General features: G+C 35.6%; 197 protein-coding genes, 9 tRNA genes and 1 riboswitch (2 of these 207 only partly in view). Of the genes, 93 read left to right on the forward strand and 113 right to left on the reverse strand.

Translation table 11 applies throughout. The features are described 5' to 3' along the window. Positions 1 to 91: the beginning of a gluconate 2-dehydrogenase subunit 3 family protein gene (locus tag AC1RNE_RS09910; protein ID WP_492800828.1), read on the reverse strand. The gene continues 431 nt to the left of window position 1, outside the view; only the first 91 of its 522 coding nucleotides appear in the window; the start codon lies at positions 89 to 91; the stop codon falls past the left edge of the window. Between the two features lie 456 nt (positions 92 to 547). Further along, the gene (locus tag AC1RNE_RS09915) at positions 548 to 1,756 is read right to left on the reverse strand and encodes a 4-hydroxy-3-methylbut-2-enyl diphosphate reductase (RefSeq protein ID WP_492803625.1); all 1,209 of its coding nucleotides are present in this window, start codon (positions 1,754 to 1,756) and stop codon (positions 548 to 550) included. A 249-nt stretch (positions 1,757 to 2,005) separates the two neighbouring features. Between AC1RNE_RS09915 and AC1RNE_RS09920 the strand changes: the two genes are divergently transcribed. Next, a complete protein-coding gene (locus tag AC1RNE_RS09920; protein ID WP_492800829.1) occupies positions 2,006 to 2,485 on the forward strand; it encodes a flavin reductase family protein in 480 nt (159 codons plus the stop codon). 154 nt (positions 2,486 to 2,639) lie between these two features. On the opposite strand, the gene prmA is transcribed toward AC1RNE_RS09920, so the two are convergent. Beyond that, a complete protein-coding gene (prmA, locus tag AC1RNE_RS09925) occupies positions 2,640 to 3,473 on the reverse strand; it encodes a 50S ribosomal protein L11 methyltransferase (protein ID WP_492800830.1) in 834 nt (277 codons plus the stop codon). Positions 3,474 to 3,663: 190 nt separating this feature from the next. On the opposite strand from prmA, the gene AC1RNE_RS09930 reads away from it, so the two are divergent. Next, positions 3,664 to 4,182, forward strand: a complete 519-nt coding sequence (locus tag AC1RNE_RS09930) for a helix-turn-helix domain-containing protein (protein ID WP_492800831.1) — start codon at positions 3,664 to 3,666, stop codon at positions 4,180 to 4,182. Positions 4,183 to 4,265: 83 nt separating this feature from the next. Here AC1RNE_RS09930 and AC1RNE_RS09935 read toward each other — a convergent pair. Further along, positions 4,266 to 4,338, reverse strand: a tRNA-Phe gene (locus tag AC1RNE_RS09935). A 262-nt stretch (positions 4,339 to 4,600) separates the two neighbouring features. Here AC1RNE_RS09935 and AC1RNE_RS09940 point away from each other — a divergent pair. The 6 genes from AC1RNE_RS09940 to rlmN all read left to right on the forward strand — a co-directional run bounded on the left by AC1RNE_RS09940 (position 4,601) and on the right by rlmN (position 10,685). Beyond that, positions 4,601 to 5,929, forward strand: coding sequence for a 4Fe-4S dicluster domain-containing protein (locus AC1RNE_RS09940; RefSeq protein WP_492800832.1), 1,329 nt, complete (start codon positions 4,601 to 4,603; stop codon positions 5,927 to 5,929). 79 nt (positions 5,930 to 6,008) lie between these two features. Continuing rightward, positions 6,009 to 7,001, forward strand: a complete 993-nt coding sequence (locus tag AC1RNE_RS09945; protein WP_492800833.1) for an alpha/beta hydrolase — start codon at positions 6,009 to 6,011, stop codon at positions 6,999 to 7,001. A 76-nt stretch (positions 7,002 to 7,077) separates the two neighbouring features. Then, positions 7,078 to 7,953 carry a sterol desaturase family protein gene (locus tag AC1RNE_RS09950; protein WP_492800834.1) on the forward strand — a complete coding sequence of 292 codons (876 nt, stop codon included), beginning with the start codon at positions 7,078 to 7,080 and terminating at the stop codon, positions 7,951 to 7,953. 13 nt (positions 7,954 to 7,966) lie between these two features. Further along, complete coding sequence (locus AC1RNE_RS09955; protein WP_492800835.1) at positions 7,967 to 8,398, forward strand: PBECR3 domain-containing polyvalent protein; 432 nt, start codon at positions 7,967 to 7,969, stop codon at positions 8,396 to 8,398. A 144-nt stretch (positions 8,399 to 8,542) separates the two neighbouring features. Further along, positions 8,543 to 9,355 (forward strand): (Fe-S)-binding protein, encoded by an 813-nt coding sequence (locus tag AC1RNE_RS09960; protein ID WP_492800836.1) that lies wholly within the window; start codon positions 8,543 to 8,545, stop codon positions 9,353 to 9,355. Between the two features lie 250 nt (positions 9,356 to 9,605). Continuing rightward, entirely contained in the window at positions 9,606 to 10,685 is a 1,080-nt protein-coding gene (gene rlmN, locus AC1RNE_RS09965; protein ID WP_492800837.1) for a dual-specificity RNA methyltransferase RlmN, read from the forward strand. Here rlmN and AC1RNE_RS09970 read toward each other — a convergent pair. The 5 genes from AC1RNE_RS09970 to AC1RNE_RS09990 all read right to left on the reverse strand — a co-directional run bounded on the left by AC1RNE_RS09970 (position 10,675) and on the right by AC1RNE_RS09990 (position 14,376). Then, a complete protein-coding gene (locus AC1RNE_RS09970; RefSeq protein ID WP_492800838.1) occupies positions 10,675 to 11,169 on the reverse strand; it encodes a DUF456 domain-containing protein in 495 nt (164 codons plus the stop codon). The two genes, rlmN and AC1RNE_RS09970, sit on opposite strands and share 11 nt — an antisense overlap. An 86-nt stretch (positions 11,170 to 11,255) precedes the next feature. Further along, positions 11,256 to 11,939 (reverse strand): response regulator transcription factor, encoded by a 684-nt coding sequence (locus AC1RNE_RS09975; protein ID WP_309915060.1) that lies wholly within the window; start codon positions 11,937 to 11,939, stop codon positions 11,256 to 11,258. Between the two features lie 106 nt (positions 11,940 to 12,045). Then, on the reverse strand, positions 12,046 to 12,315 hold the full coding sequence (locus tag AC1RNE_RS09980) for a type II toxin-antitoxin system RelE family toxin (protein ID WP_492800839.1): 270 nt from the start codon (positions 12,313 to 12,315) through the stop codon (positions 12,046 to 12,048). Continuing rightward, positions 12,312 to 12,509, reverse strand: coding sequence for a hypothetical protein (locus AC1RNE_RS09985; protein WP_492800840.1), 198 nt, complete (start codon positions 12,507 to 12,509; stop codon positions 12,312 to 12,314). Before AC1RNE_RS09985 ends, AC1RNE_RS09980 begins: the two co-directional genes overlap by 4 nt. Before the next feature lie 124 nt (positions 12,510 to 12,633). Further along, positions 12,634 to 14,376 carry a sensor histidine kinase gene (locus tag AC1RNE_RS09990; protein WP_492800841.1) on the reverse strand — a complete coding sequence of 581 codons (1,743 nt, stop codon included), beginning with the start codon at positions 14,374 to 14,376 and terminating at the stop codon, positions 12,634 to 12,636. Positions 14,377 to 14,647: 271 nt separating this feature from the next. Between AC1RNE_RS09990 and AC1RNE_RS09995 the strand changes: the two genes are divergently transcribed. The 5 genes from AC1RNE_RS09995 (at position 14,648) to AC1RNE_RS10015 (ending at position 20,078) form a co-directional block, all read left to right on the forward strand. After that, a complete protein-coding gene (locus AC1RNE_RS09995; protein WP_492800842.1) occupies positions 14,648 to 15,430 on the forward strand; it encodes a T9SS type A sorting domain-containing protein in 783 nt (260 codons plus the stop codon). Between the two features lie 291 nt (positions 15,431 to 15,721). Beyond that, positions 15,722 to 15,794: transfer RNA gene (locus AC1RNE_RS10000), tRNA-Gly, on the forward strand. Between the two features lie 67 nt (positions 15,795 to 15,861). Continuing rightward, positions 15,862 to 15,945, forward strand: a tRNA-Leu gene (locus AC1RNE_RS10005). 256 nt (positions 15,946 to 16,201) lie between these two features. Continuing rightward, positions 16,202 to 17,419, forward strand: a complete 1,218-nt coding sequence (locus AC1RNE_RS10010; RefSeq protein ID WP_492800843.1) for a hypothetical protein — start codon at positions 16,202 to 16,204, stop codon at positions 17,417 to 17,419. A gap of 244 nt (positions 17,420 to 17,663) precedes the next feature. Next, positions 17,664 to 20,078, forward strand: coding sequence for a glycoside hydrolase family 2 TIM barrel-domain containing protein (locus AC1RNE_RS10015; protein WP_492800844.1), 2,415 nt, complete (start codon positions 17,664 to 17,666; stop codon positions 20,076 to 20,078). A gap of 149 nt (positions 20,079 to 20,227) precedes the next feature. Here AC1RNE_RS10015 and AC1RNE_RS10020 read toward each other — a convergent pair whose 3' ends face one another. From AC1RNE_RS10020 to AC1RNE_RS10065, 10 genes are all read right to left on the reverse strand, one after another. Continuing rightward, positions 20,228 to 20,749 carry a YciE/YciF ferroxidase family protein gene (locus AC1RNE_RS10020; RefSeq protein ID WP_492800845.1) on the reverse strand — a complete coding sequence of 174 codons (522 nt, stop codon included), beginning with the start codon at positions 20,747 to 20,749 and terminating at the stop codon, positions 20,228 to 20,230. 515 nt (positions 20,750 to 21,264) lie between these two features. Next, on the reverse strand, positions 21,265 to 21,867 hold the full coding sequence (locus AC1RNE_RS10025; protein WP_492800846.1) for a DUF4142 domain-containing protein: 603 nt from the start codon (positions 21,865 to 21,867) through the stop codon (positions 21,265 to 21,267). 185 nt (positions 21,868 to 22,052) lie between these two features. Then, on the reverse strand, positions 22,053 to 22,229 hold the full coding sequence (locus AC1RNE_RS10030) for a hypothetical protein (RefSeq protein ID WP_492800847.1): 177 nt from the start codon (positions 22,227 to 22,229) through the stop codon (positions 22,053 to 22,055). Positions 22,230 to 22,326: 97 nt separating this feature from the next. After that, the gene (locus AC1RNE_RS10035) at positions 22,327 to 22,710 is read right to left on the reverse strand and encodes a hypothetical protein (protein WP_492800848.1); all 384 of its coding nucleotides are present in this window, start codon (positions 22,708 to 22,710) and stop codon (positions 22,327 to 22,329) included. A gap of 68 nt (positions 22,711 to 22,778) precedes the next feature. Then, the gene (locus AC1RNE_RS10040; RefSeq protein ID WP_492800849.1) at positions 22,779 to 23,000 is read right to left on the reverse strand and encodes a hypothetical protein; all 222 of its coding nucleotides are present in this window, start codon (positions 22,998 to 23,000) and stop codon (positions 22,779 to 22,781) included. A 5-nt stretch (positions 23,001 to 23,005) separates the two neighbouring features. Then, positions 23,006 to 23,485: a response regulator gene (locus tag AC1RNE_RS10045; protein ID WP_492800850.1), complete on the reverse strand. Its 480-nt coding sequence runs from the start codon at positions 23,483 to 23,485 to the stop codon at positions 23,006 to 23,008. 495 nt (positions 23,486 to 23,980) lie between these two features. Further along, a complete protein-coding gene (locus tag AC1RNE_RS10050) occupies positions 23,981 to 24,424 on the reverse strand; it encodes a DUF2383 domain-containing protein (protein ID WP_492800851.1) in 444 nt (147 codons plus the stop codon). Between the two features lie 93 nt (positions 24,425 to 24,517). After that, complete coding sequence (locus AC1RNE_RS10055; protein WP_492800852.1) at positions 24,518 to 24,832, reverse strand: hypothetical protein; 315 nt, start codon at positions 24,830 to 24,832, stop codon at positions 24,518 to 24,520. A gap of 98 nt (positions 24,833 to 24,930) precedes the next feature. Next, the gene (locus tag AC1RNE_RS10060) at positions 24,931 to 25,491 is read right to left on the reverse strand and encodes a helix-turn-helix domain-containing protein (protein WP_492800853.1); all 561 of its coding nucleotides are present in this window, start codon (positions 25,489 to 25,491) and stop codon (positions 24,931 to 24,933) included. 109 nt (positions 25,492 to 25,600) lie between these two features. After that, positions 25,601 to 26,035 carry a response regulator gene (locus AC1RNE_RS10065; protein ID WP_492800854.1) on the reverse strand — a complete coding sequence of 145 codons (435 nt, stop codon included), beginning with the start codon at positions 26,033 to 26,035 and terminating at the stop codon, positions 25,601 to 25,603. A gap of 629 nt (positions 26,036 to 26,664) precedes the next feature. On the opposite strand from AC1RNE_RS10065, the gene AC1RNE_RS10070 reads away from it, so the two are divergent. Beyond that, positions 26,665 to 27,216, forward strand: a complete 552-nt coding sequence (locus AC1RNE_RS10070) for a hypothetical protein (RefSeq protein WP_492800855.1) — start codon at positions 26,665 to 26,667, stop codon at positions 27,214 to 27,216. 19 nt (positions 27,217 to 27,235) lie between these two features. After that, positions 27,236 to 27,682 (forward strand): hypothetical protein, encoded by a 447-nt coding sequence (locus tag AC1RNE_RS10075; RefSeq protein WP_492800856.1) that lies wholly within the window; start codon positions 27,236 to 27,238, stop codon positions 27,680 to 27,682. Between the two features lie 138 nt (positions 27,683 to 27,820). Here AC1RNE_RS10075 and AC1RNE_RS10080 read toward each other — a convergent pair whose 3' ends face one another. The 9 genes from AC1RNE_RS10080 to AC1RNE_RS10120 form a co-directional block, all read right to left on the reverse strand. Beyond that, positions 27,821 to 28,222 carry a response regulator gene (locus tag AC1RNE_RS10080; protein WP_492800857.1) on the reverse strand — a complete coding sequence of 134 codons (402 nt, stop codon included), beginning with the start codon at positions 28,220 to 28,222 and terminating at the stop codon, positions 27,821 to 27,823. Then, positions 28,219 to 29,634 (reverse strand): sensor histidine kinase, encoded by a 1,416-nt coding sequence (locus tag AC1RNE_RS10085; protein ID WP_492800858.1) that lies wholly within the window; start codon positions 29,632 to 29,634, stop codon positions 28,219 to 28,221. Before AC1RNE_RS10085 ends, AC1RNE_RS10080 begins: the two co-directional genes overlap by 4 nt. A gap of 40 nt (positions 29,635 to 29,674) precedes the next feature. Further along, positions 29,675 to 30,145, reverse strand: a complete 471-nt coding sequence (locus AC1RNE_RS10090; RefSeq protein ID WP_492800859.1) for a response regulator — start codon at positions 30,143 to 30,145, stop codon at positions 29,675 to 29,677. Between the two features lie 352 nt (positions 30,146 to 30,497). Continuing rightward, positions 30,498 to 34,547, reverse strand: coding sequence for a hybrid sensor histidine kinase/response regulator transcription factor (locus tag AC1RNE_RS10095; RefSeq protein WP_492800860.1), 4,050 nt, complete (start codon positions 34,545 to 34,547; stop codon positions 30,498 to 30,500). A gap of 332 nt (positions 34,548 to 34,879) precedes the next feature. Further along, complete coding sequence (locus tag AC1RNE_RS10100) at positions 34,880 to 37,297, reverse strand: TonB-dependent receptor domain-containing protein (protein WP_492800861.1); 2,418 nt, start codon at positions 37,295 to 37,297, stop codon at positions 34,880 to 34,882. Beyond that, on the reverse strand, positions 37,278 to 38,663 hold the full coding sequence (locus AC1RNE_RS10105; RefSeq protein ID WP_492800862.1) for an HTTM domain-containing protein: 1,386 nt from the start codon (positions 38,661 to 38,663) through the stop codon (positions 37,278 to 37,280). Before AC1RNE_RS10105 ends, AC1RNE_RS10100 begins: the two co-directional genes overlap by 20 nt. Then, positions 38,650 to 39,894, reverse strand: coding sequence for an imelysin family protein (locus AC1RNE_RS10110; RefSeq protein WP_492800863.1), 1,245 nt, complete (start codon positions 39,892 to 39,894; stop codon positions 38,650 to 38,652). Before AC1RNE_RS10110 ends, AC1RNE_RS10105 begins: the two co-directional genes overlap by 14 nt. Further along, the gene (locus AC1RNE_RS10115) at positions 39,866 to 40,996 is read right to left on the reverse strand and encodes a DUF4856 domain-containing protein (RefSeq protein ID WP_492800864.1); all 1,131 of its coding nucleotides are present in this window, start codon (positions 40,994 to 40,996) and stop codon (positions 39,866 to 39,868) included. The genes AC1RNE_RS10110 and AC1RNE_RS10115 overlap by 29 nt, the downstream gene beginning before the upstream one ends. Before the next feature lie 135 nt (positions 40,997 to 41,131). Continuing rightward, positions 41,132 to 41,791 carry a response regulator transcription factor gene (locus tag AC1RNE_RS10120; protein WP_492800865.1) on the reverse strand — a complete coding sequence of 220 codons (660 nt, stop codon included), beginning with the start codon at positions 41,789 to 41,791 and terminating at the stop codon, positions 41,132 to 41,134. Positions 41,792 to 42,124: 333 nt separating this feature from the next. On the opposite strand from AC1RNE_RS10120, the gene AC1RNE_RS10125 reads away from it, so the two are divergent. Next, complete coding sequence (locus AC1RNE_RS10125; protein ID WP_492800866.1) at positions 42,125 to 42,799, forward strand: response regulator transcription factor; 675 nt, start codon at positions 42,125 to 42,127, stop codon at positions 42,797 to 42,799. A 29-nt stretch (positions 42,800 to 42,828) separates the two neighbouring features. Continuing rightward, positions 42,829 to 44,085: a sensor histidine kinase gene (locus AC1RNE_RS10130; RefSeq protein WP_492800867.1), complete on the forward strand. Its 1,257-nt coding sequence runs from the start codon at positions 42,829 to 42,831 to the stop codon at positions 44,083 to 44,085. 81 nt (positions 44,086 to 44,166) lie between these two features. On the opposite strand, the gene AC1RNE_RS10135 is transcribed toward AC1RNE_RS10130, so the two are convergent. The 3 genes from AC1RNE_RS10135 to AC1RNE_RS10145 all read right to left on the reverse strand — a co-directional run bounded on the left by AC1RNE_RS10135 (position 44,167) and on the right by AC1RNE_RS10145 (position 48,558). Beyond that, positions 44,167 to 46,866: a TonB-dependent siderophore receptor gene (locus AC1RNE_RS10135; protein ID WP_492800868.1), complete on the reverse strand. Its 2,700-nt coding sequence runs from the start codon at positions 46,864 to 46,866 to the stop codon at positions 44,167 to 44,169. Between the two features lie 147 nt (positions 46,867 to 47,013). Continuing rightward, positions 47,014 to 47,976, reverse strand: a complete 963-nt coding sequence (locus tag AC1RNE_RS10140; protein WP_492800869.1) for a FecR family protein — start codon at positions 47,974 to 47,976, stop codon at positions 47,014 to 47,016. 78 nt (positions 47,977 to 48,054) lie between these two features. Beyond that, entirely contained in the window at positions 48,055 to 48,558 is a 504-nt protein-coding gene (locus AC1RNE_RS10145) for an RNA polymerase sigma factor (RefSeq protein WP_492800870.1), read from the reverse strand. 352 nt (positions 48,559 to 48,910) lie between these two features. Between AC1RNE_RS10145 and AC1RNE_RS10150 the strand changes: the two genes are divergently transcribed. Continuing rightward, on the forward strand, positions 48,911 to 53,629 hold the full coding sequence (locus AC1RNE_RS10150) for a hypothetical protein (protein ID WP_492800871.1): 4,719 nt from the start codon (positions 48,911 to 48,913) through the stop codon (positions 53,627 to 53,629). Between the two features lie 83 nt (positions 53,630 to 53,712). Here AC1RNE_RS10150 and AC1RNE_RS10155 read toward each other — a convergent pair whose 3' ends face one another. After that, positions 53,713 to 53,931: a hypothetical protein gene (locus AC1RNE_RS10155; protein WP_309915034.1), complete on the reverse strand. Its 219-nt coding sequence runs from the start codon at positions 53,929 to 53,931 to the stop codon at positions 53,713 to 53,715. Between the two features lie 206 nt (positions 53,932 to 54,137). On the opposite strand from AC1RNE_RS10155, the gene AC1RNE_RS10160 reads away from it, so the two are divergent. The 7 genes from AC1RNE_RS10160 (at position 54,138) to AC1RNE_RS10190 (ending at position 59,859) form a co-directional block, all read left to right on the forward strand. Continuing rightward, entirely contained in the window at positions 54,138 to 55,541 is a 1,404-nt protein-coding gene (locus AC1RNE_RS10160; protein ID WP_492803627.1) for a BatD family protein, read from the forward strand. A 57-nt stretch (positions 55,542 to 55,598) separates the two neighbouring features. Then, positions 55,599 to 56,708 carry a chorismate synthase gene (aroC, locus tag AC1RNE_RS10165; protein ID WP_492800872.1) on the forward strand — a complete coding sequence of 370 codons (1,110 nt, stop codon included), beginning with the start codon at positions 55,599 to 55,601 and terminating at the stop codon, positions 56,706 to 56,708. A gap of 5 nt (positions 56,709 to 56,713) precedes the next feature. Next, positions 56,714 to 57,154: a nucleoside deaminase gene (locus AC1RNE_RS10170; RefSeq protein ID WP_492800873.1), complete on the forward strand. Its 441-nt coding sequence runs from the start codon at positions 56,714 to 56,716 to the stop codon at positions 57,152 to 57,154. A gap of 87 nt (positions 57,155 to 57,241) precedes the next feature. Further along, the gene (locus AC1RNE_RS10175; RefSeq protein ID WP_492800874.1) at positions 57,242 to 57,850 is read left to right on the forward strand and encodes a superoxide dismutase; all 609 of its coding nucleotides are present in this window, start codon (positions 57,242 to 57,244) and stop codon (positions 57,848 to 57,850) included. A 97-nt stretch (positions 57,851 to 57,947) separates the two neighbouring features. Beyond that, positions 57,948 to 58,023: transfer RNA gene (locus AC1RNE_RS10180), tRNA-His, on the forward strand. Positions 58,024 to 58,076: 53 nt separating this feature from the next. Further along, entirely contained in the window at positions 58,077 to 58,760 is a 684-nt protein-coding gene (locus tag AC1RNE_RS10185) for a carotenoid biosynthesis protein (protein WP_492800875.1), read from the forward strand. A gap of 220 nt (positions 58,761 to 58,980) precedes the next feature. Beyond that, positions 58,981 to 59,859: a MerR family transcriptional regulator gene (locus AC1RNE_RS10190; protein WP_492800876.1), complete on the forward strand. Its 879-nt coding sequence runs from the start codon at positions 58,981 to 58,983 to the stop codon at positions 59,857 to 59,859. Between the two features lie 187 nt (positions 59,860 to 60,046). Here the strand turns inward: AC1RNE_RS10190 and nusG are convergent, their stop codons facing one another. The 10 genes from nusG to AC1RNE_RS10240 all read right to left on the reverse strand — a co-directional run bounded on the left by nusG (position 60,047) and on the right by AC1RNE_RS10240 (position 65,966). Beyond that, on the reverse strand, positions 60,047 to 60,598 hold the full coding sequence (gene nusG / locus AC1RNE_RS10195; RefSeq protein WP_184129484.1) for a transcription termination/antitermination protein NusG: 552 nt from the start codon (positions 60,596 to 60,598) through the stop codon (positions 60,047 to 60,049). Positions 60,599 to 60,698: 100 nt separating this feature from the next. After that, positions 60,699 to 60,884, reverse strand: coding sequence for a preprotein translocase subunit SecE (secE, locus tag AC1RNE_RS10200; protein WP_309915010.1), 186 nt, complete (start codon positions 60,882 to 60,884; stop codon positions 60,699 to 60,701). 160 nt (positions 60,885 to 61,044) lie between these two features. After that, positions 61,045 to 61,115, reverse strand: a tRNA-Trp gene (locus AC1RNE_RS10205). A 121-nt stretch (positions 61,116 to 61,236) separates the two neighbouring features. Further along, on the reverse strand, positions 61,237 to 62,424 hold the full coding sequence (gene tuf / locus AC1RNE_RS10210; RefSeq protein ID WP_323248964.1) for an elongation factor Tu: 1,188 nt from the start codon (positions 62,422 to 62,424) through the stop codon (positions 61,237 to 61,239). Positions 62,425 to 62,584: 160 nt separating this feature from the next. After that, a tRNA-Thr gene (locus AC1RNE_RS10215) sits at positions 62,585 to 62,656 on the reverse strand. A gap of 113 nt (positions 62,657 to 62,769) precedes the next feature. Further along, positions 62,770 to 62,842, reverse strand: a tRNA-Gly gene (locus AC1RNE_RS10220). 73 nt (positions 62,843 to 62,915) lie between these two features. Next, positions 62,916 to 62,998: transfer RNA gene (locus tag AC1RNE_RS10225), tRNA-Tyr, on the reverse strand. Between the two features lie 227 nt (positions 62,999 to 63,225). Then, a complete protein-coding gene (locus AC1RNE_RS10230) occupies positions 63,226 to 64,434 on the reverse strand; it encodes an outer membrane beta-barrel protein (protein WP_492800877.1) in 1,209 nt (402 codons plus the stop codon). Between the two features lie 159 nt (positions 64,435 to 64,593). Continuing rightward, positions 64,594 to 65,391 carry a hypothetical protein gene (locus tag AC1RNE_RS10235; protein ID WP_492800878.1) on the reverse strand — a complete coding sequence of 266 codons (798 nt, stop codon included), beginning with the start codon at positions 65,389 to 65,391 and terminating at the stop codon, positions 64,594 to 64,596. Positions 65,392 to 65,417: 26 nt separating this feature from the next. Continuing rightward, a complete protein-coding gene (locus AC1RNE_RS10240) occupies positions 65,418 to 65,966 on the reverse strand; it encodes an RNA polymerase sigma factor (protein ID WP_407654651.1) in 549 nt (182 codons plus the stop codon). A gap of 205 nt (positions 65,967 to 66,171) precedes the next feature. Here AC1RNE_RS10240 and murI point away from each other — a divergent pair, with 205 nt between their 5' ends. Beyond that, complete coding sequence (gene murI / locus AC1RNE_RS10245) at positions 66,172 to 66,978, forward strand: glutamate racemase (RefSeq protein ID WP_492800879.1); 807 nt, start codon at positions 66,172 to 66,174, stop codon at positions 66,976 to 66,978. A gap of 37 nt (positions 66,979 to 67,015) precedes the next feature. Here murI and AC1RNE_RS10250 read toward each other — a convergent pair whose 3' ends face one another. From AC1RNE_RS10250 to AC1RNE_RS10345, 20 genes are all read right to left on the reverse strand, one after another. After that, on the reverse strand, positions 67,016 to 67,285 hold the full coding sequence (locus AC1RNE_RS10250; protein WP_492800880.1) for a hypothetical protein: 270 nt from the start codon (positions 67,283 to 67,285) through the stop codon (positions 67,016 to 67,018). A 21-nt stretch (positions 67,286 to 67,306) separates the two neighbouring features. Beyond that, a complete protein-coding gene (locus tag AC1RNE_RS10255; RefSeq protein WP_492800881.1) occupies positions 67,307 to 67,843 on the reverse strand; it encodes a DUF420 domain-containing protein in 537 nt (178 codons plus the stop codon). A gap of 25 nt (positions 67,844 to 67,868) precedes the next feature. Then, positions 67,869 to 68,594, reverse strand: coding sequence for an SCO family protein (locus AC1RNE_RS10260; RefSeq protein WP_492800882.1), 726 nt, complete (start codon positions 68,592 to 68,594; stop codon positions 67,869 to 67,871). A 101-nt stretch (positions 68,595 to 68,695) separates the two neighbouring features. After that, a complete protein-coding gene (locus AC1RNE_RS10265) occupies positions 68,696 to 69,013 on the reverse strand; it encodes a cytochrome C oxidase subunit IV family protein (RefSeq protein ID WP_492800883.1) in 318 nt (105 codons plus the stop codon). Positions 69,014 to 69,040: 27 nt separating this feature from the next. Further along, entirely contained in the window at positions 69,041 to 69,799 is a 759-nt protein-coding gene (locus AC1RNE_RS10270; RefSeq protein ID WP_492800884.1) for a cytochrome c oxidase subunit 3, read from the reverse strand. A 53-nt stretch (positions 69,800 to 69,852) separates the two neighbouring features. Further along, positions 69,853 to 70,446, reverse strand: a complete 594-nt coding sequence (locus AC1RNE_RS10275) for a cytochrome c oxidase subunit 3 (protein WP_492800885.1) — start codon at positions 70,444 to 70,446, stop codon at positions 69,853 to 69,855. Between the two features lie 31 nt (positions 70,447 to 70,477). Continuing rightward, positions 70,478 to 71,365, reverse strand: a complete 888-nt coding sequence (gene cyoE / locus AC1RNE_RS10280; RefSeq protein ID WP_323248944.1) for a heme o synthase — start codon at positions 71,363 to 71,365, stop codon at positions 70,478 to 70,480. Positions 71,366 to 71,403: 38 nt separating this feature from the next. Continuing rightward, positions 71,404 to 72,387, reverse strand: a complete 984-nt coding sequence (locus AC1RNE_RS10285) for a COX15/CtaA family protein (protein WP_492800886.1) — start codon at positions 72,385 to 72,387, stop codon at positions 71,404 to 71,406. Positions 72,388 to 72,538: 151 nt separating this feature from the next. Further along, complete coding sequence (locus tag AC1RNE_RS10290; protein ID WP_492800887.1) at positions 72,539 to 74,422, reverse strand: cytochrome c oxidase subunit I; 1,884 nt, start codon at positions 74,420 to 74,422, stop codon at positions 72,539 to 72,541. Between the two features lie 35 nt (positions 74,423 to 74,457). After that, complete coding sequence (locus AC1RNE_RS10295; RefSeq protein WP_492800888.1) at positions 74,458 to 75,564, reverse strand: cytochrome c oxidase subunit II; 1,107 nt, start codon at positions 75,562 to 75,564, stop codon at positions 74,458 to 74,460. Positions 75,565 to 75,655: 91 nt separating this feature from the next. Beyond that, a complete protein-coding gene (locus AC1RNE_RS10300; RefSeq protein WP_492800889.1) occupies positions 75,656 to 76,987 on the reverse strand; it encodes a quinol:cytochrome C oxidoreductase in 1,332 nt (443 codons plus the stop codon). A gap of 79 nt (positions 76,988 to 77,066) precedes the next feature. Further along, positions 77,067 to 77,684: a c-type cytochrome gene (locus AC1RNE_RS10305; RefSeq protein ID WP_492800890.1), complete on the reverse strand. Its 618-nt coding sequence runs from the start codon at positions 77,682 to 77,684 to the stop codon at positions 77,067 to 77,069. Positions 77,685 to 77,740: 56 nt separating this feature from the next. Further along, a complete protein-coding gene (locus tag AC1RNE_RS10310) occupies positions 77,741 to 78,265 on the reverse strand; it encodes a DUF3341 domain-containing protein (protein WP_492800891.1) in 525 nt (174 codons plus the stop codon). A gap of 59 nt (positions 78,266 to 78,324) precedes the next feature. Beyond that, a complete protein-coding gene (gene nrfD / locus AC1RNE_RS10315) occupies positions 78,325 to 79,734 on the reverse strand; it encodes an NrfD/PsrC family molybdoenzyme membrane anchor subunit (protein ID WP_492800892.1) in 1,410 nt (469 codons plus the stop codon). 105 nt (positions 79,735 to 79,839) lie between these two features. Then, entirely contained in the window at positions 79,840 to 82,920 is a 3,081-nt protein-coding gene (locus AC1RNE_RS10320) for a TAT-variant-translocated molybdopterin oxidoreductase (protein WP_492800893.1), read from the reverse strand. Between the two features lie 71 nt (positions 82,921 to 82,991). Then, a complete protein-coding gene (locus tag AC1RNE_RS10325) occupies positions 82,992 to 84,197 on the reverse strand; it encodes a cytochrome c3 family protein (RefSeq protein ID WP_492800894.1) in 1,206 nt (401 codons plus the stop codon). A gap of 868 nt (positions 84,198 to 85,065) precedes the next feature. Further along, positions 85,066 to 85,136 (reverse strand) — tRNA-Cys (locus tag AC1RNE_RS10330). A gap of 221 nt (positions 85,137 to 85,357) precedes the next feature. Then, positions 85,358 to 87,175, reverse strand: coding sequence for a 30S ribosomal protein S1 (gene rpsA, locus AC1RNE_RS10335; protein ID WP_492800895.1), 1,818 nt, complete (start codon positions 87,173 to 87,175; stop codon positions 85,358 to 85,360). A gap of 291 nt (positions 87,176 to 87,466) precedes the next feature. Next, the gene (locus tag AC1RNE_RS10340; RefSeq protein ID WP_492800896.1) at positions 87,467 to 88,339 is read right to left on the reverse strand and encodes an inositol oxygenase family protein; all 873 of its coding nucleotides are present in this window, start codon (positions 88,337 to 88,339) and stop codon (positions 87,467 to 87,469) included. A 122-nt stretch (positions 88,340 to 88,461) separates the two neighbouring features. Beyond that, positions 88,462 to 90,084, reverse strand: coding sequence for a sodium/sugar symporter (locus AC1RNE_RS10345; RefSeq protein ID WP_492800897.1), 1,623 nt, complete (start codon positions 90,082 to 90,084; stop codon positions 88,462 to 88,464). Between the two features lie 170 nt (positions 90,085 to 90,254). Between AC1RNE_RS10345 and AC1RNE_RS10350 the strand changes: the two genes are divergently transcribed. The 3 genes from AC1RNE_RS10350 (at position 90,255) to AC1RNE_RS10360 (ending at position 95,679) form a co-directional block, all read left to right on the forward strand. Next, positions 90,255 to 91,229, forward strand: coding sequence for a hypothetical protein (locus tag AC1RNE_RS10350; protein ID WP_492800898.1), 975 nt, complete (start codon positions 90,255 to 90,257; stop codon positions 91,227 to 91,229). Between the two features lie 520 nt (positions 91,230 to 91,749). Then, complete coding sequence (locus AC1RNE_RS10355; RefSeq protein WP_492800899.1) at positions 91,750 to 92,733, forward strand: ribonucleoside-diphosphate reductase small subunit; 984 nt, start codon at positions 91,750 to 91,752, stop codon at positions 92,731 to 92,733. Positions 92,734 to 92,988: 255 nt separating this feature from the next. Next, entirely contained in the window at positions 92,989 to 95,679 is a 2,691-nt protein-coding gene (locus tag AC1RNE_RS10360) for a valine--tRNA ligase (protein ID WP_492800900.1), read from the forward strand. Positions 95,680 to 95,949: 270 nt separating this feature from the next. On the opposite strand, the gene AC1RNE_RS10365 is transcribed toward AC1RNE_RS10360, so the two are convergent. Next, a complete protein-coding gene (locus tag AC1RNE_RS10365) occupies positions 95,950 to 96,966 on the reverse strand; it encodes an SMP-30/gluconolactonase/LRE family protein (RefSeq protein WP_492800901.1) in 1,017 nt (338 codons plus the stop codon). 86 nt (positions 96,967 to 97,052) lie between these two features. After that, positions 97,053 to 98,129, reverse strand: coding sequence for a mechanosensitive ion channel family protein (locus AC1RNE_RS10370; RefSeq protein ID WP_492800902.1), 1,077 nt, complete (start codon positions 98,127 to 98,129; stop codon positions 97,053 to 97,055). A gap of 167 nt (positions 98,130 to 98,296) precedes the next feature. On the opposite strand from AC1RNE_RS10370, the gene AC1RNE_RS10375 reads away from it, so the two are divergent. From AC1RNE_RS10375 to lptC, 3 genes are read left to right on the forward strand one after another with little or no spacing between them, the layout of a single operon-like run. After that, positions 98,297 to 99,025, forward strand: coding sequence for a type III pantothenate kinase (locus tag AC1RNE_RS10375; protein ID WP_492800903.1), 729 nt, complete (start codon positions 98,297 to 98,299; stop codon positions 99,023 to 99,025). Between the two features lie 13 nt (positions 99,026 to 99,038). Next, positions 99,039 to 100,379: a BamG family beta-barrel-assembly machinery protein gene (gene bamG / locus AC1RNE_RS10380; RefSeq protein WP_492800904.1), complete on the forward strand. Its 1,341-nt coding sequence runs from the start codon at positions 99,039 to 99,041 to the stop codon at positions 100,377 to 100,379. Between the two features lie 13 nt (positions 100,380 to 100,392). Beyond that, on the forward strand, positions 100,393 to 101,001 hold the full coding sequence (gene lptC / locus AC1RNE_RS10385) for an LPS export ABC transporter periplasmic protein LptC (RefSeq protein WP_492800905.1): 609 nt from the start codon (positions 100,393 to 100,395) through the stop codon (positions 100,999 to 101,001). A gap of 279 nt (positions 101,002 to 101,280) precedes the next feature. On the opposite strand, the gene AC1RNE_RS10390 is transcribed toward lptC, so the two are convergent. The 6 genes from AC1RNE_RS10390 to AC1RNE_RS10415 form a co-directional block, all read right to left on the reverse strand. Next, complete coding sequence (locus AC1RNE_RS10390) at positions 101,281 to 101,727, reverse strand: c-type cytochrome (RefSeq protein ID WP_492800906.1); 447 nt, start codon at positions 101,725 to 101,727, stop codon at positions 101,281 to 101,283. 23 nt (positions 101,728 to 101,750) lie between these two features. Next, positions 101,751 to 102,410, reverse strand: coding sequence for an SCO family protein (locus tag AC1RNE_RS10395; protein ID WP_492800907.1), 660 nt, complete (start codon positions 102,408 to 102,410; stop codon positions 101,751 to 101,753). Between the two features lie 21 nt (positions 102,411 to 102,431). Further along, a complete protein-coding gene (locus AC1RNE_RS10400) occupies positions 102,432 to 102,824 on the reverse strand; it encodes a hypothetical protein (protein WP_492800908.1) in 393 nt (130 codons plus the stop codon). An 80-nt stretch (positions 102,825 to 102,904) separates the two neighbouring features. Then, entirely contained in the window at positions 102,905 to 104,569 is a 1,665-nt protein-coding gene (recN, locus tag AC1RNE_RS10405) for a DNA repair protein RecN (RefSeq protein WP_492800909.1), read from the reverse strand. A 72-nt stretch (positions 104,570 to 104,641) separates the two neighbouring features. Next, complete coding sequence (locus AC1RNE_RS10410; protein WP_492800910.1) at positions 104,642 to 105,448, reverse strand: crotonase/enoyl-CoA hydratase family protein; 807 nt, start codon at positions 105,446 to 105,448, stop codon at positions 104,642 to 104,644. A 116-nt stretch (positions 105,449 to 105,564) separates the two neighbouring features. Continuing rightward, positions 105,565 to 107,991, reverse strand: a complete 2,427-nt coding sequence (locus tag AC1RNE_RS10415) for an outer membrane beta-barrel protein (RefSeq protein ID WP_492800911.1) — start codon at positions 107,989 to 107,991, stop codon at positions 105,565 to 105,567. A gap of 189 nt (positions 107,992 to 108,180) precedes the next feature. Here AC1RNE_RS10415 and AC1RNE_RS10420 point away from each other — a divergent pair, with 189 nt between their 5' ends. Continuing rightward, positions 108,181 to 109,050, forward strand: a complete 870-nt coding sequence (locus AC1RNE_RS10420; RefSeq protein ID WP_492800912.1) for a helix-turn-helix transcriptional regulator — start codon at positions 108,181 to 108,183, stop codon at positions 109,048 to 109,050. A 245-nt stretch (positions 109,051 to 109,295) separates the two neighbouring features. Here the strand turns inward: AC1RNE_RS10420 and AC1RNE_RS10425 are convergent, their stop codons facing one another. Beyond that, positions 109,296 to 110,264: a DUF8428 domain-containing protein gene (locus AC1RNE_RS10425; protein ID WP_492800913.1), complete on the reverse strand. Its 969-nt coding sequence runs from the start codon at positions 110,262 to 110,264 to the stop codon at positions 109,296 to 109,298. 126 nt (positions 110,265 to 110,390) lie between these two features. Between AC1RNE_RS10425 and AC1RNE_RS10430 the strand changes: the two genes are divergently transcribed. Next, entirely contained in the window at positions 110,391 to 111,059 is a 669-nt protein-coding gene (locus tag AC1RNE_RS10430) for a YggS family pyridoxal phosphate-dependent enzyme (RefSeq protein ID WP_492800914.1), read from the forward strand. A gap of 43 nt (positions 111,060 to 111,102) precedes the next feature. Here AC1RNE_RS10430 and AC1RNE_RS10435 read toward each other — a convergent pair whose 3' ends face one another. From AC1RNE_RS10435 to guaB, 11 genes are all read right to left on the reverse strand, one after another. Then, positions 111,103 to 111,714 (reverse strand): DUF4230 domain-containing protein, encoded by a 612-nt coding sequence (locus AC1RNE_RS10435; RefSeq protein ID WP_492800915.1) that lies wholly within the window; start codon positions 111,712 to 111,714, stop codon positions 111,103 to 111,105. 80 nt (positions 111,715 to 111,794) lie between these two features. Beyond that, positions 111,795 to 113,081: a glutamyl-tRNA reductase gene (hemA, locus tag AC1RNE_RS10440; protein ID WP_492800916.1), complete on the reverse strand. Its 1,287-nt coding sequence runs from the start codon at positions 113,079 to 113,081 to the stop codon at positions 111,795 to 111,797. A 514-nt stretch (positions 113,082 to 113,595) separates the two neighbouring features. After that, a complete protein-coding gene (locus tag AC1RNE_RS10445; RefSeq protein ID WP_492800917.1) occupies positions 113,596 to 114,426 on the reverse strand; it encodes a group I truncated hemoglobin in 831 nt (276 codons plus the stop codon). A 188-nt stretch (positions 114,427 to 114,614) separates the two neighbouring features. Continuing rightward, a complete protein-coding gene (locus AC1RNE_RS10450; RefSeq protein WP_492800918.1) occupies positions 114,615 to 115,040 on the reverse strand; it encodes a heavy-metal-associated domain-containing protein in 426 nt (141 codons plus the stop codon). A gap of 193 nt (positions 115,041 to 115,233) precedes the next feature. Then, a complete protein-coding gene (locus AC1RNE_RS10455; protein ID WP_492800919.1) occupies positions 115,234 to 115,965 on the reverse strand; it encodes a hypothetical protein in 732 nt (243 codons plus the stop codon). Between the two features lie 79 nt (positions 115,966 to 116,044). Then, the gene (gene murG / locus AC1RNE_RS10460; protein ID WP_492800920.1) at positions 116,045 to 117,139 is read right to left on the reverse strand and encodes an undecaprenyldiphospho-muramoylpentapeptide beta-N-acetylglucosaminyltransferase; all 1,095 of its coding nucleotides are present in this window, start codon (positions 117,137 to 117,139) and stop codon (positions 116,045 to 116,047) included. Between the two features lie 110 nt (positions 117,140 to 117,249). Beyond that, complete coding sequence (locus tag AC1RNE_RS10465) at positions 117,250 to 118,395, reverse strand: FtsW/RodA/SpoVE family cell cycle protein (protein ID WP_492800921.1); 1,146 nt, start codon at positions 118,393 to 118,395, stop codon at positions 117,250 to 117,252. Positions 118,396 to 118,427: 32 nt separating this feature from the next. Further along, positions 118,428 to 119,771 carry a UDP-N-acetylmuramoyl-L-alanine--D-glutamate ligase gene (gene murD, locus AC1RNE_RS10470; protein WP_492800922.1) on the reverse strand — a complete coding sequence of 448 codons (1,344 nt, stop codon included), beginning with the start codon at positions 119,769 to 119,771 and terminating at the stop codon, positions 118,428 to 118,430. Between the two features lie 141 nt (positions 119,772 to 119,912). Then, positions 119,913 to 120,224, reverse strand: coding sequence for a large conductance mechanosensitive channel protein MscL (gene mscL, locus AC1RNE_RS10475; protein WP_492800923.1), 312 nt, complete (start codon positions 120,222 to 120,224; stop codon positions 119,913 to 119,915). A 59-nt stretch (positions 120,225 to 120,283) separates the two neighbouring features. Beyond that, on the reverse strand, positions 120,284 to 121,240 hold the full coding sequence (locus tag AC1RNE_RS10480) for a DUF3078 domain-containing protein (RefSeq protein ID WP_492800924.1): 957 nt from the start codon (positions 121,238 to 121,240) through the stop codon (positions 120,284 to 120,286). A gap of 61 nt (positions 121,241 to 121,301) precedes the next feature. Beyond that, positions 121,302 to 122,771, reverse strand: coding sequence for an IMP dehydrogenase (guaB, locus tag AC1RNE_RS10485; protein ID WP_492800925.1), 1,470 nt, complete (start codon positions 122,769 to 122,771; stop codon positions 121,302 to 121,304). Between the two features lie 192 nt (positions 122,772 to 122,963). Here guaB and AC1RNE_RS10490 point away from each other — a divergent pair, with 192 nt between their 5' ends. The 5 genes from AC1RNE_RS10490 (at position 122,964) to AC1RNE_RS10510 (ending at position 128,129) form a co-directional block, all read left to right on the forward strand. Continuing rightward, positions 122,964 to 123,869 carry an FAD:protein FMN transferase gene (locus AC1RNE_RS10490; RefSeq protein WP_492800926.1) on the forward strand — a complete coding sequence of 302 codons (906 nt, stop codon included), beginning with the start codon at positions 122,964 to 122,966 and terminating at the stop codon, positions 123,867 to 123,869. A 74-nt stretch (positions 123,870 to 123,943) separates the two neighbouring features. Beyond that, positions 123,944 to 124,882 (forward strand): formylglycine-generating enzyme family protein, encoded by a 939-nt coding sequence (locus AC1RNE_RS10495; protein ID WP_492800927.1) that lies wholly within the window; start codon positions 123,944 to 123,946, stop codon positions 124,880 to 124,882. A 279-nt stretch (positions 124,883 to 125,161) separates the two neighbouring features. Beyond that, a complete protein-coding gene (locus tag AC1RNE_RS10500) occupies positions 125,162 to 126,481 on the forward strand; it encodes a Gfo/Idh/MocA family protein (RefSeq protein ID WP_492800928.1) in 1,320 nt (439 codons plus the stop codon). A gap of 206 nt (positions 126,482 to 126,687) precedes the next feature. Then, positions 126,688 to 127,668 (forward strand): PDDEXK nuclease domain-containing protein, encoded by a 981-nt coding sequence (locus tag AC1RNE_RS10505; RefSeq protein ID WP_492800929.1) that lies wholly within the window; start codon positions 126,688 to 126,690, stop codon positions 127,666 to 127,668. 167 nt (positions 127,669 to 127,835) lie between these two features. Then, entirely contained in the window at positions 127,836 to 128,129 is a 294-nt protein-coding gene (locus AC1RNE_RS10510) for a hypothetical protein (RefSeq protein ID WP_309914853.1), read from the forward strand. 72 nt (positions 128,130 to 128,201) lie between these two features. Here AC1RNE_RS10510 and ppk1 read toward each other — a convergent pair whose 3' ends face one another. Both ppk1 and AC1RNE_RS10520 read right to left on the reverse strand, forming a co-directional pair. After that, complete coding sequence (gene ppk1, locus AC1RNE_RS10515) at positions 128,202 to 130,412, reverse strand: polyphosphate kinase 1 (RefSeq protein ID WP_492800930.1); 2,211 nt, start codon at positions 130,410 to 130,412, stop codon at positions 128,202 to 128,204. A gap of 149 nt (positions 130,413 to 130,561) precedes the next feature. Next, positions 130,562 to 131,050, reverse strand: coding sequence for a DUF6438 domain-containing protein (locus AC1RNE_RS10520; RefSeq protein WP_492800931.1), 489 nt, complete (start codon positions 131,048 to 131,050; stop codon positions 130,562 to 130,564). Between the two features lie 261 nt (positions 131,051 to 131,311). Between AC1RNE_RS10520 and AC1RNE_RS10525 the strand changes: the two genes are divergently transcribed. From AC1RNE_RS10525 to pnuC, 5 genes are all read left to right on the forward strand, one after another. Next, complete coding sequence (locus AC1RNE_RS10525; RefSeq protein WP_492800932.1) at positions 131,312 to 131,911, forward strand: RNA polymerase sigma factor; 600 nt, start codon at positions 131,312 to 131,314, stop codon at positions 131,909 to 131,911. Between the two features lie 216 nt (positions 131,912 to 132,127). Beyond that, positions 132,128 to 132,955, forward strand: coding sequence for a mechanosensitive ion channel family protein (locus AC1RNE_RS10530; RefSeq protein ID WP_492800933.1), 828 nt, complete (start codon positions 132,128 to 132,130; stop codon positions 132,953 to 132,955). Positions 132,956 to 133,244: 289 nt separating this feature from the next. Continuing rightward, positions 133,245 to 134,096 (forward strand): twin-arginine translocase subunit TatC, encoded by an 852-nt coding sequence (gene tatC / locus AC1RNE_RS10535; RefSeq protein WP_492800934.1) that lies wholly within the window; start codon positions 133,245 to 133,247, stop codon positions 134,094 to 134,096. 96 nt (positions 134,097 to 134,192) lie between these two features. Next, complete coding sequence (gene nth / locus AC1RNE_RS10540) at positions 134,193 to 134,870, forward strand: endonuclease III (protein ID WP_492800935.1); 678 nt, start codon at positions 134,193 to 134,195, stop codon at positions 134,868 to 134,870. A 79-nt stretch (positions 134,871 to 134,949) separates the two neighbouring features. Further along, the gene (pnuC, locus tag AC1RNE_RS10545; protein WP_492800936.1) at positions 134,950 to 135,543 is read left to right on the forward strand and encodes a nicotinamide riboside transporter PnuC; all 594 of its coding nucleotides are present in this window, start codon (positions 134,950 to 134,952) and stop codon (positions 135,541 to 135,543) included. 23 nt (positions 135,544 to 135,566) lie between these two features. On the opposite strand, the gene AC1RNE_RS10550 is transcribed toward pnuC, so the two are convergent. Continuing rightward, entirely contained in the window at positions 135,567 to 136,085 is a 519-nt protein-coding gene (locus tag AC1RNE_RS10550; protein WP_492800937.1) for an NUDIX domain-containing protein, read from the reverse strand. 88 nt (positions 136,086 to 136,173) lie between these two features. Next, positions 136,174 to 136,512 (reverse strand): DUF6984 family protein, encoded by a 339-nt coding sequence (locus tag AC1RNE_RS10555; protein WP_492800938.1) that lies wholly within the window; start codon positions 136,510 to 136,512, stop codon positions 136,174 to 136,176. A 233-nt stretch (positions 136,513 to 136,745) separates the two neighbouring features. Here AC1RNE_RS10555 and AC1RNE_RS10560 point away from each other — a divergent pair, with 233 nt between their 5' ends. After that, positions 136,746 to 139,058, forward strand: coding sequence for an ATP-dependent helicase (locus tag AC1RNE_RS10560; RefSeq protein ID WP_492800939.1), 2,313 nt, complete (start codon positions 136,746 to 136,748; stop codon positions 139,056 to 139,058). Between the two features lie 323 nt (positions 139,059 to 139,381). Here AC1RNE_RS10560 and AC1RNE_RS10565 read toward each other — a convergent pair whose 3' ends face one another. Beyond that, a complete protein-coding gene (locus AC1RNE_RS10565) occupies positions 139,382 to 140,380 on the reverse strand; it encodes a sulfite exporter TauE/SafE family protein (RefSeq protein WP_492800940.1) in 999 nt (332 codons plus the stop codon). A 79-nt stretch (positions 140,381 to 140,459) separates the two neighbouring features. Between AC1RNE_RS10565 and AC1RNE_RS10570 the strand changes: the two genes are divergently transcribed. The 11 genes from AC1RNE_RS10570 (at position 140,460) to AC1RNE_RS10620 (ending at position 155,251) form a co-directional block, all read left to right on the forward strand. Then, positions 140,460 to 140,864, forward strand: coding sequence for a hypothetical protein (locus AC1RNE_RS10570; RefSeq protein ID WP_492800941.1), 405 nt, complete (start codon positions 140,460 to 140,462; stop codon positions 140,862 to 140,864). Positions 140,865 to 141,304: 440 nt separating this feature from the next. Further along, positions 141,305 to 141,877 (forward strand): carboxymuconolactone decarboxylase family protein, encoded by a 573-nt coding sequence (locus AC1RNE_RS10575; RefSeq protein WP_492800942.1) that lies wholly within the window; start codon positions 141,305 to 141,307, stop codon positions 141,875 to 141,877. Between the two features lie 58 nt (positions 141,878 to 141,935). Next, positions 141,936 to 144,695: a TonB-dependent receptor gene (locus AC1RNE_RS10580; protein ID WP_492800943.1), complete on the forward strand. Its 2,760-nt coding sequence runs from the start codon at positions 141,936 to 141,938 to the stop codon at positions 144,693 to 144,695. A gap of 154 nt (positions 144,696 to 144,849) precedes the next feature. Beyond that, on the forward strand, positions 144,850 to 146,994 hold the full coding sequence (locus AC1RNE_RS10585) for an FG-GAP-like repeat-containing protein (RefSeq protein ID WP_492800944.1): 2,145 nt from the start codon (positions 144,850 to 144,852) through the stop codon (positions 146,992 to 146,994). Between the two features lie 34 nt (positions 146,995 to 147,028). Further along, entirely contained in the window at positions 147,029 to 148,264 is a 1,236-nt protein-coding gene (locus AC1RNE_RS10590) for an MFS transporter (RefSeq protein ID WP_492800945.1), read from the forward strand. 50 nt (positions 148,265 to 148,314) lie between these two features. Next, entirely contained in the window at positions 148,315 to 148,860 is a 546-nt protein-coding gene (locus AC1RNE_RS10595; RefSeq protein ID WP_492800946.1) for a carboxymuconolactone decarboxylase family protein, read from the forward strand. A gap of 2 nt (positions 148,861 to 148,862) precedes the next feature. Further along, positions 148,863 to 149,408: a carboxymuconolactone decarboxylase family protein gene (locus tag AC1RNE_RS10600; protein ID WP_492800947.1), complete on the forward strand. Its 546-nt coding sequence runs from the start codon at positions 148,863 to 148,865 to the stop codon at positions 149,406 to 149,408. Positions 149,409 to 149,939: 531 nt separating this feature from the next. Next, positions 149,940 to 151,085, forward strand: coding sequence for a DUF3179 domain-containing (seleno)protein (locus tag AC1RNE_RS10605; RefSeq protein ID WP_492800948.1), 1,146 nt, complete (start codon positions 149,940 to 149,942; stop codon positions 151,083 to 151,085). 366 nt (positions 151,086 to 151,451) lie between these two features. Beyond that, positions 151,452 to 152,366, forward strand: coding sequence for a transporter (locus tag AC1RNE_RS10610; protein WP_492800949.1), 915 nt, complete (start codon positions 151,452 to 151,454; stop codon positions 152,364 to 152,366). 65 nt (positions 152,367 to 152,431) lie between these two features. Beyond that, on the forward strand, positions 152,432 to 153,934 hold the full coding sequence (locus AC1RNE_RS10615) for a vanadium-dependent haloperoxidase (RefSeq protein WP_492800950.1): 1,503 nt from the start codon (positions 152,432 to 152,434) through the stop codon (positions 153,932 to 153,934). 150 nt (positions 153,935 to 154,084) lie between these two features. After that, a complete protein-coding gene (locus tag AC1RNE_RS10620; RefSeq protein WP_492800951.1) occupies positions 154,085 to 155,251 on the forward strand; it encodes a hypothetical protein in 1,167 nt (388 codons plus the stop codon). A 366-nt stretch (positions 155,252 to 155,617) separates the two neighbouring features. Here AC1RNE_RS10620 and AC1RNE_RS10625 read toward each other — a convergent pair whose 3' ends face one another. Together AC1RNE_RS10625 and AC1RNE_RS10630 are read right to left on the reverse strand one after the other, a co-directional pair. Continuing rightward, positions 155,618 to 156,181: a hypothetical protein gene (locus AC1RNE_RS10625; protein WP_492800952.1), complete on the reverse strand. Its 564-nt coding sequence runs from the start codon at positions 156,179 to 156,181 to the stop codon at positions 155,618 to 155,620. 85 nt (positions 156,182 to 156,266) lie between these two features. Next, entirely contained in the window at positions 156,267 to 156,566 is a 300-nt protein-coding gene (locus tag AC1RNE_RS10630; protein WP_492800953.1) for a hypothetical protein, read from the reverse strand. A 186-nt stretch (positions 156,567 to 156,752) separates the two neighbouring features. Between AC1RNE_RS10630 and AC1RNE_RS10635 the strand changes: the two genes are divergently transcribed. Further along, positions 156,753 to 158,171, forward strand: a complete 1,419-nt coding sequence (locus AC1RNE_RS10635; protein ID WP_492800954.1) for a hypothetical protein — start codon at positions 156,753 to 156,755, stop codon at positions 158,169 to 158,171. A gap of 142 nt (positions 158,172 to 158,313) precedes the next feature. On the opposite strand, the gene AC1RNE_RS10640 is transcribed toward AC1RNE_RS10635, so the two are convergent. Beyond that, a complete protein-coding gene (locus tag AC1RNE_RS10640; RefSeq protein ID WP_492800955.1) occupies positions 158,314 to 158,547 on the reverse strand; it encodes a hypothetical protein in 234 nt (77 codons plus the stop codon). A gap of 450 nt (positions 158,548 to 158,997) precedes the next feature. Between AC1RNE_RS10640 and AC1RNE_RS10645 the strand changes: the two genes are divergently transcribed. Then, a complete protein-coding gene (locus AC1RNE_RS10645) occupies positions 158,998 to 164,433 on the forward strand; it encodes an alpha-2-macroglobulin family protein (RefSeq protein WP_492800956.1) in 5,436 nt (1,811 codons plus the stop codon). A 247-nt stretch (positions 164,434 to 164,680) separates the two neighbouring features. Next, positions 164,681 to 165,118, forward strand: a complete 438-nt coding sequence (locus AC1RNE_RS10650; RefSeq protein ID WP_492800957.1) for an FKBP-type peptidyl-prolyl cis-trans isomerase — start codon at positions 164,681 to 164,683, stop codon at positions 165,116 to 165,118. 301 nt (positions 165,119 to 165,419) lie between these two features. Here the strand turns inward: AC1RNE_RS10650 and AC1RNE_RS10655 are convergent, their stop codons facing one another. Beyond that, positions 165,420 to 165,653 carry a DUF8507 family protein gene (locus tag AC1RNE_RS10655; protein ID WP_492800958.1) on the reverse strand — a complete coding sequence of 78 codons (234 nt, stop codon included), beginning with the start codon at positions 165,651 to 165,653 and terminating at the stop codon, positions 165,420 to 165,422. A 212-nt stretch (positions 165,654 to 165,865) separates the two neighbouring features. Between AC1RNE_RS10655 and AC1RNE_RS10660 the strand changes: the two genes are divergently transcribed. The 4 genes from AC1RNE_RS10660 to AC1RNE_RS10675 all read left to right on the forward strand — a co-directional run bounded on the left by AC1RNE_RS10660 (position 165,866) and on the right by AC1RNE_RS10675 (position 169,635). Further along, positions 165,866 to 167,197 carry a DUF4419 domain-containing protein gene (locus AC1RNE_RS10660; protein ID WP_492800959.1) on the forward strand — a complete coding sequence of 444 codons (1,332 nt, stop codon included), beginning with the start codon at positions 165,866 to 165,868 and terminating at the stop codon, positions 167,195 to 167,197. 169 nt (positions 167,198 to 167,366) lie between these two features. Continuing rightward, positions 167,367 to 168,200 carry a dienelactone hydrolase family protein gene (locus tag AC1RNE_RS10665; protein WP_492800960.1) on the forward strand — a complete coding sequence of 278 codons (834 nt, stop codon included), beginning with the start codon at positions 167,367 to 167,369 and terminating at the stop codon, positions 168,198 to 168,200. A 236-nt stretch (positions 168,201 to 168,436) separates the two neighbouring features. Beyond that, entirely contained in the window at positions 168,437 to 168,631 is a 195-nt protein-coding gene (locus AC1RNE_RS10670; RefSeq protein ID WP_492800961.1) for a hypothetical protein, read from the forward strand. Between the two features lie 101 nt (positions 168,632 to 168,732). After that, positions 168,733 to 169,635, forward strand: a complete 903-nt coding sequence (locus AC1RNE_RS10675; protein ID WP_492800962.1) for an AraC family transcriptional regulator — start codon at positions 168,733 to 168,735, stop codon at positions 169,633 to 169,635. Here AC1RNE_RS10675 and AC1RNE_RS10680 read toward each other — a convergent pair. Then, positions 169,622 to 170,350, reverse strand: a complete 729-nt coding sequence (locus AC1RNE_RS10680) for an RDD family protein (protein WP_492800963.1) — start codon at positions 170,348 to 170,350, stop codon at positions 169,622 to 169,624. The genes AC1RNE_RS10675 and AC1RNE_RS10680 overlap by 14 nt on opposite strands. A 158-nt stretch (positions 170,351 to 170,508) precedes the next feature. On the opposite strand from AC1RNE_RS10680, the gene AC1RNE_RS10685 reads away from it, so the two are divergent. The 7 genes from AC1RNE_RS10685 to AC1RNE_RS10715 all read left to right on the forward strand — a co-directional run bounded on the left by AC1RNE_RS10685 (position 170,509) and on the right by AC1RNE_RS10715 (position 179,115). Next, positions 170,509 to 171,477 (forward strand): stage II sporulation protein M, encoded by a 969-nt coding sequence (locus AC1RNE_RS10685; RefSeq protein ID WP_492800964.1) that lies wholly within the window; start codon positions 170,509 to 170,511, stop codon positions 171,475 to 171,477. After that, positions 171,449 to 172,453, forward strand: a complete 1,005-nt coding sequence (locus AC1RNE_RS10690; protein WP_492800965.1) for a hypothetical protein — start codon at positions 171,449 to 171,451, stop codon at positions 172,451 to 172,453. Before AC1RNE_RS10685 ends, AC1RNE_RS10690 begins: the two co-directional genes overlap by 29 nt. A gap of 70 nt (positions 172,454 to 172,523) precedes the next feature. Beyond that, the gene (locus AC1RNE_RS10695; protein WP_492800966.1) at positions 172,524 to 173,153 is read left to right on the forward strand and encodes a DUF4129 domain-containing protein; all 630 of its coding nucleotides are present in this window, start codon (positions 172,524 to 172,526) and stop codon (positions 173,151 to 173,153) included. A gap of 32 nt (positions 173,154 to 173,185) precedes the next feature. Beyond that, positions 173,186 to 173,743 (forward strand): hypothetical protein, encoded by a 558-nt coding sequence (locus tag AC1RNE_RS10700; RefSeq protein ID WP_492800967.1) that lies wholly within the window; start codon positions 173,186 to 173,188, stop codon positions 173,741 to 173,743. Positions 173,744 to 173,748: 5 nt separating this feature from the next. Further along, complete coding sequence (locus tag AC1RNE_RS10705; protein WP_492800968.1) at positions 173,749 to 175,002, forward strand: DUF4350 domain-containing protein; 1,254 nt, start codon at positions 173,749 to 173,751, stop codon at positions 175,000 to 175,002. A gap of 213 nt (positions 175,003 to 175,215) precedes the next feature. Continuing rightward, entirely contained in the window at positions 175,216 to 176,193 is a 978-nt protein-coding gene (locus AC1RNE_RS10710) for an AAA family ATPase (protein WP_492800969.1), read from the forward strand. Between the two features lie 242 nt (positions 176,194 to 176,435). Next, positions 176,436 to 176,532: riboswitch (TPP riboswitch) on the forward strand. 177 nt (positions 176,533 to 176,709) lie between these two features. After that, positions 176,710 to 179,115 carry a TonB-dependent receptor gene (locus tag AC1RNE_RS10715; protein WP_492803628.1) on the forward strand — a complete coding sequence of 802 codons (2,406 nt, stop codon included), beginning with the start codon at positions 176,710 to 176,712 and terminating at the stop codon, positions 179,113 to 179,115. Positions 179,116 to 179,209: 94 nt separating this feature from the next. Here the strand turns inward: AC1RNE_RS10715 and AC1RNE_RS10720 are convergent, their stop codons facing one another. Next, positions 179,210 to 179,653, reverse strand: coding sequence for a DMT family transporter (locus AC1RNE_RS10720; RefSeq protein WP_492800970.1), 444 nt, complete (start codon positions 179,651 to 179,653; stop codon positions 179,210 to 179,212). Between the two features lie 115 nt (positions 179,654 to 179,768). Here AC1RNE_RS10720 and AC1RNE_RS10725 point away from each other — a divergent pair, with 115 nt between their 5' ends. The 3 genes from AC1RNE_RS10725 to AC1RNE_RS10735 all read left to right on the forward strand — a co-directional run bounded on the left by AC1RNE_RS10725 (position 179,769) and on the right by AC1RNE_RS10735 (position 183,443). Next, on the forward strand, positions 179,769 to 181,070 hold the full coding sequence (locus tag AC1RNE_RS10725; protein WP_492800971.1) for an NCS2 family permease: 1,302 nt from the start codon (positions 179,769 to 179,771) through the stop codon (positions 181,068 to 181,070). A 106-nt stretch (positions 181,071 to 181,176) separates the two neighbouring features. Next, positions 181,177 to 181,962, forward strand: coding sequence for a 5'-methylthioadenosine/adenosylhomocysteine nucleosidase (locus AC1RNE_RS10730; protein WP_492800972.1), 786 nt, complete (start codon positions 181,177 to 181,179; stop codon positions 181,960 to 181,962). A gap of 200 nt (positions 181,963 to 182,162) precedes the next feature. Next, positions 182,163 to 183,443, forward strand: a complete 1,281-nt coding sequence (locus AC1RNE_RS10735; protein ID WP_492800973.1) for a sensor histidine kinase — start codon at positions 182,163 to 182,165, stop codon at positions 183,441 to 183,443. Between the two features lie 58 nt (positions 183,444 to 183,501). Here the strand turns inward: AC1RNE_RS10735 and AC1RNE_RS10740 are convergent, their stop codons facing one another. Then, on the reverse strand, positions 183,502 to 184,335 hold the full coding sequence (locus AC1RNE_RS10740) for a DUF6515 family protein (RefSeq protein ID WP_492800974.1): 834 nt from the start codon (positions 184,333 to 184,335) through the stop codon (positions 183,502 to 183,504). Between the two features lie 158 nt (positions 184,336 to 184,493). Here AC1RNE_RS10740 and AC1RNE_RS10745 point away from each other — a divergent pair, with 158 nt between their 5' ends. Then, positions 184,494 to 185,387, forward strand: a complete 894-nt coding sequence (locus AC1RNE_RS10745) for a 3-keto-disaccharide hydrolase (protein ID WP_492800975.1) — start codon at positions 184,494 to 184,496, stop codon at positions 185,385 to 185,387. A 4-nt stretch (positions 185,388 to 185,391) separates the two neighbouring features. Here the strand turns inward: AC1RNE_RS10745 and AC1RNE_RS10750 are convergent, their stop codons facing one another. Further along, complete coding sequence (locus AC1RNE_RS10750) at positions 185,392 to 185,676, reverse strand: DUF2934 domain-containing protein (protein ID WP_492800976.1); 285 nt, start codon at positions 185,674 to 185,676, stop codon at positions 185,392 to 185,394. A 401-nt stretch (positions 185,677 to 186,077) separates the two neighbouring features. Here AC1RNE_RS10750 and rplK point away from each other — a divergent pair, with 401 nt between their 5' ends. The 4 genes from rplK (at position 186,078) to rplL (ending at position 188,461) form a co-directional block, all read left to right on the forward strand. Then, a complete protein-coding gene (rplK, locus tag AC1RNE_RS10755; RefSeq protein WP_309914709.1) occupies positions 186,078 to 186,515 on the forward strand; it encodes a 50S ribosomal protein L11 in 438 nt (145 codons plus the stop codon). A 107-nt stretch (positions 186,516 to 186,622) separates the two neighbouring features. Continuing rightward, positions 186,623 to 187,321 (forward strand): 50S ribosomal protein L1, encoded by a 699-nt coding sequence (gene rplA / locus AC1RNE_RS10760; protein ID WP_492800977.1) that lies wholly within the window; start codon positions 186,623 to 186,625, stop codon positions 187,319 to 187,321. A gap of 2 nt (positions 187,322 to 187,323) precedes the next feature. Further along, positions 187,324 to 187,857 (forward strand): 50S ribosomal protein L10, encoded by a 534-nt coding sequence (rplJ, locus tag AC1RNE_RS10765; protein WP_492800978.1) that lies wholly within the window; start codon positions 187,324 to 187,326, stop codon positions 187,855 to 187,857. 220 nt (positions 187,858 to 188,077) lie between these two features. Then, positions 188,078 to 188,461: a 50S ribosomal protein L7/L12 gene (gene rplL, locus AC1RNE_RS10770; RefSeq protein WP_184129288.1), complete on the forward strand. Its 384-nt coding sequence runs from the start codon at positions 188,078 to 188,080 to the stop codon at positions 188,459 to 188,461. A 342-nt stretch (positions 188,462 to 188,803) separates the two neighbouring features. Here rplL and AC1RNE_RS10775 read toward each other — a convergent pair whose 3' ends face one another. Then, positions 188,804 to 189,967 (reverse strand): AIR synthase related protein, encoded by a 1,164-nt coding sequence (locus AC1RNE_RS10775; RefSeq protein WP_492800979.1) that lies wholly within the window; start codon positions 189,965 to 189,967, stop codon positions 188,804 to 188,806. A 341-nt stretch (positions 189,968 to 190,308) separates the two neighbouring features. On the opposite strand from AC1RNE_RS10775, the gene AC1RNE_RS10780 reads away from it, so the two are divergent. Beyond that, positions 190,309 to 190,830 carry an HNH endonuclease gene (locus tag AC1RNE_RS10780; protein ID WP_309921971.1) on the forward strand — a complete coding sequence of 174 codons (522 nt, stop codon included), beginning with the start codon at positions 190,309 to 190,311 and terminating at the stop codon, positions 190,828 to 190,830. 42 nt (positions 190,831 to 190,872) lie between these two features. Here the strand turns inward: AC1RNE_RS10780 and AC1RNE_RS10785 are convergent, their stop codons facing one another. The 5 genes from AC1RNE_RS10785 to rpmH form a co-directional block, all read right to left on the reverse strand. Further along, entirely contained in the window at positions 190,873 to 191,409 is a 537-nt protein-coding gene (locus AC1RNE_RS10785) for a DUF2480 family protein (protein WP_492800980.1), read from the reverse strand. 25 nt (positions 191,410 to 191,434) lie between these two features. After that, on the reverse strand, positions 191,435 to 192,118 hold the full coding sequence (gene tsaB, locus AC1RNE_RS10790; RefSeq protein ID WP_492800981.1) for a tRNA (adenosine(37)-N6)-threonylcarbamoyltransferase complex dimerization subunit type 1 TsaB: 684 nt from the start codon (positions 192,116 to 192,118) through the stop codon (positions 191,435 to 191,437). A 118-nt stretch (positions 192,119 to 192,236) separates the two neighbouring features. Further along, entirely contained in the window at positions 192,237 to 193,901 is a 1,665-nt protein-coding gene (locus AC1RNE_RS10795; RefSeq protein WP_492800982.1) for a S41 family peptidase, read from the reverse strand. A gap of 136 nt (positions 193,902 to 194,037) precedes the next feature. Then, complete coding sequence (gene rnpA / locus AC1RNE_RS10800) at positions 194,038 to 194,502, reverse strand: ribonuclease P protein component (RefSeq protein ID WP_492800983.1); 465 nt, start codon at positions 194,500 to 194,502, stop codon at positions 194,038 to 194,040. Positions 194,503 to 194,604: 102 nt separating this feature from the next. After that, a complete protein-coding gene (rpmH, locus tag AC1RNE_RS10805) occupies positions 194,605 to 194,760 on the reverse strand; it encodes a 50S ribosomal protein L34 (protein WP_309921952.1) in 156 nt (51 codons plus the stop codon). Between the two features lie 204 nt (positions 194,761 to 194,964). Between rpmH and AC1RNE_RS10810 the strand changes: the two genes are divergently transcribed. From AC1RNE_RS10810 to AC1RNE_RS10830, 5 genes are all read left to right on the forward strand, one after another. Next, positions 194,965 to 196,407, forward strand: coding sequence for a M61 family metallopeptidase (locus tag AC1RNE_RS10810; RefSeq protein ID WP_492800984.1), 1,443 nt, complete (start codon positions 194,965 to 194,967; stop codon positions 196,405 to 196,407). Positions 196,408 to 196,459: 52 nt separating this feature from the next. After that, positions 196,460 to 196,771: a type II toxin-antitoxin system RelE/ParE family toxin gene (locus tag AC1RNE_RS10815; protein WP_492800985.1), complete on the forward strand. Its 312-nt coding sequence runs from the start codon at positions 196,460 to 196,462 to the stop codon at positions 196,769 to 196,771. Between the two features lie 4 nt (positions 196,772 to 196,775). Continuing rightward, entirely contained in the window at positions 196,776 to 197,120 is a 345-nt protein-coding gene (locus tag AC1RNE_RS10820) for a HigA family addiction module antitoxin (protein WP_492800986.1), read from the forward strand. A gap of 161 nt (positions 197,121 to 197,281) precedes the next feature. Next, positions 197,282 to 198,463, forward strand: coding sequence for a M20 metallopeptidase family protein (locus AC1RNE_RS10825; RefSeq protein WP_492800987.1), 1,182 nt, complete (start codon positions 197,282 to 197,284; stop codon positions 198,461 to 198,463). Positions 198,464 to 198,685: 222 nt separating this feature from the next. Continuing rightward, on the forward strand, positions 198,686 to 199,429 hold the full coding sequence (locus AC1RNE_RS10830) for a class I SAM-dependent methyltransferase (protein ID WP_492800988.1): 744 nt from the start codon (positions 198,686 to 198,688) through the stop codon (positions 199,427 to 199,429). 27 nt (positions 199,430 to 199,456) lie between these two features. Here AC1RNE_RS10830 and AC1RNE_RS10835 read toward each other — a convergent pair whose 3' ends face one another. The 3 genes from AC1RNE_RS10835 to AC1RNE_RS10845 are packed head-to-tail and all read right to left on the reverse strand — an operon-like array spanning position 199,457 to position 202,695. Further along, positions 199,457 to 200,164, reverse strand: a complete 708-nt coding sequence (locus tag AC1RNE_RS10835) for an SIMPL domain-containing protein (RefSeq protein WP_492800989.1) — start codon at positions 200,162 to 200,164, stop codon at positions 199,457 to 199,459. Positions 200,165 to 200,203: 39 nt separating this feature from the next. Continuing rightward, a complete protein-coding gene (locus AC1RNE_RS10840; RefSeq protein WP_492800990.1) occupies positions 200,204 to 201,994 on the reverse strand; it encodes a MutS-related protein in 1,791 nt (596 codons plus the stop codon). Between the two features lie 56 nt (positions 201,995 to 202,050). After that, a complete protein-coding gene (locus AC1RNE_RS10845; protein WP_492800991.1) occupies positions 202,051 to 202,695 on the reverse strand; it encodes an oxidoreductase in 645 nt (214 codons plus the stop codon). Between the two features lie 234 nt (positions 202,696 to 202,929). On the opposite strand from AC1RNE_RS10845, the gene AC1RNE_RS10850 reads away from it, so the two are divergent. From AC1RNE_RS10850 to AC1RNE_RS10860, 3 genes are all read left to right on the forward strand, one after another. After that, positions 202,930 to 206,931: an AAA domain-containing protein gene (locus AC1RNE_RS10850; RefSeq protein ID WP_492800992.1), complete on the forward strand. Its 4,002-nt coding sequence runs from the start codon at positions 202,930 to 202,932 to the stop codon at positions 206,929 to 206,931. Positions 206,932 to 207,056: 125 nt separating this feature from the next. After that, positions 207,057 to 207,929, forward strand: coding sequence for a UbiA family prenyltransferase (locus AC1RNE_RS10855; RefSeq protein ID WP_492800993.1), 873 nt, complete (start codon positions 207,057 to 207,059; stop codon positions 207,927 to 207,929). Between the two features lie 112 nt (positions 207,930 to 208,041). Further along, a complete protein-coding gene (locus tag AC1RNE_RS10860; RefSeq protein ID WP_492800994.1) occupies positions 208,042 to 209,418 on the forward strand; it encodes an L-serine ammonia-lyase in 1,377 nt (458 codons plus the stop codon). A gap of 38 nt (positions 209,419 to 209,456) precedes the next feature. Here the strand turns inward: AC1RNE_RS10860 and AC1RNE_RS10865 are convergent, their stop codons facing one another. Next, on the reverse strand, positions 209,457 to 210,311 hold the full coding sequence (locus AC1RNE_RS10865) for a hydroxymethylglutaryl-CoA lyase (RefSeq protein ID WP_492800995.1): 855 nt from the start codon (positions 210,309 to 210,311) through the stop codon (positions 209,457 to 209,459). A gap of 146 nt (positions 210,312 to 210,457) precedes the next feature. Further along, positions 210,458 to 211,033, reverse strand: a complete 576-nt coding sequence (locus tag AC1RNE_RS10870; protein WP_492800996.1) for a DUF4136 domain-containing protein — start codon at positions 211,031 to 211,033, stop codon at positions 210,458 to 210,460. Between the two features lie 457 nt (positions 211,034 to 211,490). Between AC1RNE_RS10870 and lon the strand changes: the two genes are divergently transcribed. Next, positions 211,491 to 213,977, forward strand: coding sequence for an endopeptidase La (lon, locus tag AC1RNE_RS10875; RefSeq protein WP_492803629.1), 2,487 nt, complete (start codon positions 211,491 to 211,493; stop codon positions 213,975 to 213,977). A 55-nt stretch (positions 213,978 to 214,032) separates the two neighbouring features. Here the strand turns inward: lon and AC1RNE_RS10880 are convergent, their stop codons facing one another. After that, positions 214,033 to 216,021, reverse strand: a complete 1,989-nt coding sequence (locus AC1RNE_RS10880) for a CHU_0125 family OmpA-like outer membrane integrity protein (protein WP_492800997.1) — start codon at positions 216,019 to 216,021, stop codon at positions 214,033 to 214,035. A 563-nt stretch (positions 216,022 to 216,584) separates the two neighbouring features. On the opposite strand from AC1RNE_RS10880, the gene AC1RNE_RS10885 reads away from it, so the two are divergent. Beyond that, a complete protein-coding gene (locus AC1RNE_RS10885) occupies positions 216,585 to 218,651 on the forward strand; it encodes a pseudouridine synthase (RefSeq protein ID WP_492800998.1) in 2,067 nt (688 codons plus the stop codon). 238 nt (positions 218,652 to 218,889) lie between these two features. Here AC1RNE_RS10885 and AC1RNE_RS10890 read toward each other — a convergent pair whose 3' ends face one another. Together AC1RNE_RS10890 and AC1RNE_RS10895 are read right to left on the reverse strand one after the other, a co-directional pair. Continuing rightward, on the reverse strand, positions 218,890 to 219,816 hold the full coding sequence (locus AC1RNE_RS10890) for a helix-turn-helix domain-containing protein (RefSeq protein WP_309921905.1): 927 nt from the start codon (positions 219,814 to 219,816) through the stop codon (positions 218,890 to 218,892). A gap of 534 nt (positions 219,817 to 220,350) precedes the next feature. Beyond that, complete coding sequence (locus tag AC1RNE_RS10895; protein WP_492800999.1) at positions 220,351 to 221,124, reverse strand: enoyl-CoA hydratase/isomerase family protein; 774 nt, start codon at positions 221,122 to 221,124, stop codon at positions 220,351 to 220,353. Positions 221,125 to 221,296: 172 nt separating this feature from the next. Between AC1RNE_RS10895 and AC1RNE_RS10900 the strand changes: the two genes are divergently transcribed. Then, positions 221,297 to 222,445, forward strand: coding sequence for an acyl-CoA dehydrogenase family protein (locus AC1RNE_RS10900; protein ID WP_492801000.1), 1,149 nt, complete (start codon positions 221,297 to 221,299; stop codon positions 222,443 to 222,445). Between the two features lie 335 nt (positions 222,446 to 222,780). Then, complete coding sequence (locus AC1RNE_RS10905) at positions 222,781 to 223,626, forward strand: LytR/AlgR family response regulator transcription factor (protein WP_492801001.1); 846 nt, start codon at positions 222,781 to 222,783, stop codon at positions 223,624 to 223,626. Positions 223,627 to 223,631: 5 nt separating this feature from the next. Here AC1RNE_RS10905 and dacB read toward each other — a convergent pair whose 3' ends face one another. After that, entirely contained in the window at positions 223,632 to 224,936 is a 1,305-nt protein-coding gene (dacB, locus tag AC1RNE_RS10910; RefSeq protein ID WP_492801002.1) for a D-alanyl-D-alanine carboxypeptidase/D-alanyl-D-alanine endopeptidase, read from the reverse strand. 252 nt (positions 224,937 to 225,188) lie between these two features. Here dacB and AC1RNE_RS10915 point away from each other — a divergent pair, with 252 nt between their 5' ends. Then, a complete protein-coding gene (locus AC1RNE_RS10915; protein ID WP_492801003.1) occupies positions 225,189 to 226,250 on the forward strand; it encodes a 2Fe-2S iron-sulfur cluster-binding protein in 1,062 nt (353 codons plus the stop codon). A 391-nt stretch (positions 226,251 to 226,641) separates the two neighbouring features. On the opposite strand, the gene AC1RNE_RS10920 is transcribed toward AC1RNE_RS10915, so the two are convergent. The 3 genes from AC1RNE_RS10920 to AC1RNE_RS10930 form a co-directional block, all read right to left on the reverse strand. Beyond that, positions 226,642 to 227,316: a TVP38/TMEM64 family protein gene (locus AC1RNE_RS10920; protein WP_492801004.1), complete on the reverse strand. Its 675-nt coding sequence runs from the start codon at positions 227,314 to 227,316 to the stop codon at positions 226,642 to 226,644. Positions 227,317 to 227,356: 40 nt separating this feature from the next. Continuing rightward, positions 227,357 to 227,833 (reverse strand): cytidine deaminase, encoded by a 477-nt coding sequence (locus tag AC1RNE_RS10925; protein ID WP_492801005.1) that lies wholly within the window; start codon positions 227,831 to 227,833, stop codon positions 227,357 to 227,359. Between the two features lie 189 nt (positions 227,834 to 228,022). Then, positions 228,023 to 229,921: an SPFH domain-containing protein gene (locus tag AC1RNE_RS10930; RefSeq protein ID WP_492801006.1), complete on the reverse strand. Its 1,899-nt coding sequence runs from the start codon at positions 229,919 to 229,921 to the stop codon at positions 228,023 to 228,025. 316 nt (positions 229,922 to 230,237) lie between these two features. On the opposite strand from AC1RNE_RS10930, the gene AC1RNE_RS10935 reads away from it, so the two are divergent. Then, on the forward strand, positions 230,238 to 230,686 hold the beginning of the coding sequence (locus AC1RNE_RS10935) for an efflux RND transporter periplasmic adaptor subunit (protein WP_492801007.1). The gene runs 604 nt beyond the window's last position; only the first 449 of its 1,053 coding nucleotides appear in the window; the start codon lies at positions 230,238 to 230,240; its stop codon lies off the right edge, out of view.

Below are 230,686 nucleotides of genomic sequence, written 5' to 3' on the forward strand. Positions count from 1 at the left end.
ATTCTTTACTCCAAGCATTTGCCCACGCTGGTAAAACGATTGTTCCACCAATCGTAAGGGCCAAGTTTTTGATTGCCGAACGTCTTTGCATTATGTTAAGGTTAATTTATGAATACAAATAAAAGATTTTTTACCCGAGGGATTAGGCTGAGTTATGTGGTTTTATTACCTGTAAAATTCATCTTAGAGAAAGAGATTTTCAATAGCTTATAGCTTGAATTTATCATCTACCCTTTTCAAAATAAAAATCAAGGCTTTAAGTTACAATATATTACTTTATTTTAGGTCAAACCTATATCTTATAAAGATAGCTTTACGTAAATAATGCCTATTTATTGTAAAACAGTTTAATCTTATAAATTTCCCATAGAATAAGGGTAATAAAGATAGCTTTACGTAAATAATGCCTATTATTGTAAAACAGTTTAACCTTATAAATTTCCCATAGAATAAGGGTAATAAAGATAGGAAGAGGAGAGATAAGCTAAATGTATGTTGAGTAATGTGTTTTGTTGAATCGTGATAATATCACAATTCAACAAAAATATTAGCCTATAACAGGCTGTGCATCAGGGAAAAATGAGTGTAATTTCAATAAAATAGATTCAACCACTGCATCAGGGCATGACGCTCCGCAAGTAAGCATAATCGTTACTTGTTCTTTTTTGGGTAAAAAATCACTGGTATGTTTTTCAGTTTTTGAGTGTAAATCAAAATGACTGATGATATTTTCTGTTAGTATTTTATCAGCAGAAGAAATAAAATAAGTAGGTAGTTTTTGTTCACAAAGCTCTACTAGATGTGAGGTATTGGATGAATTATACCCACCCGCTACTATTACTAAATCAGCATCTTCTTTCAATAATCCATATGTAGCACTCTGGTTATCGTTGGTAGCATAACAAAGGGTATCACGGGTATCTGCGAAATAGGCTGTTACATCGTTCCCTTCAATATTATGTTTTTGAACCATCATTTGCTTTAAATAATCTGCAATACCCTGCGTATCAGAAGCTAGCATAGTCGTTTGGTTTACCACACCGATTCTTTGTAAATCTTTAGTAACATCAAACCCTTCTGAAAACTGACCTTTAAATTCTTCATAAAATTGTTCTGAAGCTTTTTCGCCAGTAATGTATTTTGCTAATTCAATGGTTTGCTTCATGTCTTTTACGACAATTGTAGCAGCATTTTCTTTGGCATGCGAGAATGTAGCTCTGGTTTCTTCATGAGTTGGCTTGCCATGTACTACTATCGTATAATCTTTTTGTCCTATGGCGGTAGCACGGTTCCACACTTTCTCTACAAAAGGGCAAGTAGTATCATATTGATAAGCATTGATGCCTATGTCAGAAAGCTGTTGTTGTATTTCAACAGTAGTGCCAAAAGCAGGTACAATGACTACATCATCCGAAGTCAGTTCAGTCCACGGTATCAGTTGTCTACCGGAAGTATCCATGATAAAACTAACTCCTCTACTCAATAAATCAGCATTTACATCAGGATTATGAATCATCTCTGATAATAGAAAAATTCTTTTATCAGGGTTTTCTTCTATCGTTCTGTATGCTATCTCAACGGCATTTTCTACACCATAACAAAAGCCAAAATGCCTAGAAATCAAGAACTTTACGGCACCATAATCTAAGACTGTTGGTGTAAAGTCTTTTTTGAGTTTATCTTGAACACGGCGTTTCTCCTTGATACCGCCGATGATAGTACTCTTGTATAGATCAGGAATCTGAAATGATTTCATTTTCTTCATTTTTCTTCGGGCATCTCCTTCTGAAGGAGCCTCCACCCGAAACAGTTCAATATCAGAAGAATTACTAATTACCTCCATCTCTTTAAACAACTTTTTTGATTAACAGTTTTCAAAGTTACACGAAAAGTGTAAAATCAGGCTAAATAATTATTAGTAATTGCGCAATCGGTCACTAAAGTAAAAGTTTTATTTCTTTCTAATGATCTGTTTTGTAATTTATAAATCCTATAAAAAATTACCATGAGTAAATCTTTATTAAAATACAAAAATTACGATGTGCATGCTATCACGACGGTTTCGCCATTAGGAAAAATAAATGCCAACATTGCCACTTGGGTCATGCAAAGTGCTATGCAGGGGAAGTTTATTACAGTGGCTTTATACAAAACGGACTATACCATCGAATTGGTACGAGAAAGTATGATACTGAATGTAAATCTTTTAGCGAAAGACCAAGCCAAAAAGCTAATTACGAAACTTGGCAGGAAAAGCGGCAGGACTTCTAACAAATTTGTAAACTTGCCTTTTGAGATAGACGAAAGGGGTTGCCCCTACCTTACGGAAGCCATAGGTTATGTACAATGTAGATGTGTGGGAAATATAGATTCTGGTGACCATGAATTATTTGTCTGTGAAGTATTAACACAAAAGGTTCTGAATCCAGATAAAGAGGTGTTAACGAATGATTATTTGAGGGTAGAGGGATTGGTGAGGGGGTAAATGGCTATCGGACTTCGGCTGTCAGCTATCGGATTGGGGTATTATAAAAACATTTAAAAAACAAAACGGCAACCCTGAAGATTGCCGCTACATTTTATCTTATAATTACATACATCTCAAAACCGAAATTCGATAGCTGACAGCCGAAAGCCAATTATTTTCTTTCAAAAATGACAGCAGCCCAATTGTTTTTATTTTCAGTATGTGTTTTTATTAGACCAGCTTCTCTCGCTACGCTTTCTATGTCTTCAATATCATGTTGATAAAAACCACTTACAATCAATTTTGAAGGGGCAGGTTTCATAAACTCTACATATTTTGGAATATCACGCATCAAGATATTTCGGTTGATGTTTGCCAAAATAATATCGTACTGGTAAGCAGGCTCATCTTCGATAGTACCTTGACGAATCACGATGTTATCACAATCATTCAATCCAACGTTTTCACGCGAATTCTCGGCAGCCCATTCTTCAATATCAAAACCTGCTACTTCCGAAGCCCCTAATTTTGAAGCAAAAATGGCTAATATCCCTGTTCCACAACCTACATCCAATACCTTTTTTCCTTGATGGTCTATCTCCATTTGTAAACTCAACACCATCGAAGTAGTTTCATGATGCCCTGTTCCGAAAGACATTTTAGGATTAATCAACAACTCGTATTGAATAGTTGGGTCAGGCTCATGGAAATTCGCACGTACTCTCACACGACCGTTTGCTGCTAAGATAGGCTCATAGTTTTTCTCCCATTCCTCATTCCAGTTCTTTTTTTCTAAAGTCAAGTAGCTATAACTAATAGGAGTCATCGCTAAATATCGCTCCATAATTTCATCCAGTTGCTCTTCTGAAAACAAATCTTCTGTAATATAGGCGTTCAAACCCTCTGCTTCTTCGGTAAAAGTTTCGTAGCCAATTTCACCTAGCTCAGCCATGAAAATATCCGAAAATTCTGGGTTGATGTTTAGTTTTACTTCTATGTAGTTCATGATTAAATTTTGATTTGCTTGTTTGCAGCCCCAAAGATAATATTTTCCAATGGGTGGTTTAAATATTTTTTAGGATAACGATACATGATGTTATTTAAAAAGCTAAATCTCTCGAAGATAATGCCAACAAATGTTATCTAATTAGGCAACATTTGTTATATTTATTCTAAAACCAAAAAATCAAGAGAATATGAATCAGTTGATTAGAATATCGAAAATTATAGCCGTTGAACCATTCAAAATTACAGCGCTATGGAATAACGGAGAAATACGCATGAATGATTTTTCTTCAACGTTTGAATATTGGAAGGCAACAGAAAATGCTCATTTATTAGCTTTGACAAATTGGGATGTTTTTAAAGAGGTATCTGTAAGCAATGATTCACCTCGCACATTGCAATGGGAAAATCATCCAATAACATTTATTTGGAAAGGCAAAACACAAACTGCTCCTACTGATTTAGACCCTGATGTATTATATCAAGCAAGTACTTTCTTACGGACTTTGGATGCTATTCCTGTTGGAAGTATTTTAAAACAAGCAAGAGAAAAGGCTGGTTTAACCCAAACAGATGTTGCTATCAATGCAGGAACAACCCGAAATTATATTTCAAGAATAGAAAATGGGAAAAGCGATATTCAATTAGAAACTTTACATAAAATTGTGGAATTAGGACTTGGAAAAGAATTGCGTTTGGAGGTGGTGTAAAATAGTTAATAAAAATACGTCCCTGAAAGTGTAACCCCACAAAAGCAAAAACCCCTCAAACGTAACGTCTAAGGGGTTTTTTGTGGTAAAGGGCGGACTCGAACCGCCGACACACGGATTTTCAGTCCGATGCTCTACCAACTGAGCTACTTCACCTGAATCCCGCCTGTGTTTCGGGACTGCAAAGGTAGGAAACTTTTTTTTAGCACCAAACATTTTCTAAAAATAATTTCAAAAATTTTAAAATTATTTTTCAAATAGTATGCTTGCATAACAAATAGAAAAACCACATCTTTGTAACACACAATTAATTCAGTAAATTGTTTAAAAAATCACCAGATTATCTTTAAAATCATCAAAAAGAGGTTCTGATACATTTTAATATTAAGTAAGCTAAGCAGGCTTATTTTTCTGAACTATGCAAATCATTCAACAAATTCTCTTTGTAGCAGCTTTCGGTTTGGCAGCTTATTTTATTTCAAAACGCATACAAACCATTAAAAAGACCATTCAATTGGGCAAAGCTGAAGACCGTTCGGACAATCCTTCTGAACGATTAATGACGATGCTACGCATTGCTTTCGGACAAAAGAAAATGTTTGACCGCCCCCTGGTCGGTATTATGCACTTTGTCATTTATGCTGGTTTCTTATTGATTAATGTGGAAGTGCTAGAAATTGTGTTAGATGGTATTCTAGGTACCCACCGTTTGTTTGCGCCAGTTTTAGGAAGCCTCTATCCTATCTTGATTAATTTCTTTGAAATATTGGCTTTCGGCGTACTGTCGGTTTGTATCATCTTTTTAATCCGTAGAAATATTACTAAAGTAGAACGTCTGCAAGCTACTCGCCACCGTGAACTCAATGGCTTTCCTGTAATCGATGCCAATAATATCCTATTGGCCGAAATTATATTAATGACTGCCCTCCTCAGTATGAATGCTGTCGATAGTATTTTACAAGAACGTGGCAACGAGCATTATCATCAAGTAGGCTCTTTTGTGATTAGCTCTTTCTTGAAGCCAATCTTTACAAACTGGAACGAAACAGCCCTCATTGTTTATGAGCGCATTGCTTGGTGGTTGCATATTCTGGGTATTCTGGGTTTTGCTTTGTATGTTACTTACTCCAAACATTTACATATTTTTCTGGCGTTTCCGAATACCTACTTCTCGAATTTGAAACCTAAAGGTGAAATGGTCAATATGCCAGAAGTGACTAAGGAGGTTCAGATTATGTTAGGCTTAGCACAACCTGATGCTGAGGCTAGTACAGAAATTGCTCGTTTTGGAGCAAAAGACATCAAAGATTTGTCTTGGAAAAACTTGATGGATGCTTATTCATGCACAGAATGTGGTCGCTGTACTTCTGCTTGTCCTGCTAATCTTACAGGCAAGGCTTTGTCTCCTCGTAAAATCATGATGGATACCCGCGACCGTCTGGAGGAAGTAGGTAGAAACCTATCGGTAAATGAGGGAATCTTTGTTGAAGATGGAAAGGCTTTGTACGGAGATTATATTTCTTCAGAGGAATTACGGGCTTGTACTACTTGTAATGCCTGTGTGCAAGAATGTCCTATTAATATTTCGCCTTTAGATATTATCCTGCAATTACGTCGATACCAAATTATGGAGGAGTCTAGTGCACCTGCCTCATGGAATGCTATGTTTTCTAACTTAGAAACTAACCAAGCTCCTTGGAAGTTTTCTCCTTCTGATAGATTCAATTGGGCGAATGAAATAAAATAAGATGTAGGATGAATAAAGAAATCTTTGAAGATAAATATTATTCTGTTGCTAATAAACACGCTAATTTTCTCTAAAAGTCATGAAGGCATTAAAAGTAATTATTACCCTTTTGATATTGCTTACAATCGGCTATTTCCTCGGACCCAAGCCAGATGCTCCAATCATCAAGGTAGCTTACGATTTTAATTTACCTAATTCGCTAACCGATTTAGAAACTAAAATCAATACTGATGAAAAAGCCGTTGTAGGCATTCGTCCTGATTGTCAAGCCAGAATTATTTGGGCTGATACTGCCAAAAAAGTAAAAACTAAACTAGCCATCGTATATGTGCATGGTTTTTCGGCAAGTCAGGAAGAAGGTGACCCTGTTCATACTAATTTGGCAAAAAGATATGGTGCTAATTTATATTTAGCTCGTTTGGCTGGGCATGGTATCGATTTGGGCGATTCTACTATGAAAAATGTCACGGCAGATGATTTTATTCAATCAGCCGAAGAAGCCTTAGCCATTGGCAAAAAACTGGGGGACGAGGTAGTTGTAGTAGGAACGTCTTTTGGTGGAGCTTTGACATTGTATTTGGCTTCGCAACATCCCGAAATCAAATCAATTGTAGTATATTCTCCTTGTATCAAAATTTTTGACGATAATGCTGAGTTACTCGATAATCATTGGGGGCGGGCTATGGCGAAATTAGTCACAGGTTCGGAAATACGAGATTTTCCTCCGCACAACCCTATTCATGGCAGGTATTGGAGTACCCATTATCATATCAATGGTGTAATTGCTTTGCAAAATTTCTTGACGAACATCATGACGCCAGGAACTTTTAAGAAAGTAAAATGCCCAACTTTTATGGGATATTATTACAAAAACGAAGAAGAACAGGACAAAGTGGTCTCTGTACCTGCTATGTTAAAAATGTATGACGAATTGGGCGTTCCGGCCAACGAAAAACAAAAAGTAGTTTTTCCGAATGCGGGCAATCATGTGATTGGCTCTTATGTTTTATCGAAAGACTATCAGACTGTACAGCAAAAAACTGAAGTATTTTTAGATAAGGTTTTGAAGTAAAGGCTTTGAGCAATCAGATTTCGACTGTCAGTCATTTTCAAATTTAGCTCATTTTCAAATTTTCAAATTAATCACAATGGCACCGAATCTTATTTTATATGCTGTTCCGTTTTTTGTATTGACTGTCATTATTGAGGCAATTTTTATTACACGCGAACAAAAAGATTATTTAGAAGCCAAAGATTCATTTACTTCTATGGCTTTGGGAATTGGTAATTTATTGAGCGGACTGATTTCTAAAACGGCTATCGCTTTTATCTTTTTGTATTTATACGACAATTTTCGGGTATTTACTTTAGATGGCTCTGTTTGGTGGATGTGGGTTTTGGCATTTTTTGCTGACGATTTTAGCTACTATTGGTTTCATCGAGAAGCACATCTGATTCGGTACTTTTGGGCTTCACATAAAGTGCATCATTCTTCTGAAAAATATAATCTGGCAACGGCGCTTCGTCAAACTTGGACGGGTAATATTTCGGGTTCATTTGTTTTTTATTTATGGATGCCTATTGTAGGTTTTCATCCGATAGTTATCGTGATTATGCAACAAATCAGTTTGTTGTATCAATATTGGATTCATACCGAAACTATTGGAAAAATGTGGAGACCATTTGAATTTATCTTCAATACTCCTTCGCACCATCGGGTACATCATGGCTCGGATGTGAAATATTTAGATAAAAACTATGCAGGTATTCTAATTATCTGGGATAGAATGTTTGGTACTTTTATAGAAGAAGAGGAACGACCTACTTATGGACTGACGACCAATTTAAAAACTTATAATCCCGTAAAAATTGCCTTTAGCGAATGGGTAGATATTAGTAAAGATGTTTGGAAAGCAGGTTCATTAAAAAATGCTTTTCATTACGTTTTTGCTCCTCCAGGCTGGAGCCATGATGGTTCTAGAAAAACGGCGAAGCAAATGCAGGAAGAGATAAATAATAAATAAACACTTATTAATAATGGATTTAAGCGAAATTCTATCCCTAGCAAAAACAGACACAGAAAACAAAAACAAAGTTTTAATTATAGGTGAAATTACCAGCGAATTATCAAATATTTTAACCCAGCAATCTGGCATTCAATTAACTAATTATCGATTTTCTATTGATGTATATGCGATAAAACATATTATTAAGAATCACGGAATTCCAGAAATTGAAATACCTAAAGGCCAAGTAGCTATTACAGATGCTGATTTTAACCTAATTCCAGAGATTTTACAAAATCCTGATTTAGTTTTCTATGATGGTCAAAATAAATTAGGGAAAGATGTTTTTCAATTTCAGAAAATAATTGGAGATAAATATGTGATAATTAAAGAGGTAAGAACAGGGAAAAAACAATTAGCTTTAAATTCCATGCGTATAATAAAAAAGAACCATCATTTCTGACAGTTCCTTTTAAAAACAACGAGCGAGTGCCTAAAAATTAATTTTATCCCTCCTCCTAACGTCCTAAACGTTTTTGTTCATTACAAAGATAATAAATAAATTATGATTTGTCCAGTGAAATAACGAAGAAAAATCAATAAAGAAATGTTAAAAGAAATAGAATATAAAGTGCCTACAATGGCTGATATGATGAGTACTGGCGAAACCCCTGAAATATTATTTTGGGTAGGTTGTGCAGGTTCTTTTGATGACCGTTATAAAAAAGTCACCATTGCATTTACTAAAATACTTAATCATGTAGGTATAAAATTTGCCGTTCTCGGCACAGAAGAATCTTGCACTGGCGACCCTGCACGTAGAGCTGGCAACGAGTTTCTATTTCAAATGCAAGCCACCATGAATATTCAGGTATTAGACGGATATGGCGTAAAAAAAATCGTAACGGCTTGTCCTCATTGCTTTAATACCTTAAAAAATGAATACCCTGCTTTAGGTGGAAACTATGAAGTAATTCACCATGCTACTTTTTTACAACAACTGATTGATGCAGGCAAAGTAAAGGTACAAGGTGGGGGCGAATTCAATGTCGGAGTGCCGACCAGACGTAAAATTACTTACCATGATTCTTGTTATTTAGGTCGTGCCAATGATATTTATGAAGCTCCGCGGTCGGTATTAGAAGCTTTAGATGCAGATTTGGTGGAAATGAAACGTTGCAAAACCAAAGGTTTATGCTGTGGTGCTGGCGGAGGACAGATGTTTAAAGAGCCCGAAAAAGGCAAAAAGGATATTAATGTAGAACGCATTGAAGACGCTTTAGCTACAGGAGCAACCACAATCGCCGTAGCTTGTCCATTCTGTATGGTAATGATGTCGGACGGTGTAAAAAACAAAGAAAAAGAAGATTCTGTGAAAGTATATGATTTGGCTGAATTGTTATTGGAGGGGATGAAATAAGAAATTATTTTCTGAATTACTGACTTCATTGATGGAATGAATTGAAATCATGCCATCAATAGTTTTAAAGCTACAATATTCAACTTTATAAACATTTGATTATCAATATCATACCAACATCTTGGTTTGATTTAATTTTATCCTTAACTTTGCAAAAATAACCTAAAGAGTAAAGACGCCAATCTTTGCTCTTTTTTTGTCGATATAAAATAATCTTACTTGACATTTGAAAGCTAAGATTGCCAAATACATGGAAACAGTAAAAATCACCAAAAAAGATATACGTAAACTATCGCTCGCTCAAATCAAAGACTTTTTAACTGAGCATGGCGAACAAGGATTCAGGGCTAAACAGATTTATGAGTGGCTTTGGAAAAAATCAGTGCTGACTTTCGAAGAAATGACTAATCTTTCTAAGAAAACGCGTGAACTGTTAGAAAATAACTTTGATATCAGAGCAGTTAAAGTATCTGAAAAACAGGTAAGTTCAGACAGAACTATCAAATCGTCTTTTGAATTATTCGACCATAATTTAGTAGAAGGCGTGTTGATTCCTGCTGACGATAGAATGACGGCCTGTGTGTCGTCACAAGTAGGCTGTTCACTAACCTGTAAATTTTGTGCTACAGGTTATATGGATAGAAAGCGTAACCTTGATCCTGCCGAAATATATGACCAAGTAGTATTGATTCGTGACCAAGCAGAATCGCATTATCAAACTCCCCTTACTAATATTGTGTATATGGGTATGGGCGAGCCTTTGCTGAATTACGCTAATGTATTGTCATCTATCAACTATATTACTTCGCCAGAAGGCCTAGGAATGTCGCCAAAACGCATAACGGTTTCAACGGCGGGTATTGCTAAGATGATTACCAAATTGGGTGATGATGAAGTAAAATTCAATTTGGCTCTTTCACTTCACGCAGCTAATGATGTAAAGCGTAATGAGATTATGCCCATCAACGAATCGAACACACTTGAAGCCTTGAAGGATTCTTTATTGCATTTTTACAAGAAAACAGGCAGTAGAATTACCTTAGAATACATTCTTTTCTATCGCTTTAATGATAGTTTACAAGATGCTAAAGAGCTTTGGGAGTTTGCCAGACAGTTTCCTTGTAAAATCAATATTATTGAATATAATCCCATTGCAGAAGCAAATTATACTAATACCGACCCACAGACATTATCCAAATTTGCTCAGTTTTTAGAAAGTAAAAACATGGTAGTAAACGTGCGTCGCTCAAGAGGAAAAGATATTGATGCTGCCTGTGGACAATTGGCAGGAAAGAAACCGACAGTAGTGAAAGAGGAAGTTACAGCATAATCATAAAGTATTCGACAATAGCGATGATGGCAAATATCAACATTGCTAAGCAAAGAATTACTTTTCCAACCATACCAGCAATAAGCCCTAAAAATGAGCCAACAGCCGCTTTTAGGGCTTTTTCAGGTGTTGCTTTTCCAACAATCTCCCCTAAAAATGCTCCCAAAAAAGCTCCAATAAATAAGCCGAAGCCTGGAATAACGAATAAGCCTACTAATAGGCCAATCATTGAACCCCACGAACCGTACTTAGTCCCACCAAACTTTTTTGTTCCCCAAATAGGTGCATAATAATCGAAAATACTGATGCTGATGGTAACTAACGTAAAGAATGTCAGGGTTTTCTTATCAAAATCCACATACTTGGAATAATGCAACATAAATAAGCCTATCAAGCTGAGGGGTGGCCCTGGCAATGGTAACACTGCACCTGCCAAACCTACTAAAAGGCATATTATTGAACCAATCAAGAGAACTATATCCATTTAGTTTTGAGTGATGAGTTGTGAGCAGTCTACCATATTGGCTCAAAATTGATATACAGTACTTTAAGCCTAACAACTTATTAATTTTATACCATTAATTTAAAGCCTTCTCCATGAAGGTTCAAAATCTGAATTTCAGGTTCTTCTTTCAAGAATTTTCTTAATTTGGTAATATATACATCCATGCTTCGGGCATTGAAGTAGGTATCATCTCCCCAAACCATTTTCAAAGCAAAACTTCTGCTGACAGGCTTTCCCATGTTTTCGCATAACAATTTCAGCAAAGCTGATTCTTTTGCCGTCAATTTCTGAGATTCACCATTTCTTTCTAAGACTTGCTTTTCAGTATCAAAAGCAAAACCTCTGATTGTAAAGTGCGATATTTTTTCATTTTGCAACTCTAATTTCTGACTTCTTCGTAAAACTGCTTGCAGGCGTGCCAGCAATTCTTCCATCGAAAAAGGTTTGGTCATATAATCATCTGCTCCTAGTTTAAAGCCTTGCAAAGTATCTTCCTTCATCGCTTTGGCCGTCAGGAAAATGATAGGCGTATCTTTATCAGACATTCTAACTTCTTTAGCCAACGTAAAACCGTCTTTTTTAGGCATCATTACATCAAAAATACAAAGGTCATAATCCTGCTGTACAAACTTTGTCAGGGCTTCATCACCATCTTTAGCCAGAATGGTTTCATAGCCTTTTATCGTTAAATATTCTTGTAGCAAAGTACCTAAATTGGGGTCGTCTTCAGCGAGGAGAATCTTTGTCATTTCAGTTAAATTGATTTTTATCTTTAATTTGTTGGTGTTTTTACATTGTTATTCATGGCTATATATCTTTCAACAATAGACATTTATAACAATTATCTACATATTTTCAAGGGAAATACTTATAAATTTCCTTGCGGTGAGCTATCAAAATAAAAAGGATACTACCATCACCTTGAAGCTCAAAACCAATTCGATAATCACCTAGTCTAACTCTATAATACGTTTGGAATCCTTGCATTTTTTTGATATTAGGAATTTCAGCAAGAGAATCTGAATTTTCAAAACTTTCAATTAAAGACAATAGACGAGCTTTTATTTTTTTATCTTTGAGCTTTTTGATACTTTTTTCAAATGACTCATCAAATTGCAAAATCATTTGCTTAAATGTTCTAATATAGAGGCTTTTGACACTTTCTTGCCTGTTTTCTCTTGGGTCATCATCAAACCTAACGCTAAATCTTCAGCAATTTCAGGGTTAAGAATCTGTGCTTTATCACCCATTTTTTTTACTAATTCAACCAGTAACTTACTTGTCTGCTTAGACTGTGTTTGTATAAGAAGCGTTTCCATATTTTTAGTTTTGTAAAAAGTAATTTTATTCTTTTATGTATCTCGCACTAACTTGTTGAACATTACCTTATAAATACATTAAACGCTTAATTTTCATCATCAAGTACAAAATATTCTACTATACTTATATAGGCAAAATCACTTCAAATTCACTTCCTTCACCAAACCTACTCACTACATTTATACGTCCGTGATGTTCTTCTACCATCTTTTTCACATAGCTCAAACCTAAGCCAAAACCTTTTACATCATGCAAATTACCAGTAGGAACGCGATAGAATTTTTCAAAGATATTCTTTATCGACTCTTTGCTCATTCCAATACCCTTATCTTTTATAATAATTGATATCCCCTTTTCAGTATTTTGAGTAACGATGGTAATTTCAGGCTTTCCTGGCGAATACTTATTGGCATTATCTAAAAGATTAAAGATAATATTGGTCAAATGTACTTCATCTGCTTCAATTTCTGTCTTTTCGGCATGTAAATCTAAATCAATAGTACCTTCTCTAAGCTCAATTTGTGGGCTAATATTTTCTAATACTTTCTCAATAATTTCATGCACATCAACCGTTTTTAGCTTCAATTGTACGTCTCCTCTTTCCATTTGTGCAGTTTGTAGTACTTTCTCAACTTGCGAGCCTAGCCTTTTGTTTTCATCACGGATAATCCCTAAATATCTTTTAAACATCGATGGACTAGCAGCCACGGCTTCGTCTTGGAGCATCTGAGTAGCCAATGAAATCGTAGAAATTGGCGTTTTAAACTCGTGAGTCATGTTATTGATAAAATCATTTTTAATGTCTGCTAATTGCTTTTGTTTTACAATCGTATTCACAGCTACATAAAAACAACTTAATACTACCAAAATCAACAGCAATGAAGTAGCATACATCACCCAGATGTTGCGGATAATGTAACGGTCTTGATTAGGGAAATATACTCTTAAATAATTTTCAGAATTGGCATAATCGTTCGGGAAGAGATTAACAGTATACGTATCCTTATCATTTTTCAAACCCGTCATTTTGTATTTCATCGAAGAGGCATAATGCAAATAGTTTGGCTCTTCCTGACTGCTGATACCATATTCAAAAGGAATTTCTATTCCCTTCATTTTGATTTCATATTTCAACAGAGAATCCAGAACCATATAATTGATTCTGTCATAAATACTCCTTTTTTTGAACAGAAAGTCATTGAAAACTTCCTTAGCCATTTCGGCTTTGTTCATTACTTTATCTTCTGTTTTTAAAGGCTCAATAATTTTGTCAACATGCTTTTTTACAAGTTTTTTCCTTTTTGCTGCTAGCAAATCAGCCTTCCGCATAGAATCTTGTTTTTGTAAACTATTCTGATGTTGCTGAAGTGCCTCCGAAAAAATCTCGTCTAATTGTTTATGTTCATTCAATCGATTCTGAAAATCTTGAATATCAATATTCATTGAAAATTCCTGATATTCTCTAATCTCCCCATTTGGCAAAATCTCCGTTCCCTTTGATACCAAAATATCTGAAGGAAAAGGCGTACGTGCTACTTTATCCAAACCAATGGTTGATTGATTCGGAGTGTTTTGAGCGAGCACTTTCTGTTTGGGTGCTTCCTGTACCTTTTCTTCTACAGGCTTTGCTATCGCCAGCAGTTGTTTTTGTTTTTCTTCTGCCTCTACTTTCCTTTGGACAAAATAATAAAACTCCTGTTTGCCAAGCTTCCGCACGACCTGTTGCATAGCGTCTCTTACATCACTTCCAAACTGATCATTTTTAGAGCGAACCGTAAAACCCAACCAATACATTTGAAAGGCGATTAAACCTAACAGTGCAAAAGCCATCAAAGCAATAATATATTGTATTTTTCGCTTAGTCATTCTTAATAATTAGCATTAATCATACTCTTTTTAGTTCATCTAAATTAGTTTCAAATAATTTTCGCACAAAAAATATACTCGAAAATTTACTTTGCAACATTTTCATTTTTAGTGTGTCTATTTCAGAGCAACAAAATTAAACTAAATCTTAACCAATTTATTTTGTTTAACATCTTTTAACAAAGTTTAAAGGTTTGATATATAATAGGTTGATTAAGTTTGTTTTATATAAATTTTAAATGTTTTTTTTAATCAAAATCCAACATTCACTATGCAAAAGAACATCAAAATTTTCGGGACAGCCCTCTTATTTGCGGTAAGTATGACAGCAATGGCTCAAAAAAGCACTTCGCAAAATATTGAAGAAAAAGATGGAAAAATCAAAATCCATGTAGAGACTACAGAAAACGGACAAAAACAAGTATTCGACCGTACTTATAATGCAGAAGGTTTGAATGCTGAACAAAAAGAGAATTTAATCAATAACATCACAGATTCATTATTTTCGGCATCGGGTCACGGTAGAAAACAAATTAGAATTAAAATAGACAGAAATGGTGATAGGTTATCACAAGCGCCAAGAGCTTTTGGAAATGGGCAGAAACGCATTGAAATCTACAAAGATGGCAAACGAATTGACAAAGACTTCAATGATAAAGATATCCATGCGTATAACTTCGATTTCAAGAGATTGGATAGTGACAAACTAATAGGTTCATTAAAACCTGCTATGAAGGAATTCAAGTTTAAGTTTGATAACGACTTTAAAGAGTTTGATCCTTTCAACGAATCAAAAACAGTAAAAGCCCTGAAAATATATCCAAACAAGCCTTTTGACAACAAACTGAATCTTAAATTTTACACTCCTGAAAAAGGTGATGTGAATGTAATCGTTACTGATGTCAATGGTAAAGAAGTGGGTACGCAAAAATTTAAAGATTTCCAAGGAGATTTCATGGGACAAGTAGAATTAAAGAAAAATACAAAAGGAACACTCTTTGTAACGGTAACACAAGGTGAAGACGGTACTGCAAAAAGAGTAGTTATCGAATAAAATAATTGATTGGTCAGGTTTGTTTTAAAAGAGTCATTTCCATTTCTGGCAATGACTCTTTTTGTTTATCATAAAATCAGCATGAATTACCTCAATAATAATTTCCATACCAGCTTTATGCCTCCTGACACATTCAGATGCAGAAAAATCTAAAAAAAAGTTTAAGACTTAATCCAAACATAATCAGCGATTTATAAATTTTTCAAATTTTTTTTGCTATTTTTTTCACAAAAAGCTTGCACAGGTGATTTATAAGGCATAATTTTGCACCACAATTCAACGGAATTATAAGCGAAAGTAGCTCAGCTGGTAGAGCGCAACCTTGCCAAGGTTGAGGTCGCGAGTTCGAACCTCGTCTTTCGCTCAGCTTATCGAAGCACCGTAAGGTGCTTTTTAAGTTTAAGAAGTTAGGGTAATTACTTTAATTTCATGCCAGGGTGGTGGAACTGGTAGACACGCAGGACTTAAAATCCTGTGAACGCAAGTTCGTACGGGTTCGATTCCCGTCCCCGGTACAGTACAAAAAAGGGTTTTTACATCTTATTGTAAAAACCCTTTTTTATTTGGCACTATATCTTTCCGCATAATTTAAGGTAAAACTGCCAATAAGATGTCTTCATTTGAAAACCTAAAGAAGAAAAATCGTCATACCTAACATTCACTTTTCTCATTTTAAAGTAATCATATTTTTCTTAAAATCTGCTAGCCCTGTTACGGTTTTACTAAAATCAGTATCCTTGTACAGATATGAAAACTACATTTGAAAATATTGTGGCAAGCTGCCAAATTCGTTTTGACCATGGAGACCCTGAGACATGGAAGCACAGGGATTTTGTGGAGCTTAGCCATGAGATTCTTCAAGACACGAATGTTTCTATTAGTACCAATACCCTTAAACGGATTTTTGGGAAAATTTCAGTTTATCAGCATTACATTCCCCAACAGGCCACCATTCAGGCGCTAGAAAAATACGGTCAAAATCTTTCATCAGCTAATGCGCTCGACGATATTAAACAACCAATAGAACCGTTAATCTTACCCGCACCTAAACGCATTGGCATTTATAAATTTGTTCTACCGATTGCTATAATCGCTTTTGTGGGACTAATGGTTGTGGTTTTCAGTTTTTTCTATACAGACAGTGATTCTACATCTGACTTACGATTTGTGAGTATGGAAGGATTATTGCCAGCAACGGCCTTTTTCGAATATCAGGCTCCTAAAAGCAAAGACAGTCTTTTTCTGAATTTTGGTGATAAAACACAATGGGTGTATGTGGAACCTGGGAAAGCCAGCCTCGCTCATGCCTATCTGTTCCCAGGTGTATTTTCCGTAACCTTACAAAGTAGAAAACATACCTTGAAGTCAATCAATGTGTATGTCCGTTCTAACAAATGGGTTGGTCTTGGATACCGTCAGGGAGATGAGTTACCAAAACATTACTATGAATTTTTGGCTACTAAAACTGGGAAAGACAGCCTCTTCCATATTTCAAACGAACAGCTAAAATCAAAAGGCATCGATACGTCTGGACTGGTTTATACTAGGCTTTGTAATTTTATGTCTGTGGATTATACTGGCGAAAATTTTGTTTTTGAAACCACCTTTAAAAACATGGTGGATAAAAATGGAATGTATTGTAAAAGCACTCAGTTTCAAGTTTCTGGCATCAAAAATCGTATTCGTTTTAGATTAGCCACCCCAGGTTGCAGTAATAGAATAACCAATATAATTAGTGAGCAAAGCTATGTTGGGACTAAAGTCAATCTTTCTAAGTTTACATTAGATTTAAGCCATTGGACTACCGTTAAAATGATAAATCATCATAAAAAAGTATTGCTTTATGTTAACAACAAGCTCCTATATACAGGAACATACCAAGAATCGATAGGCGCCATTAAGGGTCTTTTTCTTGAATTCGAAGGAACTGCTTTCGTAAAAACCTGTCAGCTAACATCTGAAGATGGCAAAATCCTCTACCATTTCTAATTACCATCCTCAAAGAACTTCAAAGTAAAACTGACAAATACCTGTAAACCAACAACTTATTTTATCCATATTATGGACATAACTTGGATAAAATTTGGTCAAGATATCCCACTCCTTATCACCTTTCTTGTACGTAATTTTCGGAAATCAAACTAGTCTAGTATTTGTCTTCTATTTGCAAATGATTCTATTCTCTTTCTTTTGCACCATGAGACACTATAGAGGAACTAAATGTAAATTACTAATGAAAAATAAGAAAATTTTATTAACCATCGTTACCCTTTTTTATACAACATTCCTTTTTGCTCAAAGCAAGCATGAGCACGTTAGAATAAACCAACTTTTTAATTTTGGTTGGAAATTTAAAGCGGGTGAAATCTCGAATGCTCAAAATCTCACTTACGATGATAGTGATTGGCGTGAGCTAGATTTGCCACACGATTTTCAGATTGAGCAACCTTGGGATAAATCAGCCAGTCGTGGTCGTGGATTTAAAGCAATGGGGATAGGTTGGTATCGAAAAACATTTAAGGCAGACTCTAGCTGGATTGGGAAACAGGTATTGCTTGATTTTGAAGGAATGATGTTATCAGGGGAAGTGTGGGTGAATGGAAAGAAGATTGGAAAAACAGACTACGGTTATCTTGGTTTTGAATCAGATATTGCAGGAATCATTCGATACGACGCTGTAAATGTGGTTGCCGTTCGTACTTCTACGGGCGAAAACAGCAATTCCCGTTGGTACACTGGTGGTGGACTTTTCAGAGATGTACATCTGGTAGTAAAAGACACCATCTCTATTGCTCGTCATGGTATTTTTATCACAACTCCACACATTTCTAATCAGCATGCCGAAGTAAGTGTACAAGTGGAAGTAGCAGGAATTAAAAATAAACAATATCAACTGGAGATTAAGACAACGATATTTTCTCCAGAAGGAAAACAAATAGCTGAAACAAAAACGTGGGCTCCGAAGAAATCAAATATCGCTACCGTAGAAGTTCCCCTACCAAGGATAAATATCACGAATCCGCAACTTTGGTCGTGTGAAACGCCCAATCTTTATACAGCTGAAGCTGTATTAGTTTTAAATGGAAAAGTGATTGATAAACTCACTAAAAAGTTTGGAATCCGTACGATTGAGTTCTCTAAAGAATATGGATTAAAATTAAATGGCAAAAAGGTCTTTCTTAAAGGCGTTGCCAATCATCATGACTTGGGTGCTGTAGGTGCGGCTGCTTATGAAACCTCGATTGCCAGAATGATGGACAAATTAAAAGCCTTTGGTTTTAATCATATCCGTACTTCACATAACCCTTATTCAGAAGCATTTTTTAACCTTGCCGATGAAAAAGGAATACTAGTTGTCGATGAATTATACGACAAATGGGGAAGTACAGTTGCTTGGGCAGGCAATGCACCATGGAATGATGTATGGTTCAACAATGTAAAGGAATGGATTAAACGAGATAGAAATCATCCTTCGGTTATTATGTGGAGCTTTGGAAATGAGTTACAGTTTCAAGAAGAACGATGGGGATTTGCAACAGGTGATTGGGGCGTTACTACCTACCGACTGATGGATGTAGTAGCAAAACGTTATGACCCTACTCGTAAAACAACAGTTGCTATGTATCCCGCTCGTGCTGGAGGAATTATTAAGGCTAACCCAGATTTCAAAATCAAAGAAAACATCGTTCCGCCTGAATTAGCCACTGTAACTGATGTGGCCAGTTTCAACTATGTATGGGATGATTATCAAGAGTATTTGAAGCACGCTCCCAATATGATTATTTATCAAAGTGAGGCTGTTACGAATGAATTGGCTGCTCCTTACTTCGGTATGGATAGAGATAAAATGGTGGGATTAGCCTATTGGGGAGCTATTGAATATTGGGGGGAGTCTGACGGTTGGCCGAAGAAGGGTTGGAACTACTCCTTTTTCAATCATGCCATGGAGCCTTTTCCACAAGCATGGCTAACCAAAAGTGTTTTCAAGGAAGAACCTTTAGTGCATATCGGTATCGTAGATAATGAAGGAGATACAAAAATGTGGAACGATGTATTAGTAGGACAAAAAGTTATTTCGTCACATTGGAATCGACAGGAAGGCAAAAAGTATAATCTCTATACTTATACCAATGCTGATGAGGTGGAATTATTGGTGAATGGTAAATCGTTAGGAGTGCAACAAAATTCTACCGACGTAAAAAAACGCAATACTATTTATTGGAAAGACATTCCATTTACGGCTGGTAAGATTACGGCAATAGCCCGAAAAGGAGGCAACATTGTAGCTCAAGATGAACTGGAAACAACTGGAAATGCAGTAGCACTAAAGATAGAAACTGAAAATACCGACTGGAAAGCAGATGGTATGGCTCTTCAATATGTAAAGGTATATGCTGTTGATAGTAAAGGACATAAAGTGCCAACGGCAAAGGGAGAAATCACTTTTGATATCAGTGGACCAGCAACTATAATTGCAGTAGATAACGGCAACCATGTAAGCAATGATTTGTTTGTAGGAAATAAAAAAGCACTTCACAACGGTTTTGCCATGGCTATTTTGCGTGCAGGTCAAATAGCAGGAACTGTAAAATTGAAAATTTCAGCGGTGGGATTTAAACAAGCAGAACAAAACTTACTCTTAAAATAGTTTAGATAATTTATAAAACTCCCTTTGAGGATTGGTAGTATGGAAACCAATCCTTCAAAGAGAACCTTCTCACTCGTTTATATTCGGGTGAGATTAAACATAGTGTGTAGTGAATGTTTATTTTAAAATGCATTTATCCAATCGGCTAGCTAAACTTCTTCAGCAGCCTCAATATTGATTGAACTTTCTGCAATGGCCGATAATAAGCTATCAGCATCTTTTTCTTCTTCCAACGTCTGATGTAATAACTTAGCTGCCTTTTTTTCACCTAATGTATTGGCGAAAGAAAACAATGTACCATAAGTAGCAATTTCGTAGTGTTCTACTTTCTGGCTTGCCGCAATAATACCTGCATCACGTACTACGCCTTCTTGCGTGCTTTCCATGATTTCCTCTGCTTCCTTAATTAGCCCTTCTATGGCTTCGCATTTCTTGGTTTGTGGTTTCAAGCCTAGTGCCTCAAATACTTTTTCCGCACGAATCACTTGACCTTCAGTAACCTTGAGATGATCTTGGAGAGCATCTATCAATTCCTGAGAAGTAGCTTTTTTAGCCATTTTTGGCAAAGCTTTTGTCAATGCTTTTTCAGCATAATAAATGTCTTTTAGGCTGTCTTCAAATAATTCACGTAGGCCAGTAGCCACGTCTGAGTTTTTTGGAGTGTTTTTCATTTTCTTAGAATTAAGTTTGAATAATTTGAATGTTAATTTTATGATTTAAGCGGAATATAATGTAACAGATGGTGAAAAAAGCATTCCACTCAAATATGTAGTAGACTGAGAACTAAGTGCCACAAAAGATAGAATAATCCTTTAGAGTGTGGTATAAGTACCTCTTTCATTGCATTTATACACAAGCTTCTTGATAAATATTTTTGAGGAGATGGACTTTAAGTGATGGCTTATTTACAAGCTACCAAGCAGTAAAAGATGTCCTTTTCGTACTTAGTGATTCGCCATGTATTCACTACTTTCAGATTATCTAATAATCTAACTAACGGTATACACTCTTTCCTTGAAGAAACCTTTTTTGGGTAAATTCTGGCACAACCAAGTTTTGTTAGGTCGCCTGTTTGTAATCTAAATGTTGGTATTGAGTGAGATTTGAACGAGATATTATCTGAGAGAATAAGAGCGGATTTGGAGACATAGGAATCTCCTTTTTTGAAGCGAAATAAATAATACTTTTACTTTGACGAACTTCCAGCATTTCTCTTACAAGTAATAGCTTGATTGAGATTACTGCGTAATGTCGGCAACATGATGGTTGCCAGTTGAATCATATCTAAATCGTTAGATTCTACTAAAACTTTTTCAAAGGAAGCTATCGCATCTTTGTTGCTCATAACCATGCTATTACAAAACGCAAAGTCAAAATCTCTTTGCGACTGTTTATTTAATTTGCTGTAAGTATCAATAGCATGGTTCGATAAGACTGTTGGAATCCTGATTGATTTTTTCTTGGCAATGGCTATTATATTTTTTAATGATTTATAATGCAACACTTCCATCTTTTTACCCAATACTCTTACTTCATATTGCTGACTAGTATGTTGTGCCAACTGTCCTAGTTTTATTTCTTCTAAATCAATTTCTGCAACATTTACCAAAAACTGTTTATCATTTTCTAATGCTATATCTTCAAGTGTAGTTTCTTTGATTTGATAAATATTTGATAAACTTTCATCAGGTTTTGGATAACGATGATTACAAGATATAAAGCCAAACATAATAAGGCATACTACTACGCTTGACCACAAAGTATTGTTTAAGTAAATGGTTGTTTTCATATTATTTTACTGATTGAAATAAATTCTACCTATTGATGTAGTACTTGCTAATGATAAAAAACTATAAATAAATAATTACATAACTGTTATAATAAGTTGCCACTCTTTGCTGGACATCACTGGCTTTTTCGAGGGTCAATCTTGCCATCAAATAAATCTCTTCTAGTCACCCTCTCGTACAAGGATTATAGATAAATCTGATACAGGTGGTTATTACCTAAAAACCAATTAAAGGCTATCTTCATTTTATGCAAGTATTCGTCCTCTCTGAAAACTTCATAGAATGTATTAAGTGCCAATATAGTATATGATGGGTTGTTCCATGTATTACGATAATACAAGCCTTTTATAATGAATGCCATTACACGGTACCAGTAGAGAATATTTTTTGAACATTCTGTAATGCTCTTTGCAGGGTTGCTTCAGCATTATCGGCATATCGTTTTTAATTATTTACCATCAAAGCCTAGTAAAATAATTTCTGACATAAGCTACCTGTTGTTTATCCGTCATTTTATCACTTGTCCTAACTTCAATCTTAATGTTTTTATAATGTTGGTCTTCATTCAAAATATTAAATAGTTGGGCTTTTGCATTTGTTGGGCCAAATAGTAATACTTCGTCATACCCTATTATTTCCGTAGCTATTTTTTTATAAAAATCCATTTCAAGGTGTTGCTCCTTGTTATGCATAACATTTTCACTTTTGCTCAAGCTTTGCTCTTTTTCTTCATGTGTAAAATCAGATGTTATTGTTTTACTTTCTATGAAAATACTACTATATTCCATTAAATTGGCTGTTGAGTGATCCATCCAGATACCCAATTTCTTCTTTGTAGTCATTATTCTTGATGTTGTTTTTGTATATAAGATTGTTTGAATAGTATAGGTTTAGAGGTTAGAGAACCATATTATGCTGTATCTCCGCGATTATGATTAGTATTGTGTTTTTTTAATAATGCCAATAAAGAATCATAATAATCTTGTAAGTTTTTCTGATTTACCGCTGGGTTAACAGCATCTGGAGCGCTAATTGGCATTTCGTCAATATATTTAGATAATTCAGGAAATTTCTCTTCAATAAGCATTGTTATTTTCAGAATATCGTCATTAAGGTCACTTTCCGTCTTCATAAAGTTTAATTATTAACAATAAAAAACGTTTGTGTTGGAACATTTTGTTCAAAAATCAATTTATTAACTGAGCCTTTAAAATCTAGTGATGGATTGGGTTTAAGTGCTTTCTGTATCGCCTGTCTGATTTTCTGGCAAAGTATTTTTTGATTAGAAGGTTTATTGATAAATGTTTTGCCCCCAAGCTGAAGTATCTCTTTAATCCTATCCATATCATTAGTAAGAAAAACCACTGGAATATTTTTCATTCGGGGGTTCTTTAATATTTTAATAAAACATTCAATACCTCCCATAATAGGCATATTGATGTCTGTAAAAATTAAGTCTGGAAGTATTTCTGCCTTTTCTAATTGTTCTAAAGCTTCTTTCCCATTATTTGCAAGTCCAAACAGACGAACTTCGTGTATTTCACTCAAGGCTTCTATAAAAAACCTTTGGTCATCTTTATCATCTTCAATTAATAATATATTTTTTGTGGTTTTCATTTTTTTGGGCTATCAAATAGTCTTTGTAGCCACTTTTAATAATGGTTAAAATCATTTTAAATTGGACATTCGCATTAAAACAGTAGGTTGAATGGGCTGGAATAATAATTTCTTCGCCTAATTTTAGCTTAAACTTTTTTCATTGATTATTAACTTGGCAGAACCATCAATAATTTGAATGTATATATCGTAAGGAAGTTTTTTTTTGATAATTTTTCTCTAGCATCTAAAGAAAATATAGTGATATTCCCTGTAGTGCTTTTGATTTTTCTAATTCAGAATTTCCCATACTTATATTCGATTTAATGCTGATTGAACTATCTTATTACAAAGGTTGGGAATTTGACATTAGAATGTGTTACACAACTTTAGAAATATGTTGCATTATTCACAGGTTGGGGGAGTAATGGTGGCTTTTCAATTTAATTTTCAATAGCATCTATATTGACGATAACCTATATACGTAGCTAGTTGAATTTACCTACTTATTATACCTCAATACTTATCTGATTTGTTGTTTAACGCTATTATTCTGGCATAATCAACTCTAAGTAACCTTTGTTGAGCATTAATCATAATGCGCTGATAGGTAGAGATATTTGCTAGATTATCCTTCAAGGCTTTTCTATAAGTATTAATGATTTCTTCCTCGCTATGTAAACAGACATTTAGGATGGCTTTTCGGTAATTCCCTGAAAGCATTGTTTTTAATTTACTTAAAAAATCAAAAAATTTATTTGTTGACGTTCTTTCCTTAGTTGGTTCATCTCCCATATCATACATTTCGTCAATAAGCTCTTTTTTAAAATACTTACTCGTTGGTTTAACCTTCAAACCTGTTTCATCTATTCCATAGCTTTCTAAGCTTTCATTATCGAGTTCAATCAGAGAGTTTAGTCGTTCTATTGATTTTTCTTTATTTATTGTATTGATAGACATAAGTTATTGTATTAAATATTGACTTGTGAGTTAATACATGATTAATCTGATAGGTTATGTACAGACTCACAAGCCAACATATATTATTCTGAACTACAGTAAAAGAATCAATAATAATACGATGATAATAATGGCTCCTACAGAAAGATATACGCCACCGCCTACTTCTTTTAATGATTTTTTAATTGAACGGACTTCTTTTCTCAAAGCTTTCTTTTCTACCGAACTCATATTCGATTTATCCATAGCCTTGATTTCTTCTAATCTATTCATTAGCGTACTTGCTGTTGCTGATGCCACTTTTTCAGTTGTTGCTTTCTCAGGTTCATTCCCTTCAGCTTTCAATGTAATAGGCATCACTAGAACCAATACAATCGTGATTAAAAGATACGATTTAATTTTTTTCATTTTTTTAGTATTTATAGCTTGATTTTTAGTATTCAGTATAAAGATGGGGTATAAAAAGCTAGAAACTGTTACATGATTTTGGATAATAGTTACATGATTCACAGGTTTTCAAGAGTACTTCTTTTTTTGAGTTTAAGGGCTTTAAAAAATGATGGGGTTAAACCAGTTATCTTTTTGAATTGATTAGAAAGATGAGCCACGCTACTATAATGTAGTTTAGCCGCAATTTGCGTAAGGTTTAACTCATCATAAATGATTAGCTCTTTTACCCGTTCAATTTTGTGCAGAAGAATATACTGTTCAACAGTAGTGCCTTCTGTTTCCGAAAAAAGATTGGATAAATAAGTATAATCGTATTTAAGTTTTTCGCTTAAATAAACTGAGAAGTTGATTTTAGGCATTTCATCTGTATAATGAACCATCTCAACGACTACATTCTTTATCTTTTCGATTAACATAGCTTTTTTATCATCCATTAGTTCTAGTCCTGATTTTGCAAGGGCGATTTTAATTTGGTTGTGCTGCTGTTGAGTGATATTTTCCATGATTTCCACTTCACCTAAATTTACATTTACATAATGCAATCCAAGTGCTTTCAACTCTGCTTTCACCACCATTTTACAACGATGGCTGACCATATATTTTATAAATAATTTCATACCTTACCTATCAAGTTTGTTTACGAAGCACAGACAACGCAAAAGGGTGGGAAGAGCTAGCAAGTTAAGGCTTTACAAAAGCGCTGTTTAATTTTGTCATTCGTCGATGTTACATTCTCTCCATATACCAATTTAACTCTTTTTCCATTTTATGATACTTGAAAATAGTTGAAATAATTTGCTGTAACCGCAAAAAGGCTGTTTCGCTCTTTACCACATAATCATAAGAATGGTGGTGCATACAATTTATGGCTACATCTATTCTATCTTGTTGAGACAACATCACTACAGAGATTTTAGCATCAAAAGCTTTTATTTCATCCAATACTTGTATTCCGTTCATTGCGTATTTATCAATCCCATCAAGCAAATAATCTAATATAATGATATCGGGTTCATGCGATAAGTTTTCTATACAAAGCTCACCTGTAACGTATGTTTCAACGATAAAGTTATCTAATTGAAGGAATTCTATTTCTAGCGATTTCAAAAACACCACATCATCATCTACTAGAAAAATTTTAATTTTATTTTCGTTTCTCATTATTTATTAGCTGAATGTATGTCAACTATCATTTAACTATAAATAATTATTAAGGCAGCAGTTACTTAAACCCTGCCTATGTCTGCCACGGTAAATTCAACATTTTAGCTAATATGTTGGTTTTACTTGAATTTAATATAAAACTATCAGTAAAGGTGAGCATCTTATTCGACAATAACCTTATATCATTAAAGAATAACCTTATATAATTCACATATTTCAAAAATCGGGAAGCATAAAAGTCCCAAATAGCTATATCGTTAAATATATCTCCTTGAAAAACAATCAATTACTCTTCAATCCCTTACTTATTTTTTGAATAAAATAGCTATTCATAAAGGTGTAAATCGAGGGATATAATTTATTTTAAAATAGGAAGTCTTTTCTCGTGGGTATTCTAATAAAATAACAAGACAGGGTTCAGGTCATTAACTGTATGGATATTGAAAAAATCTGTTGATTTAGTAAGTAAAGTCATCTCTGAAAGCTGGAAATAGTAGCCTAAAATACCTAGCGCTAGGTATTGCCACATTTTCACTAATCATCTAAATTAGCTTTGCTAATTAGGCTTTACCAAATACAAATAAAAAAACAACAGTTACTTTATAAAACACTTTTACATTAAGCTTATGGATGCTTGTGCCATCCATGCTGATATTCAAGTATTGTTGAAATTGCAGAAGAATAGACTATTTTTAATATTCTTATTAGCTGCTTCTCCCTCATTTTTATTCGCACAAGACATCATCATCAAGAATGATAAATCTGAGCTTAAGGCAAAGGTTGTTGAAATAACAAGTGATTTTATTAAATATCATGATTGGGATAACCTATCTGGACCAATATACAATATTGCCAAATCACAGGTATTCATGATAAATTATCAAAATGGTAAAAGAGAATTTATAGCACTCGTTGGAGGTTCATATTATTTGAATGAGGCATTGAAATTGGACAAAACCAAAGGTGCTTTGTATATAGGTGCAGCCGTTGCGTACACTTATACTGCGGTAACCTCCGATGCTTCAGACGAGATGGTTTCTTCAGGAGATTTTGGTGGGTTTGGGCGTGTTGGCGGTCGCTTAAATTTTACGAAGGGCTTTGGAGCTTTTGCTGAAGTGCATGTCGGACAGGGAGACCCTGCCATCATTGCAGGATTGACATTTAGTATTATAAAATAAAAAACTAGAGACTGATATAATGAAAACCTCATTACTAAAATCGCTTTTTATTACCACAGTTCTTGGCTGTATGGCTATGGGTTGTAAGAATGATGAGGTAGCATCTGTTAACACGAACAACGAATTTACTTTTGGTAGTGATAAATATACTGGCCCCTGCACGGCTGTATCCTCGCAGATTTGTAAAGGTTCAACTGATGTGGGTATTACATCTACCAAAAGTTTGCTCGTTTATAACATGCCAACGGCTAGTTCAGGTAATTTTACTATTACTAACGGTTGGGCTGCTAATCCTGCTTGCAATATTTATGTGTTAATACAAAAGGAAAGTGGCGACGTATCTGCTAGCATTAATGGAACACTTACTAAAACAGGGGAAAAATCATTCACTTTGTCTACAGTGTTAAGTGCTAGTCCTTCTGCCTCGTCCACCATTGCAGCAACGGCAAGTGGCAGTTATAAGTGATATTGAGATTTAAGGTATTCCAGATTACCCTTCTCGTATAAATATAAGATACATACCTATATAAACAACCCCCGGATATGTCAGCATTTGGCATATATCGGGGATTTATTATTTTTTACAATGCATAATAGCACTTAATTACTCATGGCTATCAAGTATCTCTTTTAGTTTAGCTGAATCAAAAGGCTTGACCACATAATCTGAAATTTCTTTAATCTTCTTTGCCTGCTGAATGTCTTCTGGGTCTGTAGAAGACGTAACCATATAAATAGTAACGGGTTTGTTAATCTGTGCTTTGATAGTGCTAAATTCTTCTAAAAACAACCACCCGTCCATGAGAGGCATGTTGATATCTAAAAAAATAATATCTGGAATATTCTCTACTTCCATATAATGACTAACAAAATAATTGAATGCTTCTTCACCATTAAGGAAGTTCCACATTTTATTTACCTGATAATCTTTACTAATCATTCTTTTAATCATATATTGATAGATGGGGTCATCATCAATAAAACATAGGCTTAATAACTTTTTCATTGCTTTGTCCTATTAAAAATTACGGTGAATATAGAACCTTTATTAACTATACTTTCTACGGTGATTTCTCCTCCCATAGCTTCTACTTGTGTTTTAGTCATAAATAAACCCATACCTCTGGCCTGCTGGTGGCGGTGGAAGGTCTTGTGCATTCCAAATATGTTTCTTCTGTGTTTAGCTAAGTCTATGCCAAGCCCATTATCCTCTACTTCTAGGATTATTTCACCATTGTTATTTTCGGTTTTCAAACGTATCTCAGGAATACGGTCAGGCGAACTGTATTTAAGTGCATTGGATAATAGATTAAACAGAATGCTTTCCAGATAAACTCTAGGATAGCTAATAATAGGTACCTTAGAAAAATCAGCACTCACAATAGCTTCGCTTTTGATTAACTGGTCTTTCAGTATGACTTTTACAGATGCAAAAATGTCTTCGAAAACTAATTCTATTCGTTCTTTTGTATTGTCTTCTTGAACACTAACGGTTTCTAATAATTCATCAAGCGTAACCGTGAGATTATCGACTACTGTATCTAAATTTCCTACTAGCTCATCTTTGTCTTCTATCGTCGTGCTTTCTTTATAGAATTGCAACAATAGGTTTAAATTGCTAACTGGGGCACGGAGGTTGTGTGAAGTAATCTGTGCAAAAGCACGCAACTGCTGATTCTGTTTTGTTAACTTTTTAGTTAATATTTCTAGTTTTTGGTGTGCCTCTACTAAATTATTCTCAATGATTTTCCTGTCTGTAATATCATAAATGAACGACATCAAGTACTGTTCATTTCCCATTATTAATTTTTCCATCGAAAAAATACAATGTATTGGCATTCCATCTTTATTTCTTAGGGTAATATCGGTATTGAGGATACGTCCTTGTTCATTCAATAAGCTAATCAGTTTTTTTCTCGCTGGAATATCCAGTATTAACAATTCCGTGACTGTATGCCCTATCATTTCTTCGTGCGTATATTTAACCATATCCAGCACTGCCTGATTAACATTAATATATTCGCCGTTATCCAATTTGCTGATAGCTATGCCTGTTGGATTGGATTCAAACAATTTAACAAACAGTTCATGAGAATATTGAATATCTGGTGATTGATGTAATACCATTTCTTCAATCCTTTTATTCAATTCAAGGGTTGTTTGCTCTGCTGCTATTTTTTTTTGCTCGCTTTCGTTTAACGTTTTCCGAATGACTAAAACTCCAAGCAAAACAAATACAACAGTAGACATTACGGTTCCGAACGCTGTTGTGATATACTGTGGCATTAGGATTTCAATAATACTTATTCCCAATATCCACTCCAATAGCCCAATGGTGCCCGACATTATCACACTTATGCCAGTAAGTAGATATAATATCGACGAGTTGAGGATATTCTGAGGATTACTTAAATGCATGCAATAAATTTGAGAGGTGCTTGTGTTGGGTAAACGGATTTTAGATATAATGCTGTCTAAACTTCGGTAAGCTTAGGTTATTAAAACCATGGTGAACGAATGATTTCGAATTTTTACTATCACCATAACTATTTAAAGTTAGCATATAATGAATCAGACCTACCAAATCAGTTTTTATATTACTTGATTTGGATAAGAAACAATCTGCCCCTGCATCTAAGATACGATTGATGGACGTTTCATCCTCTAAGGTAGACATTGCTATTATTTTTATTGAAGGCCAGTTCTTTTTTACAATGAGAGCCGTGGTAAAACCATCCATTCTTGGCATTTCAATATCAAGAATAATCATGTCTGGCAAATAATTACTTTGCTTGAGTTTTGTAATACATTCTTCTCCATTCTCGGCTTGGAAAGGAATATTACATCTGTGTTTTTTTAGTTCAGAACTCACTAAAGTTCTAACGAGAGAATTATCATCTACTATGGCGATTGAATATGGAGTAAACATATTAATTATAGGGTTATTATTATGATTGATTTTGAATGGTATAACAACTAAACTATATAAAATTCTACTTTATCAGGTAGGGATTTGAACTATTATTGATGCTCGGCTTATAAATCATTTAACTACTTTTTGAAATACTTAAGCGGAATGTCAAAATAATTTCTTTATTTAATTAGTGGTTAAGTAATCGTTTCTTAATCATGTCCCTAGGGATTACAAAAGTATAAAATAAGTTGCTGACAGGATTTTTGATTGGTTTCAAATATGTTTCTATTGGTTGCATCAGGCAAAAAAAAAGGTATAAGATTGTTGCATGCAATAATCTTATACCTTTTTAACAACTAATAATCAATTACTTATTTGTTGCACTTGGAGAAAACCCAAATTCTTCCTGAAACGAAGTAGAAAAATGTCCAGCATTTTTATACCCCGTTTTCCAAGCGACTTCTGAGATGTTGAAATTGCTAGTTTTTAAAAGAATTCTGGCTTGCGTTAGTCGGTAAGAACGTATAAAGTCAGAAGGAGAAACACCCATCAAAGTTTTCATTTTTCGAAACAATTGCGAACGGCTCATACCGATTTCTTGACAGAGTTGAGGTAATCCAAAATTCTCATCTGCAAAATTTTCATGTACAATTGATTTTACCTTTTTAACAAAGGTATGTTCAAGCTCATAAATTTCCTCTGGTAAGTCTTCCGTGACAATATCAACTACTTCTTCTATAGGGTTATTTTGTGAGAAATATGCTTGTAAACGCTTTTGTTTCTGCATTAACATTTCCAATTGTACTATCAACTCTTCCTTATTAAAAGGCTTGGTCATGTAGACATCTGCTCCGTGCTTGAGCCCAGCTATTTTGGAATCAGTATCCATTTTAGCGGTTAATAAAATTATTGGAATATGGCTTGTACGTTGGTCACTTTTTAAGGTTTCACAAACTTGAAAACCGTCTTTTCCTGGCATCATCACATCACTAATGATAATGTCTGGAGTATTTTCAATGGCTTTTTCAATGCCAACTATACCATTATACGCTACATCTAATTGATATAACCCATATAGACAAGTTTTGAGAAAGGTAACTAAGTCGGCATTGTCTTCAATAATAAGAAGATGTGGCAAGGAATCATCAATCACCGAAGATGATATGGGAGTAATACTTTCACGGTTAATAAAATTTATAGAAGAAACAGATTTATCTAATGTCGGAGAACCAGCCACAATAGGTGCCTTGTTGGTGATGGGTAATTTAACGATAAACGTAGTGCCTTTTCCAAGTTCGCTCTCTACAAAGACTTCTCCATTCATCAATTTAATCATCTCATGGACATGTGCCAACCCAATGCCAGTGCCCTCACGCTGCCTAGTATGTGAATTATCTATTTGGTAAAAACGATCGAATATATATGTCAACTCTTTTTTAGCTATTCCTATGCCTGTATCCTGTACTTCGATAATCAACTTATTATCTTCCTGCTTTAGTCTAATGGTAATTTCTCCACCTGACGGTGTAAATTTAATCGCATTAGAAATAAGATTCGTCAATATTTGTTTTACCTGCTCTTCGTCATAATCCATTACCCGTATATTCAAAGCACTCAAGAATCGTAATGATAAATTCTGGCTGTTGGCATAAGCTTGGAAAGATTCTGTGAGGTAGCGTAAATAGGGCACAATATCTGCCTGTTGAAAATATAGCTGGAATGAATTGTCAGAAAGCTTGGATAAATCGAGCAACTGATTGATAAGCCTAAGCAGGTTTTCGCCGTTGGTTTTGATAAGTCGCGCACCTTCCTCTAGATATTTATCGGGTTGAGTCCGAATTTGTTCTACCATACCAAGAATCACTGTCAATGGGGTTCTGAATTCATGTGTGAGATTGGTATAAAGACGGTTTTTGAACAAATCAAGTTCTTTAAGCCGTTGAGCTTCTTGGTGTTTCATCTTCAGCTCATTTTGAAGAATCAATCTCTTTTTCAACACATTATAAATAACAAGGCAAAGACCCAAAAACAACAGAAAATAGATGGAGTAGGCCCACGAAGATGCCCACCAAGCTGGATGTACTATTATTTTTACAGCCATTTCGTTCGAACGCCACCGTCCTCTGCTGTCTCGTGCTTTCACCCTTAAAATATATTCTCCGCTAGGCAAACTGTTGAAATGGACAAAATTAAACTTAGAAGGTGATGACCAACTGTCTTTATAACCATCAATCTTATAACTGTAAAATATCTCCTTGGGGTTGTCATAGTCCATAAGAGCATATTCAAACGTATAAGACCAATTCCAATAATTGAATTGTACTTCTGGTTGACTGGCGAATGAGGTTTTCCTCAATACCGTATCTTGTTTTTCATCTGTATATTCTAAAGCAGTAAGTACAAGCTTTGCCTTTTGGTTTCTATCCACTCTGGTGATATAAGATTGCATCAAATCTTTTGGAAAAAAGGCATTCACTCCGCGCATTCCGCCAAAAAACATCCGACCATCTTTGGCTTTGAAAAATGACTTACGGTTAAATTCGTTAAAAGTTAGTCCATCTTCTTCCAGAAAATTACTAAAAACTTTGGTGGGTAAATGAAACCGAGATAGCCCGTGATTAGTACTTAGCCACAAGCACGAATCTCCTTCCATCAACATTCCACTGATAAAATTATTTGGTAAACCCTCAGAAATAGTATATTGACGGTGTGAACCATTAGACGGATTTACCCATACTAAGCCAGCATCACTACCTAACCAAAGGTTTCCTTTACGGTCTTCCTCAATCGCCAATATACGAGATAAGGCCAATCCCCAAGTCTTAGGATCATACCAATGTCGTACTTTCGTTATGGGGTCATACTGCAATAATCTTCCTTTAAAACTCAGCCATATTTTCCCGCTTTTCATACCTGCATGAAAAGCTTCAGTTGCATTGAATAACTTGTCGGGCAAGTCAAACTCTTTCTCCCATTTTATTTGATTATTCGCTTTATTCAAACGATATAATGTGTAATGCGTTATCCACCAAAGCGTTCCGTATTTGTCCTTAGTAAAAAAACCGTTATCCTGAAATGTTTTTTCCTTAAATGGGCTTGGAACTTCTATTATTTTTCCAGAATTCGGTTCTAATGCTTGAAAGCCATTAAGCCAGATGATATCTCCATCTGTATACAAATCATACAACTTTACAGTACCAGGGAATATATAAGTTCGTAGTGCTTGTTTTTTTATAGGGTCAATTTTGGCAATTCCAGTATAATATACGCCGTATATCATGCCTTGTGCATCTTCTGTCAATCCACGGAAACTATAATTAGCATTCACATTGTTCATACCACTGAAATAAGTATCAAAAGGATTTGGCCATGGTCTTACTTTTAGCAAGCCGAGTCTGGTCTCTACCCATACTATTCCCGTATTATCTTGAAACAACCCTAAGAAATCGTTATTATTCGGTAACAGTCGTTTTAATTCTTCACGAAAATTGTATAATTTATCCGCACGAGCATCATAATAAATAAGACTTCTGTCGTAACCACACGCCCATATACTACCATTTTTTTCTGTAATAAATCTCCTTATTTCAATCTTATTAGGGTTTAGTAATCGATTGACAGGGTGTGGTAAGAATTTATTTTTACTTTTATCCAACTGATAAAAAAGCCTATTTGATAAAAGTGCTACCGAGCCCTTCATATAAGGTTGAAACCACATATCACCACAATTCTTACATATATTATCTAATGGCGTTGCTGTAGTGATTTTACCAGCTTTATTTACGTGATATACCGTGTCTACATATGCTAAAGAATAATCATAATCGTTAATATTACGCCAATAATAGGCACTTAACAAGTCAGGATATTGTGTCCCTCCCATCGCATCCGATTTATCCATTTTATACGGCCAAGCTCGCTGAGAGCCCACCTCTATTTTGGTCATTAGCTTAGCATTTTGCCCATCAATAGGCCAAAACCTAATCCTACCTCCTGGGGTATCCTTTATTTTTAGGTTGATAGGTTGCCAATGCTCTTTTTTGGGATTAAATAAAAAATGATGATGTTCACTCCACACAAATAGTAAAGAATCTTGGTACAAAGTCAAACCTGATATGTACTCCTGTTTGGCCGTTAATGCACTTGGGGTTGGATAGATTAAAAAATTATATCCATCATAACGGTGGATTTTCCCATCATTTATAAACCAAATAAATCCTTGGTCATCTTGTGTTACTGAAGACGTGTGGTTTCCAGCAAGTCCGTTAGCAGTGCTAAAAAACTCAAAGGTAGCCTTTTGTGCAACGGTAGAACTTGCACATAACAATAATGACGCAATTGTAAAAACAGCTTTATTTATATGCGCTTTCAACAAGAAATACGCATCCATGCGGCGGTATGGAGTAATTTTTATCATAGGTAATAACATCAGAGGTAGAAAGACCCAATTTTTATACTATTAGAGCAGAAGTATTATATTTATGTGATTTGGTATGCTATTTACAATTAGTGTGTTTATTGAAGTTAGCAAAGCTTTTTCATTTTTCGCTAAAACTCTATGACTTTTCTTTTAAACATTTTTTCTCTTTAACATACAGCAACGTATATAGTGGTAATTCTGCGGTAAAATGAACATTCGTAAATTCGTTAAATAATTTTGTAGAAATCCTCTTTATAAACAAACACCATAAGTTATTCATCATTGTGAATAACTTATGGTGTTTAATGATATAAATTATAAGAAAAAATTTATATCTTAACCTGTAAAGTAAGATAGAAACTTCTACCATCTGAAGGTAAAATACCTGGTCCTGGGTAACCTGTGGCTCTTCTGGTAAAATACATTTCATTGGCAACGTTATTGATACTTGCTTCTAGCTTAATTTTCTTGAAGTCATAAGAAAAGCTTAAATCCATAATTTGATAGGCTGGAATTAATCCTATTACAGATGATATTCCGCCGTCTCTGGCATTGGTGGCATCCGAAAACTGATCAGTTAAATAGGTAAACTGAAACGAGCCCTTCAATTTTTTATAGCCAACCCTAAGACCCGTTTTTAAGTTTATTTTAGGTACAAATTCTACTTCATTTCCTTTCACTCCTACCATCTTGCTCTCGCGATATTCCGATTTAATGAAGGCAAAATTACCGAATAACACCGTACTCATATCTTTACTATCTGGTTTAAACAAACGGAAAAAATCAGCTTCTGCATACGACTCTATTCCCATTATCACAGCTTGCCCGACGTTAGTGCGTAAACGTAATATTCTGTTGCTTTCATCATAAAACTGTATTTCACCTATCCTATTATTATAATTGAGGTAAAACAAACTCACATCGTAATTATAGAAAGATGTCTGGTGACTTCTAATACCAAGGTCAATTGAATACCCTTTTTCATCCTTCATATCAGGGTCTATCACCGACGAAGGGTTTGAAATACGCATATCGCTAAAGGTAATTGAACGATAATTTTGAGAGATGTTACCATAAATTTCAGTCTGTTCAAATGGCTTAAAGCTAATCCCTATACCTGCTAATACAAACTGTCGGTTATTCACACGAACTTCATCCGTTCTGGTAATATTAATTACGTTCCCTGCTAAATCACGCATGATACTTCCATAATAGCCATCTGCTTTGGTACTGATATATTCATAGCGTATACCGGGGGTAACCGAAATCTTATCATTGAGGTAAAAAATGTTCTCTGCAAACAGCGATACGTTTCGGTTGGGGAAACTGTAATCGTAGGTAATAAAACGTTCTGGCTCAACAAAATTAAAATTCGCATCTTTTCCTGTACTTCCTAGCCCTTGTAAACTATGGTTGAAACCATGATAATATCTTCCACCTACCAACAATACAGACTGTTTTTTGGCGATTGAATAACGTTTTAAATATCTCGCCTCGGTTCCCCAGTTGTCAAATTCTCCTTTAATTAAATCTCGTTCACTATTATCATCAATCGTCGCCACACGGTTTGGTCTGAAACCTAACGAATATCGATGAGCTGACAAACCAAAGAAGCGGAGGTTGAACTGGTTAGTTTCATTAAATTTATGGTCAAAATGAACTGCTAACATATTCCAATTTACATCAAACCAATTTCGTTCTCTGTTAGTTTGTCTTGGGTCTTGTGCAAACATTGCATCCGAAAGTCCCCCTGGTTGTTTGGCAAGGTATTCCATGTGGGTTACATCTAAGCCAACAGAGGTTTTTTCTGATATTTTATAATCTATGTCTGAATAAAATGTGTAGCTATTAAAATGAGAATTGGCTCTCCAACCATCAGCTTTTTTGTATTGAAAAAAAGTATAATAGCTAAGTTTTCCAACAGTCCCACTCGCACTGGTAAAAGCATTATAAAATCCAAAAGAACCTACTGTTTGTCTAGCGACTACTTCAATTTTTTTATCAAGAACGGGCTTTCGCATGATAAAATTAATAAGCCCTCCGAACTGCGTACCATACTGAAGCGAAGCCGCTCCGCGTACAATTTGGATTTTGCCTACGGCTTCTACGGGAGGAGTATAATAACTTTCTGGATAGCCTAGGGCATCAGCACTTATATCATGTCCATTTTGTCGAACATTGAAGTTAGAAGTTCTGTTGGGGTCTAGTCCTCTCCCTCCTATGCTTAATTGCAAACCTCCTCCTTCATTCTCCCAGATATTAAGACCCGCTACCCTTGAGTAAATTTGTCGGGCATTGTTGGTTGACAAATTAGCCACCAATTGGTCTGGTGTAATTACTTCCGACTTCTTGCCTTCATAAATACCCATGTTTTCAACCCCTCTTAATCTTGAAAATCCGAAATCGGTCTTCTTGTCAGATACCACTACTTCGCTCAGGGTTTCGTCACGTGAAGAAAGGTAAATTACTATTTCTTCATTTTTTCCTGCGATAACAATCGTTCGTTTGACAGGCCTAAAGTCTGGAGAAATAACTTGTAAGGTATGTTCGCCATTGGCGATAGAGGGGAATATAAATATGCCTTCTGGGTTAGATAATGTTTTCTGGTTGCCATCAAGGTAAATTTCTGATGTCCCCACGATGGTACTATCGATTTTTGACTTAACAATACCTTTCAAACGGTATTGTGCAAAAGTATATGTCGAGAAAAAACAGATAAAAACTGTACTAAAAACCTTTAATTTCATTATTGAGGGGAATAATCCAGGATTTATGCTGGAAGGATTCTATTTCTTTGGCTAAATCAGTAGTAGGATTAATAAATGTTTTACCCAACCTACCATTCAGGGTAACGTAAGCATCAACATAGACTTGAGGAGAACGAAAGCCTCGGCTTTGGTAATAATCCCTCAAGATATGTGCATAATATAAAATCATATCTGGCTGAGTAGCCATCATTTTCTCTTGAAGGGTCGTCAAGAACGCTGTATTATTAACTATCTGGTAATGCCCATCATCATCTTTTACAGTAAACTGTGCATTGCCTGCTTTTTCCATCAACATTACTCTCCATGAAAATCGGTAGCCTTCTTCCGTCCAGAAAAGCTCATCAGGATACATAAGATACCTAAATGGAAATATAAGCTGGATAGTGAAGAATATCATAAAACCACCTATCAAAAGCTTATTGGCTACAGGAGAAAAAGAGTAAGTTTTATGGGATTGCAAAAAATTTTCTGACACTTTTATCAGGCTTCCCAATTGTTGAATAATACTTTGATGGAAATTAGAAGAGAAAAAAATCAAGGCTGTCACTATCATGATATATGGAAACATTCCGATTGGAAACAGCAGGGCTGTAAAAATATGAAAAACCACCACTGTCAAATAAGCGATGGGTCTTGTTGTAGCATTCAATAAGAAAAAGACAATAGTGAGGTCGTACACACAACCAAACCAGCTAAAAGCGTAGGGTGTCCATGAATAATTGAACAAAAAACCTATGATAGGCATATCATTTTTAGCAGGAAGCCATATCCTTAGCGGTAAAGCTTCTAGCAACCAATCACTATTTAATTTGGCAAGTCCAGCATAGAAATAAAGGATGAAAACCAATAACTTAATCACATCTATACACCATGTAGGTATTTTATCTACCAATAAGGTTTTGTCTTTGTAAGCATCCAATGAAAAATACCGATGTGCTGGCAAAAATACCATTATTAAGCAAAGCAAACTGATAAAGTAATAATGGTTTAGATAGGTACTCTTATCCATGAGTTCTATATAAGTAAAACTGAGGAATAAGCTGACAATAGCTATTCTATAAAAATAGCCAATCATTACCAAAACCGATGACACAATACATACTACAAACAGGCTGTAAGTATATTGCCCTAAAGGATGAACAAACTCGAATCCATAAAAAGGAAAAAAATAACGAGGCTTTATGTACAAATCATAAATCCACCCTTTGCTCCAAAAACGCAAAAGACTTACGAAAAGCATAAAGCCCAGAGCCATTCTGAATACAGCTAATGGTATGACAGAAACCTCTTTGTTAAAATATTGAGTATATAAAGTGCTGTTACGCCAAAGCTTAGTCACCGTCATTATCAGTATAAGTAATGGTTATGCTCATAGCCGAGGTCATATCTACTTTTAGCATTCTTACAGCTTTTTGTAGCTCGGTATATACAGCCTTCATCGCTGCGTTGTTATCCAACACTTCTTGGTGAAAATCAGGCTTCAATACATCTATTTTTGCTTTGTTAGCAACAAACTGTGTATTGATAATTTCGCTTAATAATTTTCCAGTAGTAACATCTTTAGCGACTAAACCATCAAGATAAGTTTTGAAAGAAGGACCTTCTACACCAGTTTTTACATTTTTACCATTAAAAAAATCAACGGCTGCTTGATGTGCGCTTAATGCCAATGCTTTAGAAATATCTTTCTTATACAATCCTTCTACTTTATCTGCTGATACAACGCCATTGAGCATAGCTCCCGACGGTATGCCAAATTTACCTGAACGGATAAATCTTTCATAATGTAAAATATAGCCATTAATCATTTCACCCATTGGCGAGCCAATATCTGTACCTGTCTTTTTGATAAACTCAGCTCGGTAAGTACCCCAATCGCTTATTACTTTGGTAATAAGTTCGTTCATGTGGTCTACAATTCGCTTAATATAAGCAAGACGTTTGGCACCATCAGTAGATGATTTAAAATAGGCTACTATTTCTGCATCTGTACTTCCTGTGCCATTCAATAAATAATCTAACGCAGGAAAACCTTGTTTGTCGTAAGAAGCAGTTACTTCAAAATTTTCAGACGGATTGTTGATATACGTAGCAATACCCGCAACATTGGTTGGATAAATATTGTAATAATTACGAATACCTGTCTTGGTTCCTGGACCAAAATCAAAGCCTTCAACAGTTTCCCAACTGATATAAGCATCTACCCACGCCTGACGAAATTCAGCCAAAGTTGCTGTTTCTGGCTTAGCAATAAAGGCTTGTGACTTAGTAGACATCACGTCCAATTTTGTTTTAAAATTGGTATAGGATGGCACAATGACATTATCGGCCAGATTGGTCAATATTGCTGCACGGTCTTTATTCAAATCTGGCGTTGTATTTTGTGGGTCGTCATTTTTTGAACATGCCAACACCAATACAATTGCAATCAATAAAATACTTACTTTTTTTAAGTCTATTCTAGTCATCACATTAAACGATAATATGGGTTGACAGCAATACCATTGCCACCAACCCACTTGGTTACTATTATTAAAAAATAAGTTCTTATAAAGCGAACTTTGCTTTGATAGCATCAGACGCCGCTGCAATTTTAGCAGGAGTCAAATCCCAATATCCATTTGCCGAACCTAACAATGCTGTTAAAATATCATCTGAGAATTTAGCATTAGCACCGTTAACTGTACAGAAACGTAGAGAGTAGATAAATCCTCCACCTTCACCAATATCATGTACTTTGTCTGCTTCTGTAGTTCTAGTTCCCCATTTTCCTAAATAGCCTACCGCTGCTGCTGCAATTGCTTTTTCAAATGCTGCTTTAATAAAATCAGCTTGTTTTTTCAATTCTGTTTTGTCATTATTAACAATTGCTGCACGACCTTTCAAGAAGGCAAGGTGAAGTTGTGGATAAGCAGCTTTGTTGTATTCCCATGCGTATGAGCCTAATGCAAATTCAGTAGTACCTCTTACTGCATCTGTCGAGCCAGCTAAATAAGCTTGGTTCAATGTTAATAAACCATAAGCTTCGTCCCAGTTTTGTTCTAATTGAGAGTAGTTTTTACCTGTTACAAGCTTGCTATTATCTGCCTCTAATCCTTTAGTTAATAATACATTCGCAATATAATCATATTGTAATGCACCAATTAACGATTTTTGAATAATTTGTACTGTTTCAATACCTTTTGCATCAACCAAACGGCTACCTAATTTACCTGCTTTACCTTTTTCTGCTACCGTAGTTACTGATTTACTTGCTTCAGCAACTTCATTAAAAAGTGTTTCAATTTTTGTTCTTACTACTTCTGCATCAGCAGCAGCCCAAGACGACGCAACGGTATTACGCAATTGTACACCCGAAGTATTTAGTTTTGTACTATCAACAAATGGATTACCAGTGTTAGCATACATATTTTTCAACACAGTAGCATCTATCACTTTGTTACCAGTAATTGATGAGCTGATTGATGTATTTATTGCTTGGAACATCTTATAACGATTGTTTCCATTACTCAAATCTACTGTAGTTTTTCCTCCATCCATAAACGCACTACTATATGGAGTTGTAGCAGTTAGGGTTGTATAGTCAATTTTTGTAGTACGCAATGGTGCTACTACTGCATCATCATCTTTACATGAGGTCATACCTGCAATTGCCAAAGCAACTAACACAAATTTCATTTTGTAGGTTCTCTTAAACATTGTAATAAGGAATTAGTTATTTATTATTCAAAAATTTATTTTATTCTTTGTTAATTGTAATTAGACTTATTCCAAACAAATAGTCAAAAAAATAGGGCTAATTGTTAGCACCTTTTAGTCTTCCCATTTGTAGCCAATACCATATACGGTATTGAGGTATATTCTGCACCCAGCATTGTTCATCTTTCTTTTAAGATTTTTAATATGCGCATACAGTATATCTGCATTACTTTTAGAATCATCCAATTGTCCCGACAAATACGTCAATAGGGAATCTTTGGTAACTACTTTGTTTTTATGTTCTAAAAAGAATATAAGTAGTTCAAATTCTTTTTTAGTTAGTCCAAGTAGTTCTTCGTTCACAAGAACCGACTTCGCTAATAAATCAATCTGTAATTCGTTATACCTGATAATATTTTTATTATTCAGTTTACTTCTTCTTAGCACCGAGAATATTCTGGCTACTAATTCCGATACTTCATAAGGTTTATTCAAAAAATCATCTGCTCCTTTGTATAGAGCATCAATCTTTTTTTGGAAAGAATTATCTGAAGAAATAACAATAAGACCTGCATTCTTATTTGTTTTTTTTATTTCTTCAATGAGCTGTAAGCCTTTGTTTTCCTCGAATGTCAAGTCAACTACAATACAATCATACCTTGTAGTTTTTATCTTTTGCTTTAATTCTTGGTCATTTATCACAAATTCGGCTCTATGGCCCATTCCTAATAAATCATTGGCAATCTCATCGCTAAACTTTCCAGAATTTTTCATAATGAGAATCTCCATGGCACAAAATAAAGAGTCAATTCTGAATTTTTTTTAAATTAAACTAATTCTAAATAATATTTCTTGATGTATTTTAAATTGTTGAATCCTTTAAAGAACCATTTCTTGGGATTGACGTTATTTTTGATAAGTCGATTAAAGCCAATTAGTTAAATAAATTCTTCATATTGATAGACTATACGACAAATTGCGGAAAATAGTCGCGTACAAAAAATATTTTTCTACAATCACACTTAATAAAGGCTAATAACTTATTTTTTTGCAAGTATTTTTAATCTTGTGTTCACAAGTAATAGTCACAATAAACGCTGAAAACCTATGAAACTATTATTGGTAGAAGACGAACAACTTCTTTTAGAAGAAATGGATACCTACCTGACCGAACAAGGTTATCGTTGTGAAAAAGCTACGACATTTGCTGAAGGACAGGAAAAATTGCATTTATATCATTACGATGCTATCGTATTAGATATCACCCTTCCAGGGGGCAATGGGCTTTCTTTGCTCAAAACATTAAAAAAGCAAGATGAAAATGTTGGTGTGTTGATTTTATCAGCCAAGGATTCTCTATACGACAAAATAACGGGCTTAGAAATGGGAGCTGATGATTACCTCACAAAGCCTTTTCATTTAGAAGAACTGAACGCAAGAATTTTTTCATTACTCAGGCGAAGGACTTTTGATGGGGAAAATGAAATAAAGCTTGATAACCTTGTTATCAACATGGCAACCAAAGCAGTAAGTTATAAAGACGAACCTATTACTTTAACTAAAAAGGAATATGTACTGCTATTGTACTTTGTTATCAATAAAAACCGTGTTGTAAGTAAGCAAGCCATCGCCGAACACCTTTGGGGCGACCATTACGACATGGCTGAAAACTATGATACTGTATACGTTTATACCATGAATTTACGCAAAAAAATAACTGCACATACAGGTGTAGACTATATCAAAACAGTATATGGAATGGGGTATAAATGGATTTCTTAACTGATTAATTAAACGTTTTAAGGTAAAAAATGACATTACTTCATAAAACTACAAGAGATTATTTAATTGCCTCGGTGTCTATTTTAATCTTTACTGGCTTTACCCTTTTTGTGATACTCCAAAAAGCTGTAAGCGATGAAATGGATGAACAACTAGAATTACAAGCAGATCAAATCTTTGAGAGTATCAGGCTGGGCAACCATGTCAATTCTCCCTTTATTAAAATACAGCAGGTAACTGATAATACTCCGCTCGGACTGGTTTTTGGTGATACCATGGTTTATGACCGCGTTCAGAAAGAAATTGAAGAATATCATTACCTGAAAGAAACCCAAGCCATTGGAAATGCTCGTTATGATGTAACAGTAATGAGTTCGCACATTGGCTGGGATAATTATTACCTCACCATTCTATACATTTTTCTATTAACTGCTGTCCTCCTGACTGCCTCTGGTATTCTGATTAACTATTATTCCAACAAGAAAATTTTGCGACCTTTTTTTCAAAATTTAAAAAATGTCCAAGCGTTTTCAGTTACTTCCCCCCACAGTCTTGAACTGCACGATTCGGCCATTACAGAATTTAAAGAACTAAATTTTACCCTAAAAGACTTGACAGAAAGGAGTAGAAAAGAATATTTAGCCCTCAGGGAATTTACCGAAAATGCTTCGCATGAAATTCAGATACCTTTAAGTATTGTCCAGTCAAAACTAGATAGAATGAGCCAACTGGACATTACAGAACAGATGGCAAGTTATATTACACAAGCAAAATCTGGTGTAAATCGGCTTTCTAAGATGAACAAGAATCTTTTGTTACTAGCCAAACTGGATAATCAACTGTTTAGCGATGAACATCAAATTGTTTTTAGTGATGCCCTAGATGCACATCTCCGCAATATGGAAGACCTTTTCTTAGCGAAGAACATTAGTTTAAATGAAGAAATAAGTAGAACAGAGCTAATCACCAATCAATACCTCATAGATACATTAATTTCGAATTTTCTTTCAAATGCCTTAAAATATACCTCCGCTAATGGTGTTATTAAAATAGTACTCACCAATAATGCCTTCATTATTTCCAATACAGGTTCCCCATTAGATTTTCCTGAGGAATATATTTTTGATAGATTCACCAAGAATCCTGAAAATACTTCGTCTACTGGTTTAGGATTAGCCATTATCAAAGAAATCTGTGCTTTAAACCGTTGGCCGTTATCTTACCAATACCTAGAAGGATGGCATCGCTTTACGGTTGTATTTAACAGAAATCCTGAAATCATTTAAGGGCTAATACAAGAAAAACCTCGAAGGGAAGACCTTTCGAGGTTTTTACAATAACTATAATCCTTATATGAGTGATAATCTTTAAAATTTGTATGACAATGTCGTTACAAACTGACGAGGAGGTATTGGGTTGATACTATATCTATCATGACCAATATAATTAAGCTCATTGAAAATATTAGATACTTTAGCAAGTAATGATACTTTTTTGAAGCTATATCCAGCCGATGCATCAAAAGTGGCAAAACCTGTTAATGGCACTAAACGGCTATATTCAGGTGTTTGTCCGAATGTATTATTTACCCCTGCAAAACGATTCCCCGTATAGAAACCAGATGCTCCTAATTTAAGTCCTTTTACTTTTCCTTTATCAAAAGTATAGAACAACGTAGCGTTGGCACTATGCGCAGGGTTGTTGATTAAACGTTCACCAGTGATATAAGAGCCCCTCAATGCTGACGTTTTGGTATAACGCATGAAGTTGTAGCCATAACCAGTGATGAAGTAAAAGTTTTTCGAAAGGTTACCATTGATATCTATTTCAAAACCATCACTGGTAGTTTCTCCTGTAAGTTCTTTAAAATTAGCATCTGAATTCACAGTTCCGTCTGCTTTTGTCGGAGCCATTTGTGCCATGTTGTGGTTTACGATACGGTAAAGACTGACATTGGCTGAAATTTTTCCATTAAAAAATTCATTTTTAGCACCCAACTCAAACTGATCTACAATTGAAGGACTCAATTGCGCTCCATAAATATCTGTTCCTGTATTGAACGTAAAGTTATTAGAGTAACTTCCATACAATGATGTAGTTTTTATTGGTTGAAACACTAACGATGCTTTTGGAGATAATGCACTATTGCTAATCGTTGCCGCCGTACCTCTTGTCACTACATTATCTGCAAGATTCACAATAGTAGTCTGGATTGTTTTTTGGTGTGACCAACGAAGACCAGCTAATATTTTAAATTTCTCTGTCAAGCTAATCATATCCTGAACATATACCCCCAAACGGTGTGAAGGCGATGTTGTACGTGCTAAAGCCTCCGCATCTGGAATGTCGGTACGTTGCACATACTTATTCATGTTCAAAATATTAATGGTATCATAAGTAGTAATTGCTTTTCCTCCGCTCGTAATTCTGAATGTATTACTTACGCTTTCTAAATATACATAATCGCTACCAACAAGTAATTGATGACCTAATGACCCAGTTTTGAAATTTCCATTAAGGTTTAACTGAGCCGTTTTGCTATCTTCTCCTGTTTTTGCTCTTGTCAAACCTCTCGCCCAGTTTCCATTAGCAGCAATACTGTTCGGAACGTTTGTTGAAAAAGAGTTTACATCTGTCGTTTGGATAGCTCCAATTATATTTAACTTCCAGATTTCGTTAAACTGGTGATTGATATTTACTGAACCCGTCACCTGATCAATGTTACTATATGCCCATACAGTATTCAAGAATCTTGTACGACTAGGGATAATCTCAGCATCTCTGTTAGCATTCAACGAACCAATACCATTGTCGGGTGTAAGGTTTTGTTTAGTATAATCTCCTTGTAATAAAATGTCCGTCTTTTTACCTAATTTATATAACAAAGAAGGGTTTACAAACGTACGTTTAGTACTCACTACATCTCTGAAACTATTGGAAGTTTCGTAAGTACCAATCACACGAAAAGCAAGGTTTTTAGCAATAGGACCATACAAATCTACGGTAGGCTTGTATAAATCATAACTTCCTGCACGCATAGAAACTTCTCCGCCAAAATTGAATTTTGGCTTTTTAGTCACCATGTTTACTATTAATCCACCCGAAACGTTTCCATATAATAACGCCGCACTTCCTTTTAATACTTCTACAGATTCTAAGGTACTAGTTTCTGGAAAACCTTGTGTATTTGAAATAACACCATTCTTGAAAATACTACCCGACGAACCTGCAATACCAATACTATAACCTCTTGAAGAAAAAGTTTCGGCTACACCACCTCTTTGTTGAGTAAGCGATACTCCACTTACATTTTGAAGGGCATCTCCTAATCTAGATATTTGTTGGTCAGCAATCACAACGCTACTTACTACACCTGTTGATTGTGGTAAGTCAAGCGGACGAATATTAGCTTTTCCTAATGAAACAGGTTTGTTGATTACGTTTGAACCCGTGATAACTACTTCTTCAAGCTGTGAAGTACTTTCTGTAAGCACAAAATCTTGCACAGCAACTTGGTTTTCAACTACTTTAACGCTCTTTTCTTGTAGGCTCAAACCCACCGACGAAACTTTCATGGAATAAGTACCTTCTTTAATCCCTTTGATTTCAAAGTACCCATTTTCATTCGTCGTTGTCCCTTTGTTAACCTCTTTTAATCCAACATTTACAAAAGGAGCTGGCTTGCCGTCTGGCGTTTTTACGGTTCCTTTAATTGTTCCTTTCCCTTCTGTTTGAATTTGTATTAAGATAGACTTATCGCTTACTTGTACTTTCTTTAGGCTATTACCAAGTAATTTAGAAAGGGCATCTTGAACGGTAACATCTTTATAATTAATAGTTACTCGCTTTTCAGTATTCATTTTGCTATTGCTAAATGATACAGAATAACCAACCTTAGCTCCTACAGCTTGTAAAGCTTCAGATAGCTGTACATTGGTAAGGTTTAGGCTTATTTTTTCATTTAAAACCGAATTATTTTGAGCTTTTATTTGAAAAGTGAGGAATGAAAGCATCATATAAAAAAACAAGAACTGCTTTTTTACAGGGGATTTTGGTAAAGAATACATAAGTTTGTAATATTAAGTTTTATAATAATTATAATTAATCAAATGGTTAATTAACCAGCTAGCCCCGATTGATGTTTGGCGACGGATAATCGGGGTTTTCTTTATAAAAGCAATCAGCTTATTTATATCGCTGTATGCTCGTAATTATCAATAGATAATAATTTCATCATCAATTATCTTATATTGGAAATCCATTACGTAACAGATTTTCTCTATGACAGTTGTAGCAGACAGGTTTTCAAACTGCCCCGTAAATCGCTGTGAGCCTATATGTGGCGCGCTAAGCTTGATTTTTACACCATACCAACGCTCTATTGTTTTAGCAATATGCGCTATGTTTTGGTTATCAAAAACTAACTTATTATCCATCCAAGACAGATACCTATCTGCATATACGTTACCCTCTCTCAAGCCAGTTTCAGTATCAAAATGACCTTTCTCATCGCTTGTTAGTATAACCTTCCCATACGTTTTATCAATGGGAGAAAACTGTACTTTCCCTTCTTTGACGACTACTGATATTTCTTTATCATCTGGGTAAGCTCTTACATCAAACTTTGTCCCTAATACTTTTACACTAGCACGAGGCATATTGACAACAAAAGGATGAAGAGAATCTTTAGTCACTTCAAAAAATGCTTCTCCTTTTAAAGTAACGAGCCTTTGGGCATCATTAAAGTGTAAAGGGATGCGCAATTCGCTTCCTACATTTAGATGAACAATGGTACCATCTTCAAGGGTTACGTTGGCTCTTTGTCCAAATTTTGTACTAAACACCTTGAACTCTTCAGGTTTGTTTACTGCCTGCAAAGCGTTATCTCTGCTTTGGTATAAGAACAATCCAAGTCCGCAAATCATGATTACACAGGCCGCAACTAATAGTCTACCAACAATGGCATAAGGTATAATACGTGGTTGTTTTTCCTGTGCTGGAAAAATATTATTGTTAATATTCTCCCAGATAATCTCCTTGTGCTTAGGGTTATCTTTTTCATTTGGAAAACTTACTTCAGTATCCGAATCTAGTAGCCATGCTTCTATCTCCAAGATTTCTTGAGGATTACAAAGCCCTTTGGCATATTTTTCTAAAAGTGCATTTGTGATTTTCATCAAAATCTTTGTGGATTCTTTCTTATAATAGGGTAGTCGTACAAGTCGCAGATTAGTCCTATATAAAAGTAAAAAAAATTAACGGTAATCTTGTAGGCTTAAACGAAGTACTGTTAAAGCTTTAGTGAGGTGATTTTTAACGGTCTTTTCTGAGATAAGAAGGGCTGAAGCTATTTCTTTGGTATCTAATCCTTGTTCTCTACTCAATCTATATACCTGACGGCACTGGCAAGGAAGCTGATCAACCAGATTGCCTACTCTTTCATTCAATAAATGATACAATACATCGTTTTCAGTACAGCATTCACTATTGCACACACTTTCAAGCTCCTCCTCCTCTACCAACACCACTTGGTTAGCCTTCTTTCTGAAATAATCAATTACTTTATACTTAGCAGCTTTCACAAGATAATTTTCAATAGACCCTTCTACTGTCAACACATCTCTGCGTTCCCAAAGTGAACAAAATATCTCTTGAACCATCTCATAAGAAAGTTCAACATCCTTACAATGATTATAACAAGTACCGAAAACTTTTTCCCAATACTGATCATAAAGGATTTTAAAAGTATTTTGATCCATATGTTTTTTGCTGTAAAGCGTTAATATCAACCATTGGGCTTGATAAAGCAGTGTGAAATTCTGCTGTAAATTTACAACGGGAATAAATTACAACAAAAAATTATTTTGATTTAATCTAAATAATAACAAGCTATCAGGATAACACCTTTATCTTTTCTTCTTTTAGTACTATTTTTACATCATATATTTTAATCTACTTATTTATTTTCCTTTACTGCCTTTCTCCTATCTCATCTGAAATGTTGATATTTGTGCATTCTTTTCTTTCTGAAATCTTAATAAGAATACTTCGTTTAGTTATGAAATACTATACGTACTGATTTCGTTTATTTCTTTGAAGCTAACTCCTACAATGATGACAATAAAACGCTTTTATTTAATTTTTGGACTTATTTTATCTTGCTTTACGGCCTACACACAAGCCTTAAAGCTCTCTGAAAAGCCCGAAGAATTTTTAGCAGATGCCAAAAATGTTTTAATGGCTTCTGGAAATCCTCAGGCAAACTATATCATACAAAATCTAGAGAAAAACTGGAATTCTGGTACGTTGTCAGAAACACAGAAAGTAGCGTTGGCAAAAACTGCCAGTTTTATGCTAAAAAAGGGCTACAAATCGCCTCAGTTTATTCCATTTTTTGATGCTACTAACCTTGGTCTTTCAAGTGGGGTACTCTCACAAGCCAGTTTTGATAATTATTTAAATACCTTACAAAAATCTGTAGAAACAGGAGATGTAAAAACTACTACAAAATACATTGATGTCTGTCGACTATTTTTCAAAAACAATAGTCTTTACTTTACTAATTTCAACCGTTTATATGCTTATAACGGTACGGTAAGTTTTAAATATAACGACCAGAAGACAGAGGTTTTTAAAACTGAAAAAGTAGCTACTCCAACGACCAATACTACTACCCCCGAACCTGCCAAGAAAGCCGATTGGGGCGATTGGGATACACCAGCTCCTGCTAATAACGGTAGTGCAACTCCCCCTCCATTAGACGAACCAGTCGCTCAATTCTTAAACCCTGGACCTAGCATTGAATTCAATGCCATTAATCTGGCGATAGTTACTGCGAACGATTCAGCTATTTTGGTCAATACCAAAGCATTTTTAGATGTAAAAGAAGGCGTTTTGATAGGCAGTGGTGGCAAGTTCTCTTGGGAAACTGTTGGTGTGCCAGAAATATTTGTCAACCTAGATAATTACAGCATGGCTATCAGAAACCCTAAGCTTAATGCTGACTTGGCAACACTAAACTATCCTGAAAAATTAACCAGTCCTATCAAAGGGATTTTTGAGTTTCAGAGCAGGAAGAGAATCAAGAACTCCTCCGCTATTTACCCAAGGTTTATGTCACTACACAATGATGTGACCTTAAAAAACAGTAATGATATTGCCTATACGGGTGGGTTTACGATTGTCGGCACGAAAATATCCAGTGCCTCTGTGCAGTCAAAATATGCGACTATCTTAGTCAAAAAAGATGGTAAAACAGCCTTTAAGGTTATCAGTAAAAGATTCGACATCAGCGATTCTTTAATTACTTCTCCCTCGGCCATTTTTACTGGATATTTTGCGTCTCAGGATTCTCTTTATCATCCCTCTGTCAAACTTAATTACAATCGTCAATTACAATATTTACGCCTTAATAAGGTAGACGAAGGTGGTTTCAGAGAATCTTCTTATTCAGACAGCTATCATAAATTAGACATTACCTCAGATGTAATGCGTTGGAATCTGAAAGATAAGAAAATGGATTTTATGATTGTTACGGCAAAGAACATCGTTCCTGCTTTGTTTGAATCTTACGATTATTTCAATCCTGAACGTTTTGCTAAAATATCTGCTAATTATAGTTTCAATCCATTGTTAGTAGTTTCCAATTATATTAAGAAAAACAATTTGCAAGCTACCACCCTTAGCGAGCTTGCCGTTGCCTACAAAAAAGATGCAGCAGCCCTGAAACCTGTGTTTTTGGAAATGATGCAAAAAGGATATTTTGACTATGACCCTGATGTAGAAAGGCTTAAGATTTCGAGAAAAGGGCAACATTATCTGGCGGTTTTTACGGCTAAAAAAGATTATGACAACTTTTTGATTCCATCTTTCTATGCATCAAGTTCTAAAGATTCTACTGCCAATGCGTCCTTGGATTTGAATAACAATCAATTAATTATTAGAGGGGTAAAGCAATTCTATCTTTCAGATTCGCTGAATGTTTACATGGCTCCTTACGACAATATCATTAAGGTAAACAAAGACCGTAACTTTGGGATTAGTGGCGAGCTTAAAACAGGAAATTTCAGGTTTAGAGGCAGGGATTTATCCTTTAATTACAATGAGTTTAGTGTGAAGTTGGATAAGATAGATTCAATCACCTTTATCCCACAAAAAGAATTAGCTAAAAAAGGACACACAGAAATTGGGGGAGATTTAAAGTATGAAGCAGGGGTAATTTACATCAACAAACCTGATAATAAGTCTGGTCGACAAAGAATGTTAGAGTATCCTCGTCTAGTTGTTCCTACGGGCGTAACTGCCTACTTCGACCACCCTTGGAGAGTGAATGGTATTTATAACCAAAAAATATACTTCAAAGTACCAAGCATCGACTTTGATAGTTTGAATATCAAAGACATCAATTTTGTGGGTACTTTTTATTCAGATGGCATTTTCCCGCCTTTCAAAGAAACCCTTATTTCAATGCCTGATAATACGTTGGGCTTTAGTCACAAGGTGCCTGAGGGAAAATACAATTTATACAATAGTAAAACCTTTGTAAAATTCAGCTCAAATTTATTGATGGACAGCAAAGGCTTGCATACTGAAGGAGAAATAAACCACCTTACGGCACAAATCAAAGCGAAAGAAGCCTTGTTTACACCTGATTCTGTTACTGCTACGGGTACGACGGGTATTATTAATGAAGGAGAAGTTGGCAAGGCATACTTTACTAAAGTAGCCATCAATAACTTTAAATTAAAATGGCAACCTAAGGTAGATAGTATGCTGATTGAAACGCAGAAAAACACCTTTGACTTTTATGCAGGAAGCTCTAAGTTAGAAGGTAAACTCTTGGTTCGTCAGACTGGTTTGTTTGGTTTTGGGAAAGTAAAAAGACTAGACTCTGAAATCGGTTCAAATAATTTCAAATTCGGCAAAGGTGTCTTTACCGCTGAACTTGCTGATTTATTTGTAGGGAACAACCTGAGTGTAGCAAAACCTGCTCTTCTTGGTAAAAAGATGAACATCAATTTTAATATTCAAACGGGTTTGGTGAGTATCAAAACCCCTACTAACCTAAAATTGGAAGATTCTACTAGCTTGTATTTCCCTTATACTGCCTATCAGACCTCTATCAATAGTGCCGAATGGGATATTAATAAGAAACTAATAACGATGAAGGGGGATGTACGAAATACTACTTTCTCGTCAATGGAGCCAAGCCAAGAAGGACTGTCATTTAATGGTTCAGAGGCATTGTATAACATCGAAAAACAATCGTTGAATATCAATGGGGTTCCTTTTATTAAATCTGCTGATGCTAAAATTATTCCAGATAAAGGAGCCGTATTTGTCAGTAAAGATGCGGAAATGAAAGATTTCCATCAGGCAAAAATCGTCTTGGATACCATCAACTCTTATCATCGTTTAGTGAACGGAAATATTAAGATTTTATCAAGATTCAAATTTGAAGGTGATGCAATCTACCGATACGTCAATTCAGCGGGCGATAGCCTAAATATCAAGATGGGCAACTTTGATTTCAAAGAAGTAGTGCTAGACAATCGTAAGAAAACCAAGGGATATATTACTACTGCCAAAGCGAATATCGAGCAAAGTAATAAGTTTTACCTTTCGCCTAAATTGATTTACCGCGGAGAAATCAGCATGATTTCAAATGACAAGAACCTTACTTTAAATGGCTTTGTGCGTCCTGATACTAAAAACAAAAAGTATGAGACCAACTGGATAGTGTATAAAGGTAATAGCCGCGATAGTGTAAATATTGATGTACAACCTACTTTACTAGGTGAAGGCAATACTCCATTGTTTGCAGGACTACATTTCAGAACAGCTTCAAGTGGTTTATATTCTACCTTCTTATCGAACAAAGAAGATGCTAAAGACGAAGATATTTTTGTAGCCAAAGGAGCATTCAGAGATATTGCCAAAACAACACGTTTTGAAATTGGTGCCGACGATAAAGCTCAATCTTATGAAGCCAATCGTTATATTTTTGATGATGCTAAAAAGACGCTGAAACTCGAAGGGTCATTTAATTTCTTTAACCCTAATACTTTATTACAGACGTCGGGCTTTGCTGAAATGAGGGTGGATAGTGGAAAATATAAGTTCGACCAGATGTTGGTAATTAATTTCCCAATGCCTGCGGAAGTACTTAAAGCCATGGCTGACAAGATTGTAAAAATAAATTTAGAGTCTCGTGATAATGTTAGTGCCGACGACCCTGATGATAAAGAACATTACTTATCGAAACTCGCTAATATTTTGGGTGGAAAAACCGTAGCTTCTTTTGAAAGACGTGTAAAAAATGAACACGTACCTCTTTATTCAATTTCGTCTAAACTGAATACGACGATGGTTATTTCAAAAGCTAATTTGCGATATTCAGACCAACACGCTTCTTTTTATAGTGTTGGCAAATTGGCTATTGCCAATATTGGAGGAACAGATATTAATGCCGAGATTGAAGGGATGCTTGAAATCAAAAAAACCAATGAGGGGGACGAGTTCTATCTTTATTTAGAACCTTCAGAAGATGTTTGGTATTTTATGGGTTACTTAAAAAATGAGATGGGTGTCATTTCATCTGATGGTGAATTTAATAATGCTGTTGCCGCAAAATCGAAAGGAGTTAAAAAAGGAAGTGGTAAAAATGCGTATGCATTCTTAGGCGTTGGTGCTGAGGAAAAAATTGCTTTTTCAGAGAGATTCGTGGATAACTATAGAACCAGAGTAGAAAAGGGCAAGAAAATAGTTAATAAAAAAGACGAAAAGCCTAAAGTTGAGAAGAAGAAAGAAGAAGCGAAAGAAGGTTTCTAATAAAACTAAAGCCCTGCTAATTTAAAATTAACAGGGCTTTCTTAATCTTTTTTTGGTGTCTAGAATTCGGTGTTTAGGAAACTTTACTGAGCCAATACATTCATTTTTCGACGTAGTCTGTTAAAACATTTTTCGATAACTTGATTGTATATTTTCCCAAATTTATCATAACACCATGCTTGCAACTCACTTACTTCATCAGATAATAGTGTCTTGATTGCTTTTTTTAATTCTTTCTCGAATAACTTTGCATCAAAACTAACTTTTTCCAAAATAACTTTGACATAGTTTAAGGTAATCATAGCTTTTAAATGGATTTAATAAAGTAACAATACAAAACAAATCTCTATCAAATTTATCATACAAGCACCTGAAAATCAAGTGTTTTAGTAAAAATAAATGATATTTTTTTTATATCATTAATGTATTAATTTTTTGAACGTTTATTTAGACAACGGTGAAACAAAAAAAATATTATATAATTATTTCAATATTTTTTTATTCTTTAGTGTGCTTCCTTTCTAAGGGTCAGGATAATGATGTATCATTGGTAATAGGAGAAAAAAATATTTCTATGAATGATCCGTTTGTGCTTACCGTAGTAGTTAAATATACTGGCGAAGCCCAAGTACCGACCTGCAAATTTCCCGACTTACCCAATTTTACAAAAAAAGGTTTTTCAAAATCAACCTCACATTCTTTTGTAAATGGACAAGCAATTTCTACTTGTAATATCACCCAAAACTATTCTCCACAAAAAATAGGTACGCTTAAAGTCCCTTCTTTTAAAGTAAATGTCAATGAGCTCAATATAAAAGCAGATGGTTTTACGGTGAAGGTAAAAAAAGCGAGCCAAGAGCAACCTAACCCTGAAAAAAAAGATATTTCAGTAGGCAATGAAGACTTTACTGATTTTATCGAAGGCACTCAATCGGAGATAAAAGATGCTAAAAATGATGCTTTTTTAACACTCAGCACGAATAAAAGTAGTCTTTTCGTTGGCGAAGGCTTCACTGTTACCTTAGCTTTTTATGTGGCTGATAATAACGGAACTGAAATGGAATTTGATAATAATAATATTCAAATTCCCGAAATTACTAAAAAATTAAAACCTGAAAATTGTTGGGAAGAAAGTTTTGGTATCACAGAAACGCAAGAAGGACAGTTGGTTTTAAACGGTAAAACTTATACACAATACAAATTTTATCAAGCTACTTTTTATCCATTAAATAACAAAGAAATCATTTTCCCCTCGGTCAGTCTAAGGTTAATAAAATACACGATGGGTAAAAATGGGGAAAAAATACCCGAGGCAATTACTTTTAAAACCAAAGTCTTAGCCATAAAAACGAAGGATTTGCCTAACCATCCTCTTAAGCAGGAAGTGTCGGTGGGAGATTTTTCATTAAAAGAAGTCATCAATAAAAATAGTATTAATACAGGAAAGTCGGTTCAGTATCGCATTCAGATTACGGGGGATGGTTATAACATCAAACTACCCGAAATGAAGAATGACAACATTTTTGACTTTTTCCCTCCAGAAATAAATTCTAGTGCTTATCCAGAAAATGGAAAAGTTGTTAGCACAAAAACCTTTACTTTTCTGATAATTCCAAAACAGGCTGGTAACTTTGCACTCGATAAGTATTTTAAATGGGTATATTTTAATACTAAAACCGAGAAATATGATACTTTAAAATCAAAACTTCGACTAAAGGTAAGTGGACCAACGATTAAAACAGCCGATGCTCCTTTAACAGTAGTGTCAGTTTACGATGGTTTGAAAGATAAAGATTCGTCTGATGCACCGAATAATTTCGGTAAATTTTTAAAAGACGAAGCCAATATTCTTATCACCATTATGTTGATAGGAATGGTGTATATTTTATTACCCAATAAAAAGCGGAAATAAGTTAAGAGCAATCAAAAAATGAAGTAACCAGTTGTCGTTATTTCTTATATCACTCACATGAGCAGTACATACGGTAAATTATTCAAGATTAGTACATTTGGCGAGTCGCACGGAACAGCAGTTGGCGTAATTGTAGATGGATGTCCGGCGGGAATTGATTTCGATACGGCTTTCATTCAAAGCGAATTAGATCGTCGTAAACCAGGGCAATCGAGAATTACTACTCAACGCCGTGAAGCCGATGAATTTCAAGTATTATCTGGCATTTTTGAAGGTAAAACTACAGGCACACCCATAGCCATGATGGTATTGAACGGCGACCAACGTTCAAAAGATTATTCACACATCGCACAACAGTTTCGCCCGTCCCACGCGGATTATACTTATACAGCCAAATATGGTAATCGCGATTATCGTGGTGGTGGTCGTAGCTCTGCCCGTGAAACCGTTGCAAGAGTAGCAGCAGGTGCTTTGGCAAAATTGGTTTTAAACCAAATCGGCGTTGATATTAAATCTTATGTTTCGCAAGTAGGGAAATTAAAGTTATCGACACCTTATCAACAACTGGATTTGAATCTGGCTGAAGAAAACGCCGTTCGTTGTCCAGACCCAGTCATCGCGCAACAAATGTTTGATTTGATTGATGAAACCCGTAAAAAAGGAGATTCAATTGGTGGCGTAGTAAACTGTGTAATTACGGGTACTCCCGTTGGTTTAGGCGAGCCTGTTTTTGATAAACTTCATGCAGAACTAGGCAAAGCGATGCTAAGTATCAATGCCGTAAAAGGTTTTGAATATGGTAGTGGTTTTGAAGGCGTAGAGATGTATGGTTCCGAACATAATGATGAAATGTTTTTGGATGAACAGAACCGAGTGAAAACCAAAACAAATTATTCAGGCGGTGTTCAAGGCGGTATCTCTAACGGTGAAGATATTTATTTTAGAGTAGCCTTCAAACCTGTTGCTACGATTATGCAAGACCAAGACAGCGTAGATGCTGATGGCAATGCAGTAGTGGTGTCAGGTAAAGGTCGCCATGACCCTTGCGTCGTGCCTCGTGCAGTACCGATTGTTGAAGCAATGGCAGCCTTGGTATTGGTAGATTTTTATTTAAGAAATAGAGCTACCCATAAAGTTGCTGAAAATATTTCATCTGATATTGCTTAGCAAATATGTATTTTTCTGACGAATACTTTATGAGAATTGCTTTACAACAAGCAGAAATAGCCTTTGATGAAGGGGAAATTCCTGTGGGTGCCATTATAGTTTGTCAGAATCAAGTGATTGCCAAAGCTTATAATCAAACAGAGAAATTAAATGATGTAACGGCGCATGCAGAAATGTTAGCCATCACGGCTGCTGCACAAACTTTAGGCTCAAAATATCTAAAGAATTGTACGTTATATGTCACTTTAGAACCATGTGTAATGTGTGGTGGTGCGATTTTTTGGTCTCAACTGAGTAGAATTGTATGGGGTGCTTCAGATGATAGACGAGGCTTCAAAAAATTAGATGCTTCTATTATTCATCCTAAATCAACCATTTCATTTGGTGTTTTACAAGAAGACTCTATGCTCTTATTGAAGAGATTTTTTTCCCAATTAAGAACTTAATTACAATTTTGATAGTTTTTGAAACAACATGAGTAGAGAGTTCTCTCTAACTCCTTAACTATAATAATTAAATAACTCCTTAAAAAAATGGCATTCGTATTAGACCCTTTACCTTATGCAAATGATGCTTTAGAGCCTCATTTTGATGCGTTGACAATGGAAATTCACCATGATCGTCACCATAACACTTATGTTACTAACCTAAATGGTGCTGTAGCTGGTACTGAATTAGAAGGAAAATCAATTGAAGAATTGGTTTCTGAAGTAAGCAAGTACTCTCCTGCAATTCGTAACAACGGTGGAGGCCACTGGAACCATACATTTTTCTGGAATATCCTTTCTCCAAATGGTGGTGGTGCACCAGTAGGTACTTTAGCGGAAGCTATTACTACAAAATTTGGTTCATTTGAAGCTTTCAAAGACGAATTCAAAAAAGCAGGTTTAACAAGATTTGGTTCAGGTTGGGCATGGTTAGTAGTTACTGCTAATGGTTTAGCGATATCTTCAACACCTAATCAAGATAATCCATTAATGGATGTTGCTGAGATAAAAGGTACTCCTATCATCGGTCTAGATGTTTGGGAACACGCATATTATTTGAAATTCCAAAACAAACGTCCTGATTATATCGATTCTTTCTGGAATTTGGTAGATTGGGAAGGTGCTGAAAGCCGTTATAAAGCTGCTAAAGCTTAATTAGTTAGCTACAAATAACAATTTTTTTGAAGAAAATCTTTCAAAAAAATTGTTATTTGTCAATTCAACAACTACCTTTGCAGTCCCAATACAACACGGAGGTTGTAGCTCAGTCGGTTAGAGCATCGGTTTGTGGTTCCGAGGGTCGTGGGTTCGAGCCCCATCTTCCTCCCTAGGTCTTGTCAATGCGACAAGACCTTTTTTTTTAGGCAATTCTTAATCACTAATGAATCTTTCAACCATCCAAACCTTACTCAATACGCGCTATCGTAAAATAACTTTTACAATATTGTCATTGATGTATCTTGTCGGATTTATCGGTTTAATGATTCCAGTCACCCGAGAATATTTCAAATTTTTATCACCTTTCAACCTTTGGATTTCATTTATCCTTTTACTTTTTTTTCATCAAGACTTTCAGTTAAAATTTATTCTTTTTGCTATCATTACTTTTCTGATAGGCTTTTTTATTGAAGTATTGGGCGTACATACAGGTATTATTTTCGGGCAATATCATTATGGCAAAACATTGGGGATTCAACTATTTGACGTGCCACTCGTAATTGGTGCCAATTGGTTTATTTTAGTGTATAGTTCGGGGCATATTATTCAAAAGCAATTCAAAGGTTTAAGCCCATCCTTTGGGCATAATGTTCTACTAGCTATCATAGCCGCTACGCTGATGGTCTGCTTAGATGTAATGATTGAACCCGTAGCTATTCGTTTAGATTTTTGGCATTGGGACTTAAACAAAATACCCCTTCAGAATTATATTGGCTGGTTCATTACCTCATTTGGATTACAATATTATTTTATCAGTAGTAAATTCCTTAAAAACAATGCATTAGCACCCTTACTTTTTTGTTTACAATTTATCTTTTTTCTACTCCATACTATCTTTTCTACCTAGGCAACTTTAAATTTATTGTATAGTTTTGTAAACCTTTTTTTAAACAAGACGTTTATACCCTATACACAGTTATTTTTCACAGAGATTCGATTATATCACATCGTTTACACTATTCATACTTTAGCTAGAAAATACAACATCATTGAATGCCAATGGTATTTTAAGCAATGTAACTTTAAATTTTTATGATAGTGAATTATCAAGCCATTTGGCCAACAATATGAGCATTTATTCTATAAAAGACCTTGAGCAATTATCTGGAATTAAAGCTCATACCCTTAGAATTTGGGAACAGCGGTATGAAATTCTAAAACCAGACAGAACAGATACTAACATTAGGACTTATGATGACAAAGATCTTAAGTTGGTTCTGAATATTGCGCTATTGAAGGCACATGGTCATAAAATTTCTGAGATTTCAAAAATGGCTTCCAATGAGCTGTCGAAAGAAGTATTGTTGATTTCAGAGAAACAATTGAGCTATCCAGAACAGATTCATGCCCTGACAATCTCTATGCTTGATTTGGACGAAGAAAGGTTTGAAAAAATTATCAGTACTAATACGCTTCAATTTGGCTTTGAAAACATGATGATTAACATCATCTTTCCCTTTTTAAGCAGAATTGGCACCTTATGGGTTACGGGCTCAGTTAATCCTGCACAAGAACATTTTATTTCTAATTTAATCCGTCAAAAGCTTATCGTTGCGATTGATGGACAATTGCCTTCGCTAAGAATTGGAGCAAAAAAATACTTACTTTTTTTACCTGAAGGGGAAATGCATGAAATTAGTTTATTATTTGGTAACTACATCATTCGTTCGCGACACAACAAAGTAATTTACCTTGGTCAAAGTTTACCTTTTAATGAGCTTATTTTTGCTCATAAAGTTCACAAACCAGATTATCTATTAACAGTAATAACATCTGTGCCTGCCCAAGAAGAGGTTCAGAAATATGTGTACCAATTAGCAAAAGAATTTCCTGATTCAAGGATATTATTATCAGGTCAGCAGGTAGTAGCACAAGATATTATTTGTCCAGATAATGTAGATATTTTACCTCAGATTCATTACCTAGCAGCAATAGCTTCGGAATAGTGCTTTTAAAAGGTGTTTACAGCCTTTTTATAGTAAAAACGACCGACAGTATTATCATTTACCAAACAACCTCGACAATATACCAAAATTGGCAATTGTCGAGGTTGTTTTATTTCTTACGTTCAGCTTAAACAAAAAGAGGAATATCTATCGTAGATATTCCTCTTTTTGTTTAAGCTGAATTTGATTATTTTTCTACTTGAGAATAGTTCAATTCAACTGGAGTATTACGGCCAAATATTTTAACCATAACATTCAATTTTTTCTTATCATCAAAGATTTCTTCTACTGAGCCTTCGAATCCTGAGAATGGTCCATCGATAACTTTAATAGTTTCGCCTTTAGAGAACGACGTTGGTGCTAATTCTTCAACAGCCACAGCCTCATCCATTTTACCTAAAATACGTTTTATTTCGCCAGCACGCAATGGAATAGGTGTTTTTGATGTCTTACCATCATTCCAGCTTAAAAAGCCAATAACACCCGGCATTGATGTAATTAAGTGGGCTACTTCACCATATTTAATATCTGCTTCAACAAAAATATATCCAGCAAACAAAGTTTTCTCGCGTACGGTTTTTTTACCGTTACGCATTTCAAATATTTTCTCTGTTGGAATAATTATCTGTGGAATATAATCCTGAAGACTTTGTCTCGCAATTTCATTTTCGAGATAAGTCCTTATTTTCTTTTCTTGCCCTGAAACTGCCCTCAGAACGTACCAATTAGTCTCTGCCATTGTATGAGTATAAATTTCGGTTTGCCATGATAGATTTTGAATTGATGTAACATCTCAACAGATTTATCGCTAAATCCGCATTCCGAAACTTCAATTAAAATTATTGATAGAAATACTCTAATCCAGACTTGAAAAGAAAGTCAATCATACCAACCACCAATGCAAAAATTAAAGATGCCACTAATACAAGTGTTGAACTTGCCTGTAATTCTGAAAATTTAGGCCATGTTACATTTTCTGTAACTTCTGTCCAAGACTCTTTAACAAGTTGTTGTAATTTGTTCATGGTTTCTATTGTTCGTAATTAAGCTAATAATTTATGTTATTTATAAGGCAAAAATATGGTGCTTATAAACTTTTAAGTTCCAATATTTTAGGCTTTAAATTTAGTACATTTTAAACAATGTAAGTAAAATTAAAATCTAAAACTTGGAACTTAAACTAAGCACGGGAACAAGGATTCGAACCCTGATCAAGGGTGTTGGAGACCCGCATTCTACCATTGAACTATTCCCGTGTAAATCGACTGCAAAGATAGTTGTTTATCCTAAACTTGCAAAAAAAATACTGACAAATTTATTCTAAAAAAAGAGAGCGTTACATATTTGCAACGCTCTCAATCTATTTTTAGCTAAAAATTAGTCTAAAATTTCAGTTACCTGACCAGCACCTACTGTACGTCCACCCTCACGGATAGCGAAACGAAGACCTTTGTCCATCGCTACTTTGTTCAATAAAGTTACTGAGATAGTTAAGTTATCACCAGGCATACACATTTCTACTCCTTCTGGCAACATGATTTCTCCTGTTACGTCAGTTGTACGGAAATAGAACTGTGGACGATATTTGTTAAAGAAAGGAGTGTGACGACCACCTTCTTCTTTAGACAAGATATAAACCTCAGCTTTGAATTTAGTGTGAGGCTTCACAGAACCTGGCTTACAAATAACCATACCACGACGGATAGATTCTTTGTCAATACCACGTAATAATAAACCTACGTTATCACCAGCTTCACCACGGTCAAGGATTTTACGGAACATCTCAACACCAGTTACAACTGATTTCAAGCCTTCAGCACCCATACCTAAGATATCTACTGCTTCACCTGAGTTGATGATACCAGTTTCGATACGACCAGTAGCAACAGTACCACGACCTGTGATCGAGAATACGTCTTCAACTGGCATCAAGAAAGGCTTATCAACATCACGCTTAGGAAGTGGAATCCAGCTATCAACAGCATCCATTAATGCATCGATAGTAGCAACCCATTTCGGCTCGCCATTCAAACCACCTAAAGCAGAACCTTGGATTACTGGAATGTTATCTCCATCAAATTCATAGAATGATAACAATTCACGGATTTCCATTTCTACTAATTCTAACAATTCTGGATCATCAACCATATCCACTTTGTTCATGAATACAACCAATTGAGGTACACCTACTTGGCGAGACAACAAGATGTGTTCACGAGTTTGTGGCATTGGACCATCAGTTGCAGCAACTACGATGATAGCACCATCCATTTGAGCAGCACCAGTTACCATGTTTTTCACGTAATCGGCGTGACCTGGACAGTCAACGTGTGCATAGTGACGGTTAGCTGTTGAATATTCTACGTGAGCAGTATTGATAGTGATACCACGCTCTTTTTCTTCAGGAGCCGAGTCAATTGATGAGAAATCTTTTTTCTCAGCAAGTCCTTTTTCTGACAACACTTTCGTGATTGCAGCAGTCAATGTAGTTTTACCGTGGTCAACGTGACCGATTGTACCAATGTTTACGTGGGGCTTACTACGGTCAAAATTCTCTTTTGCCATGATATTTAGTTCTTAATTAGTTTTATTTAAATAATTGTTTGATACTTTTTACATTTGAAAACTTGAGGATTTGAATATTTGAAAACATTTTAACTTATTCTGTAAAAACAACAAAATAACTTTCAAATCTTCAAATTAAAACAATCTTCAAATTGATTCGAGCCTTTGAGCAGAATCGGACTGCCGACCTCTTCCTTACCAAGGAAGTGCTCTACCACTGAGCTACAAAGGCATTTTCGGAAACCCAACCCTTAGAAATTATAAGAGGTTAATTGTTAATCGTTTTTAGCTAAACTAATAACTATTAACTAATTAACAACTAACCACTTACTATTGTTCCATCTGAGCGGGAGACGGGGCTCGAACCCGCCACCTATAGCTTGGAAGGCTATCGCTCTACCAAATGAGCTACTCCCGCTTACTCTTAAATAGTGAAGATGATTGAGTATTGAATTTTAAACGTTTATTTAAATATTCACTCATTCAAATCGTGGGGGCGGATGGATTCGAACCACCGAAGGAATACTCCAGCAGAGTTACAGTCTGCCCCATTTGGCCACTCTGGTACACCCCCATTTTCTCTACTTTTGAACTGCTTACGTTTAGCGTTCTGGTGAAAGAGTGTGCAAAGGTAAGTTTATTTTTTATTTTGTCAAACGTTAAATAAAAAAAATTTCACTTTTTTTTCGCAAAAAAATCTAATTCATTGATAATTCGACAGTTACAAAATTGGCATTTATTGAATATTTTTGATTTAAAATATCCAATAAATGCCAAGCTCAATGAATTATAATCTTTAACTTATAGTCTTATTCCGAAACTTACTCCACTTATGCCAGGACCTCTGCCATCTTGATACAATTTGTTTAAATCATAGTTTACAAACAAATCAGGGAAATTTTTCAATCCTAATTCAAAAGCCAAACCATAACGAAGATTATTCAAATAAAAGCTACTATGGTTCCATTGCTTAGCTCCGCTATCTTCTTCTTTCGTTTTTGTATAGCTATCTATTCTATAACCCACATATCCACCAGCAGCAATGTAAGTAACTACGCTATTCTTTCTGAAAGCCACATAGGGCATTATCGGAATGTTGATATTAGCAACCGTTAGTTTATTTCTTGAAAGTGGAATCACATTACCAGCAGCATCTTTATAGTTGGCAAACTCTACGTTGTTCGCTCCTTTTACTAAGTAATTATTGTTTTCGAACATATAGTTGTTCCATGATACTTCAAGACCATAGCTTATCTTCAAAGCCGCTTTTGTGCCTTTACTAATCATACCGCTTCTTGTCCAGCCAAAGCCAAAGTATCTTGAACCGAACGGACTTAATTCAAAGTCTTTCGAGTTATATATTCCCGAGACACTTCCAGTGTTAGCAAAGCTATTGAAGCCAAAATAAATATTAAATCCTGAGCGACTACTAAAGCCTTGTTCTCTTCTACTAACTTTGGCCGTATCTTTCAATATTACTTTTACTTCATCATTACCATCTTTCACAACTACGCCGTTCCAGCTAACATGAACTTCTTCATTGCCATCTTTTACATGTACTCCACCCAATCCAATTTTCACATTAGAACCACTATTACCATTGGATACGTTTCTATTGGATGATTGGCTCGAGCTAGTATTACTATTTCTTACAGTATCATCTGTTTTACCATTAATCGCCACATTGATACTCTTATTGTTTTGTACAATTACCAATACCGTATCTTTGCTCAATTCGCTATTCACTACTCTACGGATTCCTTTCCATGTTTCATCATCAAGGTTCATCCCGTTCTTTTGAAACAATTCCTGTAAATCTTCTTTTAAAGACCTATTCGGATTTTTACTATTTAGTAATGTTTGATTACGCTTATCGATATTTATTACGGTTGAATCCTTTTCGTTCGAGTTAGCCAAACTTTTAAAACTTGTTATCGAGATAACAAAAAATGATACGATTATTGAAAAAGTAATTTTGCTCATCACTCTCTTCATTTGGTACGTTTCCATGGCGATTTTATTTATTGTTTAGGTTTTTTAGAGATTTCTTTCCCCTTAATTCTATCCCCCGCATGCCTTGGTTTTGAATTAAATTAGTAGTTATTCTAAAAATTTGTTGTTTGTATTTAAGATGCAATTGACTAAGTTCGGGTTGCATCAATTATTTTTTTATTTTTCTGTTTCTTCTCCTTTTGTCAGTGCATTCTCTATCTTAGCATCTGCTTTAGCCAAAAGCTTTTGTGGATTAAACCCAACCTCTTTCCAATCTACATTTTCACCATTTTTAGCTCTTTTCAACTGTTGCCAGATTCTATTAAACTTGCTAGGTTTTCTATTAGCACTTTCGTCCAATGTCGTAGTTTCCGCAACCGCTTCAGCTTGTGTTTCTATCAGGTTCAACACTATTGTTTCTTTCTCTACTTCCTTATTCACTTTAGGCGTATTATCTACTACTAAAACAATTGTGCTAGGCGCTATCTCAGGTTTTGGTATTTGTATTGGTGCTATGTTCTTAACCAATACTGGCTCATCCTTAGGGCTAATTAAATTTTTCTCAGCACTTGTCTTACCTGTTCTAATTGCCTTTTCTGTACTAGTATCTGTCACTATTTTTGTTCTAGACCTTTCTGCGGCATTGCTTGCTATTGAAATATTATCGTGAGCAATTGGCGAGGCTATATTTTTTGCTGTTTCACCCGTTTTCTTTTCAGTTGAAATTGTTTTTGTTGGGTTAGAAGCCATCTTGATAGCATCCAAATCTTTCGGTGCATTCATCCAATAAATGCCCGAAGCTAACAATAATGCTACCGAAGCAGCCGACGCATACCGCCACCATAAGGGAATCAGTTTGCTTTCTTGTTTATCTAGTTTTGCTTGTAGTTTTTCCCATGCAACAGTACGTGGCTGACGCTCGTATTGCTGTAGTCGTTCGGCGAAAAACTTATCGATATTTTCTTGACTTTTCATATAATTTTCGATTAATCAAAATCGAGTTAAATCGTTTGAACTACTGCATTTTGTAAAATTACTCTTGCTCTTGATAGTTGCGATTTTGAAGTACTTTCCGTAATTCCCAATTGTTCCGCAATTTCTGCATGAGAATACCCCTCTATCGCATACAAATTAAATACTGTTTTATAGCCTGTTGGCAACTTCTCAATCAACTTTAGTAAATCTTTTGTTTCAAGGTCTGTTCTAAATTGTTCTGGTTCGGGTTCGTAAAGAATTTGGTCATAACTTACTTCAAATTGGGCTTTTTTATTACTTCTCAGATACATCAATGATTCGTTCACCATTATTCGTCGTATCCATCCTTCAAAGCTTCCCTCCAATTTAAAACTATTAATTTTATCAAATACTTTCACAAAACCTTCAATCATTATTTCTTCCGCCTCAAACTCATCATGTACATACCTAAAGCATATCCCCAACATCTTTGGGGAATACTTCTCGTACACTCTTCGTTGGGCCTTTGGGTCGCCTTTTTGACAAGCTTTCACTAATGCCTCTTCAGTTTGAAATAAAGTAATCAGTTTCACGATATAAGGTTCTGGTTTAGCTTTTTTATAAATCTGCGGTTCAGAGCAATTTGTTTACTTAATTACTTTCAAGATGAAATATACTAATGAAAGGTTGCATGATAAATATTGAATATTCAAATTTGTAAACAATAATTGATTTTCTTTGCCAGATATTATTCATAAGTAGCTTATAGCCCACATTTTTTTTATTTTTAATCTTTTTCCTATGAATTCTTCTGCTGCGATAGGCATTTTTGATAGCGGTATTGGTGGTTTGACGGTGGCTCATGCCGTAACCAAGTTACTTCCTAACGAAAATATTATTTACTTCGGCGACACAGCACATTTACCTTATGGCGATAAATCTGCGGCAGCCATTCAGGCTTATTCTATCAAAATTTGTAATGTTTTATTGCAGCAAAAATGTAAAATCATTTTAATTGCCTGCAATTCAGCTTCAGCCGCTGCTTATGAACTGGTAAAAGAATATGTTGGTAGCAAGGCTAAGGTAATGAATGTAATTGACCCCGTCGTTAATTATTTATCAGAAAATTATGCTGGAAAAACGATTGGCTTGATTGGCACTAAACAAACGGTTAATTCTAATATTTATAGAAAAAAAACTGATGCCCTAGAAAAAGATATTATGCTAAAATCATTGGCTACGCCTTTGCTAGCCCCTATGATTGAAGAAGGTTTTTTTAACAACAATATTTCTGAAAGTATTATTCAGGAATACCTAAAAAATGAAGAATTAGCTGATATCGAAGCCTTAATTTTGGGTTGTACGCACTATCCTTTAATCAAAAAACAGATTGAGCATTATTATAAAGATTCTGTAACCGTGCTCGATACCTCTGAAATCGTTGCTAAATCTGTTGAAGAGTTTTTATCTACTAACCATGCTTTGAATGGCTTAAATGCATACATTAAACATTTTTATGTTTCAGATTATACACAATCGTTTGAAACATCCACTAAAATATTTTTCGGTGAGCAAATCCGCTTAGAATATTATCCTCTTTGGGAATAAAAAATGGTTTCAGAATGTATTCTGAAACCATTTTTTATTAACTAAAAGCTTTTTTTAATCGTTGTCTCAAAATAGTTTGAGGTGACATATTCTTCTTTGAACTCTTCCACCATAAATAACCGACTACTGCTACTAATAAATACGGAGCTACAAGCAAGTATAAAATAGCAAAGTTTAAGTTGGATGCTATTTGGCTTCTACCATTTGAAACGGTGCTTTCTACGGTCATTCTGCACATAGCACATTGTGCTAAACTCATTGATACCGAAACCAACAATATAACTGAAGTTAAAACGAATTTTTTCATAAGTTTTTTCTGAAATAACGATTACTTGTAATACGGTGAAATCATTAGGTAAACTATCACACCTGTTACTGAAACATATAACCACATCGGAAAGGTAAATTTCACAATCTTTCTATGCAATTCAATCTGATTGCTCAAAGCATAATACATTGCTCTAAGAACAAACCATACCACACTAATAGATAAACCAATATGCGAAAGCAAAAAGAAATAATATACAGGTCTAATAAATCCTTCACCTCCAAAAGATGTAGAAGGATTAGATATATGATATAAAATATATAAAATCAAAAACAAAGAACCTTGTATAAACGACAAAGTCATCATTTTTCGATGCCATTTTATATTGTTATTTTTAATAAAAATATAGCCAATAATTAATGTAACTGATGTGGTTGTATTAAGTATACCAATCAAATGTGGTAATATTTTTGTCCATTCACCTAAATTAATTTTTGTTCTTACACCAATAAGCAGTGCAACTGCTACAGGAATAGCAATTGACAAAATACTAACTAGCTTCTCATTCTTGTCGTTTTTTTCTACCACTAAACTCATTGTATTATAGATTTTCTAATTCAACTCAGCTATTTGTTTCGTATATTTTTAATAGTACTCTCATTTCTAAAATCAGGCGATCTACATCTTTCTTATCAGTACCATCATAGAACCCTCTGATATGCCCTTCTTTATCTACCAATATTAACTTTTCAGAATGAATAAATGTTTCATCAGGACTTTTGATGGCTTTATCGTATTCTGAAGCATCTGCTACTGGAATAAAATAACCTTTGACAGCCAACGGATATATCACTTTTTTTTCACCTGTCAAAAAGTGCCATTTCCCCTTGATAGCATCATATTCTTGGGCATATTTTTTTAACTTTTCTGGTTCATCATGTGCAGGGTCAACTGAAATCGAAACAAAATTCACTTCCTCATTTTGTGAAAACGTATCTTGTACTCTAGTAAGTTGAGTTGACATTTTAGGGCAAATAGAAGTACATCTAGTAAAGAAAAAATCTGCTACATATATTTTCCCTTTTAGGCTTTCACTTGAAAAAGCTGTTCCATTTTCATCTATCAATTGCCAAGTAGGTATCGTATGAAAAACAGTATCCATTTCTGGCTGATTCCAACGTGGATTCGGATTCTTCTTCAACATTACATTGCCTGTGGTAGAATCCGTCAAAGGAATCATATAGGGCAATTCATAATGGTTTTCCCCAAAACCCTTTAAATATAAAAAAATTAAAGCTGGAACAACTAACGCAGTGATTAGGATTCCAGCTTTCATAGACTTTTGCATGATTGTTTTCTTTAATCATTCTCAATGTTTAGGGTTGAGTCAACCTAAAACATAAGTGGATAATCACTTTTTCAAGCGATTATCCACCATAATTTGTTATATCAATAAAGGTGACCACCTTCGTAAATCAACGCTGTTAATAACCACGCTACAAATACTACGGGTATTAAAATCGCCCAGATAAGGGTTTTTACTTCATGCTTTAAGTGCATAAATTCACCTACAATGTAAAATGCTTTAACAATTGTCATTCCAGCAAAGATAGCAACTCTTAAATGGTTAGCTGGCATTGTAAATGCAATTACGAACTCAATTGCTGTTAGGATTAAAAGAATCCAAAATGTTTTCCAGATTGCCGCCGTTTGTGGAGGTGGTATTACTTTTTCATCTGTATGAGATGAATGAACATGTGATGCCATTATATTATTAGATTAACAGTTATCGAATTATACCAGATAGAAGAATGTAAATACAAACACCCAAACTAAATCTACAAAGTGCCAGTAAAGACCTACTTTTTCTACCATTTCGTAATGTCCACGACGTTCGTATAAACCTGTTGCTGTATTAAAGAAAATCAAGATATTTAAAATAACACCTGAAAATACGTGTGTTCCGTGGAATCCAGTAATAAAGAAAAATAAATCTGCGAATGCAGGAGGACCATAAGGGTTACGTGTTAGGTTAGCACCTTCGATAGGGTTGCCTAAAGCATCTTTAGCTGCTAAAGCTAAGTCAGCAGGGCCATGGATAAAGTGCGTCCATTCCCAAGCTTGTGAACCTAAGAAAGTAAAACCACCAAGGATTGTCCAAAGCATCCATTTCTCAACATCAGCACGGTCGCCACGGTGACCAGCTTCTACTGCTAATACCATTGTAACAGAACTAAAAATCAAAATAAATGTCATGATTCCCACAAATATTAACGGAGCTTCAACACCATGTAAAAATGGAACTGCTTCGAAAACTTTGTCTGGGATTGGCCAGTGCGTAGTAGAAAAGAAGAACTTTTCATGTGCACCAGTGTATGCTTGCTGACTAAAGCGAATCATACCATAAGTTACCAATAGGGCTGAGAAAGTGAACGTATCTGAAAGTAAGAAAAACCACATCATTAGTTTTCCGTAACTAGCTTTCAAAGGTTCTGAACCACCCGACCATGTCAATTTTTCAGGAACGGCAGTAGCAGCGTGTAATGCAGACATCTTTTATAATTTGGGGTTTATTAATTATTTAAAAGTTCGCTAATTTAAACAGATTAACGATTAAAATACAAGAAAAAGAATAAATACAACCATAGGATATCCAAAAAGTGCCAATAAGTAGCACATAATTGGATTCTAGTAAGGTTTTTTGATTCAGCAGTAAACTTGAATGATGAAATCAAAGATACTAGTAATACTATTAATCCAGAAAATACGTGTAAGCCGTGTAAACCTACTAAAACATATATCCATGAAGACGCTACATCGCTTCCAGCAAAATATAATTGACCCTTAATTAAATCAGAGAAACCAATTACTTGGGTTACTAAAAACGTCAACCCGAACACAAAAGTAATAGAAATTGCTGTTTTGAGTGTACTGAATTTATTTTTTTTTGCAGCACTTACTGCTAAAATCATCGAAATACTACTTACAAACAAAATAATAGTTGAATACCAAAAGATTTGAGGCAACTCAAACTCGTGCCATCTTCCTTCTGCTTTTCTTACTAAATAACCTGATGTCCAACCTGCAAACATCATCGTTATGGAAACTATCGCTAACCAAAGCATAAACTTCTTTGGGTTCATCGAGAGCGTTTCTTCGGGCTCTCCTAGCTTTATATTGGCTAAATGTTCTTGTGTCATTATTTATTTAACTATCAATTCTAAATCAAAATTATACCTTGTCCATCAAAAAAGCTATCTGCACAATTGGCAAATATATAAATGAGCCAAACATCATCATCAACGCGGCTTTATCTGTTGGTTTAGACATCAAATAGAATGTCTGAGATAAAAACAATACACCACATAACACGGCTACCATCGCAGAGTTAATGCCCGTCATGTGCAAAAGATAAGGAACAAATCCACAAGGCACTAAAAAGATGGTGTACATCATCATGGTTAAGGCCGTTCTTAAGTCTTTATGCCCATTATTAGGCAACATCTTAAAGCCTGCTCTTTGATAGTCTTCATCAGCTACCCAAGCAATAGCCCAGAAATGTGGAAACTGCCAAAAAAACTGAATGGCAAATAAAATACCTGGCTCTAAGCCAAAATGGTTGGTAGCTGCAACCCAACCAATCATCGGAGGGAAAGCCCCTGGAAAAGCACCTACAAATACAGAAATTGGCCCTACTCTTTTCAAAGGAGTATAAACAAAACCATACAACAAAAAGCTTAATAAGCCCAGTAAGCCTGCTTTGTAATTAAATTCTATAAATAGAATATAGCATGAAATAATGAGCAAAACGATACAAAACACAGTAGCTTCATTTACCGACAGTCTTCCTGTGGGCAAAGGTCTATTTTGTGTTCTTTTCATCAGCTTATCCAGTTCTTTTTCTTTAATCTGGTTGACAATATTGGCAGAACCAGTAATAAAAAAGCCTCCTAAGCTAATCGCTATTACTTTTTGCCAATCAATATGGTCAACAGCTAAAGAATATCCAAAGGCACCCGAAAAGGCTACTAAAGCCGACAATCTAAATTTTAATAACTCGTAATAAGCTTTTACTTTTAAAGCTATTCCTATTGGAATATTTTCTTCTTTTGAGATCATTTTACTAGCATGAATATCAAATATTCATTTTAATATAATTAATTCTTTACTACGCTTAGTTCAGTTCTTGCTTTGAAAACACGTTCTGAATTTGTTAACAAGTAAATGATAAATTGAATACCTAAAGACAATATCGCAAGCGTGAGGTGAATAGGCTGGATATAAGCTGGTACACCAAAATAAGCCATAATAACACCCGACAGCACTTCAATAATAACGATAACCAACAATGTTATCATGAATTTATAAATCAGTCCTTCTGTATTAATATTTTTCTTTAATAGCACAATTAAATACACATGCAATGCCAGAATAACCAATGAATATGAGCGGTGAATTATGAATGGTAAGCCCATTTGCTCAATCCATGTGTTTCTATCATAACCAAACAAAGGATTAGCAATTACTTTATCTATTGCCTCTCTTACTTGTGTTCCTAATAATACTTGTGAGGTTGAAACAACCAACGTTAAAATCAATAGACGATTTAAGGTTGATTTGTTTTCAATTTTCTCTACTTTAATCACCTCAGACCACGCTCTAGCAATGGCATACAACAATACAAATACTACTAAAACTGCCAATAACATGTGCAAAGTTACTACACCGGGCTTTAAAAATGAATCAACTACGTATTTTCCTAATGCTCCGTTGGCTCCTATCAAAACAACTCCTAAAAATGACAAATATACAATTACTCTATCTTTCTTGAAATAATAATAAATTGATGCTATAAATGCTGCAAATACTACTATCCCTGTAAATGCTCCGACTAATCTATTCGCATATTCAATCCATGTTTTTGTTGCATTAAATTCTACTTCACCATGCAACTTTTCGGCATAAATCTCTTGGTAGTTAGGGGGTAATTGGCTTACGTCTGTTGGTGGTACTAACATGCCAAAACATTTTGGCCAATCAGGACAACCCATTCCCGAACCGGTACTTCTCACAATTCCACCTGCCAACACTAACAGATAAATAGTAATGATGGTTAATATCCCTAATTTTCTAAAAAGCATTATTAGAATATTTATGACATTGATAAAACAAATTCATTCAACAGGCTTATTGTTTCAATTGAATGAATCTTCTAAAAAGAAAAATTGAGAATATGTTAATCTAAGGCTACCTAAATTAACACATTCTCAATCTTTAGAGGTTTTTTACATCTTAGTGACTGTAAGATGAATTTTGAATATCTAATAAATCTTCAATATCCTTTTCTTGTGCAATTTCTTCATTTTCCTCTGGTAAGTTAGATTCAGGTGTTGCTGAATATGGAACGTTCTGAGGGATGAAATCTACTGCTGAACCTGGCTTGCTATAGTCGTAAGGCCAACGATATACTGCTGGAATCTCACCTTCCCAGTTACCATGTCCAGGAACAACTGGAGTAGTCCACTCTAAAGTTGTTGAATTCCAAGGGTTCTGAGGAGCTGTTTTTCCTTTGAAGATAGAATATACAAAGTTGATTACAAATATCACTTGTGCTGTAAATGTCAAGATAGCAGCAATTGAGATAAACATGTTCATATCAACAAAAGCTTCCATTCTACCATTTCCTAATGCAGTAAATGAGTAATAACGACGTGGGAAACCCGCTAAACCTACATAGTGCATTGGGAAGAATACGCAATAAACACCGATGAAAGTTGCCCAGAAGTGAGCATATCCCATGTTTTTGTTCATCATTTTTCCGAACATTTTAGGGAACCAGTGATAAACACCTGCCATCAATCCGAAGAATGATGCCGCACCCATTACTAAGTGGAAGTGAGCAACTACAAAGTAAGTATCGTGTAAGTTGATATCTAAAGCAGCGTTACCAAGAATGATACCTGTTAAACCACCTGAGATAAACAATGATACTAGACCAATAGAGAACAACATCGCTGGCGTAAAGATAATATTACCTCTCCAAAGTGTTGTGATATAGTTAAATGCTTTTACTGCCGAAGGTACTGCAATAATCAATGTTAGGAACATAAATACTGAGCCTAAGAATGGATTCATACCTGTTACGAACATGTGGTGAGCCCATACAATAAATGCAAGCATTGTAATACCCATCATTGAACCAATCATCGCACGGTAACCAAAGATTGGCTTACGAGAGTTAGTAGCAATAATTTCAGATGTGATACCTAAAGCTGGAAGTAATACGATATATACTTCAGGGTGACCTAAGAACCAGAATAAATGTTGGTATAAAATAGCCGAACCACCTACGTTTGGCAAAGCTTCACCACCGATATAGATTTCTGACAAATAGAATGATGTACCAAAGCTACGGTCGAAAATCAATAATAACGCTGCTGATAATAATACAGGGAAAGATAAAAGACCTAAGATAGCTGTAAAGAAGAACGCCCAGATAGTCAAAGGTAATTTAGTAAATGACATTCCACGTGTACGAAGGTTGATAACAGTACAAATATAGTTAATACCTCCCATTAACTGAGAAACGATAAAGAATGTCATACTTGTCAACCATAATGTCATCCCTAATCCAGAACCAGGCATTGCTTGTGGTAATGCACTTAGTGGTGGATAAATTACCCAACCGCCCGATGCAGGGCCTGTTTCAGTAAACAATGAAGCAAACATGATAATTGAAGCTAAGAAGAAGAACCAATATGATAACATATTGATAAAGCCCGAAGCCATATCTCTTGCTCCAATTTGAAGAGGAATCAAAAAGTTTGAGAATGTACCTGATAAACCTGCTGTTAATACAAAGAATACCATGATGGTTCCGTGCATTGTAACAAGTGCTAAATAGAATTCTTTTTCTAATTTTCCATCTACAATCCACTGACCTAACACTGGCTTTAACCAAGTTAAATCCATATTAGGGAAACCTAATTGTAAACGAAAGATGATTGACATAGCACCACCAAAGAAAGCCCAGATAATACCTGAAATTAAGTACTGCTTAGCAATCGTTTTGTGATCCTCTGAAAAAATATATTTTTGAACAAAGCCTACCTCGTGATGCTCATGTTCATGCTCGTGTGCATGAGCGTCTGTAGCGTTTAGTGTCTCAGTTGCCATAATTAATGAAAATTTATTCTTTTTGAATAAGTAGTTTAACGTAAAGATGCCGTTCCAGCTGTGGCTGTTTCTGTAGCTGTAGTACTGTCTGTTTCAGCAGCAGGAGCTTCAATGTATTTTTGAGCTTTTGCTTTGAATTTTTCAGGTACTTTAGCTAAATAATCAGGATTTTGTGTTAAAAATGGTTTTTGTTGTTTACACCAAGCAGCATAATCAGCTGGCTCATCCACAAAAACTGTAATCGACATCCCAAAGTGACCACTTCCACAAATTTCAGTACAGTTTAACTTATAGTTGAAATCAGGATTTCCTGTTTTATAACGCATCTCTTCTGTAGAAATCGTTGGAACAAACCAGAATTTTGTAGGCATCCCTGGCACTGCATCCATTTTAACTCTTTGATATGGTAAATACACTGAGTGCAATACGTCTTGAGCTTTGATTTTCAATAATACTGGAACGCCTTTAGGAATGTGCATTTCATTGGCAGTAAAATCATCAAATGATTTCTCATCTGTAAAGTCAATACCAACGCTATTTGTATTATCAATCAATTTGAAATTGTTATTTCCTAATCTGTTATCATCATTACCTGCATATCTAACATACCATCCAAATTGGTGACCTGTCACTTCAATCACAACAGCATTATCTGGTGCTTGTGAAGTAATGTCTCTCCAAGTTCTCCAGCCTGTAAATACTAGTACAGCCATTACGATAGCTGGAATTACAGTCCAAATAAGTTCAAGTTTATGGTTAACAGGATAGAAAGTAGCAATCTTTCCTTTTTCGTAACGATAGATGAATGGGAAGATGAATAAAAGTGCATTCGTAACAAAGAATGCGAAAGTAATTACTCCCATTGAAATCCAAAACATACTATCTGTTTTCACACCATGTTCTGATGCTGCAACTGGTAAAAAGTCTGGTCTTGCGTGGAAAAACGACCATGCAGCACCAATAGAACCTAAAACCAAGAATATAATGAACCCAATTGCATTTAGATTGTTAGCGCCATCAACTGGTACATCAGAGTCTATCTCTTCTCCTTTGATACCTTTTGATAAAGCCATACTCTTGCTGACAATCATAATTGCCAAAATCAAGAATATTACTGACAAAAGTCCTATTAAATACGTCATGTTCGTAAACAAATTTTAATTATAAATTCTTAATAAAATGTTTATCAAAAATGTTTTCTGTGATAAAACATTTTTTCTTAAATCAAAAAAATTAAATATCGTGGTGAAGAGCTTCTTCCAAGAATGGGTGGTTTTTAGCAATCAAAGATGCTTTTGTCAATTCATTTGATACAATATAAATGAATGCAGAAGCAAAGATTGTAACCATTCCAAATTCTACTAGTCCAAATCCACCGTGTGGGCCAAGTACGCCTGGCATAATCATTTGATAGAAATCTAAATAATGACCTACCAAGATGAAGCAACAACAGATTTTCAAGAAAACAGCTGTTCTTTTAGCATCACGCGTCATCATTACTAAGAATGGGAAGAAGAAGTTGAATACTACATTCAAAATTTCTGTAGCCTTATAAAGCTTGTCATGTCCTTCCCAACGTTCTAAGAAATAGATAGTTTCTTCAGGGAAGTTAGCATAGTAAATCAATAAGAATTGCTCGAACCAAACGTAAGTCCAGAAGATAGAGAACGCAAACATGAATTTACCCAAATCATGTAAATGGTTAAAGTTCACATATTGCATATAACCTTTATCTTTCAATAACAATACTGTTAACGTAATGGTAGCTAAACCAGTAACGTGCCATGAAGAGAACATATACCAACCAAACATCGTTGAGAACCAGTGAGTATCGATAGACATAACCCAGTCCCAAGCAGACATTGAGCTTGAAATACCCATTACTACGATAAATCCAGTAGCAATTTTTACCATATCGTAAAAATTATTAGTACCACCGTTTAAATCTTCATCAATAGATTTTTTACGCATCCAACTCCAAAGAACTAACCAAAGCACAAAGAATACAACCATTCTTCCTAAGAAGAACCCAAAATTCAAATATCCTGATTTACCAGCGATAATTTTATCGTAGTGTTCACTTGCAGGGTCTGTAATTCCATGGTGCATCCAGTGGAAAATAACATCTCCTTTAAAAAGGAATGTTAAAATTAAAACTGGTCCTGTTACCATCAAGAAGCGTGGAAATGCCTCAGGTACTCTTTTTAATACTGATGACCAACCTGCTTTAGCAAGGTATTGAATTGAAACGAAGAACATACCGATTACAGCAATACCTGTAAAATATACTCCGTTCAACCAAAGGTTTGCCCAGATACGGTTAGTCCAATCGTAATCACCATGATGAGAAACTGCTCCGCCAGAAAGGTGTTCTCCGTGCTCAGCACCATGTTCAGCAGCTGCTTGAACTACTTCGTGCCCTTCACCACGTGATAACAAATAAATTCCAACTAGTAGAGCTACAACTCCAGCCACAAAAGCATAAATGATTCTCTTGCGACCCTCCGCCGTGAACTCAAAATATTCTTCGACGTTAGCTGGGGAAAAATGTGAATGTCCCGCCATTATACTATAAAGTTTGTAAGTTTGATTTTATACTTTTAAAGAGTTTACCCTGAAACTCCGAAATGTTTTTTAGCAAATACTATTGCTTTTGTAATTCATGAACATACAATACAATTTTCCAACGGTCAGCAGAAGAAATCTGTGAACCATGAGCCCACATTCTACCTTTTCCATGTGTGATTGTATGATAGATATGTCCGTCGTTTACATCTTTCAAAGCATCAGATGAATATACAGGTACCCCTGCATACTTTTTACCTACAAGGCCATCACCTTTTCCAGCCTCGCCATGACAGTGCTGACAGAATCTTTCATATTGCTCTTTACCAGCTTCAATGTTTTTTTCTGTAGGGGCAAAAGGGTTTGATAATAAAGCCTCAGAAGAAGCCATATCTCCAGATTTGATATTACGAGCAATCAAATCCATCTGAAGTAATTTAGCATTCACAGAATCGCTTTGTGATTTACCATAATTACTACGAGGTACAGTTCCTTTTACAGGCAAACGCATATTCATTCCATAAGGGTTGATATGGTTTGTATCTCCTTCAGACTGTGACATTGGCTCGTATCCTACTGAATGATACATATTCGGAGCAAACTCAGTCCCTGGATCGTTATGTTTGTCTTTACAAGCAGTTAGTGATAATGCGATGACCCCACTTACTAAAAGACTTTTTGTTTTGTTAGTAAACATAATTTTAGAAATATTTTTTTCGTCAATCACTTAAAAATCATTTCAAGTGACATAAACTAAAATTGCTTAACGTTCACTTCGATTGCACCAGTTGCTTTCAAAATTGATTCGATTTCTGCTTCTGACTTTTTATTATTTGCCATATTAACAGTCAAAATAAATCTATCATCTGTGCTTCTTAAATCGAAAGTTCTTGGTTTTTTCCCTGGCCATAAGCTATTTGATACTAAAAAAGTACCAACCATACCGAAGGCAGTAAACAATACAGTACCCTCAAATGAAACTGGAATCCAGTCTGGCAAAGCAAAAAAGTCTTTACCACCAATAATCATTGGCCAGTCGAAAACCATTGTATAGTTTATCAAAGAGAATATACATGTTAATCCTAAACAGCCAAACAAAAAGGCTGCTATTGGAATACGAGTACGAGGGTGACCAATTGCAACGTCTAATCCGTGAACTGGGAATGGAGTATAAACTTCTTCAATCTTGACACCGCTTTGCTTTACTGTGCTTACAGCATGTAAGACCTCATCGTCATCATCATATACCCCTACTAAATATCTTTCTGTTGAATCCATTGTTTGAATCGTTATTCTGTTATTGTGATTTGTACTTTAGTAAAATGAGTAACTAATTACTAATGAACATTTTCTTTAGATTTTTCTCCGTCTGGTTTCTTCTTGAAAGGATAGTTAGTAGAAACACCTTTCATTACTGACTTAACCTCGAACATATTAATTACTGGCAAGAATTTCGCGAATAAGAAGAACAACGTAAAGAATAAACCGAATGAGAAAATATAATCACCAATATCATACATCGTTGGCGAGAACATAGCCCAAGAAGAAGGAATGTAGTCACGGTGTAATGAAGAAACGATAATTACAAAACGCTCAAACCACATACCGATATTCACAACAACTGATAAGATGAATGACGCAAGAATGCTTGTACGTAGTTTTTTGAACCAGAAAAATTGTGGAGAAAACACGTTACAACTCATCATCATCCAATATGCCCACCAGTAAGGACCAGTAGCACGGTTAACGAAACAGTAACTTTCATACTCTACGCCTGAATACCAAGCAATAAAGAATTCTGTTAAATATGCAATACCTACAATTGAACCTGTTACTGTAATGATGATGTTCATCATTTCAATGTGCTCAATCGTAATATAGTCTTCTAATTTAAATACTACACGAGTAATCAACAATAAAGACTGTACCATGGCAAACCCTGAGAAGATAGCACCCGCAACGAAGTAAGGAGGGAAAATGGTAGTGTGCCATCCTGGAATTACTGATGTTGCAAAGTCCATTGATACAATCGTGTGTACTGAAAGTACAAGTGGAGTAGAGATACCTGCTAAAATCAAAGAAACGTATTCATAACGTGCCCAAGTTTTTGCTGAACCATTCCAGCCTAAACTGAACAAACCGTACCAGAATTTTGAAGCTTTAGTTTGCGCTCTGTCACGGATAGTAGCCAAGTCAGGTACAAGACCTAAATACCAGAATACTAATGATACAGAAAGGTAAGTTGAGATAGCGAAAACGTCCCAAACTAATGGAGAGTTGAAGTTTACCCAAAGAGAACCAAATGTATTTGGTAATGGTAATGCCCAGTGGAATAACCAAGGACGCCCCATGTGAGCCAAGATAAATGATGCAGCACAAAGTACGGCAAAGATTGTCATTGCTTCCGCAGCACGGTTAATAGATGTTCTCCATTTCTGACGGAATAGTAGTAATACAGCAGAAATCAACGTACCAGCGTGACCAATACCTACCCACCATACGAAGTTGGTAATATCCCATGCCCAGCCTACTGTTTTGTTTAAGCCCCAAACTCCAATTCCTTGCCACCATGTCCAGAATAGACAATAAGCACCGTAAGCAAAAACTACGAGAGATACTCCAAAAGCAATTTTCCATTCTTTTGTTGGAGCCCCTTCTACTTGCTTACAAATATCATTTGTAACGTCGTGATAAGATTTACCGCCTGAAACGAGGGTTTCTCTTATGGGTGATACTACGTGCGACATATTTTAATATTTGATAGTTTTAATTTCAATGATGGATCAAAAAAAATGATTGAAGAGTAAAATCTATTCGTAAAATTACTCTTCAATGTATCATTCTCTACAATATTATGCGTGTTCTTTGTGTTCAGCCTTAGCCTCTTCTTTTTTAACTACTTCTTCCTTGTTACGGATTTTCACTAAATAAGAAATACTTGGCTTAACATTAATTTCTTCGATTACACCAAATGCACGGCCTTTGTGTTCTACTGCTAATAATTTTGAGATTTCAGATGTTTCATCATTCATATCTCCAAAAGTAATGGCATTAGTAGGACAAGACTGAGAACAAGCAGTTTGGATTTCTCCATCTTTTGGTCTTCTCTTTTCTTTCTTCGCTTCTAATTTACCAGCTTGGATACGTTGAACACACATTGAGCATTTTTCCATAACCCCACGTGAACGAACTGTTACGTCTGGGTTAATCACCATACGACCTAAATCGTTGTTGAAGTGGAAATCGTACTCGTCTGTTTGGTAGTAACGGAACCAGTTGAAACGACGAACTTTATATGGACAGTTGTTAGCACAGTAACGTGTACCAATACAACGGTTGTAAGTCATTTGGTTAAGTCCTTCTGTAGAGTGAGTAGTTGCCAATACTGGACAAACTGTTTCACAAGGAGCATTATTACAGTGTTGACATAACATTGGTTGGAATACAACTTCTGGATTTTCAGAAGCATATTCTAATCCTTTTACATCTTCCACGTCAGCATCAGAAGAATAATAACGGTCGATACGCATCCAGTGCATTTCACGACGGTTAATTACTTCTTCACGACCAACTACTGCAATGTTATTTTCTGCATTACATGAAATCACACAAGCTGAACAACCAGTACAAGTGTTCAAGTCAATGACCATCCCCCATGCGTGGTTATTATACTTATGTCCATTCCATAACGTAATGTCCATGGCTGTTTTCTTACCTTCAGCTGTTGAAATTTCTGGTTTAAAACGTCCAGCTTCAACATTCTTTTTATAAGCACCTAAAACTGTTTCTTGTACTACAGCCTCACGAGCCATTACTGTGTTGTGAGTTTGGGTACGAGCAATTTTAGCAGTTTTACCTGTAGGTTTTACTTGTACATCACCTGTATTGAAATAAGCAATGTTTCCGTTAACAACTGATGTTAATGGATAAGCGTTAACACCAACACCATCCGCTGACTTACCAGCTTTAGTACGGCCATAACCAATTGCAATCGCTACAGTATTATTTGCCTGACCAGGTTGAACGATGAATGGAAGAATAACTGATTTACCATTTACCAATACTTCAACTTCAAGCGTATCTAATTCAACTTCTTGTTCTAAGGCTAATTGTTTAGCTGTTGCTAAAGATACTGTTGCATAATTACCCCAACATGCTTTAGATACTGGCTCAGGACATTCTTGAATCCAAGGATTGTTTGCCTGTGAACCAGAACCCATGATTACTTTTTCATAAACAGCCAATTCCATTTTGTCAGAAGTAGCTTTGTAGTTCTTAGCCACTAAAGCCGCAGCTTCTGCAATATTTACAACTGGTGTTGCAGCCGATACAGGAGAACCTATTTCGTAAACACCATCATGTAATACTTTAGACCAAGCCACTTTTCCACCTAACGTACCTAACCAGTTATTTTCAAGGTAAGTAGCATAGTCACCGTTTGAACCAGCCCAGATTAAGAAGCTAGATTGTGCCTGACGCGTCTTGAAAATTGTTGAGATAGTAGGTTGAGTGAATGAGAAGTAACCTTTTTTAGGTTCTGAATCATTCCAAGACTCTAAGTAGTGAGAGTCAGGAGTGTTATATTTACAAAGCGAACCTGTTTCGTCTGCTCTGTCATTTGTTGAAATCGTTAATCCAATTTTTGGTAATGCTTCAGCTAATTCAGCTCCACGAGGGTGGTTATATACTGGGTTAGCATTGTAGAAGATTACCGCAGCAATTTGACCAGCTTTAGCTTCAGAAATAAATGAATTCATTGCTACATCAGAACCTGAACGGTAGCTTACTGGTGAACCAGCATCAATTGTTACGCCATAAGAGCCTAATAAGCTGTTAATCGCTACTACAATTGATTGAACCGCAGGGTCATTAGAACCTGACACTACCAATGAAGCACCTTTTGTTGCTACTAAATCAGCAGCAGCTTTATCAAGATGATCAATTTTTACAGCTGAAGTAGCAATCGTTGCAGCACCCAATTTAGATGCTACTGCATTATAAAGAGACGCTACTACTAAACCTTCTTGTGATGGTTTGTACGTTGCACGATAATCAGCGTTAGCACCAGTCATCGACATAATCGTTTCGAACTGATAATGACGAGACATTTCTTTGTTACCACCTTCAGCAGAGCTTACTCTACGAGTTTTAGCCCATTGTTCTGAGAACTCATCACCTGACAACCAAGTACCTAAGAAATCAGCACCAATTGAAACGATCGTTTTTGCTTTACTGAAATCAAAACTTGGAGCCGTACCACCGTTCGCTTGTACTAAACCAGCTAACGAGTTTGCATCGTAAGTAACTAATTGGGTAGTAGGATATTTTGCAATAAACTCAGCAATTACTTTCTTAGTAGTTGGCGATAAAATTGTATTCGATACAATTCTAATCTGACCCCCTTTAGCGGCTACTTTCGTAAGCTCAGCTATAATTTCTTTATCTGCTACTTTCCAGTCTGCACCAGCACCTGCTATTAAAGCTCCTTTTAATTTCTCGTTATCATAAAGGCTCAACACAGAAGCATGAATACGAGCAGAAATACCTTTTGTAAGAGATGACTGTGGGTTTACTTCAATTTTGATAGGACGACCTTCACGTGTTTTTACTAAAACAGAAGCATAGTCACCTCCATCAGTAAAAGTAGATGCATACCAGTTGGCAATAGTAGGTTCTACATCCTCAGGTTTGTTCAAATAAGGAATAGTTTTTTTCACTGGCGCTTCACAAGCTGCCAAAGTAACTGCTGATACACCAAAACCAAGTACTTTTAAAAAGTCACGGCGATTGGTATTTGTACCATCAATAATAGCTTTTCCTTTTTCATCTGTTGTAGGGGCATCTCCAAATTCACGATGAGCATATTTTACAAAATCTGCTTCATTAGTCAATTCCTCAATCCCTCTCCAATATCGTTTTGTATTATTTTCCATATATGTAATATGTATAACGAAATATCTTGATTATAAACTTAAAATGTCAGTCAATGAATAAATCATTATGATTAATAATGACATTTAGAACACTCTAAACCTCCGATGTTCTGAACTTTCAAAGGCTCTTTGTTAGTTTTATTATGTAATTCTACTAGCTTGTCGTAGTAAGCGTTGTCTTTTGTATTTACTTCTGTCTTTCTGTGACAGTCGATACACCAACCCATTGTCAATGATGAACGTTGTTCTACCACTTCCATTTTGTTGATTTCACCATGACAGCTTTTACATTCTAAACCACCAACATTAGTATGTTGAGAGTGGTTGAAGTATGCTAAATCTGGCAAGTTGTGAACTCTAACCCATTGGATAGGCTCGTCGTTTTCTAAAGAACGATAGATTTTTTGAATTTCAGGAGACTCACGTTTGATAGTGTTGTGGCAGTTCATACAAATGTTTGCAGAAGGAATGTTTGCACCTTTTCCTTTATAAACACCAGTGTGACAGTAATTACAGTTGATTTCGTACTGACCAGCATGCAATTTGTGAGAGAATTGAATAGGTTGTTCTGGAGCATACCCTTGGTGGATACCTACGCCATAAGCAGTATCAATAGTTGCTTTACCAATCAAAAGAGTGATTAACAAGGCTGCACCTGTTTTGAACGCACTGTTACCTGCTAACTTTTTTCCATTTTCAGCAATTTTCTGAAATAAAGGTACATTTTTAGCTGCATCAGAATCAGGATCAATTGTTGCTAATTTTGTCAGCGAAGAAACTACTGATAGTAATGCTACTAAAACAAGAATCATTACGCCTAACAATGCTACAAGGATGTATTCCATCATACCACCATTTGAAGAACCTGCTGCTGTAGGAGTTCCATCAACTGGAGGAGTTGTACCTGGAGGAGGTGTTGGAGTAGCTTGAGCATCAATGTAAGCAATAACACTCTTGATTTGATCTTCTGAATACCCAGGATAAGGAGTCATCTGAGCTTGGTTGAACTTCTTATAAAGTTCGTTAGCATATTTATCGCCAGAAGCAATAACTGCCTGAGGGTTGTGTACCCATTTTACAATCCAGTCCAGAGGTCTTCTATCGCTAATTCCTTTCAAGCCCGGACCTACTAAGGTCTCATCGCTTGTGTTGTGACAAGCAGCACAGTTGTTTTTGAAAATTTGTTCACCCTCGGCGACGTCTTGTGCGTTAACATTCACAGTTGCGGCGAAGAAGCCTAAAACTGCCGTTAGTGCAACAATTTTCAAGCGTTTCATGGTTATCATAATCGTTTTATAACAGAACATTTATATAAAAGTACAAGATTTAATTCAATTTCTTCAATTATCTAAACTCGACTACTCCTCTAGAAATAAGAGGAACAAAATTATTTTTTTCAGCAAAATTACTATTTAGACACTTTTGCGGGTCACAAAAGTACAATTGGATTATTTATGAACCAATTAATTTAATGTGCATTTTTTGCAAATTTCGTATCGCTAATACCAATTTAGAATCTTTCTAATCAAGCCATCATTTTCCCTCTTTTTCTTGATTGAAATTTCCTTTGATTCGTTTGTACAATATCAAGACCGCTCTACGCTATAAATTAACCGCTCATAAAGGTAATAAAGAATTAAATTTTTGCAGTATGAAAACAATATTTAGATTGATTTTACATAACATATTACCAAGTATATTTTCAATTATCAAAAATAAAAAGAATGAACATTTGTTAAGTTTATAAGCAGGGCAAAAGAGGTGTTAATAAGGAAGCTGTTTAAACTTTCACTTTCGGGTTAAACTAAGTCTTTTAGAATAGCTTGTTCCAAAATTTACTCTACGTAGCGATGCTATGCTTCCCAAATTTTGAAAAAATCAATTCTAAAATACAATACTTTCACCTCAGAAACGGAAAGTTTAAACAGCTTCAAGAATAAAGTTATTAAATAATTCATTTAGTAGGTACGTGCTCTGTAATATTTATAACATAGCGATTATAGCTCTTTTAAAGCAGTTAACAATGCCAAACTGCTTAACGGTTATTAATATTGTTTAGGACGAAAGAGCTATAAAACAAAAAAGTCTTTCAACAGTTGTTGAAAGACTTTTTTGTTTTTCCCTGAGTTATCAGATATAACTCTGAGGTCTCGAGCGGATTCGAACCGCTGTAGGAGCTTTTGCAGAGCTCAGCCTAGCCACTCGGCCACAAGACCATTTGATTGGAGTGCAAAATTAATAGAAAAAAGATTAAAACAAAAGCCTCTTTGATATTTATCTATAATCTTTTTCAAAAAAAATCTTCAATAAAGGTAACCCACTGGCTTAAACCATTTTAAAACATTACCAAATTAGTGAGGTTGGTACATAAATAAACAAAAAAACGACCTATTAGCAAAGCCAATAGGTCGTTTTTGGTATTTATTAAGAAAAAAGATTATTCAGCAGTGTTTGCTTTTTTATCTAATTTCTTTTTTGCCTCTTCACGAGCTGAATCTTCCATTTGAGCTTTCAATGCTGAAAGAGCATCTAAATCACCTAACGTAGATTTTTCAGTGTTATCAGCTAATTTCTGAACGTCTTTAGCTGTTTTCTTTTTCTCTTCAACTACTGCTTCTTCTTTCGCATCGTTGTAAACTCTTACGTGAGAAAGAACAATTTTACGGTCTTCTTTTTGGAATTCAATTACTTTGAAATCTAATTGCTCACCTACTTCAGCGATTGAACCATCTTCTTTAGTCAATTGCTTTAATGGAGCGAATCCTTCGATTCCGTAAGGTAACTCTAAAGTAGCTCCTTTATCATTCTTCGCAACGATTGTAGATTTGTGTACTGAACCTACTGTGAAGATTGATTCGAAAGTATCCCAAGGGTTTTCTTCCAATTGTTTGTGTCCTAAAGCAAGACGACGGTTTTCAGCGTCTAATTCAAGTACGATAACATCTAATTTTTCGCCAACTTTAACGAATTCAGACGGGTGTTTGATTTTCTTAGTCCAAGACAAGTCAGATACGTGAACTAAACCATCAATACCTTCTTCTAATTCAAGGAATAAACCGAAGTTAGTTAAGTTACGAACAGTTCCAGTATGTTTAGAACCGATAGCATAACGAGCTAACAAATCTTGTTTAGTCCAAGGATCTTCAGTCAATTGTTTGATACCTAATGACATTTTGCGTTCAGCACGGTCAAGTGTTAACACAACTGCTTCGATATTATCACCAACTTTCAAGAAATCTTGTGGGTTACGCAAGTGCTGAGACCAAGACATTTCCGAAACGTGGATTAAGCCTTCAACGCCTTGAGTAATTTCTAAGAATGCACCGTAATCAGCAACATTTACAACTTTACCTTTTACTTTAGAACCAACTTCAGTAGTTTCAGCTAAAGCATCCCAAGGGTGAGCTTGTAATTGTTTCATACCCAATGAAATACGTTTTTTGTTTTCATCGAAGTCCAAAACAACCACTTGGATTTTTTGGTCAAGCTTAAGCATTTCTTGTGGGTGGTTGATACGACCCCATGAAATGTCTGTAATGTGAAGTAAACCATCTACACCACCTAAATCGATGAATACACCGAAGTTAGTCATGTTTTTAATTACACCTTCAAGTACTTGTCCTTTTTCAAGGTTAGTCAAGATAGACTGGCGTTGTTGCTCAAGGTCTTTCTCGATTAATACTTTATGAGATACAACTACGTTATCGTTAGCGTGGTTGATTTTAACCACTTTCACTTCCATTTTCTTTCCAACAAAGATGTCGAAGTCACGGATTGGTTTCACATCAATTTGTGAACCTGGTAAGAATGCTTCTACACCATAAATATCCACGATCAAACCTCCTTTAGTACGACGTTTCACGAAACCATCGATAACCACATCTTGTTCAAGAGCGTCTTCGATATTTTTCCATGCTGTCATTACTTTAGCTAGTTTACGAGAAAGAATCAATTGACCTGATTTGTCTTCTTGGTTTTCTACATAAACATCTACTACATCACCTACTTTCAAATCAGGCATATCTCTGAATTCAGAGGTTGGTACAAGACCATCTGATTTGAAACCAATATTCAAGATAATTTCACGGTCAGTAATCCCTACGACTGTTCCTTTTACTACTTGTTTCTCAGTAACTAAATTTAAAGTTTCCTCGATTAGAGCCTCCATTTGAGCTCTTTGCTCAGCAGAATAACCTCCACCGATACCTTTTGTGCCGACTAAATCCCAGTCGAAATCTGCTAATTGGTTAGCCATGTGTTTGATTAAAAGCCCTTTGTACATCATCGCCACGGGCAAAATGCGAAGAAATTAAGTGAAATCCCCTAAAAGTGTTACTTTATGGGGGTGCAAAGATAGAAAAAATATGTAATGATTTGATAATGAGGAGGAAAAATATTTTTCGGGTATTTTATTGTCCGAAATCTTCAGGAAATCGAAGAAGACAGAGGATAATAACAAATTATTGTAGTACTAGAAATACTGTAAGCAGAATCAATATCTTAAAATACAAAAGCCATCCAGATTACTAGATGGCTTTTATATTGATTAAAACTTCAAGTTAGCTGGCAAGTATTTTTTCAGCAACTCTTTGTAATATGGTTTCAAGGCTTCTGTATCTGGAGGTACAGGAAGTTTTGAATACAAATCATAAGGATTAAATTTCTTCACCCATTCAAACATTTCATGATCATGTTCATCCATCAAATGCTCGTAAGCATTTTCACGGTGTTGTGAATAAAATGAGTGATAGCGAATCATGTACAAGGCTGGCTCTGGCAAATTATCTTTTACCATTTGATATAGGTATTCATCATGTCCCCACGACATATCGACGTTTTTCAACCCACAATTTGGCGAATAAACACCATATTTAGTATTAAAACGTTCGTCGTGTGCATCTGGATTAGCCTCAAAATATTCTGAATAAACAATTTTATCTGAGTGCTTACACCCTACAGGGAAAGTATCTCCTACTACTGCCCATTGCGGTTCACCAAATAGGCAAAGTACTTTACCCATATCGTGTAATAAGCCAGTCAATACAAACCAATCTGGATGACCGTCTGCACGGATAGCCTCAGAAGTTTGTAATAAATGTTGCCATTGGTCTAATGAAGTATCAGGGTCAGAATCGTCTACCAACGAGTTTAAGAAATCAAAGGCATCCCAAATAGGCATTTCTTTTTTATCAAATTTCAAGAACTCAGCCTGTTTTTCTTTCACAAAGTCATAAGTTTGGTACTTATGATTTAAACGATAAAACTCCCGAACGGTATCTCTCTCGGGGTTGTCGTAGTTACGATACTCTTCTTTTGTCTTTGTGAAGGTAGTATCTTCTTCGGGATAACGCTGTAAAACATCGTCTTCCCATACATCCAAGCTCGCTAAGGGAGCGATTTCTTTTTCTGAAAATTCCATGAGACCAAAACAGATTAAATGGTATAAATGAATGATATTGAAAATTAGATAATTGTACTTAAAAATTGTATTATCAAAAGTATAAATTTTATTGCATACATTTGATACATTAGGTTTTGATTTTACCAAAACACGGTATAAAGTGCTGCTAAAACGCCGCAAATCAGCATTGAAATAACTACAAAAGAGCTAGATACCTTAAACATACTTGTATCTACTTCAAACCCTTTTGTTTCCTTCTTTCTTCTGTCTTCTATCAACGAAATGGTTATCATCAAAATTACTAAAATCAGGTATACCCATAATGTTCTATCTAGAAAAGGAATAGGGTCTGTATGCATCCACTCTGGTAATATTTTGAATAATAGCGAGAGCGGTAAAGTCAATACGGCAGCAATAATTGCAGCATTTGAAGTAGTCTTTTTCCAGAACAAGCCTAATGAAAATAAAGCAAAAGCTCCAGGCGTAATATAGTTTGAATATTCCTGAATGAACTGATATGCTTGTTCGAGATGACGAAGCTGTGGTGTAACAATCAATGCTATTGCAAATGAAACCCAAACGGCATATCTGCCTATTAAAACGGTTTGCCTTTCGGTAGCATCCTTATTTAATATCTTTTTATAAATATCTAAACTAAAAATCGTAGCAATACTATTACACTTACTTGCCAAAGAGGCTACTATGGCCGCCGTAAGGGCTGCGAAAGCTAATCCTTTTAAACCTTGTGGTAATAAGTTCATCAACGACGGATAGGCATGGTCGGGCTTTACGACACCGTGTAAATCAACCATTTCTTGTTGTAAAGAACCATTGTTGTATAATACGTAGGCTGCTATACCCGGAATAACACAAATTAGCGGAATCAACAGTTTTAAGAAAGCCGCAAAAATAATTCCACTTCTTGCCGTTTTTAAATCTGCCCCCAAGGCTCTTTGAACGATGTATTGATTACATCCCCAATAATTAAGGTTGTTAATCCACATTCCTCCTATCAGAATAGACAATCCGGGTAATTCGTAATAATGCTTGTCGCCTTTTGAAAAAATCATGTGGAAATGGTCATCAGCCTTTGTTTTCAGTAAAGACAGTCCATCAAAAACACCTTCTCCACCAAATTTATCCGAGACCATATTGAGGGCTAAATACGTCGTGGCTAATCCTCCCAAAATCAGTACTACTACTTGGATAACGTCTGTATAGCCAATCACCTTCATCCCTCCCAAGGTAATGAGAATAGCAAAAATAGATAACGCACCCATACAGTATTCAAATTTTACACCTGTAATGGTTTCTAAAGCCAATGAGCCCAAGTATAATATAGAAGTAAGGTTAATAAACACATACAGCAAAAGCCAAAACACTGCCATGATTGTTGCTACGGTATCGTTGTATCGTAAAGACAATAATTGAGGCATGGTGTAAATCTTATTCTTTAGATAGATAGGGATGAAAAACACCGCTACAATGATGAGGGTAGCGGCCGACATCCATTCATATGAAGAAATAGCCAAGCCAATGGCAAAGCCCGAACCCGACATGCCGATAAAATGCTCTGCTGAAATATTAGAAGCAATTAATGATGCCCCAATAGCCCACCAAGTAAGCGAGCCTTCGGCCAAGAAAAACCCTTGGGTAGTGGTGTTTTTAGTTTTGTCTCGTTGAAATACCCAATAGCCATACGAAGCAACAAGGATTAAATAAAGTGAAAATACGACGTAGTCGAGCTGCTGAAGGCTATTCATATTAAATGGATAAAATCTAATAAATTCTAAGATATATCTAAAAGTAGATATTGATTTTTTTTACTCATTTTAAGGAATATTTATATAAATCGGTTTGTATCCTGAATCACGATGGTCTCGAAATACTTTCTAATTGAATAAGTCGTTTACTAGCATATTAACATTGCTCCATGATGCTTTATAAAAACCCTTCCATATATTTTCTGGCTTTTGTAGTTGGCTTATCCTCAAAAAGTGTCGCTCAAACGCCGTCTTTGAGTCAACTGTTTTATCCGAACATTACTTTACGAGCAGAGTTTATGCCCGAAACATCTATGTCTAACGGACAAAGATTTGGGTTTAGTAGAACAACTGCTTTGGGTATTATGCCATTGAGTACAGAAATTCAGGCAGGAATTGGTTTTGGTAAAAAAGCAGATATTCAAGCAAAACATTCTTTATTAATTGCGAACCTTGCACAAATAAATACAACCATTGATGGCAAAGACCAGCCCGATGGTGGCTACAAGACTTTAGGGGTAACTTATGTTCAATTAAAAGCTAGTTTACGAGAAAAATTGTGGGTATATGCTGTAGGTGGAGGTATCACACAAACCAATGAAACTTTCTTGAATCCGCAACCTTATTTTTATGGTGGTGCTGCCCGACTACGTATTTTGGGTTTACGGACTCAGATTCTTTATGGAACTGCCATTATCTATAATCAAAAATTTAGAATTATTCCTGTATTTGGCTTTACAAAAGCACTCGGTGATGACTGGAAGATTTCGGGTATTTTACCCTTCAGAGCTAGCCTAGGGTATAAAGCAAAGCCTTGGCTTTATCTGGATTTTAACAGTGTGTATGATGGATACAGTGCTGGTTATCAAGAATATGCTGTTCCAGAAAAGATGATTCGTCGCCAAAACTATCAACAGGTTAGGTTTACATTATCGGCCAATGCCCATGTATTAAATGTTTTCAACGTTGGAGTGGAAGGTGGATTAACTGCTTTCCGAAAAGTAAAAACATTTAATTCAGCCAACGAAAATTTAAGTACTTCTAGTTTGCCTGTAGCGCCTTATCTGGGGTTAAGCATAAGATATATTACTAGTAAATCTAAGATTTCATCAAAATTTTTGAAAAGTACTGGCATAGATTTTTAATACTATTCTGTAACATTCTGATAGACAATACTATCAATTAATCCTAACAAATAAATACTTTATAGTATTTAAATTGAGATTTTAAGACCTGAATAATATTTCTAAAAATTCAATAATATTTCTTAGTTATTGAGCTAAAACCTTTCTAAATTTGAAAAAGATAGCTCAGCAATCGTATCAGCTTGAAGCTTCTTATGAATATGTATTTTGTACCTGCCTAATAGCCCACTAAAATTTTTATCTAATTAATTTTACACATTAAGCGTTCGTCTTGCAAAAAGGAGTGCTTATCAAAAACAGCAGATTTTTTTCCTGAAAAATATAACTTCCTAACTACTTTTGATGTTGCGGTAAGTAGAGATTAGCAGAATTAAAGCTTAAAGCTTTGGGTTAATAAGTGTGAAAGACACTAAGTACCTGACGTCCAATAATTTTAAATATTACAATAGAAAAACAAAGATTTTATATAAAAGAATTGTTCAGTTCCTGAATTGCTGAACAAAAAATTCCCTTAAAAACCATGACAAACATTACGCAAATAGAGCCCCTTTTAGTTGAAGATCCAAACCGCTTTGTATTGTTTCCTATTAAGCAAAATGATATTTGGCAATTCTATAAAAAAGCGGAAGCTTCTTTTTGGACTGCCGAGGAAATAGACCTTCAACAAGATTTAGCAGACTGGGAACATCGTTTAAATGATGGCGAAAGACACTTCATATCCCACGTATTGGCATTTTTTGCTGCTTCAGACGGTATCGTAAACGAAAACCTTGCAGTAAACTTCCTTTCTGAAGTACAATATGCAGAGGCTAAATGTTTCTATGGATTTCAGATTATGATGGAAAATATTCACTCTGAAACGTACTCATTGTTGATTGATACATATATAAAAAATCCTGTAGAGAAAGATAAAATGTTGCGTGCTGTGGATACCATTCCATGCGTAAAGAAAAAAGCAGACTGGGCATTACGTTGGATTAACGATGGCAACTTTGCTGAGCGTTTAATTGCTTTCGCTGCGGTAGAAGGCATTTTCTTCTCGGGTTCTTTCTGTTCAATCTTCTGGTTGAAAAAACGTGGTTTAATGCCAGGCTTATCATTCTCGAACGAATTGATTTCAAGAGACGAAGGTCTTCACTGCGACTTTGCTTGTTTGCTTTATACAGAGCATATCAAAAATCAATTAGAGCCAGATTCAGTCTATAAAATTATCATGGATGCAGTTTCTATTGAAAAAGAATTTGTAACGGATGCTTTGCCAGTTTCATTAATCGGAATGAACGCTGAATTGATGTGTCAATACATTGAATTCGTAGCCGACCGTTTATTGTTGGCGTTGGGTTTACAAAAACAATATAATGCAACCAATCCATTCGACTTTATGGAGATGATTTCATTACAAGGAAAAACTAATTTCTTTGAAAAAAGAGTGGCAGAATATCAAAAATCAGGCGTCATGTCTGAGAAAGAATCAATGTCATTCTCTTTGGATGAGGACTTTTAGTCAAAATAGCTAGCATTAACGACAAAGCCCTCAGACAGTAATTGTAATGAGGGCTTTTTTTGTTTGATTCAGTGGTATTAAAAGTATTTGCTTGTTACTCAATAGTCCTTTAGAAGAATATGACCAGTTTCAGGAAGCTTATCATTGATTCTTCTCAATATCTCCTTCCGTTCAATTGAGTCCTTTCCTTCAAAATCCGTATCTTTGCAACAAATTTCCGTCAGGGTAGAAAGACTGACTCACAATTCTTATAAAATGATTTCAAAAACATACGCTCCACAAGACATTGAAGCCAAATGGTACAAGTATTGGCTCGATAATAAATTCTTTGCTTCAAAGCCAAATCCAGACAAAGAACCTTATTCTATTGTAATTCCTCCGCCAAATGTAACGGGTGTGCTCCACATGGGACACATGCTGAACAATACTATTCAAGATGTATTGATTCGTAAGGCTAGAATGGAAGGCAAGGAAGCTTGTTGGGTGCCGGGTACTGACCATGCGTCTATCGCAACGGAGGCAAAAGTAGTGGCGATGTTGAAAGAAAGAGGTATTGAGAAAAAAGATTTAACGCGTGACGAATTCTTGGCTTACGCCATGGAATGGAAAGATAAGTACGGCGGAATTATCCTTGAACAATTAAAAAAGCTAGGTGCTTCTTGCGATTGGGATAGAACTCGTTTTACGATGGAACCATCATTGTATCAGGCAGTAATTGATACTTTCGTGCGTTTGTATGAAAAAGGGAAAATCTACCGTGGCGTAAGAATGGTAAACTGGGACCCACAAGGGAAAACAGCGTTATCTGACGAAGAGGTAATCGACAAAGATGTTCAAGCAAAATTATATTACATTACTTATAACGTTGTTGGAGAAGAAGGAAGTTTAACGATTGCAACTTCTCGCCCTGAAACTATCATGGCGGATTCGGCTGTTTGTATTAACCCGAACGACGAGCGTTATACACATCTTCATGGCAAAACAGTAACAATTCCATTATTGGGTCGTGCCATTCCTGTCATTTTAGATGAATACGTAACAATGGATTTTGGAACGGGTTGTTTAAAAGTAACGCCTGCTCATGATTTAAATGACTACGAATTAGGCTTAAAACATAAATTGCCCGTAATCGACATCCTCGACGATGCAGGTTTCTTGAATGAAAAAGCAGTATTGTTTGTAGGTCAAGACCGTTTTGCAGCGCGTAGAAATATTGTTAAAGAATTAGAAGAAGCTGGACATTTAGTAAAAGTTGAAGAATACAAATCTATCGTTAAGACTTCTGAGCGTACGGGTGCAGTAATCGAGCCGAAATTATCATTGCAGTGGTTTTTAGAGATGAAGGAAATTTCTCAGCCAGCTTTAGAAAACGTAATGAATGATAACATCAAATTGTATCCACCGAAATTCAAGAATATGTATTCGTCTTGGATGGAAAATGTGAGAGATTGGTGTATATCAAGACAACTTTGGTGGGGTCAACAGATTCCTGCTTATTACTTGCAAGACGGTACTGTTATCGTGGCAAAAAGTAAGCGTGAAGCCTTGCGTAAAGCACAACACGAATTACAATTGTTTGCTTTGACTGAAGAAGATTTGACACAAGACCCAGACGTTTTGGATACTTGGTTCTCATCTTGGTTATGGCCAATTTCTGTATTTGATGGCATCGAAAATCCTGATAACGAAGATATTAAATATTATTATCCAACCAACGATTTAGTTACTGCTCCAGAAATTTTATTCTTCTGGGTCGCTCGTATGATTATCGCTGGATACGAATGGAGAGGCGAATTGCCTTTCAGAAATGTGTATTTAACGGGTATCGTTCGGGATAAATTAGGTCGTAAAATGTCTAAATCACTTGGTAATTCACCAGACCCATTAGACTTGATTGCTCAATACGGAGCCGATGGCGTTCGTACGGGTATGCTTTTTAGTTCTCCTGCTGGAAACGACTTGATGTTTGATGAAAAGCTTGTAGAACAAGGTCGTAATTTCTGTAATAAAGTTTGGAATGCTTATCGTTTGGTAGAAGGTTGGCATGTCGCTAAAGATGATGCAGAAGGTGGTTTCTACAATGCAGGTGAGATTATTGAATATGATAAACTGGCTTGGATCCCTCAGCCTGAAAGCAATTCTTTGGCAATTCAATGGTTTGAATCACGTTTGAATCAGACAATTATTGATGTACAAGAGCATTTTGTAAAATTCCGTATTTCGGATGCGCTTTTGTCGATTTATAATTTGATTTGGGATGATTTCTGTGGTAAATACCTTGAAATGATTAAGCCTGCTTACGAACAGCCTATTGATAAAGCGACGTTTGAAGCTACAATTGCTCTCTTTGAAAAATTGATGTGTTTGGCTCATCCATATATGCCATTTATCACAGAAGAAATCTGGCAAGCGATTAGTCAACGTGGAGAAACTGAAAGTATTTGTAGAGCAGCTTATCCAATTGCAGGCGAAGTAAACACTCAGATTTTAGGTGACTTTGATGCCATGTTTACTATCGTTACCAAAATCCGTGAAACACGTAATGCTAAACAGCTTTCGCCTAAAACAGCCTTGCCATTATCAATCAAAACTGATGATAAAGCACGTTATCAAACGTTAGAAGGTATTATTCAAAAGTTGGCTAATACAGAAACGATTGAATATGTAAGCGATAAGGTAGAGGGAGCTCTTTCATTTGTGGTAAAAGCTGATGAGTTCTTTATTAACCTTGCTGGGGAAATAGACGTTGAGGCTGAATTAGCTAATGCACAGAAGGAATTGGAGTATAATTTAGGTTTCAAAAAATCAACCGAAGCTAAATTAGCTAACGAACGCTTTGTAGCCAATGCCAAACCAGAATTAGTAGAAAGAGAACGCCAAAAATTGGCTGATGCTGAATCGAAAATTAAGGCTTTGGAAGAAATGATTGCTAGTTTGAGTAAGTAGCTTTTTAGCTGTGAGCCGTCAGCTTTGAGCTATGAGATTTTATTTTCAAATTATATCATAAAAAAGACTCGGGAGAAATCCTGAGTCTTTTTTTTTATTGGTAATAGATGACATTTGAAAGTTTTATTTCACCCGCTGATTTATGGTGATTTGATACGCTGATTCACACTGATTAAAAAAAAGCCAAAGTAAAAAGCTTATAACCGAAGCCCGATATCTGAAAGCTGATAGCTTAAAAAAAGCTCAAAGCTGACGGCTCATAGCTCACAGCTAAAACCCAACTCCTGTAGTCAAAGTCTTCACTCTACATAGATACATATCTGCGGTAATATAAAGCGTTGAACCATCGTCTCCCCAAGCACAATTGGATGTAGGAATCCCTGCTCCCAGTTCTATTCTTCCCAATAGTTTTCCTGCTGGTGATATAATTAATACTCCCCCAGGGCCCGTAGCAAATAAATTGCCTTTTTTGTCTATTTTCATGCCATCTGGCAGACCTGTTAATTTCTCATCTTTTCCCATGGAAGTTGCATCGAAAAACACTTTCCCTTTGCCCAAACTTCCGTCTTGGTTTACTGGATAAGCCATATAAATAGCACGGTCTTCGTCAGACTGAGCCACATATAAAGTTTTTTCATCTGGCGAAAATGCTAAGCCATTAGGCTTAACTAAGTCATCCGCTACCAAAGTTACCTTCCCATCTGTACCAATGCGATAAACGCCAAATTCAAGTTCTCGGCTTGGGTCTTTATCTTTTTTAGCCAACCCATAAGGCGGATCTGTAAAATAATAAGCTCCGCCAGAATGTTGTACTACATCGTTGGGGCTATTAAACCTTTTCCCTTGATAGCTATCAGCCAATGTTTTTTTGCCCCCTAAGGTCAACGACATTGATGATACCCTGCGGTCGCCATGTTCGCAGGCTACTAATTCGCCTTTTTTATTAATCGTCAATCCATTACTTCCCGGTTCGTCACTATATTCTCCTAAGCCTGTGTATCCTGAAGGCGATAAAAAGACCTTAGCAGCATCTAGGTCTTCACTCCACTTAAAAATAGTATTGGCAGGAACATCCGAAAAAAGTAAATACTTTCCTTCTTTATGCCACACGGGGCCCTCTGCCCATATATACCCTGATGACACAACTTCAATTTTCGATGTTGTTGAAATCAGGCTTCCAAGTGACGAATCGAACTGAGTGATTTTCCCTAATGTTGGATAAACTTTTTGAGCTTGTGTTGACATTGTTCCGACGAGTATAAGCAATGAAGCTATTATTCTTTTCATTAAATAGTATTGAGATCAATTGAGAGATAGTTGCCTCACAAATATACAAAAAACACAATACTACCTATAAAAAATATTATTTTAAGTTATATTCTTCCTATTGGATTAGCGAATTTTGCTCCATTCTTCTCTACGATATCTACGATATTATAATTTATTTCTTCACGCGTAACATTCAAAACAACTACATTATTGCTTTCAACATTATAAGCAACTTGAATATCCAAAGAGCCATCACCGATACCATCAAAGCGTGTTACGCCAGGGTCGGGAAGATAAATATTCTTATGCGACATCACTACTTCTTGAATTTGTGATACGATGTTATGAATAGCATCAGCAGGGGTATCTTGTTGAAGTCTGATTAATGATTTTACCCTGCGGAATTGTCGAGTACTCATGTTCTCTAACGCTTGGGCAGTAAGTAGGCGGTTAGGAATTGTAACTACACTACCATCTACGGTTTTTACACGGGTACTCCTAAAACCAATTTTTTCCACATCGCCCGATACTTTATCTATCTGAATATTGTCGCCTACTACAAAAGGCAAATCCATAAAAAGCATTAATGAAGCAAACAGGTTTTCCAAGGTTTCTTTGGCAGCTAAGGCAATAGCTAATCCCCCAATACCAAGTCCTGTAACCAAAGCCACCACATCTATCTTGAAAACAATGCCGAGCATGGTAAAGAAGGTGGTAACAGACAACATCACAACGGCCAAATCTTTAAAGAAAGGGACAAACTGGTCGTCTAGCTTAGTTTCTGTCAGTGCAGCACGTTCTTGGAAAATCAGGGAAATGAATTTTATCAATCGAATCAGAATCCAAGAAATGGAGAAAATCAGGATACATTGATAACATTTCAATACTACCATTCTCAGTCCAAATGTTTCTCTAGCAACCAAATTCCAAGAAACAGGAAAATGTAGGTATTGAAAAGCAATATATACCATTAATAGAACGATAAAAAGCTCTACGGGCTTTCTGAGCATCTCAATACAAGTATGAAAAGATACTTTATCGTGTCTAATAAAACGATATAGTATTTTACTTAATGATATAGATAACAAACGCTTTATTAATAGGCCAACAATTATAATTCCAATAAACCAGAGAATATCATTAACTTTATTTTCAAGAATTTCAGACTCTAAGAATTCCATAATATTTAATTTTTTTCTGCAAAGATGGCAATCATCTTTTGGAGTGAACACAAGAATTTTAAAAACTCGTTCCCAAAATTGTAAAATTTGCTTTTATTTTAAACGATGTACTTTCACTTTTATGTGAAAAAATTATTCTTGAGGCAATTTTTCACCTTCTATTTTATATGAATTTAGCTATAGATTTAGGAAATACTTTTGCTAAAATTGGTCTTTTTGAACAAGGAAAACTGATAGAAAAAAAAGGCTCTTTTACATATCAGGCATTGTTGGAATATGTAACACATTTGAAGCCAAGCAATATTATTATTTCAACAGTTAGTTATTCAGAAGAGCAATTAAGGCAGGATTTTGATAATACTGAGGCAAAATTGTTATTTTTAAAAAATACCACGCTAGTACCAATCACTAAATTGTATGATACGCCCGAAACCCTTGGAGCCGACCGCATTGCTGCGGCGATTGGTGCCAGAGTGGTTTTTCCTGAAAACAATGCTATGATTATCGACCTGGGTACTTGTATTACTTACGATTTGGTTGACATCGAAGAAAACTTTCATGGTGGCATTATCTCCCCTGGCGTACGGATGCGTTTTACTGCTATGAATACTTTTACGAAACGTTTGCCGTTATTAGAACCAACAGAAGCCCCTATTATTTTAGGTAAAAGTACAGCACATGCCATGCAAAGTGGCGTAATGAACGGCATAACTGCTGAGATTAATGGATTTATTGAAGAATATAATCAGCTTTTAACAAAAATTAACGTCATTTTATGTGGCGGGGATGCTACATTCTTTGCAAACCGCATAAAATACCCGAACTTTGTAATTCCAGAGTTGGTGCTGATTGGACTTAACAGAATTTTAGAATATAATGTCGAACAAAATAAATAGTATTTCAAATTTTATGCGAGCAACAATCCCTTCAAGGGTTGTAAATAGAAAAAATTACAATCAAGCACTTGCTTCTAAATTCTTATTCACATCATTTTCTCGTTTATTTTTTGCTGTTTCCTGCCTTTTGGCATTTCATTCAACACAAGCTCAAGAAACGAACTCTCCTTTTTCATTTTTAGGAATTGGTGAAATTTACAATGGTGGAACAGCAGTAAGTTCAATGTCGGGTGGCTTAGGTGTTGCTAGTTCTAATGGTATTTATGTAAATACATTGAATCCAGCCGTGTTAGCAAGAAATCGCTATACTGTTTTTGAAATGGGTGTAAATACCGAATTCAAAGCGATGCAAGACAGCAAACAGCGTTCTAATACCTATAACGGAACGTTAGGCCCTGTAATGTTATCTTTACCTGCTTCGCCTCGTTGGACATTAGCGTTGGGTTTAACGCCTTACTCTAACGTAAACTATAAAACAGTTACATCAAGAAGACTGAATGTAATCGGAACAGATAGCTCGACGCTTACTTACAATGGTGATGGTGGGCTTAGTAAAGCAATTGTCAGCAATGGTGTAAGAATTACTAAAAATATGTATTTGGGGCTTGAAACCTCTTATCTATTCGGTGTAATTAACCGAGATATTACCACTCAAAATCTTACGGATGGACAAAACTATCAAGTAAAATATTTTGACCGCTCTAATTACTCAAGTGTCCATTTTAAATTAGGCTACCTTTGGAGACCAAAAATCAGCAAAGAATACTTTTTGAATGTGGGTGCAACGGCTGAATTTGCCCAAAAGATTGGTTTAAAAAATCTTGGCGGATTCGACATTTATGATGCCACAGGTATTACCCTTATTAATGCTGATACCCTATCAAATCCGAATGGAAGTATAACGCTTCCTGCCAATTATAAGTTTGGGCTTAGCCTTGAAAAACCAGGGAAATTAGTGGTTTCAGTAGATTACTCTACGACAAAATGGACTGGCTATAAAAATTTATATGGTTCGTCGGAAGGACTTAGAGATGCTTATACCGTAGCGGTTGGTGCTGAGTATATTCCAAAGTTTGATGCTATTTCTGGTTATTTCAATCACGTGATGTATCGTGTGGGAGCTAACTATACACAATCTCCTTATAGTTATAATGGTAATGAAGCAGCCAAAGACATGAGCTTTTCGGTAGGAGTATCGTTGCCTTTGCGTACTATTTCTTATGTAAACATTGCTTTTGTGAGAGGGAAAAGAGGGGTACTTTCGAGCAATGGATTAGAAGAACAATATAGTAAAGTAGTGGTGGGCTTCTCGTTAGGTGACTTTTATTGGTTCCGTAAACCAAAAATTGATTAATTATTCTGATTGTATGAATCAATTAAAAATATACTTGAAGCTATTTCCAGATTTGACAACTCCGACAAGGGTTGTCAAATCTGTTTTACGCCCATTTTTATTCGTCCTCATCGGTTTATTGAGTATTTGTCTAACGGCTTGCTATGAAGAGAAAAAAGAAATCGTCAAAAAGATGTATAATGGCCCCATCTCAGAAATATATGGTGTAAACATGGTTTATTCAGATTCTGCTAGATTGGTTGTTAGAATGTCAACAGAAAGTCAATTGACGATGCCGAATGAAGATAAGGTGTATCCAAATGAAGTAAGGGTTTTCTTTTTTGATAAACAGGGCAATAACAGTACTACTTTAAGGAGTGATTCAGCAAGGTATATTCGTATGAGAAATGTGTATCACATCATGGGAAGGGTACTAATCAACAACCAGATAAAACACGAGACCTTAGCTACTGACGAACTATACTGGAACCCAGATACCAAGAGGATTTATACAGATAAGCCTGTCGATGTAAATACACCCGAAAATATCCTACACGGCATAGGGATGGATTCAAATCAGGATTTTACGGAATATACTATCAGAAAAGTAACAGGGGTAGTTAGTGTGAAAAGTTTACCATAAATATGAGTCATCCCGAATTTCTCTTAAAATAGGAAAGTTTGACAAAATAGCCTCATAGAGGCGAAATATCGGTAGTTATATTTTCTAAATAACATTCTCCCCAAGCCCCATCGGGGCGAAATATTTCGCCCCGATGGGGCTTAGGGATTAATAGGATGCTTCTTCTACCGATATAGTGTTCCTAAGGGAACGATAACCTGTATGCATAAATCAAAAAAGCGGTCAAAAAACTAATTTCGACCGCTTTTTTATGATTTTAAAATTCTGGATGACTCATGTTTATTCTACTTTATTTTTACAAGTCTTTAATATTTTCTCAACCTCTTTTACACTGGTTATCGTTTTTTCACCTCCCCATTCATTGTAAATAAATGTTGCTATTTCGGCTACATCGAGTGCTTGTAATTGCGTATTAGCAGGCATTGGCTGATGATACGTTTTACCATTTACTACAATGGTATCCATTAAACCATTCCGCATCGAACATAGTACTAACTCTTTATTCTTTGTCAAAAAATCAGAACCTGCAATCGGTGGATACAATCCTGCCAAGCCTTCTCCTTTTTCTTGATGACAATTCGCACAGTGCGTTTTATACAAAGCCTGTCCGTCTACATAATACTGTTTTCGTTTAATCTCCTCTTTGCTATCACAAGCAGTCATGGCAAACAGGGTAATTAAGCACAACGCAAAACTAAGCTTATTGGTAATATATCTGGGTGACATCAAAATGTGTTTCAATAATGTAATTATTTATTTGAACTTGTTTCTTTTAAAAGTATCTCCATATCCTCCATCAAATTATCTACTTTTGCAGCAACAGTCCCATCATAAAGACCGCGAATATGGCGATTTTTATCTACCAAAATAAAGGCTCCGCTATGTACTACGCCACCGGGCTGAGTAGGGTCGTCAGCGGCTGAGACCATATAGCTTTTTTGTCCTATTTCATATATTTTAGCTTTATCGCCCGTAACCATTTGCCAACTATTGCCTTTAATGCCTAAATTACTTCTAAACTCTTTTAAAACAGCAGGGGTATCATGACGTGGGTCAATAGAATGAGATAATAATACTACATCAGGATTATCTTTATATTTTTCATAAATCCTTAACATCTGCGTTTTCATTTTTGGGCAAATGGTAGGACAAGTCGTAAAAAAGAAATCTGCTATATAAATTTTTCCTGCAACAAACTCTTGTGTAATTTTCACAGAGTCTTGATTAATAAATTCAAAATCTGGAATGGTATGATAAAGTGTATCAACCACTTCTTTACCACCATCAACCACTTTTTTAATAGGTTCTTTATTACCTAAATAAGGTAATTCTTTAGGAGCTTTACTACAACCCGCTAAAGCAACTACTAAAAGGATTACTGACAAAGACTGAACAACATTTATCTTCATAATAATTTTCAAGCACGAAGGCTATTTTTTCAAAAAAGCTTTTGCTTCTTCTATACTAGCATTCGTTAGCTCTTTTACTTTTACAATTTTGTTTTTCTCTTCTTCGTAATATTTTACTACTACTTCTTCCGATTTGCCCTTTACTTCTTCAGGGTTATATTTCTCCATCCAATTCATCATCTGCACATCCGCAGAATCCAAGGCTACATACAAGTCTTTTGCTTTTAGTGAATCAGGTGATACTTTAGCGACAGAGTCTAGCTGCCCTTTTAAAGTCATAATTTCATCCATTTTGGGCATTACCTCATCATGAACAGCCATTACTTCTTCAATCATCTTTTTTTGTTTGTCTTCCGACTTCGAGCAGGCAAAAACAAACGGTAGCATTAAAATTGGCAACAGTATTTTCTTCATATTGATGGTATTTAGTTTGAAATGTGATATTTTTATAACAAACTTTTAAGCCTTAACGTTTAGGAATTTTGTCAATATTTTTAACTGACAAGGTGTTTTCCTAGTATTTCACGAGCATTTTCAACAATAGCTCTGGATGGATTTTCGCCTCCAATCATTTGGGCTATTTCCATTACTCGCTCTTCGCTGGTTAATTTTCTAATTCTCGAAACCGTTCTATCTGAAGAATTATCTTTATACACAAAATAGTGTGCTGACCCTTGCGCTGCAATTTGGTGAAGATGGGTAATGGCTATTAATTGGTGATTTCGGCTCATTTCTCGCATCATATTCCCCACTTTTATGGATACTTCGCCAGAGATTCCTGTATCAATTTCATCAAAAATAATCGTTGGCAACGCTCGTTTATTCGCCAAAATGTATTTTATCGCCAACATCAAACGGCTAAATTCACCGCCAGAGGCTACATTTTTGATAGGTTGTGGCTTAACTCCTTTATTGGCTGAAAATAAAAGATTAATCACATTAATACCCATTGGCGAAGGCTTGATGATTTCATTTTCTATTTTCAAGCTAGCATTAGGCATTCCTAAGTCTTTCAACAAATCAGCTATTTGTTTTTCAATAATAGGTAAAGCCGAAAGTCTTGAGGCTGACAAAGCCTCAGCACTTTTCAGTACTTCTTTTTCCGTTTTCTCTACCTCGGCTTTTGCTGTTTCAAGAGCCTCGTCGATATTGAGTACCTTATTCACTTTTTGCTCTAACTCTTTCTGAATAATCAACAATTCAACATCTGTTTTTACTTGATGTTTTTGTAAAAGGTTGTAGATAATATCAAGGCGTTGCTGAATAGTAGCAATTTTTTCGTTATCCAATTCTACTTCTTCTGCCTCGTTTTCTACTTCTACTGCAATGTCCTTTAGCTCAATCAAACAGCTTTGCAAGCGTTGCTTTAGCTGTAAATATTGCTCACCAAAAGTACTGATGCTATTCAAATTCGCCAAGGTTGAAGTCAACAATGGGATGATTGATTGTTCAGTTGCATTAAGATACTCAGCAGATAATAGTAACTTTGACTTTACTTCCTCTGCATTCTCTAGCTTATTTAATTCTTGTTCTAATACTTCTAATTCCCCAGCTTTCAATTTGATTTTTTGCAGTTCATCTAATAAGAATGCATTATAATCAAACTCTTTTTTACTTTCTTTTGCTTCTACTTTCAGTTGGTCGTATACTCTTTGTGCCTTATAAAAAGCCTGATAATCCTTTTTATAGCTATCTAACAGTTCATGATTTTGTGCAAAGGTATCTACTATTTCTAGCTGATAGTCGTTGGCACCCAATAGTAAATTATCATGTTGCGAGTGCACATCCATCAATTGCGTGGATACTCTGCGAAGTGTCTCCAAATTTACAGGCGTATCATTGACAAAAGCACGGGTTTTGCCTTGTGGGGAAATCTCACGACGAATCACGCAATGTTCATCATAATCTAACTCTTCTTCTTCAAAAATATTCTTGATAATATAGCCAGAAACATCAAATTCGCCCTCGATGATACATTTTTCATTAGGATTAAAAAGTGTACGAGTATCAGCACGATTGCCCAATAACAATCCTATGGCACCCAACATAATAGACTTTCCCGCACCTGTTTCGCCTGTAACAATGTTCAAGGCAACATCAGGGGTTAGTACGAGATGCTCAATTAAAGCATAGTTTTTTATTTGTAACTTCGTTAGCATAAGTTATTGGCATAAAAGCCTTGTCTGTCAATTCTTCACAAATATACTAAGGTATATGGAGTACATTATTATTCAATTTTCAAATTTCGTCGCTCTTTTTGTCATTTTAGCCTCAAAAGCTTCTTGCAAATCGGCTGAAAGTAACATACCAGCATTCCAAGTAGCCATATAATTTAGTCCATCGGCTACTGAATGGTCACGGGTATGCAATAAAATATGTTTGGTTCCTCTGATAGAAACAGGTGATTTCTGGGCTATCATTGTTGCCAATGCCATTACTTCTACCAACATCGTTTCTTTATCACTAAAGGTGCGGTTTACTATCCCGATTTCTTTCGCCTCTTTGCCATCTACATTTCTACCTGTATAGGCCATTTCTCGTACTAAGCCATCGCTAATGAGTTTGGGCAATCTTTGCAAGGTGCCTAAATCTGCTACCATCCCCATATCAATTTCTTTAATACTGAAATAGGCGTCGTCTGTACAATAACGCATATCACACGCACAAATCAAATCTACTCCTCCGCCAATACAACCGCCGTGAATAGCCACTAAGACAGGTTTTGAACAATTTTCAATGGCATTGATGGGTGCTTGTAGGCTTAAAATATCTTTACGAATTTTTTCTCTTCGTCGAGCATCACAAGGCGTTTGTGTTTGCGTAACCGACATCAGCAAGCTTAAATCAATACCCGCACAAAAATGCTTGCTTGTACCTCCCTCCAAGACAATTACTCTTACTTCAGGATTTTCGTCGAGTTCAGTAAATACATTCAAAATTTCATTCCATGCTGTTTGATTGAGGGCATTGGCTTTATCAGGACGATTGATAATAAGATGAGCAATATGATGCTGGATAGTTAATTGAAGAGTTTCCATAGCTTTGAGTATAAAAAAAATTCACAGAGAAAAAACTGAAAATCAGCAATTTCTCTGTGAATGTTGAAGTTAGAAGATATAGCTTTGGAACGCAAGATTAAAGCAAAATATTTCGATTAATTTCTGCCTCCCCCTTTGTCTCCGTCGCCTCCGCCATCGTTCGGACGTTGATTTACTTTGACGTTAGTATTACCAAAATTATAGGTAAAATTGATTCTTAGTCTGCGGTTATCCCAACGGTATTCTCCTGTTGAAATCAACTCTGGCGTTCTGGCTACATTTCTATAGCGATTCAAATCGGCTGGATCTTGTATAGAAATTTTCAGTGTACCTTTTTTATCCCATAAGAATTTCTTGATACCCAAATCGAAAGCTCCTTGTGCTTTATTAGTTTCAAAACCCCATGTTTCTCCAGAGTTTACATAACCTGAAATTTCGGCAGATAATGTCTTGTTAAGCGTAAATGTTTGTTGAATATAAACTCCACTATAAAACTGATTGACATTTACTACAGCATTCTCTCTTTGGTAATCATACACATTGATACCGCTCCAAATATTAACATTCACATTCCACCATTTGGTAAGATTAAATGGTAAAGATGTACTGAAACTCCACCATGATACTTTTCCATTTACGTTTTCAACCGATTCACGGATATATCTTCGTCCTGTGATAAAAGTAGTATCAAGGTCATATACTTGAGAAAAGAATTGATCTACTTTTACATAATCAAAACTAAAGCTAAAGGCATCTTTAATCGTGTGTGTTAAAGAAACTTTGTTTTGGATTGATGGTAACAAATTTGGATTCCCTCTTCCATACTGTTGTGGCGAAAAGAAACGATTGAACACATTATAATTGTTAGCATCTGGTCTGTTTATTCTTCTTGAGAAACCAAAAGAAATAGCATAGTCTTTGGTTACTTTTTTATTCAATGAAAGCGTAGGGAATAAATTGAAATAGTTTTGTGCAGAAAGCTCAAGCCCTGCTCTGTCTTTCCCTGAATTATTAGTCTGTTCTCCGCGTAAGCCTACTTGTAAGTTCAACGTTTTGCTTAATTCAGTATTTAACATAAAATATCCCGCATTGATGTTCTGTCTGAAACGGAAATAAGAATTCACCAATGCTCCGTTGTCTCTAAAATTGTCATTAAAGTCTTTTTCACTATCTGAAAAACTTGTTTTAAACCCTGTTTCTAACTTTACTTTTTTGGTAATATTTTTAACAAAATCTGCTTTAAAGGCATAAGTTATCGAATTGTCGGGAGCAATAATCTGGTTTTTCACTATATTTTGTTGACTTTCTAATATAGTAGATGTTTGAAAATTATCGTTAGATTTTGTTCTATTTACAATAATGTCGAAGTCAACATTTAATACTGTTCCAGACGTATCAAAGGTTTGCTTCCAGTGAGTATTAATCAGAAAATTCTTATTATTATATTCTCTGTTACGTAGCATCTCAATGAACTGCGTAGTCGTCTGTTGTGTATTAACTTGATTAGTTGTTCTTTGTATTGGATTATCAGAAATAGCTCCTTGTAACGAAACGCCAAGGCTTGTACTCTTGCTAAAGTCATAATCAAAGGCGAACTTAGATGACCACGATTCGCCACTTCCTAAAGATTTACCAATATTTTTACGGGTTTCAACAACTTGGTCTCCTTTAAATAATTCTTGGTATTCATTGGCAGCATTTAGCCAAGTCATATAATTTCTACTAAGATTGGCATAAACAGTATATTTTCCTTTCTTAGCATTCATCGTAATTCCCTGACTGTTTTTAGGGAAACTGCCATATTCTTTATAATTACTATAGCCAACCCCCATATCAACAATGTAATTAGTACCAAAATTCTTTCCTTTTTTGGTTTTGATGTTGATAATTGCCGTAGTACCCGAAGCATCGTATCGGGCTGATGGATTCGTGATTACTTCTATTTTATCAATGTCATCACTCTTTAAAGTTTTCAAGAAATTAGCCAATTGTTCTTCGCTCAGATAGGTCTTTCTATCATCAATCATCACCATTACGCCAGCTTTTCCATTTACTTTAATCGTCTCAGCATTTCTATCTACCGTAACGCCCGGTACTTTTTCCATGAGTTCTAAGCCATTCAAACCAGAAGTAACAGGGCTAGCATCCACATTCATAATCATTTTATCGCCCGTACGTTCTATTAATTGCTTCTTAACAGTTACTTCTACTTCCGCAAGATTTTTGGACTCTAATGCCAGTTGAATACTTCCAACATTCAGATTGGCACGTGCATCAATTTTTTGATAATATTTTTTGTACCCAATAGCAGTAATGGATAGCAAATAGGTATTATGAGGGATTTGTGAAACAGTAAAATTACCATCTACATCTGCTACAGCACCCTTTAGCATCGTAGAATCTTTTTCATTCAAAATTAATATGTTAGCAAACGAAGCAGCTTGCTTTTTTTCGTCAACTACTATTCCTGAGATAGTTGACTGCCCGAATGTCTGAATGGTAATAAGTAGGAATAATACAAATAACGTAGGTTTAAAGATCATAGCGTTTAGTGTTTTGATGATTTTGTTAAGAAGATGCAAAGTTCATGTAGAATGTTGCATTCAAAAAGTTAAAAACTCTTAACAAAGGTTCAACTTCAGGACAGGGCATTGTAAAAAATGTATCATAGAGATTCAATTTTTCTGCCTAAACACTATTGAAATACCAAAAGAAATGTATAAATTTTTGCCATGATTAGAGTCCCTTCCCTTATACACGCTGGTGAATTTCAGTCCTTGAAAATTCAGGATATGACCTTCGTTGCTTATCGCGATCAAGACCCACCGCTAAAAAACGAAGTGTTTTTTGAAGAACACGCCATGATTTTTGTACTAGATGGCGAGAAGCGTTTTACTTTGCCTAGCCAAACCATCCTTGTCCGCAAGGGCAGTGTTGTTTTTATTCCGAGGGGGTATTATGTGATGCAAGAAACGATTGACGCAAGCTATAGGAGCTTAGTGTTTTTCTTTAATGAAAAACTTCTGAAAGAATTTGTTAGTCAACATCTTGACCTCTTTGAAGAATACCAGCGTAGCCAAACTTTGCAAGGAATGTGGAATAATGCCAGCGAACTATTGGTGTTAGAAATCACGGAGAGTTTAGATAAATTCACAGAATCTATTTTCCCTTACTTTCATCATGAAACCCAATATTTGAATCACTTCTTACGGTTAAAACTCCAAGAATTACTTTTGCATATCTTGGAAATAGACCATTCTAAACAGTTTAAATCTATCCTATTTAGCTTGTATAAAGGGGAAAAGCCTGATTTGGCGTTTTTGATGAATTCATATTACTTAAAACCGTTGTCGTTGGAGGAACTATCAAGACTTTCGGGAAGAAGTTTATCTGCGTTTAAAAGAGACTTCCAACAAGAGTTCAATACGACTCCTGCTTTGTGGATAAAAAATAAACGACTGGAATATGCTAGTTTACAGATTGAAAAAACGGAGAAGAATGTTTCGGAAATTAGTATGGAAATAGGCTACGAAAGTGTGTCTCACTTTATCAAAGCTTTCAAAGAGAAATACGGTTATACGCCTTCTGCTTTGAAGAAATGAAACATGATTTATCCCGAATTTTTTAAATCCAAAAAAGCGATCAAAATTAGTTTTTTGACCGCTTTTTCATGATTGATGAACACTGAATTCCTACTGTTTGAGCGATAGCGAGTTTAGGAATTCTTGAATTTCTTTTGTTACTTTTCTTGTTTCAAGACAAGAAAAGTAAGGACTAAATTATAATGCATACAGAACCTCTAGAACTCATTACTTCAAAGAAAAATTCGGGGTGACTCATGTTTTTATTACTTTACTTCAAAGAAACCATCCCCTATTTTATACCCTTCAGCGTATAGTTCTATGGTGTGTCTGCCTTCTTTGTAGGCTTGTCCACGGCTATATACAAACTCAACAGATTGGTGACTATTATCGTAAACAATTTTCTGTTTAGCAGTATAGGTAACCTCTTTATTTTTATACGTAAAACTGCCTGAACCAGTGCTCATATCCGCAATCGACTGTCCTTGTGGGTCAATGATTCTTAAAAAGATTACTTTTGCTTCACGGCTTGTCAAAGGATTTTCTTGTAAATAAAAAGTGATTCTTACTTTATCAACCTTCTTTGATTTATACACACCCCCATCGCTTTCTTTTCCTTTCGTAGAAATCGCATATACATTGATACTTTCAGCATGCAAAGCCGATGCTTGCGAGACCTTCTCGGATAACTCTCTATTTCTTTCTGATAATTCTTTTTGGCGAAGCGTATAATTGATAGCAGAATCGTTCAACGCTTTTTGGGCATAGGTAATATCTTCAAGTAATGCCTGAGCCTCTTTGCTGAGCGAATCATTCATGGCGACTAAAATACCGTTCTCTTTCCTTAGGTTAATTAGCTCATTGTCTTTTTCGCCGAGTAAAGTAAGGTACTTCTTGATTTTAGACTCATACCTTTTCATCGAAAATCCTTCTGATTTCTGTAAGGCTATTTTGTCTTTTTGCAATTGCTGTTTAGCACGAACTAGCTCGCTAACGTCCCCTCCTAACCGTTTAATCTCAATTATTTTGGTATTTAATTGGTTTTCAATGGAATCTAATTTAGTAGTGGCGACTAATAAGTCCTTTGCTTGTAAAATACCGAGTTCATCATTTCTTTTATTAAACTGTCGTTCTCTGAAATATAAAAACCCTAATGCTGTTACTAAAATAATCAATACAGCAACGGCGATTTTAAGTTTCTGTTCACTTTGTCTATTTGGATTATACTCCTCCATTGGCTAGTATGTGATAATTTATGGTTGTATTAACTTTAAACGTTATAAGTTTGGTTTAATTTTGCAAAACTAAGTGTTTACCCCCGATAACACAAAAATACAAGTATTTACCAAAATTTTTGAGGAATGAGCATCGCAAAAAATTTAGATAATATCAAGTTACAGTTACAAGGCACATCTGCCCGTTTGATAGCTGTCACTAAAACCAAACCCATTGCTGATTTGGAAGAAGCCTATCAAGCTGGCTGTAAAATCTTTGGTGAGAACAAAGTCCAAGAAATGGTTGAAAAATGGGAAATACTGCCTAAAGATATTGAATGGCATCTGATTGGTCATTTACAAAGCAATAAAGTAAAGTATATGGCTTCCTTTGTAACGATGATACATTCTGTTGATTCTTTAAAACTACTTCAGGAAATTAATAAACAAGCTACTAAAAATAATAGAATAATTGACTGTTTATTGCAAATTTATATTGCTGAGGAAGAAACAAAATTTGGATTATCACAAGATGAGGTCAAAGAACTCTTAAATGCTGAAGAATTCAAGAGCATGAAAAACATCAGCATTGTTGGTGTAATGGGCATGGCTACTAACACCGATGACGAAAACCAAATTAGGTTAGAATTTAGAAGTTTAAAGACTTTTTTTGATGAATTACAACAAGAATATCCTGAAACAGAGAACTTTCAGTTAAAAGAAATCTCCATGGGAATGTCTGGTGATTTTCTAATTGCTGCGCAGGAAGGTGCTACTTTAGTAAGAGTAGGTTCTGCTATTTTCGGACATAGATAAATATTATGTGGATTAGTTGATGACGACTAATCCACTATTTTTTTTAACCCAATTCTCTTTTTTTATCTTTCATCGCATATTTCAAAATCACTTTTTTCTTCGATACTGTTTCCAGAAATGGTTTTAAAATCTGTTCTGCTGATTTTTTTGTTTGGTCTAAAATCCCCATTTCTCTGGCTGATTGCTCTACTTGTACTTCTGCTTTTTTAAAAGCATCATCTATTAGCTTTGCTTCGTCCATAAAAGCGTATTCAGTATTATAAACTCTTGACTTCGAATGGTCAATTTTATAATTACAAATCTCTGGTTCGGGCAAATGAACTACTAGCACACTATCTTGTTCGGTAATATCAGCTACTCTAATCTTTGTCAAATCCAAACATCCCGTGGCCTCGCCCGTTACAATTAGCAATACTTTGGCATCTGGCAAAAAATTCTTTTTAATGCGGCTTTCTACCACATCTCTAAAGTTATATTTTACCAACTCTAGTTTTCCCATTGAGGTTATTTTTTGCAGCAGTACACTATGTGATACCTCTGGTTCAGTATCACCAAAAGGATTTTTTAAACTTTTAAATTTCTCCCAAGCCCATATCGCTAATAATATCAACAATACAAAAGGAAGAATACGAACTAATCTGCGAATTATAAGCATAGTGTTGAAATGTATATTTACCTAAAAACAAAAAACCTGCGAAATAATTCGCAGGTTCTCAAAGTATTATATCTCTCCTATTAGTGACTATGACTATAAGTTGAAGTATCTGATTGTTTTTCCAAATCAAATAATTCATTGATGACATCTACTAATTGGTCTGCGTCTCCACGTTTACAAGCTGCCTTTAATTGAAGTACAGGTAGCTTCATGATTTTTTGAACAATTCCCATCGTGATTTTCTCGATTTTCTCAGACTCTTCTGGTGAAAGGTTCTTTAAATGGCGAGCCATCTCTTCTTTTCGAATTTGCTCTAGAGCATTTTTCAATTTATTAATCGTTGGCGAAACGACCATTTCTTTTGACCAATCATCGAATCCTACAATCGCTTCTGTGATAATGCGTTGTACGTGAGGAATAGATGCTAATCTACTTTTCAATGCCTCATCAGCACGTACTCGTAGGCTATCGATGTTATATACTAATGCTCCTGGAATATCCTCTACGTTATCTTCTACACTTCTAGGAACTGATAAATCTATAAAATATTTAAACGTAAGGATGCCTATTTTTTCAATCAATTCTTTGGTAACGATTGGTTTATCAATCATTACAGAAGAAATAATTACATCGGCTCTTTTAATTTCTCTTTCTAACGTAACAAAATCAGCAATTCTGAAATTACGACCAGTAGCAATTTTTTCTGCTTTTGCACGAGTACGGTTCATTACTGTAATCTCTGCAAATTCTTGGTCTGCCATGTTTTTACAAACATCAATACCGATTTCGCCTAAACCTAAAATTAATACTTTGGGATTATTAATATTTCTAGTTACTTCTTCCGTTAAAGCTACCGCTGCATACGAAGTTGAAGCTGCACCATCACGGAAAGATGTTTCTTGTGCAACGCGTTTGTTAGCAAAAAAGATAGTGTGCATCAAACGGTGAAGGAATGGGCCAGCCATATTCAAATCAGCAGCGATTTGATAAGATTGTTTAACTTGGTTAGGTATTTGTAAATCACCAACTACTTTTGAATGCAAACCTGTTGCTACTTCAAAAAGATGTTGAACAGCCTCTGATTGTGTATTTAGTTGATGGAAATAATCAACATATAAAGCTGTATCAGTAATTCCTTTTTCAATTAATAATACTTTGATTAATTCTGCCGTGATGTTCTGTTCGGCTACGTAATATACTTCGGTACGGTTGCAAGTAGAAACAACAAGGCTTTCTTGAATGCCAAACAAATCTCTGATTTTAAGTGAGAAATTTTTAATTTCCTCCTCAGTAAGAGCTACTTGTTCTCGCACCGCTAAAGGGGCAGACTTATATGATAAACTTAATGCTTTGAAAATATTTTCCATGACTCCTTACAATTCCGATTCGCTTCAATGAGGGTTTAATTGCCTCTGTGAGTAGCTATACAATTAAACAACTTGTAACACTGTGTGCCATATTTTCACAAATTGAATAATTGTGTAAAATTACAACACGAATGATTATGATTGGTTCTAATAATGGCTAATTATTTATACTTATCAATAATTTAGAATACTTATAAATAACAACCCTATTCTTTGGCTTTATTTCTAAAAAAAATACAATTTTTAAGCCTTTTGAATTCTGCCCGAAAGGTAGGTGTGTTTTAAATATTCGAAACTGATTTTTGTCAACTTTATTGTTAATATTCGTTAGCAATTTTATATGCATTATAAACCTAAAACAAAATTAAGCAATGATTTTCAATAGTAAAAATTGATAATTTATATATAACAATAGTTTTTAACTATATACCAATTAACGAAAAAGGGTAAAGGGATTCATGAGATGGAATACTATATTCTGTTCTAAAAAATCCTTTACCCTTTAGCAGTAAAATTATTGTCCTACAATGTCTCCTCTTAAACTTGCTAAAACTGTCAATAACTGAATTTTAGTCCTCGACTCAACTTTAAATTTCACCAAAGATGCCGTAAGGTCTTCCACCAATGCATTAAAATGGGCATCTGTTAGGTTCATACCTTTATGGGCTGTCTTCATATCCTTACCCGTATATTTTTCTGGTCCACCCGAAGCTTGTCCTACCTGATTGACCAGATTCATTTTCAAACGATTCAAACGAGCAGGGTCAGCCGCCGCCGCTGCAAAAAATGAATTAATACGAGTATCTGCAGCTACTTTTCCGATAAAATCATCGATAACTAGCGTAATCGCAGCATTTCCTCCCAAACGTGTATAAACACTCGTAGAACCTTCAACAATATCGCCTTTCATGGCTGCTAATGCCGTTAACAATTCTGTTTTTTCGGTAGCAGGTACTTTGAATTTATCCAATGATAAAGATAAATCTTCTACTAACGCATTAAAATGAGTTTCTTCAATTCCCATTCCTTTATGAGCTGTTTTCATGTCAAGTCCTGTGTATTTTTCCATCCCTCCCGTAGCCATTCCAACTTGATTAATCAGGTTATTGCGTAATCTAGTCAAACGTGCTGGGTCAGCAGCGGCATCTGCAAAAAAAGCATTAATTCTAGCATCAGCAGCTACATTGGCAATAAATTGGTCGATAACGGCAGAGATAGCTGTGTTTCCGCCGAGGCGTTCATACAGAGATTTTGGCGCTACTACTTCTTCATCTTTTTTGCAAGATGTAAACACAAGCATCCCTGCCATGAGGAAAGCTCCCCATAGTCGCATTGTTCTTTTCATGTTATTAAAATTTTACCGATGATTGCAAAAGTAGTGCACGCTCGAGATGCCTAACTTTCACGATTAGTTTTAGAAATGTACGAGCAAAAAGAGAGCTGAATAATTAAAACAACTAGTGAGTATTAATAATTAACGTAATATAGACGAAGGGTATCGGTTAAAATGGGATGGGTAATGGAATAAATATATTATCTGAAGCATAAAGCTTTCTTGGCTCCTAATATAAAATCTATGTATTCGGTCGGTACTGGGCATTGTGGCCCTTTAAAAGCTGTAAAATCTACTTTTGTTGGACTGAAGCCCCCAGAAGTAATCGCTTTACTAAGCGCTTCTTCTGAGGTTTCATCTTCATGGAAAGTGACACTAACTGTTCTTCCCATACGATTTACTGTGGCAGCAGTAATACCTGTGTTAGTGGATAGTTTATTGGCGATGTCTAAGCTATCTTGTACAGATAATTCATGATTAAGATTAAAAACAGCTAGGGAAATTGGCTTTAAATTTAAGCGATCAGCAAGTGGCGGTTCTTCCCAGTTCGCATAAATCACAAAACCAACAAAAAGGCTTAAAATGATTATGCTCGTTACTTTGAATATTTTTTTCAACTTTTGCATGGCGGGCAGATGTTTATTTTAAAATTCTTATCGTTTCATAATTCAATTCTTACACTTTCAAACATATCTACGCAGTACATTGATGCTTGGATTGCGTAGGTTATACTTTTTTTGTCTAACAATCAAAAAGGGAGGAATATCTAATTAGACCTTCCTCCCTTTTTGATTGTTTTAAAACTTAAATTATATCCTATTAATAGCCTTTTTCCCATATTTCATGGGTTCTTTCACCTTTTGATGTTTGTCCAGCATGAATCCAATCTTTGCCATTTAATACACAATCGTATTGGAAGGAAGTACCTACTTCTTTGATATTTTTAGACGAAAAACTGATTTTTTCAGTATATTTCTCTTTGTTTTTGCTAAAAACGCCTCCAAAAGTGCCAAAAAATTGATGGGTATCAATATTGAAACTCGCCCACTGAAAGTATTGACCTGATAATATTTTTATTGTTTTAAAAGGCCCTTTAAATACGGTTTGCATTTTAAAGTCTTTATCTTCCTTAGCCCGTAATCGCCAGAGAGCCTTTGACAGAGGTGTTGGGCTAGCCTTTTCTTCTATCCGAGACCAAGTGCCTGCTAAAGGGCCTTGAACAACTGTCAATTTTTTATTGTCGATAAAAAATATATTGGCTACTGTTAAACCAACTAACGTAGAATCTTCTGTGTTGAAATCTCTTTTGTAAGACAAAATTGTTTTAGCATCAGCTTTCAATATTTCAAAGCTCCCTCCACCACTACTGACAAGTTTTTTGTCGCTTACTTTATATACAGCAAACATCAAATAGTTTTCAGTGCAAATCAAGGTTGCTGTATTGCCACTTGCATTTACTTGTTGCCATACACCAGCAATCGACTGAGCGTTCAAAAAATTGTTGATACATAAGCAAAAGCCTAAAATGAACAATAATATTTTTCTATTCATTGAAATATTCAGGATATAAATTACGATTAAGTAATGAACGAAGATTGAATAACCTTTCGCATAAAACATCCATTAGCTTTTACTTTTTAATCAACTTCAATACTTCTCCCGCTATTTCTTTGGCTGCCTCTGGTTTGGCTAACTGATGAATATTCTTACTCAAAACAGCTTGCTTTGCTTCATCTTGGAGCAAATCTATCGTTGCTTTCACAAGAGTTTCTCGGGCAGTAATATCTTTCACTAAAATAGCGGCATCATTGTTCACCAAGCTCATGGCATTCATCGTCTGATGGTCTTCAGCGGCTGTAGGCAAAGGCACTAGGATAGCTGGTTTAGCGGCTAAACACAATTCCGAAACCGACAAAGCTCCTGCTCTAGAAACTACTACATCTGCCACAGCATAGGCTAAATCCATTTCATAAATAAAATCAGAAACATATACTTGTCCTTTGAAAACACTGGCTGTAGTTTTAGCTCTTTCGATATAAAGCTTCCCTGTTTGCCACACAACCTGATAACCTGCACCCACTAAGTTGGTCAAGCCTGCATCAATGGCTTCATTAATTGTCCTCGCTCCTTGGCTTCCTCCTATGACCAATACTGTTTTTTTATCAGCCTCTAGTCCAAAATGTTTTAATGCTTCGTCTTTTTTTGATTTTACTTCTAAAATATCTTTTCTGACAGGGTTTCCTGTCATTTTTATTTTTTCAGCCGCAAAAAAGGCATCCATTTTGGGATAGGCCACACAAATTTTTCGGGCTTTTTTAGCCAAGAATTTATTTGTAACACCGGCATAAGAGTTTTGCTCTTGAATCAGATAAGGTATACCCATCATAGAAGCCGCCAATAGCAAAGGGCCTGAAGCATATCCGCCTACACCAACCGCCACATCAGGTTTGAAATCTTTAATAATGGCTCTTGCTTCGCTTAAGCTCGCTATTAATTTCCGTGGAAAACTAAGGTTAGCTAATACATTAGAACGATTGATACCTGCAATTGGTAAACCAATAATGGGATAACCTGCCTTAGGCACTTTTTCCATTTCCATTTTTCCTTCTGCTCCTACGAACAAAACTTCAATGTCAGGATTTATTTCTTTTAATGCATTAGCAATAGCAATGGCTGGATATATGTGTCCGCCTGTTCCTCCACCAGAGATGATGACTTTTGTCATTTGAATGTTTATTAATGATGTGCTTAAAAAGTGATTGATTAGGTAATACTTTTTAGGCGATTGTATGCTAAAATATATGTTGCTGACTAAACACAAATAGCTTAACTATCCTATAAAATCGGGTTTTTCACTTTGTCTCTACTGACTGCAATAATAATGCCTACCATTGCACCAGTGAATAACAACGAGCTACCTCCCATACTTAGTAAAGGTAAGTTTTGCCCTGTTACAGGCCCAAGTCCTGTAGCAACGCCCATGTGTACCATGGCTTGGATGACTAAACTAAAGGTTAATCCTGCTGAAAGTAAGCCCCCGAAGGCTCGTCCAGAACTATCTACAGCTTTCATGCCTCTGTACAAAAACCATAGATAAAGCCCCAATACAATTACTCCGCCAATCATGCCCCATTCTTCAATAATAATGGCATAAATAAAATCTGATTCAGATTCTGTCAAAAAATATCGTTGCTGACTTTTTCCCGGTCCTTTTCCTACAATACCTCCATTAGCAATGGCATAAAAGCTTCGCTCTATTTGGTAGTCGGTAGTCTGTGAGGCATCCTTGCGTTTATTCCCATTCCAATTGCTGGCAAAGTTAATCACACGATTTCGAGCCGTTTCAATACGACTCCCCGTTCCTGTCATGACCAGCAAAGTAGCGGTAATAAAAATACCGACTAAGGCCATTAACAAATATTGACTGGGAACTCGCCCAAAAAACATCAATAAGAAACAAGTAGTAAATAAAAGTAAAGACGTAGAAACGTTAGTAAGTGCAATGGCCGAACATACCAAAATGATTTTGATAATCATTGGTAAAATTTCTTTGAAAGTATAATTAACGTGCTGTCGCTTGGCCAGCATGGCTGCCAAGTTGGTAATTAAAGACAATTTGGCTAAATCGGAGGGCATAAAAGTTAATCCTCCAACGTGAATCCAACGATTGGCGTGGTTAATTCCTTGTTCAAATTTATAGGCATAAATCAATAACACGAAAGACAGAATTACGCCTGCATTAGAATACATCGCAAAACGATGGTAGTCTAATCGATGAAAAAACCACATAGAGCCAAGTCCCAACGATACCAAAATAATATGCTTGATGATATGATAAAAAATACCTCCACCATTCACCATCACCGCTAATTTTCCTGAAGCACTTGCTACTACAATGATACTTATCATTGATAAAGTAGCTACAATCGTCCATATTTGATGATCACCTTTTAGGTTATCCTTTAACCAATTTGTCACCATTTGTTACTAATATTTTTGAATGAAATTTCTCTTTAAGCAATTGTCAGTGCTGCTACGGCTTCTTTGAATTGACGACCGCGGTCTTCATAATTTTTAAATAAATCAAAACTTGCACAAGCAGGGGAAAGTAACACTACGTCTCCCTGACTAGCAACTTCTTGTCCTAAATCTACAGCTTTTGTCAGGCTATCCACTGAAAAAATCAATGGCACTTTTTTCCCGAAGAAATCTAGTAGCTTCTGATTATCCGTACCCATACAGATTAAGGCCTTTACTTTTTGTTCCACCAAGGCTTCAATCTGACTATAATCATTTCCTTTATCAACCCCACCCATAATCAACACGATTGGCTCGTTGAAACTTCCTAATGCATAAAAAACAGAATCTACATTAGTTGCTTTTGAATCATTTACGAATTTTACGCCCCCTATTTCCCCACAAGGCTCTAGGCGATGTTCTACGCTTTTAAAAGTCTTGAGTCCTTCCGTTATTTTATCGTTTTCGATACCCAATACCTTGGCTACTAATATAGCAGACATGGCATTAATAGCATTATGAGATCCCTTGATAGGTAAATCTGCCTGAGGAAATGAAAAATGATTACCTTGATAAGTAACCTCTAGGTTTTCATCCAGAAAATAGCCTCCTTCAGCTACTTTTTCTTGTAATGAAACTGGTAGATAATTTATAGGAAATGTTTTTTTAGTCAGTTCATTAGCTAGTGCTTCGCTTTCCTTATAAAAAATAAAATTATCAGTTGGTGTCATATTTTGTAATACCCTGAACTTAGAATCAATATAGTTCTGAAATTCGTAGTTATATCTATCCAAATGGTCGGGCGTGATATTCAACAAAATGGCAATATCAGCTTTAAACTCAAAGCAATTATCTAACTGGAAGCTACTAAGTTCCAATACAAAATAATCAAGCTTATCTTCAATTACTTGCTTGGCAAAACTTTCGCCAATATTACCTGCTAAGCCTACATTCAAGCCCGCATTTTTTAGTAAATGATAGGTCAAGAGTGTAGTAGTAGTTTTTCCGTTGCTACCCGTAATAGCGATAATTTTTGCTTTGGTATAACGAGACGCTAATTCTATTTCAGAAATAATAGGGATTCTGAGTGATTTTAACTTCTGAATTAATGCTACTTTATCTGGAATGCCAGGGCTTTTTACTACTTCATCAGCATCCAGAATTTTGCTTTCAGTATGTTCTCCTTCTTCAAAAGGAATTTCGTTCTGATTCAATATCTCTTTGTACTTATCTGATAAAATACCTTTATCCGACAGGAAAACTTCAAAGCCTTTTGCTTTTGCCAATAATGCTGCCCCAACGCCACTTTCTCCTCCGCCCAAGATTGCGATTTTTTTCATATTACAGCCTTTTATTAATCTCTAAAAATTCAATTTGCAAAGTAACCAAAATCTCTGCCCTCTTCTACTATTTCCCTTGTAAAAATAAAAGCCCAAAGTTATTACACTTTGGGCTTCATTGAGTGATATTAAATCACTTTATCATTTTTCGTCTATCGTTTTATCCGTTAATCCAATTTTGTTAGCAGCTTTTATAATCACAAAAATCACAAAAGCAATAATTAAGAACTGCACTACAACCTGAATAAAACTTCCGTACTTTACCTCGGCTTTGCCTACCAAGACAGACAATCCTGCGAAATGTTCACCTCCTATTGCTATTCCTATTAATGGCATCAGGATATCATCTACTAATGAAGTAACAATTTTACCGAAAGCGCCTCCGATAATTACTCCTATTGCCAAATCAAGGACATTTCCTTGGGCAATAAATTTTCTAAATTCTTTTAGCATTGTCTGAGTATTTTTGAAAACTATGAAACGAGTTAACAATGCTAATATGGTGAAAATTCTTAAAATGTATACAAAAAGCCAAGCCCTAAATTTCTTGCTTGCTGGATTTTGGTACTTAAATCGTCGTCATACAATACAATTAAATCAAAAGTAGCACTAAAATATTTATTGATTTTCGCTGCTATTTTCGCATCTATTCTATTATCAATATGAGCCAACGAGTTGGCATTAATAAAAACCTGATGACGTAATTTTAGATTGATATTTTTGGCAATGTCTTTATCAAAATTTGAGACAATCTGGATAAGGGCAAAGTCATTTCTAAATTTCGAGCCTACATGAACACCATAGGCTACTTGTAAAGCGCCAGTTACAGGGTCTCTTTCTCTTACTCCATTATCCGTAACAATTGTTTGACGGATAGCACCAGGAGAAAATACCATTCCGAAATATGGTTTAGGCTTCCATTCAAAACCTATCGATTCTGTAATATACGCAGGTGATAAAAAATTAGAAATTTTTATATCATTCGCTGCTACATCTCCGTACTTATAACCTGAGGTAAACTGTGACTGAAAGTTAAAGACACCCACCAAAGCCCAGTAGGTAGATAATTTATGCCCAACCTTAGAATCAAAGAACAAACGATCGATGCTCTTTCTAAAACCATTTCCATTATCAAGCAAGCCATATTGCATTTGCAAATCGTTTACCCAAGTAGTCTTATCTCTGGTGTATTCTCTTTTTGTATTAAAAAAAATCGTAAAACCTGTAGCATTTTGCCCTCCGGGACTCCAATTACTAAAACCTGCATTACTGAAATTAGCACCGTATTGTGTTTTGTTTTTCCAGTACGAAGTGTCTTTTTTTATTTCTGTAGGCTTTATTTCCTGAGATTTAACTTCTTGAGGCTTTGATTCCTTAGGTTTAGTTTCTTGAGTTTTTTTATCCTGAGAAAAAGTATTCAATGAATAAAGTAGGCTTACAATAATGAATAGCAAATGTTGTTTCTTCATATAATATAATTTTTAGTCCGTTATTAATTTTTCACAAATAACGGACTAAAATAATTTATTCTTATTTGGCACTGTAGTTAGGTGCTTCTTTTGAAATAGTAATATCGTGTGGATGGCTCTCTCTAGAACCTGCTGCTGTTATCTTTACAAACTTCGCTTTTTGCATCGCTTCTATGTTTCCAGCACCGCAATAGCCCATTCCAGCCTTTAATCCTCCTACCATTTGATAAATGATTTCAGAAACCGCTCCTTTGAATGGTACTCTACCTACAATACCTTCTGGTACCAATTTCTTGATGTCGTCTTCAGCATCTTGGAAATAACGGTCTTTAGAACCATCCTCCATTGCTTCAACAGAACCCATACCGCGGTAAGTTTTATATTTACGTCCTTCAAAAAGTACTATTTCACCCGGTGCTTCATCTGTACCTGCTAACATCGAACCAATCATCACAGTACTTGCTCCACCAGCAATAGCCTTTACAATATCACCTGAAAAACGAATACCACCATCTGCGATAATAGGTACGTTTAAGTCTGCAACTGCTAGAGCTGCTTCATAAACTGCAGTTAATTGTGGCATCCCAACACCTGCAATAATACGTGTTGTACAAATACTACCAGGGCCTACACCTACTTTAATAGCATCGGCACCTGCTAACGCTAACGCTCTTGCACCATCGCCAGTAGCAACGTTACCTACAATAACCTCTAAATTAGGGAAAGTCTCTTTTACTGATTTCAATGCATCAATTACACCTTTAGAATGTCCGTGGGCAGTATCAATACTTACTACATCCACGCCTACTTTTACTAAAGCGGCTACTCTTTCTAATAAATCTGCTGTTACGCCTACAGCAGCACCTACTCTTAAACGACCTAAAGAATCTTTTGAAGCATTTGGGTGACTTTTTCTCTTCAAAATATCTTTATAAGTAATTAACCCAATCAATGTTTGGTTGGCATCAACGATTGGTAATTTTTCAATTTTATATTCTTGTAAAATGCTTTCAGCATCTTCTAATGAAATTCCCTCTTTGGCTGTAATAAGATTTACTTTGGTCATTATTTCTGTAACCAATTTTGTCAAATCTTTTTGGAAACGCAAATCTCTGTTGGTAAGGATACCAATCAATTTTCCACCATCGTTAACAACTGGAATACCACCTATTTTAAAATCACGCATGATACGATGTGCATCACCTAAGGTTTGTCCTTCAGTAAGGGTAATCGGATCTATAATCATTCCCGATTCCGAACGTTTTACTTTTCTTACTTGGGCTGCCTGTTGGGCAATAGTCATATTTTTATGAATGATTCCGATACCACCTTCTTGCGCCATAGCAATGGCTAAATCAGCTTCGGTAACAGTATCCATCGCAGCGGAAACAATTGGGGTATTTAAAACAATGTTACGAGTAAGTTTTGATTGCGTACTTGTATCTCGTGGAAGAACTTCTGAATAAGCAGGAAGAAGAAGCACGTCGTCATATGTGAGAGCTTCGAAAAGGAACTTGGATGTATCTAACATGGCAAATATCGTTGATATTGTTATTTGCAAGACAAAATTACTATCTTTTTTGTACTTTTAAAAGATTTCGATAAAAATTCTTATTAAATGATTGTAAAATTCCAATTCATGAAACTGTTTTTTATTTTTTTATTATTTCCACTAACTTATTCGTTTGGTCAATCTCTAAAATTTAATTTCTCTCAACCCAAAATGGGCTCCCCTTTTAACATTGCTGTTTACGCAAACGACTCTACCCAAATTAAAGAAGTCACGAAACAGGCGTATCTGCTCGTAGATACGCTCAACCTTATTTATAGCGATTATCTTGAAAACAGTGAGCTTAATAGGTTGAGTACAAAAGCAGGGCAAAAATCTTTTACACAGGTATCGCCTGCCTTGTGGGATATCTTACAAAAATCAGTACAAGCCTCCCAAAAAAGTAATGGTGCCTTTGATATTAGCATTGGTAGCGTAGTAAAACTATGGAGAAAAACCCGAAAAGATAAAATTTTACCACAGCCTATAGCCTTGCAACAAGCCATTAAAACGGTAGGCTATCGCGCTATCCAGATGAATCCTGCTAATAAAAGTGTCAGATTATCAAAGCCTAATACCTTATTGGATTTAGGTGGAATTGCCAAAGGATATATTGCACAAGTGGTTGTAGATTTTTATCGGGAAAAAGGGTTTAAAAAAGTGTTGGTAGATGCTGGAGGAGACTTAGCCATGAGTTGGGAAGGGCCATCTGGCTGGAAAATTGGCATTAATGTTCCCAATTCAGAGGAACTATTACAACGATATTTAGTACTTCAAAATCAAGCCGTAGCTACGTCTGGCGATATGTATCAATATGTAACATTCAATGGAAAGTATTATTCCCATATCGTAAACCCTAAAACTGGAATGGGGTTAACCGAGCGAAAGAATGTAACGGTTATCGCACCAGATGGCGCAACCGCCGATTGGCTGGCTACTGCTTGCAGTGTATTAAGTACAAAAAAAGCATTAAAGTTAATAAAATCCATGCCTAATTGTGAAGTAATGATTGCTGAAATAAAGGATGAAAAAATCTTGAAATGGCAATCAAAAGGGTTTGAGTCCTACTTTGCCCAATAACGATTGCACAGATTAAACAGGATATGGTCAAAAAATTATTTTTTTAATTTAGCACAGCTTACTTTAAACATACTATGCAAAAAACACTCTTAATCTTTTTAATTATTCTTTTTCAAGAAACTGTTGCTCAAGATTTTAAGGCTTACGAGCAAACTATTCCGAACACTACCGTAAAATATAAAATGGTGCCTATTCCTGTGGGAACATTCACATTAGGAAGCCCAGCGTCAGAACAAGGACATGAAGCCGACGAAAGTCCACAAGTAACAGTAAAAATTGAGCCCTTTTGGATGGGTGCGTATGAAGTAACTTACGACGAATATCAATTATTTTTTGAGGAGGAAAGAGACCCAGAGCCTAAACCAGATGCCATTACTCGTCCTAGTCCACCTTATATAGACTTTACTTTGGGTATGGGAAAAGTAGGAGGCTTTCCTGCTAATTCTATGCAACAATACGCCGCTTTGATGTATTGCAAATGGTTATATTATAAAACAGGTATTTTTCACAGACTGCCCACCGAAGCTGAATGGGAATATGCCTGTAGAGCAGGAAGTAATACAGCTTATTTCTTTGGCAATGATGCTAACAAAATAGGAGATTATGCTTGGTTTAAAGCAAATTCTGAAGATAAATACCATCACGTAGGCGAGAAAAAACCTAATGCTTGGGGCTTGTATGATATGCTAGGCAATGTAGCGGAGTGGACGCTTGATCAATATGATGAAAGCTTTTATCAGAAAATACAAGCTAATGAGGTTAATCCTTATAATACAAAATTAAAACGTTATCCAAGCACTGTGAAAGGCGGGAATTATCAAGATGAAGCCATACAATTGCGTAGTGCCAACCGTCTGAAATCTGACGCCGTCTGGAACAGAAGAGACCCACAAATTCCAAAAAGTAAATGGTGGAATGCTGATTCTCCCTTCGTAGGTTTCAGAATCATCAGGCCTGTAAAACAACCAACAAAGGAAGAGGTGGAGGCTTTTTTTGAAAGTGTATTGAAGTAGGGAAGAGATTTACCCGCAGATTTTAGAGATTTTAAACCGCTGATTTACACAGATTTTTCAAGTATTAATCAGCGTTATCAGCGTATTTTTTTCAGCGGAAATCAGCGGGGAAAATATTTAATCACAGATTTTGGAGATTTTAAACCGCAGATTTACGCAAATTTTTCAAGTATTCATCAGCGTTATCAGCGTATTTTTTTCAGCGAAAATCAGCGGGGAAAATATTTAATCACAGATTTTAGAGATTTAAAAATTCACAATTCACAACTCTTATTTACTATGAATTTTAATAGACGAGATTTCGTAAAAAGTACATCCATCATTACAGGTGGGTTATTAACTACTCCTTTTTTATCTGAGGCTTCCTTCTTCAATAGCAATTCGGATGATACGATAAAAATCGCAGTCATTGGTTGCGGAGGTAGAGGTACAGGAGCAGTAGTTCAGGCATTAAGCACTAAGCAGAATGTTAAGCTAGTAGCGATGGCCGATGCTTTCAAAGACCGCTTGAATCAGTGTTATGAAAACATAACGAGTGATGACCAAGCGCATTTAAAAGCAAAAATTGATGTGCCTGAAGACCATAAATTTACGGGATTCGATGCTTATCTGAAAGCTATTCCTTTGGCTGATGTAGTGATTCTTACTACGCCTCCAGGGTTTCGTCCGATGCACTTTGAAGCAGCCGTAAATGCGGGTAAACATATTTTCATGGAAAAACCTGTAGCAACCGACCCTGCGGGTATCCAAAGAGTATTAGCCGCTGCCGAAAAAGCAAAGGCTAAAAAATTGAATGTGGTAGTTGGTTTACAAAGACATTACCAGAATTCGTACCGCGAATTGATGAAACGCCTGCAAGATGGCATGGTCGGAGACATCGTTTCGGCTTCTGCTTGGTGGAATAATGATGGCGTTTGGACGAACCCTCGCAAACCGGGACAAACCGAAATGGACTATCAAATGCGCAACTGGTATTATTTCAACTGGCTTTGTGGCGACCATATTACTGAACAGCATATCCATAATATTGACGTAATCAACTGGGCGAAAAATGGGTATCCTGTAAGAGCAAGAGGTACTGGTGGTAGAGAAACGCGTAATGGAAAAGATACAGGAGAAATCTTTGACCACCACTTGGTAGAGTTTGAATATGCTGATGGCACTATTTTGAATTCTCAATGCCGACACATGAAAGGCACTTGGGCTAAAGTAGACGAATTAGTGGTAGGAACTAAGGGTAAAATTCAGTTTGATGCCGCTAAAATCACTGACCATAAAGGCAACGCTTTGTATGCTTTTGATAAGAAAACCAAGGAGAATCAACCTTATCAAACCGAACATGATGAATTGTTTGAAGCCATTGCTAAAGGTGAATACAAATTTGCTGATGCCGAAAATGGTGCGAAGTCAACAATGACTTCTATTCTAGGTAGAATGGCTACTTATTCAGGACAGGTGATTGAATGGGACAAAGCCATTAATTCAGGGATTGATATTATGCCAAAAACTTTTGCGTGGGATGCTGATATGCCTTTGAAACCAGATGCTAATGGAAATTATCCTGTAGCAATTCCGGGAAAAACGAAGTATTTTTCATAACATTAAAAGTGTAAAAGTATAGATTAAAGCATCAGTTTCTTATATCATTATTTTAGTAATAACTACCTTCGGACCAGTAATTCATAGCATGAGTTACTGGTCTTGTTATTTTGTTATTATAAACTTATCATCACTATTGTATAAATAATCCTAACAAGCTAATGAACAGATAATTAATTTATAAATTTGTAGCATACAAGGAAAATATGGACAATAGGTTTACTGATATTATACAACTAATTAAACAGTCTCAGGCTAATGCAATAAGAGCCGTTAACGCTGAATTAATAAATCTTTATTGGAACATAGGAGAATATATCAGCAAGAAAATTGAACAATCCGAATGGGGAGACTCCATCGTTACTGAATTAGCAAAATACATCCAACAAAATGAACCAGATTTAAAAGGGTTTTCCAGTAAGAATATTTGGAGGATGAAACAATTTTATGAGGCTTACAAGGACTTTCCAAAACTCTCAACACTGTTGAGAGAAATTAGTTGGTCTCACAATTTAGCTATCTTTTCAAGGTGTAAGACGATTGAAGAAAGAGAATTTTATTTGAAGTTTTCAAAACAAGAAAATTATAGCTTTAGAGAACTTGAACGACAAATATCAGCTAGTCTTTTTGAGCGAATTATGATAGGAAACTCAAAGTTTTCAACAACACTCAGCGAATCTAATCACAATTTTTCAAATACATTTAAAGATAGCTATGTGTTTGAATTTTTGAGTCTACCAGAAAAACACAGCGAAAGCGAGTTGCAAGATGGACTTGTAAGGCAAATGAAAAACTTTATTCTTGAACTTGGGAAAGACTTTCTTTTTATTGGAGAAGAGTATAGATTACAAGTTGGATACAGCGATTTTTACATTGACCTTTTATTTTACCACCGAGGCTTACAATGCTTAGTAGCCTTTGAATTAAAAACAGACAAATTCAAGCCTGAACATTTGGGACAATTGAATTTTTATCTAGAGGCCTTGGATAGAGACGTTAAAAAACAAAATGAAAATCCAAGTATTGGAATTTTGTTATGCAAAGACAAAGACACTGAAGTAGTAGAGTATGCTTTAAGTAGAAGTCTTTCTCCAACAATGGTTTCAGAATACAAAACTCAGCTTCCTGACAAAAAACTATTACAACAGAAACTACACGAGCTATTTGAGGGTGATACAGAAAAATAGAGGTACAAATATTTAATAATAGTATTACCTCAAAAAGTAATAAGCAGTCAATACTTTTATAAATCCATCTTTAAAATATGCTATAGTTTTTTTGTAATTTTTTTATAAAAATAACAATCAATTAAAAATATCGTTATATTTATAAATAATCTTGAAAAAATAAAACTATGGATATTTTTGATTTTGACTATAATTTTCAGGAAAACTCTCAAGGAGGAGGTAATGATTTACTATTATTGGAAGAAAAATGGCTCGGAGAATCTTTAGTTGGATATTTAGTAGAGTCACAAACACAAGATTGGCTGATTTCTTTGGTATTCGTTTCTAGAGAAACTCCTTTAAAATTTATCATCCGAAAACTAGAAAAAACTCCTTCTCAAGTAAAAATGGAGCAATACCGTTTACTTTCATCAAAAACATCAAAACTTTTAAAACCTTTTTATAAGGGTTCATTAAATTAATTTTCAAATAACAATAAAGGCGACCATTTTTATCAAATGGTCGCCTTTAATCTATTATTGATATAAACTGAATTAAACTTCAGTACTTACTTCCTCTTCAATTATCTCTTCTTCTTGAAATAATTTGGCTTCCATTACATCCGCCATACTTACTTCAAAGAATTTTTTATGAATATCAAATGCTTCAACCCCACATTCTGCTGGCGAAGCACAACGCTTAAATGAGCCATCCTCTTGCATGGTATAAGCATTTACATTGTCTTTCAAGTTCCAGTCTAAAATATGGATGGCTTGTTGTTTTACTTGAACACCATATATTTCAAAAAGCGACTCTATTCTTCTGTCAAAGCTTCTTACCATTACGTCTGCTGAACCTCCATATACTTTTGGTTCGCCATTATTATGGAAATAATAAATACGGGTATGCTCAAGGAAATCTCCTACGATAGAACGCACCGTAATATTCTCAGACAATCCTTTTCTCTGCGGACGCAAACAACAAATTCCTCTTACAATCAATTGAATTTTAACACCCGCTTGCGACGCTTTGTATAATTCATCAATCGTAATTTTATCTTGCAATGAATTGATTTTCAAACAAATTCCACTTGGCAAGCCAGCTTTTGCATTACTAGCTTCATGCTGAATCATTTCTACCAAACGCTTACGCATATCTCTAGGAGCAGTAATCAACCTTTCATAAGAGTGCGGTTGCGAATGACCAGTAATAACATTAAAGAATTCTGAAATATCTCTTGTTAGTACTTCGTCAGTAGTTAATAAGCCAATATCAGTATAAAGCTTGGCAGTATCTTCATTATAATTTCCAGAAGACAAATGGGCATAGCTTTTTACTCTGTCGCCTTCGTTTCTGATTACTTGCAACAGTTTGGTATGGGTTTTAAGACCCGGTATTCCATAAATTACAAAGCAACCTGCTTTTTGTAAGCGGAGGGCTTCACGAATATTATTTTCCTCATCAAAACGTGCCTTTACTTCAAATAATACCGACACGTGTTTACCATTTTCAGCGGCGTGCAATAGTGCCTCCGCAATACGTGAATGTTTTGAAATTCGGTAAAGGGTTATTTTAATAGCCAATACCTGTGGGTCTTCAGCGGCTTGTTCTAACAACTGAAGTACGGGTTCAAAGTTATTAAAGGGATGATGCAAAAGGATATCCCCTTGTTTCATCGTTTCGAAGATATGCTCAGGCTTTTGGGTAAGCTGACCCAACGCTGGTACAGACGCTCTTTGAACATCTTGTCTCGACTTTAATTCTGCATGCTTAATGATTTGCCAGAAGGCTGTAAAGTCAATCAGCGTACTACTAAAAAATATATCGTTCTTTTCTAGCTTCCAACGCTTTAACATCATTTGCAACATCCACTCTGAACAACCATTTTCCATTTCGATACGGGTAACTCTACCCAAACGACGGTCTTTGATTTTTTTCTTGATTTCGTCGATAAAATCAGTTTCAGAGTCTTCATGTTCTACTACATCAAAATCACCGTTTCTCGTAATTCTGAACAAAGCAACTGATTCAATTTCTACGTTTTTATAAAGCTTCCAGATTTCGTGACGGATGATTTCTTCAATAGGCAAAAACAATACTTCTTCTTCGCGCTCTACTACATAAAAACGTTTTAGGTTTTGTGGTATCTGAACAAAACTTATTTTTCTGCTTTCATTAATATTGCTTTCAGTACGTTCTCCTTCGCTTTTAGTAACTACTCCGAAAATCAAGGTTTTACCAAGTAAACTCGGGAAAGTATGCGTATGGTCGAAAACCATAGGCGTAAGCATAGGGTAAATAGTACGATTGAAGTAATCAAGGACTTGTTCCATTTCCTCATCATTGAGGTCATTCAGCCCGACTACTCTAAAGCCATTTTCAACAAATTCTGGGAACAATTCTTCGTTATACAACCTTTGGGTTTCTGATACAAAAGATTGTGTAGCAGCCATTAACGTTTTTTTGAACGGTAATTCTCTCAGACCCGAATAGTCTGTACGCTCTTTACCATAATCGATATAGTTATACAACGACCCTACACGAATTGTAAAAAATTCATCAAGGTTTGAAGCAGTAATTGCTAAGAATTTTAATCTATCGAAAATATTTCTACGTGTATCTCTAGCTTGATCAAGAACTCTTTCATCAAATTTCAACCAACTTAAATCACGACTGATATAATCAGACTTCTCAATAACGTCATATGACTTATTAATGACCTTTTCGAGACGACGTTTCTCTTCGGGTGTTTGCTTTGTATTCATAAAATTGTTTAGAAAGGAAAAAAGATTCCCCACAAGAGAATCCTTTACTCTACTGCGTTTTCTGTATTTGGGAATTGCACTCATGCCTCAACAAAGTTAAATCTAATAAGAAGATATCCTTATTATAAAATTATTAAATTTCAAGCTATCTATTTTTTAACTTTTATCTCGTTAGATACTAAATCAACAAGGAGTTGCTCTAATTGTTTTAGTTCCTCTGGACTTCCATGATAATCTTTAATTTTCAGCGTCTTGGCCTTATCAGTAAAAGAAATATATGTAGTGGGCATATCAGTAATATGAGCACTATATTCAGTTTTGAACTCAAAAAAATTAGCTGTTCTAAATTTATCGACAAGCTCTTTTACTTTTCCTTTTGGTAAAGACTTTGAAGATACGCCTATTTTATCAACAAATCTTTCACCTTCATAAACTAAGCTATCGTTTTCAAATACAGTCATTTTAAATACTGGGCACGTTCCATAACATGGAGTTTTACTTAAAGTAAAAATAATTTTGGCTGGTAAATCGGTATTTAACGACGATTGCTCAGTATCTGACGATGCTCCTTTTTGTGTAGCTTTACAAGCTCCTAGAAAAAAGGCACTTAATAAAAAAAAACTTAAGAATAATTTCATGTGCTGTAGGTATTATCATATAAATTTCAACGCCTTTGGTATTAAAAATATTATATAAAACCTTGCGATTTAGCTAATTTAAGGCTTTTCGCTTTTTAAATATATACTAGAAAGTAAATATTTTTTGTTATTTTCGTATTCCAATAACACACAGCGTCACTGCCCACCAAAATTCCTCCTGAAAGTATAAGACCAACAATCGCATTGGTTAGTCACCAAATACGATTAATAATTCATTTATAGCATTTAGCTTTAGTATTAATGAACCTTAAAAAATTAAGTGACGAACGATTAGTTTCCCTGTTTATTGAAAGTCAAAACAATAGCTATTTCGAACAATTATATGACCGTTATGCTGATAAAATCTATCGCAAGTGTTTATCTTTTGTAAAAGATGAAGCCAAAGCAGAAGATTTTACGCATGATATTTTCATGAAACTTGTTTTGAATATTGGTTGCTATAAAGAAACTGCTAAATTTTCAACTTGGCTATATTCTATTACTTATAACTACTGTATAGACCAATTAAGGATTTCAAAACGCTATAATGAACATCTGATTGATGAAAATTTTGATTTGATTGATGATGATGAGGATGCTGAACTAGCAGAAATGGAAGACCATCGACTTCGGAAAGCACTTCAACAGATTGTTGCTGAGGATAAATCTATCTTGATGATGAAGTATCAAGACGAAATGAGTATCAAAGATATTTCTAACACCTTGGATATTTCTGAAAGTGCCGTTAAGATGCGTCTATTAAGAGCAAAGGATAAGCTAAAAAAGGCCTACTTAGAAAGTTTATTTTTCTGGGGAGTTATTATCACAAAGGCTATCCATGTCCTCTTTAATCATGAATAACAATCCATTAAAAAATATCGACGCTGAAAAAAAGATTCCGCCTCATGTCAAGGCTGCACTGGTAGCCGAGATAGAGACAATAAGAGTCACGTCTGTACTGATTGAGTTATTTGTTGGGAATTTCATCAACACTTTAACAAAGTCAATCGATATAAATACTGAACAAGAACAATCCGAGATTTAACCATTTCTTTCTTATTGCAAATATTTACCATTATGCCTAACATTCAAGACATCCTCTTACAGACTTTTCAAAAACTTTTAGAGCAATTATTTCTATTTACCCCTAAGGTACTTGGCGCACTCATTTTGTTGATTGTGGGTGTTGTTGTCGCTAAAATAATCACTAATGTGTTACAAAAAGGACTTGAAAAAACTGGGTTTGATAAATTAGGAGATAAACTGAATGAAATAGATATTATCAAACGTTTTGGATTAATAAAACTAAGTGCCTTTGTCTCAAAAACACTTTATTATTTCATTATGCTAGTGTTTCTGACAGCAGCTACAGAGACCCTAGAGATGAAGGTGTTGACTGATATGGTTGCTTCGTTGGTCAGCCTTATTCCAAAGTTAATTGCTTCAGCTCTTATGCTTTTAGCAGGTGTTATGATTGCCGATGCGCTCAAGAACTCTGTGATAAATGTTTGTAAGTCTTTGAGAATAGCATCTGGAAAACTATTAGGAAATATTGTTTTCTTTTTCTTCTTGGTAGTGGCATTGATTGCCGCTTTGAAACAAGCTGGTATTGAGACCAGTTTATTGGAATCTAGCTTCAACCTCATTATCGGTGGCATCATTTTATCTTTTGCCGTTGGATATGGGTTGGCTTCAAAAGATGTACTCGCCAATATTTTGTCAAATTTTTATAGTAAAAATAAATTCAAAGAAGGACAAACAATTATCCTCGATGGCGTAAGAGGGCAAATCGTTGCGATAGATAATACTTCAATCACGCTACAAACAGGCGAAAGCAATACTGTTTTCCCATTGAGTATTTTACAAAATCAGAAAGTAGAAATCATACCGATGACTACTATTTAATTATTATACAACCATATTTTGAAATCTCCAAAACCTATGATAAGGCTTTGGAGATTTTTTTATGACTACCTGTAATGGGCTCATAAATGTTTTTTGAGAAATCTATCTGCCCTATAATAAACAGACAATCGTAAAGGTTATCAGGGTTTTTTGCGTTTTTGATGTACTTTTGCAGTGAAGCAAAAATACCATCACTTGTTTATCAGAGATGAATGGTAGAAACAGAACAAAAAAAGGGGAATATTTAAACATATTACCTTTATTAAAATAGCAAATTAATATTCAAAAAATGGCTTTAGACCAAGAATTTGACAAAGAATCAGACGAAAAAGAAGGTGATGAAATGACATTCCTTGACCACCTTGAAGAACTCCGTTGGCATATATTACGTTCGGTAGCGTCTATTTTGGTGTTTACAATTGTAGCATGGATTTTTCAAAAAGAAATTTTTGGAAAAATTATTATGGGACCTTCAAAGTCTGAGTTCTGGACCAACCGAATGCTTTGTAAATTAGCAGATGCTACAGGTGTAGAAGGTTTGTGTTTTACCCAAGCAAACTTTATTTTACAAAGTAGAGAAGTATCAGGACAGTTTATGATGGCGCTTACGCAGTCAATCCTTGTAGGCTTATTGTTTTCTTTCCCTTATTTCTTCTGGGAAATTTGGCGTTTTGTAAAACCAGGCTTGAAAATCACTGAAGCTAAGGCTGCACGTGGAGCTGTTTTCTGGGTATCATTATTGTTTTTCATGGGTGTAGCTTTTGGTTATTTTGTGGTTTCGCCAATGGCCATCAACTTTTTGGCAAGCTTTAAACTAGACGAATCTATCCAAAACCAATTCGATATCAGCGATTATATCTCTTTACTTTCAATGATGACATTGGCATGTGGACTAACATTCCAATTACCGATGATTACCTATGTGCTTTCACGGGTAGGTATTCTTACGCCATCATTTATGAGAGAGTATCGTCGTCATGCTGTGGTTGTTATTCTGATTGTTGCAGCGGTGATTACACCTTCACCAGATATGATTTCTCAGCTATTGGTAACTTTCCCATTACTGTGTTTGTATGAAGTAAGTATTGTTGTATCGGCGAGAGTAAATAAGCAACGCGAAGCTGAAATGCTAGCAAGCTAAGCTGATATTGATTAAATACTGAATCTGATATTTTTCGTTTTACCCAAAGAAGCCTTTGCTCAAACCGAAGGCTTCTTTTAGATTATAACAATACTGATGCTCAAGAAAGAACGTTATCAAAAGCTTATTGCTTATTTCACCGAAAACTTTCCGATTGCAGAAACGGAATTGCATTATCGCACACCTTACGAACTTTTAGTGGCGGTATCACTGTCGGCTCAGTGCACTGACAAACGTGTAAATATGGTAACGCCTGCTTTATTTGAACGTTTCCCTGATGCCGAAGCATTATCCAAGGCTGAATTTGATGAAGTATTTAGTTATATCCGTTCTATCTCTTATCCCAATAATAAAGCCAAGCATTTAATAGGCATGGCACAAAGGTTGGTTTCTGTTTACCATTCTGAAGTTCCTAATTCAATTGAGGAATTACAAACTTTACCTGGGGTTGGTCGCAAAACTGCAAACGTTATTGTATCTGTTATTTATAACCAGCCTGCTATGGCTGTTGATACACACGTATTCAGGGTATCGCATCGTATTGGACTCGTTGCTAAAACAGCCACTACACCATTGGCTGTGGAAAAAGAGTTAATGACCTATATTCCTAAGGTATCCGTACCCATCGCACACCACTGGTTAATTCTTCATGGTCGGTATATCTGCGTAGCCCGTAATCCAAAATGTGGAGAATGTGCCTTGAAAGGCTTCTGTAAATACTATGAAGACCTTGAAAAGAAAGTAATGAAAGAAAAGAGTAGAGAAAAGCTTTGAGCCTTGAGTTATGAGCTTTTTTTATTTTTATCAATCATTTTCAAATCTTCAAATTCTCACATTTTCAAATTAAATAATCATGCAAGAATATATTCAACAAAACTGGCTAGAGGATTTAGGGATACTCACCACATTGATTTGTGTTTGGCTTAATACTCGTCAGAATATCTGGGGTTGGTTTTGGGCTATTGTTTCTTCGGGTATTTATGGCGTAATATATTGGCAATTCAAACTCTATTCAGATATGGAATTGCAGGTGGTCTTTATTATCCTAAGTATCTATGGTTGGTATCAATGGTTATTTGGTGGCAAAGAAAAAACTGAATTGCCTGTTACTAAAATGCCTTCAAAATTCTGGTTAGCTTGTACCATCATTTTTGTTGCTTTCTCTGTTGCCTCTGGCTATATGCACGGTAAATATTCTGATGCTAGTTTGCCTTATATTGATTCTTCGCTTACTGCCATCAGCTTGATTGCTCAATGGATGATGGCTCGAAAATATGTAGAAAATTGGATTTTATGGATTAGTGCCGACTTTTTTTATACAGGAATGTATTGCTATAAAGGTCTTTATGGTACAGGCGTACTTTATTTGCTTTTATCTGCCTTAGCCATAAAAGGTTATCTGGATTGGAAAAAGAGTGAGTCTATCAATCATGGATTGAGTGCCTAGCATTCTTATTATCTGCTGAGTATTTATCTTTTAAATTCTATTACTTCATTAAAAATACCTCTTTTTGCCTGCCAGTCTTTTACAGCTTTTCCCGTACCTGCTGACCAAGGGAGTATCTCATGGTCTTTTTTTCGTTGAAATTCTAGTAGTTCTTCGCTTAGGTGTATTACTCCTGTTGCTCTTACATGGTAGGCTATAATCAATTGATTCATCCTATGAAATTCATAAAGTCCTACAAATTCTACTATTTCAGCATCAAGGTTTAATTCTTCTTTTACTTCTCTTAAAATACCTTCTTCGGGTGTTTCTCCTGCTTCCAGAAAACCTGTAATCAGAGCAAACCAACCTTCGGGCCAAGCCACATTTCTGGCTAAAATAATATCTCCTTCATGTTCTACGATGGCCGCTACTACGGGTGTTGGGTTATTCCAATGGACAAAACCACAATTGTCTTCATCTGGACAAAGGACTCTTTCTCTATCATCTTTAAACTTTGTAATCAAGTCGTTTCCACATTGTGGACAAAAATTCATTTTCGTCATATCTTATATTTATAAAAAAGTAGGGGCGAATTGCATTCGTCCCATGCGGTGTCCAATATTCGTTCAAAAGGTCGTATGCAATACGACCCTACATTTGCCGAACGATTACCTCCTCAATTTTTGGATAGATAATCAACGCTGAGAAATCTTCTTTCCAGAAATCTAAATCTAATAATTGATTATATTTATTTTTGGTAAGGGTTATCAATACAGGCACGCCATCAATGTCATTGTATTCTACCTGTATTAAATCTCCATCATAATCATCAGGGTTTTTGTTACCAATACTGATACTCCCCATTTTTCCCCCTTCATATTCAAATACTTCATTGTCAATGGGGTAATCTTCAGTCGTGAGATTCAATTTGGCTAAAAGGGCAACGATAAATTCCTTTTCTATGTCTCTTATTTGTCTGGTTTCGTTCATAACATTTAAAGTGGTTGTTTTTACCCGCTGATTTACGCTGATACCTTCCGCAGATTTATGCAGAAGAAATGTGATATAATAAATTGATCTATGTTATTCTCTTTTTTAAATAAAATCTGTGAGTAAAAATACGTCTCAAATCAACATTTCCAAAACAAAGCTAACTTCTTACTAACCCCTCCCTTATTTTTTCGTAATTTTGGGGTCAATTCAATTTGAGTTAAAATTTTTATATGGATTACTTAAAAGGTTTAAACGAACCGCAACGTGAAGCGGTACAACATATAGACGGTCCTTTGATGATTATTGCTGGTGCAGGCTCGGGTAAAACTAGAGTGTTGACTTATCGTACAGCATATTTAATCGAAAAAGGCGTTGACCCATTCCAGATTTTATTACTGACTTTTACCAATAAAGCTGCTGGTGAAATGCGACAGCGTATAGAAAACGCTGTAGGTAGTGAAGGCAAAAATCTTTGGATGGGTACTTTTCACTCTGTCTTTGCCAAGATTCTACGTTTTGATGGAAAACATTTAGGATATACGTCAGACTTCTCTATTTATGATACTGACGATTCTAAATCGTTAATTAGAGCTATCGTAAAAGAGCGTGGTTTGGATGACAAGGTATATAAAGCCAATGTCATTTTCAACCGTATTTCAGGAGCAAAAAATCGCTTGATTGGGCCAGATGAATACTTGAATAATCCTGTGATTGCAGCGGATGATGCGGCAGCCAAATTAGCAGAGATGGGCAAATTGTATAAAATATATGCCTTACGCTGTTTTCAGGCTAATGCGATGGACTTTGATGATTTGCTCTACAACACGAATATTCTTTTCCGTGACCACCCTGCGGTATTGGATAAATATCAACGCAAATTCAAATACATCATGGTAGATGAGTTTCAAGATACCAATATTTCACAGTATTTGATTGTCAAGAAATTATCTGAACTATCGAAAAATTTGTGTGTAGTAGGTGACGATGCCCAGTCGATATATGCTTTCCGTGGGGCAAGTATTGATAATATTTTGAATTTGGAAAAAGACTATCCAAATATGGCTACTATCAAGCTTGAACAGAATTATCGTTCTACTAAAAATATTGTAGAGGCGGCCAATTCTATCATTGCCAAAAACAAAAATCAATTAAAGAAAAAAGTATTTACTGAAAATGAGGAAGGTTCTTTGATTGAGTTGATTAAAGCCAGTTCAGACAATGAAGAAGGACGTTTGATTGCAACCCACCTTTTTGAATCAAAAATGGCACATGGATTACGCAATACAGATTTTGCCATTTTGTATAGAACCAACGCACAGTCGAGGTCCTTTGAAGAGGCGTTACGGAAGTTGAATATTAAGTATAGAATTATTGGCGGGTTGTCTTTCTACCAACGACGTGAGGTAAAAGACCTATTAGCTTATTTTCGTTTTGTGGTCAATCAAAGAGACGAAGAGGCTTTTAAAAGGATTATCAATTTACCCAAAAGAGGTATTGGCGATACGACCATTGCTAAAATTGCCGTAACTGCTTCTGAAAACCAGATTTCTGTATGGGAAGTCGTTTCAAATATCAAGCAATTCCAAGCAGGACGATTTGCTGATACCATCGAAGGTTTTGCTGACTTGATAAAGTCTTTTAAACTTATGGTAGAAGCTGATAAAAAAGATGCTTATGAAGTGGCTTCGCACATTGCCAAAGCATCAGGACTATTAAGAGAACTACATGAGGATAAAACGGTAGAGGGACTTTCGCGCTATGAAAACGTGCAGGAATTATTAAACTCGATTAAAGAATTTGTAGATGATAACGAAGTAGAGGAGGAAGATAAATCGCTTTCTAGTTTCTTACAAACGGTTTCTTTATTAACCACTGCCGATAGCGACGACCCTGATGGAGATAATGATAGAGTAACGTTGATGACTATTCACGGAGCAAAAGGATTGGAGTTTAATCATGTATATGTCGTGGGTATGGAAGAAGATCTTTTCCCTAGCCAAATGATGTTGCAAAGTAGGGCTGATTTGGAAGAGGAACGTAGGTTGTTTTATGTAGCCATTACCCGTGCTGAGAAAAAATTGATGATGTCTTATGCTGAAAGTCGCTATCAATACGGACGCTTGAAACCATGTGAACCAAGTCGTTTCCTAGATGAAATTGACCCAATTTTTTTACAGTTTGCTAAAAACATTCGTCGTTCCGAAGAAAGAGCAGCTCCACAAGGCTTTGTGAGGATGACTAATCGTGAACAAAAAGCGCCTGACTTTAACACGCCTAACAAGCCAACGTCTACTGCTAATTTGATAGCTAAACCAGCACCTCGTCCAGTTGTTGGCAATAGTTATGTTCCTTCACAAGATTTTGTGCCTAGTGATACGAAAGCCTTGGTTGAAGGCGACCGCGTAGAACATTTAAAATTTGGTTTTGGAAAAGTAAAAAAGATAGACGTTAATGGAACAGACCGCAAGGCTGTGATTCAGTTTGAAGGAACAATTGGTGAGAAAACGCTATTATTGAGCTTTGCTAAGTTGAGGATTTTGTAACCTAAAAGGCTATAATTTCTAAACCTTATCACTAGCGGGTAACTTAAGTCCTATTGATTACCCACATCTTTTAAAAAAGTTGAAATGAAGATGTAATTATTGATAAAATTGGTTCAAATAGGCTTAAATCGCCTTTCAAACCGAGCTTGGGTCGCCTCATGTCACAGCCTGACTACGTGAAGCTCTTATCCCTAGCGAGGGACTTAAGTCCCTCGCTAGGGATAAGAGCTTGATTGTTAGTTGTTTATACACTTGTGGGTAATCAGTATGACTTAAGTCACCAGCTAGTGATAAATATTTTGCTTTTATGTAAAGACACATTTCTACTCCTCTAACATCCTATTATTCTTCATTTTAGCCAAATATACAAAAGTACTTAATCCTGCTACCAATGTAATTAGGCACATAATCAACTGTAAAACACTAGGTTTAATTACCCACATGGCCCCAACAAATTGAACAATCAAGATGATGTACAAAAAAGTCGCTACGGCTTTTCGAGGTACTTTGCTAATAACAAATGCCCCTAGCGGAGCAAAAAAAGCGACAAAAGGAATACACGCTAGCCACATTTCAAAAGCCTCTGGCTGAAAATCTTTAATCACGCCTGCGTGCAAGAAAAAGCCTAGTAATGTTTCCAGAGTCATGATAATAACAGACGATGGCACGGCTACTTTCTCGTCAATCCGATAATAAATTGTCATCAAACAGAACGAGAAGATATTGATACCTGTACCAAAAATGGACGAAATCATCCCTCCTACTAATCCAAAAAATAGCAATCTCGCCATATCTGAACGTTGAAAAGACTGAATAGCATCAAATACTTCACGCTTAGGTTTAGTATTTTCATACCATAAAACCAAGCCAAAACTAAGCCACAAGGATACAAAAAAGAGTTTTGCTAAAGGTGGCGAAATAAGCGGAACGATATAATAAGTACCGAAAATCAATCCGAAAATCCCTCCGAAGGTTACATATTTAATATAATTCCACTCAACTTTTATTTTTAAATTTAAAATCAGCAAACTTGCTGAAGTCATTCCTATGCTTTGTATAGCGAAAGCAAAATTTCGAGCAATGGCTGGGGGAATTTTAAGCAATAATGTAAAGACAGGATAGGCAATGGCAGCACTGCCTTCGGGACTAGACCCTGCAATGAATGAACCAAAAATCATTGTGAGTACTGCATATCCATGTTTTAAATAAATATAAAAGCTGTTGGTAGATACCATGTAATACGTCCAAACACTCAATACCACCATCAAGAATGATAAGTAAAGCCAAGGCAATTTGATTTTTTTCAGTTTGTCGGTTTGCATCAATAAAAATCTTTAATTTTACGGGAACAAAGGTAAACGCATTTTTCAATCATAAAAATTCTCATTCAAGAGTATCATTATGCAAAATATAGAGGAAATACTTCAAAAATTAATAGCCGAGCATAATTTCTTAAAAGATATGCAAGAACGCATCGTTGGGAATCATGATATTATGATTGAGAATCAAAAGCGTAATGCTGATAATCACGATTTGGTGATTCAAAATCAATCAACGATTATCAAAAACCAAGAAATTATCGTTAACAATCAAGTAAGCATTATTCGTAATCAAAAACAAATTGCTGATAATCAGATTACCCTTTCTGTGATGTTACAAACTCAAACGCATTTACTGAATTTAGTCAAGAAACTATCAGGTCAGGAAGAATCTTTAGAAGATACTGACAAGTTTGTTCAACAACTAAAAAATCAAGTTATAGAACACTTAAATAGTCCTTCTTTGAATGACCCGCAAACTATTTAATTTGTCTGCAAATATCATATAATGCTTTTATACCCTGCCAGAAAACAGTTGATTTTCTGGCTTTTTTTTAGTCTTTACTATCCTTCTTTCTTGTCCTTCGCTATCGGTTTATTAGCCGACCCAATTAATAAAGCGTCTCTTTTATTTCTATATTTTTCCTTTTTTATGGAAAATCAAAAATCGTCATTTTTGCCCATAATGCCTACAACTTATTGATAATTTCTATCATTATTGAATAAAATATCCTTTTCCTCTCTTTCTCTTCCATAATCGGCTTATATCTTAAATTTATTATTCCAAATATTTGGATTTATTTGTTATTATTCCATAAATTTGGAATAATAAATTTATTCAAATATTTCTGTGATATATACAATTTAATATCACATCGTATACGCTCACAAATACTTTAACGAAAAGAAAATAAATTCCTAATTATCATGCCTTATATCCCTTTAGAAAGCCACTTGCCAGGCATTACTGGTCTGTTAGAATATCGTCAAGATACTGCTCAGCCAATTCGTGAGCTTACACAAATTTTATTACGTGGAGAATCGACGCTTACGGAAGGTGAACGTGAGTTAATTGCGACACTGGTGTCTTCCAAAAATCAATGTAAGTTTTGTACAAGTGCACATACCTCGGCAGCCAATATACTTTTAGGAGAATCTGAAACGTGTGAATTGGTGAAACAAGATTTTGAATCTGCCCCAGTTTCTGGGAAAATGAAGGCTTTATTAGCAATAGCCGCCTTGGTTCAGCAAAATGGGAAAAATGTTAATGCTGAGAGCATCACGCGTGCTAAAAATGTAGGCGCCACTGATCGTGAAATTCATGATACCGTGTTGATTGCCGCCTTATTTTGCCTTTACAACAAATATGTGGATGGCTTGGCAAGTGTAACGCCAGCAGAACCTGCTTTTTATGAAAGACTAGGACAACGCATTACTACTAACGGCTATAACAGAGTACCTGCCATCTATGAACAATTGAAAAAAGAGGCACATTCCTAGTAAGAACTTTCCCGAATTTTCTAATAAAAACCCAATAATTATCTAAAAACTATTATCCATGAAAAAAATCTTTACGCTAACCATTATATTACTTAATTCAATCGCTGTAATTGCACAAAATTTTACTGGTACCATCACAGACGCTGAAACTAAAAAACCTTTGGCTGGCGCAAGTGTTACCATCAAAGGCAAAAACACTGGTACTATTAGTAATATCCAAGGTTTTTTTAGCCTAAAAACTTCCACAAAACCTCCTTTTACGCTGGTATTTACCATGATTGGCTTTGAACGCCAAACCATTGATGTAACAGACAATAATCCTATTAATATTTCTCTCAAAGCTGGTGATGAGCTGTTACAACAAGTAGTTATTTCTGCTTCAAGAATAGAAGAAAACATCCTGAAATCACCAATTAGTATCGAAAAAATAGATTCAAAGGCTATTCAGCAAAGTCCCTCAGTAAGTTTTTATGATGCTTTGGTCAATGTAAAATCATTAGATATGGTTACGAGTGGACTTACTTACAAACAAATAAACACACGTGGTTTCAACTCAACAGGTAATAGTCGTTTCTTGCAATTGATTGATGGCGTCGATAATCAATCGCCAGGCTTAGGTTTTGCCGTAGGTAACCTTTTTGGTTCTTCTGATTTAGACATCGAAGGTGTAGAATTAATACCGGGTGCAGCCTCTGCTTTGTATGGACCAGTGGCTTTCAATGGCTTATTAATGACTACTTCTAAAAATCCTTTTACTTACGAAGGACTATCTGTTCAAACAAAAGTGGGTATTAACCATGTTTCTGACAATGCTTCTGGTGCAAAACCATTTACCGATTTTGCTCTTCGTTATGCTAAAGCCTTCAACAATCGTTTTGCGTTTAAATTAAATGCTTCTTACTTGAAAGGAACAGATTGGTATGCTAACAATTATACAGACATCGACCCTAATACGCCTGCCGCTCAACGTGGTGATAGTAACCCCGGAAGAAATGCCTTGAATATTTATGGGGACGAGGTAGCTCAAACCATTACAGGAATCGGACGTGTTTCTCGTACTGGTTACGAAGAAAAAGACTTAGCCAATTATGGCGTATATTCTACTAAACTGAATGCGGCATTGCACTATAAAATCTCTGAAAGTTTAGAAGCTATCTATCAAGCAAATTATAGTCAAGGAACTGCTAATTATACAGGTAGTAGCCGTTTTGCACTGAATGATTTCAAATTGATTCAGCACAGAGTAGAGCTAAGAGGTTCAAACTTTTTTATCAGAGGTTATTCTACTGCGGAACAATCAACCAATTCATACAATACGCGTTCTTTAGGTCAGCTTATTAACCGTACTTGGGTGAGAGACTTAAATGGAAATGTAGTAACGCCAGATAAAGCTGATGCTACTTGGTTTGAACGCTATACTGCTGCTTATACTGGTAAAGTAACGAGTGTTGGTGGTCAAAACCATACTGCTGCCAGAGCTTTTGCAGACCAAGGACGTTTTGTACCAGGTTCTAGCGACTTTGACCAACAAAAAAGTAAATACATCGCTACTGCTGGTTTAGGCGGTGCGGGTGTATTAAGCAATAGTAAACTCTATCACATAGATGCTCAGTATGATTTAAGCCAAACCTTAAAAGTTGTTAACTTATTAGTAGGCGGAAGTTACAGAGTATATGATATGGAAACCAACGGTACTTTATTTGATGATAAAATCAATAAAGTGGTTGTAAAAGAATATGGTGTTTTTGCACAAGCATCTAAATCTATTTTAGAAGACCAGTTGAAACTAACACTATCGGGTCGTTATGATAAAAACGAAAACTTTAATGGCAGTTTTACACCACGTGCTTCTGCGGTGTTTTCTCCATCAAGCAATCATAATTTCAGAGCATCGTATCAAACAGGTTTTAGAAACCCAACTGTACCAGACCAATTTATTAAGCTAAACGTTGGCCCAATCATTATCTTAGGAGGTGCTCCAGCCAACAGTGCAGGCTTAAATGCTTATGAAAATTCATTCACGGCTGCTTCTGTAGGTGCTTTTGCGAGTGGTTTCTCTAGCGATTTACAGAAAGGCGTTGCGTTCCCTACGGCAGTTGAAAACAATAAAAGTAAGCTTGTAAAATCAAATGTACCTTATATCAAACCTGAACAAACACAAAGTTTTGAAATAGGTTACAAAGGTTTATTGGCTCAGAAATTCTTAATTGATGTAAATTATTACAGAAGTACATTTACTGATTTCTTGATTAATCAAGTAGTAATTCGCCCAAGTAGTAATGTTTTAAATTCAGATGGAACGATTAACTCAGTAGCGGCACAAGATATTCTAGGTGGCAAAACGCAGGCTTTCCAACTCTATACCAATGCAGCTGATAAAGTAAGTTCACAAGGCGTTTCGTTGGGGTTAACTTATTTTTTACCAGACAATTATCGTGTTGGTTTCAATACTACTTGGTCTGACTTCAACATTATGGATGCCAATCCTAATAATATTCCAGCCTTCAATACTCCTCGTCGGAAGACTAACTTAACCCTTAGCAATTCAAAAATTACTGACCGCCTAGGGTTCAGTGTAGCATGGCACTGGCAAGAATCATTTGATTGGTACGGAACATTTAATGAAAACCGTCCTGGTAATGTTCCTGCTTATAGCCTGATAGATGCCCAAGTGAATTATCGTGTACCTGCCTTAAAAACTACCGTAAAATTAGGAGCAAATAATTTGACGAATAGTTATATCGTACAAGCTTACGGTTCGCCCGCAGTAGGTGGTTTATACTATGTTTCACTAACATTTGATGAACTATTTAGATAGATTACATATTCTCTCTTCCTCTAAATCCTATTACAATCATAAACATTAAAACCTTGTTAAAATTATGAGCTCTAAATATTTAAAATACTCTTGTCTATGTCTAGTTTTATTCATCGGACAATCATGTGGTTTGGTTTCAAACTCAAATGACCAAATGGTAAAACATTTAGCGGCAACCTATGATAAATTTTATGTAGGAGAAAATACATTTTGCCCTGAAGCTGAATTTGCCTTTTTTGATTCCGTAGCAACAAAAGACCCTGATATAGGTACCAGAATGCGAGCAAGTTTTTTTAGAGCAAACGGTTTTCTGAAACTCGGTAAGGAGGAGGAAGCCATTAAGGCTTTTGAACAAATATTGGAAAAAACAGATGCTGAACATAAACATTTTGCTGATGTAATGAAAAGCTATGCTATTTCATATTTAAGGATGGGTGAACGTCAAAACTGTATTACCAATCATTCTACAGAGTCGTGTATTATGCCTATTAGAGATAGCGGAGTGCACCAGAAAAAAACAGGTTCGCAGAAGGCTATTGAAATATATCAAAAATTGCTTCAGGCAAATCCTGAAGATTATGAATCGAGATGGTTATTAAATATTGCTTATATGACCCTCGGTAAATATCCTGCACAGGTTCCTAGTCAATGGCTTATTCCAAATCTTGATAAAGACCAGTCAGGCTATGAGATTAAGCCATTTACCGATATAGCGCCAAACTTGGGGCTTAACAAGCGAAATATGGCTGGCGGAGTAATAGTGGATGATTTTAATAATGATGGATACTTAGATATTATTACATCTGACTGGGGACTAAAAGGTGCGATGCACTACTTTAGAAATGACACTAAAGGTAGTTTTACTGATTGCTCTGTTATCTCAGACTTAGGACGTTTTAAAGGTGGCTTGAATATGATTCAGGCTGACTATAACAACGATGGTTTTGTTGATATTTTCGTACTGAGAGGTGCTTGGATGGGCAAATTTGGCAAACAAGCTAACTCATTACTCAGAAACAATGGCGATAATACTTTTACGGATGTTACAGTTCAAAGTGGGCTTTTTTCAGAACATCCTACACAGACAGGCGTATGGAGAGATTTCAATAATGATGGTTGGTTAGATTTATTCATTGGTAATGAACACGGAGGACTTGATGAATACAATCCTTGTGAATTATTTATCAGCAATAAAAATGGCACTTTTACAGAAGTTGCCTCTCAGGCAAATTGCCAGATTTCAGATTTTATAAAAGGCGTTCATGCTGCCGATTATGATAATGATGGCTTACAGGATATTGTTCTTTCTGGTATTCAAGGCAAAAGAACATTGCTCAGAAACAAAGGATTAAGCAATAATATTCCTCAGTTTGAAGATGTTACCGAAAAAGCAGGATTAGCAGATGTACGCGTAAGTACCTTCCCGACATGGTTTTGGGATTATGACAATGACGGTTGGTCAGACATCTTTGTTTGTGGCTATGAATTTGATAAATCTATCGCCTATTCAGCTGCTACAGAAGCCTTAGGGATTCCGAACAAAGCCAGTACCATGTATTTATACCATAATAATCATGATGGAACATTTACCAATGTATCTGAAAAAGCAGGGTTAAATAAATCAGTTTTCACGATGGGCTCAAACTTTGGAGACATTGATAATGACGGCTACCTAGATATGTATTTAGGAACGGGAAATCCTGACTATAAATCACTTGTTCCAAATCGCCTTTTTAGAAATATGGGCGATGGCACATTTGCAGATGTAACTGTAAGTGGCAGAGTTGGCAATCTTCAAAAAGGACACGGAGTAGCATTTACAGACTTTGACAACGATGGCGACAGTGATATTTTTATTGAAGTTGGTGGTGCTTATGTCGGTGATTCTTATAATAATTCCCTTTATCTCAATCCAGGTCAAAATAATAACCGTTGGATTAATATTCGATTAGAAGGAGATGAAACCAATCGTTCGGCAATAGGGACACGCCTAAAAATTAGCTTTAGAGAAAAAGGTGTAAAAAGAGTCATTCACAGAGATGTCAATTCTGGAGGAAGTTTTGGGGCATCACCCCTAAGAAGAGATATTGGTATTGGACAAGGTGATTTAATAGACGAAGTAGAAATCACTTGGGCTAGCACTGGCAAGAAACAGGTTTTTAAAAATATTAAACCCAACCAGTTTATTAATATAAAAGAAGGCAGTAATGTCATTACGAAAATCAATCTTAAGAAAACGCCTTTCTCAAATCAATACAACACCATTCCTGTTTGTGATTCAAAAACGATGAACCTTTAATGGCAGTGTTAACAAAACCCTTTTAACTATTCAGATGGCAATTGCAATAACTAACCCTAAAACACAGTCACGTACTACTTTAGCCTTTGGGCTTTGCATGCTTTGTTACCTTTTGGGTGGCACAGTAGCAACTTTAATATCTGTTAATTTGCCTGTTGCCATTCCCGAATTATTAGGCAAAACGCCTACGGCAGATGAATTAGGGAAAATAGGCGCTTATTTGAATGCATCATTTATATTTGGATGGATGTTCGGAGGCTTAACATTAGGCGTTGTTAGCGATAAAGTGGGTCGTATCAAAACCCTAGCTTTTTCAGCAGGTATTTATGGAGTATTTACTTTAATGACCGTTTTTGTAGCTAATTGGGAAAGTCTTTTAGTATATCGTTTCTTTACGGGTTTAGGTGTTGGCGGTGTGTTGTTGCTCACTACTGTATATATCTCAGAAATCTGGGATACTGATACTCGCCCAGTGGCATTAGGTATTTTAGCGGTCTCTTTTCCCATTGGCATTGTGCTTACGGGAGGCTTGAATGTCGTTTTTAATAGCTGGCGTCAATCCTTTTGGCTAGGTATTATTCCTATTTTGTTGTCTTTTATTATTATCTCTTTCTTGCCCGAATCCTCCTCTTGGCTCTCAGAAGAGAGAAACAAAAACCAACATAAAGAAAGTATTTTCTCTGACACCAATGGTCCTAAGCTACTCATTGGGTCATTGATTTTTGGTGCCGTGTTAATTGGACTATGGGCTATTTTCTCTTGGTTGCCTACATGGGTTCAAAGTTTATTAATCGGTACTTCATCAGATGGACAAAAAGAACGCGGACTCATCATGATGCTTTTGGGCATTGGTGGCATTGTCGGCGGGATGATTTCTGGATTGTTAATCAAAAAAATGGGGTCTAGCAATACCTTGATACTTACTTTCTCGGGGTGTTTTTTGGCTTGTTTGTTATTATTCACGACAAATGCTCACTTTTCTCCCATTATTTATCTTGAAACTGCTTTGCTCTCTTTATTCTTTGGCATAAGCCAAGGCTCATTATCAAGCTATATTCCTGCGCTTTTTTCAACAACAATTCGTGCCACCGCTACAGGTTTCTGTTTTAATATTGGCAGGTTTTTCACTGCTACAGCCGTATTTTTTGTCGGAAATTTAGTAACAGCATTTGGCGGCATTGGAAATGCCCTCTTGGCTTTTTCTATTACTTTCCTCATTGCTTTAACAGTAGTATATTTTAGTAAAGAGACTAAAAAGATTGAAGCATAAATCTTTATTGTAAAATCTAACTCACAATTTATCCAATTATTAATCAAGTTATGCCACATATTCAGCTTCCAGAAGATGTTCCGGGTATTAGAAGTCTAGTAATGTATCGTCCAGATACAGGGAAACCACTCTATCAATTAGCGCAAATCTTATTGCGAGAAGACTCTCCATTAAGCCCAGCAGAAAGAGAATTGATTGCTACGTATGTTTCTAATAAGAATACCTGTACTTTTTGCTCGTGTAGCCATGCCGCGGCAGCAAGGTATTTATATCAGGACGAAGCCCTTACGGTCGATTTAGTATTGGAAGACTATCAAAATGCGCCGATTTCAGATAAATTAAAAGCATTGTTAACGATAGCGGGAAAAGTACAAGCCGATGCTAGAACTGTCAGTGAAGAAGATATACAATTGGCACGTTCAGCGGGAGCAAATGACCGAGATATTCATGATACCGTATTGATTGCAGCCACTTTTTGTATGTTTAATCGCTATGTAGACGGGCTAGCTACGCTTACTCCTACTGATTCAACAGTTTATGCACAAATGGGTGAACGCATGGGAACTTTAGGATATGTTTTACCTACAAAATCTTAAAAATGGCACATATTACATTAACTGAAGAATTACCAGGAATACGTGGCTTAATGGCTTTCAGACCATTTACAGCTAGTCCACTAAACGCTTTGGCAGAAACCTTACTCAGAACAGACGAAGGCTTGAGCAAAGGAGAACGAGAATTAATTGCCACTTTTGTATCATCGCTAAACGATTGTTTTTTCTGCCAGAATATTCATGGAGCAGTAGCACAGTATTACGCCACTGATGATACGCTGATTACGAAAGTAAAAGCTGATTATCTTACCGCTCCCATCTCAGATAAACTAAAGGCATTATTAAGAATTGCTAAAAGTGTTCAGCAAGGCGGAAAGCATGTAAGCCTCGCCCAAGTTGAAACAGCTCGTGAGTTGGGCGCTACTGATATTGAGATTCATGATACTGTTTTAATCAGTGCGGCTTTTTGTATGTTTAATCGCTATGTGGATGGTTTAGGTACTTTTGCACCAAATGCTCCAGAGATGTATCAGGCAAGGGCAAAAAAAATAGCAGAGGAAACAGGATATGCTAATTCTTCTCCTAGTTAAAAATTATTAATCCTTATTCAAGCTCTAAAATTTCCATTAAAATGGAAATTTTAGAGCTTTTCTTTTTTAGCAATCTTAAAAACTAGAATCGTCAGAACGTTACCAAACAGTTGAAATTAAACATATTAATACTCCATACAGCATTTTTGAAGCTTAAAAAGTAGGAATAATGGCAGAAATATTAAAAAACATTCAATTATGCGGAAAATTTTTCCACTTATTTGGAATTTATTAAAAATACTCCTTATATTTGTCCTATCAATAAAGTTAAAATAATTATAAGATAATTTACTTTTTTGTTTTCCTCTAAATTAAAAGACATTCGCATATTAGAATTGGGCATATTACAAACTTTACACGTTCTTTGACGTGTAAAGTTTTACAAAACTCAATCTAATTCAAGATATTAAGTATTTATAAATGGTTAATATTTCAAACTCTACATATCAACTTGATACGTAGAGTTTTTACTTAAATGGCTTATCAAACAAATTCAAGATAAAATACAAATCTCCATAGACACAAATTCTAATGAAAAAGCTCTTCTATTTAGGCATTTTAGGTCTTATTATTTTTGAAATATTGAATGTCTATTTCATTATGCCAATGCCGGGTAGTCAGCAAATGCGAAGCATTGATATCGCTTATTTTTTATATTCTTGGCGATGGATATTTAGAATATGCTTCGGACTAATGATAGCCATCGGTTTTGCATCAGCCTTCAAATCTTCAAAATGGTTGCCGATAGTCGGTATTTTAATCGCCTCTGGAGTATGCTATGCCTTTAATTTCAAAATGGCTGCAGATTCGATGTTTGCACAGACTGAGCACCTAAGCATGAAATCTGCCAATGAAAATAAAATTAAAACAGATAGAGTAATTATCGGAGTAGCATTGAATGGTGAAGCCAAGGCGTATCCTATCTCATTGATTATATATCATCACCAAGTGCGTGATACGCTTGGGGGCAAACCTATCATGGTTACTTATTGCTCTGTCTGCAGAACTGGACGAGTTTTTGAACCTACTGTTAATGGCAAACCTGAAACATTCAGACTAGTAGGGATGGATCATTTCAATGCCATGTTTGAAGACAAAACTACCAAAAGTTGGTGGCGACAAGCCAATGGTGAAGCCATCACTGGCGAACTAAAAGGAACAACGTTACCCGAACTAGCAGCTCAACAAGTGTCATTAGATACTTGGCTAAAAATGTATCCAGATAGCAAAATCATGCAACCCGATTTGCTCTATAAAGAAGAGTATGATAGTACTGCCAAATATGAATCTGGGAGGTCAAGAAAACAACTTACAGGTACTGATTCATTATCATGGAAAAATAAATCTTGGGTAGTGGGCATTCAAGTAGCTAATGAAAGTAAAGCTTTTGATTGGAATCGTTTAAAGAAGGAGCGGATTATCCAAACCACTATCGGACAACAGCCTATTGTATTGGTAGTAGCTAAAGACGACAAGAGTTTCTTTGCATTTAAGGCTCCTGCAAATAGCCCAAAGTTTACGGTAAAGAATGACACATTGATACTTGATAAAGCACATTTTAATTTAAAAGGAGAATCCTTAGACAAAGGACAAGGAAGTTCGCTTACTAAAGTCAATGCTTATCAAGAGTTTTGGCATAGTTGGAAGACATTCCATCCCAATACGCAACAATATTAGTATGCTTTGTAGCACAAAATTTTATTACATGTGAAAAATAGTTCTACCCTTCTTTAAAAAACATCAATAGATTATCTTTCAACACTACTATCTTACCTTTCAATATTTCCTATTTTCCATAATTATGGAAAAATAATATTTATCCTACATTCAACTTTTATCAAAAAGCTTTTTAGTCCTACTAATTACCTCAAAAAGCGAACTGTACTATACAATACTATCAATAAGTTTATTTTTATTTATACTTTTTTGATATAAATATTTATTTTCTATAAAGAATCAATATTTTTCTATTTACTTGGAATTGACTTTACTATTCCATAATTTTGGAATGACTTCCAATTTTAAAGAATCTAATCATTACAAATGAAGAAACATTTACTAACGCTTACTTGTCTTTGCTGCTTGCTTTTTTCTCCTAAAATCAGTTTCTCACAAACTACTCAGGATGGCCTAATGATGGCTAAAAAAGAGCTATGCTTGGTACTTAATTACGACAAAGAATCCTGGAATAAATACTGGGAAGGCGACAGACTTCGCGAAAACCAAAATATTGGTACGCTTACTAGCCGTTCAGCATCTTTTATGGCTGCCTATGGGGTTAACGAAAAACTAAATGTGTTTGCCGTATTGCCTTATATCGAAAACGAAGCTTCAGCAGGCACAATGATGGGCTTGAAAGGGGTGCAAGATTTAAGCATTGCAGCAAAATACAAGTTTTATACGTATAAAAAACTACGTTTTTATGGCGTAATTGGTGCTTCTATTCCCGTTACGGATTATGTGCCAGACTTTTTACCGTTCTCTATTGGGCTTCATTCCAAAACGGCTTCTGCTCGTCTTATCATTCATCAATTATTACCTTATGGCTTTCATATAACGGCTCAAGGAGGTTACATTGCTAGAAGTAAAACGAATGTTGATAGAACCAATTATTATACTGGTAATGAAATTGAATATAGCCACGAAATGGCTGTACCAGACCAAGTAAGTACTTCATTAAGAGTCGGTATCAATAAAAAGGCTGTATTAGCAGAAGCTTTTATAGACAACATTACGGCAACGACGGGAACAGATATCCGTCGTTATGATATGCCTTTACCAGCCAATAAAATGGACTGGACGCGTATTGGTCTTTTTGTTACTTGGCATACGCCAATTAAACACTTTTCAGTAAATGGTCATTTTTCGCATGTTGTCGCAGGACGAAATGTAGGAAAAGTAGAAGCTTCGTATGGTGCACAGCTACAATATATTGTAGACTTCAAGAAAAAGAAATAGTCTATCTAATAGTCAATAGAGGCTCATTTTTAATCATTACGATTTGATAATTATCTCCTAAAATCATGAAATTAAGAATTTTATCCATATTTTTTATAAGCTTTATTGCTTTGTCATGTTCAAAAGAAGTTGAACGGACTTCGTTAAAACCATTAGTGCCAACCAGTAATGAACCTAATGCAGGCAATTGGAAAATGTATATTGGTCAGCCAACAGATTATACTATTCCAGCTCCAAAAGAAACTAGCTCTGCTGAATACAAGGCAGAATTAGCGGATGCACAAAAAATTTCTGCCAATCTTACTGCTGCCCAAAAAAGTGCATTAACCTATTGGCAAGTAGGTTCAGTAGGTCGTTGGAACGAAATTGCTCGTGAGCTTATCGCTAGATACAATTTAGCACCAGAGCCAAACGACAATGGTACTTATTCAGCACCCAATTCTGCAAAGCCAGATACGTTACCTTATTTCCCTTTTGCCAATCCTCCTTATGCATCTAGGGCTTACGCTTTAATTAGTGTTGCTCAGTATGATGCTCTTGTGGCAACTTGGGCTTATAAGTTTAAGTATAACAGAAAAACTGATGCTGATAATTTGCCTGATTACCCTTCTGAAGAAGCAGTTATTGCGGCTGCTTCAAGCAGAGTATTGAAGTTTTTATTTCCAGGTAGTTATCCAACACAATTAATTGACAATAAATACGAAGAAGGTCGTCAAGTAGGTATTTGGGCAGGTAAAAATGTAAAAAGTGATATTGATGCAGCAGATATTTTAGGCAAGGCTGTGGCTGATAAAATTATTGCTTATGCCAAAGCAGACGGCACAGGAACAGCTGGTGGAAGCTTAGTTATTCAATCACAATTAGCAGATGCTGCTGTAGGCAGAGGACTTAAAACGGCTTGGAAAAGCTTAGATGTACCTGCTCGTCCAGGTATGTTAATGAAATTTGGAGAAGTAAAAACTTGGAATTTTGATAAAGCTACGCGTGATGCTATTCGTCCTGCCGCTCCTCCAGCATTAGATTCTGATGCTTTCAAGAAAGATTTAGCAGAAGTAAAACATTACTCAGAAAACATTACCCGTAAACAATGGTCAATTGTACAATTCTGGGCTGATGGACTAGGGACATCGACACCTCCAGGACACTGGAATCAGATAGCATTAGATTTATTGAGAGATGCTAGTTTTTCCGAAATCAGAATGGCAAGAACATTGGCTTTAATGAATACTGCTGTTCATGATGCAGGTGTTTGTTGTTGGGATACTAAATATTATTATTTCTATCCAAGACCAAACCAAGTTGACCCAAGTATAAAAACAGCGACAGGAACACCTAACTTCCCTAGTTTCACTTCAGGTCATGCGACATTCTCGGCAGCGGCAGCTACGGTGCTTTCTTATATATTCCCTAATCAACAAAGCAGTTTAGAGGCAATGGCAAAAGAAGCATCAGAATCGAGAATCTATGGCGCTATCCACTATCGTTTTGATAGTGAAGTAGGCTTAGCTTGCGGAAAGAAAATTGGCGACTATGCCGTAGCCCGTGGGAAAACCGACGGCGGTAATTAATGATGAGTTGTGAGTTAGTGAATTGTGAATGAATAACTTATACAATATATGCTTATTCATCATGTTGATTCTTTTGAAACAGACAATTCACTAACTCACAATTCACAACTGAATAATAACATTCTTCTCTTTATCCAAAAAACAAATACTATGAAAAAAACTTTACTCTCATTATTAGCGGCTAGCGCTATTTTGTTAATCCAAGAACAAGCTAACGCTCAAGGTTGTGTTGCTGTTCGCCAAATGGGTGGTATCAATGCCATGTCTGCGTCATCTTCTTATAATCTTTCAAAAGGAGAATTTCAGGTAGGTGCTAACTACCGTTATTTTCACTCTTGGCGCCACTTTGTTGGAACAGAGGAACAACCTCAACGTGAAACATTGGGTAACGCGGTTAATATTTATCAACATGCCGTAGATTTCAATATTTCTTATGGCGTTTCTAGTAGATTGCAAGTAAATGCTACCCTCCCGTTTGTAAATTCTGAACGTTCGCAGACTTTAACGTTGACAGCTGATGCGGCAAGTAAAAAATTGACTCGCTACAGTGTAAGTGCAGGCGGTTTGGCTGATATCCGTTTCGGTGCAAATTATTGGTTAATCAAACCAGAAAATGCACACAAAGGCAATATCATGATTGGTGCAGGTGTTAAACTAGCAACAGGAAGCTATACTGCCACTGATGATGCTTTGCAAACTGACGGTACCAAAAAGAGTGCAGTAATGGACCAAGCAATCCAACCTGGTGATGGAGGAGTAGGTTTTTCTCTAGAATTCCAAGGATTCAGACAAATTCACAGAAATATCTATGGGTTTGCTAATGCTTATTATTTATTCAGTCCACAAGAATCAAATGGCACATTCAAATCTGCACCAAAAGCTGGTTTAGAAGGCTATAACGTATATGCTTCACCAGACCAATATTTTGCTCGTGCTGGTTTTATGGCAGCAGTTGGTAAAAACCAAAACTTTGCATTCTCTTTAGCTGGTAGATTTGAAGGTATTCCTGCTTATGATGCTTTTGGTGGACAAGTAGCATATCGCCGTCCAGGATATGTAGTTGCAGTAGAGCCAGGCGTTACTTACCGTAAAGGTCAGCATACATTTAGCTTGTTTGTTCCTTACAACTTTATCAAAAACCGTATTCAAAGTGCTGCGGATATTGCTGATCAGAATTTACAAAACTCTAAAATCACTGATCCTACAAAATACGTTCATGTACAAGGAGATGCAGCCTTTGCAGATTATTCAATCAGCTTAGGATATTCATATAGAATTGCAAAAAAAGCAAAAGTTCCAACTTGGAAAGTAAACTAATTTTTTAACCTTTAAAATATTTAACTTGATTATAAGAGATTATTCTTTAGGGAATAGTCTCTTTTTTTATTACTATCAAGTAGGTCGAGTTTTCAACTCGACTAAAATTTATTGGGGAGAAAAGCTCCTAAAAGCTATCCTAAACCCGTGGTCTGTGGCACACAGAACACAATAACTGACTATTTTGGTTTATAAAATAATCGTAATGGAAGTTTAGCTTTGTGTTCTGTGTGCCACAGACCACGGTTGAGGAATAAGTCGCCTGCTAAGAAAGAAAACATTCTATTTATAACTAGTTCTAATTACATTACATAAGATAAACTGTTTACGAAATCAACCATAGATAAAGATTCATGGCTAAAGTATTCAGATTCGATTTAAATACAATCCATCTCCTAAAATATAAAGGTACTCTTCTTGAAAATGATTAATTTGTTCTGGAAAATTTGTATCAATATAAACGTAATCTCGTTTTCCAATATCAAAACCAATTGAAATCGAATGATAGCATCCATTAGGCTGTTTAAATGAAGCTACCAATAGAGATTCTTTATCCTTAAGTTTTTGTTGTAATGAATTCTCATTCTTTACTTCTACATAATCCACAGTAAATATTTTCCTACATTCTACAATTAGTTTTTGAGAAGATTCATCAAAATATTTTTTCATAAGAGCATTTCCTGATATTGATAATTCCTGTAATTTCTTTCCAAAAACAATTTCATACTGTTTTTCCCAAAACAAATTCTCTGTACCAATATCATCTTTGAATTGAGCTAACCGTTCATCATAAAATATACAAAAAGATTTAAAAAACTCTTGCGGCGTTACTCTGGGGTTATAATAATGTGAACTCGCAGCGAAAGAGGCTATTACGCAGGAATTATATGTCTGCTTAAACCCTGTGTATAATGAATTAATATTTACCATACTCGTTAATGTTCAGCTAGTCTGTTCCCCCTTTTTATTATAATTATGAGATTACTAAATTTTAAATCAATATTTAGCTTTTGTTTTATTTGAGAAGTTCAACTTTCACCACTACTCTGTTTTCTAATCCAACTTGATTAGATATTAATGTTTCTACATAAGAGGCAACTTGGACTTCTTGACCTTTTGCAAAAACCTGATATTCTGTTATATTATCATCTTTAATTTCTTTTATTACACTTTCTACATCTAGTCCTAATTTTACACTAATAGGAAGTACCATTGTCTTTCCAGCTAAAGCATAAATTTTTCTCATGATGTTTGAGGTAAAAATATCTTTGCAAGCAAAAACAATAAATCTGTTATTTTCTTCTTTTGGTGACATTTGTAGTTATTTTTTTAATTTAAATTTCAGCGTACTCTACAAGGTTTTCTGCTTCCCCTTTTATATAAATATGAAAAAACTTCCCAAACCAATTTATAATTTTAGGCATTATCAAAATTTATTGTGTGAATTGCGTTATTCACGTATTTTTCACATATTTTTGGTAGTCTTCAACCTGTTTATGCCATGTCCAAAACTTTTCTATATCGTTTTACACTAATTGTTTTTGGATGTTTATTGTCAATAAATTCTTGGGGTATATATTTGGTTTGGGCAGATTATCCCGATGGTCGGCTATATAGAATTGATATTGAAAAGAAGCTTTTACAACACGAAAAAGCCATAGGACAGTGGCAAAATATTGCTGAAATTGCATTTACAGGCATTAACATAACCGACTTCCCAACTAATGCTAGGGTTATCAGTATTGAAATTCCTGACAAAAAGACAGAACGCTATCTTTTGATTGATTGTACCAATCAAGTGTATCATTTTGATTTCAAAAATTTATCCTTAAAAAGGCTAGATAATACATTTTTCCGAGGATATAATTGTTTGAGTACTCGTTTTCTACGAAAAGATAGCCTGTATAGCTTTGGAGGTTATGGCTTTTGGCAAACCAATAATATTCAAACCTATTTTAAAAAAGCCAGTGCCGAATGGGAAAGCTTATATCCCGAAAATCCTGCTCCAGTAGCCATTAATCATGGTTTAAATGCCTATATCGCAAATCAAGACTATTTCTTTTCTGCTTATAATAGCCTACACAGAGATTCAAAAAATCATGGAAGAAGTGAATATGAGAAAGAAGCTTTTCAATATTCTTTCAGCAAAAAAGAGTGGATAACTTTAGGTAAAGTTACCCATCCGAAAATTTCAGAATTACTTATTCCGAATGACAAAACACCTATTATCTGGACGGGTAAATATTTCTTGCTAGAATACAAAGAAGATGCGATGCTAAAATTATTGTTGATTAATCCCGTTGAAAATAGGGTTTTATTATGGCAAGACCATCAAAAAATATTGGGGTCACAAATTGCTAAAACAGTAGAAGAAGACCCATTTTCAATGTATAGTTGGCATGACACACTTTATTTCTTCAATGAAAGTAACCTTGCCAAAATAGCTAATCTTCGACATAAAATTGCTATTAATACATTAGAAAAAGAGGCAATTGCAGATGGAAAACTTTATGGAAACTTTGATGGCTTTTGGATATTTGTTTTTGTTTCTATGCTGGTACTATTGATAAGTTTTGGGATGTGGAAAAAGAGAAAGACTGTGAATTTTTCAATGACTCAACCCATAGATAAAAATATAAGTAACTTCACTGAACAAGAAAAAATAGTTTTAAAAGTACTAAAAGAACATTTTACTACGAATGGTGTTGACAGTAACCTAATGAATGAATTATTAGTTATAGAGGATAAATTACCCGAAAATCAAAGAAAAATCAGAAACGAATTTATCAAGCAATTTAATCAGAAGCTTATCACTCTTTATCATGTAAAAGAGGCTATAATTAGAACTCCTTCTGTTGATGATAAACGCTTTTACTATTATCAATTATCAGAAGAAGTTTTCAATAAAATACCATACTAACCCATCCTGCAGTGATTACATATCGGTAGCACATAAAATAGCGATTGATTCTCAAGTTCCGTATCAACTTTATATTCCATTCCTACGAAACTGTGTTTAGCATTTATTTAAATTTTCTACCGATATTACAAATATTGTTCCATTACATATAATCTTTTAAATCGTCCAGTGGCGCATTAAAATCATCTGGAATAGAATAGCCTTTGCTTGCTAAGCTACCAAGTTTAATACCCTTTTTCTTAATTACTTCTTCACCTTTAATTGTTTCTATTTCTTCCAAAAACATCACTAAAACTCTTGTTTTATTTTTGGTTGGAGGAGCCTCTTGTAGTGTCAATTGGCCGTTTTCAAAAACTCCATTGATGGCTGCATACATAATAACGTTATTTTAAGGATTAAACCTAAATATTTATTTTATATGGTTTATCGCTTGTTTAATAATCATTCCTTTATCAAAAATGACAATTAAAAAGATTCTTTCAAAACTTTCACTTGCATTTCTCACATCCAACCCATTCTAAAATCCAAACATTTATGACCATCTATTCAAAACTTATAAGGATAAAAATATAATTATCCACAGCATTCAGCCGTTTACTAATTTTCAATGAAGATTTATTGGTAAAAAATTGATAATCAATTAAACTTTGCTGAACTTCTCTCAGATTTTCACAAACCCATTTAATTCTGTTTTACGATTTTCTAAATCGGCTCGAGCTCTATGAAAACCTCTTTCAATCGCCCAAAATCGGGTATCTACTTCCTTTTTTTTAGCTTTTTTTTCTTACTGTCTTGTTCAAAATTTGGCGATGTTAAAATACAAAGCATGAATTTTGAAGATGAGGTACAACTCACCCAAAACCTTGTTTTCACTTTCAGTAAAGATTTAGTCAAAGAGGCTGATTTGAATACTTGGTCATCTGAACCACTGATTGAATTTTCACCTAAAGTAGAAGGGAAATTTAAATGGACAGCTACCAACGAATTAGTGTTTTCGCCTGTAGTGGGTTTTGAAGCCGCAACCGATTATTCGGCTGTGGTGAGCAAAGGTATTTTAGCCAAAGCTGAGAAAGATTTAGGCCTAGATGCTGATAAAATAAAGTTTCATACGCCTTATTTAAAAATAGAAAATGTAGAATCGTTTTGGACAAAATCAAGAGAGGATGGTTTGCCAACTGCAATGTTGAAAGTAAATTTCAACTACCCTGTGAACCCAAAAGAATTAGCAAAATCATTGACGGTAACGGATGATGATGATAAAAATCAAGATTTTCAGATTACCCAGTCTGGAGCGATTGCGAGTGTTTTAGTAAAATTAAAAAACCAAGCAGAAGCCAGCGGAAAGTCTTTTAAAGTGACGATTGATAAAGGGCTTTCAATGCCAAACTCTACTTTTGAAACTGCTGAAGTATTGAGTTTAGAAACTACTTTACCAGATGTAAAAACATTAGAAATCATTGATATTCAACATGGTTTTGAGAATAACCAAGGTTATGTAAAAGTGATTACTAACCAAAGTGTAACGCCTGAGCGCCTGCAAGAAATGTATTCTATCGAAACAGACGGAGGTGAAAAACAACAAGTAGCAGTTGAAGAAGCAGCCATTATTATGTACGATTCTACAGGTAATCCTATCGAAACTCAAGTTGCAGTCAAAACGCCCGAAAAGAATAATCCCACACTAAGTACCAAGGTTGAAACAATAGAAAATGGGTTTATCATTCGTGGTGATTTTAATGAAAGTGATAATTATGTGCTTACGATTAAACAAACTATCAAGGGTATTCTTGGAGCTAGTTTGTCCGATGAATATACTAAAGATTTGTATTTCGGAAAAATGCCCGCCTCAATAGGCTTTACCAATGCAAAAGCTATTTATTTATCCTCAAAAGGAAACAAAAACATAGCCGTAAACATCGTAAATACCCCCAAAGTAAATGTAAGGATTGCAAAGGTTTATGAAAATAACATTTTGCATTTTATGAAGTATGGGCGTTATCAAAACTATCAAGACTATAACGAAGAAACAGGCGAATATAAAGCTGGGTCGTATATGTACGACATGGATGAATCAGGTCAATATTCTGATGTAATTGTTAACAAGACCATAGAGACCTCTAATCTTGCCAAGGTAAAAGGTGTGAGTGCGTTGAATTTGTCTTTACCAGAGCAAAATAATATCAAGGGGATTTACTTAGTGAATCTTAATTCTAACGATGAGTATTATAACAATGCTACTAAGCTTGTCAGTATTTCGGATATTGGTTTAATCATGAAAACTTCTGAAAATGAAGTGGTAGTATTTGCCAATGCTATCAAAACGGCTGAGCCTATGCGTGATGTAGAAATCAAATTGATTTCGAGCAATAATCAAACGATTCAAACCGCAAAAACGGACTCAAAGGGCATTGTTACTTTTAAGGATTTAAAGGCTTCAGGTTTTAAAGTAGCGATGATTTCTGCCCATACCGCAGACGATTTCAATTATTTATTAATGGATGGTTCGGAAGTAGAAACCTCTCGTTTTGATGTAGAAGGCAAACGTGATAACGTTTCTGGCTTTGAGGCCTTTGTATATGGCGACCGTGATATTTATCGTCCGGGGGAAACCATCAATATGAATACCATTATTCGTAAACAAAATTGGGAATCTGTTGGTGAAATTCCTGTAAAAATCAGGTTGCTTCTTCCTAATGGACGAGAATACAAAACCTTTAAAAAAGTAACGAATAGCCAAGGTGCGGTTGAATTAACTATCCCAACTAGCACCTCCGCTATTACGGGTACTTATGTACTAGAAGTGATGAATGCCAATGATGTTTTGTTGGCTTCGCGCAATATTTCTATTGAGGAATTTATGCCTGATAGAATCAAGGTAGATGTGAAGTCTGCCAAGGAATTCTATCGTAATGGTGAAACTATCCAAATTTCAGCTACTGCGTTGAATTTATTTGGTCCGCCTGCCTCTGATAGAAATTATGAAATGCAGTTTAAGCTGAAAAGAAAACGCTTTGAAGCAAAGGCTTTTAAAGACTATGTATTTGATATTCAAGACAACACCAATTTTGAAGACGTAACCCGTGAAGGTGTGACCGACGCTAATGGTATGGCCAAGGAAAACTTCCAGATTCCTATTACTTATAGCAATATGGGTGTATTAGAATCTAAAACGTTTGTAACGGTTTTTGATGAAACTGGTCGTCCCGTAAATCGCTTGAAGAAATTGGATGTCTTTACACAAGCTGTTTTTTATGGCATCGGTATGCCCGATACCTATGTAGGTACCAATGTTCCTGTACAAATTCCATTAGTCGCTTTGAACAAAGACGGAAAACCTACTACGGCAAAAGGCAAAATAGAAATTGTGCGTTTTGAATACCAAACTGTTATTCAGAAAAATGCTGATAATACCTTGAAATATTCGTCTAAAAAGCAGACAAAAGTGGTCTATTCAAGAGCTTTGTCATTTGATAATGGCAAAACAACCATTGCTTATGCACCACCCGTTTCGGGCGAATATGAAGTAAGGGTACATAGCGAGGGAGCAAAATCTTGGACGGCACAAAGCTTTTATGCTTACGGATTTGGTTCTACCGAAAACAGTTCTTTTGAAGTAAACAACGAAGGACAGGTGGTGATGGAATTTGACAAAGAGAAGTACAATGTCGGCGACCAAGCTAAGGTACTTTTTAAAACACCTTTTGCGGGTAAATTGATTGTTACGGTAGAAAGAAATCATGTATTAGAAAACTTTGTGATTGAAACCGATAAAAAATCGGCTGAATTAAGTTTCGCTATTCGCAAAGAACATTTGCCTAACGTATATGTTTCCGCTACGCTGATTCGTCCCTTAGATAATTCTAACCTACCTCTCACGGTAGCGCATGGCTATGCTCCTGTAATGGTCGAAGATACCGATAATCAATTACCGATTGAAATAGTAGCTGTGGAAAAGTCTCGTTCCAAAACCAAACAGAAAGTTACCATTAAAACTAAGGCCAATACAGAGGTGACAATTGCTGTGGTAGACGAAGGTATTTTGCAATTGAAGAACTTTAAAACACCTGACCCTTACAATCATTTTTACCAAAAACAGGCTTTAGAAGTAAATAGCTTTGATTTATATCCTTTCTTGTTTCCTGAATTATCCATTGCAGGAAGCTCGTCTGTTGGGGGTGATGGGTATGATTTAGAGAAGAGAGTCAATCCATTAATCAATGGCAGGGTAAAATTAGTGGCGATATGGTCGGGCATTGTGAAAACAGGTTTTAATGGCGAAACTACTTTTGAATTTGATATTCCACAGTTCTCTGGCGATTTACGTATTATGGCGATTGGCTATAAAGACGAGGCATTTGGTTCTGCTACCAAAAACATGAAAGTAGCCGACCCACTGGTAGTAAGCACAGCTTTACCTAGATTTGTTTCGCCTAATGATGAAATTCAAGTTCCCGTAAATGTCACAAATACTACTAAACAAAATGCTTCAGTAAGTGCTAGTGTTACATTGTCAGGTGGTTTAAGTGTTGTAGGAAGCAAGATTCAAAACTTAGTGATTCCTGCAGAAAAAGAAGGCAGGGCTTATTTTACGGTAAAAGCTGGAGCAATGATGGGCAATGCAGTCGTAAATGTTACCGTAAATGGCTTGAAAGAAAAGTTTACAGAGAAAATAGATTTAACCATTCGTCCTACTACTTCTTTGATTAAAACTGCTACTTCGGGTGTTGTTAATGGTGGAGGAACGGCTACTGTAAGCCTAGATAATGATTATTTACCAAACAGCCTAAGTACCGAAATTACGCTTAGTAAATCGCCAATGGTGCAGTTTACTAATCAGTTTCAAAACCTGTTGGATTATCCTTTTGGTTGCGTAGAACAAACAACGGCTTCGGCTTTTCCACAATTGTATTTTGCCGACTTGGTAAAACAGATTCAATCGGGTAAAAAACCTTATTTAAAAACAGGGGATAATCAGTTGAACCCACGTTATAATGTAGAAACGGCTATCAGAAAACTAGAAACGATGCAGTTGCCAAGCGGTGGGATGTCGTACTGGCAAGGTGGCGACCGTGAGTCGTGGTGGGGTTCAGCCTTTGCGATGCACTTTTTATTAGAAGCTCAAAAGAATGATTTTGAAGTAAATAATGCAACATTAGGTAAACTGATTGAATACCTAAACAATCAATCAAATACTAAGAAAACCGATTATGAATATATTTATCACAATGGTGGTAATACTTCAAGAGTAATTGCTAGTAGAGAAACCATTTATAGTTTGTACGTGTTGGCTTTGGCTGGGAAGCCTAATCGCTCGGTGATGAACTATTACAAGGCAAATCCAAGTGTTCTGACCATCGACGAGAAGTATTTATTAGCCTCCGCTTATAGTTTGATAGGCGATGTAAGAAGTTATTCAACTATTCTGCCAAAAAGTTATATTTTTGAACAAACTGAAAAACAATCTGGCGGAAGCTTTAGCTCACCAATTCGTAATCAGGCTTTGGTATTAAATACCCTCATTGATACCGACCCGAACAATATTCAAATTCCGACGTTGGCAAGACAGCTTTCGACGGTATTGAAACAAGAACGTTGGCTAAGTACGCAAGAGCAGTCTTTCGCCTTTTTGGCGTTAGGTAAATTAGCCAAGAAAGCCAATGCCAGCAACATTACGGCTTCGTTGACAAGTAATGGAAAAATAGTCGGTAATTTTACCAATAAGGATTTATTGATAAAAAATATCGCTAATCAATCTATTATCCGTACCCAAGGCAGAGGTAGTTTGTATTACTTTGCCCAAGCTGAAGGATTGAGTGCGTCAGGAAAATATGAAGAGATAGATAATGTCTTGAAGGTTAGAAAGCAATTTTATAGTCGTTCGGGACAGCCTTTGGGTGAAGCTAAATTCAAACAAAATCAGTTGATTGTAGTTAAAATTACGTTATCCACCATGAATGGACTGAATGTAGATAACGTTGTAGTGACGGATATGTTACCAGCAGGGTTAGAAATTGAAAACCCAAGATTGAATGCCGACCGAGAGTTGACTTGGATAAAAGACCAAAGTACGCCAGAGCATTTTGACATCAGGGATGATAGAATTAATTTCTTTACTACGGTAGCTGACAAACCACAAACTTTCTATTATTTGGTAAGAGCGGTTTCAAAAGGTAAATTCCAAATGGGGCCAGTTTCAGCCGATGCCATGTATCGTGGTGAATACAGAAGTTATTCTGGTGGTGGCGTTGCAGTGGTGGAATAAAGTTGTCGGTTTTGGAATCTTTGATATTATTTACTTTTACCCGCAGATTATCTCAGAAAAATTCCGCAGATAGTGGAGATATTATCCGAAAAGTATCTGCGAAAATCAGCGGGTAAATTTTTCCTGTCAAGATTAAAGAAATATAATCACTCATTCACAATTCACTCAATCACCATTAAATTTGAACCAAACTGAATAAAAAAAACGTTTCAATACAAAATTAATATACATTAAACATTCAAAAACAATGAGTTTTTCAGATACTCGACAAGCACATATGAGTGAAATCTTAGCGAACGAAATTGCCAAAGGAGAAGTATTCTTGGCAGAAAATAGAAAAAGACCAGAAGTTATTGAAACTGAAAGTGGTTTACAATACGAAATATTAGTACAAGGCGATGGTCCAAAACCAAGTGGACCAAGAAGTAAAGTATTAACGCATTATCACGGTACTACTATTGATGGAAAAGTATTTGATAGCAGTGTTTTGCGTAACGAGCCTATCAGCTTTGGCTTAAACCAAGTAATTACGGGCTGGACAGAAGGTTTACAATTAATGCCTACTGGCAGTAAATATAAGTTCTTTTTACCTCATCATTTAGCTTATGGCGAACGTGGAGCTGGTAGAGATATTCCAGGAGGAGCTACTTTGATATTTGAAGTAGAATTGTTGAAAACTAACTAAGAGGTTATTAGTGTAAAACAGGAATCATCCCGAATTTTACAAACTGAAAAAGCTGTCAAAAATTAGTTTTTGACAGCTTTTTCAGTTTATAGATTCGAATTATAGTTCCGTTAGGAACACTATATCGGTAGAAGCCTCCTCTTATTCTTTTCCAAGCCCCATCGGGGCGAAATATTTCGCCCCGATGGGGCTTGGAAAAGAATATTGTTTGTATTTTTACTGCTAATGTGGCTACCAATATACCGCCTCTACGAGGCTATTTTATTAAGTGTCTCTCAATTTTAAGAAAAATCGGGATAATTTATACTTCCCCATTATATGCAATACGTAGGTGTTGATTAGCTAAATCTTCTATATCAGATTGAGTAATATTTTTTTCATACATTACTCTTTCTAGCTCTTGTTCAGCTTTATCAAAATAATATTGGGCCATGAGTTTTTGTAACTCCTCTGCTTCTTCAGAACTAACATTCTTTTCTGCAAAAAACTGTAACAGATGTAATTGCATCTGATTCATTTTAGAAATTGCCTGCATCTTTTCTAATCGTTTTATATTCAAATGTAAAACAATTTTAAAACTAGAAAAAATCCTTTAAACACTTTTTTAACAGACTATCTATCTACTGGTATTATCAGTTAATTATTTAAGCTTTTTATTTAATAACAAATCTAATATCTTAAATTAACGATAAACCGTTAAACTTGTATAAATTATAACTTACGCTCCTCTATCATTTTATTTAACACATGAAAAAAATCATCACCGCTGTCTTGACTGTGGCTTGTTTCTCCTCATGGGCGCAAACCTCCAATACTTTTGAGATTGAAACCCTCACAAAACCTGAGAAATTGCTGTACCAAACCTCCTCAAAAGATGTTTTTAAATTTTTAAAAGCAAACATTGAAAAAAATTCACAGCTTCCAGATAGTATAGTTACCTATGGAGAACACCCTTTTCTGACAGGGATTTTAACGGCTTATAAAGAACATAGACCTTTTGTGATTTCACCAGATATTATGTGGCTACTTATTAGCCAAGGTTTTGCCAGACACATCTCTAACAATTCAGAGACATTCAGAAAAGATATTGTAGGTTTTGAGGATAAAAAAAACCTGAATATTATGTCAAACGATATTCAAATCGGCAACCCTAGTAGCAATTGGGAAGCAGTTTTTCCACAATTTACTAGTCAAATTAATGATTATACTGGCAATAAGTTAACCGATGTCCTCACAGCAGATTTCAGCACTACGACTCCCACAACCAAAATAGTGAGTGAAATTACAGTGATGGAAACCGTTAAAGAATATTTTAATTATAAAGTAATCCTAATAGGGTGTGGTATCCCGAGAATTACGATAGAAGGAACCGTTGAAGATTGGCAAAAAGTGCTTGATAAGACTAAGTATATTGCTAAATACAATTTAACTTGGTGGACGTCTGAACTAGAACCTGTATTAAAGCAAATCATTGAAACTAAAAAAGGGAATTTCAAAAAAGACTTCTGGATGAATATGGTAAAAGCTCATACTGAAAAAAAGTATGGCTCACCTACAACCATCGACGGATGGATTGTTAAGTTTTTCCCTTATACCAAAGAAGGTAAAAAAAGAGACTTAAAGCCAATTGCAAAAATCAACGATTTGGCATCTGAATTGGTAAAAGTGCCTTTTGTATTAGAAGATATTCAACACAAAAAGAGTTATAAAATGGAGTTTTGGGCTGGTTTTGTAGGCTTATCTCAAAACAAAGATGATTATACGTTAAAGCCCGAAATTGCTTGGGCTATCAATAATAAAAACACTTTCGACCCAAAGAAATCTGAGTTTAGATATCAAAAAGACATCGACGATTTATCGATTAGCAATATAGAAACCATTCCGAATGATATTTATTCATTACAGAAAATAGACTATTTACATTTATCATTTTTGAATAAAGTGCATATCCCTGATGAGTTAGCAAAAATCTCTATCGATAACCTTGAGCTAAAAGGACAAATATCCTCAGAAGAAGAGCAAAGAATTAGAAAATTATTACCTAATACAAAATTAACCATCAATGGAGCGTTAAGATGATTTTTGCTGAACATAGTCTTTGTAATTTAAAATTATCATTAAGCCTAAACCATCTTCTCTTTTTATCCGTTAAGTAGATATTGTAATTGTTCATGATTGATTTTCCCCCAATGATGAACTGGTTAAACCAAAACAAATACTCCGTCGGGGATTGGAGGTATCTATTTCAATGAAAAAACTATTCTTTACGTTGGTATTATCAACAATAGCTTATATGGGTTTCTCTCAAAGTTGTTGTTCTTTGGCTAAAGATGACATGCAATTAATGGCATCTACAAAAGAGTTTCAGGCCGCTCACCTTTCGCCACTTCCTTATACGCACGTAAGTACGGTTGGTGGCAAAATGATTGAATTCAAAACGCCAGATGGTAAAACGGCTAATGCGTACTTAATTAAATCTGTAAAACCTTCAAACAAGTATTTATTTGTCTATCAAGAATGGTGGGGCTTGAACGATTATATCAAAAAACAGTCAGAAGTGTTTTATGGTGATTTGAAAGATGTAACCGTTATTGCAATTGATATGTATGATGGTAAAGTAGCGACTGACCCTAAAGAAGCTGGTGCTTTGATGGCAGGTGCTGACCCTGCGCGTTTACAATCTATCATGAAAGGTGCTTTGGCGTATGTAGGGCCAAAAGCTAAAATTGCTTCGGTAGGTTGGTGTTTTGGCGGTGGCTTATCACTACAATCTGCTATCATCGAAGGCAAACAAGCAGTGGGCTGTGTAATGTATTATGGCATGCCTGAAAAAAATGTGGAGAAATTAAAAACATTGCAATGTGATGTACTGGGGCTTTTTGCAGGAAGAGAGCAGTGGATTTCAAAAGCTGTAGTGGAGCAATTTGAAAAAGATATGGCTACTGCTGGCAAAGCTATCAAAGTAAAATCTTTTGATGCAGAACACGCTTTTGCTAATCCATCAAATCCTAAATTTGATAGAGAAGCCTCAGAAGAAGCTTATTCACTGGCGATTAACTATTTGAAAGGGAAATTGAAGTAGAGCTATGAGCGTTTTAGATTTGGCTATATATCAGCGTCAATCTGCGGTTTAAAATCTGCGAAAATCTGCGGGTAAATATCCCATCCTTGAAATATCAGATTTTTAATCCTCTATTTTTAGTACCGCAATATTAAATTTACGGTTGAAATAGTAAAAAGCCATAGCAATATACCGATTGTTATGGCTTTTTCGTTGAAATATAGTAAGTTTAAACTCCATTAAATCATAAAGGATTTATGAAAAAATTGATTCTTTTTACCGTTCTCCTGTCTTGTGTACAAGTTGAGAGTGAAGCCTTTACTAGCAATGCTGTAAAAACAAGTATTTCGGAAAGCAAGTCAGAGGCTGCTTTTAAAACAAAACGCCGTCGTAAAAAAGGTTTCCTTTGGGGTTTGTTCAAGAAAAAAGACTGTGGATGTCCTAAGCATTAATCATTTATCAATTTGATTGATTTTTTATGGTTTTTTAGTAAAATATGTGCATTTTTACCTTAAAACTTTGGTTTTCAATCAATTCGATAAAATTACAATAAATGAAGGCTTCCTTAAAACAGTTGAGTGATTCATCGAACAGCTCAATTTTTTTTAAACAAATTAGTTATTCTTATTTTGATGCTCCTTTTCATTTTCATCCAGAATTTGAACTGACGCTGATTGAGAAAAGTGAAGGAAAACGCTTTGTAGGAACAAATGTAGCTGATTTTCAGGCAGGTGATTTGATTTTATTGGGTCCAAATATTCCTCATTGTTGGAAAAACGAAGGGATTGGCATAGAAGGCTCTTCTCAGGCAATCGTAGTCCAGTTTAAGGAGGAAGTATGGGGAGATATGTTTTTTAAAAATCAAGAGACAGAACCCATCAGAATATTGTTAGAAAAAGCTAAACAAGGCATACAGATTACAGGAAAAACAAGAGACCGCATTGCGAAGGAAATGGTTTTTCTTTTGAATGTCCCTCCTTTTCAAAGAATGCTCGGTTTGTTAGATTTATTGAATACGATAGCCATTTCTAATGATTTAAAATTGATTGAAAGCGAGCCTAAACAATTTGAAATGTCGGCGGTAGATTTAGACAGAATCAATAAAATTTATGCTTATGTGATTGAAAACTACACCCAAGAGCTCCATTTAGAAACCGCCGCACATTTAGCCAGCATGACCGAAACGGCTTTTTGTAGGTACTTCAAGAAAATTACTAAAAAAACATTTCTTGATTTAGTCACTGAATATCGTATCAAACATGCTTGTAATTTATTAGCCAATACCGAAAAACAAGTGGCAGAAGTATGTTTTGAAAGTGGCTTCGGAAACATTTCTCACTTTAATAAACAGTTCAAACAAATTACCAATCAAAGTCCCTTGGGTTATAGAAAAGTATTTTTAGCAAAAGCCGCTTTTATCAGAAGCGAACGATGGATAAAGGCTAGTCCTCAATAGTACTCAAATACGTATGGTCTTGGAGTACCTTTTTCAAAAACTGAAAGTCGTCTAAGTCAGACTCTACAGCCATTACTTCTTTTACTTTTTCAGTAGCTTCTTCTATCAATTCCTGATTGTTCTCTCCTTTTCTTAATACTGCCCTCAACGTTGTAATGTCATTGTCGGATAAAAGACTAGCCTGAGGAAATATTACCTGATAGTTATCTCTAAAACTTTCCTGACGAAGTTGTTTTAAACTAACGGCGTGTTTCAATTTCACCACCGCAGTTCCTGCTGCTATATCTCCAATTCTTTGTCCTTTGCCATTTGCAGCTGTGGTGATAAGTGCCACGATAGAGCCAAAGAGAACAGTATCAACTAATCTAAATAGCCAACGCATCAAATAAGCTCCTAAGGTTGGTTGGGTTCCATCAAGGTTGATAACCCTAATTTTCATCGCTCTTTTCCCAATGCTTTGCCCATTCATGAATACCTCGAAAAGTAAATCATAAAACATAAGAGGTAACCATAAGAATAAAACGATAAACACAACGCCTAAAATATCATTATTATCAAACGACATACTTAAACCCGAAAACAATAATATGCATACAATGCCCCAAGCGATAAAGATAAGCCAGTCGATGATATGAGCCACAATGCGGTCTCCGAGACTAGCAGGTATAAAATCTAAAGCAACATTCTGAGTGGTTTGAATTCGTATTTTACTCATTGTTAAATTTTTAGGGCTAAGGTATATGATATATTTGCCTAAAATAAGAAAAGTTTTTGATGCAAAAAAGTTTGTAGTATGGCAACATTCAGAAAGTTTTGTAACTTTCCGAAAGTTAGCAGAGAGAAGTATTTCAAATAAATTTTATTTATAAACCCATGCGGGAAGCCCTATTTAAAAAGCATAACCTTGATAAATGGCAGGAATTTGAGGAAGACTCACTCAATGTAAATCCTGACATCCTTTCAGAAAGGTTTGTAGAGTTGACTGACGACCTTTCGTATGCGCGTACTTTCTATCCAGATTCGCCAACTACTCAATACCTTAATGGATTAACATCTAATCTTTTTAGTAAAATTTATGCGAATAAACGAGAAAAGGCAAGTCGCTTTATTACCTTTTGGAAAATAGAACTCCCTACTTTGTTTTATAATTCTCAGCGACAATTACTTTTTTCTTTTATTATTTTCACTATTTCAGCACTATTAGGGGCTGTTTCGGCTGCTTATGATGATTCTTTTGCTAGGCTAATTTTGGGGGATGGCTATGTTGAGATGACTTTAGAAAATATCGAGAAAGGTGACCCTCTGGCTATTTATGGAAATGAGAATGAAATCACGATGTTTTTTATGATTACCATCAATAATATCAAGGTATCGTTTATCACTTTTGTGATGGGAATTTTGTTCTCGATAGGTACTGGTTATTTTTTAGTTTTTAATGGTATTATGGTGGGCGTATTCCAGTATTTCTGTTATCAACATGGTTTTTTAGAAACTTCTTTATTAACTATTTGGCTTCATGGTACACTCGAAATTTCCTCAATTGTTATTGCAGGCTGTGCGGGCTTAGTAATGGGCAATAGCCTTCTTTTTCCCAGAACTTTTACCCGACTTGCATCCTTCAAAAAAGGTGCTAGACAGGGCTTAAAAATTATTATTGGCTTAGTACCATTATTCATCATAGCAGGATTTATCGAAAGCTTTCTTACCCGCAAACATCTTTCGCTGATACCAAGTTTGATGATTATTTTGCCTTCTGCTTTGTTTATTATCTGGTATTTTGTAGTTTACCCTATACAATTAAATCGAGTTAAAAATGGAAAAAACACCCAAAATAATCTTTGAACAGGAACGAGATTTTAGTGATAAAATAAATGCAACTTTTAATTTTATTACTGCCAATTTCAAAACACTATTTTTGTCTTTATTATACCTTACGGGCCCACTAGTATTGATTGGAGGTATTTTTGGTGGGCTTGTTCAAATAGCAGCACTAGAAGTAGGAAACGTTGGTCAGGGTTCTAAAAACAGTTCTCCAGCAGAGCTATTCGGAGAAATAATGGGTAGAAATACAGCTTACCTGTTTTCTGCAAACTATTTCCTTTCATTGGTCTTTTTATTTTTTGCAAGCGTTATGGTCGCTAGTACTGTATATGCTTTTATTATTGAATACATCTATTCTGATGAACCCAAGACAATTACCATAGAAATGGTTTGGGCACGTGTAAAAACTTTGTACCTCACTATTCTATCAAGTATTCTAAGTGTAACACTGGCATTAGCTGGTGTGTTATTAGTATTTGGCTTTTTTATTAGCCTTATTGTTTCAGGAGCAGGTTCTGGTATTTCTGCTAATTTAGCCATGTTTCTGGCTGGTTTATTGGCGTTGCTTACCATTATTTATTTAGGGATTATTTTTATTCTAAATACTTCAATCGTAGCATTTGAAGATATCAGCGTTTGGGATGCTTTTGGTAGAGCCAACTATTTGATTCAGCAAAAATGGTGGTCGACGTTTGGTTTAATAATGGTTTTTGCCATTATCAATTATTTTCTTTCTTTAGTATTTTCGGCTCCCTCTGTCATCGTTACTATCATGAAGGTATTGAAAATTGGTGGTGGAGCCTCGGAAAACATTCCCTTAATTATTACAAGTATTATTGCTACCATTGGTAGAGTACTGGTTTCATCTTTAACGTATGTGGCACTTGCTTTTCAATATTTTAATTTGGTAGAACGTAAAGATGGCACATCGCTAAAATCACAGATTTCAGCCATTGGTCAGAAGAAAACTTTTGAAAATGAAGATGAAGAATATTAGATTGTATTATCACATTTGTATAAATTTAATATTGCTTTCAGCGTATACTTCCTTTCATAGCCTGGCTGTCGTGGTTGATTCTTCAAAAGTAATCGTCAGAAAGCCACAAGAAAGCCAGATAAATGCTTTCAGAAAACTAAAAGATTACCAATATGGTACTGAGCAAGTAAACTATGTAGAAACTTGGTGGAGGCGTTTGTTGCGTCAGTTCTTTGAATGGCTTTCAGGAAGTTTATCTGGTGTGGGGAATCCTTATTTTTGGAAAGGACTTGCCTATTTCTTTATAGCGTCGGTAGTGGTTTTTGTTATTTTAAAACTCATTGGTGTTAATTTTGATGGACTTTTCAGCAAGAAATCTAAGTATGATATTCCCTATGAAACCATCGAAGAAAATATTCATCAAATAAATTTTAACGACGCCATTACTGATGCGGTCGCACAGAAAAATTATCGCCTTGCCGTACGACTATACTATTTAAAGGCCTTGAAAGAACTAAGTGATGCAGGATTGATTCATTGGCAAATCAATAAAACTAATCAATCTTACGTTTATGAATTACAATCATCAAAATTAAAAGCTAGCTTCAATCAGGTAACACGTCAATTTGAGTACACTTGGTATGGAGATTTCCCGATTGATGAAGAACATTTTGTTGAAATTCGAGAGGATTTTTTAAACTTTAGTAATCAAATTATTTAATACAGTTAAGTATCTAAATCGTTCATAAAAACATGAAATATTTCAGTTCAATTACGCTCTTGTCCGTTTTGGCATTAATGGCTTTGTCGTCATTCAAGCCTCTATCACACACTTCAAAAATGTATGATAACGAAGACGATTATGACACCCTAGATTACTATACAATGAGTGTAGGGGGTATTAAATTAGGGGCTAATTATGGCGTAATTTTAGATAAATTGGGCTCGCCAGATTCAGTAAAAAAAGAAGAAACCCAAGACGCACAACTTTCAAATCATTTTGAAGAATATTTTTATGGCAAAGATGTCTTTTTTGTCATGGACGAAACACTAAGTGGTTTTGAATTAAAAACGCCTAAGTTTAAAATTGATAATCTGTCTGATTTGAAAGTAGGTGATAATATGGCGAAAGTAAAAAAACGCTTTCCGAAATCATATAAACTTAGAGATGTGGATAACTCTGTAGAAGATTGGATAACTACTATCAGTATAAGGTTTGGCACAACGGATTCTTTCTTGGAAATAATGGTTCAAAACGATAAAATTATTAGTCTGACCACCATCACCGACGATGGTAGCGATTCAGAATAGTACGTATGAAAAAACATCGTTTTTACCTCTTAATTCTTTCTCTAACTATACTGGGATTCGTTTTGGTAGAAATCTACACGCCAAAACCTATCGATTGGACTCAGACTTATTCGAGTAAAGATAAAATTCCTTATGGTTGCGAGTTATTGTATAAATTACTACCAGAAGTATTCAGGAATCAAAAGATTTCTGATGGTAGAGTACCTATTTATGCAAAGGGAGTTACTACTATAAAAAACACAAAGAGCAATTATATTTATGTGTATCAGTATTTTAGGGTAGATTCTATCAATCGTAAAAAACTGTTAGACTATGTTCATCAAGGGAATAATGCCTTTATTGCTGCGGAGGATTTTTATGGATTAAACGATACGCTACATTTTGAAACTACTTATAACCAAACATTTACCAAAGATTCTGTTACTATTAATTTAGTAAATCCTCAGCTTAAAGCTCCCAAAGCCTTTCGTTATCATTATCAATCTGTAAGTGCCTATTTTGAGTTGAAGTACAAGAAAGATAGTTTAACAAAACTTGTCACTACCAATGCTATTATCTTAGGAAAAAATCACACTGGTGAGGCTAATTTCATTAAAATTCCTTTTGGGAAAGGCTCATTTTATTTGAGCACTGTGCCTAAAGCTTTTTCTAATTTTTATCTTTTAAAAGCCAATAATGCTGATTATGCCTTTAAGGCGCTATCCTATTTACCCGAACAACAAGTTTACTGGGATGAATATGTAAACATTATAGGTTTTGGCAAAAACAATAGAAGTATTTTAAAATCAAAATATGCTAAAGGTGAAGACGATATTGATGCTTCTCCATTCAAATTTATTGCTAGTCAGCCTGCACTAAAATGGGCTTATTATATTACATTGGTTTCGTTATTAATTTATTTGATTTTTGAAGGTAAACGCCGTCAACGAATTATTCCTATCATCGAAATACCTAAAAATACTTCGTTGAGTTTTGTAGAAACTATTGGTGCTTTGTATTATAATCAAAAAGACCATAAGGCAATTTCAGATAAGAAAATAGCTTATTTATTGGCCTATATCAGACATAAATTTCATTTAAAAACTACAATTTTAGATCAGGAGTTTAAAGACGATTTAAGTCGTAAGACTAATTTACCCATTGCCGAAATTAACGACCTTTTCGATTATGTAGCAACTATACAAAGTAGCGAACACGTACAAGAAAAAGATTTGGTTGACTTTAATAAACACATTGAAGCATTTTATAAGAACACGTAAGATAGTTGTGAGTTAGTGAATTGTGATTTAGTGATTGATTTTGGTTGTGAATTGTGAGTTAGTGAGTTAAAAGAAATGATAACTCATTAATCGAATAATCAAACCATGAAAACTCACTTAATAATAAATTCAATAAATCATAACTCACTCATTCACAATTCACTAATTAAAAATTAATCACTAACTCACTAATTCACTCAATCACAACTATATATGGAATTTGAATCAAGAATAGACCTTAGCGATTTACAAGAAGCAGTAGCCAATATCAGAGCAGAAATCGGGAAAATTATCATCGGTCAGCAAAATACTATTGATTTATTGTTGACTGCCATCTTTGCTGATGGTCATGTTTTGTTAGAGGGCGTTCCTGGTGTAGCGAAAACACTTACTGCTAAATTGTTGGCAAAAACCATCTCTACAGATTTTAGTCGTATTCAATTTACGCCTGATATGATGCCTTCGGATGTATTAGGAACAGCTATTTTTAATCCTAAAACAGCTGAATTTGATTTCAAAAAAGGTCCTATTTTTTCAAATATTATCTTGATTGATGAAATAAATCGCTCCCCTGCTAAAACTCAGGCGGCTTTGTTTGAGGTAATGGAAGAACGACAAATTACGAACTCGGGTACTACTTATCCGATGTCTTTTCCGTTCTTAGTGATGGCTACCCAAAACCCTATTGAGCAAGAAGGAACTTATCGTTTACCTGAGGCACAATTAGACCGTTTTCTCTTTAAAATCATCATCAATTATCCCTCTTATCAAGAAGAAATACAGATTCTCCAAGGTAATCATACTCGTTCCAGTGCGGCATCCAGCAATCCTGTTGAGCTAATTGATAGCATTTTGACGCCTGCTCAATTAACAGCTTTACGCGAAAAAGTACGACAATCCATTGTTGATATTAAAATTTTAGAATACATCGCCAAGATTATTCATGAAACCCGCAATTCGAAATTCATCTATTTGGGCGCTTCACCACGGGCATCTGTGGCCTTATTAAATGCTTCAAAAGCCTTGGCAGCTATCAGAGGTAGAGACTTTGTAACGCCAGAAGATGTGCAGGAGCTTACCCCTGCGGTACTTCGTCACAGAATTATTCTCACTCCAGAAAAAGAGATGGAAGGCTCAACACCAGAAGACATAATTGCTCAAATTCTTCAAAAAATCGAAGTACCAAGATGATTAGTTGTGATTGAGTGAATTGTGAATGAGTGATTTTTAAATTTGTATGTGAATATTTTCCATTTTTAAAGCTTGAGGGTGAGCAACCTATGCCCTCAAGCCTCAAAATCCCAAAGCTCCACAAACAAAAGTCTTGACTCTTGTGTCTTATATCTAAAAATCCTAAAGTCTTAAAGTCCTTCAAAAAATTATATATCCTCCAAAAGTACAATTTATCAATTTTCGTTATACCTTTGTTCCACAATCACAAAAAGGGGTGCCTTAATATAACGGGCTGAGATTATACCCACTGAACCTGATGCGGGTAATTCCGTCGAAGGGATTTTGTAAATTTGGTTTTGCGTTTAGGTTACGTGAACAGATTTAAAATCAATCAATTACATAGGGTTTCACATTGTTAAATCTAACGGGATTTGACTCCTTTGCCTGTTGTTAATCTTTTCAAAGATGAAAAACTTAACGATTACTTCAAGAAATCTGTTTGTTCAAACAGGTGTTCTCAATCAGTTAGTTGCCATGATTCGCCTATCGGTAAATCAGAAAAATAATATTATAAGCTATTTAACATTGATTGCTTTAGTATTTTTCCTCTCTATTCAATCGTATGCTCAGTACACTATTTCTGGTAAAATTGTTGATGCTGATGGCAACAAACCTTTGGCTGGTGCCAATATTACGTTAGTAAATGCCGTAAGAGGTACACAAAGCAATGTGCAGGGATTATACCTCCTCAAAAATGTAAAAAAAGGTACTTATACGTTGAGAATTAGTTTTGTTGGTTACGAGAAAAATGTACAAGTAATTGATTTACAAAAAGATGCTTCTTTCGATTTTGTCTTACATAAATCTACTTTTGTGGCAGATGAAGTAGTCGTAAGTGCTACCCGTGCTAATGCCAAATCTGCTATCGCATTCACGGATGTTTCTAAAGAAGATATTCAGAAACAGAATCTTGGACAAGACATTCCTCAGTTACTAAACTTTACGCCTTCGTTGGTTTCTACCTCAGATGCTGGTGCAGGTGTGGGTTATACAGGCGTAAGAATTAGAGGGACTGATGCTACCAGAATCAATGTAACCATCAATGGTATTCCGTTGAATGATGCTGAATCGCAAGGTACTTTTTGGGTTAATACCCCTGACTTGGCTAGCTCGGTTAGTTCTATCCAGATTCAACGTGGTGTAGGTACTTCCACCAATGGGGCTGGTGCTTTTGGGGCTTCGATTAATGTTTCTACTAACGAATTCAGAAAACAGGCTTATGCCGAAATCAACTCTGCTTATGGCTCATTCAATACTTTAAAAAATACTCTTTTGGTAGGTTCGGGTTTAGTGAATGATAAATTCACCTTTGATGCTCGTCTATCAAAAGTAACTTCAGATGGCTACATCGACCGTGCTTCTTCTGACTTAAAGTCGTTTTACCTTTCTGGTGCTTATTTTGGCAAAAAATCTTTTGTTCGTTTGAATGTATTTTCTGGCAAAGAAAAAACTTATCAAGCTTGGGAAGGTGTTCCTGAAGCTACTCTAGCAACCAATCGTACTTTCAATTTGTATACGTATCCTAACCAAACGGATAACTATCAGCAAGACCATTATCAATTGCTTTCTTCTCATAGTTTATCAAATGCTTGGACTTTCAACTTGAATTTCCATTATACGTATGGACGTGGATATTATGAGCAATTCAAAGAGCAAGATAAGCTTTCAAAATATGGTTTGCCTAATGTAGTATTCGGTGCAACAACTATTACTAAGACAGATTTGGTGCGTCGTAAATGGTTGGATAATGATTTTTATGGTACTACATTCTCTTTTGATTATCAAGGAAGTAAAAAGCTAACGGCCAATTTTGGAGGTGCATTGAACGAATATGATGGTAGAAATTATGGCGAAATTATCTGGGCTCAATATGCTTCTACTTCAAAAATAGGCGACCGCTATTATGATGGAAATTCTAAAAAAGTAGATTTCAACGTATATGCAAAAGCATTCTATCAGTTCACCGAGAAATTAAACGCTTTTGCTGATTTACAACTCAGAACAATCAATTATGAGATTAAAGGAACAGATGACAACCTGTTGAATATTGGGCAGAAAGTAGATTATCAATTCTTTAATCCTAAAGTTGGTTTAAGTTACCAAGTATCACCAAGCACTTCTGCGTATGCTTCTTATAGTGTTGGCAACAAAGAACCTAGTCGCTCAGACTTTGTGGATAACGTAGGCAAAACGCCTAAATCAGAAAAACTGAATGATTTTGAGTTGGGTTATAAAACTCAGAGAGGAAAAACGGCTTTTGCAGTGAACGGTTACTTTATGAACTATAATAACCAATTGGTATTGACAGGTAAACTGAATGATGTTGGTAGTGCAATTCGTGTGAATGTACCAGAAAGCTATCGTTTAGGGATAGAAATAGAAGGAGGCGTACAATTCAATAGTTCGTTGAAAATCAATGCCAATGCGACTTTCTCAGAAAACAAAATCAAAAACTTTACAGAGTCAATCTATAATTACGATACAGAATCAGAAACGCTTTTACCTACTTTGAGTAAAACAAATATTGCTTTTTCACCTAATGTAATCGTAGGTTCGCAAATATTATATACCCCTGTGAAGGGTTTAGAATTAGGCTTATTGTCTAAATATGTAGGAAAACAATATTTGGATAATACCTCTAACGAAAACCGTAAATTGAATGCCTATTTCACCAATGATATTCGTGCTATTTATACTATCAAAGGAAAGACATTAAGAGAAGTAAGTTTTAGTTTCTTGGTAAACAATCTTTTCAATACCCTTTATGAATCTAATGGTTATACGTATAGCTATATTGCTGAAGGAGTATCTTATACTGAAAACTTCTATTATCCACAAGCTGGTACTAATGTAATGGCTGGTGTAAGTCTGAAATTCTAAGCATTCGGTCAAAATCTCATTCATAGGCTATTTTTTAGTACATATTTGTATTAAAAAATAGCCTATTTATTTGTCTATAAATTTAAATACACCGCTAAAATTTACGAATTAAGATTACGCCAATTATCAAGAAAAATGCACCGATAATCCTGCCCAATGATATTTCTCTGACGGGGGCATCTAGCCAACCAAAATGGTCTAATAAAAGCGAAACAGTCATTTGTCCTGCTACAATTAAGCCAAAGGTTAGTGCTACACCCAAGCGTGGCATCAACACGATAACGGTACTGATATAAAACGCCCCTAAAATTCCTGCCAACCAAACATACCAAGGAGCATTTTTAAATTGACTAAATTGTGACAAAGGAATACGCGTAACAATAGCATATACAGTAAGGGCTATCAATCCCGTAGCAAAAGACAACAAGGCGGCTAGTACTGGATTGCCGACCAATCTTGCCATTTTAGCATTCAAACCTGCTTGTGTAGGGAAAACGGCTCCGCATAAAAAAGCTAAAAATATTAAAAAGTATTGCATTGGATAAATGGTTTATAAAGTATTCTTCCCACAAAAGTATAATATAAAGCCCGAAGGTTCATTCTTATTGTCTTTCTGGTGAACAATCCTTATTTTTAGACAAAAACCTTATTTTATGTCTCCGACAACTAAAAAAACTGAAATACTTGCTGGTATAAGTTCCTTTTTGGCTACAATGTATATTATCATTGTCAATCCCTCAATTCTTTCGCAGGCAGGAATGCCCTTTGATGCAGTATTGACAGCTACAGTTTTACTTTCATTTTTCTGTAGTTTGATGATGGGGCTTTATGCTAAAAACCCTATCGTTGTGGCCCCGGGCATGGGTATGAATGCCTTCTTTACGTTTACGGCAGTAAAGGGCATGGGAATTTCCTATCAAGTAGCGTTGGGTGCGGTGTTTTGGGCGGGAGTTTTCTTTTTGATTCTATCGATATTCAATTTGCGTACTTATATCGTAAAGGCTATTCCTAAACCCCTTCGTTTTGCTATTTCGGCAGGTATAGGGTTGTTTATTAGTCTCATCGGTTTTGAAAATGCTCATTTTATCATTGCCAATCCTGTTACGTTGATAAGTATTGCTAGTTTTCATAATCCAATCATCATCACTTTTCTCTTTGGGTTATTACTAACAGCTATCTTGATAGTACGGGATGTAAAAGGAGCTATTATCATAGGCATCGTTATCACTACTTTACTGGCTATTCCAATTGGTAGAATGTGGGGTGATGCATCAGCCATTAACTTCGGACAAAAGACTTTAGTCAATTGGAATGGCTTGATAGCCACTCCAGACTTTAGCTTAATCTTTCAGCTAGATATCATCCATTCTTTCAAATTTGCCTTATTTCCTATCATTTTTGCTTTTGTCTTTACTGATATGTTTGATAGCCTTTCTACTTTTGTGGGCTTGGCAGAGGCTGCCTATCTGTACGACGAAAATGGGGAGCCACGTAATATCAAACAATCGTTGCTGACAGACGCAGTGGCTACTTTATTAGCAGGAATCTTAGGAACAAGTCCCGGAACAGCTTATATAGAATCGGCAGTGGGAATAGAACAAGGTGGACGAAGGGGTTTAACAGCTATTACGGCAGGTATTTTGTTTTTGCCTTTTATGTTTTTGTCGCCTTTATTATCAGTAATTCCTGCTATTGCTACGGCTCCTGCCTTGATAGTAGTAGGCGTATTTATGATGAAGCCCATTACCAAAATCAATTGGGCTAAAATGGATGATGCCATCCCTGCATTTTTGGCTTTGGTCTTAATCCCTTTTTCTTATTCTATCACACAAGGCATTATCTGGGGATTTTTGTCTTGGACAATCATCAAGGTATTCGCTGGCAAACCAAAGGAAGTATCGCCTGCTCTTTGGGTGATAGATGGTTTTGCTGTTTTGTCTTTAATTATTTCTTGAAGTGATTAGTAATTGGTTATTAGTGATTAGACATCTACCATACATAGTTAAAAGTCTAATTGCGAACCCAACCCTAATTACTATTCACCAATCACTTAATCAACAAATGAAAAAAATACTTATCCTACTTTTATTTAGTTTACAAATTCAGGCTCAAAAGCCATTAACGGCTATTTTGGGTGCATTTAGTCAAGAGGTGAAATTATTGGAAGATTCGCTGAGCAACAAAAAAGAAGTAAACCTAAAAGGTATTCGTTTTCTAACGGGCGAGCTTCGTGGGCGTTCTGTGGTAGTTGCTTTAACTGGTGTTGGCAAAGTAAATGCTGCCATGACTACCAGTATTTTATTGATGAACTGGAATCCTGCGCAGTTGATTTTCACGGGTATTGCAGGGGGTATCCATCCAGACTTGCTACCGGGTGATATCGTCATTGCGAAATCTACTTTTGAACATGATTATGGAAAAATTGATTCTACAGGATTTACCCTTCGTCCTACCCGAAACCCTGCCTATGTAGAAATGAACCCTATTTATTTCCCTGCTGATGAAATATTGCTAAAAAAAGCTCAGGGTATTTCAAAGAAAACACCTTATAGGATTGTAGGAACCAGAAATCTTAACGTGATGACGGGCATTATTGCTACAGGTGATGTTTTTGTAAATTCCAATCAGAAAGTCGATGAATTGCGGGTAAAATATGGTGCTGATGCTACAGAAATGGAAGGCGCGGCAGTGGCACAAGTATGTTTTCAACAAAAAATTCCTTGTTTGGTGATTAGAAGTATTAGCGATAATGCCAATTCAAAGGCTCATTTAGATATGAAAACCTTTGAATATGTAGCGGCTTATAACTCTGCAAGCTTGGTATTGGGCATCTTGGGGGATTTATAGAAAAAATAGCTACTCAGTAGCACGAGTTTTCAACTCGTCGCTCAATTGTTAATGATTGTTAAGTAAAAAACTAATGTTATAGCAAAATACGTTGTCGTTATTAGACTTCTTATTGGATTTGATGACTAAAAGACTTAATGACTAAAGGATTACTATCTTTTGTCTTTTAGTCATTAAATCATTGCCTAAAGCTACTACCCATGAATGCAAAAACACTCAGAATATTTGTTGCTTTATCTATCCTGCTTTTAGGAGGAGTAATTGTTGTGCAATATTATTGGTTTAATCAAGCCTACAATATCCAAGACCGTGATTTTGACCAACGAACAACGGCCGCTTTGAGAGTAGTTTGCAAAAGAATATTAGCATTTAACAAAAACCCTAACAACAAAATCATTGACCCTGTAGAGCGAGTTACTTCAAACTACTATACTGTTCAGGTAAACGACACCATCAATCACATGATTTTGGAGGAGTTTTTAAAACAGGAGTTTGCGCATAATGATATTCGCATCAACTTTGAATTTGGCATTTACGACTGTTTGAAGGATAATATCAGATATACGTCTTTTGTATGTCATTCCGAAAACTGCGACCGTTCAGATTCTACCAGTTCTTATCATTTTCCCGATTTAGATATTCATAATTATTATTTCGGAGTTCATTTCCCTGATAAAAAATTATTTCTTTTAAGCGATTTAGACAATTGGTTTGTTTCGTCAGCTATTTTACTAGTAGTAATGGCCTTTTTTGTATATGCCTTGATGCTGATTTTTAAGCAAAAAAGACTTTCTGAAATTCAGAACGACTTTATTAATAACATGACGCATGAATTCAAAACGCCAATATCTACTATTTCCATTTCCAGCGAAGTGCTGATGAAACCAGAGATAGTCAATACTCCAGAACGTTTATTGAGCTATGCTGCTATTATCAGAAAAGAAGCCGCCCGTTTAAAAAAGAATGTCGATACGGTTTTACAAACGGCCAATATTGCTCAAAAAATAGATAAGCTTAATTTTGAAGAAGTAGATATTCATGAATTAATAAACGAATTATCCATCAACTGTGAACCCTTGTTTAAAGAAAAAAATGGAGAGTTAATTATTGATTTAAAGGCTACACATAGCGTAATCAAAGCTGACAGGTTGCATTTTACCAACATTATTCACAACCTAATCGACAATGGCGTTAAATATTGCGAACGTCCGCCAGTAATCATTATTACGTCTGAAAATATTGGTAATAATTTAATGGTATCGGTCAAGGATAACGGTATTGGTATTTCAGAAAGAGACCAGAAACAAGTATTTAATAAGTTTTTCAGAGTACACACTGGTGACGTACATAATGTAAAGGGCTTTGGACTAGGACTTTATTACGTGAAAGAAATGGTAGAAGGTCATAAAGGTACTATCCTACTAAAAAGCAAATTAGGTGAAGGTTGTGAATTTAGGTTATTACTCCCTTATATTGCTTAGCTTATTCATAAAAAAAGGTATCGACCAATGGCACGATACCTTTCTAACATCTAAACACCTAACTGATTATTTTTATCACTTCATACCATATTTCTCCATTTTGCAAAACGGCTCTGTATTGAATACCATCAACAATATAATATGTGTCACCATTGATTTGTAGTTGCTCATAGCCATCAGGGATACTTTCTACTAATGCCCCGATTGGAGGAGGTACCACTACGTAATCATTGTTTTGATATTCATAATATGCACCATTATAGTAATGATAAGGGCGATTATAAAGGTTAAACACTCTGTGTTCACGTGGTAAATACTTTACTCTGATACCAATAGGTGCAGGAGCAACCACATAAGTATTTTGATATGGTCTATAATACACACCATTATCGTAACGGAAGTTGATACCACCGAAAGAAACAGAGATAGATGTGCTTGGTGCTACATTTACCACACTGTTACGTCTTGGTAAAGATGCATAACGCCAGTTGGGAGTATTGTTTCTATACACAACCGTAGTTTGGTTCACTACTGGTCGTCTGTTTATTACTACCTTACGATTATTGTCATATCTGTCATTCCCACGATTGTTATTATCGTATCTATTATTACCACCACCATTATAGGCACCATTATTATTACCACCATTCCCACGGTTGTCATTTCTGTCTACATGGTTATCAACACGTGCTCTTTCGTTTCCTCTTCCGTTATTATTATCATTGTGCTTGTCATTTTTCCCTCTATCGTCTCTACCTCTGTCACCATGTTGAGCAACACCTACAAAAGAGTGAAGACTAATGCTTGCTATTAAAATAACAGTAGCTAATTTGATTTTACTTTTAGAACCAACTTCTATCGAAGTGTTAGGTTGAATATGCATTGCTTTCATAATAGTATTGTTTTTAATTTTATGTCGGTTAGATTGCGGATATTTTCAATAGTTTAGTCTATTTATTTTCATTAACAATCGTTAACATTTGAGTAAATTGGACGATTATTATCTTATAAGATTAAATTCATTTTAAAATCTATCTTAAATCAATAACGATGAAAAAATACCTTATTTTAATCTGTTTATTAAACGGCTGTTTATTTTCAATGCTAGCTCAAAAAAAAGCTGATAAACAAGAATGGATTAAACTATTCAATGGGAAAAACTTAGATGGATGGGACATCAAGATTGCAGGAGAAGACCTTAATGTAAATTATAAAAACACATTCCGTGTAGAAAATGGAATGATGCGGGTAGCTTATGACCAATACAAAACCTTTGACGATAAGTTTGGACATATTTATTACAAAACTCCCTATTCATATTATATCATTCGTTTTGAATACCGTTTTCAAGGTGAACAATTGGCTGGTGGGGCATCATGGAATGTACGAAACAGTGGTGTAATGTTGCATTCGCAATCAGCTAAGAGTTTATCAAAGGGCCAAAGTTTCCCTGTGTCTTTAGAATTACAGCTATTAGGTGGCTTGGGTAAAGGTGAGCGTCATACAGGTAATTTGTGTACGCCAGGGACGGAAGTATATATGAATGGTAAAATTGTAACAGACCATTGTACTGATTCAAATTCAAAAACATATAATGGTGACCAATGGGTAAAAGCTGAAGCCATTGTATTTGGCGATTCGCTAATCCATCATATTATTGAAGGCGATACTGTGTTGACATTTGAAAAGCTACACATTGGCGGAGGTTTTGTGAGTCCTGAATATGACTGGAAGCAAGCCAAAATTGATAATGGTGCTGAGTGGATTAAAAAAGATGGACAACCTTTAAAGGGAGGCTATATAGCGATGCAAGCCGAAAGCCATGCAATCGATTTCCGTAATATTGAATTGTTGAACCTAAAAGGCTGTACAGACCCGAAAGCAATCAACTATAAATCGTACTACAAAAAGGCTGATAAAAAGAGTTGCGTATACCGCAAATAAGAGTTTAGGTTAATTTATCCCATTGACTCCATTGGTAAATACATTCTTTTTCAGCTTTTAGCCAATGGTCTAAAGCTCTATCTCGTGGACGGCGTTCGTCAAGCCACTGATTGTAGGCACGTGCTTTAATTTGTTCAAACCGTTGAACATCTTGCCAATAAAATTCGCAAGTATTTTGCTCGAAATCGAAAGGAGGATTAGGAAAAAAATCCTGTCTTCCTTCGATATCAGCAGTATGTCGGTAGCAAAGGTGTTTCTTCGGACAGTCGCCCCCTTTGCACATTGTCATATCATATAGCATTATTCTAGCATTAAATAGAAATATTGTTTGCTCAATAATATCAACATAATTTATTGAAATTCTTTGAATAATCTTCAATCAATTAATTGTCCTTATTCTTTTTACGAATTATTCTCAGCGATATTGTCTATTAAAGCCACTGATTAAAAAAAACTCTTCAAATTCTTTCATAACTATTTGTATATTAACTAGAAAGCCGTAATTTTGCAGTCCGTTTCATAGCGCAGTCAGGTAAAATTGCCTATAAGTACTTTCAAATGACTGTGAATCAGATTGTTTAGTTACAAAATAATCTACATGAAACACCCGAGGATTTTCAGGTAAGGAAGCTTCCACCCTTATTGGCAGAAAATTTTCAATAACTCAAACGATTTTAAATTTTTACCATAATGGCAAAAGAAATAGCAGGCTACGTAAAGTTGCAATGCAAAGGTGGTGCCGCTAACCCATCACCCCCAATTGGTCCAGCCTTGGGTTCTAAGGGTTTGAATATCATGGAGTTCTGTAAGCAGTTCAATGCTAGAACACAAGATAAACCAGGTGTTATTCTTCCAGTTTTGATTACTTACTACAAAGACAAATCTTTTGATTTCGTAGTAAAGACTCCTCCTGCACCGATTTTGTTGTTGGAAGCAGCGAAAGTAAAATTGGGTTCTGCTCAGCCAAACTTGAAAAAAGTTGGTTCAGTATCTTGGGATCAAGTACGTACAATCGCAGAAACAAAAATGCCTGATTTAAACTGTTTCACCATCGAGTCAGCAATGAGCATGGTAGCAGGTACAGCTCGCTCAATGGGCTTGAACGTAACAGGAGAAAAACCTTTCTAATTTGAAGATTAGATAATTTGAAAATTTGAAGATTGATTTTAATCAACTTTAATTTCAATGTCATTTTCGAATTAGCTCATTTTCAAATTTTCAAATTGAAAAGAATAATGGCTAAGTTAACAAAAAAGCAAAAAGAAGCTCAATCAAAATTTGATGCAACGCAATCGTATTCACTTACGAAAGCTGCTGAAATTTTGAAAGAGATTTCATATACGAAGTTCGACTCTTCAGTAGATATCGACGTTCGTTTGGGGGTTGACCCTCGTAAAGCTGACCAAATGGTTCGTGGCGTGGTTGCTTTGCCTCATGGAACAGGAAAAGAAGTACGAGTACTTGTACTTTGTAGCCCTGATAAAGAGGAAGAAGCAAAAGCGGCAGGTGCTGACTTTGTTGGTTTGGATGAATATATCCAAAAAATTGAAAAAGGTTGGACTGACATTGATGTAATCATCACAATGCCAACCGTAATGGCTAAGTTAGGTCGTTTAGGTCGTGTTTTAGGACCTCGTGGCTTAATGCCAAATCCAAAATCAGGTACTGTTACCTTGAACGTTGGACAAGCTGTTACAGAAGTGAAAGCTGGTAAAATCGACTTCAAAGTTGACAAAACTGGTATCATCCACACTTCTATCGGTAAGGTTTCATTCACTCCTGAGAAATTAGCTGAAAATGCTCAGGAACTTATCAACACTTTGTTGAAATTGAAGCCATCTTCAGCCAAAGGAACATACGTGAAGTCAGTTAATTTGTCTTCTACAATGTCTCCGGGTGTTAAAATTGACCAAGGAACAGTTAAAGGTTTGTAATCATGACAAAGGAAGAAAAAGGTATAATTATCCAAGAGTTGGGCGAAAAGTTCGCAGCTACTCCTTACTTCTATATTACAGATACCGGTGGTTTAACTGTTGCAGAAGTAAACGCATTTAGAAGAATGTGTTTCCAACGTGGTTTTGAGTACCGTGTCGTTAAAAACACGCTTATCGCAAAAGCATTGGAAACAACTGGAGTAGACTATACTTCATTTAACGATACAGTTTTCAAAGGTTTATCAGGAATCATTTTCTCACCAGAAAATCCTAAAACTCCTGCGAAATTGATCAAAGACTTCAAAAAAGAAGCAGGTAAAGATAAAATTAAATTCAAAGGTGCTTCTATTGAAGGAGGTTTATACATCGGAGAAGATCAATTAGCTGCTCTTGAAAATGTTAAGTCTAAACAAGAGATGATTGGCGAAATCGTTGGATTATTACAATCTCCTGCGAAAAACGTTGTTTCTGCTCTTCAAAGCAGCGGTGGCAAATTAGCTGGCATCCTTAAAACTCTTTCAGAGAGAGAAGGTTAATTTTCAAACTTGATGATGATTGATAAGTGATGAGTTGTGAGTAATGAATAAAATACTGATATACAGTACTTTAATTTATACACTACATTATTTATTTTACAGTTATTTAAAATCATTTTCAAATTTCCAAATTAGCTTATTTTCAAATTGAAATAGGCTTCCAAGTACAAAAACATATAGTAAATTAATAAAATCGTAAACAATAAAAAATCTTAATACAATGGCAGATTTAAAAGCATTCGCTGAGCAATTAGTGAACTTAACTGTAAAAGAAGTTAATGAATTAGCAGCAATTTTGAAAGATGAGTATGGTATCGAGCCTGCTGCTGCTGCTGCAGTAGTTGTAGCTGGTAACGCTGGTGGTGGTGACGCTGCTGAAGCTCCTGCTGAACAAACATCATTTGATGTTATCTTGAAATCTGCTGGTGCTAGCAAATTAGCAGTAGTTAAATTGGTGAAAGACTTAACAGGTCTTGGCTTGAAAGAAGCTAAAGATTTAGTTGACGGAGCTCCAAAAGCTGTTAAAGAAGGTGTATCTAAAGACGAAGCTGAAGGTTTGAAAAAATCTTTAGAAGAAGCTGGTGCTGAAGTTGAAGTTAAGTAATTAACTGATATTTTACAATAGAAAAAGGGTTGCAACTTAGTTGTAACCCTTTTTCGTTTTAAAGACTAATTGACTGATTTTAAAGGATTTAATATAATTATCAATCCCTTATCGAACTTTTCCTATTAGGGGGTGACTTAAGTCACCCCCTAATAGGAAAAGTTCGTGTTTTATATAATGTTCCTTAAAAAGAGAAAACAAACAAGACCTCAACAATTCTGTTTATTATCACTAGAGAGGGACTTAAGTCCCTCCCTAGTGATTGTCTTTCTATCAGTAACCGCAAGAGTTACCGCTACGTTTTAGAAGGAATTATTGGTTTTGATTTTAATTAATAGCCTCCTAATAAACAAATTCTCCAAATTCAGATTGAATCGTTACTTGTTTACCTTCAAAGCCTTCTACCCTACCAATAATCTGCGCATCAATTCCGAATGATTTTGAAATATCAATCAAAGTCTGTGCATATTGTGGATTAATATATACTTCTAATCGATGTCCCATGTTGAATACCTTATACATTTCTTTAAAATCTGTATTGCTTTCTTCCTGAATCATTTTAAACAATGGAGGCAAAGCAAAAAGATTATCTTTGACAATATGCACGTTATTCACAAAATGTAGCACCTTTGTTTGTGCCCCACCCGAACAATGTACCATACCATGAATTACGGGTCTTAATTCGTTTAATATCGCCTTTACAACGGGTGCATAAGTACGAGTTGGTGAAAGGATTAATTGACCTACGTTTAATGGCGCTCCTACTACTTCATCAGTCAGACGTTTTGAGCCACTGTATACCAAATCTTTCGGTACGGCAGGGTCAAAGCTTTCAGCATATAAATCTGCTAAATAATGACCAAGGACATCATGACGCGCAGAAGTTAAGCCATTAGAACCCATTCCACCATTATATGTTTTTTCATAGTTCGACTGTCCGTCGGAAGCTAAGCCAACAATTGCGTCTCCTGCTTGAATAGTATGATTAGAAATCACGTCTGAACGTTTCATTCTAGCTATCACGGTAGAATCTACAATGATTGTTCTTACTAAATCGCCAACGTCTGCTGTTTCGCCACCAGTACTCCAAATACCAATACCATTGTCTCTTAGCATTTCTAGTACTTCTTCAGTACCATTAATAATTTCAGCAATTACTTCGCCTGGAATAAGGTTTTTATTACGACCAATCGTGCTTGATAGCAACATATTATCTGTTGCACCTACACAAATTAAATCATCGGTATTCATCACCACGGCATCTTGCGCAATGCCACGCCACACAGAAACATCGCCTGTTTCTTTCCAATAAAGATAAGCCAATGATGATTTAGTACCTGCACCGTCGGCGTGCATAATATTGCAATAGGTGTCGTCGCCACCTAACATATCTGGAGAAATTTTACAAAATGCTTGCGGAAAAAGCCCTTTATCAAGTTTTTCGATGGCTTTATGTACGTCTTCTTTAGAGGCAGAAACACCTCTTTGCATGTAACGATCGGTCATTATGCGATTTACTTTTGTCGTTTTATTAATCAATGCTACAAAGTTACGCTTATCTCAATAAAAAACTTCATTCAAAACTTTACTAAAGGATATTTGCCATTAAATTTATTGAGGCGACATCACTTAGATTGCCTTCTTGCTGATTTTAATGCTATTATAAACTTCTGATTAACAAAAGATTAAGCGCAACAAAAAAGTGTAGCAAGACGTTATTTTTTCAAGATTTATCAGTAATTTACCAAATCATTAAAAACACCTCTTAAAAACACATCAATCAGTAGATATTTACAAAAGCAATCACGAGTTCAAGTATATTCTTTCAACATTAAAATTTAAGGATTATGGGTCGGAAAGTTTTAGTTTTAAATCAAGATTATAGTGCTTTAACCGTTTGTTCGATTCCTAAAGCTTTTTTGTTGGTCTTCCTGAAAAAAGCTGATTTAATATCTGAATCTGCCACTGAACAATTAAGAAGTGTCTCTCAGTCTTTCCCCATGCCTTCGGTCATTCGTTTACATCGTTATGTGTATTTGCCTTATAAAGGCGTGATGCTATCAAGGCAGAACATTTTTAGACGTGATGGCGGGCAATGTCAATATTGTGGAACACCAGAAGATTTAACGTTAGATCATGTATTGCCCAAGTCAAGAGGGGGAAGAACGTCATGGGATAACCTTGCTACGGCCTGTAAGCGATGCAATTCAAGAAAAGGAGACCTTACCCCAGAAGAAGCAGGAATGCCTTTAAAAACCAAACCTTATAAGCCTTCATTCGTGATGTTTTTAAGAGATTTTGGTGGAAGTATAGAAGAAAGCTGGTTACCTTTCTTGGGAAAAAGAAAAGAGAAAGCATTTGTTCAATAAAATAATAAGAGGTCGCTCATTGATGGGCGACCTCTTATTGGTTTATTGATTGATTAAACTACTAGTTCGTTGTATTGCTTTCTTATACAAAGGCACCGTACTACAAGGCTCACCAAACATCAATGATTGCACATAAGGCTTAAATAATCTCGTTATTTCTACATAAGCACTGGTTGGTACGGGTACTTTTGAACAACCCTTTATGACAATTTTTGCTCCACGATATTCTTCTGGATTAATTTTAGCAAGGGCTTCATAAAATAGCTTGTCTTCCAAGGCTTTTAAATCTCCAAAGACAATGCAATTGGCAAAGTCCTGTAGTTTCAAGGTCAATAGCATATATGCCCAAGTAGGAATTACAGCATCTTCTGAACAGATTACTGCCACATTTTTGCCTTCATACTGCGACCAGTCATGATTTTTAAGGAATTCTCTAAAGTCTTTTTCCTTTAAAATCATGCCCATAAAAAGATTATCTTTAAGGTCATATACCACTCGCTCTCCTTTGTGGTAAAGTTCCTCAAGGTCGAATGAGATTAGACCGCTACTAGCTACTTTATTGATAATGATATCTTCCATATCGATTACGATTTAATGAATCGGTTTATATTTTCTTTGGCTGAGTCCCCACAAAATCTTTTAGATAGAAAGGTTCAAAGCTTACTACGTTTTCAAATAACGATTCTTCAAAAGATTTAGTTGCCAAATACCCTATGCTTTTAGCAGAAGGAAGGATAGGTATCTCTAAAAATTTGGCATTATTATGTGAGATAGACTCTCGGCATTTGTCTGCTCCGTCACCAAAGAAAACAATCGGCTGAGTATTCAATAAATCAAGGAAAGAATATTCGTCGATAACCTTTGCTTCTGTTTCTACTATACTGCTTAGATTAGTCTTTACAATAGTACAATACACTTCCATTCTTCTAGCATCAATCATCGGGCAAAGCAAATAATTGGCAGGAAAGAAATCTTTTACTTGATAAGCCATTGCCTCTAAAGTATTGATAGCTATCAGGGGCTTGTCTAATGCAAAACAAAAACCTTTGGCCGTTGAAACACCAATGCGTAACCCCGTATAAGAACCAGGCCCTTTGGCCACGGCAATAGCATCTAATTCATTTAAAGTAAACCCTGATTGCTTTACTACATTTTCGCAAAGGGTGGTTAACATTCCTGAATGAGACTTTTCAGTAAAAAGCTCGCTACAAGCTAATATTTTGCCGTCTTGATGAACAGCAACCGAACATACTTTGGTGGAAGTATCAATGCTAAGGATTAATGCCATTGGAATATTAATAATTAATTTCCTACAAAATTACATCCAAGCTATGGCAAATAAAAATGGCGATAGATTTCTCTACCGCCATTCGTAATATTGTTCTCTTTTATTAATGCATTATTGATTAATTTCCTTTCAGAATTGATTGATAACGTGGCATATCTGTAAACAATTTCAAAGCCTCCTGAATTTCAGGGTCTTTGGCAAATGATTGCTCACGCGTACCTCTTTGTAAATAATAATGCACTACGATTTCTTGTTCTAAAGCTGTTTTTATCTCGTCTTTAAACTTCATAATATCAGCTTCCTTGCTATGCGAAAGTTTATTTCTAAGAGACTTTAGCTGTTCAGAGATATTCTCATAATAGCGTTCTCTTTTAGCAGATGCTTCCAATAAGTTAAGGTCTTTTTCAGCCTGAGTGGTATAATCAAAGTCTTGTGTAACTGCCCATTTTACAAAGTCGTTGTATTCAGCATTTGTTAATTCAAAATCTTTCGCTGGTTTAATCGACGGATGGTCAAAATGATATTTAATGGCATAATCAAACAGAATGTATCTATTCGATAAAGCTAAAGTAACGGCAGCAGGATAAGGTCTATCCACTTCAATGTCTGGCAAAATACCGCCACCATCATACACTACTCTACCACTTTTTACAGTTTTGAATGGTCTGCGTAACGAATCTGGCAATTTACCTACGCTACCATCTGGATTACGGTGACTATAGTCAATAGCCTGAATACAACGTCCACTTGGAATATAATACTTTGCCGTAGTTACTTTTAGTTTGGTATTATAAGTCAAATCACGGGTTATTTGAACAAGTCCTTTTCCATAACTGCGTTGTCCGATTAATACACCACGGTCATAATCTTGAATCACACCTGCCACGATTTCAGCCGCCGAAGCACTTCTTGAGTTGGTCAATACCGTAACTGGCATTTCTGTATCAATGGCAGCATTCAATCCTACGTAAGTCTTATTCCAGTCTTCTACTTTACCTTTGGTTGAAACAATCTCAGATTCTTTTGGAAGAAAAATATTACAAATATCCACTGCCATATTCAAGAGTCCTCCTGGGTTTTCTCTTAAATCAAGGACTAACTTTTTCATACCCTTACCTTTTAGTTCAGTAAAAGCTGTACGTACTTCTTTAGACGCTGTACCTGTAAAGTCTTTTAAATCGATATAGCCTACTTCGTTATTAATCATGCCGTAGTAGGGTACGTTTTTCATTTTTACTACATCACGCACGATAGAAACTTCTTCTAATTTATCTGTTCCATAACGTTTTACAGTTATCCTTACGGCTGTGCCTGTTTGTCCTTTGATGAGCTTACCAGCATCATTGATTTTACGTGCTGCCAAATCTACGCCATCTACTTTTACAATTTCATCACCAATGCGTAATCCTGATTTTTCGGCGGGTGTTCCTTCATCAATCAGCATAATTACAATTTTGCCATTTCTATTGCCTGTTACAATACCAATACCGTTGTATTTACCCGTAGTCATCGTCATGTAATCTTCGATTTCATCTTCGGCATAATATACAGTGTAAGGGTCAAACGATTTCAACATGGCATCAATAGAAGTCTTGATCGTTTTGTTGGGATTGATTTCATCTACATAATAGCGATTCAATTCCTTGAAGAGCGTAGCATAAATGTCTAAGTTTTTGGCAATTTCAAAGAAACGCTCACCCGGTTCCGTAAATGATGCCAACGAAAAACCTATCACAGTAATTGCTGTGATTATTAATGACTTAGCAGACATTTTTATATTCATTTGTCAGAAAATTTTTAAAGAAAACAATTAAGGAAAGGATTCTTTATATGCTTGTACAAAGAACCAAACGAAGAAGGTTGTAGAAGTATTTCATCAGACTTGGCGTAATTTGTTTAGCTTGTTTGAAATACTGTCATTAAACCATTTTTTTGAAAATCGCTTTCATAGATTTTTCTATTTTGGCATAATCTTCTATCGTCTTTGCAATATACACAAAAGCAATATATGCTGGAATCTGTGAAGAAGGTTTTTCCAATAAAAGCTGTTTGTTCAAACGATAGGCTTCGCGCGTACGACGCTTGATGAGGTTTCTATCAACAGCATGTTTAAAATATCGTTTTGAAACAGAAATTAAAATAGCTGGTAATGGCGATGATGGGTTTTCGAGAGACGAGACTTCCAATAGCTCTTCATTAGTGTCATCATCCATCAATTCTGCACTTAGCTCTGTTAATACAGTATCAGCATTATTCAAAATATAAGAAACACGAAAAGGGTAGAGAAAAACCGAGTTGATTTTTTCACTACCCTTTCTATCAAAGAGCTTATCTATAACTTTCTTAGAACTGAGTCGTTCTGACTTTTTGAAAGTAAACTTCATGCTTTAATTTGGTAATTTGAAGATTTGCTGATTTGAAAATGTCATAAAACAAATTTCAAACCCTACTAATTTTCAAATTTTCAAATTGTTCACACTATAAGACTATTTACCTCTTTTCTCGTCAGAAACTGTCAATTTGTGTCTTCCTCTTGCACGACGAGCAGCCAAAGTACGGCGACCGTTTGGAGTTGACATTCTTTCACGGAATCCGTGCTTGTTCTTTCTTTTTCTTACAGAAGGTTGAAATGTTCTTTTCATGGCATTATATCTTTATAATTCTTATATTTCTAAAACAGGACTGCAAAGGTACAGAAGTTTTTTGAAGTTGCAAATTCTTTCTAAAAACTTTCTGGCACTAAGGTGATGATAATGAGTATCTTTGATAAAAATTATTCAAAGTTTAGATACAAATACTTATTGTGAAGGCTAATTTTATGTTACACTGAAAAGCTTTATCAAAATATGAATTATAAAATTTTTTCTCAAGAACCGCAAAGTCATCTGCTAAACATAGAAATGCTGATTGATAATATTCAGTCGGAAACGATTGAAATTCAGTTGCCTGCATGGCGACCAGGACGCTATGAATTACAGCATTTTGCTAAAAACATTCAGCGTTTTGAAATAGTTGATTTACAAGACAACCTGCTTAGTTTTGGAAAAATCACTAAAGATAGATGGCGAGTAAATACTGCTGATATTCAATCTATTAAAGTAGTTTTTACTTACTTTGCGAATGTGCAAAATGCTGGAAGTTCGTTTGTGGATGATAGTACGATGTACATCAATTTTGTAAACTGTTTGCCTTATGTAGAAGGCAGAATGGATGAAGCTTGTGAAGTAAGTATTTCTTTACCAGATGATTATAAAATTGTCTGTGGTTTGCCAAGCAAGACAAATGAGCCTACTACTTTGCTAGCACAAGATTATTATCATTTGGTTGACTGTCCGTTATTAGCAAGTCCTTATTTACAACATAAAAGTTATCGAGTAGCAGATACAGATTTTTTTGTCTGGTTTTTAGGAAATTATATTCCAAACTGGGAAAAAATATTATCAGACTTTCAAAAGTTTACAGAAAAGCAGCTTGAAATAATGGGCGATTTTCCTGAAAAGGATTATCACTTTATGAATTGGATATTACCCACTTCATTTTATCATGGGGTAGAGCATCGCAATTCTACCATGATTGTGCTGGGGCCAGCCTCAGAAGGTGATGGACTTTATACAGATTTACTCGGAGTCAGTTCACATGAATTGTATCATGCTTGGAACATCTGTAAAATTCGTCCTATCGAAATGATGCCTTATGATTTTACCAAAGAAAATTATTTTCCTACGGGTTTTGTAGCGGAAGGAGTAACTACTTATTTTGGGGATTTATTCTTAGTACAATCGGGTGTATTTAATCTAGAAGCTTACCTGAAAGAATTAGAAACTGTTATCAAACGTCATTTTGAGCAAGATGGACGAGCGTTTCAATCACTCACAGAATCGTCTTATGATTTATGGTTAGATGGTTATTCACAAGCCATTCCTAATCGTAGGGTATCCATTTACCAAAAAGGAGCAGTAGTAGCCTTAATCCTAGATTTAATGATTCGTTTGAAGTTTGGTCATCGCCGTTCCTTAGGCAGTGTCATGCAAGTTATGTGGGAACGTTTTGGTAAAACTGGCGAGGGTTATTCCATAGAAGACTATCAAAAGGTATGCGAAGAAGTATATGCAGGTTCTTTAAAAAATTATTTTAAAGACAGTGTCGAAGGAAACATTCCTTTAGAAGATTTAGTAAATGAACTATTACAAGCCTTTGGTTTAAATATCCAATGGAACGAAAATGGTAAAATTCATTTGGAATTATTAGATTCAGAGAACGAAAACCTAAAGTTGTGGTTAAATTTGTAGCGATTTTTTAAAACACCTATCATTTTATAACTTAAAAGGTTATATTTTTGTTATGATAATTGAATTTGATAACGATGATTTGTACAACTATTATTTAGGAAGTTTTAAAGGAAAGCCTAAATTTCCGATGGCTATACAAAATCAATTCCGAAAAGTTGTTTCGCTTTTTCAAACCGCATCCTCATTTTCTGAAATAAAGAAAGTTAATTCTTTAAGAATACATCCATTAAAACGAGATTTAATGGGTTATTATTCAGCAAGAATTAATGACCAATATCGATTGATTTTCGAACTAAAATCTGAGCAAAATGGAGACGAGGTTTTAGAAGTCATCATTATTGAAGATTTAACAGATTATCATTAACAAAATGAAAACAAGATTAGACCCTAATTACATTCCGGCTGTGGCAATGCACCCTGGTGAATTATTACGTAACGAAATCAAAGAAAGAGGGCTTAAACAAACGGAATTAGCCAATAGACTATCGATTAGCCAGCCTTTTTTGAATGGGTTATTGAGAGAAAAAAAGAAAATAAGTATTGAATTAGCCATCAAATTAGAAGAAGTATTGGGCATTGAAGCCGAACAATGGGTGAAGCTCCAGAGACTTTTCGATAAAATAGAAACAAGAAATAAAACAGAGCAGAGTCTTCAACATCTAAATATTTCATCTCAGAAAAGAGAAAGTATCTTAGTAGCGATGATGGCATAGTATATTTTAGTTATTTGTATATACGAATGGCTGATTATTTTAAGATACATAAACAAATCTGATTATGACAATGAAGAATTATTGCTAATAGATTTAAGACGATTATAAAAGAAAACGCTCGTCTAAATTAAAATTATTGGATGAGTTATTTTGACTAATAAATGAAAGATAAAATAAAACAATTAGCCCAAGCCAACGCCAGTGAATTTGTGGCAAATCGCAGACATTTACATCAAAATCCTGAATTATCGTATCAGGAATTTAATACGCAAAAGTATGTAGCAGCACGCTTAAAAGAAATCGGCATTACGCCCACTGAAATTGCTAATACTGGTTTGATAGCAACGATTGAAGGGAATAATCCTTCTTCTAAAATCGTCGCACTTCGTGCTGATATGGATGCTTTACCGATTGTTGAAGCGAATGATGTACCCTACAAATCATTGAACGAAGGAGTAATGCACGCTTGCGGACATGATGTGCATACGGCTTCGTTGCTAGGTGTCTCTAAAATTTTACATACACTTCGCAATGAGTTCGACGGAACAGTGAAATTAGTTTTTCAACCTGCGGAAGAAAAAGCACCGGGTGGAGCGTCAGTAATGATTGCCGAAGGAGCTTTATTGAACCCTAGTCCAAGTAAAATGCTTGGTCAACATGTTGCTCCTAATATTCCTGTCGGGAAAATTGGCTTCCGAGAAGGAATGTATATGGCTAGTGCCGATGAGCTTTATTTTACGGTAAAAGGCAAAGGCGGACACGGTGCCATGCCCGAATTAGGTATTGACCCTGTATTGATTACCTCACATATTATCGTGGCTTTACAGCAGATTATTAGCCGTAATAGAAATCCACGTTACCCTTCGGTGTTGACTTTTGGCAAGGTAATAGCCAATGGTGCTACCAACGTAATTCCGAATGAAGTATACGTAGAAGGTACTTTTCGTGCAATGGATGAAGAATGGCGTGCAGATGCGCTGGCTCGTATCAAGAAAATGGCAGAAGGTATCGCAGAATCTATGGGCGGAACTTGTGAAGTATTCATTCAAAAGGGCTATCCATTCTTGAAAAATGAACCCGAATTGACTCGCAGGATGAAAGGTGCTGCGGTTGATTATATGGGCGAAGCCAACGTAATTGATTTAGATATTTGGTTGGCAGCAGAAGATTTTGCCTATTATACACACCATGTAGATTCGTGTTTCTATCGTTTAGGAACACGTAACGAAGCTAAAGGTATTATTTCTGGTGTTCATACACCTACATTTGATATTGACGAAAGTGCTTTGGAAATTGGAGCAGGTTTGATGTCTTGGTTAGCCGTTAGTGAATTAGCCGTTTAATGACATGGTACTATAGATATTTCAACCCTCTTGATTTTATAGTCAAGAGGGTTTGTTTTTTATAAGTTGGATGTATCTGTTTCTTTGTTCATTAAAATACTTTCTTGTAAATTTTCTGGCATAAATTACCGCTAGGGGTTTATACGAAAATAAAATACTTAGTATATTTTTTAATGGTATTATTAAAATCACAATTCATCATTCACAATTATTATTTACGTCATGCCCAAAGATAATTTTTCCACTCAAGCAGCACTTTACGCTAAGTTTCGTCCGAAATATCCTGAGGAATTATATGATTTTGTATTGAGCAAAGTAAAAAGCTTTGACACCGCTTGGGATTGTGCTACTGGTAATGGGCAAGTGGCCTATCGTCTATCTGAAACGTTTAAAGATGTTTTTGCAACCGATATTTCTCAAAAACAGCTAGACAATGCACAACAAGCTGATAATATTCATTATGCTATTGCTCAAGCCGAAAAGACTGATTTTCCAGCAAATACTTTTGATTTAATTACAGTCGGGCAAGCAATTCATTGGTTTGATTTTGAACGTTTTTATCAAGAGGTTCACCGAGTGGCTAAACCAGATGCTATTTTTGCCGCTTGGGGTTATGGCACATTGACGATAGATAATGTAGAAGCCAATGCTTTGTTTCAAGATTTTTATCAAGAACAAATTGGTGAGTATTGGGATGCTGAACGTGGGTATATTGATGAGGAATATCGTACACTTCCTTTTACACTAGAAGAAATAGAAAGCCCAAGATTTGAAATGGTTTATCAATGGACATTGGCTGAACTGGAAGGTTATTTAAATACGTGGTCGAGCGTACAGAAGTACATTAAAATTCACCATGAAAATCCTGTAGATGGTTTTATAGAAAGTTTAAAAGCTATCTATAAAAGTTCAGATATTTTCACGGTGAATTTTCCTATTTTCATGAAGGTAGGGGTGGTAAAATAATATTTTTTCTCTTAATCATGGCAATAATCATTTCATTTCAAAAACTACTTTAACTGATTTTGAAACACTTACTTTTTGTATTATCTGAGTAAGAGATGGCATGGCTGTTTCATAAGATCCTTTAATAGTTTCGTGGGCTGTATTTATATTCGACAAAACAGGTTCAGTATCTTCTGTATCAGCAATTTTAACAATTCCAACTATAGTTTTTTTTGCAAATTTTGCCATTATATCTGCCTTTTTCAGTGCAGCCTCTAAAGCTTTTTCAATCAGTATCTTTTCAGAACCTTCTAATTTAGATGAACTAAAAGAACTACTAAACTCTGTAAATCCATTTTTTAAAAGTTGAGCCTGAATTTTAGAATATTGTTGGATACTATCAATAGTAAAATTCACTTCCTGCTCAGATACAATATTTTCTTTTTTAATATTATTATTACCATAATCAGCTTCTTTTTTTATCTCAAGAAGCGAATAGGAAATCTTATTTTGAGGTATTTTAAACTCCTTTAACAGTTTTAATATTTCTTTTTCTTTGATTTTATGATTCTGATTAATCTTTTCTAAATCAGATGGGTCTTTTACAGAAATTAATACCGTAAAAGTTATCTGGTCGGCTGGGAGGTCTAAAGTAGCTTGTCCTAACACAACAATTCTATTATCACCATTTTCTTTTTGTTGCGAAAAAATAACGTGATTAAAAAGAAGGATTAAAAATAGGATGACATTTTTCATAGTGTATAGTATATTTAAAAGTTTATAAAATTCTTCTTCCTACATCTCAATCCCAATCCTTTTCATTAGCTGACTCGCATTAAAACTATGACAAACACCTTCACGAAGTTTATAATCGAATACTAAATCGTCATTGACAACCTCTGATGAAAAGCTGTAGTTTTTCACAAAATCTTGTTCATCAAATTCATCTCCTAGTTCTACATCATGCGTTGAAATAAAGCCCGAAGCCGATGTTTTATGCAATTGCAACATCAAAGCTCTTGCTCCTTCATGGCGGTCTTTTGAATTTGTTCCTTTCAGAATTTCATCTAAAAAGTACAGTATTGAAGCGTTATCTTTATCCTCAGCGCCTACTTCGTCAATCAACTGTTTCAAGCGTTTTAACTCTGCATAAAACGACGATGTTCCTTCTTCTAATGAATCATTACTTCTCATACTGGTAAATACTTGCAAACACGAACATTCAAAGCTTTCAGCACAGACTATGCCCCCCGCCAATGCCAAAACTACATTAATGGCTACTGTTCTTTGAAAAGTACTTTTTCCTGACATATTCGAGCCCGTAATAATAATTGTTTTGCCTTCTCCAATCAGTTCAATATCGTTCGCAACTCGTTTACTTGCTTTAATCATTGGATGCCCCAAAGCCTTGGCTTTTAGTGTTACTCCGCCCGTTACAATAGTTGGATTGATAAAGGTTGGATTAGCAAAATGATACCCCGAAAAGCTATTCAAAACTTCAAACTCAGCAATGACAGCCAGCCATGTAGGAAGATTATCACGATGATCTTGTTTCCAATTTTCTAATTTGATAAAATATTGGATATCCCACAAAGTCGGCACGCCTACCACAAAAGCAAAGAATGGATTGGTTCTATTGGCTAGTTTATTAAGGATATCCTCTAAAGCTTTGATAGCAGGACTTGCTTCTGAAATTTTACTTTTTAAATCGTTTAGTTTTTCTTCTTGAAAATTCTCTGCGACAATCAATTCAGATACTGCTGCATAGGCTTTCATCGCTCCCGCAATACGATTGGTTTGTTCTAGGGCGATGCTTACTTCTTCAAAAATTTGTTTCAGAATCATCCCATGCGCCATAAAAAGTACCAATACGATATACGCTGGCACAAACCCTAAAATCCAAGCAATGGCTACAGGGATAGTCAAATAAGGTAAATAACGAGCAATTTGAAAGAGGGACTTTTTAATCGTTTGGTTCGCAGGAGCATTATTCCATGCTAATAGCTTGTCGGTTGGTTCAGAGACTTCTTCAATCAACATCGCTGAAGCTTCTAAATCTTGACGCCAGTCTATTTTTGCTGATAATTCCTGAATCGCCTTTTGACGATTTAAAATTTCATTGGTTTGTGCTGGACGCAATATCCAATCTGCCAGCATTTTGGCTCCTCCAAAAGTATGCGTACGGTTGAGTAATTTATAAAGCGATTGGTTTCCGAAAATATCTAAATCATTCGCATAGAAATGTTTCTTTTCTGCAAAAGTTTCTCCTGTTTCAGTACGATTAAACTGGTTGGATAAACGTTGTATTTCATCCTCATTCAAGGCAATCAATACCTTGTTTTTATCTCTTAAGTATTTAACTTTAAGATGTTTGGTCACTGAAAATAAAAATAAGGCAATCCCAATAATCAATACCAATAAAGTATAGGCAAAATCATACATCTCATAACAAAAATAGCCGACCAAAGCAGTGATTGCAAATAAAAATGCTCGGAAAACAGCCCATTGATTATACTGTTTTTGGAAGTGTTCAACAAGGCTCTGGAAGTGTATTTTTCTACTTTGAAATGTTTCGAGGGGTGTCATATGCGTATTTTTAATTTCGACAAAGATACACAAAGGGCTTTGAACATTGCAAAGGCTTATAATTCCTGCAATTCGTCTGATTCAAAAAAGTGTACACCTTTTAAATCTTTACTCGCTAATACTTGCATAGCCTTTGCTATTTGTGCGGCTTCTATCCCTCTGTATTTTTTAAGCTTTCCAATCAATAAAGGCGAGATTATTTTAGCTAACACAATCCCAATTTTTTCTCCTATTCTAACCTCTTGCCTATCTCCCATAATAAACGAAGGACGAACACTGATAAAATTATCAAAGTCTAAACTCTTTATTTTCTGTTCTAAATCTCCTTTAGTCCTCAGATAAAAGGTTGAAGAGGTAGCATCAGCACCAATCGAGGATACTAAAATGTACTGTTGTATGCCATTAGCTTTAGCAATTTTACCAATTTCAAAAGGATAGGTACAGTCTATTTTATATTGTGCTTCTTTAGAGCCTGCTTTTTTGAGCGTTGTTCCCATCGCACAAAACAAATCGTCTCCAACAATTTTTGTAGCGTCTGGCGCATCAAAATCAATGGTTTCTTGTACTAGCTTGGGATGGCTAATGTCCAAGGGTTTGCGCAATAACAAGGTTACTTTTGCATACTGTGGGTTTTCAAGGATTTGTTTTACGAGGGTGCTTCCCACCAAACCTGTCGCACCGATTATTAGGGCTGTTTTCATAGTAATTTTCTGATAGACAATTCTTTAAATAAATTATGAAGTTTATGATAATCATTACTTATTGCTTAAACCTTATAATGAGGCTCTGCGTTCCTAGAAGAAAACCTCTTTTATATTAAGGTATCTAAAAAAATATAAAAATCGGCAATTTAATAACTATCATTTCATTTTTTACGTTTGTATTATAGGCTTTTCCTGTAAATTTGAATTAATCAATTCATCAAATGTGTTATCGTGAAAGAAAATACTTTATATTCTATACTGAAATCATACCAAAAGAGACTTACGAATCTGAGTGCTAGGAATAAGTCTTTACTATTGACTTCCGCAACTGAACAATTTTTAGATATTCACGAGCTTGATTTTCTAAAAAACACGCCTTCTTTTCATATCATTGAGCAATTGATAGCTCAAAAAAACACGATATCACTTTCTGAAAAACATGACCCTCGTTTTGAAAAAGTAAACGAAATCAGTAAAAAGCTAAGAAAAATTTCAAGGCATGATAAATTGATAGAAGAAGAACGTGGCTCTGAAGATTTATACATTGGTTATCCTATCGTAAAAGGTAAGTTTTCAGATGGTACTGTCGTTCGTTGTCCTTTGCTTTTTTTCCCAATTCATCTACAAGCTACACTTTCTACTCAAAAGAATGCTGGCACTGATGAATCCCTGACTGAAATATGGCAAATAAAATTGAGAGAAGAGGCGCTTTCAATTAATAGGAGTTTTTTATTAGCTTATTCTTATTTCAACGACATTCAACTCTCGGATGAGTTTTTGGATAATTCTTTCGAGGATTTTTCAAAAAATGCCCTTGAATTCAGGACACAGCTTTATGAGTATTTAAAAAGTTCCCCACTCAATATCAATTTCAATCAAGAGAACTTTACGAATCAACTAACGTTTTTCGAGAAAATTACCAAAACTGAATTAGAAGCAACCGAACGCAATGGCGAACTGAAGTTATATCCACAAGCTGTTTTAGGAATTTTCCCACAAGCAGGTTCATTTTTAGTACCCGATTATCAGTTTCTGATTGATACACTAGCACAAAATGAAGAAAAAACGGTTGAGCATCTTTTTCCAAATGATGTCAATCCAGAGCATCCTGTCATCAGAGAAGAGCAATTGCTAATGCCCTTTGAAATAGATATTTCACAAGAGGTAGCCTTAAGAGAAGTAAAAGCTGGGCAATCGTTAGTAGTCCAAGGTCCTCCAGGCACTGGGAAGTCTCAACTGATTTGTAACCTTGTTGCCGACTTTACCGCTAGAGGGAAAAAAGTATTAGTAGTTTGCCAGAAAAGGGCAGCACTGGATGTTGTGCAAGAACGCCTAACTCAAGTAGGCATGAGGGATTTCGTAGGGAATGTCCATGACTTTAAGAATGATAGAAAAGCGTTATATCAACAAATTTTTGATCAGATAGAGCAAGTAGATACTTATCAAAAGCAGAACCAGAGTCTGGATGCTATTTTTATAGAAAGGAATTTCACACAACAAAGTCGGCAAATTGATAAAGTTTCCGAAGAACTCCAAAGCTTTAAAGATGCCTTATTTGCCATCAATGAATCTGGCGTATCAATCAAGGAATTATATTTAACAAGCTCGGCCAACGATTCTTTTGTAGACTTGCAGGAGTATTACAAGTACTTCAACTTTACGGAAATCAAAGATTTTGTTGAAAAGTTTAAGCTATACTTTGCTTACCAAGCAAGATTGAATGGAAACGAGGCTTCTGAATTTTGGCAAAAACGTCTTTCTTTTCAGCATCGTCAATCAAGTGACATTGCATTGATTACAAAGACAATTAAAGAATTAAGTCATTTTGTACAAGACTTTGAGAACCAAGCCAAACAAATATTGGATAAAAATTTATCTTTTGAAGCTCTCCAAAAGATTTTTCCCGAAAAAATAAAGCTACAAAATCTTTTAAATGGTATTGCGAACGACAAAGTATATAAACTTTTAACGAGAAATTTAACGGAACGAATCAGGACTAATGCTACTAAAATATCAGGATTAGAAGCGGAAGTTGGGCAATTATTTGCTGGGCAAGGTATTGAAATCACTTTATCAAGTACAGCACTATTGCCTTTTGCTGGTAAAATAAGTAATGCTATCAATGCCAAAGAAAATACGTTGGGAAGTATTTATTGGACATTGTTTTCTAAAGAGAAAAAGGAAATTCAGCATCTGGCAATCGCAAATGGACTAAGCATTGCCTCAGAAGATTTAAAAAAGCTACACGAAAGAATTCTGAATAGAATTGCTTTAGAAAAATGGTGGCAAGAAAATGCTTTCCTTTTTGGGAAAGACTTTGAAAAAACTACAGAGGATAATCAGGAACCTATTTGGTTAAGAAAAGGCTACCGTTGGTTCGAACGCCATTTTCAGCTACTGTATCAAGTAGCCAAAGCTGAAACTATTTTACGGAGTATTAAAAGTATTCAACTAAGTGAATGGTTTGATTGTAGTTGGACAGATTTTCAACCGAAAGTGAATTTCTTGATTGACAAATCAACCCAATTAGAAGAACAACTAAGTCTCTGGCAGGCTAACTTGTCTCCTATTCAGATAAAAGAATTAGCCAACCTCCAACATGGCACTTTAGTGATTAAATACTTGCAAGAGTATTTTGATGATATGCAAGAATTGGATGCGTTGAAGGCAAATAGTAGCCATACAGAATTAGCTGTAATTGGGTTGTTTGATGATCAAAAGAATCCTTATGATAGTTTTCTGAATAGTTTAAAATTAGCTTGGATAAAAGATATTGAAATAAAAAACCCGATTTTAAGGGGAGTAAGCTCCTTAAAAATTGGGCAGTTGGAAAGTCTCTTACAAGAGTCTCTGTTACAAAAACAGCAATTAAGCAAGGAAATTCTATTGCTAAAATTACGCACCCTCAGCTATCAGAATTTAGAGAAAAATCGGCTCCAAAACATTGTTACTTATCGTGATTTAAAACATCAAGTAGCTAAAAAACGGAAGTTATGGGCAGTTAGGCGATTGATTGCAACTTATTCAGACGAAATATTCAGGCTTGTGCCTTGTTGGTTGGCTTCGCCAGAAACAGTTTCTGCTATTTTTCCGATGGAAACTGAAAGTCCTTTTTTCGATTTAATCATCTTTGACGAAGCCTCGCAATGTTTTGCAGAACAGGGTATTCCAGCCCTATTCAGAGGGAAACAGGTAGTGATAGCGGGCGATTCTAAACAATTGCAACCTAATGATTTATACAGGTTAAAATTTGAAAACGATGATGATGATACTCCTGCTTTGGAAGTCGACTCACTGTTAGATTTGGCTTGTCAATATTTACCTCAAACACAGCTAAGAGGACATTATCGTAGTCGTTCGTTAGATTTAATAGATTTTTCTAATCAATATTTCTATAAAAATACCCTACAGCTCTTACCTGATTTTCATGAAATCAATAAGGGAGAGCCTGCTATTCAATATTTAAAGGTAAATGGTATTTGGGAAAACAATAGCAATCTTGAAGAGGCAGAAACCATCATTAGTTTGGTGGAGAATCTCAAAAAAGACTTCCCTCAAAAATCAATTGGCATTGTTACTTTCAACTTTAAACAACAAGGGCTCATTCAGGATTTATTAGAAGCGAAGCATTTTTCTTTTGATAAGACTGATAGTGCTGTGGCACCTATTTTTGTTAAAAATATTGAGAATGTACAAGGTGATGAGCGAGACATCATTATTTTTTCAATAGCGTATGCTCCTGACGTGAAAGGCAAATTGAGTATGCAGTTTGGGTCGCTTAATCAGCAAGGTGGTGAAAACCGTTTGAATGTAGCCATTACCCGTGCCAAAGAAAAAATAATGATTGTCAGTAGTATTATGCCACATCAGCTAAATGTTGAAGGTACGCTCAACGAGGGTCCTAAATTATTGAAAAGTTATTTGGAATATGCCTTGCTAGTCTCGGAAGGTAATTATAAACCTAAGCCTTATTTCTCAACAAAATATCAGGCAGATTGGTTATTAAAAGAGCAAATTGCCAAAGATAATCAGCAACATATCAAAGAATTACCTTTTGCTGATATTACAGTTAAAACAGGAGAAAAGTATGAATCGCTCATCTTGACTGACGATGATTTGTATTACGAACATATTTCGCCCAAAGAAACTTTTGCCTATATTCCAGCAGGATTGAAAGCCAAAGGCTGGTCTTTTGAACGAATTTATAGTCGTAATTTTTGGAAAAATACGTAATTGGGATTGTTTTTATCCGCAGATTGTTAGAGATTTTTTCGCAGATTTACGCAGATAATATTTGTCAGCGTAAATCTGCGTTATCAATCTCCAATATCTGCGGGTAAAAAATCAAAAAGATTAACATGAAAAATATTATTTTGCATCTCAGGATTCCGTTTTCTTTTTTCCTTATGCCTGTTTATTGGTTCGCCTTGAGCCAAACGAGTAATACCCATTTAGGTATCAGTATCGGAGTTTTCTTCCTGCTCCATTTATTGATTTATCCTGCCTCTAATGCTTATAATAGTTATTACGATAAAGATGAAGGTTCGATTGGGGGACTAGAAAATCCTCCTCCTGTCAGCAAAGAATTATTCTATGTCGCTTGGGCATTGGATATTCTAGCGATAATTATTGCTTACTTCCTATCTGGTTGGGTACTAGCCTGTGCTTTATTCATTTATAGCAGTATTTCTAAGGCGTATTCTAACGATAAAATCCGACTAAAAAAATACCCCATCCTTAGTTGGCTTACTGTCGGTATTTTTCAAGGAGCATTTACTTATTTAACTGTTATCCAAGCAATCGACGAGCTTCCACTTGAGAATTTATTTCAAGAGAAATATTTATTCCCTGCCTTATTGAGTAGCTTCAATCTATTAGGTTTCTATCCCATGACCCAAATCTATCAACACGAAGAAGATGCTAAACGAGGCGACCTGACTATGAGCAGATTATTGGGTATCCGTGGCACTTTTATATTTACAGCAGGAATTTTTCTATTAGTTACCATTGGGTTTTTCTATTTTTTCCAAACACAACAAATTTTTCAATTCCCTGCCTTTATCGTTTACTTAGTCGTAATGGCTCCCGTATTAATCTTCTTCAATATTTGGTTTTTGAAAGTTCTTAAGGACGAAAGACTTGCCGACTATAAACATACGATGCAACTTAATTTCTTAGGGTCAATTTGCCTAAACGTCTTTTTCATCTTACTGTTTTTAAGTAATCATTAAGGCGATTTATTTTGCATAAACTTTCTCTTCTGACTTACCAGATAATAGGAATATATACTAATGACTACTAAAAAGATGTATATTTAAGCCATAAATATTACTTCAGCAAACTATGTATTCCCAAGCTATTACTACTTCCATTTTTGATTTATTCAAAGTTGGTCCTGGTCCATCAAGTTCACATACAATTGGCCCGATGAAAGCCGCATACGATTTCTTAACAGAAATCAATCGTTTACCTACATCCCTTATTTCAGACACGCTACAAATCGAAATTTATTTATATGGCTCACTCAGTGCCACAGGAAAAGGACATGGAACAGACAGGGCCATCATTGCGGGCTTATTAGGTTGGAAACCTGATGCTTGCGACCCAGTGAAATTCTTGAAAATATTAAAAAATCCTGATGATAAATATCCTGTCAAGTTTCACGACCACCTTATTGCTGTAAATGCTGATAATTTTCACTTTGAAAGAGGTAAATACGACTCTCCACACGCCAACACGATGGTGTTGAAATTGAAAGATGAATCAACCATACTTCTTGAACATGAATATTATTCCATTGGTGGAGGATTCATTTATCGCAAGGGAGAAAAACAATCTGCAAAAAATGCCATTAATCCGCCCTACCCATACACTAGTATGAAGGAATTGAAGGCTCATTTAAATCGTGAAAAGATTTCCCTAACCGAAATGATGATGGCCAATGAAATGGCTTTGACAGGCGTTTCAAAGAAAGAAATTGAGCAAAAAGTAGATGGCATTTTAGACTTTATGCATAAAGCTGTAAAACGAGGATTGAAAGATAAAAGAGTATTGCCAGGGACTATCAAACTACGCAGAAAAGCACCTTTACTCTATGAGCGTGCTAAGAATCTAGCGATTACGAGTGATAGCTTTTTGATTTTCTTAAATGCTTATTGTTTGGCAGCATCTGAAGAAAATGCCGCTGGGAATATTGTCGTCACTGCTCCTACGTCGGGTGCATCTGGCGTAATTCCGGGGATTACTTATCTCATAAAAAATCATTTTCATTATTCAGCCTCGCTTATGCGTGATGGCATGTGGGCAGCCGCAGCCGTTGGCTTTTTGGTAAAACACAATGCCAGTATTTCGGGTGCAGAAATGGGCTGTATGGGCGAAATCGGTACGGCATCCGCCATGGCCGCAGCCATGCTTACTTACTGTGCTACCAAAGATATCAATGCGATGGAATCAGCTGCTGAAATTGGTATAGAGCACCATTTAGGGATGACTTGCGACCCTATTGGTGGCTATGTACAGATTCCTTGTATTGAGCGTAATGCGATGGGAGCGGTAAAATCTTACAATGCTTTTCTATTGGCTACCTCTGGAGATAGCTCTCTGCAAAAAATCTCTTTTGACAGCGTCATTAAAGTAATGAAAGCTACGGGCAAGGATATGTCTAAAAAGTACAAGGAAACCTCTGAAGCAGGGTTGGCTTTAAGTGCTACGGAGTGTTGATAATATTCGCTGAATTGCTTTAAAAAATTCAGCGAATACTATACAAAAACCTCCCAGCTTTGCTGAACCGCTTTATTAAAAGCAGATAAGTCTATTCCCAAATCTATCGACTGGCTTTTGAAATACTCTATCAAGTTTTGGGTATTGATATTGCCAACTAATTCATCTTCCGCCATTGGGCAACCTCCAAAACCTCCGATAGCACCATCAAAACGAGTACAGCCTGCTTCGTAAGCCGCTTTGATTTTAGGCAACCAAGTATCTGCACGGGCATGGAAATGTCCTCCAAATTCTATGGTCGGGTATGCTATAATCAAGTCTTTGAATAGGCTCGAAATAATTGAACTATCAGCCAAGCCAACAGTATCCGAAAGGGCAATGATATTAATGCCTATATCCGCCATTTTCTTTGTCCAAAATGCTACAATTTCAGTATTATAAACATCGCCATACGGATTGCCAAAGGCCATTGAAAAATAAACGACTAATGTTTTATTGTTTTTTAAACAAAGTGCTTGAATGGCTTCTACTATCTTAAAAGCTTCTTCTATTGAAATATTAGTATTGCGTTGTTGAAAAGTCTCTGAAATAGAAAAAGGAAAACCTAGGTATTCAATTCTTTCAAAAGTAACGGCTTTTTCTGCTCCACGTAGGTTAGCAATAATTGCCAATAGTTTAGTAGACGAATGATGTTCCTCTAAGGCACGATACACCAATTCTGTATCTGCCATTTGCGGAATGGCTTTGGGCGAAACAAAACTCCCAAAATCAAGGGTATCAAAACCTACTTCCAGTAATTGCTTTAAGTAGACAATCTTCTGTGCTGTAGGAATTTGCCTTTCCCAGCCTTGCATGGCATCGCGTGGGCATTCTATTAATTTAATTGTTTTCATGTTAGGTTCCATGCTGAAAATATTCAACAATGGCTTAGATTGTTTTAGGGAACTAAACATAAAGAATTTCTTGGTGAATATCAAAAAAACAAAAATCCCGTCCATTGCTGAATCGGGATCCTGTAAAAGTGGTTAGGTATTCATTATTAATAAGATTTTCTTTTGGCTATTGCATCCATATTATCATACCCTGCGCGGTTTGGATAGTCCGCCATTATTTTATTTATAATTTCGTTAACTAGCAACTCTCGGTCTTTCTTACGATTATTGACTTCTCCTTTTGCATAGCCTTGCCAAATCATATCTTTTGATTTACCATCCAATAGATTAATGATGATTCTATTTTCTTCATAATTACGCGAAGAAACACTTCCTCCATAACTATATCTACTTCCCCACATCGGTGCTACCGTACTCGACTGTACAGATTGCATATTCTGAGCATCTGTTGAAAAACTGATTAAAATATCAGGGTTCTTATCATCCCTTTTATATCCCCTACTATCCATCTCCCCCTCCATTGCCTTTGTCATGCGTTTTAACATTAGTTGACTACCCATTACGGCATCATTCTGTGACATCGGTGGTGTATAAAAGCCATAAGTATGGTACTGTGAAAAATTAACTTGATGGTCGTAGTCAGAGCGAACCGTCAGGGATGGGCTACAACTACTTGCTCCAAATAGAATAGCCAAAGCGAAGCATTTTAAAATCGTTTTCATTGTACAAGGAAATATGCGGTTAAATATTAAGTATATCTGGATTTCCAAATGAGTACTATTATTTCATAGGCAAATTATGCTTGTCAATATCGAATGTTAAATATTTGTTTTCTTTTCTTTAATAACGTTATTAATTTATATTTAGTCTTTAAGCATAAACGTTTGCTTATACTTTGTGTAAAATGAGTAAAAAATTATACCTAAAAACTAATAATGCGTACTAATGCTTATGCCAATATGTCAATTGGCATAAGGTTTGACCGTTTAATAAATCAAATTTGATTGTATAACTTTTAAGTGTAATTTTATGACTTCTGTCATTGTGGCAGTATATCCATTTGAATTTGGAAATAGTCATTTTAATATTCTTAAACTATTCTCCGCTTACTTTACTTATATAAATACCCATGAACTACACCGTACTATTACTTATTTCCAAATTTGCATAACACATAATATGAGTCTAGATAAAAACTTTTTAAATAATCTTAAACTTGCCGAGATTTCTGATTTCGATGGCATAGAACTAATTCCCCTTGGGTCGGAAGGAGTTGATGATGAAAAACTTGGAAAACTTACCGACGAATTACCAATATTACCAATCCGAAATGTTATTTTATTTCCTGGAATGGTAATCCCTATTACTGTAGGAAGACAAAAATCTGTTAGGCTTGTAAAAAAAGCTTACAAAGGAAATAGAACAATTGGCGTAGTTACACAGGCAAATCCTAATAAAGAAGAACCTGTAGGCGAAGACTTGTATAAAATAGGAACGGTAGCACATATCATTAAAATGATTGTTTTGCCGGGTGGCAATACTACTATTATTGTTCAGGGACGTAAACGCTTTGAAGTTCAAAACTATATTAAAACTGAACCGAATTTGATTGCCAAAGTAAATTATTTAGAAGATAATTTACCTGCTAAACTCAATAAGGAAAACAAAGCATTGATTCAGTCTTTGCGTGAAATGGCTTCGAGAATATTATTCTTAAACCCTGAGATTCCTCGCGAAGCCCAAATTGCCTTGGATAATATCGAATCTCCTAGTTTCTTAATTCACTTTTTGTCTGCTAATGTAAATGCCGAATTAGCCGAAAAGCAACAATTATTAGAAACAATTAATGGACTAGACCAAGCCAGAAAATTACTTGAATTGATGATGACTGATATTGATTTATTGGAAATCAAAAGGGAAATTCAAAGTAAGGCAAGTAGTGATATAGACCAGCAACAACGTGATTATTATTTACGTCAGCAAATAAAGGTTTTACAAGAGGAATTGGGCGTTGATAGTCCTGAGGCCGAACTTGATAAAATCAGGGCAAAAGGCGTTAATAAAAAATGGAGTAAGGAAGTATCTGACCATTTCCAGAAAGAGCTAGCAAAATTACAACGTACCAATTCTATGTCGGCTGAATATCCGATGTTAATGAACTACGTAGAATTACTAGTTGATTTACCTTGGAATGATATTACAAAAGATAATTTCGACCTTAAGAAAGCACAAAAGGTACTTGACTTTGACCATTTTGGTCTTGAAAAAGTAAAGGAAAGAATTATCGAATACCTAGCCGTATTAAAAATGAAGGGCAATATGAAAGCCCCAATTTTGTGTTTATATGGCCCTCCGGGGGTTGGTAAGACTTCGTTAGGAAAATCTATTGCGAAAGCATTAGGTAGAAAATATATCAGAATGGCCTTGGGTGGTTTACATGATGAATCTGAAATCAGAGGGCATCGTAAAACCTATATCGGTGCTATGCCAGGCAAATTGATTCAGAATATTAAAAAGGCTGGCTCTGCTAACCCTGTTTTTATATTAGATGAAATTGACAAAGTTGGTTCAGACCACCGTGGCGACCCGTCTTCTGCCTTATTAGAGGTACTAGACCCAGAGCAAAACAATGCTTTTATGGATAATTACTTAGAGATAGAATACGATTTATCTAAAGTATTGTTCATCGCTACTGCCAATTCATTGGATAGTATCCACCCTGCTCTTCGCGACCGTATGGAAATCATTGACATCAGTGGTTATACAATGGAAGAGAAAGTGCAGATTGCCAAAAAACACCTTGTCCCTAAGCAAAAAGAAGAGCACGGTTTAGAAAACAAGACGTTAACTATTACAGATGCAGCTTTACAGAAGCTAATTGAAGGGTATACCCGAGAGTCTGGTGTAAGAAAATTAGAACAACAAGTGGGTAAATTGATTCGTAAAGTCACGAAATCAATTGCCATGCAAGAAGAATATCCGAAGGTCATCAAACCCGAGGAGGTTGTGAAGTTGTTAGGACAAGAGTATTTTGATAAAGATTTATACGAAACCAACGATACTGCTGGTGTAGTAACAGGCTTGGCTTGGACACCCGTTGGCGGAGATATTTTATTCATAGAATCAATCCTGAATCGTGGGAAAGGTGGTATTACTTTATCTGGTCAGTTGGGTGATGTGATGAAAGAATCTGCCATGGCGGCACTTTCGTACCTCAGAGCACATGCTGATGATTATGGAATAGATTACAGAATTTTTGATAACTACAATCTCCATGTTCACGTTCCAGCAGGTGCAGTGCCTAAAGATGGCCCGTCGGCTGGTATTACCATGACAACGTCTATTGCTTCGGCTTTAACACAGCGTAAAGTAAGACCTCATTTGGCGATGACTGGCGAAGTAACGCTTCGTGGCAAAGTATTGCCTGTAGGTGGTATTAAAGAGAAAATTCTGGCTGCAAAGCGTGCAGGTATTCAAGAGATTATTTTATGTCATAAAAACAGAAAAGACATTGAAGAAATAACTCCTTCTTATATTTCAGACCTTACTTTCCACTATGTGGATATGGTTGATGAAGTATTACAGATTGCTTTGATGGAAGAAAAGGTTTCGAAACCAATTAATTTTATTTTTCCAGAAGACAAACGAGAGGTAGTATTGAATTAGTCATAAAAAAAGCGGAAGACTTACATCTTCCGCTTTTTTAGTTAATAGTCTGTTATTACTTCACCGACAACACTTTAAATTCTGTTCTACGATTTAACTGATGTTCTTCTTCCGTACAGGTTACACCATCAGCACATTTGTTTACTAACTGACTTTCACCATAACCTTTCGCTACAATTCTGGCTGGAGCGATTCCCTTTGAAATGATATAGGCTACTGCTGCATCTGCTCTTCGTTGCGATAATTTAGCATTATATTCTGCTGTTGCTCTGGAGTCAGTATGCGAACCTAATTCTAATTTAATCGTTGGATTATCGTTTAAGATTTGTACAATTTTATCTAATTCTGGCGAAGCGTCACTTCTAATATTAGCTTTATCTAAATCATAATAAATCGGAGCGATTTGGAAGATTTTCGTAATCTCTTTTCCTACTTCTGGCTTATCTAATTTAATCGTTGCATAGAAAGTAGTATCTGTTTCCGCTTTGGTTAACAGTTCTAAAGGAATTGATTTTCCCACCATCGTAAAGGGTTCACGTTTGGTAAAGTAACCATTCTTTTCAGTTACAATCGTATAAGATTTATCTTCTTCCATTTTTACCTTACCAAACTTACCTTCTGCTTTGGTATAAATTTCATCAATGGCTTGGTTGGTTGAATTATCAATAATTGCCACTTTTACTTCATCAAGTGGTTGATTATTCATATCGGTAATACTTCCTGCCAAAAAGTAACGGATAATTTTCTTTTTAGGCGTTTCTTTAGCAATTACTGGTACATCGTACTTTTTATCAGGCTGGGTATTTTCGTAATAATAAATATCGTCGTCTCCTTTTCCTGAATCTCGGTTTGAGGCAAAATATCCTTTTGTAGAATCAATTGCTACTAACCCAAAATCATCAAAACGGGAATTTAATGGAATCCCTAAATGCTCTACCGTGATTTCTCCATCTTTACGAACAGCCACAAATAAATCTAAACCGCCTAGTCCTGCATGTCCATCTGAAGAGAAATATAATTTTCCATCCGCAGAAACATAAGGGAACATTTCATCGCCAGCAGTATTAATATCACCCCCTAGATTGATAGCTCTGCCGAATCTTCCTGCATTGTCAATATTAGCACGGTACAAATCTATTCCTCCTTTTCCACCAGCACGGTTCGAGCCAAAATAAAGTGTTTTATTATCTGCCGAGAAAGACGGACAACCATCCCACGCCAACGAATCTGACACTGAAATAATTTCGGGTTCTGTCCAAACGCCATCTATATTTTTTGAAATGTATAAATCAACATCTGGTGATTCGTCCGAACGCTTTCCTGCATTTCCTCTAGCAAATACCATCATTTTACCATCCTTTGAAAATGTTGGTGTTCCTTCATTCGCATTATTTTTAAAGATTGTGGTGCTAAAAAGCGAAGGGTTTCCTAATTCTGTTGGACTGTTCAGCGAAGCTCTGTATAAGCCTAAATAAGGCAAGCCATTATTTTTATAGATAATATCTTTGCGTGAAGCCGTAAAAATCAAATCATTTCCTTGAATAATGGGTGCAAATTCTGCTCCTGTAGAATTGATATTCAACGGTTTTAATTCAATATACGTTTTTTTATTGGCTAAAGCTTCTACTTCTTCTAGCTGGTCTATTTCTGCCTGTGCTTTGTTTTTATATATTTTACTAGGCACGCCAGAAAGATATTTCTCTAGATTTTGGGCAGCTTCTTGGTATTTACCCTGCATTTTCTGAGTAGTCGCTAAATGATAGCGTAAATCATTTTCTCTACTTCCAGCAGCTAAGGCTTTTTCGTAATATTCACCTGCGAGAATCGCGCGATTGGATAATCTATATGACTCAGCAATTAAATAATTTGTTTTACCCAATTCGTAATTTGCTGCAGATGCCTTTTGTAATTCTTTAATGGCTAGTTCGTATTCACCATTGTCAAATTTTTTCTGACCTTTTTTAAACGATTGTAGTGCTGAATTACAACTATTCAACAAGATAACCGCTGCGAAAAGAGATATAAGTTGACGAAATTTTTGCATAGTTTTCTTTAAGAGAATTGATTTGATTAACCTGAGAAACTCGTATCTGCGCCTTTAGCTCATTACTAAGTTTCAACTTTAATTATTGTCTTTGCTTGGTATTAATATAAAACTGAAAACATTCAGCATTACGGTAAATATAACCATTTTATAAACGAGTTTTTGTCTAAAATGATTGTACTTAATAGATTTTAATTTAGCATGCCTAATCAAAGCAAACTAAAATCTATAAAATCAACTCAACGAGCCGTCTCTTTTATCTAAAAACACGCTATGATTTACCTATAAATGCTGCTAAAAAAATCATCGAAAAAAATATTTAAAAATTTGTACTTTAATAAGTATCTAAAATATAAAATTTATTGTACCTTTGCGAGCCTTTTACTAAAAGGCAGTATTTAAGTTTCTGAAAGTGAATAACTTATTTTTTATTTATTGATATTTTATCTTGCTAGTAAGCAGCTTAAAAAATTTATTTTACAGCAGTGATGTTGCAATATTTTAACTAAGACATCTACGATTTAGAACAGACAATATTTCTAAAATCGTTGATAAAATTAACAATGAGAAAGCGAATCGAAAAAGAAGATTTGGGCTTCGAAAGAAGACAACAAACTCGTGAAAGAAAAGACGAGTTAAGCCGCGAATTAGGACGTGAAGTACCTGCAAGAAGGACTTACGGAGGTGATGCAGAACGCAGACCACAGGGTGAAAAAAGAGAGTTTAGCTCAGAACGCCGTGATTTTAAACCACAAGGCGAAAGAAGAGAGTTTAATTCTAGCGAACGTCGTGATTTTAAACCACAAGGTGAGAGAAGAGAATTCAACTCAGGTGAACGTCGTGAGTTCAAATCACAAGGTGAGAGAAGAGAATTCAACTCAGGTGAACGTCGTGAGTTCAAACCACAAGGTGAGAGAAGAGAATTCAACTCAGGAGAGCGTCGTGAGTTCAAACCACAAGGTGAGAGAAGAGAATTCAACTCAGGAGAGCGTCGTGAATTTAAGCCACAAGGTGAAAGAAGAGAGTTTAACTCGGGTGAACGTCGTGAGTTCAAACCACAAGGTGAAAGAAGAGAGTTTAACTCGGGTGAACGCCGTGAGTTCAAACCACAAGGTGAAAGAAGAGAGTTTAACTCGGGTGAACGCCGTGATTTCAAACCACAAGGTGAAAGAAGAGAATTCAACTCAGGTGAACGTCGTGAATTCAAACCTCAAGGCGAAAGAAGAGAATTTAATTCGGGTGAACGTCGTGAATTTAAACCACAAGGCGAAAGAAGAGAATTTAACTCAGAGCGTCGTGATTTCAAACCACAAGGTGAAAGAAGAGAATTTAATTCTGGTGAGCGTCGTGAGTTTAAGCCACAAGGTGAAAGAAGAGAGTTTAATTCTGGTGAGCGTCGTGAATTTAAACCACAAGGCGAAAGAAGAGAATTTAACTCAGAGCGTCGTGATTTCAAACCACAAGGTGAAAGAAGAGAATTTAATTCTGGTGAGCGTCGTGAGTTTAAGCCACAAGGTGAAAGAAGAGAGTTTAATTCTGGTGAACGTCGTGAATTCAAACCACAAGGTGAAAAAAGAGAATTTAACTCAGAGCGTCGTGATTTCAAACCACAAGGTGATAAACCAGCTTTTGAACGTAAAGAGTTTGTAGATAAAAGAAAACCTGTTGGCAAAAGATTTGATAAAGGAGACTTTAACAAACCACGCCCAGATGCAGGAAGTTTTGAAAAAAAAAGTAGAAGCGAAAGACCCGAAAAAACATTTGGTTCAGCCAAAGCAAATTTTGGAGGCGACAATCTATTTAAAGCACACAGACCTGTAGAACAGTCTGATAAATGGACGCCAAGCTACAAGCTTGATAAATACAAAGACGCTGCTCCTAAAAAAGTGCAGAAATTGATTGAAAAATCAGAGAAGCAATCATTAGAAGTACGTTTGAATCGTTATATCGCTAACTCTGGTGTTTGTTCTCGTCGCGAAGCTGATGATTTAATCAAAGCGGGTGAAATCAGAGTAAATGGTGCGGTAGTTACTGAAATGGGCTACCAAGTAAAACCAGGTGATATTGTTAAGTACGGCAGTAAAAAGTTGAATCGTGAGAAAATGGTTTATGTATTGGTAAACAAACCTAAAGATTTTATCACAACGACTGAAGACCCTAACGACCGTAAAACAGTAATGGATTTAGTGAAAAATGCTTGTGAAGAACGTATCTACCCTGTAGGTCGTTTGGATAGAAACACGACAGGTTTATTATTGTTAACAAATGATGGTGAATTAGCCGATAAATTGACTCACCCTTCAAACGAAATCGAAAAATTATACCAAGTAGAATTGGATAAGCCTTTAACACAAGAGCATTTCGAGAAAATTAAAGGAGGTATTACCTTAGAAGACGGTGAAATCAAAGCGGATGATTTAGGAATTGTTACGCCAGATGGAATGGTAGTAGGTATCAAAATCCACTCGGGTCGTAATAGAATTGTTAGACGTATTTTTGAATCATTAGGATACGAAGTATTGAAACTTGACAGAACTACTTTTGCTGGCTTAGACAAAAAAGATTTACCAAGAGGAACTTGGCGTTTCTTGTCAGAAAGAGAAGTAGTAAAATTGAAGTTTTTTAAATAGATAGCTTTCGGACTTCGGATGTCGACTTTCAGCTTTATTTTCGAGTTCTATTTATAAAATCACGTTAAAAGCTCTGTGGAATATATTTCTACAGAGCTTTTATTTTGCTGTAAAATTCTGGCATCAAAAAAGCTACTGAGATTCAGCAGCTTTTTTAATATCAAAACAATTTTTATAAAACTTGCTAAAGCAAAGACTTAAAGCCGAAAGCTGACATCCGAAGACCGAAAGCTCCTTACTACAAATTCATTAACGACTCTCTGCGTCTCATTTTTCCTGCTGGAATACCAAACATCATTTTGAAACGACGACAGAAGTATGCAGTATCTTTATAACCTACATCAGCACCGATGGCACGGATAGATTTCTTAGAAGTTCTTAACAAACCTACGGCAGCTTCCATTCTTTGATATTCGATATAATCTTGTGGATTGATACCTGTCAACATCTTGAAATATTGCCCAACGTAGTCTTCAGAAACGTTTGCAACGTTTGCTAATACTTTATTTGACAAATCTCCTCCGATATTATCTTTGATATAAGCAAAGATGTCTATTAAGCGTGGATCTTTGAAATAAGTACTGTTTGTTGCTAATTGTTCAACAAATAAACGGTTTTTGATGATGTAACGAATAATTTCGATAACAATCTCTTCCGTTTTTATTTTAATAACACGTCCTTTTCCAAGGATATCCGTCATATCTTCTTTCAAAATTTCCGCTAGCATGTGTGCTAGTTTGTCGTCTCTTTTGATTAAGAATGGAGGAATATCTAAAGAAGTAAAGAAGTTTACCGAATCAAAAACTTTTGCTTCAAAAGCAACCATCCCGAAAGAGTTTTCGATTTGGCCAATTCTTGATGGTTCAAGGTTATATTCAAAATAAGACTCTCTGTGAGTCATAAATTCTTCATTTGAAATAGCCTTTGGTTTATCAGCACTACCATACGTTATCGAAAGCATCTTACCTCCAGGGATAAAAAGCATGTCGCCAACCTCTGCATGGATAGCCTCTTCACCAAAAGAAACCTCACCGTTGTACAAAATCAAGAGTGTATTTTCTACATCATAAAAGTTTTTGATACGGATAGGTTGTAATATTCTAATGTTACGTGACTTAATAAACTTCACGCCGAGCGATTCTATTATCTTATTATAATCTTCCATTTTGCATCGTAATTTGGGTAATTGGAATTATAGAGCATTTAATTTTGGACAAAACTAATAAATCCATGTAAAATTCCAAAATTAAATGTAAAAAAGTCTTATATAATTATTTTACGGTAAAATAGTTCCGCTATTCAAATTTATTGTAATATCCTAAGAATTGAAAATTTTACAGATTTTTTTTTTAAAATTTAATATTTGGAGTTTTAGGGGATTTCTATAAAAACAATTATTTTTTTAAAAAATGATGCTCTTGAAAACACTATAACTATAGAAAGAACTTGCGATTTTTACGAAAACTAAGTCATATTTCTTCTTCAAATATTACAAAAAATTACCGAAGATTCCAGAAAGCTTTGAGTAATTATTTTTAAATAATTGGAAGTTTAAAACTAAGTAATATTTCTTATCGAAAAAGGCATTTAATAGGTATAAAATCGCACATATATACAAAGCTAAAAACTGATAATATTTACTTTGCTTATCATAAAACTATCCAGCCTTCAAATTATACTATTTAGAGCTTAGTCATAATCAATGCTTCTGTGCAAAGGTTTTCAAGGTCTGCTTAGTAAAACTACTTAGTACAAGTTTTCCACTGATTTCTGCTCTTTCCTCTAAAAGTGTATCCCAATGGTCTGTATTTTTCCAAAAGATTTTTTTTAATGCTGTTAGTGCTGCTGGATTGTAGGATGCTAGGCGTGTTGCCAACTCAATGATGGCTTTGTCCATTTCTTCTACCGTTTCGAATACCTCCATAAATAAGCCTTTTTCTTTTGCCCAGTTAGCCGAAAAAAAATCTGTAGCATTCAACGCCAATGTAGCAAATGAGGAAAGTCCAATTTTTCGTTCAACAGCAGGTTCAATCACAGCAGGAATTATTCCTATGGTTAGTTCACTTAATTTGATGGCGGCAAACTTTGTCGCAAAACAATAATCAGTAGTAGCTGCTAGGCCTACTCCTCCTCCGATAGCCTTTCCTTGGATGCGTCCAATAATTATTTTAGGAGATTTTCTACAAGCATTGATCACTTTTGCAAAACCTGTAAAAAATATTTTTCCAGTATCTCGATCATTGATTGCCATCAATTCATGAAAATCTGCCCCCGAACAAAAAGTTCTCTCTCCTTCACTTTGCAGAATAATGATTTGTACTTCCTCTTGTTCTCCTAAGTTTTCTATGGCTATTGCCAATTCTTCCAAAAGTACAATAGACATTGAATTAGTAGGCGGATTACCAAACACTAGCTTTACCACACCCAATCCTAGTGGCTCTATCCTAATGCTATGCATTTTAGGCTCTTGCATAATAAAATTATTTTTAGATATTACAGTACTATTTCTATTTAACTATCATTAAATTACAAATATTTAAAGGAATAATTTTATATCATACTAGTTTTTTAACATAAAAAATTATGATTAAAAAGCATAGTTTAGTCTCGTTCAAAGAATCTCAACAAACAATTTAACATTAAAAATGTACAAATCAGAACAATTAACGTTAGTCCGACAAACTGCCAAAGAATTTGCCGAACGTAAAATAAGACCCCATATCATGGAATGGGACGAAGCCCAGACTTTCCCGATTGAATTGATGAAACAATTGGGTAAACAAGGTTTCTTAGGCGTACTAGTCCCCGAAGAATATGGAGGAGCAGGTTTAGGCTACCACGAATACGTTGCTATTATCGATGAAATCGCACAAGTTTGTGGCTCAATCGGCTTGTCAGTTGCTGCTCATAATTCACTGTGTACCAATCATATTTTACAATTTGGGTCAGAAATTCAAAAAAAGCAATACTTGCCACAGTTGGCTTCTGGTAATTTTATCGGTGCTTGGGCTTTAACAGAAGCCAATACAGGCTCTGACTCTGCCAGAATGCAGTGTGTGGCTCGTCGCGAAGGAGATAATTATATCATCAATGGTGCTAAATGCTGGATTACACACGGTAAATCGAGCGATGTAGTCGTTGTAATGACACGTACTGGAGAGTCTGGAACAAAAGACAATGCTACCGCTTTTATTGTAGAACGTTCAAACCCTGGGTTGAAATTTGGCAAGAAAGAAAATAAATTGGGTATGCGTGCTTCTGAAACGGCCGAGGTGATTTTGGAAGATTGTATTGTACCATCATCTGCCCGCTTAGGAAATGAAGGCGAGGGTTTTAAACAAGCCATGAAGATTTTAGATGGTGGTAGAATTTCCATTGCTGCGCTTTCTTTGGGCATTGCCAAAGGTGCGATGGCTGCTGCTGCCCGTTATGCACAAGAACGCCAACAATTTGGGCAGGCTATTGCCAATTTTCAAGGCATCAGTTTTAAATTGGCAGAAATGGCGACTAAAATTCATGGAGCAGAATTGATGGCCCACCATGCAGCCGACCTTAAAATGGAAGGCACGCATTTGACCAAAGAGGCCGCTATGGCAAAATTTTATGCTTCGGAAGTAGCCGTAGAGGTAGCAACAGATGCTGTACAAATTTTTGGTGGGTATGGTTATACCAAAGATTTTCCTGTTGAAAAATTCTATCGTGATGCCAAGCTATGTACCATTGGCGAAGGAACATCCGAAATTCAAAAAATTGTAATCGCCAGAGAGGTATTAAAAGAATATCCTATTATATAATCAAATATTCCCTGTATCCATCTTTCGGATGCAGGGAATAATATTTAAGAATTATATCTCAACAAAAATATTATTCAGGCATCTGCATTTAGTGAAATTCCACTGTTTGAGTGGAGCGAGTTTGGAATTTCTTGAATTTCTTTTGTTACTTTTCTTGTTTCAAGACAAGAAAAGTAAGGTCTTTCGAAAGGAAATATTGTTTTTTGGATATTAACCAAATATAATTCCCACACATATTGTAAGTATTATTCCTGCCTCGCAATAATTTAGCCTTTCTTCTTCTTAATTTTGTAATAGATTAATTAACAACTAAACCGTAATTGATTCTATTACAAATGTTAAAGATTCTTAGACAACCCTATCCGCATAACGACTCTACTAGACGCAAGCTTTTTTTGTCGTTCGGAGCAGGTATTTTTATTACGTTTTTCCTAATTTTTTTCGAACCTTTTGGTATTGCCAATTGGCATAGCACCCAGAAAGCATTATTGCTATCAGGTTTCGGCATTATTACTACCACAATGATGCTTTTTATCTATTTTGGCATTCAAAGGCTTTTCCCAAAGTTTTTTCAAGAAGAACAGTGGACTGTCGGGAGAGAGATATTCATGGTAGCGCTAAATATCTGTTCAATTACAGCTATTAATATCCTTTACTCTCAATATTTTATCAACAATGGCTTTAACCTACTGAGTTTGGTTTCCATGATTATTTACACGCTTGTGTTGGGCGTTTTTCCTGCCACAGGTATTATTTTAATCAACTATATTTATTATTTAAAACAATATAGCAAACCTCCGCAACCTAGTCATCTCCCCGAAAAACACGCAATACATGATGAATCAGATGAAATAAACCTAATTGCTGAAAATGGAAAAGATAAAATTCAGATGCATACTGATTCGTTTTATTACATAGAATCAAGCGATAACTATTCTACCGTGGTATTTAAACAAAATGATGATTTCAAAAAAGATTTGATTAGAAGTAGCTTAACACGTTTAGAAAGCCAGACACAACAAAAACAAATTGTTCGTTGTCATCGCTCCTTTATCGTTAATCTCGACAAAGTTGAACGTGTTTCGGGGAATGCTCAAGGCTATAAATTGCACCTTACTGAAAGCAATTTTGTCATTCCTGTAGCCCGCAGATATTCTCAGATTGTCTATGAATTGAAGTAATACACTTAGTTTTTCTCGTGTACTTCCGTCAGAATTTTACTTACTTCTTTTCTAATCTCTGACATAGGCTTCATAAAACTATTATTCATAATACTGAAAATTAACACTTTACCTTTTTTAGTAACCAAGTAACCACTCAAATTGTAGTTATTGCTAAAAGAACCCGATTTGGCAAAAATGAAGGGCTTTTCAGTAGACGATAAACTTTTCAACGTACCCGATTTTCCAGCAGCTGGTAAAAGCTGAAAAAGTCTTTCCTGTGGTACAATCAAATAAATATTTTGCAATAATTTCACGATACTTCTTGGTGTAAACAAGTTATAACGTGAAAGTCCAGAGCCATCTACCCATCTTGAAACATCTGGTAAATCTGTCATAAATTTCTTTTTCACGGCATCAATCCCTTTGCTTACATTCAACTCTCCCGTCAAAGCATCTGCATTGAGTACCATTAGGTGTTCTGCAATCATGTTATCACTTACATGCAACATCCTTTTGTATAAACTATCTGCGGGAAGGCTATAAAATGTTTTGGCAGATTTATTCAAGGCTTTATTAATCAAAGTCACTTCTTTTTTTAATGTATCGCTCAATAGGGCAACAGTAATATCTATGCCCGTTTTGAAGGGTACATCTTGTTCAAAAGTGGGTTTCATTTTTTGAAGGCTTGGATGACTAAACAAATTAGCTCCAAGGTCACGCTGAATAGAAAAGCTATTGGTGTTCGACCAGTCGTACACTTTATTTTCAAAGAATTTTGGTGATACACTCAATGTATTTTGTTCCTTCACTTTGAATCTGACAACATTCCCATGAATAGGAAATCCTGATATTTCAGCCGCATAATCATCATTAAAATCATCCCAAGCCCAGCCTTGCCCCAAAAATGAACCTGTAAAATTATCATTAGAAAAGTAAATTTTCTCAGGGCGACTTTTCAAAAAGTCATATACTTTGCTTTTGGCTAAATCTGGATGAAGGAAAGATGGGTCTCCCGTTCCCCAAACAATTAAAGAATCGCCAGTAACTTGATAATGAAAAGCAGGAATAGAATCTCCCAAGGTTTTTAGACTAGCATAAAAAGTAAAGAGCTTGGTATTGGAAGCAGGCATAAAAAAACGATTTGCCTCTTGTTCAAATACAGTCTTTTGTTCGGTTATATCATAGAAAACAACACCTGTTTGGTTTTGAGAAAACACTTCTGATTGCTGAATTAGTCGAGCCGTGGATTTCATCTGTACTTTGCTAGTACTACACGAAAAAGAAATAACAACTACCAAAAACATCAAACAGGTAAGGAAACTCTTCATAAACATCAAATAATTTTAGGGATTATACTGATAACATTGAGGAAATCAACGGAAAATACACATTTTTCCTACACCAAAATCATAAAGTATGATATATTGTTTTGTGTGATTCTCAGTCTAGAATGTGTCCAAAAGTATTTTCTTCATTACCTTTGTAGTGCTATAACTTAGTCTTGGTAAAACTCCTAGACTAAATTTTCGTTATCTAATTAGATTAATATTATTCCATAAAAAATATTTCGTAATCATAAAATGTCTGTAAAATATTTTCATCTCACAGTAAAAGAAATCATCGACGAAACGCCCGATACAAAAACCTTTACTTTTTGGCACCCTGTACATCAATCTGTTAGTTACAAAGCTGGTCAATTCCTTACGTTAATTCCTGTTATTGATGGACAAAAAGTACGTAGAAGTTACTCAATGTCAAGTTCGCCTAATAAAGATGCTTCTATTGCGGTAACTGTAAAGCGTGTACCTGGTGGCTTGGTATCTAATTACTTGTGCGATTCAGTAAAAGTAGGTGATGCTATCGAGGTGATGGAACCGATGGGGCATTTTGTGGTTGAACCAAACCCGATGAAAGAACGTACTATCGTGCTTTTTGGTGGTGGGTCTGGAGTTACGCCTTTGATGTCTATTCTGAAATCTGTTTTACCTGTGGAACAAGGCTCAAAAGTGTATTTGGTATATGGTTCAAGAAGTGAGGAAGATATTATTTTCAGAAAACAGTTAATCGAATTAGAGCTAAAATATGAAGGTCGTTTCAAAGTATTACACATACTCACGAAGCCTTCTTATACTTGGACGGGCTATAAAACACGTATCAATCAAGCATCTGCAGTAATTTTCTTGAAGCAAGACCTTGCTATTGATATTGCCAAAGCAGAATATTATCTATGTGGACCAGAAGGCATGATGGAACAGGTAGAAAATGCTTTGAAGATGTTTAATGTACCTACTGACAGTATTCATAAAGAACATTTTGGAAGTGTAGGCTCGCATGAAATACTTGTGGAGGAAGAAGACGATTCTATCAAGGCACAAACTGTAACGATTCAATACGAGGGCACTGACTATCAAGTATTGGTAAAACCACATGAAACGATTCTGGAGGCTGCCTTGCGTGAAGATATTGATCTGCCCTATTCGTGTCAGGCAGGGATGTGTACTGCTTGTTTAGGTAAATGTGTGGCTGGAAAAGTACACATGGACGAAGAAGACGGACTTACGGAGAAGGAAATTAAACAAGGTTATATTCTTACTTGTGTATCTCACCCAAAAACGGCTGGGGTTGTTATTGAGGTTGAATAGGTTATACAACTAGCTCATATAATTTTTAAAAGGTTGATATTAGAAGCGATTGGTGCTTACAATATCAACCTTTTTATTTTATACTCATTTTTTCATCTGAAAGCCGACCTCCGAAAGCTGATTGCTTTTTTTACCCGCTGATTTTCGGAGATTTAAAAACGCTGATAACTGCTGATTTTTTCGATAGCCGACTTCCGAAATCCGATTGCTTTTTTTACCCGCTGATTTTCGGAGATTTAAAAACGCTGATAACTGCTGATTTTTTCGATAGCCGACTTCCGAAATCCGATTGCTTTTTTTACCCGCTGATTTTCGGAGATTTAAAAACGCTGATAACCGCTGACTTTTTCAATAGCTGAAATCCGATTGCCGACTTCCGAAAGCTGACAGCTTAGCGCTTAACTGCCTTTTTAATGAAATATCCCAGCCCCAACATAGACACCAATATTAATCCAAAAATGACAAACTGAATGCTACTTCCCTGACTTGGGTGTTCTATTAGTTTACGGATTTCCTGTGCTTGTGTTCCTAGCCAGATGGAAAGGATTGTACGAGGCAACATACCAAGGAAGCCTGCCGTAAGAAAATTTTTCAACTTTGTTCCCGAAAAAGAGAACAATACATTGGTAACTGCAAAGGGCAAAACAGGCGATAGTCGAGCTAATAAAATAATCTTGAATTCATCTTTTTGAAGATTGTCAAGTATCTCTCTTACTTTGGGCTTTTCAGAGATTTTACTTAAGAATCTTCCACCATCAATTAGTTTGGCAACATTAAAACCTAAGTAGGATGCTATCCAATAGCTAATAGCAATGGGGATAAAAGCATTCCAGCCTAAAAAATAGCCACTTAGCAACGCAATAAACGTAGTAGGCGTAAGGGCAAAAGCCATGCTAAAACATGAGGCAACGTATACTAATACCCATTGCAATATTGTGAATTGTTGCACTGCTTGTTCATGCGTAATCAGCCAATAACTAATACTGGAACTAGCAAAAATGGGCATTAGACCCAAAAAGAAAGTATATATAATAGAAAACGTATTTTTCTGGAGAAAATCTAACATTTCACAAAGATAGATACCGACTAGTCATTCTACAAAGAACTTAGAAATCAGTAAATTTTATGGGTAGTAAATCTCCAATAGACTCTGTCACCAATATCTGGTTGTTTGCACCCAACATGATAAAGCGAATGGGTTCTTTTTGACGAACTTCGTATTCCAACATCGCCTGTCGGCAAGCACCACAGGGAGAAACCCCTCTGAATACATCACCTTTTCCCGGGCGAGCTATCACAGCAATGGATTTAATTGTACGTTCTGGATAGTTGGCACCCACCCAAAATATAGCCGATTGTTCTGCACAAGAACCAGAAGGGAAGGCAGCATTTTCTTGATTATTCGCCATTACGATGGTATCATCATCTAACAAAATGGCGGCACCAACATGGAAATTAGAGTAAGGAGCATACGATTTATAGGTAGCTTTTCGGGCTTCGTTCAAAAGTTTGTTTTCCTGTACAGATAGTTCTGTATCATTGTTGTACGTTTCGAGGGTAATTGTCAAATTAAGTTTCTGCATATCAGTTTATTCGGTATATTTTCATTAGTTTTTTAGATGGGAAAGCTATAACGAAAAAAGGCTTTAGAATAGTTCATAATATTATCGAAAAGATAATTTAGTTATTTAAAAACAGTAGTTATACTTAACTAAAAAAATCAAACCCGTAGAGAAATTCCTACGGGTTTATCTAGGGGCAGAATCTATTAACTATTTATTCTCTTTTTCAGGTAGTACTTCAGCTGAAGTTTTCTCTACTTTCTTGCCTACTTCTTCCATCAATCGTAAGCCTAACAATCCACTCAAGGCTCCGTTTTGGTCGTTTGAACCGCCCGTAATTAAAATATCTGGCATTACCTTTATTTTCTCTTTACCGATGCTTTCAGTGATTTTCAATTGCGTAAAGTTTCCTTCACCCATTGCTGAAACAGCCAATTTATACGCTTCAGCATCGGCCTTACCAATCGCCAAGATTTTTTCAGCTTCGGCAGTACCCGTTTTACTGATTTTTTCGGCTTCGGCATTCGCAATTAATTTGATACGTTCTGATTCCGCACTTGCTTGCACCCTCACTCTTTCTGCCTCCGCTCCTGCTTGTAGTTTTAAACTTTGGGCTTCACCTTGTGCTTTTTTCACAGACGCATCGGCTACTCTTTCGGCAATCACTACGCCTTGGTCAGCTTTAACAATATCTTTCTGAATATCCGCAATGGCTGTTTCTTTCTCTAATGCTTGTCGTGTTTCTTGAGCCATCTTTTGGGTTTCGTAAGTAACTTTTTGTTCCTCCGCTAATTTTCGGTCAGTAAGGGTTTTCATCAATGATTCTGGTGGTACGATATCACCAATCAAAGTATCTACAGCATTTACATTATATTGCGAAAGCACTTCCGCAATATATCTTCTAGCGGTTTCCTGACGCTCTTTTCTTGACCCTAGGAATGAAATCACATCAGAATCTTGTGCTGAGTTTCTAAAATAATTACCAATCGTTGGTTCCAATACTTGGCTCACGAGGTTGTTCATATTACCGAAACGGGCAATCACTTTAGGGGCTTCGTAGTTGGGAATATGGATAATCTGCGAAACATCTAAATTAAAAGGGAAACCGTCTTTAGAACGAACTGTTATCGTTGACAGGTTCTTATCCAATTGGTGTGATTCTGACCTTGCACTTGCCCAGTTTAACACCAAATTGGTCGTGGGTACTACTTCTATTTTCTGTACATAAGTATTTACAGGATATTTCCCTGGGCCAAAGGCCTCTGCCCAAACACCTTTATAGCCTTTTGAAACAATGTTACCGTGTTTAAATTCTGTACCGCTAACGTCAATTCCTTCTTCCCCAACATAAGAAATTACTACGCCTACATTACCAATCGGGATTTCGGTCATGTGTATTTCTTCTACTTTCACAAACCAAGGATTGAGGTTATAAGAACCCGCCAAAATTACTTGTTGCTGTAGCCCTCTATTACCGCCCTTACTCAGGAATGCATCAGCATTTTGAAAATTATTATGTCCTTCGATAGATTTACCAGCTATCTGACCTGCTTCAATTGATGCCCCATCCATGGTAGTGATAATGCCCACCATGTTTTCATGAATTTCAGTAATGTCTGTGATGACTACTTCAAACAAAAAGGTATTAATCCTGTAAGACCCCGCCGTGATTACTGCTGTTTGTCGTCCTTTTCTACCACCATTCTTCAAGAACGATACGGTATCCTGAAACCCATCACATTCAATCTTTCTGGCAAGGATAGAACCCGTTTCAAGTTCCCTCCCATCTTTTGCCAAAATCAATCCTATTTGTCCTGTTGGAATAATAGTAAGTGGTTGAAGTTTAATATCATATTGCCAAATCCAATACCAAAAATAAATACCGGGTGCCAAGGGCTCTGCTTGATAACCTGCTTCCCCTTCGGTGGCAATGATTCGTCCTTCTGGTAAGGATTTCTTATCCCCAAACAGTACGAATTTCTTGGTAACTAGCCCAATTTTGTCTTCTGGAATAATAATGATGCCCAACAAGCGAAAAATAAATTTGTAGAAAACTAAGCAAAGCAAAGGAACTGCGATGCTAATAACGGTGGCAATAGGAACTTCCATTTTTTATATTTATTTTGGTTAAATTGTGAACTGAAATATTAAAGTTCATGGACCAAATTTGATAAAAAGTGTATCAGAATATCCCAAATTGTGAAGAATGGTTAGGCGGTGGCTTAAATGGGTTTAGGGTATTTTATGTTACAAAACATTCCTGCTTTAACGTAGTTAATTGGGTTATTTATTCCTCTTATCTATAAAAAGGTTAAGTTAGTCGAAATATATTGAGATTACGAAGTAGGACGGGACAAAAGCATATACATTATAAAGTAACTTTATAGAAAATTAGAATAGCAAAAAATATTCATACATACGTAATATGAAGCAAAAAAATACGCTCTCAATGGTATCTGTTGGGGCTTCAATCTGTTTAGCATTGGTTGGCTGTCATAGTAAGAAACCACAAGACTCTAATAAAAAAGAAGATCAGCCTGCCATTGTTGATGTAATCATCGCAAAAAAGCAAAGTATTAGCTCAAATGTTGAAGCCAACGGTTCTATTATAGCCAATGAATTCGTAGAACTACACACAGAAGTGAGTGGTCGTATTACCTATCTTAATATTCCCGAAGGCAACGTTGTAACACAAGGAACGATATTAGCCAAAATCAACGATGCTGACTTACAAGCTCAACTCGCTAAAACAAAGGTCTTACTCGATTTAGCCGAAAAAACTGAAAAACGTTTAGGCAAGCTTTTATCAATTAATGGTATTAGTCAAGGTGAATATGATACTGCCTTGAACCAAGTAAATAGCCTAAAAGCAGA

This window comes from Arcicella sp. GW822-FHT02H01 (assembly GCF_058802005.1).

What these genes read in the sequence shown, in the direction of transcription:
- AC1RNE_RS09915 (WP_492803625.1), bottom strand. Translation starts at nt 1,756, where the DNA reads ATGAAATCATTTCAGATTCCTGATCTATACAAGAGTACTATCATCGGC.
- AC1RNE_RS09920 (WP_492800829.1), top strand. Translation starts at nt 2,006, where the DNA reads ATGAGTAAATCTTTATTAAAATACAAAAATTACGATGTGCATGCTATC.
- prmA (WP_492800830.1), bottom strand. Translation starts at nt 3,473, where the DNA reads ATGAACTACATAGAAGTAAAACTAAACATCAACCCAGAATTTTCGGAT.
- AC1RNE_RS09930 (WP_492800831.1), top strand. Translation starts at nt 3,664, where the DNA reads ATGAATCAGTTGATTAGAATATCGAAAATTATAGCCGTTGAACCATTC.
- AC1RNE_RS09940 (WP_492800832.1), top strand. Translation starts at nt 4,601, where the DNA reads ATGCAAATCATTCAACAAATTCTCTTTGTAGCAGCTTTCGGTTTGGCA.
- AC1RNE_RS09945 (WP_492800833.1), top strand. Translation starts at nt 6,009, where the DNA reads ATGAAGGCATTAAAAGTAATTATTACCCTTTTGATATTGCTTACAATC.
- AC1RNE_RS09950 (WP_492800834.1), top strand. Translation starts at nt 7,078, where the DNA reads ATGGCACCGAATCTTATTTTATATGCTGTTCCGTTTTTTGTATTGACT.
- AC1RNE_RS09955 (WP_492800835.1), top strand. Translation starts at nt 7,967, where the DNA reads ATGGATTTAAGCGAAATTCTATCCCTAGCAAAAACAGACACAGAAAAC.
- AC1RNE_RS09960 (WP_492800836.1), top strand. Translation starts at nt 8,543, where the DNA reads ATGTTAAAAGAAATAGAATATAAAGTGCCTACAATGGCTGATATGATG.
- rlmN (WP_492800837.1), top strand. Translation starts at nt 9,606, where the DNA reads ATGGAAACAGTAAAAATCACCAAAAAAGATATACGTAAACTATCGCTC.
- AC1RNE_RS09970 (WP_492800838.1), bottom strand. Translation starts at nt 11,169, where the DNA reads ATGGATATAGTTCTCTTGATTGGTTCAATAATATGCCTTTTAGTAGGT.
- AC1RNE_RS09975 (WP_309915060.1), bottom strand. Translation starts at nt 11,939, where the DNA reads ATGACAAAGATTCTCCTCGCTGAAGACGACCCCAATTTAGGTACTTTG.
- AC1RNE_RS09980 (WP_492800839.1), bottom strand. Translation starts at nt 12,315, where the DNA reads ATGATTTTGCAATTTGATGAGTCATTTGAAAAAAGTATCAAAAAGCTC.
- AC1RNE_RS09985 (WP_492800840.1), bottom strand. Translation starts at nt 12,509, where the DNA reads ATGGAAACGCTTCTTATACAAACACAGTCTAAGCAGACAAGTAAGTTA.
- AC1RNE_RS09990 (WP_492800841.1), bottom strand. Translation starts at nt 14,376, where the DNA reads ATGACTAAGCGAAAAATACAATATATTATTGCTTTGATGGCTTTTGCA.
- AC1RNE_RS09995 (WP_492800842.1), top strand. Translation starts at nt 14,648, where the DNA reads ATGCAAAAGAACATCAAAATTTTCGGGACAGCCCTCTTATTTGCGGTA.
- AC1RNE_RS10015 (WP_492800844.1), top strand. Translation starts at nt 17,664, where the DNA reads ATGAAAAATAAGAAAATTTTATTAACCATCGTTACCCTTTTTTATACA.
- AC1RNE_RS10020 (WP_492800845.1), bottom strand. Translation starts at nt 20,749, where the DNA reads ATGAAAAACACTCCAAAAAACTCAGACGTGGCTACTGGCCTACGTGAA.
- AC1RNE_RS10025 (WP_492800846.1), bottom strand. Translation starts at nt 21,867, where the DNA reads ATGAAAACAACCATTTACTTAAACAATACTTTGTGGTCAAGCGTAGTA.
- AC1RNE_RS10030 (WP_492800847.1), bottom strand. Translation starts at nt 22,229, where the DNA reads ATGGCATTCATTATAAAAGGCTTGTATTATCGTAATACATGGAACAAC.
- AC1RNE_RS10035 (WP_492800848.1), bottom strand. Translation starts at nt 22,710, where the DNA reads ATGACTACAAAGAAGAAATTGGGTATCTGGATGGATCACTCAACAGCC.
- AC1RNE_RS10040 (WP_492800849.1), bottom strand. Translation starts at nt 23,000, where the DNA reads ATGAAGACGGAAAGTGACCTTAATGACGATATTCTGAAAATAACAATG.
- AC1RNE_RS10045 (WP_492800850.1), bottom strand. Translation starts at nt 23,485, where the DNA reads ATGAAAACCACAAAAAATATATTATTAATTGAAGATGATAAAGATGAC.
- AC1RNE_RS10050 (WP_492800851.1), bottom strand. Translation starts at nt 24,424, where the DNA reads ATGTCTATCAATACAATAAATAAAGAAAAATCAATAGAACGACTAAAC.
- AC1RNE_RS10055 (WP_492800852.1), bottom strand. Translation starts at nt 24,832, where the DNA reads ATGAAAAAAATTAAATCGTATCTTTTAATCACGATTGTATTGGTTCTA.
- AC1RNE_RS10060 (WP_492800853.1), bottom strand. Translation starts at nt 25,491, where the DNA reads ATGAAATTATTTATAAAATATATGGTCAGCCATCGTTGTAAAATGGTG.
- AC1RNE_RS10065 (WP_492800854.1), bottom strand. Translation starts at nt 26,035, where the DNA reads ATGAGAAACGAAAATAAAATTAAAATTTTTCTAGTAGATGATGATGTG.
- AC1RNE_RS10070 (WP_492800855.1), top strand. Translation starts at nt 26,665, where the DNA reads ATGGATGCTTGTGCCATCCATGCTGATATTCAAGTATTGTTGAAATTG.
- AC1RNE_RS10075 (WP_492800856.1), top strand. Translation starts at nt 27,236, where the DNA reads ATGAAAACCTCATTACTAAAATCGCTTTTTATTACCACAGTTCTTGGC.
- AC1RNE_RS10080 (WP_492800857.1), bottom strand. Translation starts at nt 28,222, where the DNA reads ATGAAAAAGTTATTAAGCCTATGTTTTATTGATGATGACCCCATCTAT.
- AC1RNE_RS10085 (WP_492800858.1), bottom strand. Translation starts at nt 29,634, where the DNA reads ATGCATTTAAGTAATCCTCAGAATATCCTCAACTCGTCGATATTATAT.
- AC1RNE_RS10090 (WP_492800859.1), bottom strand. Translation starts at nt 30,145, where the DNA reads ATGTTTACTCCATATTCAATCGCCATAGTAGATGATAATTCTCTCGTT.
- AC1RNE_RS10095 (WP_492800860.1), bottom strand. Translation starts at nt 34,547, where the DNA reads ATGATAAAAATTACTCCATACCGCCGCATGGATGCGTATTTCTTGTTG.
- AC1RNE_RS10100 (WP_492800861.1), bottom strand. Translation starts at nt 37,297, where the DNA reads ATGAAATTAAAGGTTTTTAGTACAGTTTTTATCTGTTTTTTCTCGACA.
- AC1RNE_RS10105 (WP_492800862.1), bottom strand. Translation starts at nt 38,663, where the DNA reads ATGACGGTGACTAAGCTTTGGCGTAACAGCACTTTATATACTCAATAT.
- AC1RNE_RS10110 (WP_492800863.1), bottom strand. Translation starts at nt 39,894, where the DNA reads ATGCTATCAAAGCAAAGTTCGCTTTATAAGAACTTATTTTTTAATAAT.
- AC1RNE_RS10115 (WP_492800864.1), bottom strand. Translation starts at nt 40,996, where the DNA reads ATGAAATTTGTGTTAGTTGCTTTGGCAATTGCAGGTATGACCTCATGT.
- AC1RNE_RS10120 (WP_492800865.1), bottom strand. Translation starts at nt 41,791, where the DNA reads ATGAAAAATTCTGGAAAGTTTAGCGATGAGATTGCCAATGATTTATTA.
- AC1RNE_RS10125 (WP_492800866.1), top strand. Translation starts at nt 42,125, where the DNA reads ATGAAACTATTATTGGTAGAAGACGAACAACTTCTTTTAGAAGAAATG.
- AC1RNE_RS10130 (WP_492800867.1), top strand. Translation starts at nt 42,829, where the DNA reads ATGACATTACTTCATAAAACTACAAGAGATTATTTAATTGCCTCGGTG.
- AC1RNE_RS10135 (WP_492800868.1), bottom strand. Translation starts at nt 46,866, where the DNA reads ATGTATTCTTTACCAAAATCCCCTGTAAAAAAGCAGTTCTTGTTTTTT.
- AC1RNE_RS10140 (WP_492800869.1), bottom strand. Translation starts at nt 47,976, where the DNA reads ATGAAAATCACAAATGCACTTTTAGAAAAATATGCCAAAGGGCTTTGT.
- AC1RNE_RS10145 (WP_492800870.1), bottom strand. Translation starts at nt 48,558, where the DNA reads ATGGATCAAAATACTTTTAAAATCCTTTATGATCAGTATTGGGAAAAA.
- AC1RNE_RS10150 (WP_492800871.1), top strand. Translation starts at nt 48,911, where the DNA reads ATGATGACAATAAAACGCTTTTATTTAATTTTTGGACTTATTTTATCT.
- AC1RNE_RS10155 (WP_309915034.1), bottom strand. Translation starts at nt 53,931, where the DNA reads ATGATTACCTTAAACTATGTCAAAGTTATTTTGGAAAAAGTTAGTTTT.
- aroC (WP_492800872.1), top strand. Translation starts at nt 55,599, where the DNA reads ATGAGCAGTACATACGGTAAATTATTCAAGATTAGTACATTTGGCGAG.
- AC1RNE_RS10170 (WP_492800873.1), top strand. Translation starts at nt 56,714, where the DNA reads ATGTATTTTTCTGACGAATACTTTATGAGAATTGCTTTACAACAAGCA.
- AC1RNE_RS10175 (WP_492800874.1), top strand. Translation starts at nt 57,242, where the DNA reads ATGGCATTCGTATTAGACCCTTTACCTTATGCAAATGATGCTTTAGAG.
- AC1RNE_RS10185 (WP_492800875.1), top strand. Translation starts at nt 58,077, where the DNA reads ATGAATCTTTCAACCATCCAAACCTTACTCAATACGCGCTATCGTAAA.
- AC1RNE_RS10190 (WP_492800876.1), top strand. Translation starts at nt 58,981, where the DNA reads ATGAGCATTTATTCTATAAAAGACCTTGAGCAATTATCTGGAATTAAA.
- nusG (WP_184129484.1), bottom strand. Translation starts at nt 60,598, where the DNA reads ATGGCAGAGACTAATTGGTACGTTCTGAGGGCAGTTTCAGGGCAAGAA.
- secE (WP_309915010.1), bottom strand. Translation starts at nt 60,884, where the DNA reads ATGAACAAATTACAACAACTTGTTAAAGAGTCTTGGACAGAAGTTACA.
- tuf (WP_323248964.1), bottom strand. Translation starts at nt 62,424, where the DNA reads ATGGCAAAAGAGAATTTTGACCGTAGTAAGCCCCACGTAAACATTGGT.
- AC1RNE_RS10230 (WP_492800877.1), bottom strand. Translation starts at nt 64,434, where the DNA reads ATGGAAACGTACCAAATGAAGAGAGTGATGAGCAAAATTACTTTTTCA.
- AC1RNE_RS10235 (WP_492800878.1), bottom strand. Translation starts at nt 65,391, where the DNA reads ATGAAAAGTCAAGAAAATATCGATAAGTTTTTCGCCGAACGACTACAG.
- murI (WP_492800879.1), top strand. Translation starts at nt 66,172, where the DNA reads ATGAATTCTTCTGCTGCGATAGGCATTTTTGATAGCGGTATTGGTGGT.
- AC1RNE_RS10250 (WP_492800880.1), bottom strand. Translation starts at nt 67,285, where the DNA reads ATGAAAAAATTCGTTTTAACTTCAGTTATATTGTTGGTTTCGGTATCA.
- AC1RNE_RS10255 (WP_492800881.1), bottom strand. Translation starts at nt 67,843, where the DNA reads ATGAGTTTAGTGGTAGAAAAAAACGACAAGAATGAGAAGCTAGTTAGT.
- AC1RNE_RS10260 (WP_492800882.1), bottom strand. Translation starts at nt 68,594, where the DNA reads ATGCAAAAGTCTATGAAAGCTGGAATCCTAATCACTGCGTTAGTTGTT.
- AC1RNE_RS10265 (WP_492800883.1), bottom strand. Translation starts at nt 69,013, where the DNA reads ATGGCATCACATGTTCATTCATCTCATACAGATGAAAAAGTAATACCA.
- AC1RNE_RS10270 (WP_492800884.1), bottom strand. Translation starts at nt 69,799, where the DNA reads ATGTCTGCATTACACGCTGCTACTGCCGTTCCTGAAAAATTGACATGG.
- AC1RNE_RS10275 (WP_492800885.1), bottom strand. Translation starts at nt 70,446, where the DNA reads ATGACACAAGAACATTTAGCCAATATAAAGCTAGGAGAGCCCGAAGAA.
- cyoE (WP_323248944.1), bottom strand. Translation starts at nt 71,365, where the DNA reads ATGATCTCAAAAGAAGAAAATATTCCAATAGGAATAGCTTTAAAAGTA.
- AC1RNE_RS10285 (WP_492800886.1), bottom strand. Translation starts at nt 72,387, where the DNA reads ATGCTTTTTAGAAAATTAGGGATATTAACCATCATTACTATTTATCTG.
- AC1RNE_RS10290 (WP_492800887.1), bottom strand. Translation starts at nt 74,422, where the DNA reads ATGGCAACTGAGACACTAAACGCTACAGACGCTCATGCACACGAGCAT.
- AC1RNE_RS10295 (WP_492800888.1), bottom strand. Translation starts at nt 75,564, where the DNA reads ATGACGTATTTAATAGGACTTTTGTCAGTAATATTCTTGATTTTGGCA.
- AC1RNE_RS10300 (WP_492800889.1), bottom strand. Translation starts at nt 76,987, where the DNA reads ATGGCGGGACATTCACATTTTTCCCCAGCTAACGTCGAAGAATATTTT.
- AC1RNE_RS10305 (WP_492800890.1), bottom strand. Translation starts at nt 77,684, where the DNA reads ATGTTTACTAACAAAACAAAAAGTCTTTTAGTAAGTGGGGTCATCGCA.
- AC1RNE_RS10310 (WP_492800891.1), bottom strand. Translation starts at nt 78,265, where the DNA reads ATGGATTCAACAGAAAGATATTTAGTAGGGGTATATGATGATGACGAT.
- nrfD (WP_492800892.1), bottom strand. Translation starts at nt 79,734, where the DNA reads ATGTCGCACGTAGTATCACCCATAAGAGAAACCCTCGTTTCAGGCGGT.
- AC1RNE_RS10320 (WP_492800893.1), bottom strand. Translation starts at nt 82,920, where the DNA reads ATGGAAAATAATACAAAACGATATTGGAGAGGGATTGAGGAATTGACT.
- AC1RNE_RS10325 (WP_492800894.1), bottom strand. Translation starts at nt 84,197, where the DNA reads ATGAAACGCTTGAAAATTGTTGCACTAACGGCAGTTTTAGGCTTCTTC.
- rpsA (WP_492800895.1), bottom strand. Translation starts at nt 87,175, where the DNA reads ATGGCTAACCAATTAGCAGATTTCGACTGGGATTTAGTCGGCACAAAA.
- AC1RNE_RS10340 (WP_492800896.1), bottom strand. Translation starts at nt 88,339, where the DNA reads ATGGAATTTTCAGAAAAAGAAATCGCTCCCTTAGCGAGCTTGGATGTA.
- AC1RNE_RS10345 (WP_492800897.1), bottom strand. Translation starts at nt 90,084, where the DNA reads ATGAATAGCCTTCAGCAGCTCGACTACGTCGTATTTTCACTTTATTTA.
- AC1RNE_RS10350 (WP_492800898.1), top strand. Translation starts at nt 90,255, where the DNA reads ATGATGCTTTATAAAAACCCTTCCATATATTTTCTGGCTTTTGTAGTT.
- AC1RNE_RS10355 (WP_492800899.1), top strand. Translation starts at nt 91,750, where the DNA reads ATGACAAACATTACGCAAATAGAGCCCCTTTTAGTTGAAGATCCAAAC.
- AC1RNE_RS10360 (WP_492800900.1), top strand. Translation starts at nt 92,989, where the DNA reads ATGATTTCAAAAACATACGCTCCACAAGACATTGAAGCCAAATGGTAC.
- AC1RNE_RS10365 (WP_492800901.1), bottom strand. Translation starts at nt 96,966, where the DNA reads ATGAAAAGAATAATAGCTTCATTGCTTATACTCGTCGGAACAATGTCA.
- AC1RNE_RS10370 (WP_492800902.1), bottom strand. Translation starts at nt 98,129, where the DNA reads ATGGAATTCTTAGAGTCTGAAATTCTTGAAAATAAAGTTAATGATATT.
- AC1RNE_RS10375 (WP_492800903.1), top strand. Translation starts at nt 98,297, where the DNA reads ATGAATTTAGCTATAGATTTAGGAAATACTTTTGCTAAAATTGGTCTT.
- bamG (WP_492800904.1), top strand. Translation starts at nt 99,039, where the DNA reads ATGCGAGCAACAATCCCTTCAAGGGTTGTAAATAGAAAAAATTACAAT.
- lptC (WP_492800905.1), top strand. Translation starts at nt 100,393, where the DNA reads ATGAATCAATTAAAAATATACTTGAAGCTATTTCCAGATTTGACAACT.
- AC1RNE_RS10390 (WP_492800906.1), bottom strand. Translation starts at nt 101,727, where the DNA reads ATGTCACCCAGATATATTACCAATAAGCTTAGTTTTGCGTTGTGCTTA.
- AC1RNE_RS10395 (WP_492800907.1), bottom strand. Translation starts at nt 102,410, where the DNA reads ATGAAGATAAATGTTGTTCAGTCTTTGTCAGTAATCCTTTTAGTAGTT.
- AC1RNE_RS10400 (WP_492800908.1), bottom strand. Translation starts at nt 102,824, where the DNA reads ATGAAGAAAATACTGTTGCCAATTTTAATGCTACCGTTTGTTTTTGCC.
- recN (WP_492800909.1), bottom strand. Translation starts at nt 104,569, where the DNA reads ATGCTAACGAAGTTACAAATAAAAAACTATGCTTTAATTGAGCATCTC.
- AC1RNE_RS10410 (WP_492800910.1), bottom strand. Translation starts at nt 105,448, where the DNA reads ATGGAAACTCTTCAATTAACTATCCAGCATCATATTGCTCATCTTATT.
- AC1RNE_RS10415 (WP_492800911.1), bottom strand. Translation starts at nt 107,991, where the DNA reads ATGATCTTTAAACCTACGTTATTTGTATTATTCCTACTTATTACCATT.
- AC1RNE_RS10420 (WP_492800912.1), top strand. Translation starts at nt 108,181, where the DNA reads ATGATTAGAGTCCCTTCCCTTATACACGCTGGTGAATTTCAGTCCTTG.
- AC1RNE_RS10425 (WP_492800913.1), bottom strand. Translation starts at nt 110,264, where the DNA reads ATGGAGGAGTATAATCCAAATAGACAAAGTGAACAGAAACTTAAAATC.
- AC1RNE_RS10430 (WP_492800914.1), top strand. Translation starts at nt 110,391, where the DNA reads ATGAGCATCGCAAAAAATTTAGATAATATCAAGTTACAGTTACAAGGC.
- AC1RNE_RS10435 (WP_492800915.1), bottom strand. Translation starts at nt 111,714, where the DNA reads ATGCTTATAATTCGCAGATTAGTTCGTATTCTTCCTTTTGTATTGTTG.
- hemA (WP_492800916.1), bottom strand. Translation starts at nt 113,081, where the DNA reads ATGGAAAATATTTTCAAAGCATTAAGTTTATCATATAAGTCTGCCCCT.
- AC1RNE_RS10445 (WP_492800917.1), bottom strand. Translation starts at nt 114,426, where the DNA reads ATGAAAAGAACAATGCGACTATGGGGAGCTTTCCTCATGGCAGGGATG.
- AC1RNE_RS10450 (WP_492800918.1), bottom strand. Translation starts at nt 115,040, where the DNA reads ATGCAAAAGTTGAAAAAAATATTCAAAGTAACGAGCATAATCATTTTA.
- AC1RNE_RS10455 (WP_492800919.1), bottom strand. Translation starts at nt 115,965, where the DNA reads ATGAATAGAAAAATATTATTGTTCATTTTAGGCTTTTGCTTATGTATC.
- murG (WP_492800920.1), bottom strand. Translation starts at nt 117,139, where the DNA reads ATGACAAAAGTCATCATCTCTGGTGGAGGAACAGGCGGACACATATAT.
- AC1RNE_RS10465 (WP_492800921.1), bottom strand. Translation starts at nt 118,395, where the DNA reads ATGGTGACAAATTGGTTAAAGGATAACCTAAAAGGTGATCATCAAATA.
- murD (WP_492800922.1), bottom strand. Translation starts at nt 119,771, where the DNA reads ATGAAAAAAATCGCAATCTTGGGCGGAGGAGAAAGTGGCGTTGGGGCA.
- mscL (WP_492800923.1), bottom strand. Translation starts at nt 120,224, where the DNA reads ATGCTAAAAGAATTTAGAAAATTTATTGCCCAAGGAAATGTCCTTGAT.
- AC1RNE_RS10480 (WP_492800924.1), bottom strand. Translation starts at nt 121,240, where the DNA reads ATGAAGAAACAACATTTGCTATTCATTATTGTAAGCCTACTTTATTCA.
- guaB (WP_492800925.1), bottom strand. Translation starts at nt 122,771, where the DNA reads ATGTTAGATACATCCAAGTTCCTTTTCGAAGCTCTCACATATGACGAC.
- AC1RNE_RS10490 (WP_492800926.1), top strand. Translation starts at nt 122,964, where the DNA reads ATGGGCTCCCCTTTTAACATTGCTGTTTACGCAAACGACTCTACCCAA.
- AC1RNE_RS10495 (WP_492800927.1), top strand. Translation starts at nt 123,944, where the DNA reads ATGCAAAAAACACTCTTAATCTTTTTAATTATTCTTTTTCAAGAAACT.
- AC1RNE_RS10500 (WP_492800928.1), top strand. Translation starts at nt 125,162, where the DNA reads ATGAATTTTAATAGACGAGATTTCGTAAAAAGTACATCCATCATTACA.
- AC1RNE_RS10505 (WP_492800929.1), top strand. Translation starts at nt 126,688, where the DNA reads ATGGACAATAGGTTTACTGATATTATACAACTAATTAAACAGTCTCAG.
- AC1RNE_RS10510 (WP_309914853.1), top strand. Translation starts at nt 127,836, where the DNA reads ATGGATATTTTTGATTTTGACTATAATTTTCAGGAAAACTCTCAAGGA.
- ppk1 (WP_492800930.1), bottom strand. Translation starts at nt 130,412, where the DNA reads ATGAATACAAAGCAAACACCCGAAGAGAAACGTCGTCTCGAAAAGGTC.
- AC1RNE_RS10520 (WP_492800931.1), bottom strand. Translation starts at nt 131,050, where the DNA reads ATGAAATTATTCTTAAGTTTTTTTTTATTAAGTGCCTTTTTTCTAGGA.
- AC1RNE_RS10525 (WP_492800932.1), top strand. Translation starts at nt 131,312, where the DNA reads ATGAACCTTAAAAAATTAAGTGACGAACGATTAGTTTCCCTGTTTATT.
- AC1RNE_RS10530 (WP_492800933.1), top strand. Translation starts at nt 132,128, where the DNA reads ATGCCTAACATTCAAGACATCCTCTTACAGACTTTTCAAAAACTTTTA.
- tatC (WP_492800934.1), top strand. Translation starts at nt 133,245, where the DNA reads ATGGCTTTAGACCAAGAATTTGACAAAGAATCAGACGAAAAAGAAGGT.
- nth (WP_492800935.1), top strand. Translation starts at nt 134,193, where the DNA reads ATGCTCAAGAAAGAACGTTATCAAAAGCTTATTGCTTATTTCACCGAA.
- pnuC (WP_492800936.1), top strand. Translation starts at nt 134,950, where the DNA reads ATGCAAGAATATATTCAACAAAACTGGCTAGAGGATTTAGGGATACTC.
- AC1RNE_RS10550 (WP_492800937.1), bottom strand. Translation starts at nt 136,085, where the DNA reads ATGACGAAAATGAATTTTTGTCCACAATGTGGAAACGACTTGATTACA.
- AC1RNE_RS10555 (WP_492800938.1), bottom strand. Translation starts at nt 136,512, where the DNA reads ATGAACGAAACCAGACAAATAAGAGACATAGAAAAGGAATTTATCGTT.
- AC1RNE_RS10560 (WP_492800939.1), top strand. Translation starts at nt 136,746, where the DNA reads ATGGATTACTTAAAAGGTTTAAACGAACCGCAACGTGAAGCGGTACAA.
- AC1RNE_RS10565 (WP_492800940.1), bottom strand. Translation starts at nt 140,380, where the DNA reads ATGCAAACCGACAAACTGAAAAAAATCAAATTGCCTTGGCTTTACTTA.
- AC1RNE_RS10570 (WP_492800941.1), top strand. Translation starts at nt 140,460, where the DNA reads ATGCAAAATATAGAGGAAATACTTCAAAAATTAATAGCCGAGCATAAT.
- AC1RNE_RS10575 (WP_492800942.1), top strand. Translation starts at nt 141,305, where the DNA reads ATGCCTTATATCCCTTTAGAAAGCCACTTGCCAGGCATTACTGGTCTG.
- AC1RNE_RS10580 (WP_492800943.1), top strand. Translation starts at nt 141,936, where the DNA reads ATGAAAAAAATCTTTACGCTAACCATTATATTACTTAATTCAATCGCT.
- AC1RNE_RS10585 (WP_492800944.1), top strand. Translation starts at nt 144,850, where the DNA reads ATGGTAAAACATTTAGCGGCAACCTATGATAAATTTTATGTAGGAGAA.
- AC1RNE_RS10590 (WP_492800945.1), top strand. Translation starts at nt 147,029, where the DNA reads ATGGCAATTGCAATAACTAACCCTAAAACACAGTCACGTACTACTTTA.
- AC1RNE_RS10595 (WP_492800946.1), top strand. Translation starts at nt 148,315, where the DNA reads ATGCCACATATTCAGCTTCCAGAAGATGTTCCGGGTATTAGAAGTCTA.
- AC1RNE_RS10600 (WP_492800947.1), top strand. Translation starts at nt 148,863, where the DNA reads ATGGCACATATTACATTAACTGAAGAATTACCAGGAATACGTGGCTTA.
- AC1RNE_RS10605 (WP_492800948.1), top strand. Translation starts at nt 149,940, where the DNA reads ATGAAAAAGCTCTTCTATTTAGGCATTTTAGGTCTTATTATTTTTGAA.
- AC1RNE_RS10610 (WP_492800949.1), top strand. Translation starts at nt 151,452, where the DNA reads ATGAAGAAACATTTACTAACGCTTACTTGTCTTTGCTGCTTGCTTTTT.
- AC1RNE_RS10615 (WP_492800950.1), top strand. Translation starts at nt 152,432, where the DNA reads ATGAAATTAAGAATTTTATCCATATTTTTTATAAGCTTTATTGCTTTG.
- AC1RNE_RS10620 (WP_492800951.1), top strand. Translation starts at nt 154,085, where the DNA reads ATGAAAAAAACTTTACTCTCATTATTAGCGGCTAGCGCTATTTTGTTA.
- AC1RNE_RS10625 (WP_492800952.1), bottom strand. Translation starts at nt 156,181, where the DNA reads ATGGTAAATATTAATTCATTATACACAGGGTTTAAGCAGACATATAAT.
- AC1RNE_RS10630 (WP_492800953.1), bottom strand. Translation starts at nt 156,566, where the DNA reads ATGTCACCAAAAGAAGAAAATAACAGATTTATTGTTTTTGCTTGCAAA.
- AC1RNE_RS10635 (WP_492800954.1), top strand. Translation starts at nt 156,753, where the DNA reads ATGTCCAAAACTTTTCTATATCGTTTTACACTAATTGTTTTTGGATGT.
- AC1RNE_RS10640 (WP_492800955.1), bottom strand. Translation starts at nt 158,547, where the DNA reads ATGTATGCAGCCATCAATGGAGTTTTTGAAAACGGCCAATTGACACTA.
- AC1RNE_RS10645 (WP_492800956.1), top strand. Translation starts at nt 158,998, where the DNA reads ATGAATTTTGAAGATGAGGTACAACTCACCCAAAACCTTGTTTTCACT.
- AC1RNE_RS10650 (WP_492800957.1), top strand. Translation starts at nt 164,681, where the DNA reads ATGAGTTTTTCAGATACTCGACAAGCACATATGAGTGAAATCTTAGCG.
- AC1RNE_RS10655 (WP_492800958.1), bottom strand. Translation starts at nt 165,653, where the DNA reads ATGCAGGCAATTTCTAAAATGAATCAGATGCAATTACATCTGTTACAG.
- AC1RNE_RS10660 (WP_492800959.1), top strand. Translation starts at nt 165,866, where the DNA reads ATGAAAAAAATCATCACCGCTGTCTTGACTGTGGCTTGTTTCTCCTCA.
- AC1RNE_RS10665 (WP_492800960.1), top strand. Translation starts at nt 167,367, where the DNA reads ATGAAAAAACTATTCTTTACGTTGGTATTATCAACAATAGCTTATATG.
- AC1RNE_RS10670 (WP_492800961.1), top strand. Translation starts at nt 168,437, where the DNA reads ATGAAAAAATTGATTCTTTTTACCGTTCTCCTGTCTTGTGTACAAGTT.
- AC1RNE_RS10675 (WP_492800962.1), top strand. Translation starts at nt 168,733, where the DNA reads ATGAAGGCTTCCTTAAAACAGTTGAGTGATTCATCGAACAGCTCAATT.
- AC1RNE_RS10680 (WP_492800963.1), bottom strand. Translation starts at nt 170,350, where the DNA reads ATGAGTAAAATACGAATTCAAACCACTCAGAATGTTGCTTTAGATTTT.
- AC1RNE_RS10685 (WP_492800964.1), top strand. Translation starts at nt 170,509, where the DNA reads ATGCGGGAAGCCCTATTTAAAAAGCATAACCTTGATAAATGGCAGGAA.
- AC1RNE_RS10690 (WP_492800965.1), top strand. Translation starts at nt 171,449, where the DNA reads ATGGAAAAAACACCCAAAATAATCTTTGAACAGGAACGAGATTTTAGT.
- AC1RNE_RS10700 (WP_492800967.1), top strand. Translation starts at nt 173,186, where the DNA reads ATGAAATATTTCAGTTCAATTACGCTCTTGTCCGTTTTGGCATTAATG.
- AC1RNE_RS10705 (WP_492800968.1), top strand. Translation starts at nt 173,749, where the DNA reads ATGAAAAAACATCGTTTTTACCTCTTAATTCTTTCTCTAACTATACTG.
- AC1RNE_RS10710 (WP_492800969.1), top strand. Translation starts at nt 175,216, where the DNA reads ATGGAATTTGAATCAAGAATAGACCTTAGCGATTTACAAGAAGCAGTA.
- AC1RNE_RS10715 (WP_492803628.1), top strand. Translation starts at nt 176,710, where the DNA reads ATGATTCGCCTATCGGTAAATCAGAAAAATAATATTATAAGCTATTTA.
- AC1RNE_RS10720 (WP_492800970.1), bottom strand. Translation starts at nt 179,653, where the DNA reads ATGCAATACTTTTTAATATTTTTAGCTTTTTTATGCGGAGCCGTTTTC.
- AC1RNE_RS10725 (WP_492800971.1), top strand. Translation starts at nt 179,769, where the DNA reads ATGTCTCCGACAACTAAAAAAACTGAAATACTTGCTGGTATAAGTTCC.
- AC1RNE_RS10730 (WP_492800972.1), top strand. Translation starts at nt 181,177, where the DNA reads ATGAAAAAAATACTTATCCTACTTTTATTTAGTTTACAAATTCAGGCT.
- AC1RNE_RS10735 (WP_492800973.1), top strand. Translation starts at nt 182,163, where the DNA reads ATGAATGCAAAAACACTCAGAATATTTGTTGCTTTATCTATCCTGCTT.
- AC1RNE_RS10740 (WP_492800974.1), bottom strand. Translation starts at nt 184,335, where the DNA reads ATGAAAGCAATGCATATTCAACCTAACACTTCGATAGAAGTTGGTTCT.
- AC1RNE_RS10745 (WP_492800975.1), top strand. Translation starts at nt 184,494, where the DNA reads ATGAAAAAATACCTTATTTTAATCTGTTTATTAAACGGCTGTTTATTT.
- AC1RNE_RS10750 (WP_492800976.1), bottom strand. Translation starts at nt 185,676, where the DNA reads ATGACAATGTGCAAAGGGGGCGACTGTCCGAAGAAACACCTTTGCTAC.
- rplK (WP_309914709.1), top strand. Translation starts at nt 186,078, where the DNA reads ATGGCAAAAGAAATAGCAGGCTACGTAAAGTTGCAATGCAAAGGTGGT.
- rplA (WP_492800977.1), top strand. Translation starts at nt 186,623, where the DNA reads ATGGCTAAGTTAACAAAAAAGCAAAAAGAAGCTCAATCAAAATTTGAT.
- rplJ (WP_492800978.1), top strand. Translation starts at nt 187,324, where the DNA reads ATGACAAAGGAAGAAAAAGGTATAATTATCCAAGAGTTGGGCGAAAAG.
- rplL (WP_184129288.1), top strand. Translation starts at nt 188,078, where the DNA reads ATGGCAGATTTAAAAGCATTCGCTGAGCAATTAGTGAACTTAACTGTA.
- AC1RNE_RS10775 (WP_492800979.1), bottom strand. Translation starts at nt 189,967, where the DNA reads ATGACCGATCGTTACATGCAAAGAGGTGTTTCTGCCTCTAAAGAAGAC.
- AC1RNE_RS10780 (WP_309921971.1), top strand. Translation starts at nt 190,309, where the DNA reads ATGGGTCGGAAAGTTTTAGTTTTAAATCAAGATTATAGTGCTTTAACC.
- AC1RNE_RS10785 (WP_492800980.1), bottom strand. Translation starts at nt 191,409, where the DNA reads ATGGAAGATATCATTATCAATAAAGTAGCTAGTAGCGGTCTAATCTCA.
- tsaB (WP_492800981.1), bottom strand. Translation starts at nt 192,118, where the DNA reads ATGGCATTAATCCTTAGCATTGATACTTCCACCAAAGTATGTTCGGTT.
- AC1RNE_RS10795 (WP_492800982.1), bottom strand. Translation starts at nt 193,901, where the DNA reads ATGAATATAAAAATGTCTGCTAAGTCATTAATAATCACAGCAATTACT.
- rnpA (WP_492800983.1), bottom strand. Translation starts at nt 194,502, where the DNA reads ATGAAGTTTACTTTCAAAAAGTCAGAACGACTCAGTTCTAAGAAAGTT.
- rpmH (WP_309921952.1), bottom strand. Translation starts at nt 194,760, where the DNA reads ATGAAAAGAACATTTCAACCTTCTGTAAGAAAAAGAAAGAACAAGCAC.
- AC1RNE_RS10810 (WP_492800984.1), top strand. Translation starts at nt 194,965, where the DNA reads ATGAATTATAAAATTTTTTCTCAAGAACCGCAAAGTCATCTGCTAAAC.
- AC1RNE_RS10815 (WP_492800985.1), top strand. Translation starts at nt 196,460, where the DNA reads ATGATAATTGAATTTGATAACGATGATTTGTACAACTATTATTTAGGA.
- AC1RNE_RS10820 (WP_492800986.1), top strand. Translation starts at nt 196,776, where the DNA reads ATGAAAACAAGATTAGACCCTAATTACATTCCGGCTGTGGCAATGCAC.
- AC1RNE_RS10825 (WP_492800987.1), top strand. Translation starts at nt 197,282, where the DNA reads ATGAAAGATAAAATAAAACAATTAGCCCAAGCCAACGCCAGTGAATTT.
- AC1RNE_RS10830 (WP_492800988.1), top strand. Translation starts at nt 198,686, where the DNA reads ATGCCCAAAGATAATTTTTCCACTCAAGCAGCACTTTACGCTAAGTTT.
- AC1RNE_RS10835 (WP_492800989.1), bottom strand. Translation starts at nt 200,164, where the DNA reads ATGAAAAATGTCATCCTATTTTTAATCCTTCTTTTTAATCACGTTATT.
- AC1RNE_RS10840 (WP_492800990.1), bottom strand. Translation starts at nt 201,994, where the DNA reads ATGACACCCCTCGAAACATTTCAAAGTAGAAAAATACACTTCCAGAGC.
- AC1RNE_RS10845 (WP_492800991.1), bottom strand. Translation starts at nt 202,695, where the DNA reads ATGAAAACAGCCCTAATAATCGGTGCGACAGGTTTGGTGGGAAGCACC.
- AC1RNE_RS10855 (WP_492800993.1), top strand. Translation starts at nt 207,057, where the DNA reads ATGAAAAATATTATTTTGCATCTCAGGATTCCGTTTTCTTTTTTCCTT.
- AC1RNE_RS10860 (WP_492800994.1), top strand. Translation starts at nt 208,042, where the DNA reads ATGTATTCCCAAGCTATTACTACTTCCATTTTTGATTTATTCAAAGTT.
- AC1RNE_RS10865 (WP_492800995.1), bottom strand. Translation starts at nt 210,311, where the DNA reads ATGAAAACAATTAAATTAATAGAATGCCCACGCGATGCCATGCAAGGC.
- AC1RNE_RS10870 (WP_492800996.1), bottom strand. Translation starts at nt 211,033, where the DNA reads ATGAAAACGATTTTAAAATGCTTCGCTTTGGCTATTCTATTTGGAGCA.
- lon (WP_492803629.1), top strand. Translation starts at nt 211,491, where the DNA reads ATGAGTCTAGATAAAAACTTTTTAAATAATCTTAAACTTGCCGAGATT.
- AC1RNE_RS10880 (WP_492800997.1), bottom strand. Translation starts at nt 216,021, where the DNA reads ATGCAAAAATTTCGTCAACTTATATCTCTTTTCGCAGCGGTTATCTTG.
- AC1RNE_RS10885 (WP_492800998.1), top strand. Translation starts at nt 216,585, where the DNA reads ATGAGAAAGCGAATCGAAAAAGAAGATTTGGGCTTCGAAAGAAGACAA.
- AC1RNE_RS10890 (WP_309921905.1), bottom strand. Translation starts at nt 219,816, where the DNA reads ATGGAAGATTATAATAAGATAATAGAATCGCTCGGCGTGAAGTTTATT.
- AC1RNE_RS10895 (WP_492800999.1), bottom strand. Translation starts at nt 221,124, where the DNA reads ATGCAAGAGCCTAAAATGCATAGCATTAGGATAGAGCCACTAGGATTG.
- AC1RNE_RS10900 (WP_492801000.1), top strand. Translation starts at nt 221,297, where the DNA reads ATGTACAAATCAGAACAATTAACGTTAGTCCGACAAACTGCCAAAGAA.
- AC1RNE_RS10905 (WP_492801001.1), top strand. Translation starts at nt 222,781, where the DNA reads ATGTTAAAGATTCTTAGACAACCCTATCCGCATAACGACTCTACTAGA.
- dacB (WP_492801002.1), bottom strand. Translation starts at nt 224,936, where the DNA reads ATGAAGAGTTTCCTTACCTGTTTGATGTTTTTGGTAGTTGTTATTTCT.
- AC1RNE_RS10915 (WP_492801003.1), top strand. Translation starts at nt 225,189, where the DNA reads ATGTCTGTAAAATATTTTCATCTCACAGTAAAAGAAATCATCGACGAA.
- AC1RNE_RS10920 (WP_492801004.1), bottom strand. Translation starts at nt 227,316, where the DNA reads ATGTTAGATTTTCTCCAGAAAAATACGTTTTCTATTATATATACTTTC.
- AC1RNE_RS10925 (WP_492801005.1), bottom strand. Translation starts at nt 227,833, where the DNA reads ATGCAGAAACTTAATTTGACAATTACCCTCGAAACGTACAACAATGAT.
- AC1RNE_RS10930 (WP_492801006.1), bottom strand. Translation starts at nt 229,921, where the DNA reads ATGGAAGTTCCTATTGCCACCGTTATTAGCATCGCAGTTCCTTTGCTT.